The organism is Rhodococcus sp. HNM0569, assembly GCF_012726205.1.
Lineage (GTDB): Bacteria > Actinomycetota > Actinomycetes > Mycobacteriales > Mycobacteriaceae > Rhodococcus_F.
Window position 1 is genome coordinate 173,015 of record NZ_JAASAE010000001.1, and the last position, 230,686, is coordinate 403,700.

Annotated in this window: 204 protein-coding genes and 6 pseudogenes (2 of these 210 cut by a window edge); 89 read left to right on the forward strand and 121 right to left on the reverse strand. The window is 68.7% G+C overall.

The genetic code is table 11. The features are described 5' to 3' along the window. On the reverse strand, positions 1–621 hold the 5' portion of the coding sequence (gene hemE, locus HCA44_RS00835; RefSeq protein ID WP_206037553.1) for a uroporphyrinogen decarboxylase. The gene continues 447 nt to the left of window position 1, outside the view; the window shows 621 of its 1,068 coding nt (coding positions 1–621); the start codon lies at positions 619–621; the stop codon falls past the left edge of the window. A gap of 237 nt (positions 622–858) precedes the next feature. Between hemE and HCA44_RS00840 the strand changes: the two genes are divergently transcribed. The 6 genes from HCA44_RS00840 (at position 859) to HCA44_RS00865 (ending at position 7,613) form a co-directional block, all read left to right on the forward strand. Then, positions 859–1,452 carry a DUF3000 domain-containing protein gene (locus HCA44_RS00840; RefSeq protein ID WP_169646643.1) on the forward strand — a complete coding sequence of 198 codons (594 nt, stop codon included), beginning with the start codon at positions 859–861 and terminating at the stop codon, positions 1,450–1,452. Between the two features lie 77 nt (positions 1,453–1,529). Further along, entirely contained in the window at positions 1,530–2,753 is a 1,224-nt protein-coding gene (locus HCA44_RS00845; RefSeq protein WP_169646644.1) for a ribonuclease D, read from the forward strand. 136 nt (positions 2,754–2,889) lie between these two features. Continuing rightward, positions 2,890–3,720 carry a mycofactocin-coupled SDR family oxidoreductase gene (locus tag HCA44_RS00850; protein WP_169646645.1) on the forward strand — a complete coding sequence of 277 codons (831 nt, stop codon included), beginning with the start codon at positions 2,890–2,892 and terminating at the stop codon, positions 3,718–3,720. A gap of 142 nt (positions 3,721–3,862) precedes the next feature. Next, on the forward strand, positions 3,863–5,077 hold the full coding sequence (locus HCA44_RS00855) for an acetyl-CoA C-acyltransferase (RefSeq protein WP_169646646.1): 1,215 nt from the start codon (positions 3,863–3,865) through the stop codon (positions 5,075–5,077). Beyond that, a complete protein-coding gene (locus HCA44_RS00860) occupies positions 5,078–7,186 on the forward strand; it encodes a 3-hydroxyacyl-CoA dehydrogenase NAD-binding domain-containing protein (RefSeq protein WP_169646647.1) in 2,109 nt (702 codons plus the stop codon). It begins immediately after the preceding gene. 190 nt (positions 7,187–7,376) lie between these two features. Beyond that, positions 7,377–7,613: a hypothetical protein gene (locus HCA44_RS00865; RefSeq protein ID WP_169646648.1), complete on the forward strand. Its 237-nt coding sequence runs from the start codon at positions 7,377–7,379 to the stop codon at positions 7,611–7,613. Between the two features lie 9 nt (positions 7,614–7,622). Here the strand turns inward: HCA44_RS00865 and HCA44_RS00870 are convergent, their stop codons facing one another. From HCA44_RS00870 to HCA44_RS00900, 7 genes and pseudogenes are all read right to left on the reverse strand, one after another. Further along, positions 7,623–8,549, reverse strand: a complete 927-nt coding sequence (locus HCA44_RS00870; RefSeq protein ID WP_169646649.1) for an exodeoxyribonuclease III — start codon at positions 8,547–8,549, stop codon at positions 7,623–7,625. 912 nt (positions 8,550–9,461) lie between these two features. Next, positions 9,462–10,022, reverse strand: a pseudogene (locus HCA44_RS20840) (helicase); the annotation flags it as partial. Between the two features lie 289 nt (positions 10,023–10,311). Beyond that, positions 10,312–12,045, reverse strand: a complete 1,734-nt coding sequence (locus HCA44_RS00880; RefSeq protein WP_169646650.1) for a DUF1998 domain-containing protein — start codon at positions 12,043–12,045, stop codon at positions 10,312–10,314. Further along, positions 12,045–15,188: a helicase-related protein gene (locus HCA44_RS00885; RefSeq protein WP_169646651.1), complete on the reverse strand. Its 3,144-nt coding sequence runs from the start codon at positions 15,186–15,188 to the stop codon at positions 12,045–12,047. Before HCA44_RS00885 ends, HCA44_RS00880 begins: the two co-directional genes overlap by 1 nt. Before the next feature lie 3 nt (positions 15,189–15,191). Further along, on the reverse strand, positions 15,192–16,916 hold the full coding sequence (locus HCA44_RS00890) for an ATP-dependent helicase (RefSeq protein WP_169646652.1): 1,725 nt from the start codon (positions 16,914–16,916) through the stop codon (positions 15,192–15,194). Further along, the gene (locus HCA44_RS00895; protein ID WP_240945216.1) at positions 16,897–21,606 is read right to left on the reverse strand and encodes a DEAD/DEAH box helicase family protein; all 4,710 of its coding nucleotides are present in this window, start codon (positions 21,604–21,606) and stop codon (positions 16,897–16,899) included. Before HCA44_RS00895 ends, HCA44_RS00890 begins: the two co-directional genes overlap by 20 nt. Positions 21,607–21,727: 121 nt before the next feature. Beyond that, positions 21,728–22,915, reverse strand: a complete 1,188-nt coding sequence (locus tag HCA44_RS00900; protein ID WP_346764505.1) for a DNA cytosine methyltransferase — start codon at positions 22,913–22,915, stop codon at positions 21,728–21,730. Positions 22,916–23,938: 1,023 nt separating this feature from the next. Here HCA44_RS00900 and HCA44_RS00905 point away from each other — a divergent pair. The 4 genes and pseudogenes from HCA44_RS00905 to HCA44_RS20850 all read left to right on the forward strand — a co-directional run. Then, positions 23,939–24,126, forward strand: a pseudogene (locus HCA44_RS00905) (DUF3375 family protein); the annotation flags it as partial. A 267-nt stretch (positions 24,127–24,393) separates the two neighbouring features. Then, positions 24,394–24,715 (forward strand): annotated as a pseudogene (locus HCA44_RS20845) (ATP-binding protein); the annotation flags it as partial. 460 nt (positions 24,716–25,175) lie between these two features. Then, the gene (locus HCA44_RS00915; protein ID WP_169646654.1) at positions 25,176–25,754 is read left to right on the forward strand and encodes a hypothetical protein; all 579 of its coding nucleotides are present in this window, start codon (positions 25,176–25,178) and stop codon (positions 25,752–25,754) included. A gap of 154 nt (positions 25,755–25,908) precedes the next feature. Continuing rightward, positions 25,909–26,493, forward strand: a complete 585-nt coding sequence (locus HCA44_RS20850; RefSeq protein ID WP_240945217.1) for a hypothetical protein — start codon at positions 25,909–25,911, stop codon at positions 26,491–26,493. Positions 26,494–26,551: 58 nt separating this feature from the next. Here the strand turns inward: HCA44_RS20850 and HCA44_RS00925 are convergent, their stop codons facing one another. After that, positions 26,552–27,004 (reverse strand): MaoC/PaaZ C-terminal domain-containing protein, encoded by a 453-nt coding sequence (locus HCA44_RS00925; protein ID WP_169646655.1) that lies wholly within the window; start codon positions 27,002–27,004, stop codon positions 26,552–26,554. Between the two features lie 46 nt (positions 27,005–27,050). Beyond that, positions 27,051–28,199 carry an acyl-CoA dehydrogenase family protein gene (locus HCA44_RS00930; RefSeq protein ID WP_206037487.1) on the reverse strand — a complete coding sequence of 383 codons (1,149 nt, stop codon included), beginning with the start codon at positions 28,197–28,199 and terminating at the stop codon, positions 27,051–27,053. 186 nt (positions 28,200–28,385) lie between these two features. On the opposite strand from HCA44_RS00930, the gene HCA44_RS00935 reads away from it, so the two are divergent. Both HCA44_RS00935 and HCA44_RS00940 read left to right on the forward strand, forming a co-directional pair. Further along, positions 28,386–29,003: a dihydrofolate reductase family protein gene (locus tag HCA44_RS00935; protein ID WP_169646657.1), complete on the forward strand. Its 618-nt coding sequence runs from the start codon at positions 28,386–28,388 to the stop codon at positions 29,001–29,003. A 163-nt stretch (positions 29,004–29,166) separates the two neighbouring features. Beyond that, entirely contained in the window at positions 29,167–30,027 is an 861-nt protein-coding gene (locus tag HCA44_RS00940) for a formate/nitrite transporter family protein (protein ID WP_169646658.1), read from the forward strand. A gap of 38 nt (positions 30,028–30,065) precedes the next feature. Here the strand turns inward: HCA44_RS00940 and HCA44_RS00945 are convergent, their stop codons facing one another. Beyond that, positions 30,066–30,545, reverse strand: coding sequence for a hypothetical protein (locus HCA44_RS00945; RefSeq protein ID WP_169646659.1), 480 nt, complete (start codon positions 30,543–30,545; stop codon positions 30,066–30,068). Between the two features lie 135 nt (positions 30,546–30,680). Here HCA44_RS00945 and HCA44_RS00950 point away from each other — a divergent pair, with 135 nt between their 5' ends. Both HCA44_RS00950 and HCA44_RS00955 read left to right on the forward strand, forming a co-directional pair. Continuing rightward, positions 30,681–30,908 (forward strand): hypothetical protein, encoded by a 228-nt coding sequence (locus HCA44_RS00950; protein WP_169646660.1) that lies wholly within the window; start codon positions 30,681–30,683, stop codon positions 30,906–30,908. Positions 30,909–30,928: 20 nt separating this feature from the next. Beyond that, positions 30,929–31,591, forward strand: a complete 663-nt coding sequence (locus HCA44_RS00955; protein WP_169646661.1) for a class I SAM-dependent methyltransferase — start codon at positions 30,929–30,931, stop codon at positions 31,589–31,591. Between the two features lie 62 nt (positions 31,592–31,653). Here HCA44_RS00955 and HCA44_RS00960 read toward each other — a convergent pair whose 3' ends face one another. The 5 genes from HCA44_RS00960 to HCA44_RS00980 all read right to left on the reverse strand — a co-directional run bounded on the left by HCA44_RS00960 (position 31,654) and on the right by HCA44_RS00980 (position 40,710). Next, on the reverse strand, positions 31,654–33,120 hold the full coding sequence (locus tag HCA44_RS00960) for a hypothetical protein (protein WP_169646662.1): 1,467 nt from the start codon (positions 33,118–33,120) through the stop codon (positions 31,654–31,656). Positions 33,121–34,069: 949 nt separating this feature from the next. Then, positions 34,070–34,558 carry a barstar family protein gene (locus HCA44_RS00965; RefSeq protein ID WP_169646663.1) on the reverse strand — a complete coding sequence of 163 codons (489 nt, stop codon included), beginning with the start codon at positions 34,556–34,558 and terminating at the stop codon, positions 34,070–34,072. Continuing rightward, a complete protein-coding gene (locus HCA44_RS00970; RefSeq protein ID WP_169646664.1) occupies positions 34,546–39,657 on the reverse strand; it encodes a putative T7SS-secreted protein in 5,112 nt (1,703 codons plus the stop codon). The genes HCA44_RS00965 and HCA44_RS00970 overlap by 13 nt, the downstream gene beginning before the upstream one ends. Positions 39,658–39,702: 45 nt before the next feature. Beyond that, a complete protein-coding gene (locus HCA44_RS00975) occupies positions 39,703–40,347 on the reverse strand; it encodes a type VII secretion target (RefSeq protein ID WP_169646665.1) in 645 nt (214 codons plus the stop codon). A 3-nt stretch (positions 40,348–40,350) separates the two neighbouring features. After that, the gene (locus HCA44_RS00980; protein WP_346764506.1) at positions 40,351–40,710 is read right to left on the reverse strand and encodes an SseB family protein; all 360 of its coding nucleotides are present in this window, start codon (positions 40,708–40,710) and stop codon (positions 40,351–40,353) included. A gap of 111 nt (positions 40,711–40,821) precedes the next feature. Between HCA44_RS00980 and HCA44_RS00985 the strand changes: the two genes are divergently transcribed. The 6 genes from HCA44_RS00985 to HCA44_RS01010 all read left to right on the forward strand — a co-directional run bounded on the left by HCA44_RS00985 (position 40,822) and on the right by HCA44_RS01010 (position 46,891). Next, positions 40,822–41,214: an NTP pyrophosphohydrolase gene (locus HCA44_RS00985; RefSeq protein ID WP_169646666.1), complete on the forward strand. Its 393-nt coding sequence runs from the start codon at positions 40,822–40,824 to the stop codon at positions 41,212–41,214. 37 nt (positions 41,215–41,251) lie between these two features. Beyond that, a complete protein-coding gene (locus HCA44_RS00990) occupies positions 41,252–42,340 on the forward strand; it encodes an FAD-binding oxidoreductase (protein ID WP_169646667.1) in 1,089 nt (362 codons plus the stop codon). 27 nt (positions 42,341–42,367) lie between these two features. Next, on the forward strand, positions 42,368–43,387 hold the full coding sequence (locus HCA44_RS00995; RefSeq protein WP_169646668.1) for an LLM class flavin-dependent oxidoreductase: 1,020 nt from the start codon (positions 42,368–42,370) through the stop codon (positions 43,385–43,387). 97 nt (positions 43,388–43,484) lie between these two features. After that, the gene (locus HCA44_RS01000) at positions 43,485–44,588 is read left to right on the forward strand and encodes a hypothetical protein (RefSeq protein WP_169646669.1); all 1,104 of its coding nucleotides are present in this window, start codon (positions 43,485–43,487) and stop codon (positions 44,586–44,588) included. Between the two features lie 198 nt (positions 44,589–44,786). Then, on the forward strand, positions 44,787–46,451 hold the full coding sequence (locus HCA44_RS01005; protein ID WP_169646670.1) for a cutinase family protein: 1,665 nt from the start codon (positions 44,787–44,789) through the stop codon (positions 46,449–46,451). An 86-nt stretch (positions 46,452–46,537) separates the two neighbouring features. Beyond that, positions 46,538–46,891 carry a VOC family protein gene (locus HCA44_RS01010; protein ID WP_169646671.1) on the forward strand — a complete coding sequence of 118 codons (354 nt, stop codon included), beginning with the start codon at positions 46,538–46,540 and terminating at the stop codon, positions 46,889–46,891. A gap of 11 nt (positions 46,892–46,902) precedes the next feature. On the opposite strand, the gene HCA44_RS01015 is transcribed toward HCA44_RS01010, so the two are convergent. Further along, positions 46,903–48,465 (reverse strand): alpha/beta fold hydrolase, encoded by a 1,563-nt coding sequence (locus HCA44_RS01015; RefSeq protein WP_346764532.1) that lies wholly within the window; start codon positions 48,463–48,465, stop codon positions 46,903–46,905. Between the two features lie 243 nt (positions 48,466–48,708). Here HCA44_RS01015 and HCA44_RS01020 point away from each other — a divergent pair, with 243 nt between their 5' ends. Beyond that, the gene (locus HCA44_RS01020) at positions 48,709–49,707 is read left to right on the forward strand and encodes an iron-siderophore ABC transporter substrate-binding protein (RefSeq protein WP_346764507.1); all 999 of its coding nucleotides are present in this window, start codon (positions 48,709–48,711) and stop codon (positions 49,705–49,707) included. A gap of 127 nt (positions 49,708–49,834) precedes the next feature. Further along, positions 49,835–51,259, forward strand: coding sequence for a sugar porter family MFS transporter (locus tag HCA44_RS01025; protein ID WP_169646674.1), 1,425 nt, complete (start codon positions 49,835–49,837; stop codon positions 51,257–51,259). A gap of 16 nt (positions 51,260–51,275) precedes the next feature. Here HCA44_RS01025 and dxs read toward each other — a convergent pair whose 3' ends face one another. Further along, a complete protein-coding gene (dxs, locus tag HCA44_RS01030; RefSeq protein ID WP_206037558.1) occupies positions 51,276–53,183 on the reverse strand; it encodes a 1-deoxy-D-xylulose-5-phosphate synthase in 1,908 nt (635 codons plus the stop codon). A 245-nt stretch (positions 53,184–53,428) separates the two neighbouring features. On the opposite strand from dxs, the gene glsA reads away from it, so the two are divergent. From glsA to HCA44_RS01045, 3 genes are all read left to right on the forward strand, one after another. Continuing rightward, positions 53,429–55,252, forward strand: coding sequence for a glutaminase A (glsA, locus tag HCA44_RS01035; protein ID WP_169646676.1), 1,824 nt, complete (start codon positions 53,429–53,431; stop codon positions 55,250–55,252). 144 nt (positions 55,253–55,396) lie between these two features. Beyond that, positions 55,397–56,434, forward strand: a complete 1,038-nt coding sequence (locus tag HCA44_RS01040; RefSeq protein ID WP_169646677.1) for an ATP-binding cassette domain-containing protein — start codon at positions 55,397–55,399, stop codon at positions 56,432–56,434. Beyond that, positions 56,431–57,261 (forward strand): ABC transporter permease, encoded by an 831-nt coding sequence (locus HCA44_RS01045; protein ID WP_169646678.1) that lies wholly within the window; start codon positions 56,431–56,433, stop codon positions 57,259–57,261. The genes HCA44_RS01040 and HCA44_RS01045 overlap by 4 nt, the downstream gene beginning before the upstream one ends. A gap of 6 nt (positions 57,262–57,267) precedes the next feature. Here HCA44_RS01045 and HCA44_RS01050 read toward each other — a convergent pair whose 3' ends face one another. Both HCA44_RS01050 and HCA44_RS01055 read right to left on the reverse strand, forming a co-directional pair. Continuing rightward, on the reverse strand, positions 57,268–58,554 hold the full coding sequence (locus HCA44_RS01050; RefSeq protein WP_169646679.1) for a TRAM domain-containing protein: 1,287 nt from the start codon (positions 58,552–58,554) through the stop codon (positions 57,268–57,270). A gap of 40 nt (positions 58,555–58,594) precedes the next feature. Beyond that, the gene (locus HCA44_RS01055; protein WP_169646680.1) at positions 58,595–60,577 is read right to left on the reverse strand and encodes an APC family permease; all 1,983 of its coding nucleotides are present in this window, start codon (positions 60,575–60,577) and stop codon (positions 58,595–58,597) included. Between the two features lie 210 nt (positions 60,578–60,787). Here HCA44_RS01055 and HCA44_RS01060 point away from each other — a divergent pair, with 210 nt between their 5' ends. Both HCA44_RS01060 and HCA44_RS01065 read left to right on the forward strand, forming a co-directional pair. Then, positions 60,788–61,450, forward strand: a complete 663-nt coding sequence (locus tag HCA44_RS01060; RefSeq protein ID WP_169646887.1) for a TrkA family potassium uptake protein — start codon at positions 60,788–60,790, stop codon at positions 61,448–61,450. A 34-nt stretch (positions 61,451–61,484) separates the two neighbouring features. Continuing rightward, positions 61,485–62,189, forward strand: a complete 705-nt coding sequence (locus HCA44_RS01065) for a TrkA family potassium uptake protein (protein WP_169646681.1) — start codon at positions 61,485–61,487, stop codon at positions 62,187–62,189. A 20-nt stretch (positions 62,190–62,209) separates the two neighbouring features. Here HCA44_RS01065 and HCA44_RS01070 read toward each other — a convergent pair whose 3' ends face one another. Further along, a complete protein-coding gene (locus HCA44_RS01070) occupies positions 62,210–62,926 on the reverse strand; it encodes a DUF3159 domain-containing protein (RefSeq protein WP_346764533.1) in 717 nt (238 codons plus the stop codon). 116 nt (positions 62,927–63,042) lie between these two features. Continuing rightward, positions 63,043–63,420, reverse strand: a complete 378-nt coding sequence (locus HCA44_RS01075; protein ID WP_169646682.1) for an OB-fold nucleic acid binding domain-containing protein — start codon at positions 63,418–63,420, stop codon at positions 63,043–63,045. A 137-nt stretch (positions 63,421–63,557) separates the two neighbouring features. On the opposite strand from HCA44_RS01075, the gene HCA44_RS01080 reads away from it, so the two are divergent. Then, the gene (locus HCA44_RS01080; protein ID WP_169646683.1) at positions 63,558–64,289 is read left to right on the forward strand and encodes an alpha/beta fold hydrolase; all 732 of its coding nucleotides are present in this window, start codon (positions 63,558–63,560) and stop codon (positions 64,287–64,289) included. Positions 64,290–64,336: 47 nt separating this feature from the next. Here the strand turns inward: HCA44_RS01080 and HCA44_RS01085 are convergent, their stop codons facing one another. Together HCA44_RS01085 and dut are read right to left on the reverse strand one after the other, a co-directional pair. Beyond that, positions 64,337–65,242, reverse strand: coding sequence for a DUF3710 domain-containing protein (locus HCA44_RS01085; RefSeq protein WP_169646684.1), 906 nt, complete (start codon positions 65,240–65,242; stop codon positions 64,337–64,339). A 2-nt stretch (positions 65,243–65,244) separates the two neighbouring features. After that, complete coding sequence (gene dut / locus HCA44_RS01090; RefSeq protein ID WP_169646685.1) at positions 65,245–65,748, reverse strand: dUTP diphosphatase; 504 nt, start codon at positions 65,746–65,748, stop codon at positions 65,245–65,247. 136 nt (positions 65,749–65,884) lie between these two features. Here dut and HCA44_RS01095 point away from each other — a divergent pair, with 136 nt between their 5' ends. Next, entirely contained in the window at positions 65,885–66,364 is a 480-nt protein-coding gene (locus HCA44_RS01095) for a DUF3093 domain-containing protein (RefSeq protein ID WP_169646889.1), read from the forward strand. Between the two features lie 54 nt (positions 66,365–66,418). Here the strand turns inward: HCA44_RS01095 and HCA44_RS01100 are convergent, their stop codons facing one another. Then, entirely contained in the window at positions 66,419–66,718 is a 300-nt protein-coding gene (locus HCA44_RS01100; protein WP_169646686.1) for a DUF4193 domain-containing protein, read from the reverse strand. 479 nt (positions 66,719–67,197) lie between these two features. Here HCA44_RS01100 and cei point away from each other — a divergent pair, with 479 nt between their 5' ends. Beyond that, entirely contained in the window at positions 67,198–67,887 is a 690-nt protein-coding gene (gene cei, locus HCA44_RS01105) for an envelope integrity protein Cei (protein WP_169646687.1), read from the forward strand. Positions 67,888–67,896: 9 nt separating this feature from the next. Here the strand turns inward: cei and HCA44_RS01110 are convergent, their stop codons facing one another. After that, positions 67,897–68,805 carry an inositol monophosphatase family protein gene (locus HCA44_RS01110; RefSeq protein ID WP_346764534.1) on the reverse strand — a complete coding sequence of 303 codons (909 nt, stop codon included), beginning with the start codon at positions 68,803–68,805 and terminating at the stop codon, positions 67,897–67,899. Positions 68,806–68,903: 98 nt separating this feature from the next. Here HCA44_RS01110 and ppgK point away from each other — a divergent pair, with 98 nt between their 5' ends. Then, positions 68,904–69,662, forward strand: a complete 759-nt coding sequence (ppgK, locus tag HCA44_RS01115) for a polyphosphate--glucose phosphotransferase (protein ID WP_169646688.1) — start codon at positions 68,904–68,906, stop codon at positions 69,660–69,662. 93 nt (positions 69,663–69,755) lie between these two features. After that, on the forward strand, positions 69,756–71,204 hold the full coding sequence (locus HCA44_RS01120; protein ID WP_206037566.1) for an RNA polymerase sigma factor: 1,449 nt from the start codon (positions 69,756–69,758) through the stop codon (positions 71,202–71,204). Positions 71,205–71,299: 95 nt separating this feature from the next. Here HCA44_RS01120 and HCA44_RS01125 read toward each other — a convergent pair whose 3' ends face one another. Genes HCA44_RS01125 through HCA44_RS01135 form a run of 3 tightly spaced genes read right to left on the reverse strand, consistent with a single transcriptional unit; the run spans position 71,300 to position 73,430 of the window. After that, a complete protein-coding gene (locus tag HCA44_RS01125) occupies positions 71,300–72,025 on the reverse strand; it encodes a class I SAM-dependent methyltransferase (RefSeq protein ID WP_169646689.1) in 726 nt (241 codons plus the stop codon). 16 nt (positions 72,026–72,041) lie between these two features. Then, positions 72,042–73,001, reverse strand: coding sequence for an L-lactate dehydrogenase (locus tag HCA44_RS01130; RefSeq protein ID WP_169646690.1), 960 nt, complete (start codon positions 72,999–73,001; stop codon positions 72,042–72,044). Between the two features lie 60 nt (positions 73,002–73,061). Beyond that, on the reverse strand, positions 73,062–73,430 hold the full coding sequence (locus tag HCA44_RS01135; RefSeq protein ID WP_169646892.1) for a DUF952 domain-containing protein: 369 nt from the start codon (positions 73,428–73,430) through the stop codon (positions 73,062–73,064). A 263-nt stretch (positions 73,431–73,693) separates the two neighbouring features. Here HCA44_RS01135 and HCA44_RS01140 point away from each other — a divergent pair, with 263 nt between their 5' ends. Then, entirely contained in the window at positions 73,694–73,888 is a 195-nt protein-coding gene (locus HCA44_RS01140; RefSeq protein WP_169646691.1) for a hypothetical protein, read from the forward strand. A gap of 100 nt (positions 73,889–73,988) precedes the next feature. On the opposite strand, the gene HCA44_RS01145 is transcribed toward HCA44_RS01140, so the two are convergent. Beyond that, a complete protein-coding gene (locus tag HCA44_RS01145) occupies positions 73,989–75,689 on the reverse strand; it encodes a DEAD/DEAH box helicase (protein ID WP_169646893.1) in 1,701 nt (566 codons plus the stop codon). Positions 75,690–76,025: 336 nt separating this feature from the next. Here HCA44_RS01145 and HCA44_RS01150 point away from each other — a divergent pair, with 336 nt between their 5' ends. Beyond that, on the forward strand, positions 76,026–77,162 hold the full coding sequence (locus tag HCA44_RS01150) for a YhjD/YihY/BrkB family envelope integrity protein (protein WP_169646692.1): 1,137 nt from the start codon (positions 76,026–76,028) through the stop codon (positions 77,160–77,162). Here HCA44_RS01150 and HCA44_RS01155 read toward each other — a convergent pair. Both HCA44_RS01155 and HCA44_RS20730 read right to left on the reverse strand, forming a co-directional pair. Beyond that, complete coding sequence (locus HCA44_RS01155; RefSeq protein ID WP_169646693.1) at positions 77,159–77,392, reverse strand: DUF3039 domain-containing protein; 234 nt, start codon at positions 77,390–77,392, stop codon at positions 77,159–77,161. The two genes, HCA44_RS01150 and HCA44_RS01155, sit on opposite strands and share 4 nt — an antisense overlap. Before the next feature lie 593 nt (positions 77,393–77,985). Continuing rightward, positions 77,986–78,390, reverse strand: a complete 405-nt coding sequence (locus HCA44_RS20730; RefSeq protein WP_240945218.1) for a hypothetical protein — start codon at positions 78,388–78,390, stop codon at positions 77,986–77,988. Positions 78,391–79,619: 1,229 nt separating this feature from the next. Here HCA44_RS20730 and HCA44_RS01170 point away from each other — a divergent pair. Beyond that, complete coding sequence (locus HCA44_RS01170; protein WP_169646497.1) at positions 79,620–79,910, forward strand: hypothetical protein; 291 nt, start codon at positions 79,620–79,622, stop codon at positions 79,908–79,910. A gap of 402 nt (positions 79,911–80,312) precedes the next feature. Here the strand turns inward: HCA44_RS01170 and HCA44_RS21220 are convergent, their stop codons facing one another. Further along, complete coding sequence (locus HCA44_RS21220; RefSeq protein WP_169646694.1) at positions 80,313–80,555, reverse strand: DUF4362 domain-containing protein; 243 nt, start codon at positions 80,553–80,555, stop codon at positions 80,313–80,315. An 801-nt stretch (positions 80,556–81,356) separates the two neighbouring features. Between HCA44_RS21220 and HCA44_RS01180 the strand changes: the two genes are divergently transcribed. The 7 genes from HCA44_RS01180 (at position 81,357) to HCA44_RS01210 (ending at position 89,242) form a co-directional block, all read left to right on the forward strand. Then, a complete protein-coding gene (locus tag HCA44_RS01180) occupies positions 81,357–82,019 on the forward strand; it encodes a DedA family protein (RefSeq protein WP_169646695.1) in 663 nt (220 codons plus the stop codon). A gap of 182 nt (positions 82,020–82,201) precedes the next feature. Beyond that, positions 82,202–83,113: a histidine kinase gene (locus HCA44_RS01185; protein ID WP_346764508.1), complete on the forward strand. Its 912-nt coding sequence runs from the start codon at positions 82,202–82,204 to the stop codon at positions 83,111–83,113. Next, positions 83,101–83,775 (forward strand): response regulator transcription factor, encoded by a 675-nt coding sequence (locus HCA44_RS01190; RefSeq protein ID WP_169646696.1) that lies wholly within the window; start codon positions 83,101–83,103, stop codon positions 83,773–83,775. The genes HCA44_RS01185 and HCA44_RS01190 overlap by 13 nt, the downstream gene beginning before the upstream one ends. 468 nt (positions 83,776–84,243) lie before the next feature. After that, positions 84,244–85,344, forward strand: coding sequence for a serine hydrolase domain-containing protein (locus HCA44_RS01195; RefSeq protein ID WP_346764509.1), 1,101 nt, complete (start codon positions 84,244–84,246; stop codon positions 85,342–85,344). An 818-nt stretch (positions 85,345–86,162) separates the two neighbouring features. Beyond that, complete coding sequence (locus HCA44_RS01200; RefSeq protein WP_169646697.1) at positions 86,163–86,510, forward strand: DUF3099 domain-containing protein; 348 nt, start codon at positions 86,163–86,165, stop codon at positions 86,508–86,510. An 87-nt stretch (positions 86,511–86,597) separates the two neighbouring features. Further along, on the forward strand, positions 86,598–88,109 hold the full coding sequence (locus HCA44_RS01205; RefSeq protein ID WP_169646896.1) for a class I SAM-dependent methyltransferase: 1,512 nt from the start codon (positions 86,598–86,600) through the stop codon (positions 88,107–88,109). A 167-nt stretch (positions 88,110–88,276) separates the two neighbouring features. Next, on the forward strand, positions 88,277–89,242 hold the full coding sequence (locus HCA44_RS01210) for a sigma-70 family RNA polymerase sigma factor (RefSeq protein WP_169646698.1): 966 nt from the start codon (positions 88,277–88,279) through the stop codon (positions 89,240–89,242). Positions 89,243–89,419: 177 nt separating this feature from the next. On the opposite strand, the gene HCA44_RS01215 is transcribed toward HCA44_RS01210, so the two are convergent. Both HCA44_RS01215 and HCA44_RS01220 read right to left on the reverse strand, forming a co-directional pair. Then, on the reverse strand, positions 89,420–92,113 hold the full coding sequence (locus HCA44_RS01215; RefSeq protein WP_169646897.1) for a bifunctional GNAT family N-acetyltransferase/acetate--CoA ligase family protein: 2,694 nt from the start codon (positions 92,111–92,113) through the stop codon (positions 89,420–89,422). 40 nt (positions 92,114–92,153) lie between these two features. Continuing rightward, positions 92,154–93,461: an acetoin utilization protein AcuC gene (locus HCA44_RS01220; protein WP_169646699.1), complete on the reverse strand. Its 1,308-nt coding sequence runs from the start codon at positions 93,459–93,461 to the stop codon at positions 92,154–92,156. 183 nt (positions 93,462–93,644) lie between these two features. On the opposite strand from HCA44_RS01220, the gene HCA44_RS01225 reads away from it, so the two are divergent. Both HCA44_RS01225 and galE read left to right on the forward strand, forming a co-directional pair. Further along, entirely contained in the window at positions 93,645–94,331 is a 687-nt protein-coding gene (locus HCA44_RS01225) for a metal-dependent transcriptional regulator (protein WP_169646700.1), read from the forward strand. 3 nt (positions 94,332–94,334) lie between these two features. Continuing rightward, a complete protein-coding gene (galE, locus tag HCA44_RS01230) occupies positions 94,335–95,321 on the forward strand; it encodes a UDP-glucose 4-epimerase GalE (RefSeq protein ID WP_169646701.1) in 987 nt (328 codons plus the stop codon). 73 nt (positions 95,322–95,394) lie between these two features. On the opposite strand, the gene HCA44_RS01235 is transcribed toward galE, so the two are convergent. Continuing rightward, positions 95,395–96,510, reverse strand: a complete 1,116-nt coding sequence (locus HCA44_RS01235; protein ID WP_169646702.1) for a DUF4192 domain-containing protein — start codon at positions 96,508–96,510, stop codon at positions 95,395–95,397. Positions 96,511–96,612: 102 nt separating this feature from the next. Beyond that, a complete protein-coding gene (locus HCA44_RS01240) occupies positions 96,613–97,317 on the reverse strand; it encodes a sensor domain-containing protein (RefSeq protein WP_169646703.1) in 705 nt (234 codons plus the stop codon). Positions 97,318–97,575: 258 nt separating this feature from the next. Here HCA44_RS01240 and HCA44_RS01245 point away from each other — a divergent pair, with 258 nt between their 5' ends. From HCA44_RS01245 to HCA44_RS01255, 3 genes are all read left to right on the forward strand, one after another. Further along, entirely contained in the window at positions 97,576–98,535 is a 960-nt protein-coding gene (locus tag HCA44_RS01245) for a PAC2 family protein (RefSeq protein ID WP_169646704.1), read from the forward strand. Between the two features lie 105 nt (positions 98,536–98,640). After that, positions 98,641–99,678, forward strand: coding sequence for an alpha/beta hydrolase (locus HCA44_RS01250; protein WP_169646705.1), 1,038 nt, complete (start codon positions 98,641–98,643; stop codon positions 99,676–99,678). Between the two features lie 92 nt (positions 99,679–99,770). Beyond that, positions 99,771–102,245 carry a DUF3516 domain-containing protein gene (locus HCA44_RS01255; protein ID WP_346764535.1) on the forward strand — a complete coding sequence of 825 codons (2,475 nt, stop codon included), beginning with the start codon at positions 99,771–99,773 and terminating at the stop codon, positions 102,243–102,245. A gap of 37 nt (positions 102,246–102,282) precedes the next feature. Here the strand turns inward: HCA44_RS01255 and HCA44_RS01260 are convergent, their stop codons facing one another. Next, positions 102,283–102,657, reverse strand: coding sequence for a DUF5997 family protein (locus tag HCA44_RS01260; protein ID WP_169646707.1), 375 nt, complete (start codon positions 102,655–102,657; stop codon positions 102,283–102,285). A 28-nt stretch (positions 102,658–102,685) separates the two neighbouring features. On the opposite strand from HCA44_RS01260, the gene HCA44_RS01265 reads away from it, so the two are divergent. Continuing rightward, complete coding sequence (locus tag HCA44_RS01265; RefSeq protein ID WP_346764510.1) at positions 102,686–103,492, forward strand: LysR substrate-binding domain-containing protein; 807 nt, start codon at positions 102,686–102,688, stop codon at positions 103,490–103,492. A 6-nt stretch (positions 103,493–103,498) separates the two neighbouring features. Here the strand turns inward: HCA44_RS01265 and HCA44_RS01270 are convergent, their stop codons facing one another. Continuing rightward, positions 103,499–104,416 (reverse strand): LysR substrate-binding domain-containing protein, encoded by a 918-nt coding sequence (locus tag HCA44_RS01270; RefSeq protein WP_169646708.1) that lies wholly within the window; start codon positions 104,414–104,416, stop codon positions 103,499–103,501. Positions 104,417–104,597: 181 nt separating this feature from the next. Between HCA44_RS01270 and HCA44_RS01275 the strand changes: the two genes are divergently transcribed. Further along, the gene (locus HCA44_RS01275) at positions 104,598–105,185 is read left to right on the forward strand and encodes a peroxiredoxin (RefSeq protein WP_169646709.1); all 588 of its coding nucleotides are present in this window, start codon (positions 104,598–104,600) and stop codon (positions 105,183–105,185) included. 1 nt (position 105,186) lies between these two features. Further along, complete coding sequence (locus HCA44_RS01280) at positions 105,187–105,726, forward strand: carboxymuconolactone decarboxylase family protein (RefSeq protein WP_169646710.1); 540 nt, start codon at positions 105,187–105,189, stop codon at positions 105,724–105,726. Between the two features lie 126 nt (positions 105,727–105,852). On the opposite strand, the gene HCA44_RS01285 is transcribed toward HCA44_RS01280, so the two are convergent. Then, positions 105,853–106,473, reverse strand: coding sequence for a transglycosylase family protein (locus HCA44_RS01285; protein WP_169646711.1), 621 nt, complete (start codon positions 106,471–106,473; stop codon positions 105,853–105,855). A 426-nt stretch (positions 106,474–106,899) separates the two neighbouring features. On the opposite strand from HCA44_RS01285, the gene HCA44_RS01290 reads away from it, so the two are divergent. After that, positions 106,900–107,595, forward strand: a complete 696-nt coding sequence (locus tag HCA44_RS01290; protein WP_169646712.1) for a PhzF family phenazine biosynthesis protein — start codon at positions 106,900–106,902, stop codon at positions 107,593–107,595. Positions 107,596–107,630: 35 nt separating this feature from the next. On the opposite strand, the gene HCA44_RS01295 is transcribed toward HCA44_RS01290, so the two are convergent. Continuing rightward, on the reverse strand, positions 107,631–108,857 hold the full coding sequence (locus HCA44_RS01295) for an aminotransferase class III-fold pyridoxal phosphate-dependent enzyme (protein WP_169646713.1): 1,227 nt from the start codon (positions 108,855–108,857) through the stop codon (positions 107,631–107,633). 166 nt (positions 108,858–109,023) lie between these two features. Here HCA44_RS01295 and hrpA point away from each other — a divergent pair, with 166 nt between their 5' ends. Next, the gene (gene hrpA, locus HCA44_RS01300) at positions 109,024–112,974 is read left to right on the forward strand and encodes an ATP-dependent RNA helicase HrpA (protein WP_169646714.1); all 3,951 of its coding nucleotides are present in this window, start codon (positions 109,024–109,026) and stop codon (positions 112,972–112,974) included. A gap of 7 nt (positions 112,975–112,981) precedes the next feature. Here the strand turns inward: hrpA and nrdR are convergent, their stop codons facing one another. Both nrdR and HCA44_RS01310 read right to left on the reverse strand, forming a co-directional pair. Beyond that, positions 112,982–113,458 carry a transcriptional regulator NrdR gene (gene nrdR, locus HCA44_RS01305; protein WP_169646715.1) on the reverse strand — a complete coding sequence of 159 codons (477 nt, stop codon included), beginning with the start codon at positions 113,456–113,458 and terminating at the stop codon, positions 112,982–112,984. 250 nt (positions 113,459–113,708) lie between these two features. Next, the gene (locus HCA44_RS01310; RefSeq protein ID WP_169646716.1) at positions 113,709–114,050 is read right to left on the reverse strand and encodes a hypothetical protein; all 342 of its coding nucleotides are present in this window, start codon (positions 114,048–114,050) and stop codon (positions 113,709–113,711) included. A 273-nt stretch (positions 114,051–114,323) separates the two neighbouring features. On the opposite strand from HCA44_RS01310, the gene lexA reads away from it, so the two are divergent. After that, a complete protein-coding gene (lexA, locus tag HCA44_RS01315) occupies positions 114,324–115,064 on the forward strand; it encodes a transcriptional repressor LexA (RefSeq protein ID WP_240945219.1) in 741 nt (246 codons plus the stop codon). A 97-nt stretch (positions 115,065–115,161) separates the two neighbouring features. On the opposite strand, the gene HCA44_RS01320 is transcribed toward lexA, so the two are convergent. Continuing rightward, entirely contained in the window at positions 115,162–116,304 is a 1,143-nt protein-coding gene (locus tag HCA44_RS01320) for an acyl-CoA dehydrogenase family protein (protein WP_169646717.1), read from the reverse strand. Positions 116,305–116,474: 170 nt separating this feature from the next. Then, on the reverse strand, positions 116,475–117,731 hold the full coding sequence (locus tag HCA44_RS01325) for a solute carrier family 23 protein (RefSeq protein ID WP_169646900.1): 1,257 nt from the start codon (positions 117,729–117,731) through the stop codon (positions 116,475–116,477). 562 nt (positions 117,732–118,293) lie between these two features. On the opposite strand from HCA44_RS01325, the gene betT reads away from it, so the two are divergent. From betT to HCA44_RS01340, 3 genes are read left to right on the forward strand one after another with little or no spacing between them, the layout of a single operon-like run. Beyond that, complete coding sequence (betT, locus tag HCA44_RS01330) at positions 118,294–120,372, forward strand: choline BCCT transporter BetT (protein ID WP_169646718.1); 2,079 nt, start codon at positions 118,294–118,296, stop codon at positions 120,370–120,372. A gap of 7 nt (positions 120,373–120,379) precedes the next feature. After that, complete coding sequence (locus HCA44_RS01335) at positions 120,380–121,885, forward strand: aldehyde dehydrogenase family protein (protein WP_169646719.1); 1,506 nt, start codon at positions 120,380–120,382, stop codon at positions 121,883–121,885. Between the two features lies 1 nt (position 121,886). Further along, entirely contained in the window at positions 121,887–123,479 is a 1,593-nt protein-coding gene (locus HCA44_RS01340) for a GMC family oxidoreductase N-terminal domain-containing protein (RefSeq protein WP_169646720.1), read from the forward strand. 57 nt (positions 123,480–123,536) lie between these two features. Here the strand turns inward: HCA44_RS01340 and HCA44_RS01345 are convergent, their stop codons facing one another. Genes HCA44_RS01345 through HCA44_RS01365 form a run of 5 tightly spaced genes read right to left on the reverse strand, consistent with a single transcriptional unit; the run spans position 123,537 to position 128,712 of the window. Beyond that, positions 123,537–124,610, reverse strand: a complete 1,074-nt coding sequence (locus tag HCA44_RS01345; RefSeq protein WP_169646721.1) for a hypothetical protein — start codon at positions 124,608–124,610, stop codon at positions 123,537–123,539. Between the two features lie 24 nt (positions 124,611–124,634). Next, positions 124,635–126,101 (reverse strand): GTPase HflX, encoded by a 1,467-nt coding sequence (hflX, locus tag HCA44_RS01350; protein WP_169646722.1) that lies wholly within the window; start codon positions 126,099–126,101, stop codon positions 124,635–124,637. Positions 126,102–126,159: 58 nt separating this feature from the next. Further along, a complete protein-coding gene (gene dapF / locus HCA44_RS01355) occupies positions 126,160–127,032 on the reverse strand; it encodes a diaminopimelate epimerase (protein WP_169646723.1) in 873 nt (290 codons plus the stop codon). Between the two features lie 10 nt (positions 127,033–127,042). After that, on the reverse strand, positions 127,043–128,008 hold the full coding sequence (miaA, locus tag HCA44_RS01360) for a tRNA (adenosine(37)-N6)-dimethylallyltransferase MiaA (protein WP_169646724.1): 966 nt from the start codon (positions 128,006–128,008) through the stop codon (positions 127,043–127,045). Next, positions 128,005–128,712 carry a hypothetical protein gene (locus HCA44_RS01365; RefSeq protein WP_169646725.1) on the reverse strand — a complete coding sequence of 236 codons (708 nt, stop codon included), beginning with the start codon at positions 128,710–128,712 and terminating at the stop codon, positions 128,005–128,007. The genes miaA and HCA44_RS01365 overlap by 4 nt, the downstream gene beginning before the upstream one ends. 214 nt (positions 128,713–128,926) lie before the next feature. Between HCA44_RS01365 and HCA44_RS01370 the strand changes: the two genes are divergently transcribed. Next, positions 128,927–130,384 (forward strand): DUF349 domain-containing protein, encoded by a 1,458-nt coding sequence (locus HCA44_RS01370; protein ID WP_169646726.1) that lies wholly within the window; start codon positions 128,927–128,929, stop codon positions 130,382–130,384. Between the two features lie 26 nt (positions 130,385–130,410). Here the strand turns inward: HCA44_RS01370 and HCA44_RS01375 are convergent, their stop codons facing one another. Both HCA44_RS01375 and miaB read right to left on the reverse strand, forming a co-directional pair. Next, the gene (locus HCA44_RS01375) at positions 130,411–131,058 is read right to left on the reverse strand and encodes a hypothetical protein (RefSeq protein WP_169646727.1); all 648 of its coding nucleotides are present in this window, start codon (positions 131,056–131,058) and stop codon (positions 130,411–130,413) included. Continuing rightward, positions 131,055–132,584, reverse strand: coding sequence for a tRNA (N6-isopentenyl adenosine(37)-C2)-methylthiotransferase MiaB (miaB, locus tag HCA44_RS01380; protein WP_169646728.1), 1,530 nt, complete (start codon positions 132,582–132,584; stop codon positions 131,055–131,057). The genes HCA44_RS01375 and miaB overlap by 4 nt, the downstream gene beginning before the upstream one ends. Positions 132,585–132,802: 218 nt before the next feature. On the opposite strand from miaB, the gene HCA44_RS01385 reads away from it, so the two are divergent. From HCA44_RS01385 to HCA44_RS01405, 5 genes are all read left to right on the forward strand, one after another. Next, on the forward strand, positions 132,803–133,531 hold the full coding sequence (locus tag HCA44_RS01385) for an amino acid ABC transporter ATP-binding protein (protein WP_206037575.1): 729 nt from the start codon (positions 132,803–132,805) through the stop codon (positions 133,529–133,531). A 78-nt stretch (positions 133,532–133,609) separates the two neighbouring features. Next, complete coding sequence (locus tag HCA44_RS01390) at positions 133,610–134,443, forward strand: glutamate ABC transporter substrate-binding protein (RefSeq protein WP_169646730.1); 834 nt, start codon at positions 133,610–133,612, stop codon at positions 134,441–134,443. A gap of 92 nt (positions 134,444–134,535) precedes the next feature. After that, complete coding sequence (locus HCA44_RS01395; protein WP_169646731.1) at positions 134,536–135,216, forward strand: amino acid ABC transporter permease; 681 nt, start codon at positions 134,536–134,538, stop codon at positions 135,214–135,216. Beyond that, positions 135,213–136,100 carry an amino acid ABC transporter permease gene (locus HCA44_RS01400; RefSeq protein ID WP_169646732.1) on the forward strand — a complete coding sequence of 296 codons (888 nt, stop codon included), beginning with the start codon at positions 135,213–135,215 and terminating at the stop codon, positions 136,098–136,100. Before HCA44_RS01395 ends, HCA44_RS01400 begins: the two co-directional genes overlap by 4 nt. A gap of 60 nt (positions 136,101–136,160) precedes the next feature. Beyond that, positions 136,161–136,550: a hypothetical protein gene (locus tag HCA44_RS01405; protein WP_346764511.1), complete on the forward strand. Its 390-nt coding sequence runs from the start codon at positions 136,161–136,163 to the stop codon at positions 136,548–136,550. Between the two features lie 6 nt (positions 136,551–136,556). Here HCA44_RS01405 and HCA44_RS01410 read toward each other — a convergent pair whose 3' ends face one another. The 10 genes and pseudogenes from HCA44_RS01410 to HCA44_RS01450 all read right to left on the reverse strand — a co-directional run bounded on the left by HCA44_RS01410 (position 136,557) and on the right by HCA44_RS01450 (position 144,877). Then, positions 136,557–138,053, reverse strand: a complete 1,497-nt coding sequence (locus HCA44_RS01410) for an NAD(P)/FAD-dependent oxidoreductase (RefSeq protein WP_346764512.1) — start codon at positions 138,051–138,053, stop codon at positions 136,557–136,559. Beyond that, complete coding sequence (locus tag HCA44_RS01415; RefSeq protein ID WP_169646733.1) at positions 138,050–139,150, reverse strand: FO synthase; 1,101 nt, start codon at positions 139,148–139,150, stop codon at positions 138,050–138,052. The genes HCA44_RS01410 and HCA44_RS01415 overlap by 4 nt, the downstream gene beginning before the upstream one ends. A gap of 49 nt (positions 139,151–139,199) precedes the next feature. Continuing rightward, entirely contained in the window at positions 139,200–139,790 is a 591-nt protein-coding gene (gene recX / locus HCA44_RS01420; RefSeq protein WP_346764513.1) for a recombination regulator RecX, read from the reverse strand. Positions 139,791–139,792: 2 nt separating this feature from the next. After that, positions 139,793–140,836: a recombinase RecA gene (gene recA, locus HCA44_RS01425; RefSeq protein ID WP_169646904.1), complete on the reverse strand. Its 1,044-nt coding sequence runs from the start codon at positions 140,834–140,836 to the stop codon at positions 139,793–139,795. Positions 140,837–141,059: 223 nt separating this feature from the next. Beyond that, a complete protein-coding gene (locus HCA44_RS01430; RefSeq protein ID WP_169646734.1) occupies positions 141,060–141,254 on the reverse strand; it encodes a DUF3046 domain-containing protein in 195 nt (64 codons plus the stop codon). Between the two features lie 66 nt (positions 141,255–141,320). Beyond that, complete coding sequence (locus HCA44_RS01435; protein ID WP_169646735.1) at positions 141,321–142,484, reverse strand: nucleotide disphospho-sugar-binding domain-containing protein; 1,164 nt, start codon at positions 142,482–142,484, stop codon at positions 141,321–141,323. A gap of 142 nt (positions 142,485–142,626) precedes the next feature. Continuing rightward, positions 142,627–143,262: pseudogene (locus tag HCA44_RS20860) on the reverse strand (RNA-guided endonuclease TnpB family protein); the annotation flags it as partial. 12 nt (positions 143,263–143,274) lie between these two features. After that, positions 143,275–143,775 carry a transposase gene (locus HCA44_RS20865; RefSeq protein WP_346764514.1) on the reverse strand — a complete coding sequence of 167 codons (501 nt, stop codon included), beginning with the start codon at positions 143,773–143,775 and terminating at the stop codon, positions 143,275–143,277. Between the two features lie 120 nt (positions 143,776–143,895). Further along, positions 143,896–144,669, reverse strand: a complete 774-nt coding sequence (locus HCA44_RS01445; RefSeq protein WP_169646905.1) for a PIG-L deacetylase family protein — start codon at positions 144,667–144,669, stop codon at positions 143,896–143,898. 46 nt (positions 144,670–144,715) lie between these two features. Continuing rightward, positions 144,716–144,877, reverse strand: coding sequence for a hypothetical protein (locus HCA44_RS01450; protein ID WP_169646736.1), 162 nt, complete (start codon positions 144,875–144,877; stop codon positions 144,716–144,718). A gap of 222 nt (positions 144,878–145,099) precedes the next feature. On the opposite strand from HCA44_RS01450, the gene HCA44_RS01455 reads away from it, so the two are divergent. Genes HCA44_RS01455 through HCA44_RS01465 form a run of 3 tightly spaced genes read left to right on the forward strand, consistent with a single transcriptional unit; the run spans position 145,100 to position 146,996 of the window. Beyond that, on the forward strand, positions 145,100–145,699 hold the full coding sequence (locus HCA44_RS01455; protein WP_169646737.1) for a biotin transporter BioY: 600 nt from the start codon (positions 145,100–145,102) through the stop codon (positions 145,697–145,699). A 14-nt stretch (positions 145,700–145,713) separates the two neighbouring features. Further along, positions 145,714–146,394 carry an ABC transporter ATP-binding protein gene (locus HCA44_RS01460; protein WP_169646738.1) on the forward strand — a complete coding sequence of 227 codons (681 nt, stop codon included), beginning with the start codon at positions 145,714–145,716 and terminating at the stop codon, positions 146,392–146,394. Between the two features lie 2 nt (positions 146,395–146,396). Continuing rightward, a complete protein-coding gene (locus tag HCA44_RS01465; RefSeq protein ID WP_346764536.1) occupies positions 146,397–146,996 on the forward strand; it encodes an energy-coupling factor transporter transmembrane protein EcfT in 600 nt (199 codons plus the stop codon). A gap of 44 nt (positions 146,997–147,040) precedes the next feature. Here HCA44_RS01465 and HCA44_RS01470 read toward each other — a convergent pair whose 3' ends face one another. The 5 genes from HCA44_RS01470 to pgsA all read right to left on the reverse strand — a co-directional run bounded on the left by HCA44_RS01470 (position 147,041) and on the right by pgsA (position 150,437). Beyond that, entirely contained in the window at positions 147,041–147,856 is an 816-nt protein-coding gene (locus HCA44_RS01470; RefSeq protein WP_169646739.1) for a hypothetical protein, read from the reverse strand. Between the two features lie 6 nt (positions 147,857–147,862). Continuing rightward, positions 147,863–148,693, reverse strand: coding sequence for a PspA/IM30 family protein (locus HCA44_RS01475; protein ID WP_169646740.1), 831 nt, complete (start codon positions 148,691–148,693; stop codon positions 147,863–147,865). Positions 148,694–148,894: 201 nt separating this feature from the next. After that, entirely contained in the window at positions 148,895–149,218 is a 324-nt protein-coding gene (locus HCA44_RS01480) for a helix-turn-helix transcriptional regulator (RefSeq protein WP_169646741.1), read from the reverse strand. 65 nt (positions 149,219–149,283) lie between these two features. After that, a complete protein-coding gene (locus tag HCA44_RS01485) occupies positions 149,284–149,790 on the reverse strand; it encodes a CinA family protein (protein ID WP_169646907.1) in 507 nt (168 codons plus the stop codon). A gap of 2 nt (positions 149,791–149,792) precedes the next feature. After that, positions 149,793–150,437 carry a CDP-diacylglycerol--glycerol-3-phosphate 3-phosphatidyltransferase gene (gene pgsA, locus HCA44_RS01490; RefSeq protein WP_169646742.1) on the reverse strand — a complete coding sequence of 215 codons (645 nt, stop codon included), beginning with the start codon at positions 150,435–150,437 and terminating at the stop codon, positions 149,793–149,795. Positions 150,438–150,538: 101 nt separating this feature from the next. Between pgsA and HCA44_RS01495 the strand changes: the two genes are divergently transcribed. Further along, on the forward strand, positions 150,539–151,084 hold the full coding sequence (locus HCA44_RS01495; RefSeq protein WP_169646743.1) for an amino-acid N-acetyltransferase: 546 nt from the start codon (positions 150,539–150,541) through the stop codon (positions 151,082–151,084). Between the two features lie 48 nt (positions 151,085–151,132). Beyond that, positions 151,133–151,417 (forward strand): YciI family protein, encoded by a 285-nt coding sequence (locus HCA44_RS01500; protein ID WP_169646744.1) that lies wholly within the window; start codon positions 151,133–151,135, stop codon positions 151,415–151,417. A gap of 15 nt (positions 151,418–151,432) precedes the next feature. On the opposite strand, the gene HCA44_RS01505 is transcribed toward HCA44_RS01500, so the two are convergent. The 6 genes from HCA44_RS01505 to thyX all read right to left on the reverse strand — a co-directional run bounded on the left by HCA44_RS01505 (position 151,433) and on the right by thyX (position 159,708). Then, positions 151,433–152,419, reverse strand: coding sequence for a TerC family protein (locus HCA44_RS01505; protein ID WP_169646745.1), 987 nt, complete (start codon positions 152,417–152,419; stop codon positions 151,433–151,435). Between the two features lie 212 nt (positions 152,420–152,631). Beyond that, positions 152,632–155,265 carry a DNA translocase FtsK gene (locus HCA44_RS01510; RefSeq protein WP_169646746.1) on the reverse strand — a complete coding sequence of 878 codons (2,634 nt, stop codon included), beginning with the start codon at positions 155,263–155,265 and terminating at the stop codon, positions 152,632–152,634. Positions 155,266–155,334: 69 nt separating this feature from the next. Continuing rightward, the gene (locus tag HCA44_RS01515) at positions 155,335–155,967 is read right to left on the reverse strand and encodes a TIGR03085 family metal-binding protein (protein ID WP_169646747.1); all 633 of its coding nucleotides are present in this window, start codon (positions 155,965–155,967) and stop codon (positions 155,335–155,337) included. A gap of 16 nt (positions 155,968–155,983) precedes the next feature. Then, positions 155,984–157,942 carry a ribonuclease J gene (locus HCA44_RS01520; RefSeq protein WP_169646748.1) on the reverse strand — a complete coding sequence of 653 codons (1,959 nt, stop codon included), beginning with the start codon at positions 157,940–157,942 and terminating at the stop codon, positions 155,984–155,986. Next, complete coding sequence (gene dapA, locus HCA44_RS01525) at positions 157,942–158,847, reverse strand: 4-hydroxy-tetrahydrodipicolinate synthase (protein WP_169646749.1); 906 nt, start codon at positions 158,845–158,847, stop codon at positions 157,942–157,944. The genes HCA44_RS01520 and dapA overlap by 1 nt, the downstream gene beginning before the upstream one ends. Before the next feature lie 108 nt (positions 158,848–158,955). Continuing rightward, positions 158,956–159,708, reverse strand: coding sequence for an FAD-dependent thymidylate synthase (thyX, locus tag HCA44_RS01530; protein ID WP_169646750.1), 753 nt, complete (start codon positions 159,706–159,708; stop codon positions 158,956–158,958). A 199-nt stretch (positions 159,709–159,907) separates the two neighbouring features. On the opposite strand from thyX, the gene HCA44_RS01535 reads away from it, so the two are divergent. The 3 genes and pseudogenes from HCA44_RS01535 (at position 159,908) to HCA44_RS01545 (ending at position 161,901) form a co-directional block, all read left to right on the forward strand. Continuing rightward, entirely contained in the window at positions 159,908–160,750 is an 843-nt protein-coding gene (locus HCA44_RS01535; RefSeq protein WP_240945220.1) for a tyrosine-protein phosphatase, read from the forward strand. An 84-nt stretch (positions 160,751–160,834) separates the two neighbouring features. Further along, positions 160,835–161,275 (forward strand): annotated as a pseudogene (locus HCA44_RS01540) (toxin-antitoxin system HicB family antitoxin); the annotation flags it as partial. 188 nt (positions 161,276–161,463) lie between these two features. Then, positions 161,464–161,901, forward strand: coding sequence for an SRPBCC family protein (locus HCA44_RS01545; protein WP_169646752.1), 438 nt, complete (start codon positions 161,464–161,466; stop codon positions 161,899–161,901). Here the strand turns inward: HCA44_RS01545 and HCA44_RS01550 are convergent. The 9 genes from HCA44_RS01550 to HCA44_RS01590 form a co-directional block, all read right to left on the reverse strand. Beyond that, the gene (locus tag HCA44_RS01550) at positions 161,876–163,117 is read right to left on the reverse strand and encodes a crosslink repair DNA glycosylase YcaQ family protein (RefSeq protein WP_169646753.1); all 1,242 of its coding nucleotides are present in this window, start codon (positions 163,115–163,117) and stop codon (positions 161,876–161,878) included. The two genes, HCA44_RS01545 and HCA44_RS01550, sit on opposite strands and share 26 nt — an antisense overlap. A 52-nt stretch (positions 163,118–163,169) precedes the next feature. Beyond that, entirely contained in the window at positions 163,170–163,622 is a 453-nt protein-coding gene (locus HCA44_RS01555) for an NAD(P)H-dependent oxidoreductase (RefSeq protein ID WP_169646754.1), read from the reverse strand. 19 nt (positions 163,623–163,641) lie between these two features. After that, positions 163,642–164,118: a hypothetical protein gene (locus HCA44_RS01560; protein WP_346764515.1), complete on the reverse strand. Its 477-nt coding sequence runs from the start codon at positions 164,116–164,118 to the stop codon at positions 163,642–163,644. Next, complete coding sequence (gene dapB, locus HCA44_RS01565) at positions 164,115–164,873, reverse strand: 4-hydroxy-tetrahydrodipicolinate reductase (protein ID WP_169646755.1); 759 nt, start codon at positions 164,871–164,873, stop codon at positions 164,115–164,117. The genes HCA44_RS01560 and dapB overlap by 4 nt, the downstream gene beginning before the upstream one ends. 80 nt (positions 164,874–164,953) lie before the next feature. Continuing rightward, positions 164,954–166,057, reverse strand: a complete 1,104-nt coding sequence (locus HCA44_RS01570) for an alcohol dehydrogenase catalytic domain-containing protein (RefSeq protein ID WP_169646756.1) — start codon at positions 166,055–166,057, stop codon at positions 164,954–164,956. A 7-nt stretch (positions 166,058–166,064) separates the two neighbouring features. Next, positions 166,065–167,411, reverse strand: coding sequence for a pitrilysin family protein (locus tag HCA44_RS01575; protein WP_169646757.1), 1,347 nt, complete (start codon positions 167,409–167,411; stop codon positions 166,065–166,067). A gap of 119 nt (positions 167,412–167,530) precedes the next feature. Next, the gene (locus HCA44_RS01580) at positions 167,531–169,807 is read right to left on the reverse strand and encodes a polyribonucleotide nucleotidyltransferase (protein ID WP_169646758.1); all 2,277 of its coding nucleotides are present in this window, start codon (positions 169,805–169,807) and stop codon (positions 167,531–167,533) included. A gap of 447 nt (positions 169,808–170,254) precedes the next feature. Further along, positions 170,255–170,524, reverse strand: coding sequence for a 30S ribosomal protein S15 (gene rpsO, locus HCA44_RS01585; protein ID WP_169646759.1), 270 nt, complete (start codon positions 170,522–170,524; stop codon positions 170,255–170,257). Positions 170,525–170,678: 154 nt separating this feature from the next. Next, entirely contained in the window at positions 170,679–171,629 is a 951-nt protein-coding gene (locus tag HCA44_RS01590) for a bifunctional riboflavin kinase/FAD synthetase (RefSeq protein WP_169646760.1), read from the reverse strand. Between the two features lie 71 nt (positions 171,630–171,700). On the opposite strand from HCA44_RS01590, the gene HCA44_RS01595 reads away from it, so the two are divergent. After that, positions 171,701–172,402 carry a metal-dependent transcriptional regulator gene (locus HCA44_RS01595; protein WP_169646761.1) on the forward strand — a complete coding sequence of 234 codons (702 nt, stop codon included), beginning with the start codon at positions 171,701–171,703 and terminating at the stop codon, positions 172,400–172,402. Between the two features lie 6 nt (positions 172,403–172,408). Here HCA44_RS01595 and truB read toward each other — a convergent pair whose 3' ends face one another. The 11 genes from truB to rimP all read right to left on the reverse strand — a co-directional run bounded on the left by truB (position 172,409) and on the right by rimP (position 183,389). Continuing rightward, positions 172,409–173,365: a tRNA pseudouridine(55) synthase TruB gene (gene truB, locus HCA44_RS01600; RefSeq protein ID WP_169646762.1), complete on the reverse strand. Its 957-nt coding sequence runs from the start codon at positions 173,363–173,365 to the stop codon at positions 172,409–172,411. A 50-nt stretch (positions 173,366–173,415) separates the two neighbouring features. Then, positions 173,416–174,087, reverse strand: coding sequence for a 4'-phosphopantetheinyl transferase (locus HCA44_RS01605; RefSeq protein ID WP_169646763.1), 672 nt, complete (start codon positions 174,085–174,087; stop codon positions 173,416–173,418). Further along, positions 174,084–175,013 carry a metallophosphoesterase gene (locus HCA44_RS01610; protein WP_169646764.1) on the reverse strand — a complete coding sequence of 310 codons (930 nt, stop codon included), beginning with the start codon at positions 175,011–175,013 and terminating at the stop codon, positions 174,084–174,086. The genes HCA44_RS01605 and HCA44_RS01610 overlap by 4 nt, the downstream gene beginning before the upstream one ends. A 4-nt stretch (positions 175,014–175,017) precedes the next feature. Beyond that, positions 175,018–176,400 (reverse strand): MATE family efflux transporter, encoded by a 1,383-nt coding sequence (locus HCA44_RS01615; protein WP_169646765.1) that lies wholly within the window; start codon positions 176,398–176,400, stop codon positions 175,018–175,020. Continuing rightward, positions 176,393–177,388, reverse strand: a complete 996-nt coding sequence (locus HCA44_RS01620; RefSeq protein ID WP_169646766.1) for a bifunctional oligoribonuclease/PAP phosphatase NrnA — start codon at positions 177,386–177,388, stop codon at positions 176,393–176,395. Before HCA44_RS01620 ends, HCA44_RS01615 begins: the two co-directional genes overlap by 8 nt. A gap of 10 nt (positions 177,389–177,398) precedes the next feature. Then, the gene (gene rbfA / locus HCA44_RS01625) at positions 177,399–177,860 is read right to left on the reverse strand and encodes a 30S ribosome-binding factor RbfA (RefSeq protein WP_169646767.1); all 462 of its coding nucleotides are present in this window, start codon (positions 177,858–177,860) and stop codon (positions 177,399–177,401) included. A gap of 118 nt (positions 177,861–177,978) precedes the next feature. After that, positions 177,979–178,269 carry a DUF503 domain-containing protein gene (locus HCA44_RS01630; RefSeq protein WP_169646768.1) on the reverse strand — a complete coding sequence of 97 codons (291 nt, stop codon included), beginning with the start codon at positions 178,267–178,269 and terminating at the stop codon, positions 177,979–177,981. Positions 178,270–178,402: 133 nt separating this feature from the next. Continuing rightward, a complete protein-coding gene (gene infB / locus HCA44_RS01635) occupies positions 178,403–181,216 on the reverse strand; it encodes a translation initiation factor IF-2 (RefSeq protein WP_169646769.1) in 2,814 nt (937 codons plus the stop codon). 105 nt (positions 181,217–181,321) lie between these two features. Next, positions 181,322–181,708, reverse strand: coding sequence for a YlxR family protein (locus HCA44_RS01640; protein WP_169646770.1), 387 nt, complete (start codon positions 181,706–181,708; stop codon positions 181,322–181,324). 44 nt (positions 181,709–181,752) lie between these two features. Beyond that, the gene (gene nusA / locus HCA44_RS01645; protein ID WP_169646771.1) at positions 181,753–182,784 is read right to left on the reverse strand and encodes a transcription termination factor NusA; all 1,032 of its coding nucleotides are present in this window, start codon (positions 182,782–182,784) and stop codon (positions 181,753–181,755) included. Further along, positions 182,781–183,389: a ribosome maturation factor RimP gene (gene rimP / locus HCA44_RS01650; RefSeq protein WP_169646772.1), complete on the reverse strand. Its 609-nt coding sequence runs from the start codon at positions 183,387–183,389 to the stop codon at positions 182,781–182,783. The genes nusA and rimP overlap by 4 nt, the downstream gene beginning before the upstream one ends. 235 nt (positions 183,390–183,624) lie before the next feature. Between rimP and HCA44_RS01655 the strand changes: the two genes are divergently transcribed. Together HCA44_RS01655 and HCA44_RS01660 are read left to right on the forward strand one after the other, a co-directional pair. Then, positions 183,625–184,134, forward strand: coding sequence for a hypothetical protein (locus HCA44_RS01655; RefSeq protein ID WP_346764516.1), 510 nt, complete (start codon positions 183,625–183,627; stop codon positions 184,132–184,134). After that, positions 184,131–184,616 (forward strand): ferritin-like domain-containing protein, encoded by a 486-nt coding sequence (locus HCA44_RS01660; RefSeq protein ID WP_169646773.1) that lies wholly within the window; start codon positions 184,131–184,133, stop codon positions 184,614–184,616. The genes HCA44_RS01655 and HCA44_RS01660 overlap by 4 nt, the downstream gene beginning before the upstream one ends. 9 nt (positions 184,617–184,625) lie before the next feature. Here HCA44_RS01660 and HCA44_RS01665 read toward each other — a convergent pair whose 3' ends face one another. Further along, entirely contained in the window at positions 184,626–185,474 is an 849-nt protein-coding gene (locus tag HCA44_RS01665; RefSeq protein WP_169646774.1) for a PhzF family phenazine biosynthesis protein, read from the reverse strand. A gap of 112 nt (positions 185,475–185,586) precedes the next feature. Beyond that, entirely contained in the window at positions 185,587–187,329 is a 1,743-nt protein-coding gene (locus HCA44_RS01670) for a proline--tRNA ligase (RefSeq protein WP_169646775.1), read from the reverse strand. A 56-nt stretch (positions 187,330–187,385) separates the two neighbouring features. Between HCA44_RS01670 and yaaA the strand changes: the two genes are divergently transcribed. From yaaA to HCA44_RS01685, 3 genes are all read left to right on the forward strand, one after another. Next, the gene (gene yaaA, locus HCA44_RS01675) at positions 187,386–188,126 is read left to right on the forward strand and encodes a peroxide stress protein YaaA (RefSeq protein WP_169646776.1); all 741 of its coding nucleotides are present in this window, start codon (positions 187,386–187,388) and stop codon (positions 188,124–188,126) included. Between the two features lie 259 nt (positions 188,127–188,385). Next, on the forward strand, positions 188,386–190,386 hold the full coding sequence (locus tag HCA44_RS01680; protein ID WP_169646777.1) for a glycosyltransferase family 2 protein: 2,001 nt from the start codon (positions 188,386–188,388) through the stop codon (positions 190,384–190,386). Between the two features lie 101 nt (positions 190,387–190,487). Continuing rightward, entirely contained in the window at positions 190,488–191,546 is a 1,059-nt protein-coding gene (locus tag HCA44_RS01685) for a zinc-dependent alcohol dehydrogenase family protein (protein ID WP_169646778.1), read from the forward strand. Between the two features lie 27 nt (positions 191,547–191,573). Here HCA44_RS01685 and HCA44_RS01690 read toward each other — a convergent pair whose 3' ends face one another. The 7 genes from HCA44_RS01690 to mqo form a co-directional block, all read right to left on the reverse strand. Beyond that, entirely contained in the window at positions 191,574–192,989 is a 1,416-nt protein-coding gene (locus HCA44_RS01690) for an MFS transporter (RefSeq protein ID WP_346764537.1), read from the reverse strand. A 134-nt stretch (positions 192,990–193,123) separates the two neighbouring features. Further along, entirely contained in the window at positions 193,124–194,308 is a 1,185-nt protein-coding gene (cobA, locus tag HCA44_RS01695) for a uroporphyrinogen-III C-methyltransferase (RefSeq protein WP_206037597.1), read from the reverse strand. A gap of 209 nt (positions 194,309–194,517) precedes the next feature. After that, entirely contained in the window at positions 194,518–194,922 is a 405-nt protein-coding gene (locus HCA44_RS01700; protein ID WP_346764517.1) for a cobalamin biosynthesis protein, read from the reverse strand. Continuing rightward, positions 194,919–196,310, reverse strand: a complete 1,392-nt coding sequence (locus tag HCA44_RS01705; protein ID WP_346764518.1) for a cobyrinate a,c-diamide synthase — start codon at positions 196,308–196,310, stop codon at positions 194,919–194,921. Before HCA44_RS01705 ends, HCA44_RS01700 begins: the two co-directional genes overlap by 4 nt. A gap of 28 nt (positions 196,311–196,338) precedes the next feature. Next, positions 196,339–196,953 carry a cob(I)yrinic acid a,c-diamide adenosyltransferase gene (cobO, locus tag HCA44_RS01710; RefSeq protein ID WP_169646780.1) on the reverse strand — a complete coding sequence of 205 codons (615 nt, stop codon included), beginning with the start codon at positions 196,951–196,953 and terminating at the stop codon, positions 196,339–196,341. A 100-nt stretch (positions 196,954–197,053) separates the two neighbouring features. Further along, positions 197,054–199,033, reverse strand: a complete 1,980-nt coding sequence (locus tag HCA44_RS01715) for a VWA domain-containing protein (RefSeq protein WP_169646914.1) — start codon at positions 199,031–199,033, stop codon at positions 197,054–197,056. A 252-nt stretch (positions 199,034–199,285) separates the two neighbouring features. Beyond that, positions 199,286–200,827 carry a malate dehydrogenase (quinone) gene (mqo, locus tag HCA44_RS01720; protein ID WP_169646781.1) on the reverse strand — a complete coding sequence of 514 codons (1,542 nt, stop codon included), beginning with the start codon at positions 200,825–200,827 and terminating at the stop codon, positions 199,286–199,288. 122 nt (positions 200,828–200,949) lie between these two features. Here mqo and HCA44_RS01725 point away from each other — a divergent pair, with 122 nt between their 5' ends. From HCA44_RS01725 to HCA44_RS01735, 3 genes are read left to right on the forward strand one after another with little or no spacing between them, the layout of a single operon-like run. Further along, complete coding sequence (locus tag HCA44_RS01725) at positions 200,950–201,963, forward strand: alpha/beta hydrolase (RefSeq protein ID WP_169646782.1); 1,014 nt, start codon at positions 200,950–200,952, stop codon at positions 201,961–201,963. Next, the gene (locus tag HCA44_RS01730) at positions 201,960–203,339 is read left to right on the forward strand and encodes a mycothione reductase (RefSeq protein WP_169646783.1); all 1,380 of its coding nucleotides are present in this window, start codon (positions 201,960–201,962) and stop codon (positions 203,337–203,339) included. The genes HCA44_RS01725 and HCA44_RS01730 overlap by 4 nt, the downstream gene beginning before the upstream one ends. Then, the gene (locus tag HCA44_RS01735; RefSeq protein WP_169646784.1) at positions 203,336–203,665 is read left to right on the forward strand and encodes a YnfA family protein; all 330 of its coding nucleotides are present in this window, start codon (positions 203,336–203,338) and stop codon (positions 203,663–203,665) included. Before HCA44_RS01730 ends, HCA44_RS01735 begins: the two co-directional genes overlap by 4 nt. A 1-nt stretch (position 203,666) precedes the next feature. On the opposite strand, the gene HCA44_RS01740 is transcribed toward HCA44_RS01735, so the two are convergent. Next, entirely contained in the window at positions 203,667–204,233 is a 567-nt protein-coding gene (locus HCA44_RS01740) for an alpha/beta hydrolase (protein ID WP_169646785.1), read from the reverse strand. A gap of 142 nt (positions 204,234–204,375) precedes the next feature. Between HCA44_RS01740 and HCA44_RS01745 the strand changes: the two genes are divergently transcribed. The 3 genes from HCA44_RS01745 to HCA44_RS01755 are packed head-to-tail and all read left to right on the forward strand — an operon-like array spanning position 204,376 to position 206,431. Further along, a complete protein-coding gene (locus HCA44_RS01745; RefSeq protein ID WP_169646786.1) occupies positions 204,376–204,786 on the forward strand; it encodes a GntR family transcriptional regulator in 411 nt (136 codons plus the stop codon). Continuing rightward, positions 204,783–205,736: an ABC transporter ATP-binding protein gene (locus HCA44_RS01750; RefSeq protein WP_169646787.1), complete on the forward strand. Its 954-nt coding sequence runs from the start codon at positions 204,783–204,785 to the stop codon at positions 205,734–205,736. The genes HCA44_RS01745 and HCA44_RS01750 overlap by 4 nt, the downstream gene beginning before the upstream one ends. Beyond that, entirely contained in the window at positions 205,733–206,431 is a 699-nt protein-coding gene (locus HCA44_RS01755) for an ABC transporter permease (RefSeq protein ID WP_169646788.1), read from the forward strand. Before HCA44_RS01750 ends, HCA44_RS01755 begins: the two co-directional genes overlap by 4 nt. Here the strand turns inward: HCA44_RS01755 and HCA44_RS01760 are convergent. Continuing rightward, a pseudogene (locus HCA44_RS01760) lies at positions 206,428–207,325 on the reverse strand (IS5 family transposase). The gene HCA44_RS01755 and the pseudogene HCA44_RS01760 overlap by 4 nt on opposite strands. A gap of 96 nt (positions 207,326–207,421) precedes the next feature. Here HCA44_RS01760 and HCA44_RS01765 point away from each other — a divergent pair. Then, complete coding sequence (locus HCA44_RS01765; protein WP_169646789.1) at positions 207,422–207,889, forward strand: GNAT family N-acetyltransferase; 468 nt, start codon at positions 207,422–207,424, stop codon at positions 207,887–207,889. A 193-nt stretch (positions 207,890–208,082) separates the two neighbouring features. Beyond that, positions 208,083–208,808: a methyltransferase domain-containing protein gene (locus HCA44_RS01770; RefSeq protein WP_169646790.1), complete on the forward strand. Its 726-nt coding sequence runs from the start codon at positions 208,083–208,085 to the stop codon at positions 208,806–208,808. A gap of 127 nt (positions 208,809–208,935) precedes the next feature. Here the strand turns inward: HCA44_RS01770 and HCA44_RS01775 are convergent, their stop codons facing one another. The 4 genes from HCA44_RS01775 to HCA44_RS01790 form a co-directional block, all read right to left on the reverse strand. Then, positions 208,936–210,477 carry a cobyric acid synthase gene (locus HCA44_RS01775; RefSeq protein WP_206037495.1) on the reverse strand — a complete coding sequence of 514 codons (1,542 nt, stop codon included), beginning with the start codon at positions 210,475–210,477 and terminating at the stop codon, positions 208,936–208,938. Further along, a complete protein-coding gene (map, locus tag HCA44_RS01780; protein WP_169646792.1) occupies positions 210,474–211,331 on the reverse strand; it encodes a type I methionyl aminopeptidase in 858 nt (285 codons plus the stop codon). The genes HCA44_RS01775 and map overlap by 4 nt, the downstream gene beginning before the upstream one ends. Further along, positions 211,310–211,531 carry a hypothetical protein gene (locus tag HCA44_RS20735; protein ID WP_206037496.1) on the reverse strand — a complete coding sequence of 74 codons (222 nt, stop codon included), beginning with the start codon at positions 211,529–211,531 and terminating at the stop codon, positions 211,310–211,312. The genes map and HCA44_RS20735 overlap by 22 nt, the downstream gene beginning before the upstream one ends. A gap of 162 nt (positions 211,532–211,693) precedes the next feature. Then, complete coding sequence (locus tag HCA44_RS01790) at positions 211,694–213,364, reverse strand: AMP-binding protein (RefSeq protein ID WP_169646793.1); 1,671 nt, start codon at positions 213,362–213,364, stop codon at positions 211,694–211,696. Between the two features lie 159 nt (positions 213,365–213,523). On the opposite strand from HCA44_RS01790, the gene HCA44_RS01795 reads away from it, so the two are divergent. After that, positions 213,524–214,432, forward strand: a complete 909-nt coding sequence (locus HCA44_RS01795) for a LuxR C-terminal-related transcriptional regulator (protein ID WP_346764519.1) — start codon at positions 213,524–213,526, stop codon at positions 214,430–214,432. Between the two features lie 26 nt (positions 214,433–214,458). On the opposite strand, the gene HCA44_RS01800 is transcribed toward HCA44_RS01795, so the two are convergent. The 5 genes from HCA44_RS01800 to dxr all read right to left on the reverse strand — a co-directional run bounded on the left by HCA44_RS01800 (position 214,459) and on the right by dxr (position 220,900). Next, positions 214,459–216,273: a penicillin-binding transpeptidase domain-containing protein gene (locus HCA44_RS01800; RefSeq protein ID WP_206037605.1), complete on the reverse strand. Its 1,815-nt coding sequence runs from the start codon at positions 216,271–216,273 to the stop codon at positions 214,459–214,461. A 79-nt stretch (positions 216,274–216,352) separates the two neighbouring features. Continuing rightward, entirely contained in the window at positions 216,353–217,186 is an 834-nt protein-coding gene (locus HCA44_RS01805) for a GNAT family N-acetyltransferase (RefSeq protein WP_169646796.1), read from the reverse strand. A gap of 128 nt (positions 217,187–217,314) precedes the next feature. Then, positions 217,315–218,469 carry a flavodoxin-dependent (E)-4-hydroxy-3-methylbut-2-enyl-diphosphate synthase gene (ispG, locus tag HCA44_RS01810; protein WP_169646797.1) on the reverse strand — a complete coding sequence of 385 codons (1,155 nt, stop codon included), beginning with the start codon at positions 218,467–218,469 and terminating at the stop codon, positions 217,315–217,317. Positions 218,470–218,513: 44 nt separating this feature from the next. After that, complete coding sequence (locus tag HCA44_RS01815) at positions 218,514–219,719, reverse strand: M50 family metallopeptidase (protein WP_169646798.1); 1,206 nt, start codon at positions 219,717–219,719, stop codon at positions 218,514–218,516. Positions 219,720–219,727: 8 nt separating this feature from the next. Further along, positions 219,728–220,900 carry a 1-deoxy-D-xylulose-5-phosphate reductoisomerase gene (gene dxr, locus HCA44_RS01820; protein ID WP_169646799.1) on the reverse strand — a complete coding sequence of 391 codons (1,173 nt, stop codon included), beginning with the start codon at positions 220,898–220,900 and terminating at the stop codon, positions 219,728–219,730. 134 nt (positions 220,901–221,034) lie between these two features. Between dxr and HCA44_RS01825 the strand changes: the two genes are divergently transcribed. Beyond that, on the forward strand, positions 221,035–221,304 hold the full coding sequence (locus HCA44_RS01825) for a DUF2631 domain-containing protein (RefSeq protein WP_169646916.1): 270 nt from the start codon (positions 221,035–221,037) through the stop codon (positions 221,302–221,304). A gap of 85 nt (positions 221,305–221,389) precedes the next feature. On the opposite strand, the gene rlmN is transcribed toward HCA44_RS01825, so the two are convergent. Then, entirely contained in the window at positions 221,390–222,508 is a 1,119-nt protein-coding gene (rlmN, locus tag HCA44_RS01830) for a 23S rRNA (adenine(2503)-C(2))-methyltransferase RlmN (RefSeq protein WP_169646800.1), read from the reverse strand. 126 nt (positions 222,509–222,634) lie between these two features. On the opposite strand from rlmN, the gene HCA44_RS01835 reads away from it, so the two are divergent. Then, positions 222,635–223,033, forward strand: a complete 399-nt coding sequence (locus HCA44_RS01835; protein WP_169646801.1) for a lipopolysaccharide assembly protein LapA domain-containing protein — start codon at positions 222,635–222,637, stop codon at positions 223,031–223,033. A 26-nt stretch (positions 223,034–223,059) separates the two neighbouring features. On the opposite strand, the gene HCA44_RS01840 is transcribed toward HCA44_RS01835, so the two are convergent. The 6 genes from HCA44_RS01840 to rpsB form a co-directional block, all read right to left on the reverse strand. Then, positions 223,060–223,761 (reverse strand): class I SAM-dependent methyltransferase, encoded by a 702-nt coding sequence (locus tag HCA44_RS01840; protein ID WP_169646802.1) that lies wholly within the window; start codon positions 223,759–223,761, stop codon positions 223,060–223,062. 16 nt (positions 223,762–223,777) lie between these two features. Further along, positions 223,778–224,641, reverse strand: coding sequence for a phosphatidate cytidylyltransferase (locus HCA44_RS01845; RefSeq protein ID WP_346764520.1), 864 nt, complete (start codon positions 224,639–224,641; stop codon positions 223,778–223,780). Positions 224,642–224,676: 35 nt separating this feature from the next. After that, entirely contained in the window at positions 224,677–225,234 is a 558-nt protein-coding gene (gene frr / locus HCA44_RS01850; RefSeq protein ID WP_169646804.1) for a ribosome recycling factor, read from the reverse strand. A gap of 48 nt (positions 225,235–225,282) precedes the next feature. After that, positions 225,283–226,011 (reverse strand): UMP kinase, encoded by a 729-nt coding sequence (pyrH, locus tag HCA44_RS01855; protein ID WP_169646805.1) that lies wholly within the window; start codon positions 226,009–226,011, stop codon positions 225,283–225,285. Positions 226,012–226,166: 155 nt separating this feature from the next. Then, positions 226,167–226,991: a translation elongation factor Ts gene (gene tsf, locus HCA44_RS01860; RefSeq protein WP_169646806.1), complete on the reverse strand. Its 825-nt coding sequence runs from the start codon at positions 226,989–226,991 to the stop codon at positions 226,167–226,169. Positions 226,992–227,035: 44 nt separating this feature from the next. Beyond that, positions 227,036–227,932 carry a 30S ribosomal protein S2 gene (gene rpsB / locus HCA44_RS01865; protein WP_169646807.1) on the reverse strand — a complete coding sequence of 299 codons (897 nt, stop codon included), beginning with the start codon at positions 227,930–227,932 and terminating at the stop codon, positions 227,036–227,038. A 394-nt stretch (positions 227,933–228,326) separates the two neighbouring features. Here rpsB and HCA44_RS01870 point away from each other — a divergent pair, with 394 nt between their 5' ends. Then, positions 228,327–228,797 (forward strand): M23 family metallopeptidase, encoded by a 471-nt coding sequence (locus tag HCA44_RS01870; protein ID WP_240945257.1) that lies wholly within the window; start codon positions 228,327–228,329, stop codon positions 228,795–228,797. Between the two features lie 10 nt (positions 228,798–228,807). On the opposite strand, the gene HCA44_RS01875 is transcribed toward HCA44_RS01870, so the two are convergent. Continuing rightward, positions 228,808–229,731, reverse strand: a complete 924-nt coding sequence (locus HCA44_RS01875; protein ID WP_169646809.1) for a tyrosine recombinase XerC — start codon at positions 229,729–229,731, stop codon at positions 228,808–228,810. 100 nt (positions 229,732–229,831) lie between these two features. Between HCA44_RS01875 and HCA44_RS01880 the strand changes: the two genes are divergently transcribed. Next, on the forward strand, positions 229,832–230,686 hold the 5' portion of the coding sequence (locus HCA44_RS01880) for a multidrug effflux MFS transporter (RefSeq protein ID WP_169646917.1). The gene runs 348 nt beyond the window's last position; 855 of the gene's 1,203 nt are visible here — the first part of the coding sequence; its start codon is at positions 229,832–229,834; its stop codon lies beyond the right edge, outside the window.

A 230,686-nucleotide genomic window follows, 5' to 3' on the forward strand; every position in this document is an offset into this window, starting at 1 on the left:
GACGCCCGCGTGCAGCTGCGCCTGCAGGAAGGTGATGGTGGTGTCGGCGAGCGTGCCCGCGAGCCGGTGCCACGTCTGCGGGTCGGAGTACATGAGCGCCTTGGTGCGCTCGTGGTTGCGGCTCGGGCCGCCTTCGACGAGATACGACGCGAGCGTGAACGGCGCCCCGGCGAAGCCGATGAGCGGCGTCTCGCCGAGTTCGTCGACGAGCATCTCGACGGCGCGCGAGACGGCGCCCACGCTGTCGGCGTTCAGTCTCGGCAGGGCCGCGACGTCCTCGCGGGTGCGGATCGGGTCGGTGACGACGGGGCCGCGTCCGGCGACGATGTCGAGGTCGACACCCGCGGCCTTGAGCGGCACGACGATGTCGGAGAACAGGATCGCGGCGTCGACGCCGTGCCTCCGGACGGGCTGCAGCGTGATCTCGCACACCAGCGCCGGATCGAAGCATGATTCGAGCATGCCGATACCGGACCGGATCTCACGGTATTCGGGCAGTGACCGCCCGGCCTGACGCATGAACCACACGGGGCGTCGCGCCGGCGTGCGCCCGGTGGCCGCGGCCAGGAACGGGGCGTCGTCGAGTGACCGCCGCGACGGGTACTGCTGCCTCTCGGGCATACCCGCGTTCGTGCTCTCCAACCCGCTCATCACGTCCTCTGTACTGTGCGCTGTACTGTTCGCCGGCCGGGTCCGTACGGCCGGGCATCGTCCTCGTTCACTCTGCCATGCCGGGCGCCCTACCCAGTAGCCGCGGCCGTCCGATTTCGCCGACACGGCGGGCCCGATTCGCCGACACGACGGGGCGGCGGCGCGCCTCCTGCCACGTCCCCGTCGACGGGTCTACCCTGCACGGCTGTGACGACTTCAGGATCGTCGACCGATCCGGCCGAGTTCCGGGCCGCCGTCGACGCGATGGCATCGGCGCGCGTGCGCGCCGAGATCGAGCTGGGTCCGATTCGGCCGCCGCAACGCTTGGCACCGTACAGCTATGCGATCGGCGCGGAGGTCACGCGTGCCGAATCGGACGTCGTACCCGAGGATTCGGAGGGCGACGCGTTCGGCCGGCTGATCCTGCTGTACGACCCCGAGGGCGACGAGCAGTGGCACGGCACGATGCGTCTGGTCGCCTACATCCAGGCCGATCTCGAGGCCGCGGTCGCGGACGACCCGCTGCTGCCGGAGGTGGCGTGGAGTTGGCTCGTCGACGCGCTCGAGTCGCAGCCCGAACCGATGACGGCGCTCGGCGGCACGGTCACGGCGACGACGTCGGTGCGCTACGGCGACATCGTCGGCCCGCCCCGTGCACATCAGCTCGAACTGCGGGCGTCGTGGACGGCGAACTCCACGAACCTCGGATCGCATGTCGAGGCGTTCTGCGAGGTCCTCGCCTACGCCGCGGGTCTTCCGCCCGCAGGCATCGCGCGGCTGCATTCGCTCGGCGGCCGGTAACCGGGCGCCCCGGCTCGCACGGCTTCGGGCGGTCGGACGCTGCACGAGTTCGTCCGGTGGACGTATTGTCGAAAGCCATGTCCGACAATCCCGACGCCACGCCCGTCCCGCTACTCGCTCCCGCGGACGGGGTTCCCGAGGTGGTCGCGACCGCGGACGGCGTCGAGAAGGCGGCCGAGGCGCTCGCCCGCGGCACCGGCCCACTCGCGGTCGACGCCGAGCGGGCGTCGGGTTTCCGGTACTCGGCCCGCGCGTATCTCGTGCAGTTCCGACGCGCCGGTGCGGGCACGGTGCTGCTCGATCCGATTCCGACGGCGGACTCGCTCGCGCCGCTCGTCGAGGCGGTCAACCCGCTCGAGTGGGTGCTGCACTCCGCCGACCAGGACCTTCCCGGCCTGGCCGATCTGGGGATGCGTCCCGAGCGGCTGTTCGACACCGAGCTCGCCGGCCGGCTCGCGGGGTTCGACCGCGTCGGGCTCGCCGCGATCGTCGAGCGCATGCTCGGGCTCGAGCTGAAGAAGGGGCACGGCGCCGCCGACTGGTCGACGCGCCCGCTGCCCGACGCGTGGCTGAACTACGCGGCCCTCGACGTCGAGGTGCTCGTCGACCTGCGCGACGCGATGGCGGGCGAGCTCGACCGGCAGCACAAGACCGAGTGGGCGTTCGAGGAGTTCGAGCACGTGCGTCTCGCCGGTCCCCCGCCGCCCAAGCCGGACCGGTGGCGTCGCCTCTCGCACATCACCTCGCTCAAGTCGCCGCGTCAGCTCGCCGCGGCGCGGGCCCTGTGGGAGGCGCGCGACGCGCTGGCCCGCAAGCGCGACGTGTCGCCCAGCCGGGTGCTGCCGGATTCGGCGATCATCGCGGCGGCGAGCGCCGACCCGAAGTCCGTCGGCGCGCTGCGCGCCCTGCCGGTGTTCGGTGGACCGCGCCAACGCCGGCACAGCCGCATCTGGATGGAGGCACTCGAGAAGGCGCGCGCACTGCCGGACGACGAGTTGCCCCTGCGCAGCCCCCGCACCACCGGGCCGCCGCCCGCGAGCCGTTGGTCGCGCGTCGACCCGGAGGCGGCCGAACGGCTCACCGTGGTGCGTGCGGGGTTGGCCGAACTGTCCGAGCAGGTGTCGGTTCCCGTCGAGAATCTCGCCGGGCCCGAGCTCGTCCGCCGCACCGTGTGGGACTGGAAAGGCGGCAGTGCCGCCGATCTCGAGGCGACCCTCGCGGGCGGCGGAGCGCGGCCGTGGCAGCGCGAACTCGTCGTCCCGGTGCTCACCCGCACCCTCGTCGACGGCGCCACCGACTGAACGCACCGTCCCACCCGGTCACCGTCCCACCCGGTGACCGATAGGTCTGTTCCCACACTCGATCGAGACATATCGTCGAGACCACGGCGCCCCGGCGCCGACGCAGTAGGCGAACTCGAGAAGGAGCAGGGACACCGTGGCAGACGTCGAAGGCAACGCGAAGCTCGAAGGCAAGGTCGCATTCATCACCGGTGTGGCGCGCGGTCAGGGCCGGGCGCACGCGGTGCGGCTGGCGCGCGAAGGTGCCGACATCGTCGGCGTCGACCTCGCGGGCCCGTTGCCCGGCGTCCCGTACGAGTCGCCGACGCCCGAGGACCTGCGGGAGACGGCGGCGCTCGTCGAGGCCGAGGGCAAGCGGGCGCTGCTGCGACAGGGCGACGTACGCGATCTCGACGGCCTGAAGGCCCTCGCGTCGGAGGCGGTGTCGCAGTTCGGCGGTCTCGACGTCGTCGTCGCGAACGCCGGCATCTGCATCCCCGCGACGTGGGACGAGTCGACGCCCGAGATCTTCCGTGACCACATCGACATCAACGTCACCGGCGTGTGGAACACGGTCATGGCCACCGCCCCGCATCTCGTCACGCGCGGCGGCGGGTCGATCGTGCTGATCAGCTCGTACGCGGGCAAGAAGATGCAGCCGTTCATGGTGCACTACACCACCAGCAAGCACGCGATCACCGGCATGACGCGTGCGTTCGCCGCCGAACTCGGCGCGCACGACATCCGCGTCAACAGCGTCCATCCCGGCGCCGTCGACTCGCCGATGGGATCGGGCGACATGCGCACCCGCATCGAGCAGACCAACGGGGCGAACCCGCGGCTCGCGCCGATGGGCACGCCCTTCCTCAACGAGTACTCGGCGTCCACCGATCAGATCGCCGACGCCGTCGCCTTCCTCGTCTCCGACCAGGCGAGCTTCATCACCGCCGAGCATCTGTCGGTCGACGGCGGCGCGCAGTACTTCTGAGCCGCGCGGCCTTCCGAACGGGCACATCACGACGCGGTGACCCATCAAGTTACCGGCCGGTAACGAGGGGTAGGCTGAGCCACGAGGCCGGACACGCATGGCGTGAGCCGGATCCGATTACGCTCCACCAGGAGGATTTCGCGTGGCTTCACCCACCCAACGCAATGTGGTCTTCGTCGACGGCATCCGCACCCCGTTCGGCAAGGCCGGCCCGAAGGGCATGTACGCCGAGACCCGTGCCGACGACCTCGTCGTCAAGACCATCCGCGAACTGCTTCGTCGCAACCCGCAGCTCGATCCCGCGGCCATCGACGACGTCGCGATCGCCGCGACCACCCAGACCGGCGATCAGGGACTGACCATCGGTCGCACGTCCGCGATCCTCGCCGGCCTGCCCGAGACCGTCCCCGGCTTCGCGATCGACCGCATGTGTGCCGGCGCGATGACGGCCGTCACCACCACCGCGTCGGGCATCGGCTTCGGCCAGTACGACGTCGTGCTCGCCGGTGGCGTCGAGCACATGGGCCATCACCCGATGGGTGAGGGCGCCGACCCCAACCCGCGCTTCCTCGCCGACCGGCTGGTCGACCCGTCCGCGCTGGTGATGGGCAACACCGCCGAGAACCTGCACGACCGGTTCCCGTCGATCACCAAGGAGCGCACCGACGCCTACGCCGTGCGCTCGCAGGAGAAGTACGACGCCGCGAAGAAGGCCGGCTTCATCGCCGACACCCTCGTACCCGTCGCGACGCGCTCCGAGCAGGGCTGGGGCCTCGCCACCGAGGACGAGCCGCCGCGGCCCGGCACCACGGTCGACGATCTCGCGAAGCTCAAGACGCCGTTCCGTCCGCACGGCCGCATCACCGCGGGCAACGCCGCCGGTCTCAACGACGGCGCGACCGCGTCGATCCTCGCGGGCGAGGACACCGCAGCCGAGCTGGGCCTGCCCGTCGGCATGCGCATGGTCGGCTTCGCGTTCAAGGGCGTCGACCCGTCGGTCATGGGCATCGGCCCGGTTCCGGCCACCGAGAAGCTCCTCGCGCGCACCGGCCTGTCGATCGACGACATCGGCCTGTTCGAGGTCAACGAGGCGTTCGCGGTGCAGGTGCTCGCGTTCACCGAACACTTCGGCATCGCCGACGACGACCCGCGCGTCAACAAGTGGGGCGGCGCCATCGCGTGCGGCCACCCGCTCGCGTCGTCGGGTGTGCGGCTGATGACGCAGCTCTCGCACCAGTTCCGGCAGAACCCGGATGTGCGCTACGGCCTGACCACGATGTGCATCGGTCTCGGCATGGGCGGCTCGGTGCTCTGGGAGAACCCGAACCACAAGGACTACGAAGCGGGAGTCAAGTAAATGACCGACATCGTTCACGCGTTCGCCGACGAGGTCGTCACCCACGCGTACACCAAGCTCGTGTCCGTGCCCGGCCTCGACGGGCAGATCGCGCTCGTCACGCTCGACAACGGGTTCGACCACACGAAGCCGAACTCCTTCGGCCCCAAGGGTCTTGCCGAGTTCGACAAGGCGCTCGACGATGCCTTCGCGGCGAACCCCGTCGCGGTCGCCGTCACCGGCAAGCCGTTCATCTTCGCCGCGGGCGCCGACCTCAAGGGCGTCCCCGCGATCACCGAGCGCGAGCAGGGTGTGCAGCTCGGCCGGCTCGGCCACAAGGTGTTCCGCCGCCTGCGCGAGTCGAGTGTGCCCACGTTCGCGTTCGTCAACGGCGTCGCACTCGGCGGCGGCCTCGAGGTCGCCCTGCACAGCCAGTACCGCACCGTCGCCGACAATGTCGCGGCCGTCGGCCTGCCCGAGGTCTTCCTCGGCCTCGTCCCCGGCTGGGGCGGCACGCAGCTGCTGCCGAATATCGTCGGTCCGTCGAAGGCCGTCACCGTGTTCGTCGAGAACACGCTCAACAACAACCGGATGCTGAACGGCAAGAAGGCGGCCGACCTCGGCGTCTTCGACCAGCTGTTCGGTTCGGCCGACTTCCTCGAGCAGTCCCTCGCGTGGGCCGCGCAGGTCGTCAAGGGCGAGATCACCGTCGAACGTCCCACCTTCGACGCGAAGGAGTGGGACGACGCGATCGGCCGCGCCAAGGCGATCGTCGAGGGCAAGACGCGCGGCTACTCCCCCGCCGCCGTCAAGGCGATCGAGCTGCTCGAGCTCGCGCGTAACACCGACCTGTCGGACGCGAAGTCGCTCGACGTCGGCTTCCAGGCCGAGGACGACGCGCTCGCGGATCTGCTGATGACCGACGAGCTGCGGGCGGGCCTCTACTCGTTCGACCTGGTCAACAAGCGTGCGAAGCGTCCCGCGGGTGCGCCCGACAAGTCGCTCGCCCGCAAGGTCACCGGCGTCGGCATCGTCGGCGCCGGCCTCATGGCGAGCCAGCTCGCGCTGCTGTTCGTGCGTCAGCTCAAAGTGCCGGTCATCATCACCGACATCGACCAGGAGCGAGTCGACAAGGGCGTCAAGTACGTTCACGACGAGATCGACAAGCTGCAGGGCAAGGGCCGGCTGTCGCCGGACGCCGCGAACCGGCTCAAGGCGCTCGTGCGCGGCTCGCTCGACAAGGCCGCGTTCGCCGACACCGACTGGGTGATCGAGGCCGTGTTCGAGAACATGGACGTCAAGAAGCAGGTGTTCGCGGAGGTCGAGGAGCACGTCTCGCCCGAGACGATCCTCGCGACCAACACGTCGTCGCTGTCGATCACCGAGATGGCAGCCGACCTGAAGCACCCCGAGCGGGTCGTGGGCTTCCACTTCTTCAACCCCGTCGCGGTGCTGCCGCTGCTCGAGGTCATCAAGGGCGAGAAGACCGACGATGCCACGCTCGCAACGGCATTCGCCACCGCGAAGGCGCTCAAGAAGTCCGCCGTCGGCTCCGCCGACAAGGCCGGCTTCGTGTTCAACCGCCTCGTCACCCGCACGTTGGGTGAGGTCATGAGCGCGGTCGACGAGGGCACGCCGTTCGACGTCGCCGACAACGCCGTCGCCCCGCTCGGCATGCCGATGACGCCGTTCACGCTGCTCGCGCTCGTCGGCCCGGCCATCGCGCTGCACACCGGCGAGACCCTGCACGCCGCGTACCCGGAGCGGTTCAAGCCCTCCCCCGGCCTCGAGGCGATCGTCGAGGCGCGCAAGCCCGGCGTCTGGACCTACGGCGCCGACGGCAAGCAGACCGTCGACCCCGAGGTCGCGGAGCTGTGGACGCAGGGCGACAACCCCTCCACCGCCGAGCAGGTGCTCGAGCGCACGCAGCGCGCGTTCGCCGAGGAGATCAAGATCATGCTCGACGAGGGCGTCGTCGCGGCCCCCGAGGACATCGACCTGTGCCTGATCCTCGGCGGCGGCTTCGCGTTCTGGAACGGCGGCATCACGCCGTACCTCGACCGTGAAGGCGTCTCCGAAGCAGTCAACGGCAAGCGCTTCCTCGAGCCCGGAGTTGCCAGCGTCAAGTAAGGCTCTTGGTTGAAGCCCACTGGTTGAGCCACAACGGCCGCCGTACCGAAAGGTGCGGCGGCCGTTGCGCTTTGTCTGCGCTCATCACCTCCCACCGAGCGCGGTGGTCTCGAGGACAACGATGATCACCGCAACCGTCAGGAGCCCCAACCCGCCCCACAGCAACTGCATCCGAAGAACTTGCTTGACGATGTCGGAGATCTTCCAATTCCTCCGCCCGTCACTGTGCCTGGCCATCGACGTTCCTCTTCAGTCATCCAACAGGTGCACACTGGCTGGGGCAGACCCGGTCGTGTATGCGCCGTTCAAGTTCGTCGATCCGGCCACCGTCACCCACGCCTACGCCTCGCTCGACGGGAGCAGCGTCTCGGTTCTCGAGCCGCACGAGGACTTCCGTCGCGCGCTGTGTCGCGAATCCGGTCGCTGACGCCGAGGTCTATCCCAGCGAGTCCAGGTCGTAGTCGACGACGACGGGTGCGTGGTCGCTGATGCGTCGGTCGGGTGCCGGGTCGCGGTCGGTGCCCGCCGTGATCGATGCCCGGGCGAGGGCGGGCGTCGCGAGGTGGTAGTCGATGCGCCAGCCGACGTCGTTCGCGAACGACTGCCCCATCCACGACCACCACGAGTACGGGCCGTCGACGTCCGGGTGGTGCCGGCGCACCACGTCGACGAGGGTGCGCGGCGACACGATGGACGAGAACCATTCGCGTTCTTCGGGGAGGAACCCTTCGGCCTGGTTGCTGCGGCGCCAGTTGCGGACGTCGTAGCGGGTGTGGGCGACGTTGAGGTCGCCCATCAGGAGGAACTCTCGGCCCGCGGCGCGGGCGGTGCGCCGCGACCGTGCGAGTTGCCGGGCGAAGGCGTCGAGGAACCGCATCTTGCGTTCGTAGCGCGCGCCCCCGTCGGGTGCTTCGCGCATGCGGCCGGGCTTCTGCAGGTGCGCCGGGAGTCCACCCTTCGGCAGGTACAGCGACGCGACGGTGATCGGCGCGTCCGCGAGGTCGACCTCGACGTAGCGGCCCTCGTCCGCGAACTCCTTCAGTCCCCGCGCGAGCGTCGTGGGTGCGAGGTCGACCGCCTCGACGTGGTCGTCGCCGGGATGGCGCAGCAGCGCCGTCCCGCTCCACGCGCGCACCGCCTCGGGTTCTTTGCGGGTGAGGACGGCGACGCCGTTGCGGCCCGCTAGCGTGCCCTCCTCGTAGGTGAGGTGGTGCTCGCCGAACACGCCGTCGGGGATCGCCGACGCCGGTGCCCGCACCTCCTGCAGTGCGACGACGTCGGGCTCACGCTCGCGCAGCCAGGCTTCGAACCCACGGCGCTGCGCCGCACGGATCCCGTTGATGTTGAAGGTCGCGATACGCACGGGCGTCGAGTCTAGATTCGTGGTCCGACACGGCCACTAGCCGGCGCGTCCTCGCCCGAAACGCTCGGCTCGCCCCGCCTACGATGGCACCATCGGTGTGGAAGGCATCATGGCGAAGCTGAACTACCTGGCGAACGTCTCGCTCGACGGCTACATCGAGGACCCTCAGGGCAGTCTCGAGTGGACCGCGCCGGCGAAGGACGTCTTCGACTTCATCACCGAGCTCGAGCGCGGCAATCGCACCCATCTCTACGGCCGCCGCATGTACGAGGCACTGGCGGTGTGGCAGACGATGGGACTCGAACCCGGCGCAGGCGACGGCCTCCCCTTCGACGTCCACGAGTACGCCGAGGTGTGGCGCGACTCCGACAAGATCGTCTACTCGCACACCCTCGAATCCGTCTCGACGCCCCGCACCCGCCTGGAGCGGGAGTTCGACACGGCCGAGGTGCAGCGCCTGAAGGAGACGTCCGAGCACGATCTCGGGATCGCAGGGGCCGCGATCGCGCAGCACGCCTTCACTGCCGGACTGGTCGACGACATCATCTCCTGGTCTATCCCGTCGTTCTCGGCGGCGGGAAACCCGGCCTGCCCCATGATGTTCGCCTCGATCTCGATCTACGTGACCAGCAACGGTTCGCCAACGGAACTGCCTATCTCCACTACGGAATACGGTGAGAGTCGCGACGGCCAAGAGCTCGCCATAGAGTGTCTGAATGACCCCTCGACGGCACCCATTCGCCGACCTAAGACCGCGCGCGGCGACTGGACTGCCAACCGAGGCCGGCCTTCGGTGACCGAGGATTTGGGCACCGAACCCCTACCTGTCGCGTGGTTGGTCGACATCGACGGCACCGTCGCTCTCCACAGCCGCCGGAGTCCATACGACGCGACGCGCGTCGGCGAGAACCAGCGGATACCCGTTGAGTCGAGACGGACGAACGGCAACGCGAACCGCGTCCACAACTCCATCTGCATCTGTTCCAGCACGTGCTTCGGAGTCACGATCAGGATCCGCTCGCCGCGACCGCGCCGCACTAGCTCCGACAGGATCATGCCGATCTCAAGCGTCTTACCGAGGCCGACCGCATCGGCAAGCAGAATGCGCGGACGAAGCTTGTCCGGGTCGAGGGCCTTGCGCACCGCCTTCATCTGGTACTCGAGATGGTTCGCCAGCCCGCGATGCGCCGTCGTGAGGCCCTGATCTGCGACCGCGACCGGCGTCTTACGCAACATCGACTCGAGCCACAGCCGCGACCGGCGGAACTTGTCGGACGTGTCGACGACCACCGACACCTTCGTCGGATCTGCCTCGACGTCGTCGATCGCCGTGGAGAACACGGCCTCGGTGTCACGGACCAGTTCAGATAGGCCCGTGACGTGCACGAAGAACCCGTCCAGCGTGGCCTCAACCTTGGTGACCAGCCAGTCTTCGTCACGGACGATCACAATCGAGCCGGGGCGGCCGTGAATTCCTTTGCGGGTGAAGCCGTCTGAATGAAGCCAGAATTCGGTTCGTACATCATCGCCGCGCCACACTCTCCATATCGGCAGCCGACAACCCGATTCCAGCCACCCGCCGCCCCTTGATTTTCCCGGCCCGGCCGCGCAACGCCAGATTCTTCACCACACCGCCCTGTACGCATCCGTCTCACTGCATCGAGCAGGCTATCAGCGAGTTGGCAGGTGCAATCCCTGTAAACCGCACGTGTCTGCGCAATGGCGATCGGGAAGCACCCGCCCCACCCCTGGGGGGCTCACCTCACGATCGGTACAGGAGTAAACCGCTACGCGGCGTCCCGTCTCCGACCAAACACACTCGATCGAGGTACCGATTCTGGTGCTCGCATGAGACCTCGGGCGCAAGAAGACACGAATGACACGCAGCCAGGTTCGTGGCACCCGCGCCGGTGGCAACGGCCTCCAGGCACACCGGATCAGCCGAACACCAATGTGCTGCCTCAGTTGCCGCCTCGATGATCTTGGCGATGTTGTCGACCCTGCCGTGCGAGCACAGGCCCCCGAGACTTCCTGCCGCATCCGCGGTTGCCGTGTAGAGCAGGACGCCCGCCTGTCCGGGTTCCGCGTATACTCTCTCTCGGATCGACGACGCCGGGTATCCCGTGTCCAGCGCCAGCTGACGAAGCACGGAGTGCGACAGCGAATGCAAGGCGAGAAAGCGTGGCGAAATCGGTGGCAACGCTTGGCCAGCCGCGGCCTCGGCGGCATCCTGCAACATCTGTGAGCGACCCCGCGCCAGTTCAGACGTCTCCCAAGTCGCCAATACGTCGTCTCGAAATCGAACGAAGATGCCCTCTCCGAGAACCTCGATCGCCGGCAACCACCCCACTTTGGCTCGGGACAAGGACCCCGCGGGTGCACCTGACTTCACCTGGGAGGTACTCACCCTCGCGAACCCGCTGAGTGCACGCACTTCCCGAAGTCGAGGAACCCGCGAGACCAGGTCGATGAGATCACCAGCTCGGTCGGTTGGGGAAACGTCGGACGGGAAGCACACAAAAGTCTTGGTCCCGTCATCCTCTGGATGGAGGCGACCCAACGCCTCGTACTCAGCCGCCCGGAGCTCCCTGCTCGCCTCGGCGTAGTCCCTGGGCCTGGCTGACTTGGCAGTCCGATAGGCCGAGACGAGCTCACTTTCGTCGACTTCGTGTTGCCGTGCCTTGATTCCGAGGTACACGGTCACATCGGATTCACGCATGCCATCGAGTTCCGAGAGAATCTTTTCGAGGACCTCTTCGGCCTTCGTCAGGTCGCGGTCCACGGTTAGTGCAGAACGCACATCCGCGAACCACACGTTGGAAGCACCGCGCTGGAGCCCGACCAGTCGCTCGGTACATTCTTCCGTGTCCTTGTCGAGCCATGGCGAGTGGCCTCCACACCGCATCGACAACGATCCGCTCCCGAGCGCCCCCTGTAGAGATCGCGAAGCCCCGCATTCGCACTTGATCGTGATACCGGCAAGACTGGAATCCGCGGGATTCGTGATGATCCTCATCGAATGGCCGCCCTCGTCACTCATGCTCGTTCCGCGGTGCACCCAATAGCGATACGGAAAGTCCTGGATGTGCCCCGTCGGGCAACAGGCCACGAACCGCGATGGAACGAGCTTGGGGCTGATACAGAACCGACAACGATTTACGTACTCGCCCTTAGGCTTGTCCGCAAGGCGACCAAACCTGTCCAGCCTGTTGCACTTCGGACAGGACACCCACTCAGGAAAGCGAACCATCGGCACCATTCCCGAAACCTCGCCACCGGGAGGCGCGAGCAGGCGGGATACACCTAGGAGTTCGCACAATCGCCGCTCGTCGACCTGCAGCCGATTGTCAGCCCTCCAGTGATCGAGTCCCGCGATCATGAAGCTCTCCGATTCGACGGGCAGAAGTGACCCTACACCGTAGGTGGTGACCATGTGCGTGCGCCGGATCGAGGTCTTGATCGGCGGGGACTTGCGGATCTTTTTCGTGATCGCCATCAACTGCCACTTCCCTTGAGGTTCTTGACATACAGGCGTGTTTCCGCATCAACGTCACGCATACTCGACAATGCGGGCCAGGGCGGCTCGCCCACCGGGAAACTGCCCGGTCGGGAGTTGTCTCCCCCGGTGGGGGCCAGCAGGGGGTGTCCGTCAGAAGCGGCGGCCGCCGCCTGGGGCGGCCGCAACGCCCCGTACCGGTCCACCAACCCGGCATCGGCTGCCTCCTCCCAATCCCGAACTAGCGCCGACAGTTGGGCACGGAATGGCTCGGCTTCCTCAGGCGAGATGCGTTGCGCACGGTCGACAAGAGAGTCGATCAAGCCACCGATCTCCTCCCGGTACCTCTCGATGGAACCTGCCGAAGCGTCGCCGCGGAGGCTGGCGACGAGAACGCGAACCGCGCCAACCAACATCCCGTGCGCCCCGCGGTCCCTGGCGCGGGATGCGAAGGGTGTGGCCGTAGTCGCCTCGACCTCGCGGTACAGGGCTCGATGGAACGGAATGAACGATTCGTAGTGCGAGGCGTCCCGCGACCTGTTCGAGTTGAGGGCGACCACAACCAGTCCTGGATGCCTACGTCCCACACGGCTGGTCGACTGGATGTATTCGGATGTGCTCTGGGGCTGTCCTGCGACGACCATCAGTCCCAGGCGGTCGATATCCAGCCCGACGGAGATCATGTTGGTCGCGAGGACCACATCCGGACTTCCCGGGTCGGGGTACGAGGTCTCCAGGCGAGCCATCGCGGCCGGGATCCTCGTCTGATCGACACGTGATGTGAGCTCGACAGGCTCTGGCGACACGTCTCGGGCGCCGGTCTGCTTGCGCGCGGCGAGCACCTCGACGCGGTCGGGAACGTCGTCAAGCACCTGAAGATATGTCGAACCCAGGACTCGCAGACTGTTGAAATATCCCAGCAACGTCCAGTAGTCGTCGCGGACAGAATCTTCGACGTCCAGCTCATTGACCGCTTGCAGTATGGCGGAATACACCCGGACGAGGAGCGTTGCTTGACTGGTTCCGGGAGCCATGACACCGACGTATCGCCGGGTGCCCTTCTGTTCGGGCGTGGCTTCGACGGCAAAATAGTTGTCCTCGGGGTCCAGCCCCGGCGGCGGGAACTGAACCGATCCCCGGTCGAACACATTCCGCACCTGACGCTCGGCGCGACGGATGGTCGCCGTGGACGCAAGAACCTTCGGTCGACCATCCTTCGCACAAGCCAGGTCGAGCGCGGATTCGTACAGTCCCACCATCGTTCCCAATGGCCCCGAGACCAGGTGCAATTCGTCCTGCACGATCAAGTCGGGCCTAGAGTGCGGTCCGTCGACGGAGAGAAGGTCACCCACTTGGGGACGCCAGGTCATCATCGCGAACTTGTCGACCGTTCCGATCAACAGAGACGGACGCACTCGGTAGACATCGTCATCTGTGACGTAGAGCGGCAATCGGTCGCTGAATTCACACGCAAAGGAGGAGCACCTTATCTCCAGTCGTGACTTGTCGATCACCTCGTAGTTGTTGTGATCCATCGCAGTTCCGCACCGCGGGCACCGAAGCAACTGAACCGGGGTGGACCCTTCCGGTTGATGCCCCGAGGCGATGCTGTTCAGAATCCGCTGCGCGTCCTCGACCTTGTTGGGACTTGCCTTGTCGCCCACCCAGAGTCCAAGGGAGATCTCGACGGAACTCGGAATCTCTCGGCGGCGGATCAATTCGAGGGCACAGATCAGGCCGGCTGCACGTTCGAACTGCTGCCTCGTCAACAGCCGGAGCGTGTAACGCATGATGGCTGACACTCCGCCGTCATTGCGGCGTCGGAGCCTCCTCAGCAGGATCGTGAAGCCGATACAGCCCAGGTATGCCTCGGTCTTGCCACCACCGGTGGGAAACCACAGGAGGTCGACAATGTCGCGGTCGGGGTGTGTGCTTCGTGCCATGGCCGGCAGATTCATCAGGATGAACGCGATCTGAAATGGACGCCATCGCTGCGCATCGGACGTCGCACCGCGCGCGCGGTCCTGTGCTCGTCGCTGATCCAGCATCGCTTCGTTCATCAACTGAAACGCGCGGCCCACCAGTGGGTCTGCGGGTTCGTCAAGGATCTCGACGCCAGCACGGATCCGTTCGGCACATTGCTTGGCGAGGTCGACGTGCGCGAGTGCCTGCCGGCGATGCGGTTGGGCGATGGCCTCCGCGTCACCGTATCGAGCCGCTATCCACCGTTCGTACGATGCCGCAAGTTCGAACAGCTGCGCGCGGTCAGTGCTGGTCGCCAGCTTCTCCATGTCGAGGTCGTACGTCCCGAATTCATCGTCGGCATCACCTCCGGAGGGGCGTGCGAGCCGTACGTCCTGGAACGGAACGAAGGTCGTGGTCAGCTCGTCGACCCGCTCGGCCGAATTGTCCCACATCACGGCACAACCGTGACCGATCGCCAGTGCAGGTTCGTTGCGGTACAGGAAGTCCGTCGAGCGTGTGTCCGGATCTTCACTCAGACTCTCCCGGGGTCGCCTGCGGTCAACGAATTGCCCCGGAGTCGCCCGAACCGTGATGCGCGGCCTGAACCAACACTGCGCGTCGGCTTTGCCCGGCTCGCCCGGCTTCGCGGTGTTCACAAGCGACAGCGTGATCCGAACCATTCCATCGACCGCAGCACGGACAATCCCAACCAACCTGAGGGGTTCATCACCAATCTGTTCACCGATTCGTCGTGGCAAACCGGTGTCGATGTTCAGATCCGCGTCGGTTGCGATGTCCACCGCATGCCAACGCCCATCCTCTTCCCGATACCGCCGCGCAGACACCCCGACGGACACAGCCGCGGTTTCCAGTTCGTTCACGGTGAATGTCAGCCCGAACGATGACGGTCTGATGGCGTGCGACAGAGCAACAGCCGATTCGTTGTCCTCGTCCTCGACTGAGCCGGCACCGCGTCGGTCTGACTGTGAGCCCTCCGACTCCATCTTCGGCACGTACTCGATCCGGCCGTCCGGTCGGGGATGGAGGACTCCCACGACGATCCGGTTCAGTGGGCGCTCATCCAGCGGTGTCGCATCATCGGGCCCCATGAGTTCGCGCTCGAGTTCATCGACGATCTCCTGTCGAGCCTCGTACCACGGGCCCAGATCCTCCGCCATGTGTCATACCTTTCGCTGGATCGAGGCCATTCCGAACGGCCGCGGTTTGAGCCAGAAGCTGGTGCCGTCGCCAGTCGCCCATCGACTCTCCACACCATCGATACAGACCGGGCCGAGCTCGGGCCACGCTCCGTTTCGGATTCCCGGCAGACTGGCCAGTGTCCGTCCGAACTGGGGCGTAGTCACCCCGACAGCGCTGCCGGCGACGGAACAACGGTACGTGGGCCAGTCGGCATGGCCAGAGGCAAGCAACTCGAACTCGGCCAGCGCATCCTCATCGAGTGATGCAAGAACCTTCTGTCCCGCTGAACCGCCGACCATCCGATCGGACACCAGACAGTCCGGAGTGACGCTTATGGCGTCAGCCATCGGCGAGCCGGGCTTCGGCTGGTACCACAAACCGGAAGCCCGCGTGCTCTTCACGTAGTTGCGTCGCCATTCGTCCACGACGACTATCTTGTCGCGTGCACGAGACAGAGCAACGTACAACAGTTCACACTCAGGCTGCCCCGAGCCCACCCGCATGAGCAGGTCGTGGGCACCTACGACGGCGACGTTGTCCCATTCCAGACCTTTCGCCTGATGGATTGTCGACACGAACAGGCCAGCGCTCCGATCGGCAAACCACGGAGCCAACGGATCCACTGCTACTCGGCAAACCTGGGCCACCATTGACCAATCGATCAAGTCCCCCTGCCCAGACTCCGCCAGCATGATCCTGAACCAGGCGACGTCGACCTCCGACCGTGAAGCCGCAAACTTCTCGAAGTCGCTTTGCGACACAGCCCTTCCACCGTTGGCCCACCACAAGTGCGCTACCCAGGGCGCTACGCGTTGATTGGCCCGACCGGGCTGACGCCACACACATCGATGTCCGCGCATCGACAACTCCTGGAAGAGCTGAAGCACTTCGGTGTTGGTGCGAGCCAGCACCGCGGTGGACCCACGCCACTCGGCGGCGCGCTTCGCGAATTCGTCGATGTCCCAGTGCGTGAACCCGGTGAGCAGGTCGTCGAGCACGCTCTCGCGCGTATCGCTATCGGCTGTACGCAGCTCTCTCGAACTGGCAGCAACACTTTTCGGCCCACGCCGCCGCGAACGATGATCCCCCGCGAGTTCATAGAACTTCGATATCGAGCGCCGACCAAGCTCCTCCACCAGGGTGTCCCAATTGGAAATCCCCCGGTCGGACTCGCCGTCGAGGAACTCGTAGATCGACTGCATCGGGTCGCCAAAGATCGTCACGCCAGCATCTGGGCGAATGCGATCGATTATGGCGCACAGCATTTCACGTCTCGGCGCCGACAGATCCTGCGCTTCATCGACGACGAGATGAACGACATCGTCGAGGTCCCCGTCATAGTTCGAACGAAGCTGTTCAGTCGCCCTGCGAACCACACCATCGAAGTCCGGAACTTCCCCAGCGGTGGTATCCGATTCGTCGACCAACTGCCAGGCCAACGAATCCAACGTCATCGCCGCGATATCCACCGGTCGGTCGTGCAGAACATCACCGAAGGCACCGAAGGCGGCAGCCATCGCCGACCGGGAGAACGACACGAACAGGATAGTCCGATCGTATAGATCGCCCGACTTCCGGACGATCTCGTCGATCAGCATGATGCTCGTGGTTGTCTTTCCCGCGCCCGGCCCGGCGACAACGATCCTGCGCTCGGCGAGGGGTGCGTCCAGCACCAGTGCCTGTGAGCTATCCGGCGCCGGCAGCACTTTCCCCGTCCATCTCTGCGTCGATGATGTCCTTCAGGGGCTGGTAGACGATACTGTCGCCGAATTCGACGATGTTGTCGAGCACGTTGACGATCAGGACGTTGTCGGTTCCGCCGTTCAGGGGCCCTCGAAGACCACGCCCGACCATCTGCATGTACCGGACCTCGCTGCTCGTCGGCCGGGTGATGTAGACCGCGTCTGTCTTGGGCGCATCGAAGCCTTGGGACAAGACCGCATAGTTCGTCAAGACCTTCAACTCCCCAGACTTGAACCGGTCAATCGCCGTTCGACGATCCTCTGGGCTGGTGTCCTGGTCGATCGAGGCCGCTGGCCTCCCGGCGAGAGTGAGCAGCGTCGCCAGCGTCTGCGCACTCTCCACCGAGGCGGCAAACACAACGATCTGCCAGTCGGCGGGTTTACTCAAGATGGACGTGACGATGGTCCTTGTACGATCTTCATCGGCGCCGAGTCTCGCCTCAGCACTCCTGGACAGCCAGTACATTGACCTGTACTCCTCAAGCTCTTTGTCAGACAGATCGATCGACGTTCCGTACAAGATCTCGAGGCTTGCGCGGGCAAGCACTTTATCTCGCTGTAGCCTCACTTGGGGGAGCTCGGCCCCAAACACGCCCTGATCAAGAATATTGCGGTCGAATCGACGCAGAAGGCGTTGGGTCTCGTCACTGTCCCGACGCCCCCGATATGGAGTGGCAGTCAACCCGATCAGCGGCTTCGTACGATCACTTGAGCCCTGACCCAGCCACTCGAGAATCTTCGTGTAGGAATCGTGCAGTGCCCCGTGCGCCTCGTCGATAACGACCAGCGGAGCATCCGCCAACCACGCGAAGCTCTCTTCATCGACTGCACGACTGAGAACCTTGTTCCACGTCGCTACGACGACCTGGACCCCTGCTGACTCCTCTTCCATCTCGTAGCTAGACCAGAATCTACTGAGGATCAGCTGTGTGTCCTGCCTACCAACAGCGCGCCACAGGTACGACCAGGCGTCGATGGCCTGCTCGCACAACTCCTCCCCGTCTGCGATCCACAGGATCGGCCCGGAGAAGGCCCCCTCGGATCCCGCTCCGTCCAGGACGCCCTTCTCGATCGCCTCGACGATGGTCTGAACCGCCACTCGAGTTTTACCGGCACCAGTCGGGAGCGAGATGATGCCTCGCCGCGGGCCCTCCCCACCGAGCAAGGCCATCAGACGCTTCGACACTGCCTGCTGGTAGTCGTGCAGGGGGGCGAGTTGAGTCGGGCCGTCGACGTACTCGGTCGGCTTGTTCCGTCGCCTGGTCTTATTGCCAGCCCACTGCTCGCCGAAGCCTAGGTGCGCCACCCACTTGCGTGTGTTGAATGAGCCAGCCCACGTTGACGGCGGAGTGCGAGGCAATCCCTGTGGGTCAACCTTGCAGACCCGTTCGAGCGCACGGACACCATGCATTGTGACACACAGCTCCGCCAGCGCGATTCCGTCTGGCTCCGCGGACCCGTTCCGCGCGAGATAGCTGAGCGCATCGCGCGGAATCAGAGTTCGGAGTCGCTCCTCCCCCGCGAACATCAGCAGGCGTTCGGCATCTGTCGATGCCTTCTTGATGTCCCGAATGCGCTTCGTATTGCGCCGGCTTTCCATATCGCGCAGTAGCGCGTCCACCTGCTCGTCGGAGTCGTCAAACAGTAGGCAGCCGAGAACCTGCTGCAGAATCAAGTGCTCGGTGGTACCCGTGACCAGGATTGTGCCGCCTTCACGGCCGCTCGCGCAGGGCACACGCACTTCGGGCTGGCCAGGGACGGCCGCGACCTTGCTGATCGAGAGACACCTCTGAAGCTGCAGTTCGTCAGGGTCGTCATCGAGGTCAAGGGTGTCGAGAATGTCGTAGACGTCAGCGAGCACCTCGGGTTCGGCACTCGTCTCGTACGAGTAGGTGACCGGTAGTTGCTTTCCTTCGATACATCCCCAGAGCTCGCGCAAGTTGTAGACGTCTTCGCCGCCGTCGACAACCACACTGGGGATGCCGAATACGTCAAGCTCTTGGTAGGCAGCCCAATTCTGGACGACAGCGACCTTCCCCCGCTCCTCCTCGGCCCACTGCCCGTTGCGATGGACCCACAGCCGGTCGGGAGGACTATCCTGATGAGCCAGGCACCACCACGCGTATACGCGCCCTGCTTTCTCCACATCGCCTCGGTCGACGTGGATCTTCACGAGTCCGGCGAATTCCGTCGGACTGAGTTCCTCGATCTCTGTCCGCAGCCTGAGAGTAGTTTCCGTTTCCTGGCTGACTACGATTCCTGTGAGAGTTGGAAGCAGTCCTTCGAGCTCGTCGCGGTTCTGCGATGCGACGAATACTTCGCCGACCGGCATCGGCCCCAAGACAGTCGGGAGCATGCCGTGACGACGCACCCACCAGATCTCCGGCGCTGCAAACCGGCCCGTCTTGGTCACGTTTGGATGCGTTACGCGGACGCGTGGATCGTGCACTTCGTTGACCACAGAGGTGGTCAAGGCCACCTTGTTGGTGACGCTGAGGTCCGGAAGGTGTTCGAGCGGCCCAAGGGTCGAGTCGATCGATTCGATCACAATGTTCTCGCGTGCTTGAATCCCAAGCCCCATGTGTTCGCTGACTTCGTCTTTGACGGCAGCTCGGTACTTGGCGAGCCACCGCTCAGAATGCTGGGTCGCCGATCGGACCGGGCGGGCCCGCACACCCAACAACGCCAATATCTCGTGGTCAGCTGCGTGATATGCGCCGTCGACAAGGTAGGCGCCATCCTCCTTCAACTGCTTTAGGCACTCCCCCGCCATGTAGAGCCCGGACGGCAACTCCCACTCGCCGAGTCCGTTGCGAACACGAACCAGCTGTGCGGCCCTGCCCCGCAGGACCCGTTCGAACGCCTCACCCACTACCGACTCGCCCGAACCACGCATTGCCATCCACAGTTCGTCCCAATCGACCCTGCCGGTCTTACTGAGCTGATCAAGTAGCTCCAGCATGGCGCCGCCGTCTTCGAAGGCGGTGATGCCCAGGTGGGTCAGGGCATCCGCGGTCGATGCTTGAGCCGAGACGCGACCATCGACGAAGTTCGATCCCTGCTGCCCGGACTTGGTTCGGACGAAGCACCGACCGCGAACAGGCTGAGCGAGGAATCCATTTTCAAGCAGGACGATTCGCGAATCGCGCACGTCCATTTCGGTGTTTCCACCGCGCGCGATCAATCCCGCTGCAATCTCGATGACCGCCGCAGAGTTCTCGGGGGTGGGTTCTGAGACAGCCGACTGGAGCCACTGCAATACCCGGCCGATTCGATGCGGGTTGTCCTGCATCAGCCGATCCACCTTCGAACGGCGCTCATCGCTCGTCGTGCAGTCCGGGTGGACCCATTCGCTGCGGTCACCCGCGACCTTGAGCCACTGCGCAGCGAAATCGATAACTTCCTTCGGCACACGACGCATCGAGCTGGGGGCTCGCATCTGCCCATCAAGGTCCGGCAGGCACCGCGACTTCCGCAGGGCCCGATACACCGGCTCGTTCAGGACGTCATCCGCCCAGCTTCGCCCTTCCTTCCCTCGCGCAGGCAACACGTCGATGTATCGCCCGAAGGCGCCATCAGCGACGAGCTCCTTGCGGGCGTCGACCACAAGCTGCGGAAGCACATCCACGAGAATCTCGTGGTTGAACTGGCATTCGATCACGTTGATGCGATCGTCCGACAGCTTCCACGGCGCATTCACCCGCCCGCTCAATGTGAGGTCTGACTTGACCGGAAAGAACGCGGCCAGCTGCCCGATACCCGCGCGACCCGAGACCGGTATCGCCCAGCTGACGACGATCGACTCACGTCGCGCAGCGTGTCCGGCCGACTCGAGCGCTGCCTCCGACGGCGTGTGTTCGCGCGAGACGACCAGCCACTCGCGGTCTCCATCTTCGGTGGTCAGTGTGATCCTGTTGCCCTTCTTCACCCCCTTGAAGTGTCGCTCGCGGCCCACGACATCGTCACGGAGATCCAGCTGGCGCACATGGGGTGCAAACAGGTTGAACGACTCGTCGAACTCGTCGACCTCCTCGGAAAGATGCGGCGCCATCTCAGGCTTCAGTGGCACCTTGACAATGGTGACCGCCCATCTGGAGAGTTCGGCGAGGATCGGATCGGGTCGAAACTCAGCCTGCGGATCAACTTGCCAGGCAAGACGCAACGCTGGCACATCACCGGTTCCGAAATGATGGCCAAGCTGGATTGACAGGTCGTCAGCGGTCTTCTGCCTATTGAACTCAAACGACACTGACTGACTGAAGATCTGCGGACCGTCGGAGATTCCACTTACCGATTTGAAGCCCAGACCGAACCGACCGATCTCTGCACCCGTCTTGTTCGAGAGGTGGGTATAGAGGAGCGCTCGAACCCCCGACGCGTCGAAGGGGCGACCCTCGTTGGCTACATACAGGGCATCAGAGGTGACGACTACCTGGATGCGTCCCTTCGAGCCTTGAAGCGCGTCCGCCGCATTCTGCACAAGCTCCTGTATCTGCTTCCTCCCGTACCCGCCCTCAGCGATTCCGCGTTCTTTGCCTGCATCCTCCTGAACTCGGTTCGCATCCTCCTTGTAGACCTTCACGCATCGGCTGCGGAAGTCATCGACCAACCCTCCCAATGCGGGATCGGGCGCGGTCCAACCGAAGCGTGCCATCCCTGTGCCTCCACTACGTGAGTCGAAGTTTGCGGATGCTGACCCGCGCTTGAGTGAACATCCGATTAGGACTGTGTTCTACCAGCTAGCTCCGACAATCCGTGTACCAGGTCCGGTAGTGCTAAGGATTCGCTGCCATATGTGATGACGCTCCAGAGGCAGGGTCTCTGCTATACGTGTTCCGTGCAGGCTGCCGTCCAACGCCAGGTTCGTTGTCGCCGCTGCAGGCACGAAGTTCGGTCCTCGAGCCTCGCCACGACGACATGACTGCGGAATCCAAACGGTCAGGCTCAAGCTCGAGACTTAGCGCCGAAGCCAAGACATGAGCAGCGAGCCTGGGTGGAATCGCATTCCCAATCTGTTGAGCTACAGCCCTGCCCGACCAGGGGTAGTCCGGCGGAAAGGTCTGCAGGCGCCCAGCCTCAGAAAAGGAGAACCGCTCAAGTTCGGCGTCGCTGTGACTCACCACCCTGTTGCGCGAGATCTTACCGGTGACAGTTGCAGATGGTTCGCTGGATTTCCGTCGACCACGGGCGCGCGGGTCGCCGCCTGAACCGTAATTGGAAATTACCGTGAACGGTTCCGGCCGGTCCAATGCGTCACCCATCGTGTTCCATGGCAATAGACCAGGGTTACCTTCGTCCCTCGACACCCCCTTGCGATATGGCCGGTGGGTCGGAGCAGGCAAACGCGGCTTAACAGTTCGGTTTGCGATCAAGATCGCACGGCGTCGAGTTTGTGGCACCCCGAACTCCTCGGTTTTAAGGATTCCGCACTCGACTTTGTACCCAACTCCCTCGAGCACGCCTCGGTACGCCTGCCAAACAGGCAAGACTGCGGGCACCTGCTCAAGCACAACGGCGTCATACGGAATGCCGAGTTGATGAGCCTCTAGTACCCAGCGCAGGGGCTGCAAGACCAACCCGGTTCGTTCATCGCCCAGACCTGCGACAGAGGAATCAACGTCATCCCCCCCCTCCGCCATCTGCTGGACGAGAGTCAACACCTCGTTCAGGGCCTGTCGACCAACACCCCTGCCCGCCATCGTGTACGTCTGACATGGGGGTCCGCCCGCTAGAATCGTCGCGTCCGGGAAATCGGCAGGACCGACACTGCGCACGTCATCCTGGTCGGTACCGAGTCCCGCCGCTCTACGCGTTGCGCAGGCATCTGCGTCCCACTCCACCCCGTGCACAGAGATTCCCAACCAGTGCGCAGCGACATCCAGTCCTCCTGGCCCAGCGAACAGATCCACCATGCGGTGATGCTTCCGCGACGCGGCCCGAGTGGAAACCATGGCGTGCAGCATATGCGCAGCACTGATGCTGGGGGGACGGACCGTACTTGCGAGCCACACCTGAGAGAACGGTACGTCGAAGAGCCAACACGGATGGTGGCACGAGACGCCATTTCAGTACACCGAGGAGTTTCGACACTGTCACGGCGTCCTGATTCACCGCTGCAGATACACCAATTGCGATGAAGGCGGGTAATCTCCGTCCGTCGATCGTCAAACACCCACACCGTCCACGAAGCGTGGGAGTCGGTCCGCACGTGGCCCCGATGGCATTCGTGTGCTCAAACAGCCACGGCAGAGGCGACGGCGCACGTCCTTGCATACAACGCTCGGGATCTACTGACGAAACCCCACCGACGTTTCGGCACCTGAACCGACATATGCTGGTATCACGCGCACGGACAGTTCGCGTTGACTGCCGCAATGCTGCAGGCAACACGGCGATCAATGCCGTGGTCGTCATCGACGACCGCCACCAGCATCACCGACGCGATTCGCGCGTGTTCGAGAAGCGATGGCAATCCGCTGATTGACGGCTTTCTACCCTGTCGAGCCGTAAAGTCTTGCGAACTCAACCAGCGATGACGGCGGCTGGCGGCAGGACCGTGACCGCGCGAGCATTATCCGTGCAGATCCGGAGCACCGAGATCCATCAGGACGTGTCGACTGTGTAGACGCGGTCGAGGGCTTGCTGTGATCGTTTAGGCGTGCTGCTGTCGCGGCGCGGCCGTGAGGTTCACGCCGCGCCACCTGGTGGCGTTGATCGCGCATACCCGCCGAACGTCCCCGCATTCCGGCCTGGAGTCTTGGCAACTCCAGCTTCTCGAGTTGAAGGCCAGGCCGCGACCGGTCCGCCGAGCTCGCCGACCTGACAGGCAACAGGGGACACCGGCCCGACTTACGCCGGACAACCGCTCCGTCCGATGTGGGACTTCCGTGACGCCATGACCCGGTCGTCCAGTCGAAAGGCGTCGCGATGTCCACAACCGACCATTTCTACTGTCTTTGCGACAGCGTGCCGAGAGCACCGGATGGATGCTGCTGCGGTCGCACAATGCTACCGCCGTCTTGGCCCTGCTCAACAGGCATTTCGACCACGGCACGCGCCGCTTACCCGCACCCGATCTGTTTGACCTGCTCAACGCCGACCTGCAGGAGCTGCGCGACGCGGGCCTCGACTTCCCCCAACCGACCAGGGCTACTGCGCAGACTGGGTGCGCAGCACCGTCGGGAGCCCGGCGATCGTGTCATCGTCAACCGCGACGAGATAGGCGAATAGTTGGAGATGTACCGCGGAGCCGGCGACACCGACCCCGCCGGGTACCCAAACGCATCAATGCGTCCTGGACAAGCTCGGCAAGCATTCGCTGCTGTCGAAATGTCCACCGACGATCGCATGGAGGTTTCACCGGTGCTGCGGCGACTGTTCGACGCCGACCAGGTCGCCGCCGTCGACACCGAGTCCGGCGCATCGTCGAAGAGGGGGCGTGATGGTCAGCGCAGCCGTTCATCCGGGCCAGTGCCTCGCCCGCGTACAGGTTCAACTGCGGCACCATGCGCGGTCACCACGACCTTCCGGTCGCCCGCAAGGATTCCTTGTCACCGGCAACCACGGGTCGGGCACGTCGACGCTCATCGACGCGATCTCCGCCGTGCTCATGCCCGGTGGCCCCGTGCAGTTCAACTGCTGCCGCTTAAGAAGCCGGGAGTTCGGGCCGTAACCTCGTCAGTTACATGCGCGGCGCGTGGCGTCGTGAAGCCGGAGTGGACACCGACGGCCTCGTCACCGCCTACCTGCGTTCCGGAGCCACCAGGCACGCTCATCGTAACGCGGAAACCCGCACCGTCGGGCAGGTTCGGACCCGACCAGCGCGGGCCGAGGAGGCCGTCGGCGTGGGGGGTGGCGACGTTCCGTCACCGCCGAGGACCTCGTCGTCCTGCGCGCCAACCAGCAGGACAACCCCGAACACGCCACTCTCACCGCCGAACTGGAACAGGCCAACGCCACCGACGCGGACGCGACCGCGGCGCACTCGGCCGCAGATTCCGCGTTCGCCGGGCACCGCAGGACGCTCACCGGACTGGACGAGAAGATCGTTGAGACCCGCGAAGTGTCCGCGGCGGAGGTGCCCGACGCGGTAGCGCAGCGGCTCGACGCCCGGTTCGCTCAGCTGGCGCGCCGGGTGACGTCCGCGAATATTGACACCAACCGCGCTATCGTGCCAATCCGCCCAGCTGCCCCGAGCGCGCTGAATCTCGAATCAGAGGAACCATGACCGACCACCTCCCCCTGCAACTCGACGACACCTTCGCCGTCGCCACCGCCAACCGCGACCAGCTACTCAGCCTGGCGGTGCGCGCGCTGACGGAGCTGTTCGGCGAGGCCCCGGAGGTCGACGAGGACGGCGACATCGCGGTTCCGGTGCACGGCTTCGGGCTGTTCGTGACGGTGGCGGCGGACGAGCCACGGTTGCATGTGTGGGCGTCGCTGCTGTCCGGGGTCACGGATCGCGCGCAGGCTGCGGTGAAGTTGATCGAGTTCGCGCACGAGTGGCCATGGCTGCGGTTCGTCGTCGACGGCGAGCACCTGGTGGAGTCGAGGTTCCTCGATGCGGATCCGTTCGCCCCGCAGCATCTGCTGAACGCGGTCGAGGAGTTTCACACCCTGACGCACGAGTTGGACGACGATTTCGCCGAGCGTTTCGGCGGCACGCTCGACTGCGACGCCGACGACGTCAGCTGCGCGGGCGAGTGTGGCGGCGGAGAGGGTGGCTGCGGCTGCGGCGACTGCAACTGCAGTAAGGCGGGCGATCTCGGCGCGACGATCCCCGTCGGCGCACCCCCCGACTGACGAGTCGAAGCCCTCCGCCGGGCACCTCCTGAACAGGCCCACAGCAGGTGGTCATCCGAGCCGAGCAGACGGGCAGACCTGAGGAGCCGAGAGAACCAGCGGCGTACTCGCATTCGAGCCAACCGTCGACGTCAGCCTATTACCCTACGAGTGAATGAGCACCCGCGAAGATCGCTGCGGACCGCCGAGGCCATGGGGCCGCAGCACCGCTCGATCACTGCGCGTCCTGCTACATGCCATCGTGTGCTTGTGCGTCGGCCTCGCAGGCTGTGGTCGCGACGACAGTTCCGACACGCCTCAGCCGACGACCACCGCAAGTGAAGCGGTCGAGGGTGAAACGTCGCTCGCGCCCACTTCCCCACCCTCGAGCGAGGAAACGACCGCTCCAGCGACTGATACGGAAACGACCGAGACTGTTGCCGAGGAGCCCTACATCGTCGATTGCCAGCCTGGAATGGGCCCCATCACCACCTACTGGTCGGATGGCAGCGTCACCGGATACTCGGACCACTGCCAATCGATCCACGACCAGGCACTGCAGGGGGAGGTCGAGGCGAACACACCGGTATGCGACGGCACCATCTGCCGGTATCCGTCCGGTGCGACGATCCCCGATCCCAATGCCGTTCCCGACGACCGCTGCACCAACCAGATCAACTATGCGGGTGACCCGCGGTCGAACGCCGAAATCAACTCGATCGGCGCGCAAACCGGACAATGTCCGGAACCGATCAGCTGACATCACCTCGTGGTGCGAGGGCGGCCCGACGACGCCTCGCCCCCGCGACCAGCAGACCTCACCCTTCCGCCGGACGCCTCCGTACATACAGGTCGGTGACCACGCTCAGAACAACTGGGCCGTCCGCCTTGCGCAGCTCGCTCGTCGTGGTCACCAGTCCCCTGCCGTGGTCGTCGAGGACGACGTCGTCGACGACGATCGAGCCGGTGAGCGTGTCGTCCGGCCGCACGGGGCGGAGGAATCGCACGTCCCGCAGGTCGCGCCCGCAGATGACGCTCACGTCGCGATACCAGCCGTCGACCGAAAGCCGTTGCAGCACAGCCATCGAGTGGATGCCACTGGCGATCAGGCCACCGAACCAGCCCTTCTCGGCCGCCTCCGGCTCGACGTGGAACTCCTGCGGATCCCAGGCGCCGGCGAAGTCGAGGAGTTCGGCTTTCGACACGGTGTGCGATCCGAGTTCGACGACGTCGCCGACGGCCAGGTCCTCCGCATACTTCACAGTGCTCACGACCGTCGATGCTGCCAGAGTGCGCGGACGCCGGCGGGTGCGGGGATCAGAGTGAGCGCGCGATGATGCTCTTCATCACCTCGTTGGCACCCGCGTAGATGCGCTGCACCCGCGCGTCCTCGTACATGCGCGCGATCATGTACTCGCGCATGTATCCGTAACCGCCGTGCAGCTGCACGCACCGGTCGACGACCTCGCACTGCTTGTCGGTGAGCCAGTACTTGACCATCGCCGCCTCGGCGGGGTCGAGTTCGCCGCGCAGGTGATCCTGGATGCAGTGGTCGAGGAACACCTCGCAGGTGCGGGCGATCGTCTGGCACTCGGCGAGTTCGAAGGCGGTGTTCTGGAACTCGAACAGGCTGTGCCCGAACGCTTCCCGATTCTTCGTGTAGGCGACGGTCTCCTCCACCGCACGACGCATCGCACCGGACGCCTGCGCCCCGATGATCAGCCGCTCCTGCACCAGCTGCGCCATCAGCTGCCCGAAGCCCTGGCCCTCGGCGGTGCCGAGCAGGTTCGACGCCGGCACCCGCACGTCGGTGAACGACAGCTCGGACGTGTCGGCGCCGTGCTGGCCCACCTTGTCCAGCACTCGACCGACGGCGAACCCCGGCTGGTCACGCAGGTCGACGATGATCATCGAGACGCCCTTGGCCCCGGCCTTCGGATCCGTCTTGACCGCCATCACGATCACGTCGGCCGACGAGCCGTTGGTGATGAACGTCTTCGACCCGTTGATCACGTACTCGTCGCCGTCCCGCACGGCGGTGGCCTTGATCGCCTTCAGGTCGGATCCGGCGCCGGGCTCGGTCATGCCGATCGCGCCGAGGATCTCGCCGGTCGCCATGCCGGGCAGCCACGCCTGCTTCTGTTCCTCGGTGCCGTACTCGAGGATGTAGTGCGGCACGATCCCGGAGTGCACCGAGATGCCGAGCGACAGGTCACCTGCGTAGCCCTGGGCCTCGAACACCGCCAGGTCGTGGGCGAAGGTGCCCCCACCGCCGCCGTACTCCTCGGGGATCGAGCAGCACAGCAGGCCGAGCTTGCCCGCCTCGAGCCACACCTGACGGTCGATCCGATGCTGCGCGTCCCACTTCTCGTTGTGCGCGACGACCTCGCGCTCGAAGAACCCTGCGGCGAGCGCGGACAGCGCCCGAACCTCGTCGTCGTGCCAGGTGGGGACGTACTTCTTCATCACTGGACCGCCTTCTCACATCGGTGCCCGCGCCGCGCCCGGGATCGACCGAACATGCTAGCCAGGCACCCGCCGACGCCCCGTTCTCGCCCCCATGTGGCCGACCCACCGCTTCGGCGATGAGTCCCCCGACCCACCGATGTCAACCCCTGTACAGGCAGATGCGCTCGAGTGCGGGAGGCAGCGATGGGAATCATCCAGATCGAACTGTTCACGACCCTCGACCTCGTCGGGCAGGCGCCGGGCGGCCGGGACGAGGACCCGGACGGGTTTGCCTTCGGCGGCTGGCAGGCTCCCCTGTTCGACGACGTCACCGGAGCACAGATCGGAGCCGCCTACGAAGGGACGGACGCACTGCTGCTCGGACGGAGGACATACGACCTCTTCGCCGCCTACTGGCCGCACCAGGAGGGCGGCGACGACAACGACATCGCCACCCTGTTCAACCGCATCCCGAAGTACGTGGCCTCGCGCGGCACACCCGCACTCCCGTGGGCCGGCTCCACGCGACTCGGTCCAGACCTGCCCGCCGAGCTCCGGAGTCTCCGCGAACGGCACCAGCACGTGACCGTCGTCGGCAGCCTGAACCTGCTGCAGACTCTCCTGCGGGACAAGCTCTTCGACCGCATGGACTTGTGGGTGTATCCGATCGTGCTCGGCAGCGGGAAAAAGCTTTTCGACGGCGGCGCGGTGCCGACGAACCTCAGGCTCGCCGAACCGCCCGCCGCGGGCCCGAAGGGTGCCGTGCATCTTCGATACGAGCTCGCCGACGGCACACCGGCGACGGGCGACATGGGCGCGTGACGGCGGAGGCGCACAGCCGCGCACCCCGGGGCGTGAGACACCCTTAACCCGATGCTCACTCGCCTTCACAGTGACGACACGTGGCGTCCGTACGGTGCCGAATGTCCGGATCGGGCGTGCCGCGGAGGTGCCGTCCGACGCTCGAACCGAAGGAGCGCCGCCCATGTCGTACGTCAGTCCACCCGAGTTCGCCGCAAAAATGGTCGACGCGGGTGAGTCGAAAGCGATGCTTTCGACTCGCGACACCCTGATCCGTTCCTACATGGCGGGCGCGATCCTCGCTCTCGCCGCCGCATTCGCCGTCACGGTCACGGTGCAGACGGGTAACTCGCTGTTGGGCGCGCTGCTGTTCCCGGTCGGCTTCTGCATCCTGTATCTACTGGGATTCGACCTACTGACCGGCGTGTTCACCCTCGTGCCGCTGGCATGGCTCGCGAAACGACCCGGCGTGACGTTCGGCGCGATGATGCGCAACTGGGGCCTGGTGTTCGTCGGCAACTTCGCCGGCGCCCTCACCACCGCGGTGATGATCGCGATCACCGTCACCTACGGCTTCTCCGTCGAACCGAACGCGGTCGGCGAGCAGCTCGCCCACATCGGCGAAAGTCGCACCGTCGGCTACGCCGAGTACGGCTTCGCCGGCATGCTGACCCTGTTCGTCCGCGCAGTCATGTGCAACTGGATGGTGTCCACTGGTGTCGTCGGCGCGATGATGTCGAAGTCGGTGTCCGGCAAGGTGATCGCGATGTGGATGCCCGTGATGGTGTTCTTCTACATGGGCTTCGAGCACAGCATCGTCAACATGTTCCTGTTCCCGTCCGGCCTGATGATGGGCGGCGACTTCAACCTCGGCGACTACCTGGTGTGGAACGAGATTCCCACGGTGCTCGGAAACGTGGTCGGTGGCCTCACGTTCGTCGGCATCATGATCTACGCGACGCACTACAAGACCGCGCCCAAGCGCACGCCGAAGCCTCCTACGCCGTCGCTCACCCTCGCCGAACCGGAGAAGGTGAACGCCTGACCCCCACTGTGAGAGCGACCGAGCAGCCGTGGTGGCTTTCAGTGCGCCTGAATGCCGATGTAGTGGAAGAACCCGCGTCCCGCGTCGGTCTCGCACTGGAAGCTGCCATGGAAGCCGGTCCAGCAGCGGGTGCCTGCGTGCGACACCTCGGAACCGCTCGTCGCACCGTCACCGACCGGATACCCGACGTCGCTGATGTCCGGGTTTCCGCCCTCGAGCGTGTACGCCCCTGGCGCGAATCCCGGGTGAGCCGGCGCCCAGTCGACGTCGGCAACAATCTGGTTCACCCGGAACGGGACCGCGACGTCAGTGCCGTTGATGTCGACGGTCATGTACTCACCACCGTCCACATCGCATCCGACGGCGCCGTTGTCGTCGATCGCGCGCTGGAAGTTTCCGGACGAGAAGTGAACCGGGCCCGCTGCGTCGTCTGCGTGGGCCGGTGACGCCAGGACGGCTGATGCAGCTGCGGCTCCGAAAACGATCCCGGCCGCCTTCGTCAGCATGGGCTTGGGCATGGCGCGTCCCTTCCGTCGGCGATAGTTACCTGCAGTAATGATTGTCGTCCGTGTGCGAGGCGCTGTTACCTAGTTCATGCGCGGTCCGGAAGCGCGGTTTTCGACAGACCGCCGTCTTTCGTGTGTTCTGGAGTCATGACATTCAGTAGTGGATTCGGAGCAACCGACCGGGCGCAGATCCTGCAACAGGCCGGCGAGCTGAGCGCATTGGGCGAACCCAAGGGCCTCCTGGTGAGCACGAACCAGGTCGCCGACTTCGTACTGTTCAACGTCCGATCGAAGACGGACCCGAACGACAGGGGACGCGCCTTCTCCTACGAGGACGCGAAGGCCTACATCGTGCAGCAGCCCGACACGGAATAGAGCGGCGTACGGTCGGAGGCATGGCCGACGATCAAGTTGCTCCCTGGGACGACATCTACAGTGGTACGGCGGAGGACTTCTCCGGCCCGGTGCCCTGGAACATCGGCGAACCCCAACCCGAGATCGCCGACCTGATCGCTCAGGGCACGTTCCGCAGCGACGTGCTCGACGCGGGCTGCGGGCATGCGGAGACGTCGCTGCACCTCGCGGCGCAGGGGTACACGGTGGTCGGCTTGGATCTGTCGCCCACCGCCATCGCCGCGGCGACACAGGCTGCGCACGACCGCGGCCTGACCACCGCCACCTTCGACGTCGCGGACATCAGCTCCTTCACCGGATTCGACGGACGCTTCTCGACCATCGTCGACAGCACCCTGTTCCACTCGCTCCCCATCGACCGCCGCCAGGACTACCTTGCGTCCATCGCGCGAGCCGCCGCCCCCGGCGCGTCGTACTACGCGCTCGTGTTCGAGAAGTGCGCCTTCCCCGAAGGCGAAGGACCCAACGCCGTCACCGAAGACGAACTACGGCAGGCCGTCTCGCAGCATTGGACCGTCGACGAGATCCGGCCCGCGTTCATCCACGCCCTTCAGGCGCCGCCCGAAGGCTCGGACATCGAACTGGACGACAAGGGACGGGCGCTGCTCCCCGCACTTCTCCTGTCGGCGCATCTCCCCGTGTGAGTGGATTCGCTCCAGGACCGTCGAGTTCGCGCACGCGTTCGCGCCCTCACCTCCCACTCCCATCAAGCAAGTCCGGCACGTGCAGCGATCTCTCGTTGGAGGACGTCCGACAATCCTGTCGACGGCAACAGGCAGGCGACCTGCGCTCGTTGCGCCTCAGTCGGCTCCTTGTACTGAGGAATTGCCGCGCGGACCGCTCGACCCGCACCGTGCAGCATCGCATCGGTGTCACCACAGGCACGCAAATCCGCGACGACCGAGTCCCATCCTCCCCTGGCCCGACACAACATCCACGCGCGGCGCCGAACCTCCGGCTCGGGTGACGCCCATATCGACTCCGCATCCGACACCGACCAGAGATACGGCTGTTCGCCGAGAACTACGCGAGCCCATCGCGACTCGCCGCGGGATCCGGCGGCAACCAGGCCGAGGAGCCAGGGAGGGTCGGATGGCTCGGCGCGACCGCTCAGGAGGCGCAGACCCGTCGACCGCAGCGGCGACGCGCGGTCCAGGGTCAGCGATCGGCAGGTGGCGGCGTCGGGCGGGTGACCGCACTCGGTGAGGCCGAGGTACGCGCGTGCCCGTGCCCTCGCCGGCTGCGCAGACTCGACGACAATCTCCCGGTACGTGGTCACCGGATCCTCGTCGAGTTCCGTCCAACGGCGACGCGCCCACAACCGCACGAGACTCGAGCGGTCGACGAGAACTCGTCGAAGGTCGCTGAAGGCGAACGCGTCTGCAGCGAGGTGGGCAAGGGCCGCTGCGCGGTCAGCGACGGAGTGGCCGCGGATGAGCAGGCGCGCGGCCACACGCGGATCGCCCTGCTGTAGGACGACCTTGCCGAGCGTCTGCTGGACGACGACATCACGCTCGACCGGGTAGTCGGCGACGGCCCGTTCGACATCGAGTACGCCGAGGTCGGCAGCACGGCGGTAGGCGTACCGGCGCAGGTGCACGTCGTCGTTCGTCATCAGGTGCGACCACACCGAGCTGACCCCATGCACTTTCTCGGCCTCGGCAACGTAGTCGTCGAAAACGTCTGACCGCCAACGCGGCTGCCAACGACGCATCGTGAACAGGATTGGTGCGATCACCTGCATCCGGCCGAGGTCGACGCGGGCCAGCACCGCCGCGGATGCCGCGTACGCGATGGGGTGCACGGGATCGTATGCGCGCAACGCCAGCGCCCGGGCTGCCTGCGGACCTTCCTGCCACGCGAGCACGTTCACAGCGCGCTCCCGGACATAGCCGTGCGCAAACGTGCTCGCAGCGATCGCCACGGCGGGATGTGCGGCGAGCACGGAGGCGCTCCAACAGCGTTCCATCTGCAGCCGTTGACCGTATGTGATCCAGCCGCGGCGTACTCGCCGATCGAATCGCACCAAGTCCTTGGCGCTCAGCGCATCCATCCACTCACTTGCGGTGGACAACTGGGCAACGTCGCCGTTGAGGCTCGCAGCCACCAACTGTTTCGCTCGCTCGTCGACGAACGCGGAACTCGAATCGCTGCAACGTCCTTCGCTACCCATTTCCCCCCCCTTCGGTCGCCGAGTCTCACGCCGAATTGGTCACCCCCGATGCTAAGAGTCCCTCACCCAGCGCTGAGGCCACTCGTCGAACTCTGCAACATCGATCCCGTCGACTGTCAAGGTGTACAGAGGCTCCGCTGGGAAATCGCCGAGCCGTATCGACAGTGAATGCCCGTCGACTTCACTGCGATACGGGTGCACAACATCGGCGGTCTTCCACCAAGCAATCGGACGGTTCAAGAGCGTTTCTGAAATTTCAGACCACCTCCCGACAATTGTACGTTTCTCAACAGACATCTCCGCCAACTCCGTTTCCAACCCGCCCGTTCGCAACCGCACCTTGCATCATCGCTCGATGGCCACTGAGGGACAGCGACGCGATTGCTGCTCACCAATTATCTGGAAATGGTGATCGATCCGGGTAAACCGCGATGTCAACTATCCTAACGTCGGTTTTCGCAACGCGCCGGATCCAACCGCCAACTACCTCATTCCGGCGAATTACGCGCCCTCTGCGAGTTGAGATGCGCGCTGATGCGTACCACGGATGCCCAGCGGGCCACGGCCTCAACCAACGGTACCGGGCCTACCGTGAGACGCACCGATCCATCGTCGTCCTTCTCAATCTCGATATCGGCCGTACCCGGCGCTGAACCGTTGCGTGAATCTTGTTCCGGACACACGTTAAAAGGTGGACCCACACCAGCTCGGAAGAGCCGCTTTCGCACCGCCTATGAAAACGACTGCCGTGACATCCTTCTCGTCCGAGGGGGCTTCCGCGTATGCAGGGCGGAAGAATCCGTCGATGACCGCGTGCAGGTATACGTAGCCGTCCCTGACGCCTTTGGTCTTGCGGCGCTCGATCGTGCCGGCGTGGTCGGAGTTCTTGCCGTGGACGCGCCAGCCGCCGCCAAACACTCCGACCACGGTCGGTCTTGCGATAGACGAACTACCGACCGAAGAGCGGGCGCGCCTCCAAGTAGGCCGATCCAGACGGAACTGCGAAGGCTAGCAGGGTATTGAATGAAACCTCTCCGCCGCCAAATTCCCGACCGAGCCCGATCCGAGTGGACCATTTCTTACCGACTTGGTCCACAATTCGATAATAGGTCTCGATCTCATCGCGATCATCGATCAGTAGGTTCTCAGCACCTTCTACGACAGTGAGGTACTTCGGCGATGGGCACTGGGATAGATCCAGAAGACATTCTTGAAACGCTGGCCAGTTTGCCCCAAAGTAGGACGGAAATGAGAAATTCTCCGCATAAGTGGCGAATAAGCCGTCCAGCGTTGTCATATCGTCGGCCCGCAGACGGATGGTGAGTATATCCGGTGCTTCCACACTATCAACATGCTGTTCAGCTTCTGGCTGCAGCGCAGCATGCAACCATGGCCTAACTCGGTTGACTAGCATCTGACGCTTCTCTATTCCATCCATCTAATAAACCTTTTGTAGTGGTCCGGCGTGTAATAGATCGACCCATCAGAGCCTGTCACAATTCGTTCAGACCCCGGCGTTGGATTATTCGGAGATGGTACCGATCCCCATTCGCGATAGGTTATTGGGTTTCCGCCACTGTCCAGCCGTGGCAATACTTCACTACCAGAGCGACCGTCATTTGCAAATGATTCAGGTACATCCGGTCCACGAACGCCGTACTCCCATATCACACCCGCTTCCCTGATCTGCGAGATTATGGTTTGGCTCTCGTCTGGAATCGAGTCGCCGAATTCAATCTTCTCACAGCCCTCCGGCACCAACCCCAACGGATCGGTCCAGGCAGTGGGGTTGTGCGGATAGCTGTTGGGGTTCGGCGACGGTGCGAGGCCCAAGGGGTCCGGAGTGACATAGCGTGCCGTGTCCGGGTTGTAGTAGCGGTGCAGGTTGTAGTGGAGGCCCGTTTCGTCATCGAAGTACTGGCCTGGGAATCGAATCGGGGTATCGGCCTCGCCCGACCACGCGGTCGCACCCCACAGGCTCGCCTTGGCGGAACCCGCGACTTGTGCGGTCACCGGATCGACCAACTCCGTCGGCGACCCCACCAGGTCCGTCACGATCGCGAAGAACTCGGCATCGACGGCGGACTGGTCGTCGACATCGATCGCCGCACGAGTCTGGGTCAGCGGCGTGTGCGTGCCGGGCTGGTACGCCCACCTGGTCACCGCCTCGGGCGTCCGCTGCTCCACCAGCGTCGACGCATCCCACGTGAACCGGGTCTGCTCGACCACCCCACCGTCCGGCCCCAGGCGGCTCTTCGAGAGTCGCCGGCCCAACGCGTCGTAGCCGTAGGCCCACCGAGCGCCGTCCGGGGTGACCACCTCGACGAGCTGATCGAAGGCGTCGTATCGGTAGTGCCAGACATCGGGTTTGCGTGACAGCCGGGTGGTGACCTTGCGGATCAGCCTGCCCGCGTCGTCGTAGTGGTAGCGAGTGCGGCCGTCACGGATCAGCAGCGTGCCCCGGTACTCGCGACGGCTGTCGTCCTCGGCGACCGTCGAGGCCGCACCGCCCTCGAGGACGTTGCTCAACCCGTCGTACGCATAGCGTTCGACCGCGGCACCGTCGTCCACGACCAAGGTGATCCGGCCCGCCGCATCGAGATCGAAACTCCGCCGCAGCACAGAATCCGTTGTGATCGACTGCCCCGTGAGGTACCCGTCGGCTCGATACTCGAAGGTGTCGGAGCGCAGCACCCGTGGCCCGGCGGTCGGCCCGTCGGCCATCCCCAGATTCAACGACGACACCGGGTGCGCCGTCACCTCCTGCCCCACCAGTCGGCCACGCACATCGCGCGAACGAGTGAGTGCGAGCTCGCCGGCACGCCAGCCACTCACGGCACCCAGCGAGTCGTACGACAAACCCACCGAATGCCCGTCCACCGTCAACGCACCCACACGACCGGCAGAATCCCACTGCCAGCCCGTGACCCCACCGGCGCCGGTGCGTCGGGCCGTGCGACGACCGAACGGATCGTGGTCGACCTGCAAGTCCGTCTCGCCGTCGACGATCTGCGTCGACAGTGCACCCGTAGGCGTGTACCCGAACTCGAGCGAATGGACGAGCTCGGCGCCGACGCCGCACACCGCGGACAGGGTTCGGCCCGACAGATCGTGTGTGTAGTGCCGGAACTCGCCGGTGTCGGCTCGCACGTCGACGAGACGTCCGAGGACGTCGTGGCGGTGGTGCCGCGTGATCCCGGTTGCCGGCGTGACCGTCGCGACTCTGCCTGCCTGATCGTGGGTGTACGTCGTGCGTGCCCCGTTGAAATCCGTTTCGGCGGCGAGCCGACCGTCCGCGTCGTACTCGTAGTGCCACGCGTGGCCCAAGGGATTCGTCACCGTGACCAGCCGGCGTTCGGTGTCCCATTCGTAGACCGTGACGGAACCGTCCGGATCGGTGCGCGAGGCGAGCAAGTCGAACGCCCCGTACCGGTACGCGGTGGCGGCGCCGAGAGGGTCGGTGTGGCGCAACAGATTGCCCTCACCGTCGTACTCCCACGCTTCGTGCGAGCCGTCCGGATGGACGCGTTCGAGGAGCTTGCCGTCCGGCGTCCACTGGTAGGTGGTGACTGCGCCCAGTGGGTCGGTGACAGCCACCGGGCGGCCGAAGCCGTCGCGCCTGATCTGCGTCCTCGCGCCAGTGGGGTCGACGACCTCGATCGGCAACCCTGCCCCGTCGTTTTCCACGATGACGCGCGCACCGGTCGGCTCGGTGACCGACGTGACAGCGCCCGTCGTCGTGTATGCGTAGCCGGTGCGCTGACCGCCGGCATCGATTGCCGCGGCGAGATTGCCTGTCTCGTCCCACTCCTGCCGAGTGACAGTGCCGTCGGGCTGGTGGACGGCCGACGGCTTGTGTGGTGCCGCGTAGTCGACCCGGATCTTCTGGCCGTCCGGCCGTGTGACCTGGGCGACGTCTCCGGCAGTTGTGTAGAGGTAGCGGGTGATCGCGCCGTCCGGCGCGGTGACCGTCAACGGGTCGCGACGTTCGTTGTAATCGGTGTGCGTCTGTGCACCCGTCGGAGTTCGGACGTCCCGTAGCCGCAGATCGGCGTCGAAACCGTATGCGGTGCGGGCGCCCACGGAGTTCGTTTCGACGGTCACCGAGCCGGTGCCGTCGCCGGTGGAGATGTACTCGTAGCGGGCGGACATGATTCCGCCGGTACCGTCCTGCCCCACGACACGCCCGTCGCCGTCGTAGGTGTTGATCATGCGGTTGCCGTTGGAATCGCGCCACGACAGCATCCGGCCGTCGCTGTCGTAGGTGTACCGGGTGGTACCACCGATACCATTGGTGACGGCGGTCAGCTGACCGCCGTCGTACTCGAAACGTCGCACTACAACGGGTGATTCACCGTCCGAGTCCACCACGGACACTGCAGCGATGCGGCCGCCACGTGCCTCGAGAAGAACGCGGTAGCCGCCGGAGTGCACGACCTCCGTGGGTGCGCCGTCCGGTCCGTAGTAGAAGCGGATGCGATTCCGATGGCGGTCGGTGAGTGCACTGATCGACAGGTTGCCGAGTGCGGCGTCGAGCCCGGCGAGGTCCGGCTTCGGCGCGAAATGCCATGTCAGCGACCGGTCCGGGTCGTGCACGCGGTAGCCGCCCGCGTCGGTGCGCGTGAGCGTCCAGCGCTGGAGGGAATCTCGGGGCACCGCAGCGACACCCACCGGCGCGTGCGGGTAGACCACCATGACACCGTCCTCGGCGAGGAAGGTGACGCCCGATTCCTCGACGACGACACGCATGTCGAGAATCGAGGACCAACTGGGCCCGAACCACCGGCCGAACCGATAGTTCGAGCGGTGCCGACGGCCGAACACCAACGGCAGCACGCCGGGCAGAGACAGGTCGATCTCGGGCAGCAGGAACTCGCCGGTCGCCGCGTCCACCGGGTCGCGCACGCACTCGACCTGCTTGTCGGTCTGGTCACTCGCCGGGCCCGCGTCGTCGGCGGTGCGGGCAGCGCCGGAATCGGCCTCGGCGTGTTGTTCCGGACTGGGATTGGGCCCCTCGGGTGGATGCGTGTTGTCGACATCCGCCCCGGGGTGCGGCGACGCGGGCTCGGCGCCGTCGTGGCCGGAGTCCGACTCGGACTGGTGCGGCGGGGTGTCGTTCGGTGTTTCCGGTTGCGTGGTCTGGTCGCCGTCGGAGCCGTGGTCGTTCGCCGACGAATCGGGGTCCGGTCGGGTGTCGTCCGGGCCGTCTGGCTTGGTGTCCGGCGCCGGCGACGGCCCGTTGTCGGCGGAACTCGGGTGCGTCGGCGCGGCGGCGTCCGCGGACGACGGCTCGGTGCGGGGAGCGTCGATGTCCGTTCGCGGAGTGTCGATGCGGGCCGGCGGGTCCGGCGTCGGGACGTGCCTGCCGACGTCGGCGATGTCGTCGACATGGCGTAGACCCCCACCGAAATCGCTCGCGATGTCTGCGACGCGCATCGAGGTCCGCGCGCCTGCCACACCGGCGCCGGCACCGCCCGTGGCGGCGGTCAGCAGGGCGTCGCCGGTCAGGCTGCCTGCGAACTCGAACGGATTCGCCTTCGCGTCCTCGACGAACGCGTGAACGACGGCGCCCGGATCGGCAGCTGCCACGACCAGGCCCGTGGTCAGATCGCTCATCCCGGCGAGGTATTCGGCGGGATGGCTCGCGTTGTACGGGTCCGTCGGATTGACCTGTCGCGCGAACTGCACGATCCCGGACAGGCCGGTGAGCAGGCCGGACTCGAAGTTGAGGCGCCCGTGCTCGATGACGTCGTCGAGGTCGGTGAGATTCGCGACCATGCGCTGGGTGAACGGCGGTTCCTCGGGGGCTTCGTTCGCCTGCGTGGTCAGCTGCCCGGCGATCTGGGCTGCCGCGTTGTTGCGTTCGGTACGTGCAGCCTGCAGTATGCCGACCGCATCCTCGTACACGGGAGTCCACGTGTCGACGAGCGTCGTGGCCGCTCGCTGCTCACCGCTGAGCGCGTTGTACGCGTTCTTCTGGTCACGCTCGTGCTGCTCGGCCTGCCTCCACCGCTCGAGGGCGTCGCCGGCCCGCGCCTGCGCAGCCTGCACAACCGAGGCCCACTCGGTGAGCGACTGTGCCGCGGCAGTCATCGCGTCTGCAGCGTCCTGCCACAGGCCCGGCTGCTTGTCGAACACGTCGTTGAAACTGTCAGCGGCCTCGCCGGACCAACCCGCGGCATCGACGGCACGGAGCGCCGAGCCGGTGGATTCGATGTTCGTGCCCATCTCCGTCAACGTGGTCAGTGCCTCGTTGATGGCCCCCACGTCGCCGCGGATCAACTCACGCGGATCCTCGGTCTGCCCGAGCTCGAGTTCGTCGACCGCGCCACCCGTCGCGCTCGCCACCCTGTCGCTGATGTCGGTGAGGACGTCGGCCACACCGTCCGCGCCGAGGTCGCGGGCGAACCCGGACAGCGAATCGAGCCCGGAATCGACAGCTTGGCCGCCCTTTTCGATGCCCGTCTCGACCGCGTCTTCGATGAAGTCGCCGGCCTTGTCCAGGCCGCCGATCACATCGTCCAACCCGAAACCCATTACCGTTCCCCCCAACCCATCAGCGTTTCCCCCTGCGGTGCAATGCTATTCACCGTTCATGACCGCGGCGGCCTGCTCCGCTGCACCGGTGTCGTAGCCAGGCCGGGTGTCGAGCCCGGGGACCCCTGTCGCGCCAGCCGCCATCGCGCCGGGGCCGCCGGCGACAGCCGACACATTTGCCAATGCCTGCGGACCGACCTCTGCGATGACCTCGGCGTTGGTGTCGACCGTCGCGAGTGCTTCGTTGAACGACTCGGCACTGTAATCGGGGTGAAGGGCGCTGTTGACGACGTTGTCGGACAGTGTCTCCCCCCACGAGCGGTCGGTGATCTCCTCACCACTCAGATGCGGATTGCCGACGACGTTGGTCCACAGCGTCTTCAGCGTGTCCTCGTTCTGCTGTTCCATCATGTGATAGCGGCCCGCGGCAAGATCGAGGACTTCGGCGATCTCGTTGGCCGCCTGCACGAGATTGCGGACGCCCCACGACCACCGTTCGGCATACTCTTCGAGGCTCTTCTGGACTTGTTCCGATCCGGCTTCCATCGGCGAAAGCGCCAGCATCGAGAACCCACGCCCGGCCGCGGCGGTTTCGCCGATACCGAGGCCGGAGAGCGACTCGATAATCCCGGTGATGCCCTGCGCCGCCTGTTGCAGGACCGCGGGATCGACGTTCAGCTCGGAAGCCATCGCCTACTCCACGACCGTCGGCGGGAAGGCCATCGGACGCTCCCCCACTGCATCGACCAACACTCCGGTCGGACGTTCGAAGCTCGCTGCGAGCTCGTCGAAGATCCGCCAGCCGTACAGGGTGTGGAAACGGACGTCCGTGCGGTCTCCCCGGGCAGCGGCAAACCTGGCCAACTCGGCCTCGGACGTGAAGGCCGGGATCCACCCGATGTCGCGCACGACGCCCATCCACACCCGATCGTCCGCCGCCAGTGGCACCCAGAGCGCCGCCGACCGAAAGGCCGACATCAATGTGGGTCCGTGACCGAAACCCTGATAGAACGCATCGATCTCGAGATTCAGATCGTCGCAGCTCACCCTCACGCGTCCCCCTCGTACACATCCCCCTCGCCGATCATCGGCCGACCGATGCTAGCAGGGCAGATCGGCATCGTGATGCATTCCGAACGGGCCTAGCACACTACCGTCGGCCCCATGAACCCCTCGCTCGATGTGTCCTCGCCGATCCTCGTCGTGGACGCCGCCAATGTGGTCGGGTCGCGACCGGACGGTTGGTGGCGCGATCGGCGTGGGGCGAACAAGCGGCTGCGGGACGCGCTGGCGGACGTCGGGAGTCGCGGCGTGGAGGACGCCCCGCCGCCGGTGAGCGTCGTACTCGTCGTGGAGGGCGCGGCGCGCGGTATCGCATCGAGCGCGACCGTCGACGTGATCGACGCGCCCGCGTCCGGTGACGACCGGATCGTCGAGTACGTCGCCTCGGCGGACCGTCCCTGCATCGTGGTGACGGCGGACCGCGAACTCCGGCGGCGAGTGACCGCCCTCGGTGCACGGGTGGTGGGGCCGCGCAGCGTGCAGTCACCGCGATAGCGGTCGACAGCCACGCCTGCGCCGCTACCGTGACGACATGACCACCTCCGATGTCGCTGTGATCGGTGCGGGCATCGTCGGGCTGTCGACGGCATATGTACTGCGGCGCCGCGGCCTTTCGGTGGCGCTGTACGAGCAGGGGCAGCCGGGGTTCGGGCAGTCCGCGGGGCAGTCGCGGCTGTTCCGGCACGCGCACGACGACCCGCGCCTGATCGAGCTGGCCGTCGAATCGCGACGGCGTTGGCGGGAGTGGGAGCGCGAGTTCGACACCGATCTCGTGTCCGACGACGGTGCGGTCGCACTCGGCCCCGCCGTCGAACGTCGCCTCGCAGGCCTGCGCCGGTTCCCCACCATCGGCGCCCGCGCGTTGGAGCGCCACGAGCTACGGCAGTGGCTGCCGATCCTCGGCGATGTCGACGTCCCGGCGATGCTCGACCCTGCCGGCGGCTCGATCCGCACGCGCGCCGCGGTGACAGCCCTCGCCGACCGGCTCTCCGATGCCGTCGTCGCCGAACCCGTGCTGGCGCTCGACGCCACCGACGACGGCGCGCGGGTGCGCAGCGCGACACGATCCGCGTCCTTCAGAAATGTCGTGGTCTACGCGGGACGGGGAACCTCGGCCTTGGCGAGGACGGTCGGGCTCGACATCCCCGTCTCGCTGTCGCTGCACACGCGCGTGTCGTTCCGGGTCCGCGACGCAGCTGCGCGGCTGGCGGGTCTGCAGGACGGCGGAGCGTTCGACGACGGGCTCGCGACCTACGCGACGGCCTATCCGGACCGGTCCGTGTACGCGGTGGGCGGCGGATCCGTCTCGTCCGACGACGGGCCGGACGGGAATGCGGTTGCCGCCCTGGTGGATCGAGCGTCCCACTATGTCGAGACCGCCTTGCCCGGACTCGATCCGGCGCCGGTCGACTACGTGCATTGTTGGGTGACACAGCTTCCGTGGGGCGACGACGTTGTCGCGATCTGGCAGTCGGGGCCCGTCTTCGCGCTCGCAGGCAACAACCTGTTCAAACACGCGCCCTCACTCGGCGACGTACTCGCCGACTGCGTCGACACCGGGGCGGTGCCCGCGTTGTTCCGGCCCGGCTCCCGGCTCGGACGGGCCGACGCCGGGGAATGACACGCACCGTCGAACGTTGGAGAGAGCATGAAGAAGATCGGGTTCCTCTCGTTCGGGCACTGGAGCGAGGCACCGGGTTCGGTGACGCGCACCGCGGCCGACTCGTTGGTGCAGGCCATCGACCTGTCGGTCGCGGCGGAAGAGGTGGGCGTCGACGGCGCGTACTTCCGAGTCCATCACTTCGCCCGCCAACAGGGTTCGCCGTTCCCTCTGCTCGCGGCGATCGGCGCCCGCACCAGCCGCATCGAGATCGGGACCGGTGTGATCGACATGCGCTACGAGAACCCGCTGTACTTCGCGGAGGACGCCGGCGCGGCCGACCTCATCTCCGGCGGACGGCTGCAGCTGGGCGTCAGCCGCGGATCGCCCGAGCAGGTGATCGACGGCTACCGGTACTTCGGCTACGTCCCCGCCGAGGGTGAGACCGACGCCGACATGGCGCGCAGGCACACGGCGGTGATGCTCGACGCGGTGTCCGGTCGGGCGTTCGCGCAGCCGAATCCGAACCCGATGTTTCCCAACCCGGGCGGACTGCTGCGCATCGAGCCCCACTCCCCCGGTCTGCGACAGCGCATCTGGTGGGGCGCGGGCACCCGCGCGACCGCCGAGTGGGCGGCGCAGCAGGGGATGAATCTGATGAGTTCGACGCTGCTGACCGAGCACAGCGGTGTGCCCTTCCACGTCGCCCAGGCGGAGCAGATTCATGCCTTCCGCGACGCGTGGGCCGACGCCGGCCACGACTGGGAACCGCGGGTATCGGTGAGCCGCAGCATCTTCCCCATCACGACCGACGTCGACCGCGCGTACTTCGGCCGCGAGACCGACAGTGCCGACCAGGTCGGCCACATCGACGGCGGGGTCGGCGTCTTCGGCCGCAGCTACGCGGGCGAGCCCGACGTTCTGGTCGACGAGCTCGCCCGCGACGAGGCGATCGCCGCCGCCGACACCGTCCTGCTCACCGTCCCGAACCAGCTCGGCGTCGACTACAACACGCATGTCCTGCAGAGCGTCGTCGACGACGTCGCGCCCGGGCTCGGCTGGCGATAGGCCGACCGCGGGAGACTGCGAAGCTCGACACGCACACCGCGCGCACGCCACGTCGGCGTGATTCGGTCCCGTCCGACGCGGTGGTTAGGCTGGTCGCATGGCATCGAAGCGTCCCGGCAATCGTGGGCAGAAGCGCGCGCACAAGGTGGCGAACCGGCAGCGGCGCCGGTCCGCGACATCGGATGCCACCGACCGGCAGATCGCGTCGCTGTTGGGGCGCTTCGACGAATGGCTCCGCGACCAGGGGCCCAGCGTGCCCACGGCACCCACCACTCGCGTGGTGCGGTCGATCCTGGGCGGACTCGACCAGGCGCTCGACGATTTCGACCCGACGGGGTGGACGCCCGACGCCGCGCACGTCGTACTCGACAGTGCCGAAGGGATCCTCGAACGCGACGACAGCGATTCGTCCGCCGCGGCGGCCGACCATCTCGTCGCGAGCGCGTCGGACTACCTGGACTTCCTGATCGACACCGATGCCTGGACGGGCAGCGACGAAGACCTCGAGCACTGCCTGGGCGACTTCGACGACTTCCTGGGCGGCGACGTCGAACTCCTCACGCCCGACGACATCGACCTGCCCACCGTCGCGCCTGCCGCGATCGCGAAGGCGATCGACGACCTGCCGTTGGCCGCCGCCCTCGACCGGCTGATCGCCTGGGCGCAGGGCTCGCCTGCGGTCAACGCGCGCGAGGTCGCGACCGCCCTCGGCGTCGACGTCCCGGCGTCACGCTTCCAGGGCCCCGGCGACGTGCCCGAGCTCGCCGACATGTGGACGGCGGCGCAGGACGCCCGACTCGTGCAGGCGACGCCCGACGGCGCCGTGACGCTTCCCGACGCGAGCGCATTCCGCGACCGGGACCCGGACGTGACGGCGCGGGCACTCGCCTCGTTCGTCGCGGCGCGACTCACGCCCGTCGACGGCGCGGATGCGGTGACCACCGTCGCCCGCCACTTCGCGGCACAGACCGTGCTCGCCGCGATGACTCCGGAACCTCCCGTCCGCAACGACGAGGAGGACTATTCGGACCTCGAGGACGACGACCGTGAGGTGGCCGAGGCGATCCGCGATGTGGTCGGCCGGTTCGTCGACGACGCCATCCTTGTCGGCGGGCAGACCCTCGCGGTGGTCCCCGAACTCCGCGCGGCGGTGCATGCAGGTGTGGTGACGTCGGGCTTGTTCACCGACGAGGAGCCCTGAGTTCACGGGCCGAAACCCGCTCCTTCCGAGGCTCTCGACGGATACCGAGAGCGAAAAGCGAAATACTCTCTCGCCATACTTGTTTCGGCTTCGCACGGTGCATGCCACCCTGTCGGCCGGACCCGCTATGCTTCGCGCACATCATCGATGCCTCACGCCGCGTGTCGGGCCGGCTGTGCGCGAAAACAGGAGGGGCCCATGCCGTTCGGTGTGCTTTCACGGCGAGATTCCGACAGTCCGGCCAGGCGTCCACTCGCGGTGTGGGCGACAGTCGCGGTCGTCACCGCCGTCGGCGCCGTCGCAGTCACCGTCACGTCGACGACACCCACCCGCTCCGTCGACGCGGCACTCACCGCCTCGGTCACCGAATGTCACGACATGGTGGGCATCTCGATCTCGGGTCGCGGCAACGGCCTGTCGAAGGTGACCGACCCGGCCGACTCGCGGTGGCTCCTCGACGCCAACGGCGATCCGCTGCCCGCGAGCACCGAGTTCGACGACGGCTGGCTCGATCGCATCGAGGCCGCGGGCACCGAGGCGATCGGACCAGACCAGTACGTGAGCGTCTCGATCGCCTACCCCGCGAACATGGGCACCTACGAGGACTCGGTCGAGGCGGGCGTCGCGAACGCGGAGCACGTGATGCGCGAGATCAGCGCCGCATGCCCGGGCACCCAGTTCGCGATCGTCGGGTACAGCCAGGGCGCGGACGTCGCCCGGCGCGTCGCGATGGACATCGGAAACCAACCGGCCGACACCGCCTACACCATCGTCGATCCGGCGGACGTGCTCGGCGTCGTCATCATCGCCGACTCCGGACGGTCCGCGGGCGACGGGCCGTTCCCCGGTGCGCAGGATCCGTTCGCGCACCCCGACGGTTACGACGTCGCATACCAGGCCGGCACCACACCGGTGCCGGGTAGGGGCGCCCTCGCGGGCACCGCAGGCGGATTCGGCGCGCTCGACGGCAAGGTCGCGTCGTTCTGCTCGGACGGCGACCTCACATGCGCCGCACCGGAGAACGCCGCGCTGGTCGACCTCGTCGTCAACATCGCGCTGCAGATGCACATCGACTCGATCGAGAACTCCGGGCCGACGGTCGACACCTTCGTCGAGTTCGGCGAGGTGTTCACGCGCGTCCTGTTCGACACCTTCGCCGACATCGGCACGCAACCCGCCTGGCTGGCGTCCGACGAAACCTTCCTGCAGGCGTTGGTACGTGTGTCGGCACCCACCTACACGACGCCAGCCGAACATACCGACGATGCACACGACGTCCTGACACGCGTCACGTCGCTGGTGTACCTGCCGCGCAAGATGTTTCTCGAGGTCGTGGGCTTCGTCCTCGACAATCCCGGCACCCTCGAGTTCCTCATGACCGACGCCTACGAGTCGACCTTCGCGGTGGGCACCGGCCACCACTTCGACTACTGGCGCGACGCCGACCCGGCGACGGGCCGCACCTCGTCGGTCGACTACGCCGCGGCATGGCTCGCGCACCTCGCCGTCCAGGCGAGCGAAGGCAAGTCGCCCGCCCCGACCGCGCCCGACGGGGCGGAACTCGACGCCGCGGTCGCGTCGTACGCCGAATCCCGTGCCGTGCTCGCTTCCCACGACGCGAGCGCCGCCGAGCCTCCCGCGACGGCCTCCCCCGACACCGTCGAGCCTCACCCGCTTCCCGCACCGGCCACCACCGAGGCGCGGCCGATCGACACGGAACCGTCGCTCGGAACGACGCCGACGACCGACCCCGACGACATCGCCGGCCCTACCGTCGCCGGAGCGACGTCGGAGAGTGCCACTGCCACCGTCACCAGCAGCGAGGCCGGCACCGCCTCCGCGGAGGCACCGACCGGCCGCTGAACCAGGCAGGCCTGGCAGGACGGCGCTTTCGCGCGGTCCGCTCATTCGTCCAATACGCGGGCACGACGCCGTGTGATCCTCGGTGCATGACCACCACCCAGCGAGTCGTTCCGATCCTCACCGTCTCCGACCTCGACTCGGCGCGACAGCACTACACACACGTCCTCGGGCTCGTCGAGGTGATGAACCACGGCTGGATCGTGACGCTCGCCGATGCCGACGGCCGCAACCAGGTGAGCCTGATGACGACGGACGCCACGGCGCCGCAGAATCCGACGGTGTCGGTCGAGGTGGACGACGTGGACACCGCCTACGCCGATGTGCGCGAGCGCGGCCTCGACATCGTGCACCCACTCCGCGACGAGGAGTGGGGTGTGCGGCGCTTCTTCTTCCGTGACGACGCGGGCAATGTGGTGAACGTGTTGTCACACAAGCCCTGACGCCACGCCGATCACAGCGGCGCGGTGATCGGCGCTTCCGGTGCGTGCGTGATCCCGGTGGACCCGGTCTCGAGGTACTCGACGATCGCCTCGTCGACGACGGTGTTGCCGCCCTGCATCGCCGCGCCGTGGTCGCCGCCCTCGACGGTGACCAGGTGCGCGCCCATCTGTCCGCCGAGCGCGACACCGCCGTCGTAGGGCGTCTGGGGGTCGCGCAGGCCCTGCAGCAGCAGCGGCGCGGTGGCGAGTGCCTGTCCGTCGAGCGGCGGCAGCGCGGTGACCGGTGGTGCGCCCGCGCACGCCGGCCCCGCGCTGAAGCTGTAGCCGACGGCGTCGAACAGGTCGCCGGTGACGAACGTCGAGAACAACCATCCGGGAATCCGGTCGGGACGCGCCTGCGCCGTGTTCTCGTTGCACACGACGATCGACTGCATGAACTGCGCCTGCACCGCGCGCTGGAATTCGGGCGAATTCGGGTCGGGGGCGCCTGCGCCCTCCGGCGCGGCCTCCGCACCGTCGCGGATCATGCGCGCGAGCATCGGCCATGCATTACGGGCGGGAAGCGCCTGGCGGGTGAGGACGTAGATGCTCGACGCGGCTTGGGTGTGCGTCGGGTCGGCGAGGGTACGGAGGAACGCTTCGAACTGCACGCGCGCGGGCCCGGTGAGATCGACGCCCGCGCGGTAGGCGTCGGCGACCTGTTCGAGACCCGGTGGCACGTCGCCGATCTGTGCAGGCGGCGGGGCGAGCGTCGGATTGCCACCTGCTTCCTCGACGATGCGATCGGACCAACGCTGATACACCTTCAACGGTGTGTCGCCCAGGCCGTAGGTGTCGTCGTGGGCGGCGAGCCAGTCCATCAGGTCGTAGAAGCGGCCCTTGTAGCCGTCGTTCTGTTCCCACAGCACGTGATTCCACAGCCACGCCTGGTCGACCGCCGAGTCGAGGACGATTCTGCCCGCATGCGCCGGGAACAGCGTCGCGTAGGTCGAGGCGAGGACGGTGCCGTAGGACAGACCGTAGATGTCGACGACGTCCTCGCCCATCGCCTTTCGGACCTCGTCCCAGTCGCGCGCGGTGTTCTCGGTGGTGATGTGCGCGGTCGACCCGGGGGCGTCGCCTTCGCATGCGGCACGCGCTGTGCCGCCCAGGAAACCGAGGTTCATGCCCGCGAGCACGTCCGGGCTCGTGTCGCACTCGACAGCGCCCGCGTGCGCGAGACCACGCGGCTGCACCCCGACGATGTCCCACTGGGCACCAACCGAATCCGGAAGCTGGTCGGCGATCATCGAGTTGGACCCGATCGCGTCGCCGCCGGGCCCACCCGGGTTGGTGAACAGGACGCCGCGCCGCGCGCCCGGATCCTCGGCGCGGTGCCGTGTCACGAGGATGTCGATCGTGCCTGCGGCGGGGTTCGCGTAGTCGCGCGGAACGGGAACCGACGCGCAATCGTCGGTCGCGGGATCGAGCTCGTACTCGGCCGGGCACGTCGACCACGTCAGCTCGGCGGTGCTCGGCTGCGCCGAGACCGGGGCGACGAATCCCGCGGACACCGCGAGCGCTCCGAGCGCCACCACCGCCGTTCGTGCACCCGCATGTCCGACCGTTCCCCGTGTGCTCGGCACCGTTCGATCTCCTCGTCGTCGTGGCTTCCGCGCGATTGTGTCAGATGGGACGTCTCGCGCCGCATACGGCGGAAGCCCCCGGGATCGGGTACGGCGGCCGACCACGCCGGTCACGGCGACGAAGCTGCGACGAGCCCACCGGAGACCACCGGCGGTAGGTTAGGCTCCCTTTACTGCATAAAGGAGTCTTCAGTGTTCATTTCACCCCGCAGAATCGCCGTCGCCGCCACCGCGGCCGCCACCGTCGTCGCGCTGGTGTCCTGCTCGTCCGAGGCCGACGAGCAGGACACGGCCGCCCCGGCGGGCGAAGGCTTTCCCGTCACGATCGCGAACGTCTTCGGCGACACGACGATCGAATCGCAGCCCGAACGGATCACGACCCTCGGCTGGAACGCGCAGGACATCGTGTACGCGCTGGGCGAGACGCCCGTCGGCATGCCGCGCTACGTCTACGGCAACGAGCCGAACGGCGTCATGCCGTGGCTGCAGGACCACTACAACCCGGACGAGACGACGCTCTACGATCTGTCCCCCACGCCGATCGAGTCCGTCGCGGCACTCGCCCCCGACGTCGTGCTCGCACCCTACGAAGGTTTCGACCAGGCGACCTACGACAAGCTCTCGGCCCTCGCGCCCACGGTCGCCTACCCGGACCAGGCGTGGCAGACCACCTGGCAGGACCAGACCACGATCGTCGGCAAGGCACTCGGCAAGGAACAGGAAGCCGCCGACCTCGTCTCGGGCCTGAACGACACGCTCGCCGAGACGGCCGCGGAGCACCCGGAATTCGCCGGCAAGACGATCTCGGTGATCGACGTGTCGCAGCCCGACGCGGTCAGCGTCTACATGCCCACCGATCCGCGAGTGCAGGTGCTCACCGAACTCGGCTTCACGGTGTCGCCGGGCGTGCAGCAGCTCGCCGACGCCAACTCCGACGGCACGTTCTACCGCGAGATCTCCAATGAGAACATCAGCGACATCGACGCCGACGTCGTCGTCGCGTTCTCGACTGCGGGCACCGACCCGAACGCGAACCCCGTGCTCGCGGGCCTCGGCGCGACCCAGCGCGGCGGAACACTGGCCATCGAGGACACCAAGATCGTTGCGGGACTGAGCCAGACATCGGTGCTCGCGACGCCGTGGGTGCTCGACAAGATCGTTCCGCTGCTGTCCGGCGTCGCGAATCGCTGACCCGCGGCAGCGCCTCGAGCACACGAGCGCGCGAGCGCGAAGGAAACCGACCCCGATGTGGGCACCGAGGGCGTAGCGTCCCCGTCAGGCGCCGGCATCGGGGTCGGCCCGTGTGCGGGGAGGTGACATGGTCGAAAGTCCCGGTCGCGCGGAGCGGGCCGATGTCGGACATGCCGTGCTGTACGCCGCGGCGGCCGCGCTCGGCGGGTTCATGTTCGGCTACGACACGGCCGTCATCAACGGTGCCGTCGGGGCAATCCGCGACCGCTTCGAGATCGGCGCGGGAGGAACCGGTCTCGCGGTCTCGTTGACGCTGATCGGCGCCGCGGTGGGCGCCTGGACCGCAGGCCGCATCGCCGACCGCATCGGCCGCATCTGGGTCATGCGCATCGCCGCAGTCCTCTTCGCGATCGGCTCACTCGGCTCGGCCTTCCCGTTCGACATCGTCGACCTCACCCTGTGGCGGTTCGTCGGCGGCACCGCCGTCGGCCTCGCGTCCGTCATCTCACCCGCCTACATCGCCGAGATCTCCCCCGCCCGCATCCGCGGCAGGCTCGGTTCGATGTACCAACTCGCCATCGTGCTCGGTATCGCGGTGTCCCAGCTCGTCAACTACGGCATCGCGCAGGCGGCAGGCAGCGCGAGCGACAACCTCGCCGGCATCCAGGCGTGGCAGTGGATGCTCGCCCTCGCCGCGATCCCGTCGGTGCTGTATCTGCTGCTGACGTCGACGATTCCGGAGTCGCCACGATTCCTCGTCGCACAGGGCAAGACCGCGAAGGCGCGGCGCATCGTGGCCGATCTCGAAGGCGGCAGCGCCGAGCGCGTCGACGAGCGCATCGACGAGATCCGCAGCTCACTCGGCACCGAACGCGCGCAGATCAGCGTGCGTCAGCTGTTCGCCAAGGTGACGGCCGTGCGCGCGCTCGTGTTCATCGGTATCGGTCTCGCGATGCTGCAGCAGTTCGTCGGCATCAACGTGATCTTCTACTACTCGTCGACGTTGTGGGAGGCCGTCGGCTTCGGCGAGGACCGGTCGCTGCTCATCAGCGTCGTGTCCGCGGTCGTCAACATCGTCGGCACGTTCGTCGCGATCGCCGTGATCGACCAGATCGGACGTAAACCCCTGCTGCTCGTCGGCTCGGTGGGTATGACGATCTCGCTCGCGGTCGCGGCAGTGTGCTTCCACTCGGCGACCGTCACACGAGATGCGGACGGCGAGACCGTCGCGACCCTGTCGGGCACGAACGGCACGATCGCCCTGATCGCGGCCAACGCGTTCGTGTTCTTCTTCGCGGCGTCGTGGGGCCCGGTGGTGTGGGTGCTGATCAGCGAGATCTTCCCCAACCGGGTGCGCGCCGCCGCGGTGGGCGTCGCGACCGCTGCCAACTGGATCGCGAACTTCGCGGTGTCCGCGACGTTCCCGGCACTGTCCGAATGGAACCTGTCGACCACCTACGGTATCTACGCGGTGATGGCCGCGGTGTCGATCGTGTTCGTGTTGACCGTCGTGCCCGAGCCGAAGGGCAAGACGCTCGAGCAGGCCGGCTGAGCCGGACGACGCCGGGTCAGACGCCGTCCGGATCGGTGCCACGTGTGCAGAGATCCTGCACCCAGCCCGAAATCCGCTGGGCGACATCGTCGGCGGTGAGGCCGAGTTCGCGGTGGATCTGGTCGCGCGACGCGTGATCGAGGAACTGCTGCGGCACACCGAGCTCGCGCGACGGCGTCGACACGCCCGCCGCCCGCACCGCGGCGGACACCGCGGCACCCGCGCCACCGTGCAGACCGCTGTCCTCGAGCGTGACGACGAGCGACGCGTCCGCAGCGCGCTCGACGACCCCGTGCGGAACCGGGAGCACCCATCGCGGATCGACGACGGTGACGGCGAGGTTCTGCGCCGCGAGCTTCTCGGCGGCCGCGACGGCGACACCCGCGAACGGGCCGACCGCGACGACCAGAACCGACGTGCGTGCGTCGGCGTCCGGTGCATACAGGACGTCGACGCCGTCGACGCGTTCGACTGCCTCGACGTCGTCGCCGACGCTGCCCTTCGGGAAACGGAGTGCGGTGGGACCGTCGGACACCGCGAGTGCCTCGTCGAGCTCTTCGCGCAAGGTGGCCGCATCGCGCGGCGCCGCGACGCGCATGCCCGGCACGATGCCGAGCAACGAGAGATCCCACATGCCGTTGTGGCTCGCACCGTCGCTGCCGGTGACCCCGGCGCGGTCCAGCACGAGCGTGACGGGCAGTTTCAGCAGTGCGACGTCCATCAGCAGCTGGTCGAACGCACGGTTGAGGAACGTCGAGTACACCGCGACCACGGGGTGCATGCCGCCGAGGGCAAGGCCCGCGGCGGACGTGACGGCGTGCTGCTCGGCGATACCGACGTCGAACATGCGGTCGGGGAACACCGCGCCGAACTGTGCGAGACCCGTGGGCCCCGCCATCGCGGCGGTGATCGCGACGATGTCCTCGCGGGTGCGCGCCTGCTCGACGAGCTCTGCCGAGAACACCGACGTCCAGTCGGGTGCCGACTGCGACGTCGCCTTGCCGGTGAGCGGGTCGATGACGCCCGTCGAATGCATCTGGTCGGCGACATGGTTCTCGGCGGGCGCATAACCCATGCCCTTGCGGGTGACGGCGTGCACGATGACCGGGCCGCCGAACGCCTTCGCGTGCCGCAGCGCCGACTCGAGCGCACCGAGATCGTGCCCGTCGACCGGACCGAGGTACTTGATGCCGAGGTCGGTGAACAGCACCTGCGGGCTCACCGCGTCCTTGAGCCCGGTCTTCATACCGTGCAGTACCGAGTACGCGGTGCGCCCGATCCACGGCATCCGCGTGACGGCGCGCCTGCCGCGGTCGAGGAGGCGTTCGTAACCGGGCTTGAGCCGCAGCGCCGCGAGATGGTCCGCGAGCCCGCCGATCGTGGGCGCGTACGAGCGGCCGTTGTCGTTGACGACGATGACGACCGGGCGGTCGCTGCCCGCCGCGATGTTGTTGAGCGCCTCCCAGCACATCCCGCCGGTGAGTGCGCCGTCGCCCACGACGGCGACGACATGCCGCTGCTCGTCGCGCAGCTGGAAGGCCTTCGCGAGGCCGTCGGCATAGGACAGCGCGGCCGACGCGTGCGACGACTCGACCCAGTCGTGTTCGGATTCGGAGCGTGACGGATATCCCGACAGGCCGCCCTGCTTGCGGAGCGTGTCGAACTCGTCCTGCCTGCCGGTGAGGATCTTGTGCACGTACGCCTGATGACCCGTGTCGAACACGATCGGGTCGCTGGGCGACTCGAAGACACGGTGCAGCGCCATGGTGAGCTCGACGACACCGAGGTTGGGGCCGAGATGCCCGCCCGTGGCCGAGACCTTCTGGACCAGGAACTCACGAATCTCGCCCGCGAGCTCCAAGCACTCGTCGCGGGTCAACCGACGCAGGTCGTCGGGCGTCTGGACACGGCTGAGGACACCCAACGATATCGCTCCCTCCATCGCGCAAGGCTCACGCGCTTGCTCACTTCTTCGGCACCGGGGCGGACCCGGAGCGGACGCCCGCCACATCGGCGGGTCGGCAATGTGTCCAGTCTACGATCCGTTCCGCTGCGGCCACACAGCACGCGCTCACGCGTTCGACCGACACGTGCTGCCGGTGACGGTGCTCACGCGCCGCGTCGTCGTTCCCGCACCCGCGCGCGTGACCGACCGCCTAGTGTCGCACCATGGCCACCGTCGTCGACGAGCTGATCCGCCGCGTGTACGAACAGGTGCTGCCACTGCGCGCGGGCGCACCGGCCGACTACATCCCCGAGCTCGCGAAGGTCGATCCGGACGGATTCGGCATCTGTCTCGCCACCGCCGACGGGCACGTCTACGAGGTGGGCGACACCCGGGTGCCCTTCACGATCCAGTCGATCTCGAAGCCGTTCACGTACGCGCTCGCACTCACCGACCGCGGCGAGCATGCTGTCGCGGACAAGATCGACGTCGAACCGTCGGGCGAGCCGTTCAACGAGATCAGCCTCGACCCCGGCACCGAGCGGCCGCGCAACCCGATGATCAACGCGGGCGCGATCACCGCGACCTCGCTCGTCGCGGGCGACGGCCGCGACGCACGCTTCGAACGCATCCGCGCCGCCTATTCCGCGTACGCGGGCCGTGAACTACACGTCGACGACGCCGTCTACCGCTCGGAGTCCGAGAGCGGCTACCGCAACCGCGCGATCGGCTACATGCTCCGCTCGTTCGGCATCGTGACCGGCGACCCCGAGGACGCCGTCGACCTCTACTTCCGGCAGTGCTCACTGAGCGTCACGTGTCACGACCTCGCCGTGATGACCGCGACTCTCGCGAACAACGGTGTCAATGCGCTCACCCGCGAACGCGTGCTGCCGACCGAACTCGTCGAACGGGTACTGAGCGTCATGGCGACCTGCGGCATGTACGACGCGGCGGGCGCCTGGGTGGCCGAGGTCGGACTGCCCGCGAAGAGCGGCGTCGGCGGTGGCGTCGTCGCCGTCCTGCCGGGCCAGCTCGGCATCGCGGTGTACTCGCCGCGCCTCGACGCGCACGGCAACAGCGTGCGCGGCGTCGAGGTGTGCCGGGCGCTCTCGCGTGAGCTCGAACTGCACTTCCTGCACGTCACGCGCGCCGCGCGGTCGGCGATCCGTGCACGCTATCCGATCGCGCAGTCGCCTTCGCGGATGCGGCGGACCCGCGCCGAGCGCGACCTGCTCGACCAGCTCTCGGATCACGGCGTCATCTACGAATTACACGGCGACCTGCAGTTCACGGGCGCGGAGGCGACCGTGCGGGAGATCGCCCGCGGCGAGGCCCGCCTCGAAGCCGTGGTGATCGACGTACGCGAGATCGACGAGGTGAGCGACGTCGCCGCGACGATGCTGTCGTCGGTGCGCGGCGAACTCGTGGCGCTCGACTGCGGCGTCGCCCTCGTCGATCCCCGCGGCAGGCTCGGCCACACACAGTCGTCGCTGGAAGGCCCCGGCGGACGTGTCTTCCACGATCTCGACGCCGCGATCGAATGGTGCGAGGACCTGCTGCTCGCGCGGCACTGGTCGGGCACCCGCCCGCCGGGTTCGATCCGGCTCGACCAGCATCCGCTGCTGCAGCGGCTCACCCCCGAGCAGCGCGACGTGGCGCTGACGCTCGTCGAGCACGTCGAGTTCGAGCGCGACGACGTCCTCGTGCACCGCGGTGAGCCGACGGCGGGATTGTTCCTGTTGCTCGAGGGGCGCGTCAGTTCGCTCGTCACCGACAATGCGGACGGACGCGTCCGCCGCGTGAGCACGCTGTCCGCCGGCATGACCTTCGGCGAGATCCCACTACTCCTCGACACCGTCGCACTCAGCAGCTTCGTCGCCACGACCGCCGGACGCGCGGCACGACTGCCCGCATCCGTCTACGCCGACCTGTCGGCGCGCGACCCGTCGCTCGAACTCGGCCTCGTGAAAGGCATCGCCGCGGGTGCGTACGAACAGCTCGACACGATGCTCCGCTCCCTCGCCCACGTTCCCGGCGGGCGGTAGTTCCGGACCCCGATGAGTTACGGGTCGGCCGCGAGTCGAAACGAGTGGGCGCGAGTGGACGAATAATCCGTTGCCCGGAACCGGACCAATACGACACGCTGAATACACGCTCCCGCGACACCGGACACCACCGAAGGGACCCTCATGTACTCCGACGCCCGCGCGTCCACGCGCACCGGCGCCCCCGCGCACACCGACCTCGCGATCGAGGCCGAGGGCCTCGTCAAACGCTTCGGCGACAACACGGCCGTCGACCACCTGGATCTGCGAGTACCGATGGGCGGCGTCTACAGCGTGCTCGGGCCCAACGGCGCGGGCAAGACCACCGCGATCCGGATGCTCGCCACCCTGCTGCCGATCGACGGCGGGCGCGCCACGGTCCTCGGCCACGACGTCGCGGCCGAACCCGATGCGGTGCGCGAATCGGTCGCCCTCACCGGGCAGTTCGCGTCGCTCGACGAAGACCTCACCGGCGCCGAGAACCTGCTCCTGCTCGGCCGCCTGTACGGGTACTCGCGGCGTTCCGCACGGGCGCGCGCCGACCAGCTGTTCGCTGCGTTCGGCCTGGAGGATGCGGCGGGCCGGCAGGTCAAGAACTATTCGGGCGGCATGCGGCGGCGGCTCGACATCGCCGCGAGCATCATCGTCACGCCGCGGCTGATCTTCCTCGACGAGCCCACCACGGGCCTCGACCCTCGCAGCCGCAACCAGGTGTGGGACATCGTGCGTGCTCTCGTCGCGGGCGGCACCACGGTGCTGCTCACGACGCAATATCTCGACGAGGCCGATCAGCTCGCGGGCCGCATCGCCGTCATCGACCACGGCAAGGTGATCGCCGAGGGCACGCCCGGCGAGCTCAAGGCGTCGGTGGGATCGGGCACACTGCACGTGCGGATGCTCGACACCGCGCACCGCCCGCAGGCCGCGCAGCTGTTGCGCGAGCTGCTCGCGGTGCCCGTCGTGGAGGAATCCGATCCCTTCGCACTCACCGCGCGCATCGACGACCCCGCCCGCGTCGGTGCCGCCCTGCCCGCCCTGCACGACGCGGGCCTGCCCATCGCGACGTACGCACTCGGGCAGCCGACGCTCGACGAGGTGTTCCTCGCGCTCACCGGCAAGCCCACCGAACCCGACACCCCCGACGCTCGCCCCACCGACCAGCACGAGGAGACCGCGCGATGACCACCACCTCCGCGCCCCCGTCCACCACCGTCGCCGACGTCCTGCAGATGCCCGAACCGCGGCCGCCGCGGCCGTCCGCGCTGTCGACGTCGATGTCCTTCGGCTGGCGTGCGCTGCTCAAGATCAAGCACGTCCCCGAGCAGCTGTTCGACGTGACGATGTTCCCCATCATGTTCACGCTGATGTTCACGTACCTGTTCGGCGGTGCCCTCGCGGGGTCGACCTCCGCGTACGTGCAGTTCCTGCTGCCGGGCATCCTGGTGCAGACGGTCGTGATGATCACGATGTACACCGGCCTGACGCTCAACAAAGACATCGAGAAGGGCGTCTTCGACCGCTTCCGGTCACTGCCGATCTGGCGGCCGTCGCCGCTCGTCGGCGCGCTCTTCGGCGACATCGTGCGCTACACCATCGCGTCGATCATCGTGCTGATCCTCGGCCTCGTGATCGGCTTCCGGCCCGCGGGCGGAGTCGTCGGCATGGTCGCGTCGGTCGTGCTGCTGCTCGTCTTCGCGTTCAGCCTGTCCTGGATCTGGACGATGTTCGCGATGCTCATGCGCACCGAGCAGGCCGTCATGGGCGCGTCGATGTTCATCCTGTTTCCGCTCACCTTCGCGAGCAACATCTTCGTCGACCCCGCCACGATGCCGTCGTGGCTGCGGGCCTTCGTCGACGTCAACCCGATCAGCGCGCTCGTCACGACGCTCCGCGCGTTCGCCGACGGTCAGTTCGCGGGCGGTCAGCTGATGCTCGTCCTGGCGTGGTGCGCCGGCTTCGTCGTCGTGTTCGGGCCGCTCACCATGATGCTCTACAACCGCAAGAGCTGACCGGCCTCACACGCGGTCGAGCACTGCGATGCACTCGATGTGGTGCGTCGACGGGAAGGCATCGAACGCGCGCAGTCCGGTGATCTCGTAACCGTGGTCCCGATAGAGGCCCAGGTCGCGGGCGAACGACGCGGGGTCGCAGCCGACGTGCACGATGCGCTGCGGCCCCGCGGCGTGCACCGCGGCAACGACGTCGCGTCCCGCGCCTGCGCGCGGCGGGTCGAGCACCACGACGCGCGGTGGCGTCTCGAGCCGGGTCACCATGCGCTCGACCCGGCCGGGGCGAAAACGCACCTGACGCAGATCCTGCAGCGCCGACTCGCCCTCGACCGCCGCACGACGCGAGAACTCCACCGACTCGACGAGCCCCGACTCCCCCACGCCGCCTGCGAGTTCCGCCGCGAACACGCCGACGCCGCCGTACAGATCCCACGCGATGTCCCCTGCGCCCAGCCCGTCCCACTCGGACCCGGCCCACTGCCGCACCACCTCGGAGTACACCGTCGCCGCGCTGTGGTGCGGCTGCCAGAAACCGGTTGCCGACACGTGCCACGCACGCTCGCCGACGCGTTGCACCGCGGCACCCGTGCCGTCGACGACGCGTTCGCCGCGCGGCACGCTCTCGGCCGCGCGGCGCGCGGTGGCACCACGCCTACCGCGGTCGCGGCGCGCGGTGCGCGAAACCGGCGCGGGTGCGATCTCGACGACATGACGGGTGCCGTCGTCGTCGAGGACGACCTGGAGTTCCGCATGCGGAGTCCATCGCTGCTCGGCGAGACCGTCGTACGCGCGCTGTCCGATCTGCGGGCACACGAGGTCGGTGACGATGTCGGTGCCGCGGTAGCGGTGATATCCGGCTCTACCGTCGGCGTCGACCGCGAGCCGCACGCGGGTGCGCCATCGCGTGCCGTCGGCGCTGCCCGGCAACTCCTCGACCATCACGTCGCGCTCGATCTTCGCGATACGACGCAACTGGTCGGCCACCACGTGGGCCTTCATGTCGCGCTGGGTGTCCCGCGACGCGTGCGCGTAGTCGCAGCAGCCGGCGCCGCCCGGTCCCGAGATCGGACACACCGGCTCGACGCGTCCCGGCGCCGCGGTCTCGATGTCGACGGCCTCGGCGCGGCAGAACGATCCGCCTCGGTCCTCGGTGACGCGCGCCCGCACACGCTCGCCGGGCAACCCGTGCCGCACGAACACGACCCGGCCCTCGTGCCTGCCCACCGTGAACCCGCCGTGCGCCGGATTGCCCAGCGTGACGTCGAATTCGCGTCCGGTCCAGTTCTCGCTCATCTTCTCCCTACCGGCCGCTCGTGTTCTCCGTACGGCACCGCTACTCGAAACCGCGCCTGCTCGCGCCCGGCGAGTGGTGCGGATCGAGCACCTTCGAATAGCGCGACGACTCGAGCTGCCACGGCACGCTCGTGACCATGACGTTGGGCTGGAACAGCAGCCGGCTCTTGAGCCGTAGCGCACTCTGATTGTGCAGCAACTGCTCCCACCAGTGACCGACGACGTACTCCGGGATGAACACCGTGACGACATCGCGCGGCGAGTCGCGGCGCACGCGACGCACGTAGTCGAGCACAGGCCGCGTGATCTCGCGGTACGGCGACTCGATCACCTTGAGCGGCACCGTGACGTCGCTGTTCTCCCATTCGCGCACGAGCTGCCGGGTGTCCGCGTCGTCGACGTTGACGGTGATCGCCTCGAGCGTGTCGGGCCTCGTCGCGCGGGCGTAGGCGAGGGCGCGCAGCGTGGGCATGTGCAGCTTCGACACCAGCACGATCGAGTGGGTGCGGCTCGGCAGGACACCGTCCCACTCCTGTTGCTCGAGCTCGCGGGAGACCCGGTCGTAATGCCGGTGGATCAGCTTCATGACCACGAAGATCGCGACCATCGCGACGATCGCGATCCACGCGCCGACGAGGAACTTGGTGACGAGGACGATGACGAGGACCGCCCCGGTCATGGCGAGCCCGAGCGTGTTGATCGCCCGCGACCGGAACATGCGCATCCGCGCGGGCCGCTCGGTCTCGCTGCGCAGCGCCCGCGTCCAGTGCCGGATCATGCCGGTCTGGCTCAGCACGAAAGACACGAACACACCCACGATGTAGAGCTGGATCAGTGCGGTGACCTCGGCGCCGAACACGACGACGAACGCGATCGCCGCGCCCGCGAGGAACAGGATGCCGTTGCTGAACGCGAGACGGTCGCCGCGCGTGTGGAACTGGCGCGGCAGGTAGCGGTCCTGCGCGAGTACCGATGCGAGGACCGGGAATCCGTTGAACGCGGTGTTCGCCGCGAGGACGAGGATGAGCGCGGTGACGACCGCGATGAAGTAGAAGCCGATCGGGAAGCCCGCGAAGACCGTCTCGGCGATCTGCGCGATGAGCGTCTTCTGGTGGTAGCCCTCCGGCGCGCCGACCAGTTGTGCCTCCGGGTCGTGCGCGTACACGATGCCGATCTTCTGTGCGAGCGTGATGATGCCCATCAGCAGGACGATCGCGATCGCGCCGAGCATGAACAACGTGGTGGCCGCATTGCGTGCCTTCGGTTTGCGGAACGCGGGGACACCGTTGCTGATCGCCTCGACACCCGTCAGCGCGGCGCACCCCGAAGAGAATGCGCGCGCGATCAAGAAGGCGAACGCGATGCCGTAGAGGTGCGAGTCCTCTGCGACCAGCTCGAAATGCGACGACTCGGCGCGCAGGTCGTCGCCGAAACCGTACGTGCGCAGCAGCCCCCACCCGAGCATCACGAGCATGCCGGCCACGAATGCGTACGTCGGGATCGCGAACGCGATGCCCGATTCGCGGATGCCACGCAGGTTGACTGCCGTGAGCACGACGATCGCGGCGACCGCGAACAACACCTTGTGCTGCGCCACGAACGGAACCGCGGAGCCGATGTTCGACGCGGCCGACGAGATCGACACCGCGACGGTGAGCACGTAGTCGACCATGAGCGCGCTGCCGACCGTGAGGCCTGCGGTGGGGCCGAGGTTGACGGTCGCGATCTCGTAGTCGCCCCCGCCCGACGGGTACGCCTGCACGTTCTGGCGGTAGCTCGCCACCACGACCGCGAGCACCGCGGCGACCGCGAGACCGACCCACGGGGTGTACGCGTACGCCGAGATACCCGCGACGGACAGCACCAGGAAGATCTCTTCGGGCGCGTACGCAACGGACGACATCGCGTCCGACGCGAACACCGGCAACGCGACCCGCTTCGGAAGGAGCGTGTGCCCGAGGGTGTCGCTCCGGAAAGGGCGACCGAGCAGGAGCCGTTTGGCGGCGGTCGATACGTTGGCCACCTGCCGAGCGTAGGCCGTGCAACGCACCACGGGGCGCCCAGTACCTCCCGTGTCCGTATTGCAACGAGTGTCCGCTCCGCTGCGTACGGTGGTGGTTCAGCCCGCCGCACCGCAGGTTGCTGTCGTAGTCGAAAGCTGTACGGTTCGATCCGGTGTGCACCCACCGGGACCGCCCCTGCGCTCGTGCACACGCGAAACGGAGTCGTCACGGTGTACGTCGTCATCATGGGATGCGGACGCGTCGGTTCATCCCTTGCCGACGCGCTGACCCGTATCGGACACGAGGTCGCGGTCATCGACCGGGACCCCACCGCCTTCCTGCGGCTCGACCCGCAGTTCCCCGGCCGCACGGTCGTCGGAATGGGCTTCGACCGCGGTGTGCTCGCCGAGGCGGAGGTCGAGCGCGCCGAAGCGTTCGCCGCGGTGTCCTCGGGCGACAACTCGAACATCATCGCGGCCCGCGTCGCGCGCGAACAGTTCGGTGTCGAACGGGTCGTCGCCCGCATCTACGACGCGAAACGCGCCGCCGTGTACGAACGTCTCGGCATTCCCACGGTCGCGACCGTCCCCTGGTCGACGGACCGCTTCCTGACGAGCCTCACCCGCGACAACGAGCTCGCGAAGTGGCGCGACCCGTCCGGCACCGTCGCGGTCACGCAGCTGCGGCTGCACGACGGGTGGCGCGGCAAGCGCGTCTTCGAGCTCGAGGAGCAAACCGGTTCCCGTGTCGCATTCCTCGTGCGGTTCGGCACCGGGCTGTTGCCGAACGCGAAGACCGTCATCCAGGCCGAGGACGACGTGTACGTCGCCGCGGTGTCCGGCACGGTCGCCGAGGCGATCGCGCTCGCCGAGCAAGCACCCGACGAAGAATGAGCCACATGCCCTGCTACGTGAACGGATCGAGTCTGTGAGAGTCGCCATTGCCGGAGCCGGCGCTGTCGGCCGTTCGATCGCACGCGAGCTGCTGCGCGCCGATCACGAAGTGATGCTCATCGAGCGCAAGTACGAGCACGTCGAACCCGAGGCGGTGCCGCAGGCGACGTGGGTGCACGGCGACGCCTGCGAGTTGAGTCTGCTCGAGTCGGCTCATCTCGAACGCTACGAGGTCGTGATCGCCGCGACCGGCGACGACAAGGCGAATCTGGTCCTGAGCCTGCTCGGCAAGACGGAGTTCGGGGTGCGCCGCGTCGTGGCGCGGGTCAACGATCCGCGCAACGAGTGGCTCTTCGACGACTCGTGGGGCGTCGACGTCGCGGTGTCGACGCCGCGCATCCTGGCCTCGCTCGTCGAGGAGGCCGTCGCCGTCGGCGATCTCGTGCGCCTCATGACATTGCGTCAGGGGCAGGCGAACCTGATCGAGGTGACGCTGCCCGACAACACCGCACTCGCCGGCAAGCCGGTACGCAAGCTCGAGCTGCCACGCGACGCGTCGCTGGTGACGATCCTGCGCGGCGGACGGGTCATCGTTCCGCAGCCGGACGATCCACTCGAGGGCGGCGACGAGATCCTGTTCGTGTCCACCGCGGACGCGGAGGACGAGTTGCGCGCGGCGGTCGGCCTGGCCGAACCCGCACACTCGGGCGACGACGCGGAGCCGCCGCACATCCCCTGACCCGCCGGGCGGGCAACGCGTCAGCGCGCGTGGCGACCACGCGGACGACGCGATGTGACGGTCTTGTCGAGTTCGTCCACGTCGAGCTCGGGGTCCTCTGGTTCGTCTGCAGCGAGCGGAGGTTCGACGAGCCGGTCCGCACGGCGCACGGCCCAGATCGTGACGACGAGGGCGACGCCGGTGAGCGGCCAGCCCATCGCGATACGCGCGAAGGCGAGCCAACCGGTGTGGTCGGAGTCGTACAGCTGCGACTGCACGAGATAACGCGCCGCGAACACGACGGCCCATGCGGCGGTCGCGATGTCGTACGCGCGCACCGCGCCGCGCGTGCCACGCCACAGGCTTCCGTGCCCGTTGAGGAAGCCCCAGATGACGCCGACGAGCGGCCAGCGCGCCGCGATCGACACGACGAAGACCGCGGCGTACACGAGGCTCGTGTAGATGCCGAACAGGAAGTAGCCCTTGGCGTCGCCGGTGCGGTGCGCGATGAAGGCCGAGATACCGACGCCGAAGAAGCCCGACACCGCGGGCTGGAGCGGTTCGCGGCGGATCAGGCGTACGACCATGATCGCGGCGGCGACACCGAGTGCCGTCCAGATCGCGACGGTGAGATTCCAGAGCGCGTTGACCGGCACGAACACCAGAATCGGCACCGACGAGTAGACGAGACCGCTGAGTCCGCCGAGCTGGTCGAGAATCGACGGCTCGCGGGCGTCGTCGGTGTGCTCGTCCGAGATCGGGCGCTCGGGAGAGGCCGGGCGCTCGCCGGAGATCGGGTTGTTCGAGTCGGTCACTCTATCGAGAGTGCCACAGGGTCACGCGCGAACCACAGTGCCGCCGTGTGCAGCATCGGTCAGGAGTCGTCCCTCAGCTCGTAGTACGGGTTGAACACGACCTTGCGGCCGTCTCGTTCGCCGACGCGACCGCGCACCAGCAACCGCTTGCCGGTCTCGATACCGGGGATGCGGCGACGCCCGATCCACACGAGCCGGATCTCGTCGGTGCCGTCGAAGAAGTCGGCTTCGACCGACGGATTGCCGCCCTTCGGGGGTGTTTCGACGCTGCGCAGCCTGCCCAGCATGGTGACCTCGTCGCCGCGGCGACAGTCGCATGCGTGGCTCGCGCCCGACGCGAGCGACTCGTCGGCCATCTCCTGCGCGTCCCTGTCCTGCACGTCCTCGGTGAGGCGGCGGGTGATGCGACGTAGGTAACCGGCCGTCGCGGATGCCATGGCGAGCTCCTGAGGTGCGCGGCGGCCGGTCGGCCACCGCTGGTGACGATGCTGTACTACCCGCCACTGTAGCCCGGATTGGTCTCGACAACTACACCGGTGTCACCGCCGTCACGCCGGTTCGGCAGTATCGTCGTGTGCTGTCGTCAACACATACGCTCACCTGGCCCGATGCCGCGGTCGTCCTGCCCGGGACGGGCTCCGACGCCACCTTCGCGCACGCCGCGTTCGCGTCGGCGCTGCGTGCCCGCGGGGTACGGACGGTCGTCGCGGTCGAACCCGATCCCGATGCGGTCGTCGCGAGCTACGAACGGGCGCTCGAGGACGCCGCGGAGCGCGGACCGGTCGTCGTCGGAGGAATCTCGCTCGGTGCCGTCGTGGCACTCGACTGGGCCGCCCGGCGCGCCGAAAGGGGATTCGAGACATTCGGCGTCCTGGCGGCGCTCCCGCCGTGGACCGGCGACCCCGTGCGCGCGCCCGCTGCGGTGAGCGCACGCATGACCGCGGAGTCACTCCGCGCGCAGGGCCTCGACGCCGTGCTGACCCACATGCAGGCCACGAGCCCGGACTGGCTCGCCGCGGCACTCACCCGCTCGTGGCACTCGCAGTGGCCGGGCCTGCCGAACGCACTCGACGAAGCCGGCCGTCGACACGCCCCGGACGCGGAGGCTTTGGTCCGCACCGGTGTTGCCGTCGGCATCGCCGCTGCGACCGACGACCCGGTGCACCCGCACGCGGTTGCCGCGGAGTGGAACCGGCATCTGCCTCGTAGCCGGATGTGTGAGCTCACCCTCGACGAGATCGGTGCACGCCCGGCGCTGCTGGGCGAGCGGGCCGCCGACGCACTCGAACGGGCACTGCAAGCCTGACAGCGCGTGCGTGCCGCGAGGCGTCAGCATCCAGGTGGCGCGCGGCGTCAGCGTCCCAGTTGTTGCATCGCCGAACCCGATTCGCCGCGTCGGGGTCCACCGGGCTGTGCGGGCGGCTGCTGCGCGGGAGGTTGCTGCGCGGGCGGCTGCTGTGGCACGGGCGGCTGGCCTGCACCCGCCCCCTCCGGCGTGCCCGCCGGTGGCTGCACTGCCTGGGCTTGCTGGGCGGCGAGTTGTTCGCGCTGTTGCTGTTGCGCCGCCTCGAGCTGCTCGACGAGCGGTGCAGGCAGCACGATCGGCAACGGCGTGCGCACCGGATGCGGCTCGGTGCCACGCTTGACGATCGTCTCGCGCAGGATCATCCGAGCGGTGGTCGCGAGCGGTGAGTCGGCCGCGTTGTTGCCCGCAGGCGATGCGACGACGACGCGCACCATCCAGCGGTAGCCGTCGGCGCCGAGGAAACGCAGATCCGCGTTCGGCGTGACCGCGAACACCTCGCGCCCCCACGGGCCGTTCTCGATGCTGACGTCCGCCTTGTCGTCCCGCAGCGACTGGGCGAGTTCCGAGGCGACGTCGCGCCACTGTCCCGGCGACTTGGGTGCGGCATACGCGGCGACGGTGATCCGGCCGTGCTGCGTCACGATGTGGACGGCCTGGGGCGCGCCGCTCTGCGCCATCTCGACCTGGATCTGGCCGCCTTGCGGCATCGGCACGAGGACCGAACCGAGGTCGAGCCTGCCCGCGGCCGGATCGACGTCGTCGTCGAGGTCGTCGAAGTCGTAGGGTCCACCGTCCGACGGCTCGACCCGATCGAAATCGTCGCCGCCCTCTTCCCGGCCGTCGACCTCGTCGTACTCGTCGTACTCGTCGTACTCGTCGTACTCGTCGTATCGAGCCGCCTCGTCGTAGCGGTCGTCGGCAGCGGCGTCGTTCTTCTTGCGGCGTCCGAACATGATCAGGCTCCTTCGATCGAGACAGCTGACTGCCGCGGGTGCTGCGTCGCGGCGAGACCGGCATGGCCGCCGCTCGACCCGTACCCACCGACCCCGCGGCTGGTGTCGTCGAGCGCATCCACCTCGGTGAACTCGACGAGTTCGACTCGCTGCACGAGCAGTTGCGCTATCCGGTCGCCACGCCGGATCTCGATCGGGGTAGCCGGATCGAGGTTGATCAGGCACACCTTGATCTCGCCGCGATAGCCGGCGTCGACGGTGCCCGGCGTGTTCACGATCGACAGTCCCGCGCGGGCCGCGAGCCCGGAACGCGGATGGATCAGACCGACCGTGCCGACCGGGAGGGCGATCGCGATGCCGGTACCGATCAGGACACGCTCGCCGGGATCGATCACGACGTCGGTGGTGCTGTGCAGGTCGACACCCGCGTCTTCGGGGTGCGCACGGCGCGGCAACGGGAGCTCGGGGTCGAGTCGCTGGAGGGCAATCGGTGGAAGGTCGCTCACGTGGGTCGAGACTACTCGCACACCACCCGGGCGGGACCGCACCGCCGCCGGGCACACTATCCTGGACCCCGTGTCCGATACGCCTTCGCATCCGCGCACCTCGTCCGAGTACGGGCAGCCCCGGCCTGTGCAGTCGGTGCTGTACTCCGAACGCCTCCGGGTGCCGGTGTGGTGGTGGGTCGCAGCCCTCGCCGTCGCAGCGCTCCTCGCCGCGGAGGTGCACATGGGTGCGCCCGGGCTGCGGGCGTGGCTGCCCTACGTGATCCTGCTGCCGCTCGCAGGCGGCGTGATGCTGTGGCTCGGCCGGTTGCGCGTCGAGGTACTCGGCGACGCGGGGAACGGTGGCTCATCGGACGGTCCGTTGTTCCGAGTCGGCGACGCGCGGCTGCCGGTGTCGGTGATCGCCCGGGTCGCCGAGGTCCCCGGCACCGCGAAGAGCGCGGCACTCGGCAGGCAGTTGGATCCGGCCGCGTTCGTGCAACACCGCGTGTGGGTCAAGCCGATGGTGCTCGTCGTACTCGACGACCCGGACGATCCGACGCCCTACTGGCTGGTCAGTACCCGCAAGCCCGCGGAGGTCGTCGCCGCACTGGAGAGCGCCCGCGCATCACGGTGACCGTGTCGCGGCGGCGGTCGGAAGTCCGACCACCGCGGCGACCGTGACCTGCACTCATGCGCAGTCGCGGCACAACAGTTCGGTGGAACCTTCGTTGGCGAGCCGGCTGCGGTGATGGACGAGGAAGCAGCTCGAGCACGTGAACTCGTCCGCCTGCTTCGGCACCACACGCACCGACAGTTCCTCGCCGGACAGGTCGGCACCCGGGAGTTCGAACGACTCCGCGGTCTCCGACTCGTCGACATCCACGACCGCGGCTTGCGCTTCGTTGCGCCGCGCCTTCAACTCCTCGAGCGAATCCGCCGACACCTCGTCGGAGTCGGTCCGCCGCGGGGCGTCGTAATCAGTCGCCATATCTGTTCGTTCCTCATCTTTCTTCCGTGGCCTCCGCACGCACCTTCGTTGGGCGCGCGATCGGCCGTGCACATGCCATGACCCGCTCGTGGGAGGCACCAGCACCGGGACGAGATTGCCGTCCCGGCTTTGCACAACGCCCGTGCCGCTCCATTGGTGCCCGAATCGGCGAAGAGAAATCATGATCTGCCTCACTTCCCCGACCAGCAGCGATCCGGGCCGGCGCGCACTCCGCGCCGACGGCGCAGGCTGCGCTCCGGACGCGATCTCCGTCGGCCCGGGCGGGCAGACACTAGCCCACCGGCACACCCGGCGCGTAACCGGCTCCCCGTGCCCTGCACGGCCGGGCGTGTCGGCGTGCTGTCGGTCACCACGGCCGCGGCACTCTAGAGTGAGGTGCGTTCCCACCGCACGGGGGATCGACCGGGACAGGCACCCGCGCAGGGTCGCGGGTCCGCTAGGGAGAAGTCGAGGACACTGTGGTTTCACTGATCACCGAGGGCAGCTCCACCGACAGGCACGGTCGCCCGTTCCGTCGGCGCCGGGCGACACCGGTGATCGTGCTGCTCACGGTCTTCGCGGTCGTCGCGGTCGCGGTGTGGATCCGGGTGCTCACCACGACGTCGGAAGCGTCCGCCGCATCGGTCACGTGCAACGATCCGACGCTCTCGCAGCCGCTCGCACCCGATGCGCCCACTCCCCCTCCGCTCGGCGAACGCGTCGACTCGGACGTGCTGGCCGACGTCGCGCCCGCGCCGCTGTCGGCCGCGAAGGTCCGCGTGTACAACGGCAACGGCGAACACGGCCAGGCCGCGCAGGTGGCCGCGGAACTGAGCGACTACGGCTTCGCGAGCGCCCCCGACGTGCAGGCCGGCAACGACCCCGTCTACGTCGACCAGAACCTGCAGTGTCAGGGCCAGGTGCGTTTCGGTCCCAACGGCCTCGCGGCCGCGAGCGCGGTGTGGCTGGTCGCCCCGTGCGCCGAGCTCATCCAGGACGAGCGCACCGACGACGTCGTCGATCTCGCGCTCGGCACGTACTTCGGCAAGCTGTCGCCGAACACCGATGCCGACGAGGTGTTGCGCGCACTCGCCGAGGCGTCGCCCGACACCGAGGCCGCACCGCTCGATCCCGACCTGCTCGCCGCGGCCCGCAGCGCACGCTGCTGACCCCGGCGCTCACGCCCGGCTCGCCCCTTCCGGCAGTGCTCGGTCGACACCCAGCTCCGCGAACACACGCGCCATCTCGTCGGCGATACCGGGTGCCGCGGCAACCGTGAGCCGCCCGTCGGCTCCCGTCGACTCCGCGTCGGGCAGCACGAGCACCGCGCCCGCTTCGGCCGCCACCAGCGCGCCCGCTGCCCAGTCCCACGGGCTCAGCCCGTGCTCGTAGTGCGCGTCGACACGACCCGCGGCGACCATGCACAGATCGAGAGCTGCGGAGCCGACACGCCGGATGTCGCGCACGCGCGGCAACAACGCGGCGACGAGCTCGCCCTGCGCACGCCTGCGGGTCGCGCTGTATGCGAAGCCGGTGGCGACGAGCGCCATCGACAGGTCGGTCACCCGGTTGCACCGCAGCGTGCTCACGTCGCCCGACGGGTCGGCGACCGTCGCTCCGCCACCTGCCGCCGCGCTGTACACGTCGCCCGCCGCGACGTCGACGACCGCGCCCGCGACCGAGCGGCCGCCGATCTGCGCCGCGATCGACACCGCATAGGCCGGCAGGCCGTACAGGAAGTTCACGGTGCCGTCGATCGGATCGACGACCCACCGAACGCCGTCGGCGTCCGCTCCCGCCTGCTCCCCGCCTTCCTCGCCGAGGATCGCGTCGCCGGGGCGCAGGCGCGCGAGCAGCGTGCGGATCAGCCGCTCCGACTCGGTGTCCACCACCGTGACCGGATCGGTTGCGGTGGACTTGGCCGCGACCGAGCCTGCCTCGGCGCGGGCGGTACCGGACCGGCCGAACAGTGCGGGCCGCGTCGACCGCACCAGTTCGGCGGCCTCGAGTGCGACGTCGACCGCGACGCGCCGCAGCTCGTCGTAGAAGGATGCGGACGGGGTGGACTGCGAAGACGATCCCGGAATGCTCACCGCTCCATCGCATCACACGGAACCATGCGAACAACTAATCTTCGAGTCGGAACGGCGGACGCTGTTCGGGCGGCACGGCACAGGGAGCGCGGATGACCAACACGAGTTTCGGGGTCGACGTCGGCGGCAGCGGCGTCAAGGGTGGCGTCGTCGACCTCGACACCGGCGAACTCGTCGGCGACCGGATCAAGATCCTCACCCCGCAGCCGGCCACGCCGGACGCGATCGCCGCGACGGTCCTCGAGATCGTGCGGCAGGCACGGTGGGACGGGCCGGTCGGCATCACGCTGCCCAGCGTCGTCACCGAGGGCATCGTCCGCACCGCGGCCAACATCGACCACGCCTGGATCGGCACCGACGCGAAAGCGTTGTTCGGCACCATACTGGGCGGCCGGGACGTCGCGATCCTCAACGACGCCGACGCTGCGGGCAAGGCCGAGGATCGCTACGGCGCGGGCAAGGATTTCGAAGGCGTCGTCATCCTGCTCACCTTCGGCACGGGTATCGGCTCGGCCATCATCCACAACGGCGATCTCGTCCCGAATACGGAATTCGGTCACCTCGAGGTGCGCGGGAAGGAGGCGGAGCACCGCGCGTCGTCGGGTGCGCGACAGGCGAAGGGCTGGGGCTACAAGCGCTGGGCGAAGGAGGTGTCGCTCGTTCTCGAAACCTACGAAGCCCTGTTGTGGCCCGACCTGTTCATCGCGGGCGGCGGCATCAGCCGCAAACACGAGAAGTGGATTCCCCACCTCACGAATCGCACGAAGGTCGTGCCGGCGCAGCTGTTCAACACCGCGGGCATCGTCGGTGGCGCGATGGCGGCAGCCGAGGCCGCGGCCCGCCGGGCGTGAGGTCACGGCGGGAGAAAGGGTTCACTGCGACGCTCCGTTCACGTCGGTCGTTACAGCCTCTACCGATCCGGTCGTTACAATGAAGGGGCCCGGCTGCGCGCCGGCCGAATCAGTAGACCTCTCCGCCGGACGACACTCTGGCGCGACGCCGCACGACACCGTCACGAAAGGGCGTACGTGGCAGCCACCGATACACGTCAGACTGCTGACCCCGATGCACAGTCCGCAGGACCGGATGCGCCGGCCGCCGAAGAGGTGAGCGGCGACACGAAGGTCGACGGCTCGACTCCCGCGGCCAAGAAGACAGCCAAGAAGGCGCCCGCGAAGAAGGCGGCTGCCAAGAAGACAGCCGCCAAGAAAGCTCCCGCCAAGAAGGCCGCGAAGAAGACCGCGGCCAAGAAGGCGACCGCCAAGCAGGGTGAGCCCGGGGACGGCGACGCCGAGGTCGACATGGACGACATCGACGTCGCAGACGGCGACCTCGCGGAAACCGACGAGGTCGAGGTCGCGGACGACGAGGTCGAAGAGCCCAGCGAGAAGGACAAGGCCTCCGGCGACTTCGTGTGGGACGAGGAGGAGTCCGAGGCGCTGCGTCAGGCACGCAAGGACGCCGAGCTGACCGCATCGGCCGACTCGGTCCGCGCGTACCTCAAGCAGATCGGCAAGGTCGCGCTGCTCAACGCCGAAGAAGAGGTCGAGCTCGCCAAGCGCATCGAGGCCGGGCTGTACGCCACCCAGCTCATGCAGGAGTTCGCCGAGAAGGGCGAGAAGCTCCCCGTCGCGCAGCGCCGCGACATGAACTGGATCTGCCGCGACGGCAACCGCGCGAAGAACCATCTGCTCGAGGCCAACCTTCGTCTCGTCGTGTCGCTCGCGAAGCGCTACACGGGCCGCGGCATGGCCTTCCTGGACCTCATCCAGGAGGGCAACCTCGGCCTGATCCGTGCCGTCGAGAAGTTCGACTACACGAAGGGCTACAAGTTCTCGACGTATGCGACGTGGTGGATCCGCCAGGCCATCACGCGCGCGATGGCCGACCAGGCGCGCACCATCCGCATCCCGGTGCACATGGTCGAGGTCATCAACAAGCTGGGCCGCATCCAGCGCGAGCTGCTCCAGGACCTCGGCCGCGAGCCGACGCCGGAGGAGCTGGCCAAGGAAATGGACATCACGCCGGAGAAGGTGCTGGAGATCCAGCAGTACGCGCGCGAGCCCATTTCTCTCGACCAGACGATCGGCGACGAGGGCGACAGCCAGCTCGGCGACTTCATCGAGGATTCGGAAGCGGTCGTCGCGGTCGACGCGGTGTCGTTCACGCTGCTCCAGGATCAGCTGCAGTCGGTGCTCGAAACGCTGTCCGAGCGCGAAGCCGGTGTCGTGCGGCTCCGTTTCGGCCTGACCGACGGCCAGCCGCGCACGCTCGACGAGATCGGCCAGGTCTACGGCGTCACGCGCGAGCGCATCCGTCAGATCGAATCGAAGACGATGTCGAAGCTGCGCCACCCGTCGCGTTCGCAGGTGCTGCGCGACTACCTCGACTGATTTTCTCGGCGACCCCGAGTCCCTCGAGACGCCCTTGTCACGACGGCCCGCCTTACGGCGGGCCGTCGTCGTGTCCGGGTTCGGCGAGGTTCGGGTCAGCCGGGTACCGCGGCGACGTACGCATGTGTCACGTACGGCAGCCGTACCTCGCGGCCGCCGGTGAGATCCGCGACGGCTGCGAGCACGCGGAGACGCTGCGCGTCGTCCGCGGCGAGGTACGGGCTCCGGCTACGCACCATCGCGTCGAGGCCGGCCGGCGACATCGTCCGCGTCCACGAGTGCGTGCGGTGGGTGAATCCTGCGAACGGGGCCCGCACCTCCGGACCACCGGTGTCGATCAGCGTTTCCGCAGGCGACGACCCGATCGCATCGTCGAGCGCCCGCGCGAACGAGTCGCCCGGGTCGCGGATGTTCCAGATCAGGACGAGCACCCCACCCGGCCGCAGCACCCGTGCCGCCTCGCACGATGCGGTGGCCGCGTCGACCCAGTGCCACGCCTGCCCGTAGGTGACGGCGTCGACCGACGAATCCGGAAGCGGGAGCGACTCTCCCGCGCCGACGAGCGTGCGCACCTCGGGTGCGCTGTCGCCGAGTGCGTCGAGCATCCGGCGATCGGGATCGATCGCGGTGACGTCGTGACCGAGTCGCCGCAGCACCGCGGTCAGCTTGCCCGTGCCCGCGCCGACGTCGGCGACCGTGTGGGCGCTCTCCGGCACGACCAGGCGCACGAACTGCTCCGGGTAGTCGGGCCTGCCTGCGCGGTACTCGTCGACGGCCGAACCGAACGACTGCGCACGAGTGGAGGTGTCGTCCTCCTTCACAGGCCGAGTTCTCCGTTCACAGGCCGAGTTCTCTCTGTGTGCGGCGCAGAGTCTCGGCCGAATCGTGCAGTGCGGCGCGTTCGTCGTCCGACATCGGGACGTCGAGAACGCGTTCGGCGCCACGCGCGGACACCACCGTCGGCAGCGACAGGCACACCCCCGACACACCGACCGCTCCGGTCTGCAGCGTCGACACCGGCAGCACGACGCGTTCGTCGCGCAGCACGGCTTCGATGATGCGGACCGTCGACAACCCGATCGCGAGATTGGTCGCACCCTTGCCCTTGATGATCTCGTAGGCGGCGCCGACCACTTCGTCGGCGATCGCGCGACGCTCGGGTTCGCCGAACACCACGCCGGTCGCGGTGCGGTAGTCGTGCAGCGGCGTGCCACCGATGATCGCGCTCGACCACAACGGGATCTCGGAGTCGCCGTGCTCACCGACGATGTACGCGTGCACATTCGCGACCGTCAGGTTGACGCGGCGGCCGATCAGGTAACGCAGCCGGCTGGTGTCGAGCAGCGTGCCCGAACCGAAGATCCGCGACCGGTCCCCGTTGCCCGCCTCGAGCGCCGCCATCGTGACGACGTCGACCGGATTGGTGACGTACAGGATCACGGCGTTGGGCGAGTGTCTCAGCAACTCGGGGGTGAGTTGCTGGGCGACCCGCACATTCGCACCCGCGAGGTCGAGTCTGCTCTGCCCGGGTTTCTGTTTCGCGCCCGCGGTGACCACGACGACCGCCGAGCCCGCGGTGATCGCGACGTCGTCGGAACCGATGACGTGACAGCGGGGCACGAACTGCGAACCGTGGTTCAAATCGAGCACCTCGGCCCGCGTGCGGGCGCCGTCCAGGTCGTACATCGCGAGGGTGCCTGCGGTGCCGCGAATCAACGCCGCGTAGGCGATCGCGACTCCCACGCTGCCCGCACCCACAATCGAGACCTTCGCCACCTCGCTCGTCGCCGACGTCATGTCCACCATGATCGCGCGCCGACGTCGGCCGCGGGGCCGGATCGGCGCACGACTGCCGCGTCAGCGCAGCGGCGGAAAGGTGCCGTCGTCGCCGGGCAGGTACGGATCGACCGCGAACACCGCGTCCACCGGGATCGGTCCGTACAGGTGCGGAAAGCGCATGCCGTCCGGGTCGGCGGGGACGCCGGGCTCGAATCGCACGGGTGCACCGAGTCGGGCCGCGTCGAGCCGAAGCATCACCATGTCGGTGCGGCCCCCGAAGAGACGATTCGCGGGGAGGTGGACCTGTTCGGGTGTCGACAGGTGTACGAAACGGTCGGCGGCGGCGCCGTGTGGGTCGAAGCCGTCCGGCCGCCGCTCACCCTCCGCACGGGAGCGTTCCCACTCGGCACGGGAGCACAGATGCACGAGTTCGAGCCCCTCGGTCATGTCGCCCGCGCGCTGATTCGACACGCTCCCACCGTAGCGGGATGCGCCGTGAGCGAACAGCGCGGACGCGCCGCGACCTGCCCGGGTACTCCGACATGGGCGTATTCCGCAATGCCCGCGTGAGAAGGACGACATACGGTTCCGGGAACACGGCGTGAACGCGAAACGTCTGACAGAGTGGAACTACCGCGCACACCGCCGCGGCGGACCAAGGCCCCAAAGGCGAACGGCCATCCGAGGCCAGGAGCCAGTACGGAGGAGTCATGCCCGAGACACTGACCAATCCCCCATTGACCGCGGCCGATCGTTGCGATCGCTGTGGAGCCGGCGCGCGTGTTCGCGCCCTGCTTCCCGGCGGCGGAGAACTTCTCTTCTGCGGACACCACGCCAACGAGCATGAGGAACGCCTGCGCGAGGTCAAGGCAACCATCGTGGCGGACGAGCGCGCGGCAGTCTGACAGCTCCCGTGCCGCGCGGCGCGACGCCGGCGCCGTCACGGACGAAGGCCCACGAGTACGTACTCGTGGGCCTTCGTCGTGTCCGACGGCTGGTGCCCGATCACCAGCTCCGCAGCTTCGAGATGCGCGCTTCGATCTGTTCGACACTCGCGATCGCGGTGGGCGGTCCACCGCACACACGACGCAGTTCGCCGTGGATGACACCGTGCGGTTTGCCGGTGCGGTGGTGGTGCATCGCGACCAGCGAGTTGAGTTCCTTGCGCAGCTTGCCGAGCTGTTCGGCCGACGCGACGCGCTCGGACACCGCGGGCGGCGGGGTGGGCGGTGCGGCCGCGGCCGCGGGCTTGTCGATCTGCTCCTGCTGACGCTTGCGCAGCAGGGCGCGCATCTGTTCGGCGTCGAGCAGACCGGGCAACCCGAGGTAGTCGGCCTCGTCGTCGCTCCCCGAGAACGTGGCCGTTCCGAACGAGGAGCCGTCGTAGATGACCTGGTCGAGTTCTGCGTCGGCGCCGAGCGACGTGTACGCCTTCTCGTCCTCGCCCGGCTCGTCCTTCTGCTGGTTCGCGTCGCTGACGAGATCGTCGTCCCAGCCCTCCTTCTGCCGGTGCGGCTTACCCAGCACGTGATCGCGCTGCGCCTCGAGCTGGCTCGCGAGATCGAGCAGCACCGGCACCGACGGCAGGAACACGGACGCGGTCTCGCCCTTGCGCCGCGAACGGACGAACCGGCCGATCGCCTGTGCGAAGTACAGCGGCGTCGACGCGCTGGTGGCGTAGACGCCGACCGCGAGGCGAGGCACGTCGACGCCCTCGGACACCATGCGCACCGCGACCATCCACTTGTGGTCGCTCGCCGCGTACTGCGCGATGCGCGACGAGGCGGTGGGATCGTCCGACAGGACGAGCGTGGGTTCCTCTCCCGTCATGGTCGCGAGCATCTGCGCGTACGCGCGCGCGACGGTCTGATCGGACGCGATGACCAGGCCACCTGCGTCGGGCATGCCACCCGCGCGCAACTGTGCGAGCCTGACGTCCGCCGCGTGCAGCACGGACGGGATCCACTCGCCCGCAGGATCGAGGGCGGTGCGCCATGCGCGCGCCGTCTGCTCGGCGCTGAGCGGCTCGCCGAGCCGCGCACTGAACTCCTCCCCCGCGTTGTTGCGCCACCGCGCCTCGCCCGAATACGCGAGGAACACGACGGGCCGCACGACGCCGTCGGCGAGGGCGTCGGAGTAGCCGTACGAGTGGTCGGACTTCGACCGCATGTGGCCTTCGCCGTCCGGCTCGTAGGTGACGAACGGAATGGGGCTGTCGTCGCTGCGGAACGGGGTGCCGGTGAGCGCCAGACGACGCGTGGCGTCGCCGAACGCCTCACGGATGCCCTCGCCCCAACTGCGGGCGTCGCCGCCGTGGTGGATCTCGTCGAGAATGACGAGGGTGCGTCGTGCTTCGGTGCGCACGCGGTGCCGGAAGGGGTGCGATGCGACCTGCGCGTAGGTGACGACGACGCCGTGGTAGTCGCTCGACGTCTGGCCGGTCGAGTTCGTGAAATGCGAGTCGAGCGCGAGGCCCGTGCGAGCCGCGGACTCGGACCACTGGTGTTTCAGGTGCTCGGTGGGTGCGACGACCGTGATCTGGTCGACGGTGCGGTCGCGCAGCAACTCCGACGCGACCCGCAGCGCGAACGTCGTCTTACCCGCGCCGGGCGTCGCGACCGCGAGGAAGTCGCGCGGCTTGGTGGCGAGGTACTTGGTGAGCGCGCGGCGCTGCCACGCGCGCAACTGGCCGCCTGTCGCGCGCAGTTCGCCCGTCCGAGCGTCCTCCCCGACACCGGTCGGGTCGAGCTCGGTGGCAGTGTCGACCGGATCGGCGCTCACGACCGGCCCTCCTCGGCGGTATCGAGCCGAACTGGGGTGCCGAACGGTGCGTGAGCGGCGCCGGTGGTGCGTGCGGGGGATGTGGCTCGTGCAGTGAACATCGCCGTGCAGCCTATCGCTCGGAGCCGACCGGATCCGAAACGCGACACAGTCGTGTTCGCAACACTCACCCCGCATGGGCGCCACCGAGCAGACCCACGGCGACACGTCGGGGGTCGCAGGCGCCATTCGGCCGCGTGTCCTGGGATGCTGGAGGCCGACATGACCGAATCCGCAGCACGCCACGCCGGGCGAGACGAACGGAACGGTGACGCGCCGGCTCGCCGTCACCCGATCCGCCGCACCGTGCGATTCGTCGTGCGCACCGCGGAGAAGTCGTGGGACGACTCGATCTTCGGTCGTTCCGCGACGGCCGCGTTCTGGCAGACGCTGTCGCTGCCGCCGTTGCTGCTGGGCCTACTCGGAATGCTCGGGTGGTTCGGCCCGCAGACGGTCGACCTGATCGAAGAGAAGATCATCAGCTTCAGCCGGACGGTGTTCAGCGAGAACGTCGTCGAAAGCATCATCGGGCCCACCGTCGCGGACATGCTCGCGCGGGGCCGCGCCGAGGTCGTGTCACTGAGTTTTCTGCTGTCGCTGTGGGCCGGTTCGTCGGCGATCTCTACATTCGTCGACTCGATCGTCGCGGCACACGGCCAGGCGGACGAACGGCACCCGGTGTGGCAGCGGGTGTTCGCACTGCTGCTCTACGTCGTGTTCCTGGTGCTCGCGGTGTTCACCTTGCCGCTCGTGGCGCTCGGGCCCACGCTGATCGGGCGGATGCTGCCCGACTCGTGGCACGACCTGGGCAGCCGACTGGTCGACACGCTGTACTACCCCGCGGTGTTCCTGCTGCTGATCGTGGGGCTCACGACGCTCTACAAGGTGGCGCTGCCGCGCTCGCTGCCGTGGCATCGGCTCCTCGGCGGTGCGCTGCTCGCCGGCGCCTTCTTCGTCGCCGCGAGCACGGTGCTGCGCACCTATCTGACCTGGCTCACCGGCACCGGCTACACGTACGGCGCGCTCGCCGCCCCCATCGCGTTCCTCCTGTTCACATTCTTCCTCGGCTTCGCGGTCGTCCTCGGCGCGGAGTTCAACGCGACGGTCCAGGAGTTCTGGCCCGCGCGGGCGACGCGCATCGAGCAGGTGCGGGACTGGCTCGCGGCGCAGACGTCGGCCAATCCGACCGGACCGATGACAGCGATCACGAAACGATTCGCGACGACACCGATGCGAATCGGACCGCTGCGCACCACCTCGACGGAACCCGATGCGGACGGACCGGACCGGATGGACCTCGACGCGCGGCCGCCGGACGCCGCGCCGTCACACGACGACGCGTCGCCGGAAGGACGCTAGTCCTTGCGCATCTGCTCGTAGATCTTCTTGCAGTCGGGGCACACGGGCGAGCCCGGCTTGGCCGACTTGGTGACCGGGAAAACCTCACCGCACAGCGCCACCACGTGCGTGCCCATCACAGCGGACTCGGCGATCTTGTTCTTCTTGACGTAGTGGAAGACCTTCGGCGCGTCGTCGTCGGTGGTCTCGTCGGTCGAGACGTCGGGGCGTTCCTTGATCTGGGTGCTCATAGGTCAATAATGCCGCACCGTCGCCTTCCGGCGCGTGTGCACCGAATCAGAACGATAGGCATCGGAGTTTTGCCCGCGGTTTCCTACTCGCTGGTCGCGTCGCGCGTACGGTGCACCGATGATCCCCGACACAGATGGGCTGGTCCGCCGGCTCGTACTCGCGGGCGATGTGTCGTTCCGGAAGTGCGAGCCACTGCGGATTCGTCCTGGAGTTGCACGCATGATGGCGGACGATCTCGTCCACGGTTGTGTATGCCCGCTCTGGGCGAGGCGGCCCCCGGGCGCTGTCGCGTACTCGATGCCGTTCTACTCCGAGGCTGCCGCACGCGACGCGAACGCATTGGATGGTGTTCCTGCCACCGTGCAGCGGCACTGTGGTGGGCCTTGGAAACGCAACCGTCGCCACAGGCGATCGAGCGGGAGATGAGGGCCAGGGTCGCGCCCACGATCGCACTCGTGCTGGCGTAATTCATACCCGCCTGTTCGCGACACGCGTCCACGACGGCGTCATGCACCTAATCGGCACGGACCAGCAGGATTACTGCTTGCGGGAAGGACTGGGCGCACCGGATCGCCATACCTGCGCGCCTTCCTCACCGCTCCCGTCGACCCGCACGCTCAGACTGCTGCGCCTCGCAGTCCACGCCACACCGCACAACACAAACCCTTTCCAGCTCATCGTTATCGCACGCACCGCGCATTGCCCGCCCACCCCGGAAGCTACCGCGCGCATTCGTTATGTCGAGCAGGCGGGCAGGCCCGGTGCCGTCGATCACCGGAGTCAGGTCCACGATCACCGTCACGAAATCGGGCTCGCCCTGGCCATGGCTGTGCTTCCACTTGTGCTCGTCGACCCCGAGGTAGCGGACACCGTCGAGATGTCCGGGGCGGTCGAACACCAGCTCGCGGGTCAGCGCACCCGCCAACGCGTTGACGGTGTTCCAGCCCAACCCCAACGCTCGAACGACCGCGGCGACCGACATCTTGTCGACCGCCAACCGCTGCAGGATCCAGCGGGCGCACCGACGCGTAGTTGTCGCCTTCGGAGCGGCGACTCTGTCGATCCGCTGCCGGAAGATCATCACCTCGCATCCATCGTCCGAGCACGTGAAGCACGGTGGCGGACCCGCAACCGGGTGGGGTGCCCGATTACCGGCAGATCGGTCAGGACGCGGTCGCGCAGCCGTCCCGGCTGTCCGCACACCGGGCACGTCGGATCGTGCTCGACGGGCCGGCACTCGATGTGGGTGAGGTCGTCGGTGATGGCGGCACCGGTGATGGTGACCCCGAGTTCGACGGATCGGCAGATGGTGTCGGCGACAAGGCACGTAGGCTCAGACATGGTCCGGTGGGTGGTCGACAAGGCGTGTAGGAACCCTCATCGTCACACCCCAGGACCCGCCTACATCTTGTGCCTCACCCCGTCAGCCGCGAACCGGTGTCATGCACTCCCGATCGGGAAGAGCCCGAAATCTCTGCAAGCAGTGCGTCTCGCCTAGCCATGTACTCGGCCTCACCGATGAGGCTCAGTCCCGGAACGAACCCATTCCCCACTTGTCGGTCCGGCCACTCGACGCAGAAACCAGATCCTTGGCTCGCCGGTTCGTGCTCGAGTCCTACCCATTCGACTATCACATGTGCCGGGTTCGGGTAGATGATCCGTCCTGGATGGCCCGCACTGAGTACTTGTGGCCTTGTCTCGGGATCGAAGATGTCGCGCCCCTCGTCGAGCCCCGTGTAGATCACTGCTTGCCCGCGCTCGACCTTCGATTCCGGAAGCGGCGGCAGGTCCCGCAACTCTCGAGTCATACGTACACAATCGCACCATTCGATCGACGCTTGGCTCGGACTGTCCGACAATCGGTCGTATTCGGACGCCACCGAACGAGCGCGGCAGCCGCGGTGTGACCTTCAGAGATAGATGACGGTGATTCATCAGGGGTGAGTGGCGGCCTTGCCGCAGTGGGGTCACGTGGCGCCGATGACGAGGGTGCTGCGGGCGGCTTCAACGACGTCGGCGGTGATCGTGGTCAGTTCGTCGATCGTCATGATGCGGCGGATCTGGGTGAAGTGACGCTGGAGGGGCCGGAAGTCTCCGGAGGTTATGGGGGGCGATGGCGGCGATGGCTTGGGTGTCGGCGAAGTCGTCGTCGCTGAGGTCGAGGCCGAGGGTGCGCCAGTGGCGGGTCAGGACGAAGGTCAGCTCGTCGTTGGTTAGGGGACGGCAATGGTGGGCGAGCCCGACACGGCTGTAGAGCTGGCCATGGCGGGAGAAGCATTATTCGATGCCGGGCATGCCGATGAGGATCAGCCGGTGCTCGCCGCGGTCTTATTCGTCGCGGAGCATCTCGAGGGCACTGGTGGTCAGGCGTTCGGATGCGTCGATGATGCGGAGCTGGATACGGTCGCAGCGGGCCGCGGGGTCGGTCTGCTCGCCGATGCAGACGCTGGCACGGGTGGCGATCCGGGCGAGGTCTTCACGGATGCGTCGGACGGTGGTCCGGTGTATGGGGTGTAGACGATGGTGCGGGTGCGTGCGAGGGCGGCGTTGATTGGGCGTTCAGCGTCCTTGTCTCGTGGTCCCAATCCTCGAGGAGTGGTTCGGCTTTGTCCCAGCGGGCGTAGCGGCGGGCGGAGAGGGTTTTGCTGACTCCGGCTGGGCCGTAGCAGATTCCGATGGTGGCCTCGCGGCGGACGGTGTCGGCGAACTCGGCGAACCGGCGGTGTTCTTTGGTGGTGATGAAGTTGCCCGGGCGTGTGGCCATCTGGTCAGTCCTCCATGTAGGTGCGCAGTCGGCGGCGGGGGTCTTCGGTCGGCGGCTGAATGACCGCGATCGATCTCGAATTGCCCGCCCTCGACGGTGATTGCGGACCAGATTTCAGCGTGCGACATCACGAGGCCCATGTCTCCCGGAGGTGCTCAGTACCTGGACATGCAGTCGCGCAGCAGGTCAGGTGAGAGTTCGGCGATCGTGCAGGTGATGCTGCGCCAGCCGGGCCCGCCTCCGAACTGGTCCTGAGACGAGTCGACCAGCACCTCGACCTCATTCGTGCCGGCCGCGGTACGCAGGTAGTACACGATGGGGTCGCCCTCGGTCGTATACGAAGTGAGCGCGAACTCGCCGCCACCGTGTTCTCTGCCTTCCGGCAGGCAGTCCGTCACCGTCGGGGTGAATGGCTCCTGCGGCTCGGTTCCGGGCGCGGCGCCGCGGCGCCGCAACTCGGCAGTGCGGAGCGCCAGATGATTTCGGCCGACGTCGGCGTGGACGGACGCTCTTGGCTGAAGTAGACAAGCGCGGCGACGGTGGCGAAAAGGATGACGAAGGGGACACACCGCATCGCTACCTGTGTCCTCCCCGCCCTCGTGACGACAGATTAGATGCAGCATTGACTTCGAGGCGTCGGCACCCGCCACTCACGCCTGACGAATCACCCCCATCTATCCCTGATAGGTCACACCGGTGTCCCGGTCGAGACAATGCGAAAATGATTGGGAAACAAGAAGCTTTCCCTCACCCTGTCTACGCGAGCAAGTCCGACCGCCTCGCCGACGACGAAATGCGCGCCTGGCGACGACACCGCGCCGAGCCTCCTCCGGTCATTGAGCCGCCACCCCGACAGTCGCATCGCAGGCCGGTCGCACCGGTCGACGTGCCCGCCGGCGTGGGCTGCGGTTGCGACATCTGGGGCGACGTGGGCCGGGGTGCGCAGGGTATCGCGAAGGTCGGCTTCGAGAAGCCCGGACGGCAACCGTTCCACCAGCCAACAGCGTCACTGCGGAGCGCACGACGCGCACGACGAAAGCCGCTGCTGCAGTGTTGGCGCCTTGCAGGGAGCGGACACATGTCGACCAGACGCACTCTTCGGCAGGTGCGGCAGGATGCGGGAATCCTCACCCGTAATGATGGGAATCAGGCTGATAACCGCAGGGAAGAGGACGTTATCCACTCATAACCTTCGGTCCATGGATCTCATACTTGGCGCTTCGCAAAGCAGTACTGTCGAACTCGACGGCCTTGCTGGCTTGGCGGTCGACCTGATGGAGCTCCTCGGAGCTCCGGGAGCGGGCCTTGCAGTGGCTGCGGAGAATCTGTTTCCGCCGATACCGAGCGAGGTGATTCTGCCGCTTGCCGGGTTCGCCGCCTCCCGCGGCGAGATCTCCCTCGGCGCAGCCCTCTTGTGGACCACTCTCGGCTCCATCATCGGTGCATTGCTGCTGTACTTCATAGGGCGTGCAGTCGGGCGCCGGCGCATGTACGCGCTGGTTGCGAAGATGCCGCTGGTGACTACGACGGACCTCGAACGCAGCGAAGAGTGGTTCTCCCGCCACGGCGCCAAGGCGGTGTTCCTCGGCCGTATGGTCCCGCTCGTTCGCAGCCTGGTGTCAGTTCCTGCCGGGGTCGAGGCTATGCCTCCTGGGCGCTTTCTCCTCCTGACGGCTGCCGGGAGTGCTCTGTGGAACTCGGCATTCGTGCTCGCCGGGTATGGCCTCGGCGAGAACTGGGGCGCCGTGGAACCGTACGCGGACGTGCTACAGAAGCTGGTGATCGTTGTCGGCGCGGTGGCCGTCACGCTGTTCGTAGTCCGTCGTGTCCGCTCCCTTCGAGCCCGTAGGGTCGGATCGTGACAATGTTCCAACATCCTCGACGCACGCTCGCGGAGGCCTGTCGTTGCATAGCCGGGAGCGTGCTCGGCACGGCGAGCGCCGTGTCGGGCGCCGCGACGTTAGCCGTTGGAAAGCTGGAATCAGCCCGCCGAGCAGCGGAGAGAGATCGTCGGCGTCTGGTTCGCTGGTACGACGCTGAGTCTGTGCGCGATCTTCCTGATCGCGATCCTTCGGGGTATCTGCTCGGCCGCCTCGCGTACGGCCCTATGGCCGGATTCGTCATTGTGCTGGTGCTCGTCGCCAGTGCGGGGTACGCGGGCTGGGGCCTGGTCCTGTTGTCGACCGGACGCATTCCACCAGCTGACGGCATCGTGTCGCTCGCGATTTCCGCAATCGCGATCTACCTGGCGGTGCGCTTGGCAGCGATTCTCGGGCAATGGGATGTTCGACTAGCACTACGCACCCTCGGTAACGATGCAGCCCAGAACCGCCTGAGCGAACTCCGGCGAACCCGCGCGGACGTCATCGCGGCGATTGACGACGAACGGCGGCGAATCGAACGCGCCCTCCATGACGATGTACAACAACGGGCTGTGGCGCTCGCACTCTCCATCGGCCGCGCGCGCCGCAAGGCTGAGCGCGCTCACGGTGACTTGGTGGCCGACCTCGACCACGCAGTCGCGCAGTCGCAGGCACTTCTCGCTGAGCTGCGAGACGTGGCTTGGCGAATCTATCCCGCCGTCCTCGACGAACACGGACTCGCGGCAGCCTTGGAAGGGTTGTCAGCACACACGTTTCTGCCTGTGGACTTAGATGTGCGGATCCTGTCGGAGCCTCCCCACGACGTTGCGGCAGCCATGTATTACGTTGCTGCCGAGGCTGTTACGAACGCGACCAAACACTCCGGCGCCAATCGAGTTGCCGTGGCTGTTGCATCGGACGAGAGAACCGTTACGCTCACCACGGTCGACAACGGGTCCGGAGGCGCCGACCCGTCCGGAACGGGGCTAACCGGTCTGCAGCGACGCGTCGCCGCTCTCGATGGCATGTTCTCGGTCCACAGCCCACCAGGGGGGCCGACCGTCCTGGAAGCGAGGATTCCGTGCGCATCGTGATCGCTGAGGACTCAGCGCTACTCCGCGCAGGGTTGTCCCGGCTGCTCACCGAGGAAGGCCACCAGGTCGTGGCCTCTGTGGGAAACGCGGTCGAACTACATCACGCGGTATCGCGGGAGGTTCCGGACCTCGTCGTGCTGGACGTGCGGATGCCGCCAACGTTCTCGACGGAGGGCATCGATGCTGCCCACCGGCTGAAGAAAGAACATCCCGACCTGGCCGTGCTCGTTCTGTCCCAGTACGTTGAGCATCGCAACGCGACTGCCCTGCTCACGAGCGGAATGGGCGGTATCGGATACCTCCTCAAGGATCGCGTTTCGGACGTCGCGGCGTTCCTCACTGACATCGAGCGTGTCGCTGCCGGCGGCACTGCCTTCGATCCCGAGGTCGTCCGGCAGCTCTTCACCAAAGCACGGCGATCCGATCCGCTCACCGAACTCACCGATCGTGAGCGTGAAGTGCTCGAAACGCTCGCTCAAGGGTTGACGAACGCCGGTATCGCCGACCGCCTCCACATGTCTGTCAGCGGTGTGGAGAAACACGTCAACTCGATCTTCGCGAAACTCAACCTCCCCCGCGACTCCGATCGAAGCAGACGAGTGCGCGCGGTCCTGTTGTACCTCGAGAGCACCAACGCCTTCATCAGTTCTGACCCGGACTGACGGAGCAGCAGCGCAATCGACTCGGGGTCTGCGGGCTTAGGTTGTCTCAGGACCGTCAATGATTGATCTGCCATGTGGCGGGGCCTGATCGTGGCAGGCCCCGGCCGAAGGGCGCCGCCGCGCCGGCATGCCAGCTTCGATGCGCGTCGGAATCTTGGAGGCCAAGCTTCCCCCATGGCGTATGAAGACCGGCTCGGGCAGCGTCCATCTCGGCGTGACGGAGCAGGCAGCCTGCCTGGGGCGTGAACTGCGCGCAACGCACACTGTTCGCTCGAACACGGGAACGAGATACTGCGGCGAGCAGCACCGCAGCACCCTCGGTCGGACGACATCAGGCCCTGGCCCACACATGGGGGTCGTACCGGGATCCCCTGAGGGGATCCGCAGTTTCGATGATGCGGAAGCCCGCCGCCGAGACGGTGGCCACCTTCAGCGTTGGCTACGCTCCGACTTCATAGCGTTGTTCGCGTGACCCTACTGATGAAATGCGCCCGACGGCTGGCGGTCGTCGCGTCGCTGGCGATCCTGACAGTCGGCGTCCTCGGCGCAACGGCTTTGGCCTTCGCCAGGGACCAGACGATCTCTGTGCTCGTAGCCGCCCCGTCTGGCACCTCATCGACCATCGTCACCGTGGAGGACAAAGTGTGGACCGCAGGCGTCCGTGATCCTGCGAGCACGGAACCTGTCAGCGGGACCGAGCACTTCCGTATCGGAAGTATCACCAAGACGTTCGTCGCCACTGTATTACTACAACTGGTCGACGAGGGCAAGATCACACTCGACAATCCGGTCGAAAACTACCTGCCGGGGGCAGTTCGAGGCGGCGAAGAGATCACTGTCCGGCAGGTCCTCCAACACACGAGCGGACTTCCGGACTATATGAAAGCCGCGGGCTGGTCCACCAATCGTTGGCGCGGCGAGGGCCGATACCGCGACTACTCACCCGACGACCTACTGCATCAGGCGTTCACTCGTCCCCCGGACTTTCTGCCAGGCGAGTCATTTCGCTACTCCAACACCAACTATATTGTTGCCGGCCTCCTCATCGAGGCAATCACTGGCCAAGCGTATGGGACCGAGATCAAACAACGCATTCTACAACCACTCGACTTGGCCGGCACCTCCATCCCCGGCTCTGACCCGCAACTCCCCGAACCATCGATTCGCGCCGTGCTGGAACTCGACGACGGCAGCCGGGTTGATGTGACCGAGCAGAACGAAACCCTCGATTGGGCCGCGGGTGAGATGATCTCAACCAGCACCGATCTGACAACCTTTCTTGACGCACTTCTAGGTGGCAGACTTCTCACCGCCCCGACGCTCGCTGAGATGCGCACGACCGTCCCAATGGGGATGGGCTTTCATTACGGCCTCGGACTCGAACGATTCGATCTCCCGTGCGGCGGACAGTTGTGGGGACATGGCGGTCAGCTACTCGGTTACGTCACCTACGCCTATCACCGCGATGACGGCCACACCCTCACGCTGCTCCGGGCCTCCGGAAACGATGACAGCTTTCTGGGATTCGCTGCGATCGCCACCGCCGCATACTGCTTCGCAAGCCCGTGATCGCGCCGATCATAAAACCCCAACGCGGCGCTGCCTCTGTGCAACGAACAGCCACCGGAGTTCAGCCTGTGGCTACTACGGCGCCAACCACCGCCAGTCCCATGGGAAAGCACATGGATTCGCTGGCCGGACTTCTGGCTACCCTCAGATCGTCAGCACTTCCGACTCGCACGGAGAACTGCTGGCAAGACCTTCGAACGGGCGCGTCGAAGTTGCCTGCGGGGGGTGGACTCGGCCGGACGGGAACAGCCTTGACTTGCCTGACCGTTCTCGATGGTCTCGACGCCGAGAAGCCAGTCGGCTATGTGCGCGAACATTACTCTCCGCGGGCCATCGAAACCCCATGGCAACGGTACCTCGTCACCCACTTTGCCTGAGTCCCGCACCGGCGCCGGGAGCACCGAAGTCGGCGGCCGACGGCGCCCGGGCGCGCAACGGTGTGTCTCCAGGGCTCCGGAGCGGAGCGGCCAGAGCTGGAGGAACGAGCCTGCACCGGCGTCCAACCGCGTGCCCCGAATGATCTCATCCAGCCCTCGTCATCGGCGCCACCTGGTAGTCCATCTCGCCGGCCGCCACTTACGACTGAAGAATCACCGCCAGGTATCCCTGAAGGTCACAGCCGCAGCGAGCATCCTGGTCGTCGTGTCCGAAACTCGTCTCACAACTCCACGTTGCGAAACTGGCCGTGTCGGTGAGTTCTGCGACACTGCGGCGTTGTGAGCTCCCGACTACCTGCGTGTCGACGGCAGACCGAGAAGCCAGGAACTGTTCACACACCCGCCCGTGCATCTGCGGTCCGAGAGTGCAAGAGTGGATGCATGGCACGTAGCGGCGGATTCCACGAGGCCGGATCGCCCGAGAACCCCTATCTGATCACCGAGGCTGCCCAGTCGTTCGACGAGCAGCACCGGGCGCGCGTGCGCAAGTACGCGATCATGATGTCGGTGCGTTTCCCCGCGCTCATCCTCGCGGCTGTCGCGTACGGCATCTGGGCGAACCCGTGGATCTCGATGGCGATCATCGCGGTGTCGATTCCGCTGCCGTGGATGGCGGTCCTCGTCGCGAACGATCGGCCGCCGCGGTCGAAGGACGAGCCCGGCCGGTACGACCATCACCACGACCATCGCGCCATCGAGGGCCCGTCAGGGCACACGCTCGACGGCTGAGCACGGCGGTGTGCGCCTCGGCACACCTGCGAGAATGGCGGCGTGACCCGCAACGACGCCGCCGGCCCGCACTCCCTCACCGATCCGCTGACGCTTCTCGCCGCCCTGGGCGACGACCTGCGCACGGCCTTCGAACGCGTCGGCTACGACACCGACTCACTGCTCGAGGCGCTCGGCGACGAGGTGCACGCGGCATTGGGTCGCAGCGAGCCGATCCCGGTGCGCCTCGCGGCACGCGAACTCGGTGATCTCGGGACCTTGATCCGTTTGTTCCTGCTGACCGACGACTGCGACGAGGGCGCCGTTGCGGATGCGCTCGCACCCCTCGACGTCGACGCCGCAGCGGCGGCCGGACTCGTCGAACGCGTCCCAGGCACGTCGTCGGTGCGTGCGGCTCTCGACGTACGGCCGGTCGACCTCGGCGCGGGCAACCGATGGATCTTCTCCGATCTCGACGGGGCGCTGCGGCCCGGCTCGGACTCCGCGCACGCGACCGACCGCGACCACGTGCTCGGCGTGGGCCACGCGTCGCTGTCGCTGCTGCAGGCGACACCCACGACACCGGTCGGCACGCTGCTCGACCTCGGCACAGGGTCGGGCGTGCAGTTGCTGCACGGCGCGACGTTCGCCGAGCACGTCACCGGAACGGACGTCAACGCACGCGCGCTGGGGCTCGCGCGCGCCACCGCGGCCCTGAACCGGACGGGTGACGAGGCGGAACTCGAACTGCTCGAAGGCTCGTGGTTCGAGCCGGTCGCGGGTCGCACGTTCGACCGGATCGTCGCGAACCCGCCGTTCGTCGTGGGCGACCCGCGGGTGCGTCAGACCTACCGCGACTCGGGCCTCGATCTCGACGGCGCGAGCGCACTCGTCGTCGCGGGTGCCGCCGAGCATCTCGCGCCGGGCGGCACCGCGGCGATGCTCGCGTCGTGGGTGCACCGGGACGGTGAGGACTGGCGCGCGCGGGTCGCGTCGTGGCTTCCGTCACATGGCATCGACGCGTGGGTCGTGCAACGTGACGTCGCCGACCCGTCGCTGTACGTCGGGACGTGGCTGCGCGACGGCGGCCTCGACCCCCGCAGCGCCGCGGCGGCCGAGCGCGGCGAGAGTTGGCTCACACATCTGCGGTCGTCGGGAGTCACCGGTGTCGGCTTCGGATTCGTGTATCTGCGCCGCACCGACGAGCCGACCGACGTGCTCGCGGAGGACATGACGCAGGGCTTCTCCGATCCGCTCGGCGGCGAGGCGATCGCATATTTCGACCGCCTGACCTGGCTTCGCGAGCACGACGTCCTCGGCGCGCGCTATACGCTCGAGCCGTCGACGGCGCTCGAACGTGTGTCGGTTCCCGGCCCGGACGGCTGGAACGAGCAGGTGGTGCGGGTGCACCGCGGCAACGGCCCGCACTGGCAGCACGAGATCGACGACCTCGGGGCCGCTTTTCTCGCGGGAATGCGCCCGGACGGTCTGGTGTTGGAGGAACTGATCGCGCTGCTCGCGGTCGGATACGGCGCGGACGACGAAAGCGCGGATCTGACGCAGTCGGCGGTCGAACTGGTTCAGGCACTCGTCCGGCACGGCATCGTGTTGCCGGCGTAGACAGCCCGGTTCCCGGCTCGGGTCCACCCGGACCCTTCTCAGCAACTTCTCAGGACGATGCGTGGATACCTGCTGGTCAACAGCTTTTCACGCGCGATCCGCCGGGAACTTTCGCGGGCCGTCGGTGCGTTGATCCGTATGAGACACCACCGATCAGGAGGCAAGTCATGACAAGCCCCAGCACCACTCTTCGCCCCAGCGCTGCCGACCTCGACGCGCAGAGCCCCGCCGCCGACCTCGTCCGTGTGTACCTGAACGGGATCGGCCGCACCGCCCTGCTGTCCGCCGAGGACGAGGTGGAGCTGTCGAAGCGCATCGAGGCTGGGCTGTACGCGAAGCACGTACTCGCGACGGGCAAGAGGCTGTCGGCGACCAAGAAGCGCGATCTCGCCACGATCGTCCGCGACGGCGAGGTCGCCCGTCAGCACCTGCTCGAAGCGAACCTCCGCCTCGTGGTGTCGCTCGCGAAGCGCTACACGGGCCGCGGCATGCCGCTGCTCGACCTGATCCAGGAGGGCAACCTGGGCTTGATCCGCGCGATGGAGAAGTTCGACTACGCGAAGGGCTTCAAGTTCTCGACGTACGCGACGTGGTGGATCCGTCAGGCGATCACGCGCGGTATGGCCGACCAGAGCCGCACGATCCGGCTCCCCGTCCACCTCGTCGAGCAGGTCAACAAGCTCGCCCGCATCAAGCGGGAGCTGCACCAGCAGCTCGGGCGTGAAGCGACCGACGACGAGTTGGCCGCCGAGTCGGGCATTCCGGCAACGAAGATCGCCGATCTGCTCGACCACAGCCGCGACCCGGTGAGCCTCGACATGCCCGTCGGCAGCGACGAGGAGGCACCTCTCGGCGACTTCATCGAGGACTCCGAGGCGACGTCGGCCGAGAGCGCCGTCATCGCCGGGCTCCTGCACACCGACGTCCGCAGCGTCCTCGCGACGCTCGACGAGCGCGAACAGCAGGTCATCCGGCTGCGCTACGGCCTCGACGACGGCCAGCCACGCACGCTCGACCAGATCGGCAAGCTCTTCGGCCTCTCGCGCGAGCGTGTCCGCCAGATCGAGCGCGAAGTGATGAGCAAGCTGCGCCAGGGCGATCGCGCCGAGCGTCTGCGTTCGTACGCGAGCTGACACAACCGAAGAACCTGCATCCCGTACTGCGTTCGTCACACGCGCGGGGGATGCGCAAGAGTCGGCCGCCCACCGCTGCCCATTCCCCCTCAGGGCACGGTCGGGCGGTCGACGCCGTCAGCAGGGTGCTGCGCCGGTCAGCGCAGTGCCTCACCGGTCAGCAGGGTGCCGCGCCGGTCAGCGCAGGCGGCGCGGTCCGAGGTCGATCATGCTCGGCTCGGGACCGACGCGGACACGGGTGTCGGTGATCGCGGCACCGTCGGCGGACGCCAGCACCGGCTCACAGGCGAGCTCGCGCACCTCGGGGAGGTCGTCGGCGAGCGTCGAGATGCGCTGCACGAGGTCGACGAGTGCCCGCTTGTCGACCGGAATGCCGTTGCGGTAGCCGGACAGCAGCGGCGCCGCTTTCGGTGCGTCGACGAGTTCCGCGGCACCGGCCTCGGTGACCGGCAGCACGCCGTATGCGCGGTCGCCGAGCAGATCCGAGATGACACCCGCGAGACCGAACGACACGAGTGAACCGAACGACGGGTCGTCCTGCACACCGATCACACAGCCGATGCCCTTGGTCGCCATCTTCTGGATCTGCAGCAGCGGATCTCCCGTGGCCTGTGCCAGATCGCGATAGGCGACGCGCACGGCGTCCTCGCTGTACAGGTCGAGGCGGACTCCCGCGAGGTCCGGGCGATGGCGCCACAGCTCCCCTGTCGCCTTGACCGCGACCGGATAGCCGAGGGCGGCTGCCTCCTCGACCGCTTCGTCTTCGGTGGTGGCCGTGCGGAACTCGACGACGTGCACCCCGTAGCACGCGAGCAGTTCGGCGGATTCGACGTCGGTGAGCCATCGACCGGGCGACGCCCCGCACCATCGCTCGACCAGTTGCCGGGCGGCGTCGGCGTCGATGCCGTCGGGCCGGACGACCGGTGACGCCGGCTTGCTGCGCCACTTCGCGTACCGCCACGCACGACCCAGCGCGAGGGCGGCGCGCTCGGGGTTGGGATACGACGGCACCGAGCCGCGCGCCGGATTCCCGTCCGGACCCACCACCGTGAGTGCTTCGGGCACCCCCTCGGCCGCGAGGAAGGTGGACAGCACGGGCTTGGTGGCACCCTCGACGGCCTCCTTGAGTGCCCGCGCGAACGGCTCGACCGGCACCGCGACGGGCGGCACGTACACCGCGATCACCGAGTCGACGTCGTCGGATGCCAGCGCACCACGCACGCTCGCCGCGAACTCGTCGGGTGTGGCCTGCGCGCCGAGGTCGGTGTTGGCGCGCACGGTGAGCCCCTCGCTTCGGGCCGCGTCGGCCGCAAGGACGCTGAGCGCAGTCGAGTTGCCCACCACCGCGAGACGCGGCCCCTTCGGCAACGGCTGGTAGCCGAAAAGCAGTGCCGCGTCGAACAACTGGGAGATCGACCCGACCTGCACGACACCCGACTGCTCGAACAGTGCGCGCACGATCGAGTCGTCGATCTCGACCCCGGTGGCGGCGAGGGCAGGCGGCACCGCATGCCTGCCGCTCTTGACCGCGACGATCGGCTTGGTGCGTGCGACGCGGCGCGCGATCCGCGAGAACTTGCGCGGATTGCCGAAGCTCTCGAGGTACAGCAGGACGACCTCGGTCGCAGGGTCGGTGTCCCAGTACTGCAGCAGGTCGTTGCCGGACACGTCGGCGCGATTGCCCGCCGACACGAAGGTCGAGAGCCCGATGCGGGTACGTGCCGCCTCGTCGAGGATCGCGATGCCCAATGCGCCGGACTGGCAGAAGAATCCGACATTGCCCGCACTCGGCAGCACCGGAGCGAGAGTCGCGTTGAGCGAGACCGCCGGATCGTTGTTCGCGACGCCGAGCGCATTGGGCCCGACCAGCCGCATGCCGTGCTCACGCGCGGCGTGCACGAGCGCCCGTTCGTTGCGCCTGCCCTCCGGGCTCTTCTCGCCGAAGCCCGACGACACCACGACGAGCGCCTTGACACCCTTGGCGAGACAGTCGTCGAGGACCGCGTCGAGCGCGACGGCCGGAACCGCCATGATCGCGAGGTCGACGTCGTCGGGGATGTCGCGCACCGTGGGATACGCGCGGACGCCGAGCACCGACTTGTGTTCGTCGTTGACCGGATACACGACACCCGTGAACCCGCCGCGCAGCAGGTTGACCAGAACGGCATTGCCCACCTTGGCCGGATCCGAGGACGCGCCCACGACCGCCACCGAGCGCGGCTCGAGTACGTTCTGGACGCTGCGCGCCTCGGCGGCGCGCTCACGCGAGTTGCGCACGGACACGAGTGCTTCGGTGGGGTCGATCGCGAACTCGAGCCGCAGCACACCACCCTCGTAGCTACGGCTGACCTGGTAGCCGGCTTCCCGGAACACGCTGACCATGTTGCGGTTCTCGGCGAGCACTTCGGCGACGAACTTGGTGAGACCGTTCTCGGCTGCCGCCGCGGCGAGATGTTCGAGCAGGATCGGTCCCAGACCGCGGCCCTGATGGCCGTCCGCGACGACGAATGCGACCTCTGCCGACTTGCCGTCGCCCTCGTTGCGCAGCCGCTCGTACCGGCCCACCGCGATGATCTCGCCGCCCAGCAGCATGACGAACGCCACGCGGTCGTGGTGGTCGACGGTGGTGAACCGCACGACGTCCTTGTGCGACATCGTGGGATAGGGACCGAAATATCGGAGATAGCGCGTGCGCTCGGACAGCGTGCCGTGGAAGCGGATCAGCCGGTCCGCATCCTCCGGAACGATCGGTCGTAGTGCGACGGCGCCGCCGTCGGTCGCGAGGACGTCCGCCACCCAGTGCTTCGGAAAGGTGTGCGCTTGCTCGAGTCGGCGTCGTTCGTCGGGCGACGCCGACGAATCTGCGTGCACCGCCGCAGTGTTCGAGTCGTCGGTGTTCTTCTCTGCCGAGTCAGTCACGCGGATCCTCCGGGTCGAGGCCGAGGAGTGGGAAGCACGCACGGCGGGTGGCAATGATCGCGGCGTCGATGCGGATCAACGCCCGGTCCTGTGACGATATCCCCGTCACCGGCGTGCCTCCGGGACCGTCCCATGAGAGATACTCCACGTTTCCGCCGTCGCCGAAGGTGGCGGGCAACTCGACGCCCGGCGCGCGCTCGGCGGTGGTGGCGAGCCATTCGGCGGGCAGCGGTGTCGCCGGGTCGAGATCGCGGTCGAGCGCCGTGGCGATCAGGTGCGTCCACGCGCGCGGCACGACGCGCACCAAGCCGTAACCACCACCGCCCACCGCAAGCCACCGGCCCTCGGCGTACCGGTCGGCGAGGTCACGCATCGCCCGGAACGCGGCGCGCTGCCCGTCGACGGTGAGCGACAGGTCGGCGAGCGGATCTTCGCGGTGGTTGTCGACACCGCACTGGCTGACGACGATCTGCGGTGCGAACGCTTCGACCGCCGCAGGCACGATCGCGTGGAAACCGCGCAACCAGATGTCGTCGACCGTTCCGGGCAGCACGGGGAGATTGACCGACGTGCCTTCGGCCGCGCCCTCGCCGACTTCGCTCGCCCACCCGGTGTTCGGCCACAGCGTCGCGGGGTGCTGGTGTACCGACACGGTCAGCACACGCGGATCGTCCCGGAACACGTGCTGCACGCCGTCGCCGTGATGCGCGTCGACGTCGACATACGCGATGCGGTCGAAACCGTGGTCGAGCAGCCACGATATGGCGACGGCGGCGTCGTTGTACACGCAGAAGCCGGACGCCCAGTCGGGCATCGCGTGGTGCATGCCGCCGCCGATCGAGACGGCGCGTCGCGTGCGCCCCTCGGCGATCTCGCGCGCCGCGGCGATCGAACCGCCCGCGAGCATCGCGCTCGCCTCGTGCATCTGCGGGAAGACCGGATTGTCCATGTTGCCGAGCCCGTGCGGTGCGTCGCCCTCGACCGTCCCGGTCGCACCGGAGTGACCCGCGCTCTTGACTGCGTCGATGTAGCCGGCGGTGTGGACGCGCAACAATTCGCCGTCCGGCGCCGCGGCCGGTTCGACCACCTCGACGCCGTCGAGCACGCCCGACTGCCGTGCGAGATCCATGGTGAGCGCCAGGCGCATCGGGTTCATGGGGTGCTCGTCCGTCCACCGGTACCCGAGGTAGTCCGGGCTCCACACGACGGTGCGGTCGAGTGTGGCGGGCGCGGTGTCCGCGTCGGGGCGGCCCCCGGTATCGGCGCGTCGATTCCGTGCCGGTCGAGGAGAGACGGTCATGATGTGCACGCTACTGTGCGGCCGCTCACGATGCGACCACACGACGGGCCTGCTCACGCGGTCGCCGGCCGCGGGACGAGCGGGCCCGGCCGTACCGGATCCAGGACCACGGCAGGCCCACGACGAGCCGGGCCCGATCACGGCCGCGAAATGTAGAATCGTTCCAGACGAAGGGGTGTGAGAGTGAAGGATCTGGTCGATACCACGGAGATGTACCTCCGGACCATCTACGACTTGGAGGAGGAGGGCGTCGTCCCGCTCCGTGCACGCATCGCGGAACGGCTCGAGCAGAGCGGTCCGACCGTGAGCCAGACCGTCGCACGCATGGAACGTGACGGTCTGCTGCAGGTGGCGGGCGACCGCCACCTCGAACTGACCGAGAAGGGTCGCGAACTCGCGATCTCGGTCATGCGCAAGCACCGGCTCGCCGAGCGGCTGCTGGTCGACGTCATCGGGCTCAAGTGGGAGGACGTGCACGCCGAGGCGTGCCGCTGGGAACACGTCATGAGCGAGGAAGTCGAGCGCAGGCTGGTCGAGGTCCTCGACAACCCGACCACGTCGCCCTACGGCAACCCGATCCCCGGTCTCGATCAGCTGGGTATCGAACGCAGCACAGCGAACGGCGAGACCCTGTTGCGCCTCACCGAGCTGCCGCAGGGCAAGGAGTCCGCGGTCGTGGTGCGTCGCCTCGCCGAGTACGTGCAGTCCGATCCCGACGTGATCGGCCGGCTGCGGGAAGCGGGCGTGGTGCCGGACGCGCGCATCACGGTCGAGCCGCGCGACGGGTCGGTGCTCATCTCGGCATCCGGGCACGACGGCGTGGAACTGGCGGACGAGATGGCGCACGCGGTCCAGGTCAAGCAGGTCTGACGGATGAAACTGCTTGTCACCGGCGGCGCCGGCTATGTCGGCAGCGTGTGCGCCACCGTCCTGCTCGAGCGCGGCCACGAGGTGGTGGTGATCGACGACCTGTCCACCGGCAATGCCGACGCGGTCCCGGCCGGCGCGGAGTTCGTCGAGGGCGACGTGCGCGTGCGCGCGCCCGAGGCGCTCGCCGACGGCGGCTTCGACGGCGTGCTGCACTTCGCCGCGCGTTCGCTCGTGGGCGAATCCGTGCTCGAACCCGAGAAGTACTGGCACGGAAATGTCGTCACGTCGCTGGCGCTGCTCGACGCGATGCGCGCCACCGGAACGCCGCGGCTCGTGTTCTCGTCCACCGCCGCCACCTACGGCGAACCCGAGCACTCCCCCATCACCGAGTCGGATCCGACGCGTCCGACCAATCCGTACGGGGCGACCAAGCTCGCCATCGACCACGCGATCACGTCGTACGCGAACGCCTACGATCTCGCGGCCACGAGCCTGCGGTACTTCAACGTGGCAGGCGCGTACCGGTCCGCGGGCGAGAACCGTGTCGTGGAGACACATCTCATCCCGCTCGTGCTGCAGGTGGCGGCGGGCCACCGCGACCGGATCTCGGTGTTCGGTACCGATTGGCCCACCCCGGACGGCACCGCGGTGCGCGACTACATCCACGTGCTCGATCTCGCGGAAGCGCACCTGCTGGCCCTCGACGCCGCCGCGCCCGGCCGTCACGACATCTACAACCTGGGCAGCGGTGCGGGCTTCTCGGTGCGCGAAGTCATCGAATCGTGCAGGCGCGTCACGGGCTTGCCGATCGCCGTCGAGGACGCGCCGCGCCGTGCGGGCGATCCCGCCGTGCTGGTCGCGTCGAGCGAGCGCGCGATCGCCGAACTCGGCTGGAAGCCCACGCACACCGATCTCGACGAGATCGTTGCCGACGCGTGGACTTTCCTCCAGTCTCTCGGCGACCGCGCGCACTCTGCACCGAAGGTGTGACCACGCGAGGGCTCGCGAGCCCTCGCGTGTCGCTGCCCGCTCGGAAGTGTCATGTCGCTGCCCGCTCCGGGTGTCATGTCGCTGCCCGCGCCCTCGGTGGCGGTAGCGCGACACCGAGGCGCCGTGCGACGTCGAATCCCACGTCGGCGAGCCCGGCCACGGCATCGGGCCGCAACGCGTGCCGCAACGATGCGTCGAGCAAACCTGCCAGTCGGTGACCCGGGTCCGCGTCGAGCGCCGCCGAGAACGCGACTCCCGCGAGCGGGCCGTCGCCCCGCACGTACGCCGAGAACCCCGCCAGCGCCGCCACATCCGCCCGCTCCGCTGCGGGCGCGAGCCGCGTGGCCTCGAGCCAGTAGCGCTCGGCATGCGACGCGAGAGTCCCCACCGCGAGCGCGACCACGGCATCACGCACCCGTCGATCACGAAGCGCGACAACGGTAGTCGCGCAATCCTCGGCGGACGGAGAGCCCGACTCGGCCGCGATACGTTCGACCAGCGCGCGCAGTGCCGCGGCGGGATCGACAGCGGTGTGGGTGCGCGCCGCGATGTGCAGCCGGACCTGTTCGACGACGGACACGTCCGCCGGTGCGACGAGCGCTTCGAGTTCGTCGCGCGATCCGTGGATCGCGTACCCGCCGACCACGCGGGCGACCGCCACGCGCGAGCCTGCCGGGTCGGGTTGGCTGCCGCGGCGGGCCGGGTCGAAGACGCTGTGCCACGGGCTGCCCGCATGCACGCCGGGCGTGACGAATGCGTCGCACACGTCGATCGCCTCCGGATCGAGCATCGTCTCGAAGGCCGCGACCATCGCTTCCGCCGTCAGCTGCAGCGGCCCCGGGTCGGAGACCGGGGTGTCGCCCGGGAATCGAGCGCATCCGGCCCGGTCGTCGACCACGACCACGACGACACCGCGCGCATCGTGGTCCGCCGCGACCTCCGCGAAGCGGGCCAGGGTGTGCACGGTGGCGCGGGAGAGCCGGCCCGGAGCGGCCGGGTCGACGTCCAGGTCGTATCGCATGACGATGCCGAGTCCGGAACCGGGGCCGAGCGTCAGGACGACGAATGAGCGCTCGGGCCGGAAGCCGAGCAGCGCCGGGAGCGAGGAGATCAGCTCGCCCGGGTCGGACAACCGGATCGCGGGCAGTGCGGGATCGCCGGACGGAGCCGGCTCGAGTGGGAATGTCATGCAGCCCACCCTCGGCATGCGCACCGACCGCACAGGGTCGCGACCGCGGACCCGGAACCCGGCTGTGGATGACGCGCAGCCTGTGGACGAGGGCGCCGCGGCTCAGCCCGATCGGGCCGCGTCGACGGCGTGCGCGAATACCTCGTCGAGGGCACCGGTGTCGGGCGCACCCGCACCGAACGACATCAAGGTGACGGACACGCGCACGTCGTCGCACTGCGCGACCCGCGTGACCATCGACTGATCGAGCCTGCGTTCGCTGCCACCGGACACCACGCTGCGGGTGTAGCCCAGCGCGTCGTCCGCGTCGCTCTCCGGGTCGGGGTCGTCGGGATCGAGCGTGGTGGTGACCTCCGCGGTCGCGCCGAGCGCGTCGACCGACATCTTCGCGCACCGGCTCAGGTACCGGCGGTGCTGCGCGAGCGGGGTGTCGACACGGGCCACTTCGACCGACAACGTCGCGCGGGTCGCACCGTTGGTGCCGACTGCCATGACGGTGCCCGACGGGTCGTATGCCTGCGGCGCGGGTGTGCAGTCCGGCGGGTCGACGACCCCGCCTTTCGTGACGCCCGCCAGGTCCGACGCCGCCATCGCGACGGCGTGCTCGGGCAGCACGACCGCGGGGTAGCCGGGGGGAAACGCCTCGGCCGCCAGCAGCCTCGGCGACAGATCGCCGCCGCCGGTGGACACGACCGTCTGCTGCGCCGCGGTAGGTGTGCCGTCGACCTGCCCACCGCACGCCACGGCAGTGCTCCCGGCGAGCACCGCCGCCGCTCCCAGCAGCACCGCCCGCACACGTGTGCCCACTCGAGCTCCTCTCCACGACTGCGCAGCGCCCACCCTGCCACACGCGATGGGCACCGGTCGCCGAACCGAACGGGAGTTTCCGGGCACGATCGACCGCGGCCACCACCGGTGCGACAACGGGGAATCCACAGGCGCCGCCGCGCGTTGCACGCGAAAGGTGCGCAGTGCGCCCGTCCGGTGACGGGGACCACGCGTGGGGGTGCATCACGCGATGGTGGACACTGGTACGTGCAGGTGTGTCGGCGAAAGGGTCGTTCGATGGAAGAGCAGTCGAGGATGTACGAGCTGGAGTTCCCCGCTCCCCAACTGGCGTCGGACGACGGCCGCGGCCCGGTCCTCGTACACGGGCTCGAAGGCTTCAGCGACGCGGGACATGCCGTTCGGCTCGCGACGGAACACCTGCGCGACGCGCTCGAGACGGAGCTCGTGGCGTCGTTCGCGGTCGACGAACTGATCGACTACCGCTCGCGGCGGCCGACGATGACCTTCCGCACCGATCACTTCTCCGACTACGAGGCGCCGGAGCTCAACCTGTACGCAGTGCGCGACGCCGAGGGCACGCCCTTCCTGCTGCTCGCGGGCATGGAGCCCGACCTGCGCTGGGAACGGTTCACCACCGCGCTGCGACTGCTCGCCGATCAGCTCGGTGTGCGTCAGGTGGTGGGTATCAACGCGATTCCGATGGCGAGCCCGCACACTCGGCCGATCAGCGTGACGGCGCACTCGAACAACAAGGAGTTGATCGAGGGCTACCACAAGTGGTCGGGAGAACTGCAGGTGCCGGGCAGCGCGTCGTCGCTGCTCGAGCTGCGCATGTCGCAGCACGGCTACGAGTCGGTCGGCTTCTCGGTGCACGTGCCGCACTACCTCGCGCAAACCGATTACCCGAGTGCCGCCGAAACTCTCCTCGAGAACGTCGGCGACGTCACCGGCCTGGCCTTCCCGCTCGCCGCGCTCGGCGAGGCGGCGGCGCGTGTGCGCGAACAGATCGACGAGCACATCGCGGGCAGTGACGAGGTGCAGTCGGTCGTCCACGCACTCGAGCGTCAGTACGACGCATTCGTCACGGCGCAGGAACGCCGATCGAATCTGCTCGCGAACGAAGAAGAACTGCCGAGCGGCGACGAATTGGGCGCCGAGTTCGAGCGCTTCCTCGCCGAGCAGGGTGGTTTCGGCGACGAGAGCGGCCGCGACGACGGAAAGGGCCCGTTCGGCTAGGTCGACCCCGGCCCTCCGGTTGTCCGTCCGCACCAGGTGCCATAACCTCGCGCGTACGCAGGACACATCGGCACCCTCCGGTTACCGGGTGGTGCAGGAGGCATCATGAGCAACACCCGCGCCCGATCACTGCGGCCGGTCCCGGATCATCGGCCGCACCTCGAGTACCGCACGATCCACGGTTACCGGCGTGCGTACCGCATCGCCGGCGAGGGGCCCGCGATCCTGCTGCTGCACGGCATCGGCGACAACTCGTCGACGTGGGCGGAGATCATCCCGCATCTCGCACGCACGCACACCGTCCTCGCCCCCGACCTGCTCGGCCACGGGCAATCGGACAAGCCGCGCGCCGACTACTCGGTGGCCGCGTACGCGAACGGGATGCGGGATCTGCTCACGACGCTCGACATCGCGAAGGTGACGGTCGTCGGGCATTCGCTCGGCGGCGGCGTCGCGATGCAGTTCGCCTACCAGTTTCCGCACATGGTCGATCGGCTCGTCCTCGTGTCGTCGGGCGGCGTCACGCGCGACGTGCATCCGCTGCTGCGGCTCGCGTCGATCCCCGTGCTCAGCGAGGCGGCACGCGCCCTCCGGCTGCCCGGTGCGATGACCGTCGTACACGCTCTCGGCACGGTCGCCTCCGCGCTGCACCGTTCGCCGTTGCGGCCGGGCCGTCATCTGCACGACGCCGACGATCTCGTCCGGGTGTTGCGAGCGCTACCCGATCCCACCGCGTACGAGGCGTACCTGCGCACACTGCGCGCGGTGGTCGACTGGCGCGGCCAGGTCGTCACGATGCTCGACCGGTGTTATCTCACCGAGGATCTGCCCGTACAACTCGTGTGGGGCCACGACGATTCGGTCATCCCCGTGTCGCACGCCGAGCTCGCGCATTCGGCGATGCCGCACTCGCGGCTCGACGTGTTCGACGGAGCCGGGCACTTCCCCTTCCACGACGACCCGCTGCGGTTCCTGAACGTGCTCGAGGATTTCGTCGCGACCACGAGTCCGCTCGAATTCGACGACGGACGATGGCGCGACAAACTCTGCTCGGGTGTCAGCGAGCACGACATCACGGGGAACGCCGAGACACGCACGGCGGTACTCGACGCGATCGGGTCGGACGAGCGCAGCGCCACGTGAGCGGCGACAGTCAACCCGACTAGCCTGGACGCGTGCTCCTCGCCGATCTCGTACCCCCACGCTCCCCCGCCCGCTCGAACTCAGGCGACGGGGTGGACGCCGATGCCGTGTTCGACGCGTTCACCACGTGGACCGGCGATCGCGGCCTCGAGCTGTACCCGGCGCAGGAGGAGGCGACGATGGAGCTCGCCGCCGGCTCGAACGTGATCCTCGCGACGCCCACCGGTTCGGGAAAGTCGATGGTCGCCGTCGCCGCGCACTTCCGCGCGCTCGCCGCGGGTACCCGGTCGTTCTACACGGCACCGATCAAGGCGCTCGTGAGCGAGAAGTTCTTCGCCCTGTGCGAGGTCTTCGGTGCCGAGAACGTCGGCATGATGACCGGCGACGCGTCGGTCAACTCCGGTGCGCCGATCGTGTGCGCGACCGCCGAGATCGTCGCCAATCTTGCGCTGCGCGAAGGCCCGGACTCCGACATCGGACAGGTCGTGATGGACGAGTTCCACTACTACGCCGAGCCGGATCGCGGGTGGGCGTGGCAGGTCCCCCTCGTCGAACTGCCGCACACCCAGTTCCTGTTGATGTCCGCGACGCTCGGCGACGTCAGCTTCTTCGCACGCGATCTCACCCGACGTACCGGCCGCGAGACCGCCGTCGTCGAGGGCACCGAGCGTCCGGTGCCGCTCACCTACTCGTACGCCACCACGCCGGTCGGCGAGACGATCGAAGAACTCGTCACCACCCATCAGGCGCCGGTGTATGTCGTGCACTTCACACAGGCCGCGGCCCTCGAACGAGCGCAAGCACTCACGAGCGTCAATGTCGCCTCACGCGCCGAGAAGGACGCGATCGCCGACGCGATCGGCGGTTTCCGATTCACCACCGGATTCGGCAAGACCCTCTCGCGGCTCGTGCGGCACGGCATCGGCGTGCACCACGCAGGCATGCTCCCGAAGTACCGGCGTCTGGTCGAACGACTCGCGCAGGACGGACTGCTCAAGGTCATCTGCGGCACCGACACGCTCGGAGTCGGCATCAACGTGCCGATCCGCACCGTGCTGCTCACCGGACTCACCAAGTACGACGGCATCCGCACGCGGCACCTGCGTGCTCGGGAGTTCCACCAGATCGCGGGTCGCGCGGGCCGCGCGGGTTTCGACACGATGGGCACCGTCGTGGTGCAGGCCCCTGAGCACGAGATCGAGAACATCAAGGCACTCGCGAAAGCGGGCGACGATCCCAAGAAGCGCCGAAAGGTCCAGCGCAAGAAGGCACCCGAGGGCTTCGTGTCGTGGGGCGAGGCGACCTTCGAACGGCTCGTCGCCGCGCCACCCGAGCCACTCACGTCGCGTTTCTCGGTGAGCAATTCGATGCTGCTCAACGTGATCGCCCGGCGCGGAAACTGTTTCGACGCGATGCGCCACCTGCTCGAGGACAACCACGAGACCCGCCCCGCGCAGCGCAGGCACATCCTCAAAGCGGTGTCGCTGTACCGCGGCCTGCTCGACGCCGGCGTCGTCGAGCGACTCGACGTGCCCGACGCCGACGGCCGGTGGGCACGACTCACGATGGACCTGCAGCGTGACTTCGCCCTCAATCAGCCGCTGTCCCCGTTCGCCCTCGCCGCCTTCGAATTGCTCGATCCCGAATCGCACACGTACGCACTCGATGTCGTCTCGATCATCGAGTCGACCCTCGACGACCCTCGCCAGATCCTCATGGCCCAGCAGCACGCCGCGCGTGGCGAAGCCGTCGCCGAGATGAAGGCCGACGGCATCGAGTACGACGAGCGCATGGAACTGCTCGAGGAGATCACCTGGCCCAAGCCGCTCGCCGAGCTGCTGTTGCCCGCATTCGAGACGTACCGTGGTGCGCACCCGTGGATCTCTGAGTTCGCGCTGTCACCCAAGTCGGTCGTGCGGGACATGGTCGAGCGCGCGATGACCTTCGCCGAGCTCGTCAGCCACTACGGGCTCGCGCGGTCGGAAGGCCTCGTACTGCGCTATCTCGCGGACGCCTACCGCGCACTTCGGCAGACCGTGCCCACCGAGGCACGCACCGAAGAGGTCGACGACCTCACCGAATGGCTCGGCGAACTCGTGCGGCAGGTCGATTCGAGCCTGCTCGACGAGTGGGAGCAGCTCACCGACCCCGCCGCCGAGCCCGACGACCAGCAGGCTGCGTTCGGCGGCGACGTGCCGCGTCCGATCTCCGCGAACACCCGTGCGTTCAAGGTGATGGTGCGCAACGCGATGTTCCGCCGGGTCGAGCTCGCGTCACGCAAACGCTGGGACGAGCTCGCGACGCTCGGTGACGGCCTCGACGCCGACGACTGGGCGCACCTGCTCGAGCTGTACTTCGACGAGTACGACGAGATCCGCACGGGGCCGGACGCGCGCGGACCACTGCTCTTCCAAGTCACCGTGGAACCGGGCGTCTGGCGCGTGCGACAGGTGCTCGACGACCCGGCAGGTGACCACGGGTGGGCGCTGCTCGGCGAGGTCGATCTCGCCGAGTCCGACGCCGCCGGCGAAGTCGTGTTCGAAGAATTCGAGGTCGCCGAAGGCTAGGGAGTTCGAGGTCGCCGAAGCCCGGCGACATCCAAGCTCACTCGCCCTTGGCGCGCTCGCGCAGCCGCGCCTTCTCGCGGCGCACCTCGGCCTGGGTTGCGCGTTCGCGCTGGAGCCACTCCGGCCGATCGGCCATCAGCTGATCGATCTCGCCGGTGGTGAGCGCCTCGGTGACTCCACCGCGCGCGAGCCCGGCGATCGAGACCCCCAGCTTGGCGGCCACGACGGGTCGGGGATGCGGGCCGTCGCGCCGCAGGTCGACGAGCCACTGCGGCGGCGCGGACTGCAACTGCGCGAGTTCGTCGCGCGTGACGGTGCCCTCCTGGAACTCGGTGGGCGTGGCCGGCAGATAGACGCCGAGCTTCTTGGCGGCAGTGCTCGGCTTCATCGTCTGGGGCTTACGCGCGCTCATACCGCCAGCGTAGCGGTAGCCTGGTGCCGTGAACGACGAGCCGCCCGCGGCGCCCTTCCGGCTCGGTTTCGTACCGGGCGTCATGCCTGCGAAATGGATCCGCATCTGGGGCGAACGCTTTCCCCACCTCCCGCTCGACGCGGAGCCGATCGCAGTCGGCGCCGGCGAGGCGGCCGTGCGCGAGGGCGCCGTCGACATCGGCCTGCTGCGGCAGCCGGTCGAGCGCGACGGGCTCGCCGTCGTCCCGTTGTACGAGGAGACCACGGTGGTGGTCGTGCCGAAGGATCATGCCGTGTCGGCGGTCGACGCCGTCACGGTCGCCGACCTCGAGGACGAGGTGGTCCTCACCCCGGCGGACGACACGCTCACGTGGCCGACTCCGCCGGGCACGCCCGCGCAGCACACGCCGTCGACGACTTCCGACGCGATCGAACTCGTCGCGGCCGGAGTCGGCGTCGTGGTGGTCCCGAAGTCGTTGGCGCGCCTGCACCATCGGCGGGACGTCGTCCATCGTCCGGTCGAGGACGCACCCACCTCGCGCGTCGTGCTGGTGTGGCGCGAGGACCGGGCAGACGACCGCACCGAGGACTTCGTCGGGATCGTGCGCGGGCGCACCGCGAACTCGTCGCGGGGCCGCACCCAGCCCTCGAACACCTCCGGTAGGTCGGCATCCGGCAAGGCATCCGGCGGCAACTCGGCTGCAGGCAAGTCCACCCCGGGCACGTCCACCGGGGGAACGACCGCGAAGCGCGCATCGGGCACCCGGCGCGCGGCCGGCGGCACCCGCTCGTCGGCCGGCCGGGGCAAGCGCGGCGGGCCGCGGCGGCGCCGCTGACGCGACTCAGCCGCGCGTGGGGGCGGCGTCGGCGAGCAGCGAGGCGAGCGCCTCGTACCGTTCGACATGTGCGCTCGTCGAGCGGAATACGAGACCGATCGTCCGGCCCGGTGCGGGATCGGCGAAACGCGACGTCTCGAGGTTCGCGCGTGCGGTCTCGACCGGCAGCGCCGTCTCGGGCACGAGGGTGACGCCGAGACCACCTGCGACACACTGCACCACGGTCGACAGCGAGGTGGCGCGGGTGTCGCCCGGCAGCGGACGCGCGTCCACCGACCGGCACAGGTCGAGCGTCTGGTCCCGCAGACAGTGCCCGTCGTCGAGCAACAGCAGCGGCATCCCGTCGAGCGCCGCGACGTCGACGTCGACGCGCCCGGCGATCTCGTGCCCCGGCGGCGCGGCGATCACGAACTCCTCCGTGTAAAGCGGTATCTCACGCGTTCCGGCGGCGTCCGACGGCAATGCGAGCACCGCGACGTCGAGCGAGCCGGTCCGGAGAGAGTCGAGCAGACGCGCCGTCTGATCCTCGACGACGTGCAGCACGAGCGCGGGCAGGTGAGTGTGCAGAGCGGGCAGGAAGGACGGAAGCACGTACGGTGCGACGGTCGGGATGATGCCGAGACGCAGCGGGCCCGCGAGCGTGTCCCCCACGCCCGCGGCGCTCGCGAGGAATCCGTCGGCCGCATCGAGGATCGACTTGGCCTGTCCGAGCAGCTGCTCGCCGGCGGGTGTGACGAGCACGCGTCGCGTCGACCGTTCGATGAGGCGCACTCCGAGGCCGGATTCGAGCGAGGCGAGCGCCTGCGACAGTGTGGGTTGCCTCACATTCAAACACGCTGCGGCGCTACCGAAATGCCGGCATTCGGCGACGGCGACGAAAGCACGCAGCTGTGAGAGCGTCGGCTGATAAGTCTGGTCGGACACACCTATGAGTGTAGTGAGATTCATCGGCTTTACTTTCCAATGGGTTCATGCAGAATGGACTCACACCAGAAAAGCGCGGTCTTCGAATCCCGGAAACCGCGCATTTTTCCGGTCCGACCGCCCCGTGCGCTGATCCCGGCACCCGGGTCGGAACTGCTCAATTCAGGAGGAGACACACCACATGGCTCTGCTCACCATCGGCGATCAGTTCCCCACGTACAACCTGACCGCCGTGATCGGCGGCGACCTGTCGAAGGTCGACGCCCAGCAGCCCGACGACTACTTCACGCAGGTCACGAGCGACGACTACGCCGGCAAGTGGCGCATCATCTTCTTCTGGCCCAAGGACTTCACCTTCGTGTGCCCGACCGAGATCGCCGCCTTCGGCAAGCTGAACGACGAGTTCGCCGACCGCGACGCCCAGGTGCTCGGCGCCTCGGTCGACAACGAGTTCGTGCACTTCCAGTGGCGCGCACAGCACGAGGACCTCAAGACCCTCCCCTTCCCGATGCTGTCCGACCTCAAGCGTGAGCTCGTCAGCGCCGCCGGCGTCCTCAACGCAGACGGCGTCGCCGATCGCGCGACGTTCATCGTCGACCCCAACAACGAGATCCAGTTCGTCTCGGTCACCGCGGGCTCCGTGGGCCGCAATGTCGACGAGGTCCTTCGTGTCCTCGACGCGTTGCAGTCGGACGAGCTGTGCGCATGCAACTGGAAGAAGGGTGACCCGACGCTCAACGCGGGCGACCTCCTCAAGGAAAGCGTCTGACATGTCGATCGAGAACCTCAAGAACTCGCTTCCCGAGTACGCCAAGGACCTCAAGCTCAACCTGAGCTCGCTCGCGCGCTCGACCGAGCTCAACGAGCAGCAGCTGTGGGGCACATTCCTCGCGGCGGCGGCCGCCACCAAGTCGGCGACCGTGCTGCGCGAGGTGTCGGAGGAAGCAGCCGACACTCTGTCCGCGGAGGCCTACGACGCGGCTCTCGGTGCGGCGTCGATCATGGGTATGAACAACGTCGCGTACCGCGCGAAGAGCTTCCTCGGTGACGACTTCACGCAGGTCCGAATGGGCCTGCGCATGAACATCATCGGCAACCCCGGCGTCGAGAAGGCCGACTTCGAGTTGTGGAGCCTCGCAGTGTCCACGATCAACGGCTGCCACGACTGCACCGCAGCGCACGACGCGGTCGTCCGCAAGGAAGGCCTCACCAAGGAGCAGGTATGGGAGGCCGTCAAGGTCGCCGCCACACTGCAGGGTGTCGCGCAGGCCGTCGTCGCGACCGAGGCGCTCGCCGGCGCCCAGGTCTGATCGAGGCACGTCAGGTCTGATCGAGGCACGTCAGGTCTGATCGAGGCCCGGTCCGACACGTGCGGATCGATCGCCGAACGAGAAAGGCCCCCGACCGGATTCCGGTCGGGGGCCTTTCTCGTGGGATCACACGTGCAGCGTGTCGCCCGCGAAGATGAGGTCGGGGTTCGAGACCTGGGTGGCGAGATCGGTGAGATCGACGCCGTGCGCCTCGGCGATACCCGAGAGGGTGTCGCCCAACTGGATCACGTAGTTGCCTGCCGCGCCCGTGAAGTTCTGCGCCGCGGCGGTGACATCCTGTGCCACGTCGGCCACCGGGGCCGGGGCCTCGGACGAGCCGCTGTCGTAGGAGCCGTCGTCGTAGGACTGGGCCTGCGCCGAAGCCTGCTCGGTGTAGCCCGTGCTCGGCGTGCTGCCGCCGGTGAGGTACTGGCCACACACCGGCCACGCGCCCGGCCCCTGCGTCTGCAGGACGTTCTCGGCGACGCGGATCTGCTCTTCCTGGCTCGCATTCGCCGCCGAGCCCGATCCGCCGTTGGCCTCCCACGTGCTCTGCGAGAACTGCAAGCCGCCGTAGTAGCCGTTGCCGGTGCTCGTGCTCCAGTTTCCGCCGCTCTCGCACTGGGCGACGCCGGACCAGTCGTGCCCCTGAGCGGACGCGGTGCCGGTACCGAGGGCGAAGGGGACGGCCACGACGGCGCCCGCCGCTGCGGCCGTGCCGAGTGCGCGCTTGATGGAAATGCTCATTCCGGTGAATCCTCTCGTTCCCGCCCGTGCCGCCGGGCGTCCGCGTGGGTCGCACGCGGGCCGCCAGCGGCCGGCACTCCCGCTCCTCGGCGATCTGGAATCCACCGGGCCGCGGAGCGGGACGTGACGGTCGGGACCGGTGGTCGCCCGGCTGTTTCGGGCTGGATCCGACCGTAGCCTTTGATCACGAACAGGTCACGTACCAATTTTCCGGTACGGCCGTACAGCCGCGTGGCCTGGGCTTAGCCGTCTTCGCAGATGGCGATGGGTGTAACGGTTGAATAACGGCCGCGTTACACCCCTGCCCTATGAGAACACCCACACGCACCGAGTGGCGCGGCGCACCGACCGAACCGCTCCGGCCTGGAACCGACGACGTTCACCATGTCGGCAAGCGCGGTGCGGCGGTGTTCTAGAGTCGCTGGCATGGCCGCCGTGCAAGTGGACATGGTGCGTGTGTTCGCCGACGAGGACGGGCGCCACGGCACGCCGCTGGCGATCGTGCAGCGCGACGTCGTCGCGCCCCCGGGCGCCGATGCGGACGCCGAAGCGCCGTTGCGCGCGCTCGCGCGGCGCACCGGCACCGATTTCACCGCTTTCGTCGGCGGCGGGCGTGTAGTCGTGCACGCGGCGGCGGACGAGCGAGCGGGCGAGTTCGCCGTCCACCCGGTGATCGGTGCAGCATGGTGGCTCGACGCGCACGGCGCCGTCGAGCCCGGGCCCGTCACGATCGACACGGCAGCGGGATCCGTGTCGGTCCGGCTCGAGCCCGGGCTGCTGTGGGCGCGGATCCGGGCCGACTGGACGCCCGAGTACGGCTTCTACGAACTGACAGGCACAAAGGCCGTCGACGCCGCGCGCCCGGACGACTACACCGCGGGCCACAACTGTGTGTGGGCGTGGATCGACGAAACCGAGTCGCGCGTCCGGGCTCGCACGTTCGACGGCGCAGGCCGCGAGCCGTCTCCGACGGGCGCCGCGGCCGCAAGGCTCACCCGGCACCTGCGGCACGCACTGCTGGTACGGCAGGGACGGGGATCGGTGGTACACACCGTGTTCGACACAGCAGGATGGACGGAAGTGGGCGGGCGCGTCGTCGCCGACGCGTCCCGCACCCTCTGACCGACGCGGTCGCGCACCGGCTGCCCGCGGTGCGGTCAGCCCAGTGCGGCCGCGATGCGCTCGGCCAGCTCCTGCACCTGCTCGTCGGTCATGACGAAGGACGGTGAGATCTGCATCGCGCCCTGGCCCGCCGCGCGGCCCGAGACGCCGTGCGCCCGCAGTTCGCCGACGAACGGCAGCGCCTCGGTCGGGTCGGCGAGTTGCACTGCGGCGACGGCACCGAGCCCGCTGCGGACCTCCGCCACGCGGGGGTGGTCCGCGAGCGGCGAGAGCCACCGGTCGAGCGATGCCTCGAGCCGCTTCGACTCGGCGAGCAGGTTCTCGCGTTCGAGGATGTCGAGGTTGGCCATCGCGGCCGCCGCGGCGCCCGCGTGCCCGCCGTAGGTGTACCCGTGACGGAACCACGTGCCGCCTGCGAAGAAGGGTTCGGCGACGCGGGGTGCCACGAACACTGCGCCCATCGGGACGTAGCCCGACGTGAGGCCCTTGGCAGTCGTCATGAGGTCGGGCGCGAGGTCGAAGCGCGAGGACGCGAACCACTCGCCGCCGATGCGGCCGAAGCCCGTGACGACCTCGTCGACGACGAACAGGATGTCGTTGTCGCGGCAGATCTCGCGGACCTCGGCGAGGTATCCGTCCGGCGGAAGGTAGATGCCGCCCGCGCCGATGATCGGCTCGCAGAAGAACGCGGCGATGTTCTCGGCGCCGATGCTCTCGATCAGACGCGTGAGGTCCTTCGCGTCGTCCCACGCGACGGTGGCCGCGTCGGACATGAGCTCGCCGTAGCCCTCGCGGTTGACCGGGATGCCCGCGAGTGCGGTGCCCGCGACGTGCATGCCGTGGTACGCCTTCTCGCGGCCGACCACGATCTTCTTCGACGGGGCACCGACGGCGTGCCAGTAACGGCGCGCGAGCTTCGCGGCCGTGTCGACCGAGTCGGAGCCACCCGACGTGAAGAACACCTTGCTGCCGGCCACGGGCGCGATGTCCGCGAGACGTTCGGCGAGACGCACCGTGACCTCGGGCGCGAAGTCGCCGAAGTTCGAGTAGTGCGCGAGCGTGCCGAGCTGCTTCGCGACGGCGTCGGCGATCTCGGTGCGACCGTGGCCGACGTTCGCGAACCACAGGCCGCCGGTCGCGTCGAGATACCGGTTGCCCGCGGAGTCCCAGATGTGCGCACCCTCTCCGCGCGCCACTTCGAACGGGCCGTTCGCCTCGACCGAACCCATGTCTGCGAACCCGTGCCACAACGCCGACGCCATCGTCTTCCCTTCCTGAAACCGAACACTGGGAATCCCGCACGATCGAGAACCGCCGGGAAAGCAAAACCCCCAGGTAGAGGGTAGTCCATCGTCGCGTGTGCTCGCCGCGTGCATCGGGCGGGCCCGGCTCGGCCGACGCACCGGCACCGCTACGCTGGGTGGCAGCATGTCCACCACATCTTCCGGAGCCTCCGGGTCCCCTGCCCCGCCCGAGCCGCTGCCGTCGCGACGAGACCTGAAGCAGTTGCTCGACGGCGTGAGCCTGCGCGACGAACAGCGGCTGCGCCGTAAGCTGGACCGCGCGCGCGGCCCCCAGGCACTCTCCCGTGTCGCGGCCGACATCGACTCCGCGCGTCGCACGCTCGCCGCGCGACGGGCGAAGGTGCCCACCGTCACCTACCCCGCGATGTTGCCGGTCAGCGCCCGCGCCGACGACATCGCGGCCGCGATCGAGGCGAACCAGGTCGTCGTGATCGCGGGCGAGACCGGTTCGGGCAAGACGACGCAGATACCCAAGATCTGCCTCGAACTCGGTCGCGGCGTACGCGGACTGATCGGGCACACGCAGCCGCGGCGCCTCGCAGCCCGCACGGTCGCCGACCGGATCGCCGAGGAACTGGGCACGGAACTCGGCGACGTCGTCGGCTACACGGTGCGCTTCACCGACCAGGTGTCGGACGACACGCTCGTCCGGTTGATGACCGACGGCATCCTGCTCGCCGAGATCCAGCGCGACCGGCTGCTGCGGCGCTACGACACGCTGATCATCGACGAGGCGCACGAGCGCAGCCTCAACATCGATTTCATCCTCGGCTACCTCAAGGAGCTGCTCCCCCGTCGGCCCGACCTCAAGGTGATCATCACGTCGGCGACGATCGACCCCGAACGGTTCGCGCAGCACTTCGCGGCGGGCGAGACTCCCGCGCCGGTCGTCGAGGTGTCGGGCCGCACCTTCCCTGTCGAGGTGCGCTACCGGCCCCTCACCGAACACGTCGAACGCGAGGACGGCGCCGTCACGATCGACCGCGACCCGGTGGACGCAGTGTGCGACGCGTGCGAGGAACTGCTCGCCGAGGGCGACGGCGACGTGCTGGTCTTCCTGTCCGGCGAACGCGAGATCCGGGACACCGCGGACGCCCTGCGCGACCGCAGACTCCGGAACACCGAGGTGCTCCCCCTGTACGCACGGCTGTCCGCCGCCGAACAGCACCGCGTGTTCACGCCGCACTCCGGCCGGCGAATCGTGTTGTCCACCAACGTTGCCGAGACATCCCTCACAGTTCCGGGAATCCGCTATGTCGTCGACCCCGGCACGGCGCGTATCTCGCGCTACTCGGTGCGAACCAAGGTGCAGCGGCTGCCGATCGAACCGATCTCGCAGGCTTCGGCACGCCAGCGCACCGGCCGGTGCGGGCGCGTCGCGGACGGCATCTGCATCCGGCTGTACTCGGAAGAGGACTTTCTCTCGCGGCCGGTGTTCACCGAGCCGGAGATCCTGCGCACGAATCTCGCATCCGTCATCCTGCAGATGGCGGCGCTCGATCTCGGCGACATGGCGGCCTTCCCATTCGTCGAAAGGCCCGACGAACGGGCGGTGCGCGACGGTATCGCGCTGCTCGAGGAACTGGGCGCGATCGAGACCGGTTCACGCGCAGGGCATCCCCGACTCACCGGGACCGGGCGCGAGCTCGCGCGCATCCCTGCCGATCCGCGCATGGCGCGCATGCTCGTCGAAGCGCACCGCGCGGGAGCACTCGCCGAGGTCCTCGTCATCGTCGCCGCACTGTCGATCCAGGACGTCCGCGAACGGCCCGCCGAACACCAGCAGGCCGCCGACGAGCAGCACGCGCGCTTCGCCACCGAGAACTCCGATTTCCTCAGCTATCTCGCGCTGTGGAACTACCTGCGCGAGCAGCGCACCGCACTGTCGTCGAGCCAGTTCCGCAAGATGTGCCGCACGGAATTCCTCCACTACCTGCGCATCCGCGAGTGGCAGGATCTGCACGGACAGCTCCGCCAGATCACGCGCGGTCTAGGCTGGTCGACGTCGGACACACCCGCCGCCGAGTCGTCCGTCCACCAGGCGATCCTGTCGGGGCTGTTGTCGCACATCGGTGTACGCGAAGGCGAGAGCCGCGAGTTCCTCGGCGCGCGCGGCAGCAAGTTCGCGGTCTTCCCGGGGTCGGGGCTCGCGAAGAAGCCGCCACGCTGGGTCATGGCGTCCGAACTGGTCGAGACCTCGCGGCTGTGGGCACGCGACTGCGGCCGCATCGAGCCCGAGTGGGCCGAGAAGCTCGCCGGCCACCTCGTCAAACGCACCTACTCCGAGCCGCACTGGTCGTCGAAGCGTGGCGCGGCGATGGCATACGAGAGGGTCACCCTGTACGGCGTCCCGCTCGTCGCCAAGCGGCCCGTCACCTACGGCGCCATCGATCCCGAGGTCTCGCGCGAGCTGTTCGTCCGGCACGCACTGGTCCAGGGCGAATGGCGCACCCATCACCGCTTCTTCCACGACAATCGCGCCCTACTCGACGACGTCGAAGAGCTCGAGCACCGCGCGCGCCGACGCGACATCGTGGTCGACGACGACACCCTGTTCGAGTTCTACGACGCCCGGATTCCCGCGGACGTCGTGTCGGCGCGGCATTTCGACAGCTGGTGGAAGAAGGCGCGCCGCAGCGATCCGGAACTGCTCACCTTCACGACCGCGAACGTCGTCAACGCGGACGCGGCCGCGGTGTCGGCTGCCGATTTCCCCGACGCATGGCGTCAGCGGGATCTGCAGTTCCCGCTGACATACCAGTTCGAACCCGGTACCGAGGACGACGGCGTGACGGCGCGTATCCCCGTCGCGTTGTTGTCGAGCGTCGCCGACGTCGGCTTCGACTGGCTCGTGCCGGGTATGCGGCACGAACTCGTCGTCGCTCTGGTCAAGACCCTGCCGAAGAACCTCCGCCGCGCGGTGGTGCCCGCGCCGGACTTCGCGACCGCCGCCCTCGCCGCGGTCACGCCGCGATCCGAGCCGCTCGCGACCGCGATGGCGCGGGAGCTGTCCCGGTTGGGCGGTGTGCGCATCGTGCCCAAGGACTTCGATGCCGCGGCGCTCCCTGCCCATCTGCGGATGACCTTCGTGGTGGTCGACGACGGCGCCGAACTCGGCCGCGGCAAGGATCTCGCGGCCCTGCGTCGCGCGCTCGCGCCCCGCGCGCAGGCAGAAGTCACCCGGCTCGCGGGCGATGTCGAACGGCCCGCCGCCCTGGCCTGGACGGCGGACACGCTCGGCACGCTGCCCGACACCGTGACCCGCGAGTTGGGCGGCCAGGCCGTCACCGGCTACCCGGCCCTGGTCCCCGAGGCCGGGGGCGTCGCGGTGCGTGTGCTCGCCACCGAGCCGGCGCAGCGCGCGGCAACGCGGGCAGGCCTGCGCGAGCTGCTCCTCGCCGCGGTGCCCGTTCCGGCGAAGACGGTGACCTCGGGCCTGTCGAACGCACAGCGGCTCACACTCGCGGGCAATCCGGACGGGAGCGTCGACGCGCTCGTGGACGACTGCAGGCGCGCTGCCGCCGACGAGCTCGTCGCCGCCCACCGCGGCTCGCTGCGGTCGCCCGGCGAGTTCGACGCCTTCGTGACGTCCGTGCGCGGCGAGTTCGCGCGCCGAGTCGCCGCGCTCGTGCGCAGCGTGCTGCCGGTGCTCGAGGCCGACCTGCGAGTACAGACTGCGCTCGAACGGGCCGCGAGGCTGGACTCGGCGAGCGTGGAGGCAGCGGACGACGTGCGCGAACAACGCGGGACGCTCGTGTTTCCCGGATTCGTCGCCGACATCGGCGGCGCGCGTCTGCGGCACGTCCCGCGGTATCTGACCGCCGCGGCGATGCGCCTGGACGCGCTGCCCGGGTCCGCGGGCCGCGACCGCGCCGGGATGCAGGCACTCGACCGGATCTACGCGGCCTACGAGAACGCACTCGAATCGCTGCCCGAGCAACGCCGGGTCTCGCGCGCCGCGGACGCAGTGCTGTGGATGATCGAAGAGCTCCGCGTGAGCCTGTTCGCCCAGTCGCTCGGCACGGCGGGCTCCGTGTCGGAGAAACGGATCCAGTCGGCGATCGCCGCGCTGTGACGGCGGGCTACGAATCCTCGGTGGTGTCGGCACGCTCGTCGCGGTGCGCGCGCAATTCCTTGATGTCGCGCTCGAAGTCCTCTGCCGACTCGTACGACTTGTAGACCGACGCGAAGCGCAGGTATGCGACCTCGTCGAGGTCGCGCAGCGGACCGAGGATCGCGAGACCGACCTCGTTGCTCGGGATCTCCGCCGATCCGGACGCGCGCACGGTTTCCTCGACCTGTTGCGCAAGCAAATCGAGTGCGTCGCTGTCGACCTGCCGCCCCTGGCACGCTCGTCGAACGCCGCGCACGACCTTCTCGCGGCTGAAGGGCTCGGTGACCCCGCTGCGCTTGAGCACGGACAGCACGGCGGTCTCGACGGTGCTGAAGCGGCGACCGCAGTCCTGGCACGACCGACGACGCCGGATGGCCTGCCCGTCGTCGATCTCCCGCGAATCGACTACACGCGAGTCGGGGTGACGGCAGTACGGGCAGTGCATGCGCAATCCTTCGTCGATGCCCCGGCGGCCACGACTGTCCGATGCGTTCGGAGGCGAACCGGCGCGCACTGCTTCGCGCTCGCCCTGATTCACGCCACGGGTACACGGTCAGGACGCGACCACGCAAGGTGGTGAGACTGACAATGTGTGAGAGTACCTGCCGCGGCCGTACGCGTCCCGCGTGGTGAGTTGCGCGACTCCAGGACATGCAGCCGTCTCGGCGGGCGGTGGCGCTCCGTTCGGCCGCGCATCACGGCTCGTACACCGCGTAGTGCCCGGTCTCGGACACCGCGGGCGCGGCGGGGTCGGCCGCGAGTGCACCGAGTTGCACCAGCCCGACGAGCGCCGCGGCCGTACCTGCCACGGTGAGCGCGAACCCACGCCACCCGATGTCGGCGTGCGGACGCGCGTGCGGCGCGGCAGAGACGGGCACCCCCGAGCGGTAACGCACGCGGCCCGCGCCGGACGGTCGCGTACCCGCACCTGCCCGCCTGCGGGTGCCGATCCGCCCCACCTGCTCGTGCCGAAATGCACTGTGCCGCACCGCGACGTCGTGCCGGACTGTGTCGCCCTCGAGAAGCTTGCCGCCCATCGGAATCCTCCGGTCGAGTGGGAAATGATGCGAGTCGAACGCGTGTTCGTCGTACGTCTGTTCGATTTCTATCAGACGTCGGCGACGAAGTCACCACTTCTCGGAAAAATTCTCGAACAGGTGTTTGATTCACGGCGGAAAGCCCGATAGATTCGTGGTCAACAGCACACAGGAGTCACAACTCCCCCACGAGCACCGCCACATGCCCGTTCGCATCCGCACGGTTCGGCAGGAACCGCACGGCACGGCAGGCGGCCAGGAGAAGGGCGCACCATGAAGAAGGCAGGTCGCACCATGAAGAAGACCGGCACGATCGACGGCGACGCAGGCGGCGCCGTCACGTCCCCCCCTCCGGCCGCCGCACCCACGCTCACCGCGCGTCAGCGCAAGGTGCTCGACGTCATCCGTGCGTCGGTGGCCGATCGCGGCTACGCACCGAGCATCCGTGAGATCGGCGACGCCGTCGGGCTCACGTCCACATCTTCGGTCGCCCACCAACTGCGGACACTCGAGCGCAAGGGTTTCCTGCGGCGCGACCCGAATCGGCCACGCGCGGTCGACATCCGGCTTCTCGACGACCCCTCGACGCAGTCCGCCCCGGCGGCGGTCCCCGCACTGCACGATGCGACGCCCGCAGGCGAGGCCGCCATGGTCCCCGTGGTCGGCCGCATCGCGGCGGGCGGCCCCATCCTCGCGGAGGAAGCGATCGAGGACGTCTTCCCGCTGCCCCGCGAGCTCGTCGGCCAGGGCTCGCTGTTCCTGCTCAAGGTGGTCGGCGAGTCGATGATCGACGCCGCGATCTGCGACGGCGACTGGGTGGTCGTGCGACAGCAGAATGTCGCCGACAACGGCGACATCGTCGCCGCCATGATCGACGGCGAGGCCACGGTCAAGACGTTCAAGCGCACCGGCAAGGACGTCTGGCTCATGCCGCACAACCCGCTGTTCGAACCCATCGCCGGCAACGACGCGCAGGTCCTGGGCAAAGTCGTCACTGTCATGCGCAAGGTCTGACCGGGGCGTGGGGCCGGCGCGGCCCCGGACCCACTCGGTGCACACGGATCGGCCCCGCGACGCACAGTCGCGGGGCCGATCCGTGTGCAGCTGGGGTTCAGAGGTTCAGGCCGCGCCCGATGATCTCCTTCATGATCTCGGTGGTGCCGCCGTAGATCGTCTGCACGCGCGAATCCAGGTACGCCTTCGCAATCGGGTATTCCTTCATGTAGCCGTAGCCGCCGTGCAGCTGCAGGCAGCGATCGATCAACTCGACCTGCTTCTCGGTGCTCCACCACTTGGCCATCGCGGCTTCCTGCACCGTGAGCGTCTTGGCGTTGAGCATCTCGATGAACCGGTCGATCAGCACCCGCACCGCCGTGGTCTCGGTCGCGAGTTCGGCGAGCACGAACCGCGTGTTCTGGAACTTGCCGATCGGCTTGCCGAACGCCTTGCGGTCGCGGCAGTACTGGATCGTCATGTCCAGCGCCGACTCCATCGCGGCGGCAGCGACGACCGCGATCGACAGGCGTTCCTGCGGCAGGTTCTGCATCAGGTAGATGAAGCCCATGCCCTCTTCGCCGAGGAGATTCTCGGCCGGGACGCGGACGTCGGTGAAGCTCAGCTCGGCGGTGTCCTGCGCCTTCATGCCGATCTTGTCGAGATTGCGCCCCCGCTCGAAGCCTTCCATGCCGCGCTCGACCACCAGCAGGCTGAAACCCTGAGCGCCCTTGTCGGGGTCGGTCTGCGCGACGACGACCACGAGGTCGGCGTTGATGCCGTTGGTGATGAACGTCTTGGAGCCGTTGAGGACCCAGTGGTCGCCGTCGCGGACTGCGCGCGTCTTGATGCCCTGCAGGTCGCTGCCGGTGCCGGGCTCGGTCATCGCGATGGCGGTGATGAGCTCGCCCGAACAGAAACCGGGCAGCCACCGCTTCTTCTGCTCGTCGTTCGCGAGGCCGACGAGGTACGGCGCAACGACGTCGTTGTGCAGGGTGAAGCCGATGCCGCTGAACCCGCCGCGGGTGGTCTCCTCGGCGATGACGGCGTTGTACCGGAAGTCCTCGACCCCGCCGCCGCCGAACTCCTCGGGCACTGCCGTACCGAGGAAGCCCTGCTTGCCTGCCTCGACCCACACACTGCGGTCGACGATGTTCTGTTCTTCCCACTGAGCGTGATACGGCGCGACATGCTGGTCGAGAAACTTGCGGTAGGACTCCCGGAACAGTTCGTGCTCGGGTTCGAACAGGGTGCGCTCCACGCTCCACTCCTCAGCTAGGCGACAGAATCCCGCGCCGGGCAGCGCGGGAGGACCGGCGCTCGGGCGCACACTCGGGTACACCTGCCGAACCGGCCCGTTCCGTCACCGAGCGTATGGCGGGGTTCGAACGTGGTGAATGACCCAGGCGATCACGTTTCGTGACCGGTGCCTCATGCGCTGCGCAGGCGCGTGAGATACCGGAGCAGCGGGTACGCGACGAGGATGCCCACCGAGCCCCACGCGATGCCACCGAGTTCGACCGAGCCGACCGTGAGCGTGAGGTCCCCGATGCCCGCGACGAGCGCGGCGGCAGCGACCGTGAGGTTGACAGGATCGGTGAAGTCGACCTTCGCGTCGGTCCAGATACGCACGCCCAGAATGCCGATCAAGCCGTACAGGACGAGAGTCGCGCCGCCGAGGACGCCGTCCGGCACGGTGAACACGAGCGCACCGAATTTCGGCGAGAACGCGAGCACGACGGCCGTCGCCGCGGCCACCCAGTAGGCGGCGGTCGAGTACACGCGCGTCGCGGCCATGACGCCGATGTTCTCGGCGTAGGTGGTGGTACCGGAACCGCCACCGAGACCCGCCAGCGTTGTGGCGAGACCGTCGCCGATGAGCGCATTGCCCGCGACGTCGTCGAGATCGCGGCCCGTCATCGCCGAGACCGCCTTCACATGACCGACGTTCTCGGCGATCAGCACCACGACGACCGGCAGCGTGAGCGCCACGACCGACCACTCGAATGTGGGCCCGTGGAAGTCGGGTAGCCCGATCCAGGCGGCGGACTTCAACGCGTCGACGCGCTCGTCCGCGAGTTGCCCGGTGAGAGCGGCGAAGATCCAGCCCACCACGACACCGACCAGGATGCCGAGCCGGCCGAGCAGACCGGGACCGAGCACGGTGGCCACGAGGATCACGACGAGCGTGACCGTCGCGACGAGCGGCTGCATCTCGTACGACGACGCCGCGGTGGGTGCGAGGTTGAGGCCGATCAGCGCGACGACTGCGCCTGTGACGACGGGCGGCATGACGGCGTCGACGACGCGTCCGCCCGCCGCCTTGACGATCAGACCGACGGCGAGCAGGACCACGCCTGCCGCCACGACGCCGCCGAGCTGTGCTCCCGGACCGGATCCCGCCGAGGCGGTGAGCGGCGCGATGAAGGCGAACGACGAGCCCAGGTAGCTGGGCACCCGCCCGCGCGTGAGCAGCAGGAACAACACCGTACCGATGCCGGAGAACAACAGCGTGGTGGTGACCGGGAAGCCGGTGATGGTCGGAACCAGGAGGGTGGCACCGAACATCGCGATGACGTGCTGCATGCCGATACCGATGGTGCGGGGCCAGCTGAGCCGTTCGTCGGGTGCGACGACAGCGCCGGGCGCGATGCGCTTGCCGTCGCCGTGCAGGGTCCAACCGAACATCCGCGTTGCCGGAGGCCGGTGCGTCGCCGGGGAGTCGTCGGGGCTGCCGCGGCCGGCCGACGGTGTCGGCTGCTGCTCGTCACGTGTCACAGTTCGGACATAGTAGCCCCGTGTGGCGGAGCGAGCGCACCGACGAGCGCGCACGTGGCGCAGCGCCGTCACCTCGAGCCGCCCCCCTTCCTCGGCCAGTTCCGGTGTGCCGCAGAATCACACGAGCCGCCGTCGAGACGTACGTGTACTGCCGCCGAGACGAGTGTGTGCAGAACCACGTCGGCAGTACGGCCGGAATCCGGGATCGGAACGAAACCGATTACCAGTCAGCAATTCTCGCAGAACGCCCCCGATCGAATCGGGCGCGCGCGTATCATGCCGGCCTCGCCGATCCGTAATGGCCGTCTCGGCCCCGGACCACCGCGACGAGCGGTATGTTCGGCACGCACCGCGAACGTGTTCGGTACGCACCACGCACTACGGTCCGGGAGCCCCTCCGCATGCCCTACGCACTCGGTCGCCCCCGGTCGCACCGGACGAACCCACCTCCGGGTGCACGGAAGGGAATTCGATGAATACAGGCGACGAGCTACCGACCGGCAATCCGCCGTCACACGACGATCCGGACCGGACCGGCGATTCGGCACCCCGACCGACCGTCAACAAGACGGTGTTCGCCGCGTCCGCGATCGTGATCGTCGCGATCACGGCGTGGGCGATGATCTCGCCCGACGACGCCGACAGCGTCATCGGCGCCGTCGTCGAGTGGATTTCCGGCGCGTTCGGCTGGTGGTACTTCGTGATCGCGACGTTGATCGTCGTGTTCGTGGTGTTCCTCGCGGTGTCGCGGTACGGCAAGGTCCGCCTCGGCCCCGACCAGTCACGGCCGCGCTACAACGTCTTCACGTGGGGCTCGATGCTGTTCGCCGCGGGCATCGGCATCGACCTCATGTTCTTCTCGGTGTCCGAACCCGTGACGCAGTATCTCGCGCCGCCCGTGGGCGACGGTTCCAACACCGAAGCCGCCCGGCAGGCCGTCGTGTGGACGCTGTTCCACTACGGCATCACCGGGTGGGCGATGTACGCGCTGATGGGCGCCTCGCTCGCATACTTCGCGTACCGGCGCGGGCTGCCGCTGTCGATCCGGTCGGCGCTGTACCCGGTGCTCGGCAAGCGCGTCAAGGGCGCGGTCGGCGACACGGTCGAGATCGCGGCTGTCATCGGCACGATCTTCGGTATCGCGACCTCGCTCGGTATCGGTGTCGTGCAGCTCAACTACGGCCTGCACTTCATGTTCGATCTTCCGCAGAACACCGCGATGCAGATCGCGCTGATCGCGGTCGCCGTGCTGATGGCGACGGTGTCGGTCGTGTCGGGCGTCGACCGCGGTATCCGCAGGCTGTCCGAACTCAACACCGTGCTGGCGCTCGCGCTCATGCTGTTCGTGCTGTTCGCGGGCAAGACCCGGTTCCTGCTCGACGCGATCGTGATGAACGTCGGCGACTACGTCAGCCGGTTCCCCGGAATGACCCTCGACACGTTCGCCTTCGACGCTCCGCAGGAGTGGCTCAACTCGTGGACGCTGTTCTTCTGGGCGTGGTGGATCGCGTGGGCGCCGTTCGTCGGCCTGTTCCTCGCGCGGATCTCGCGAGGCCGCACGCTGCGTCAATTCATCGTCGCGGTCCTGACGATCCCGTTCGCGTTCATCGCGCTGTGGATCGCGATCTTCGGCAACGCCGCGCTCTCGGTCGTCCGCGGCGGGGACGCCGCCTTCGGCGACGACGCGATGAATGCTCCCGAGAGCGCGTTCTACTCGCTGCTCGACCACTACCCGGGCGTGCTGTTCAGTGCCGGCATCGCGACGTTCACCGGTCTGCTGTTCTACGTCACGTCCGCCGACTCGGGCGCACTGGTCATGACGAACCTCACGTCACGCCTGCGCGATCCCGAAGAGGACGGGCCCCGCTGGGGACGCATCTTCTGGGCCGCCGCGACGGGCCTGCTGACGCTCGCGATGCTGATCGTCGGTGGCGTCACGACGCTGCAGAACGCGACGATCATCATGGGCCTGCCGTTCTCGTTCGTGATGCTGCTCATCATGGCGGGCCTGCATCGAGCCCTGCGCACCGAGGGATTGCGCGAGGACAGCCTGCGCGCGGTGCTGCATTCGTCGCTGTCGGAGCGGGTTCCCGCCGAGCGTGGCGTGCAACGCACGTGGCGTCAGCGACTCGCACGCACGCTGTCCTATCCCGACCGCGGCGCCATTCGCCGTTACGTCGACGAGACCGCACGGCCGGCCCTGCAGGCCGTCGTCGACGAACTCGCCGAGCGCGACATCGCGGCGACGCTCGCCGAGAACCGGGAACAGAGCACCGGCGTCCCGCACCTCGATCTGACGATCGAGATGGGTGAAGGCGCGCCGCCGTTCCGTTACCAACTGTGGCCCTCGCACGACGACATCCCGTCGTTCGCGATGAACTCGCAGAGCCGCGCCGCCGACTACTTCCGCCTCGAGGTCTACCTCACCGAGGGCAGCCAGCAGTACGACGTCATGGGCTACAGCCGCGAACAGCTGATCAGCGACGTCCTCGACCAGTACGAGCGCCACATCGAATTCGTCCGCCTCCGAGACATCCCGACGATGGAGTGATGCAGCCATGACCGATCCAGCCACCCTCTACGTCGACGGGCAGTGGCTTCCCGCCGAGTCCGGCGAGACCCGCGAGATCCGCTGCCCCGCCGACGGCAGTCACGTCACGACCGTGTCCGAGGCAGGCCGCGGCGACGTCGAGAAGGCGATCACGGCCGCGCGGCGCGCCTTCGACTCCGGAACATGGCCGCGCACCGTCGCCCGGGATCGGGCGCGCGTGCTGCGCGCGGTCGCCGACGGGCTGCGCGAACGTAAGGAGGAGTTCGCGCGTGCGGAATCCTTCGACACCGGAAAACGTCTTGTCGAAAGCCGTATCGACATGGACGACATCGCCGCGTGTTTCGAGTACTTCGGCACCACCGCGGCACACGACGCGGGCAGGCTCGTCGACGCCGACGACCCGAACGTGCTCAGCCGTATCCAGTACGAACCCGTGGGCGTGTGCGGGCTGATCTCACCGTGGAACTACCCGCTGCTGCAGGCGGCGTGGAAGGTCGCCCCGTGTCTTGCCGCGGGAAACACGTTCGTGCTCAAGCCGAGCGAGCTCACCCCGTCGACCGCGATTCTGCTGATGGATCTGCTCACCGAGTGCGGTGTGCCGGCGGGCGCCGCGAACCTGGTGCTGGGTGCGGGCGCGGTCGCGGGAGCGCCGCTGTCCGAGCATCCGGACGTCGACATGGTGTCCTTCACCGGCGGTCTCGTGACCGGCCGCACGATCGCCGCGTCCGCGGCCGCCACGGTCAAGAAGGTCGCACTCGAACTCGGCGGCAAGAACGCCAATGTCGTCTTCGCCGACGCACTGTTCGACGCGGCGGTCGACAACGCGCTCAACGCCGCATTCGTCCACTCCGGGCAGGTCTGTTCCGCGGGTGCGCGGTTGATCGTCGAGGAATCGATCCACGACGAGTTCGTCGACGCCCTCGTCGCCCGTGCGCGCGACATCCGCCTCGGCGGTCCGTTCGACGACGACGCCGAGACGGGCCCGCTGATCTCCGCGGCACACCGCGACAAGGTCACCGAGTACGTCCGCAAGGGCGTCGAGGAGGGTGCGACTCTCCGGTGTGGCGGCGAGTGGGCGGGGGGCGAACTCGAGCAGGGCTTCTACTATCTGCCGACTGTGCTCGACGACGTGCGCCAGGGCATGTCGGTCGTCGTCGACGAGGGTTTCGGCCCGGTCGTGACGGTCGAGACGTTCACCGACGAGGACGACGCGGTCCGCATCGCGAACGACACGCGCTACGGCCTCGCCGGGGCGGTGTGGACGCAGGACGCGGGCAAGGCCCAGCGCGTCGCGAACCGGATGCGCGCGGGCACGGTGTGGATCAACGACTTCCATCCCTACCTGCCGCAGGCCGAGTGGGGCGGGTTCGGCGAATCCGGCTTCGGCCGCGAGCTCGGTCCGACGGGTCTCGACGAGTACCGCGAGGCCAAGCACGTCTATCAGAACATCGATCCGGGCGTGAGCGGGTGGTTCACCGATCGCACCGCGAGCACACGAGATGGGGAGAACTGACATGCCGTTCCTGCAGACCGAAGACGTCGACCCGGCGAGCGCCGCGTCGGTGCACGAGTACGACTACGTGGTGGTGGGCGGCGGTTCGGCGGGGGCCGCAGTCGCCGCGCGGCTGAGCGAGGACGAGTCGGTCTCCGTCGCGCTCCTCGAGGCGGGGCCGAGCGATGTCGGAGTCGACGAGGTGCTGATCCTCGAGGACTGGATGGCCCTGCTCGAATCCGGCTTCGACTGGGACTATCTGATCGAGCCGCAAGAGCACGGCAACTCGTTCATGCGCCATGCCCGCGCTCGCGTGCTCGGCGGGTGTTCGTCGCACAACTCCTGCATCGCCTTCTGGCCGCCCAAGGAAGATCTCGACGAGTGGGCCACCGAGTTCGGTTGCACCGGCTGGGAGTCTGCGGCGATCTTCCCGCTGATCAAGCGGCTCGAGAACAACTCGCGGCCCGGTGAGCAGCACGGCCACGACGGCCCCGTGCGGCTACGCGACGTGCCACCCGACGACCCGTGCGGAGTGGCGATCCTCGACGCGTGCGAGCAGGCAGGCATTCCGCGCGCGCAGTTCAACGAGGGCGAGACGATCGTCAACGGCGCGAACTTCTTCCAGATCAACGGGCGTGAGGACGGCGTGCGCTCGTCGTCGTCGGTGTCGTACCTGCACCCGATCCTCGATCGCGGGAATCTCACGATTCTCACCGACCACTGGGCGCGCAGGCTGCTCGTCGAGGGCGGGCGGTGCGTCGGCGTCGAGGTCGTACTGCGCGACGGCATCCACACCCGCGCCGTCACTGCGAGGCGTGAAGTCGTGGTGTCGGCAGGCGCGATCGACTCGCCCAAGCTGCTGATGCTGTCGGGCATCGGGCCTGCCGAACACCTGCGCGAACTCGGGATCGACGTGCTCGTCGACTCCCCCGGTGTCGGCTCGAACCTGCAGGACCACCCCGAGGGCGTGATCCAGTGGGAGGCGAAGAAGCCGATGGTCACCCGCTCGACACAGTGGTGGGAGATCGGCATCTTCTCCCCCACCCGCGAAGGCCTCGACCGGCCCGACCTGATGTTCCACTACGGCAGTGTCCCGTTCGACATGCACACCGTGCGGCAGGGCTATCCGACGTCGGACAATGCCTTCTGCCTCACACCCAATGTCACGCACGCACGCTCGAAGGGCACGGTGCGGCTGCGCAGCATCGACTACCGCGACAAGCCGAAGGTCGATCCGCGGTACTTCACCGATCCGTACGACATGGACGTCATGGTGAAGGGCATCCGCCGCGCCCGCGAGATCGTGGCCCAGCCGGCGATGGCCGAGTGGGCGGGCCGGGAACTGTTCCCCGGCAGCGAGATCCAGACGGACGACGAGATCGCCGACTACATCACGCGTACCCACAACACCGTGTATCACCCGGTCGGCACGGTGCGGATGGGGGCACCCGACGATCCGGGCTCACCGCTCGACCCGGAACTGCGCGTCAAGGGCGTCGAGGGCCTCCGTGTCGCGGACGCGTCGGTGATGCCGCGCATCGTCGCGATCAACCCGAACATCACCACGATGCTCATCGGCGAACGCTGCGCCGACATGATCAAGGCCGCTCGCTAGCCGACAATCTCCGTCGTGGGTGGACCGCGCCGTGTCGGGAACCGCTGCTCGGGCCACTCAGCGGCGGGACCGGCTGCGCCACAGGAGAAACGACGCCGCGGCTGCAACCAGGCCGCCGCCGAGCACGACCCACGGCGCCCCACCCGCGTCCGTGGGTTGCTCCCCGTCGGCAACCGATTCGTCGGCATCGGCTGGACGCGAGCCCGCTTCTTGCTGACCACCGCTGCTCCCGCCGAGCAGGTCCGCGGCATCGGGCAACCGCAGGATCGGCGGCAGCGGGGCGGCCGCCCCGCGCATCTCCGACGCGACCAGCAGGTCGCCGGCCGGAGTGAACGCGATCGCTTCGCCTTGCGGCTGGCGCGGCAACTCGACGGTCACCCGTGGATCCACCGACAGCGAGGCAGCCGGATCCGGCGGCGACCCGAACTCACGCGCATCGAAAACATGTGCATGCGAGTAGCTTCGGACCACGACGCGGGATCCGTCCGGCGATACCGCTCCCCCGGTGAAGACGGTCTCCGTGAGCGCGGTGCGCGTGCCGCCCCGCGCGAGATCGAGATCGCGGACCTTCTCGAGCGGCGTGGCCTCGGCACCGCCGAGTCGATCGACGGACACTCCACCCGCCGGACGGTACACGGCGCTCGGTCCGAAGAGATTCTTCGTCACGACGTACGGCACACCGTCCGGCATGAGCAGCAGCGTCTCGCTGTCGTGCGCACCGTCGGGATAGGTCAGCCTGTGCATACGTGCGGACCCGTTCTCCGGGTCTACCCCGATCAGGGCGATCGACCCGCGCGCGTGCTCGTTGTCGCCGGTGTCGGCGAGCCACACGGTGCCGTCGCCGCCGACCGCGAGGTCCTCGACGTCGACGGTGTCGACGGGGACCGGAATCCACCGTGTCACACGGCAATCGGTGTCCAGTTCGGCGATCGCGTCGTCGGAGCCACTGTCGCCGATCGCGTAGAGCCGACCGCCCGCCGACGCGAGACCGGACAGTTCGGTGAGCCCAGGATCGGTGGGTGTACACAGCGGCTGAAAGTCGGTGGGCGACACCGGTTCCGCAGCGGCCGGCGCAGAGCCCAGGCCCAGCAGCACGCCGGTGGCCAGTGCAGTCGCGGCGACGCGCCGCATCGCTTTCCCCGGAGGCACGGCCGGTTATGCGCGCGAACGGTATCCGGCGAGCGCGGCCGCGAGTGGTTCGGGCACCCGGGCCCGCACACGAGTGCCGTCGGCTTCGTGTTCCTGATCGACGATCTGCCCTTCCGCGTGTACGCGCGAGAGCAGGTCGCCCCGCGTGTACGGGACGAGCACGTCGACCTCGACGTCGGGATGTTCGAGGACATCGCCGAGAGTCGCTCGCAGCGTGTCCATCCCTTCGCCGGTGCGCGCCGACACGAACACAGCGTCCGGCAGCAGGGCACGCAACTGCGTGAGCATCACCGGGTCGGCCGCATCGATCTTGTTGACGACGAGCAGTTCGGGCGGCGGCGGAGAGTCGGTGTCGCGCAACACGTCGCCCACAACCTCGCGTACCGCCTTGATCTGGTCCGCAGGCAACGGGTCCGAGCCGTCGACCACGTGCAGCAGCAGATCGGCGTCGACGACCTCTTCGAGGGTCGACCGGAACGCCTCGACGAGCTGCGTCGGCAGGTGCCGCACGAAGCCGACCGTGTCGGTCAGCACGTACTCGCGGCCGTCGTCGAGACCGGCGCGGCGGCTGGTCGGATCGAGCGTCGCGAACAATGCGTTCTGCACGAGGGCACCCGACCCGGTGAGCGCATTGAGCAGGCTCGACTTGCCTGCGTTGGTGTACCCGACGATCGCGACATTGGGGATGCCGCTGTGGAGCCTGCGGCTGCGCTTGGTGTCGCGTGCGGCCTTCATCCCCTTGATCTCGCGGCGCAGCTTCGCCATGCGTTCGCGGATGCGACGGCGGTCGGTCTCGATCTTCGTCTCACCCGGACCACGCAAGCCCACGCCGCCGTTGCTGCCGGCACGGCCGCCGGCCTGCCGAGACATCGACTCGCCCCAGCCGCGCAGCCGCGGCAACATGTACTCCATCTGGGCGAGCGACACCTGCGCTTTGCCCTCTCGGGACGTCGCGTGCTGCGCGAAGATGTCCAGGATGAGCGCCGTGCGGTCGATGACCTTGACCTTGACGACGCGTTCGAGCGCGGTGAGCTGCGCAGGCGTGAGTTCGCCGTCGCAGATCACGGTGTCGGCGCCGGTCGCGAGCACGATCGCCCGGAGCTCCTCGGCTTTGCCCGAACCGATGTAGGTGGCGGCGTCGGGTTTGTCGCGCCGCTGCACGACGCCCTCGAGAACCTCGGAACCGGCCGTCTCCGCGAGCGCGGCGAGTTCGGCCATGCTCGCTTCGGCCTGCGCCGACGAGCCGGACGTCCACACCCCGACGAGCACGACACGTTCGAGACGCAGCTGGCGGTATTCGACCTCGGTGACATCGGTGAGTTCGGTGGACAGGCCCGCGACGCGGCGCAGCGCGCTGCGGTCGTCGAGCTGCAGTTCGCCGACGGACGGTTCGGATGTGCGCCGGGTTGCGGAGAGGGGACGATCCGTGTGGCGTTCGGGATCGACGGGGAGGACGGGATGTGAGTTCGTCATACAGAATCCATGATCCCACGGAACACGGCCGACGCGCACCCGAGTTCTCGTGCGCCGTTCACTCGGGGGTCTGCCACCACGTGTCGGCGATCTCGCCACGCGCGAGCAGCACCGACGGCCCGCGCAGTGTCGCTCGGCCGTCGTCGTCGATAGCGACGCGCACCTCGCCGCCCGGCACTCGTACCGTGACGTCGCCCGCCTCGGCGCCGTCGAACCGCAACGCGGCCGCCGCGGCCGCGACCGTGCCGGTGCCGCACGACCGGGTCTCGCCGACACCACGCTCGTGCACGCGCATGTCGACGGCACCGCCGTCGAGCGGAGTGAGGATCTCGACGTTCACTCCGTGGGGGAAGAGTCCGGGGTCGAAACCGGGTGCCACGGTGAGGTCGAGCGCGGCGAGGCCGTCCGCCGGCAGTTGCGGCACCACGCACGCGAGGTGTGGGTTGCCGACGTCGACCCCGACACCGGCGAACACGCGACCGTCGATCGTGGCCGAGCTGTCGCCGAGCAGTCGCACCTCACCCATGTCGACCGTGACGTCGCCGTGCTCGGCGTCGGCCGCGTGCACGACGACCGGCTTGCCGCCCGCGCGGCTGCCGACCACGAACTCGGCCCGCTGCTCGCGACCCGATGCCCACAGATAGTGCGCGAACACCCGCACGCCGTTGCCGCACATCTCGGCGATCGATCCGTCGCCGTTGCGGTAGTCCATGAACCAGTCGTCGGTCCCTACCCCCTCCGGCAGGGCTTGGAGCACGCGGGCGTCGACGAGCGCACCGGCGCGCGCGACCCGCAGGACACCGTCGGCACCCAGCCCGCGCCTGCGGTCGCACAGCGCGGTGACCCGATCTGCGCGCAGATCGATGCGTACGTCCTCGTCCGGCAACACGACGAAGTCGTTCTGCGTGCCGTGCCCCTTCACGAACTCCATGCCCGTCACTCTATGCGGGATCGCCGTCTGCGGGCTCGGCCGCACTCTCGGCCCACTGTGCGAGCACCTCCTCGAGCAACTGCGGCGCGGCGGCGTCGTGCCAGCGGATGCGGTCGTCGCGGCGGAACCACGACCGTTGCCTGCGCACGTACCGGCGGGTGCCGATGAATGTCCGCTCGCGCGCGTACGCGAGGTCGGATTCGCCGTCGAGATACTCGAGCACCTGTGCGTACCCGATCGCGCGGCGCGCCGTGCGGCCCTCGCGCAGCCCGCGCTCGACGAGACCGGCCACCTCTCCCACGAGGCCGTCGTCGAACATGCGCGCCGTGCGGGTCGCGATGCGCCGGTCGAGTTCCTCGGTGTCGCGGTCGACGCCGACGAGCACCGTGTCCCAACGCGGCCTGCCGCGCTGCGGCTGCGACGCCGCGAACGGCTTGCCGGTGAGTTCGACGACTTCGAGTGCACGCACGAGCCTGCGTCCGTCGGTCGGCAGGATCGTGGCCGCCGCGGCCGGGTCCCGCTCGGCGAGCGCCGCATGCACCGCGCCGACACCCTCGCGGGCGAGCACGCCCTCCCACCCGGCGCGCACGTCGGGATCGGTCGCGGGGAACTGCCACTCGTCGAACAGCGACTGCACGTACATCATCGATCCGCCGACGACGATCGGGACGAGGCCGCGCGCGCGGATGTCGTCGACCGCGGCGACCGCACCCTCGTTGTAGTCGGCGACCGTCGCCGTCTCGGTGACGTCGAGGACGTCGAGCTGGTGGTGTGCGATGCCGCGACGCTCGGCGACGGTCAGCTTGGCAGTGCCGATGTCCATGCCTCGGTAGAGCTGCATCGCGTCGATGTTCACGATCTCGCCGCCGAGACGTTCGGCGAGGTCCAACGCGAGGTCGGACTTACCGGTCGCGGTGGGGCCGACCACTGCGATCGGCGTCGTGCCACGACCCGTCGGCCCCTCACGGCGTCTCACGGCCACCACGATCCGACGTGATAGCCGACGCCGAAGGGCGCCGCGCAGTACTCCGTCTTCGCGACGGGCGCGGACCTCGTCGCGAATGCGCCCGCCAGCACCTGCCACGGCACACGGCCGTCCATCCCGATCTCGGCGCACGTGCCTGCGGGCAGCGCCGCGAGGGCCTCCCGGTCACCGGACGTCAGTGCCGCGTCCACCGTCTCCTGCAGTGCGGGCGCGCGGTCGTCGAAGGCGCCCGGCGCACGCGGGGTGAGGGTTCGCGCGCCGTCGGCGACGACGAGAATCCCGTCGTCTCCGGTGAGCGTGTCGCGCAGCGAGCGCCCGAACTCGGCCGCGCGGGCGCCGGTCCAGTCCGCCGGAACGACGTGCACGTCGAGGTCGACGTGCGGCGCGTACGTGCCGCGGATCCAGCCGGCGATCAACGCGGGCAACGGTACGTGCGGGTCGACCTCGCCGTCGGAGTGCGTACCCAGCTCGACGCGGACGTCGGCGCCGTACCCGGCGAAGGTGCCGCCGTGCGGGGGCCGCAAGACCTGGCGCCGGTCGCCCACCGCGACGACGGTCCAGGTGCGCGTGCGCTCGCCCAGGGTGCGCGCGACGCCACCGACCGCACGGCGCAGCGCGGCGATGTCGCCGTCGACGCCTGCCAGTTCGGGCACGAGCAGAGGCGGCGACGGGACGAACGCGGCGGCAACGAACACCCCGCAACGCTATCTCCCTCGTGCGTGCTTTCGGAGTGCAGGGACTCGCGAGGTGCTCACGGTGTGCGGTGCTCACGATTCGGCCGATCGCCTGATTCAATGGTCTCGTGCGCACGAAAGAAGGTTCAATGGTGCACACCAGGACCGTCCGGGCACGCCGGGACGGCGCACGCGATCAGGCAGCCGTGACGCGCGGCAGAAGAGAGGCGGACCGATGACCGAACCCCACAGCCCCGACACCACCGGTGCAGACCGGTCCACCGCCTCCCCGTCGGGCGCACCGAAGCCGGCGCCCCAGCCCGGCGCGCACCAGCCCGGCACACCCAAGCCCGGCACACCCAAACCTGGTGTTCCCAAGCCCGGCGCCCCGAAGCCGTCCGCAGCCGCGACGGGCAAGCCGTCGGCTCCGCGCCCCGGCCCGGCCGCGAACCATGCGGTCGCGACCCCCGCACCGCCCGCGAGCGATCCCTCGAAGTTCGGACGCGTCGACGACGACGGCACCGCGTGGGTGATCACCGCAGAAGGTGAGCGCAAGATCGGGTCGTGGCAGGCGGGCGACGCCGCCGAGGGGCTCGCGCACTTCGGGCGCCGTTTCGACGACCTCGCGACCGAGGTCGCGCTTCTCGAGGCGCGGGTCATCGCAGGCAGCGGCGACGCCAAGAAGACGAAGGCCGCCGCCGAGGCACTCGTCGAGTCGCTGCCCACCGCCGCGGTCATCGGCGATATCGACGCGCTGGCCGAGCGCCTCGCCGTCGTGGTGAAGGAATCCGACAACGCCGCCGAATCGGCGCGTCGCCAGCGCGAGCGCACGAGGCACGAGAGTGTGGCCCGCAAAGAGGCGCTCGCGGCGGAGGCCGAGCAGATCGGCGCCGAGTCGACCCAGTGGAAGGCCGCGGGCGACCGGCTACGCGAGATCCTCGACGAGTGGAAGACCATCCGCGGCGTCGACCGCAAGCTCGACGACGCGCTGTGGCGGCGCTACTCGAAGGCCCGCGAAGCCTTCAATCGGCGCCGAGGTGCGCACTTCGCCGAACTCGATCGTGAGCGCGCCGCAGCGAAGGCCCGCAAGGAGGAGCTCGTGGTCCGTGCCGAAGGACTGTCCGGGTCGACGGATTGGGGCGGGACGGCCGCGGCATACCGCGAGCTGATGAGCGAATGGAAGGCCGCGGGCCGCGCACCGCGCGAAGCGGACGACGCGCTGTGGCGCCGGTTCAAGGGCGCGCAGGACGTCTTCTTCTCGGCCCGCAATGCCGCCTCGTCGGAACGCGACGCCGAGTTCGAAGAGCACGCGCGCGCCAAGGAAAGTCTGCTCGCGCACGCCGACGCGATCGACCCGCACAAGGATCTCGACGGTGCGCGCGCCGCACTGCGTGAGCTGCAAGAGAAATGGGACGAGATCGGCAAGGTGCCGCGCGAGCGGATGCACGATCTCGAAGGCCGGCTGCGCGCAGTCGAGCGGAGGGTGCGGGACGCTGCCGACGCCGAGTGGCGCCGCACCGATCCGGAAGCGCTCGCTCGTGCCGCCCAGTTCCGCGAACGCGTCGCGCAGTTCGAGGAACAGGCCGAGAAGGCGCGGGCGGCAGGCAACACGAAGGACGCCGAGCGCGCGCTCGCGCAGGCTGCGCAGTGGCGCGAATGGGCCGACGCGGCGGAGGGCGCCGTCGGCGGCTGAGCCCGCACCGAGCCGCCGTCGGCGGCTCACCCGTCGCGGCGGCGTTCCTCCGCGTCCCGCTGTTCCTGCTCCGCCGCCGCCCGCCTGCGTGCTTCCTCCGCCTCGAGTTGCGCCGCGGTCTTGCTCCACACGACCTTCACCCAGTGGAAGGTCAGGACGATCACGGTGAGCCAGCCGAGCACCAGGCCGATCCCGGGGCCCGACGCGCCCAGGTCGGGGGCCGTCGTCTGCCTGGACCAGATCGCGAGCATGCCGAGCGCGACGGACACCGCGGTGCCGGCCAGCGCGACCCACGCAAGGGCCCACCGACGCGTCACGAGCGCGAGCATCGACGCGACCACACCGAACGCGAGCGCGAAGCCCACGAACAGCCGCGACGGCAGGGCGATCGACTCGTCCTGAGCGTCGGGCGCGAACGTCAGCACGTCCCACCCGTTCGCGGCGCCGGAGTGCGGCAAGGCTATCGATCCGAGGAGCACCAGGACCGCGACCGCCACGACGACGGCACGCGCGCCCGGATCGATCTCGCCGGTGACCTTCTTCTCAGCAGCACCGAGGTCGGCCTTCGCCGGGGCATCGAGGTCGGCCTTCGCCGGGGCATCGAGGTCGGCCTTCGCCGGGGCATCCAGATCGGCCCGGTCGCGCGGAGTCGAGTCCGCCTCGTGGCTGCTCATGCCCCACACCCCGTCTGCACGGGCAGCGGTGCGGGCGCGCCGACCGCAGGCAACCCGAGGCCCACCCCGATCGGTGGTGTCTTGGGCGTACGACCGGCCTCGAACGAATCACCTGCCCGAGTACGGCGGTGGGTGAGCACCGACGCGTCCGCGACGAGATGGTGCGGCGCCGCGGACGTGATCTCGACCGTCACGACGTCGCCGGGACGGATCTCGCCGTCGAGCGCGCCCGCCGGACGGAAGTGCACGAGCCTACCGTCGCGCGCGCGGCCGCTGATCCGCGCCGTCTCGGCGTTCTTGCGGCCGTCGTCCGCGGTGACGAGCAGTTCGACGACGGACCCGACGAGTGCACGGTTCTCGTTCAGCGTGATCTCTTCCTGCAGCGCGATCAGCCGGTTGTAGCGGTCCTGCACGACGGCCTTGGGCACCTGGTCGGCCATGTCGGCGGCGGGCGTGCCGGGACGCTTCGAGTACTGGAAGGTGAAGGCGCTGGTGAACCGCGCCCTGCGGACGACGTCGAGGGTCTCCTGGAAGTCCTCCTCGGTCTCGCCGGGAAATCCCACGATGATGTCGGTGGTGATCGCAGCGTGCGGCATCGCGGCCCGCACCTTGTCGATGATGCCGAGGAAGCGCGACTTGCGGTACGAGCGGCGCATCGCCTTGAGTACTCGGTCCGAGCCCGACTGCAGCGGCATGTGCAACTGCGGGCACACGTTCGCGGTCTCGGCCATCGCCTCGATCACGTCGTCGGTGAACTCCGCGGGGTGCGGCGACGTGAAGCGCACGCGTTCGAGCCCCTCGATGTCGCCACATGCGCGCAACAGCGCCGCGAACGCGCCCCGGTCGCGCGGCTGGTCGGGATCGGCGAACGACACGCCGTAGGCGTTGACGTTCTGGCCGAGCAGAGTCACCTCGGCAACGCCCTGGTCGACGAGAGCCTGGACCTCGGCGAGTATGTCGCCGGGCCTGCGGTCGACCTCCTTGCCCCGCAGCGACGGCACGATGCAGAAAGTGCACGTGTTGTTGCAGCCGACCGAGATCGACACCCAGCCCGCGTACGCCGACTCGCGGCGCGCGGGCAATGTCGACGGGAAGGCCTCGAGCGCGTCGAGGATCTCCACCTGGGCCTCGTCGTTGTGGCGCGCGCGGTCGAGCAGCGCGGGCAGCGACCCGAGGTTGTGTGTCCCGAACACGACGTCGACGTACGGGGCCTTCTTCACCACGGAGTCGCGGTCCTTCTGCGCGAGACAACCGCCGACGGCGATCTGCATACCCGGACGCGACGCCTTGACCGGCGCGAGATGACTGAGGTTGCCGTAGAGCTTGTTGTCCGCGTTCTCGCGCACCGCGCACGTGTTGAACACGACCAGGTCGGGCTCGTCCTGCGGACCGGCCTTGCGGTAGCCCGCGTCCTCGAGCAGACCACCGAGGCGCTCGGAGTCGTGCACATTCATCTGGCACCCGAACGTGCGCACCTCGTAGGTGCGCAAGCCGGCGCCGCCCGCTGCTGCGTCTTGCGTGTCCACGCGTTCCAGGGTACGGCCCGTCGCGGACCCTGCTCGCCTGCGGTGGCGAGGCACACCGCGCGGGGCGCTCGCCCCAAGAGACAGTAAAGTGCGTCCCCGTTCCCTCGCGGCGACGGCGTATGTGCGCACCTCCGCGCGAAACCCACCATCTGGACTTAAGGTTCTCGACTATGACGAACGCCGACGACAACACGCCCGACGACGGCGCCACTCCGTCCATGATCTCGATGCAGCACGTCGACAAGACGTTCGGTTCGCTGCACGTGCTCAAGGACATCGAGCTCGAGGTGCCCGCAGGTCAGGTCGTGATCGTGCTCGGTCCGTCGGGCTCGGGCAAGTCGACACTGTGCCGCACGATCAACCGGCTCGAGCCGATCGACTCGGGCACGATCGCGATCGACGGCAAGCCGCTTCCCGCCGAAGGGCGCGCCCTCGCGAAACTGCGCGCCGACGTCGGGATGGTGTTCCAGTCGTTCAACCTGTTCGCCCACAAGACGATCCTCGAGAACGTCACGCTCGGGCCCGTCAAGGTCCGCAAGGTGGGCAAGGACGACGCCCGCACGCGCGCCCTCGAACTCCTCGACCGCGTCGGCATCGCGAACCAGGCCGACAAGTACCCCGCACAACTGTCGGGTGGTCAGCAGCAGCGCGTCGCGATCGCCCGCGCGCTGGCGATGGGCCCCAAGGTGATGCTGTTCGACGAACCGACGTCGGCGCTCGACCCCGAGATGGTCAACGAAGTCCTCGACGTCATGACCGCGCTCGCGAAGGAAGGCATGACGATGCTCGTCGTCACGCACGAGATGGGCTTCGCCCGACGAGCGGGCGACCGCGTGCTGTTCATGTCGGACGGCGAGATCGTCGAGGACACCGACCCCGAGACGTTCTTCACCGACCCTCGCTCGGACCGGGCGAAGGACTTCCTCGGCAAGATCCTGAGTCACTGATCTGCAGGATCCGGGCGAGTCACCGACCGGCACCGGCTTCGAAGTACGACACGGTTTCACACCAGAGAAGGGAACTCGATGAGGATCAATCGTTCGATCCGAGTGGGAATCGCAGCGCTCGCCGTCGCGTTCGTGGCCACCGCGTGCGGCGGCGACGAGCAGAAGAGCGCGTCGCAGAGTGCCGCGGAAGGCAATCTGACGGTCGGTATCAAGTTCGACCAGCCCGGGCTCGGCCTGCGCAATCCGGACGGCACGTTCAGCGGATTCGACGTCGAGGTGGCGCAGTACGTGGCCGACAAGCTCGGCGTCGCGCCCGAGAACATCACGTGGAAGGAAGCGCCTTCCGCGCAGCGCGAGACGCTCATCGAGAACGGCGAAGTCGACTACGTCGTCGCGACCTATTCGATCACCGACGCCCGCAAGGAGAAGGTCGACTTCGCCGGCCCGTACTTCGTCGCCGGCCAGTCGCTGCTCGTGCGGTCCGACAACACCGACATCACCGGCCCCGAGTCGCTGTCCGGCGGCAAGCGCCTGTGCTCGGTCACCGGCTCGACGCCCGCGCAGAACATCACCGACAACTACGCGGGCGACGTCCAGCTGCAGCCGTACGACACGTACTCCGCATGCGTCGAGGCGCTGCGCAACGGCTCGGTCGACGCCGTCACCACCGACGACATCATCCTCGCCGGCTACGCCGCGCAGTATCCCGGTGAGCTCGAGGTCGTCGGCGAGCCGTTCACCGAGGAGCGCTACGGCATCGGCCTCGCGAAGGGCGACGACGAGTCGCGCGGCAAGATCAACGACGCGATCCAGTCGATGATCGACGACGGTTCGTGGGCAACCGCATTCGACGAGACCGTCGGCGCGTCCGGCTACCCGCTGCCGTCGCCGCCCACGGTCGACCGCTACTGAACCACCCCCGTGCGCATCCCGGTCCGGTCCGGCCGAACGTCGACCGGACCGGGGGCACACGAGCCTGACCACCCAGATCCGGGAGAGGGTTAGTGAATCTACTGAGCAAGTACGGCGATCAGCTGATCGACGCGTTCTGGATGACGGTGAAACTCACCGCGCTCTCGGCCGTCGGTGCACTGATCATCGGCACCGTCCTGGCCGCGATGCGCGTGTCCCCCGTGCCGGTCGCCCGCTGGATCGGCGCGGCGTACGTCACGATCTTCCGGAACACCCCGCTGACCCTGATCATCATCTTCTGCTCGTTCGGGCTCTTCCAGACGATGGGTGTCGCGCTCGCTGCCGAGGAGTCGCCGACCTTCCTCGCCGACAACAACTTCCGGCTCGCCGTGCTCGGCCTGAGTGTCTACACCGCGGCGTTCGTGTGCGAGTCGCTGCGCTCGGGTATCAACACGGTCAACGTCGGTCAGTCCGAAGCCGGTCGCTCGCTCGGTCTCACGTTCGCACAGAACCTGCGGCTCGTCGTCCTGCCGCAGGCATTCCGCGCGGTTCTCGCGCCCCTCGGCAGCGTGCTGATCGCGCTGACGAAGAACACGACCATCGCGTCGGTCATCGGCGTCGCGGAAGCGTCGCTGCTGATGAAGACGATGATCGAGAACGAAGCCGCGATCTTCGTCGTCGGCGGCATCTTCGCTCTCGGCTTCGTCGTCCTGACCCTGCCGATGGGTCTGCTGTTCGGATACCTGAGCAAGCGATTCGAGGTCGCCCGATGAGCCAAGCCACAGTCCTCTACGACGCCCCGGGCCCGAAGGCGAAGACCCTTTACCGCGGCGCGTCCGCGATCGTCGCCCTGCTCGTCGTCGGCGTCGGATATCTCGTCTACGCCGCACTCGACGACAAGGGTCAGCTCACCTCCGACAAGTGGAAGCCGTTCACCGATTCCACGTCGTGGACCACGTACCTGCTGCCCGGCATCCGCGGCACGCTGATCGCCGCGGCCGTGTCGATCGTGCTCGCGCTGATCCTCGGCGCCGTCCTCGGAATCGCGCGACTGTCCGACCACCGCATCATCCGCACCGTCGCGGGTTTCGTCGTCGAACTGTTCCGTGCGATCCCGGTCCTGATCCTGATGCTCTTCGCGTACCAGGTGTTCGCCGAGTACCAGGTCTTCAAATCCAAATATCTCGCACTCGCGGCGGTCATCGTCGGTCTCACGCTCTACAACGGCTCCGTCATCGCCGAGATCGTGCGCGCAGGCATCAAGTCGCTCCCGAAGGGACAGTCCGAAGCCGCATACGCGCTCGGCATGCGCAAGAGCCAGGTCATGGCGACGATCCTGCTGCCGCAGGCGGTCACCGCGATGCTGCCTGCGATCATCTCGCAGATGGTCGTGGCGCTGAAGGACTCCGCGCTCGGCTACCTCATCGGGTACGTCGAGGTCGTCCGCTCCGGCCAGCAACTCGGCGCCTTCTACGGCAACTACCTGCCGTCGCTCGTCGTCGTCGCCGTGATCATGATCGCGCTGAACACCGCGCTCACCTACCTCGCGACGTGGGTCGAGAAGCGCCTGCGGGCCGGCAAGCGCGGCACGCAGGCCGTCGCGCCCGACGCTGCGGCCAATGTGCCAGGCATGGACCTCACCGACACGAAACGCTGAGACACAGGGAATTCGGGCCCTCTCGCCCGCCCGGGCCGGTCCGTGTCGCATGATGTGGGCGTGACGTCGACGCTGCGCATGCTGATCCTGGTCGCACTCGGTGCGTCCGGTCTGTTCACCGGCATCGCGCTCGTCTCCGATTCGTCGGGGCGCACGATGGGATGGGACACGAGCATGCTCCCGGACTGGCACACGTGGGACTACCGCTGGGCCGGACTGTTCACCCTGGTCGCATTCGGGGTGCTGCCGCTGTTGTGCGCCGCCGGCATCGTGTACCAGGCGCCGCACATGCCGCTCGCGGCGGCCGGCATCGGACTGCTGCTCGTCGTGTGGGTCGTGTGGCAGATCGTGGTACTCGAGATCCGCGCACCGTACGCACACCTCGTCCTCGCGGCGGCAGGACTCGTCCTGGCCGCCACAGGCGTACGACGCCGCGGTGGCGCCGACTGACCGCCGTCACACCTGCCGGTACGGCGCGGCCGAAAACCTGCCGTTGCGTTCGCGGAACGACGCGCCCGTGCCCGGCCACAACAACGTCAAACGGTGACTGCGCGGATCGACGTACCAGCTCTCGCACCCGCCACGCAGCCACACCGTCGACTCTGCCCGCGTGTCGATCTCACGGGTGTACTCGGCCTCCGCGTCCTCGGTGACTTCGAGGCACAATCCAGGATCCGCGGCCAACGTGTCGAGCGCGCCGAGCACGTAGTCGATCTGTGTCTCGATCATGTACAGCGCCGAGTTGTGGCCGAGCGCGGCATTCGGTCCGTCGAGCACGAACATGTCGGGAAAACCGTGTACCGCGGTCGACGCGTACGACGTCATACCGCGGCTCCACCGCTGTGCGAGGGTCGTGCCGCCCCGTCCGACGACACGCTGCGCGAAGGGCATGTCGGTAGCGAAGAAGCCGGTCGCCGCGACGACGGTGTCGACGGTGTACCGGGCTCCACTCGCGGCCACGACGGCATCGCCGTCGATGCGGGCCAGGGCGGACGGTTCGAACGTCACGTGCGGCTCGCCGAGCGCGGGATAGAAGTCGTCGCTCAGCAGGATCCTCTTGCATCCGATCTCGTAGGACGGCGTCAGCAGACCCCGCAATCGCGCATCCGGAACCTGGCGCCGGAGATGTCCGAGGGCCTTCTCGCGGATCTGTTCGAGTTCGTCGCCCGGGCCGAGCCGCTCGCGCACGTTGACGTCGGCATCCGCGAACAAGTCGTCGCGCTCGGCGCGCGCCGTGCTCTCGTCGCGGCGCATACGCCGTTCTTCGTCGCTGTAGCGCCGGTTGCCGCGCGGCACGATCCACGGCGGCGTGCGGGACAGCACGACGACCGAACGCGCCGAGCGCGCGAGCTGCGGCACGATCTGCACCGCCGACGCTCCCGTACCCACGACCGCCACCGCCGCGCCCTCGATGGGCGCCGACGAATCCCACGCCGCGGAGTGGAACAACGAGCCGGGGAATTCGTCGACGCCGTCGACGTCCGGCAGACGCGGTTCGGACAGCCTGCCCACCGCGGTGACGAGCACCCGCGCGAGCACGGTGCCTGTGGTGGTCGCCACCAGCCAGCGGCGTTGCTCGTCGTCGAAGCGGGCCTCGACGACCTCGGTGTGCAGCCGGATGTGCGGGGCCAGCCCCTCGTCCCGCACCGTGTCACGCAGGTACCGCGCGATCTCGTGACCGTCGGCGAACAACGAGGACCAGTCCCCCGGCGGCCGGAACGAGTACTCGTAGATGCGCGCAGGCACGTCGCACGCGACCCCCGGATACCGGTTGTCGCGCCACGTGCCGCCGACGTCGGCTGCCCGTTCGAGCACGACGAAGGTGTCGCGACCACGGCGCGCGAGGCGCGTCGCCATCCCGATACCGGCCAGGCCCGCGCCGACGATCGCCACGTCGACGACCTCGAGCCGAGTGTCCTCCGCGGCCCGGGTTGCAGTACGCGCGTCGTTCACGCACCACTCCCCACGCCCGGGAGGTCTCCGTACGAGGTGGTGCGCTGCCGAAACTCGCGGCCGAGGTCGTCGGCCAGGGCGCGGACGTCGTCGAGTGAGTACTGGCGCCCCGATTCGGCGCCCGCCTCCGGCTCGATGCGGCCGTCCATCAGCAGCCCCCCGAAGTCGTCCGCGCCGCCGCGCAGGATCGCGCGCACCGCCGCAGGGTCCAGCTTGGTCCACGCGACCTGCACATGGTCGATCGCGCCGCGGCACATCAACCGCGCCACTGCATGGATTGCGCGGCTCTCGCGCACGCTGGGTCCGGTGCCCGCGAGCGCGGCGCGATGAGGCGGCGCATTCTGCGCGACCATCGGCATCGGGATCAACTCGGTGAAACCGCCGGTGCTCGCCTGGATGTCGAGCAGACTCCGGATGTGCGCCACCTGGTGTTCGGCCGATTCGAGATGTCCGTACACGATCGTGGCCGTGGAGCGCAGACCGGCACGGTGGGCTGCGGTGATCACCTCGACCCAGTGTGCAGGCGCGAATCCGGTGGCGGTGCCGCCGAGCGCCGCCCGCACGTCGTCGTCGAGTACGAGTGCCGCGGTGCCCGGCATCGAGTCGAGCCCCGCCTCGACCACACGGCGCAGGAATGTGGGGACGTCGACGCCGAGACGGCGTGCGCCGTCGACCATTTCAGGGGCGCGGAAGGCATGCAGGTGCATGCCCGGCGCTGCAGCCTTGATCCGGCGGACGGCCTCGAGATACCCGTCGGCGATGCCGACGGGCGCCGGCCCCTGCATGCAGATCTCGGTGGCACCGAGCTGCCAGGCCTCGTGCACGAGTGTCTCGAGCAGATCGTCCGTGCGATCCAACACGAAGCCCGTGTCGAGGTTGCGGTTCGCGACGACGGTGAGGACGTCGCCCACCGCGTCGCGCCGGGCCTCGTCGGCGAGCCCGCACAACGCGTCGAGGTGCGCACCGCGCGCACACACGAGCGTCGCCCATTCGTTGTCGTCGAGCGAGGCCGCATCGACCCCTGCCTTGCGCAGCGCCGCAGCCACGGCGCCGTCGGGTGCCTCGAGCTCTCCTGCCCACCGCGACCGCACAGTCATGGCCCGATGGTATGCCCGACGGCTGTGACGACTACCGCGCGGTGACCGGTCATTCGTCGACCGCGACGTCGAGCCCGTCGCTCGGCTCGTCGCCACCGATCCCCGGCCCCGACTCACTCTGCTCCTCGATCTGCGACTTCGCGGCGATCTGGGACTTCACGATCTCGAATGCCATCGATGCGGCGAAACCTCGCCGCGCGAGCATGCCGACGAGACGTCGGGTGGCCTTGTCGGTGTCGGTGACCGACATCGTGCGGAGCTTGCGAGCGACGAGCTCGGTGGCGCGCGCCCGCTCGTCGTCCGCGTCGATGAGATCGAGGGCGCGTGCCGCGTCCTCGGGCCCCACTCCTTTGCGACGCAACTCGACCGCGAGTGCACGTTTGCCGCGCCCCGAGTACGTGTGCCGTGAACGCACCCACTGCTCGGCGAAGTCGGCGTCGTCGATCAGACGAACCTCGGCGAGTCGATCGAGGACGCGCTCGGCCACCTCGGGATCGAACCCCTTCGCGGCAAGCTTGTCGGCGAGCTCGGCGCGGCTGCGGGCACGATCGGCGAGCAGGCGCAGGCAGACGTCCTTCGCCTGCGCCTCCGTCCCACGGAACGATGCGCCGGAACCGCCGGTCGGCCGGTCGGACCGCACGATCAGAACTCGACCGGCGCGTCCTCGTCGGCCGCGGCCGTGACGTCGGCGCCGACGCCGAGCTTCTCCTTGATCTTCTTCTCGATCTCGTCCCTGATGTCGGTGTTCTCGAGCAAGAACTTGCGCGCGTTCTCCTTGCCCTGGCCGAGCTGGTCGCCTTCGTACGTGTACCACGAGCCCGACTTGCGGATGAAGCCGTGCTCGACGCCCATGTCGATGAGCGAGCCCTCCTTCGAGATGCCCTGGCCGTACAGGATGTCGAACTCGGCCTGCTTGAACGGCGGTGCGACCTTGTTCTTGACCACCTTGACGCGGGTACGGTTGCCGACCGCATCGGAACCGTCCTTGAGGGTCTCGATACGACGGACGTCGAGACGCACCGAGGAGTAGAACTTGAGCGCCTTGCCACCCGTCGTGGTTTCGGGCGAACCGAACATGACGCCGATCTTCTCGCGCAGCTGGTTGATGAAGACCGCGGTGGTGCCCGAACTCGACAACGCGCCCGTCATCTTGCGCAGCGCCTGGCTCATGAGACGCGCCTGCAGACCGACATGACTGTCGCCCATCTCGCCCTCGATCTCGGCGCGCGGCACGAGGGCCGCCACCGAGTCGACCACCAGGATGTCGAGCGCACCCGAGCGGATCAGCATGTCGGCGATCTCGAGCGCCTGCTCGCCGGTGTCCGGCTGCGACACGAGCAGCGCATCGGTGTCGACACCGAGCTTCTGCGCGTAGTCGGGATCGAGCGCGTGCTCGGCGTCGATGAAGGCAGCGATACCGCCGTTCGCCTGTGCGTTGGCGACTGCGTGCAGTGCGACAGTCGTCTTACCCGACGACTCCGGACCGTAGATCTCGATGACACGGCCTCGCGGCAGACCGCCGATGCCGAGTGCGACGTCGAGCGAGATGGAGCCGGTGGGAATGACGGCGATGGGCTGACGTACGCCCTCGCCCAGACGCATCACCGAGCCCTTGCCGAAGTTCTTGTCGATCTGCGCGAGAGCGAGATCGAGAGCCTTGTCCCTGTCGTGCGCCTGTGGTGCCATGGTCGTCCCCATTCTCGAAGTCTGTACGCGATCCGTGCCTCGAAGGCCTGTCGTTGCGGTCGCGGGCCGGTGGTTGCGGTCGTGCGAACCGATCTGCCGCGAGCCTAGAGACACCCACCGACATGTTCACGGTGCCGTGCACACACAGCGTAAACGAACGTGTGTTCGAGATCGAACACCGGACGCGCGACACGCGGGCACGAGTGTTGCCGTGGGAGGGGGCTCAGCGCCTGCTGGGCGGCACGTCGAACTCGACACACAGTGCGCGCCACACGTCGCGCGGGTCGTGCCCGGCCTCGATCGCCTGAGCGGCCGTGAGTCCCCCGAGACCCGCCAGCACGTGGTCCGCCAGCAGGGCCTCACCGCGGAGAGTGCCGAACTCGTGGCGGACCATTTCGTGGAATTCGGTCAGTCGCACTCCCCCACCGTAGCCGCCGGCCGGACACGCCACGACACGGTGAACATCGGGCTCACGAGAACGGGATCACCGCGCGCGAGCGACGACCGTGCGGCACACCGCGACCGGATCGTGGACGCTCGCGGCGCTCGCCGCCGCGCGCTGCGCCGCGTCACGGAAACGCGGATCACCCAGCACGGTCTCGACCGCGTCACGTAACGCGTCCGGCGTCGCGGGCCGTACGACGACTGCGCTGCCCTGCCGCGCCGCACGGTTCGCGAGCTCCCACTGGTCGCCGCCCCCGGGGACCGCCACGACCGGAACCCCGTGCAACAGCGCCTTGGCGAGCATGCCGTGCCCCGCGCCGCACACCACGACGTCCGCGTCCGCGAGCATCGCGTCCTGCCGTCCGAGGCCCGCGCTGACCCACGAAGCTTCCCCCGCCGATCCGGCCGACCCGTCCAGGACCGACACGATCACCCGCACCCCCGTGCCCTCGAGCCCCGTGAGTGCCGCGTCGACCATGCCCTCGGCACCGGTGAACGCCGTCGACGGCGCGACCATGACGAGCGGACCATCCCCGGGCGCCGGCGCGAGCACGACCTCCGTCGGCTCCCACAGCAACGGGCCCACGAGGGAGGTGGCCTCGGGCCAGTCGGGGCGCGGCACCTCGAGTGCCGGGAGGGTCGCGATCATCCGCGCGGTGGGCCCGGGATCGCGTGCCGGGAGCCCGATTCCCGTGCGGGCGCGGGCCCGCTGCTTCAGGCCCTGGGCGATCGACCGCGCGGTCGCCGCCCGCATCACGGCGTCACGTAACCGCCCGCGCAGACCTTCGCCGCGCGCGAGGCCGCTCCCGATCGGCGGAAGCCCCCGCGACGGCGCATACAAGGGATGGGGGGACAGTTCGATCCAGGCAATCCCGAGCATCTCGGCCGCGAGACCACCGCCCGCGGTGAGAATGTCGGACACGATCAGGTCGGGCCCGAGGTCACGAAGCAACGGCATCAACTCGGTCGCGATGTATGCCGCGCGCGCGTGGATGCGCGCGCCCGCGTCGAGGTCGTCGTCCTCGGGTCGCGGTGCAAGACCCGGCAGGAGCCGCACGTCGACGCCCGCGGCGCCGGCCTGCGCGCGCCACCGCTCGCCGGTGTAGAGGACGACCTCGTCACCTGCATCGCGCAAGAGCAGCGACAGAGCGACGGCAGGAACGGCGTGACCCGCATCGGGGCCCGCGACGACGGCGACTCGCACGCGCACACTGTGACACACCGCACGACCGTGACTCGCAGCGCAGTGCTACTTGACGTCCTCCCGGCCGTGAACGACCAGGATTCCTACAGCGGCACGTCGTGCCGCTTCGGTGGGTTCCTGTTTCACCGGGACCTGCCTCCCGCTACGCGGCAGGACTTACGGTCCCTCCACAGGCGTTTCGTCTCTCCGCCCGTCCAGCGGCGAGAATGTTCTTCGCAGCGTTCAGGTCGCGGTCGGGGACCGCACCACACGCTGCACACGTCCACTCTCGAATCGAGAGCGGCTTCGGCCCGTCGACCACTCGACACGCCGAGCACGTCTGGGACGACGGGAACCAGCGGTCGATCTTCACGAACGTCCGCCCATATCGTGCGGCTTTCTCCTCGAGCATGCGAGTGAACATGCTCCATCCGGCGTCGTGTACCGACTTCGCCAACCGAGTGCGCGCCAACCCCGACACCGCCAGGTCCTCGACGAACACCGCTTGGCTGTCGCGGATGATCGCCGTGGACTGCTGGTGCGCGAAGTTGCGACGCGAATCGGCCACCCGGGCGTGTGCCTTGGCGACACGCAGGCGCGCCTTGGCCCGATTCCTGCTGCCCTTCTCCTTGCGGGAAAGGGTCTGCTGAGCCTTGCGGAGCGTGCGCTCCGCACGCCGCAGAAACCTCGGCGACTCGACGACCTTCCCGTCCGAGAGCACCGCAAACGTGGTCAGACCCAAGTCGATACCCACCTCGGCATCGACTTCGGGCAGCGGTTGCTGCTCGACCTCGACGACGAACGAGGCGAACTACCGGCCCGCCGAATCCTTGATGATCGTCACCGACGACGGTACCGACGGCAGATCCCTCGTCCACTCCACCTTCAGCTCGCCGACCTTCGCGACATACACTTTCCGGTTCGGGCGGAGCGTGAAGCCGTTGCGAGTGAGCCGGATCGCCTGCCGGTTGTCCTTGCGGGACCGGAACCGCGGCGCACCGACCTTGCGGCCCCTGCGTTTGCCGGACATCGAGTCGAACCAGTTCCGATAGGCGCGCCGCGCATCTTGGCAGGCCTGCACCAGCACTACCGACGCCACCTCGGCCAGCCACGCCCGCTGTGGAGTCTTCTTCGCTGCGGTGACTACCTGTTTCTGTACGTCGGTGTCCGAGAGCGTCACCCCGGCCTCGTATGCGTCCTGCCGGGCGCGCAGTGCATCGTTGAATACCACCCGCGCACACCCGAACGACCGGGCCAGCATGTTCTGCTGGCCCGGCGTCGGGTAGACGCGGAACTGGTATCGCAACTGCACAGGCAAACCCTATTCCTGACCACCGACACACTTGATGCGCTAACCCGGCCCTGAAGGACCGGGCTTGCGCGCTACGTTCTCCGGTCACGCGCGGTACAGCGGTCACGCGCGGTACAGCGGTCACGCGCGGTAGAGCGCGAAGGTGACGGCGTGCTCGGCATCGAACCCCCTCCGGCGACGGGTGACGGCCTCCACCTGATCGCGTGCCCGCACCGCGACCGGCTCGGGCCCGAGCGCCTCGAGATACCGCGCGTGCTGTTCGAGCGACGCGACGCCCGCTTCGACGTAGTCGGACACGTCGACGGCATAGCGTCCCGGCCCGCTCACCGCGATCCAATGCACCCCCGGCCAGGGTGCGAGCCCCTGCTCGGCGAGTTCGGGGAATATCCACTCGTTCGCGGCATCGGCCACGGCATCGAGCACCGTGACGCCCAGCGCGCGGTGGTCGGCACTGTTGACGAAGCCTCCGTCCGGCAGAGCCTGCCGACTCACACCGCCGTCGGGCGGGGCGTCGGCCGCGTCGTCGTCGGGGCGCCACGCGTGCCCGAAGAACATCGTCACCACGACATCGGGCCGGTGACGACGGATCGCCGCGGCGAGGTCGCGGCGCAGCGCCAGGCCCGCCTCGAGCTGCCCGTCGCGGTGCCCGAGGAACTCGACGTGCGTGACGCCCACGACGGCCGCGGATCTGCGCTCTTCGTCCTCACGGAGCGGCCCGCACTGCGCGGGCGGCAGGCCCGCGATGCCTGCCTCACCGCTCGTCGCCAGGACGTAGCGCACGTCCTTGCCCTGATCCGTCCATCGCGCGACCGCACTCGCGCAGCCGTACTCGATGTCGTCGGGATGCGCGACCACGACGATCGCGCGCGTCCAGTCCTCGGGCAGCGACCGCACCACCTCGAACTCGCTCATGGCTCCAGCATGGCAGGGCCGATGCGCGTCAACTACGCGTTTTGGTATCGGACATCGCCTTGACCAACAGGTAGATACCCGCGACGATCGCCCCGAGCACCACGAGCCAGAACAGGCCCTTGATCACGGCACCGACGAGCGCCAGCGCGATCCACACGACGAGCAGCGCGCCGAGAATCTTCCAGAACATCGTGTCCTCCCGGAGGCCTGTACAGGATGCGCCGCCGGGTCCAGGCCTCACGAATCACATCTCCCGGTACGCGCCCTCCAGCCTGGCACGTGCCACACGGGCCGTCACCGCCCGCAACCGGTAATGGGGGAAAGATCAGGGACTCCCCTGAGTGGGCCTCCTCACGCGGCCCCGGCGTAGACTCGCCGAGTTCACGCCCGCATCGACAGGAGCATCGACACCGTGTCGTCCACACGCCTCACCGCTCGCGATCTCGCTCAGGTCGCCGTGTTCGCGGCCCTCGTCATCGCGCTCGGACTGCCCGGCACCATCACGGTCGGGTCGTCGGGTGTGCCGATCACGCTGCAATCGCTCGGCGTGATGCTCGCGGGCGCACTGCTCGGGGCACGCAAGGGCACGCTGTCGATCCTCACCGTCATCGCGGTCGGACTGGCGCTGCCCGTTCTCGCGGGCGGGCGCACGACGTTCACGTCGCTCGCGAGCCCCACGATGGGCTTCCTGATCGGCTGGATTCCCGCCGTCGCCGTCGTCGGCTGGCTCACCACTCGCCTCGCACCACGACATCGCACCCTCTCCGCCGTCGCGGCCGCATTCCTCGGCGGCGTCGTGGTGCTCTACGCGTTCGGCCTCGCGGGCATGATGATCCGCACCGATCTCACGTTCTGGCAGGCACTCACCGCCAACGCGACCTTCCTGCCGGGCGACGCGGTCAAGGCCGTCGTCACCGGCGTCGTCGCCGCCCAGGTGCATCGCGCGTACCCGTCACTCGCGCGGGGCACGGCACGGGTGTCGCGCGCCCCGCGCCCCTCCGAAGCCAACTGACCGCTCGGCCCCGCATGCCCGAGATCGCATTCCGCGGCGTCCACCACGCCTACGACGACCGGACGGTGCTGTCGGACGTCGACCTCACCCTCACCGAGCACCGCATCGGCATCGTCGGTGCGAACGGGGGCGGCAAGTCGACACTCGCGCGCATGATCAACGGCCTCGTCGTCCCGACCTCCGGGACCGTCACGGTCGACGGCGTCGACACCAAGCGGCACGGGCGTCAGGTGCGCCGGACGGTCGGATTCGTGTTCACCGACCCGGACCACCAGATCATCATGCCGACGGTGGCCGAGGACGTCGCCTTCTCCCTTCGCCGCTCGCGACTGTCGAAGACCGAACGCGAGGCGCGGGTGCGCGACGTCCTCGATCGATTCGGGCTCGCGGGCCACGCCGATCACCCGCCACACCTGCTGTCGGGTGGGCAGAAGCAGATGCTCGCGCTCGCGGCGGTCATGGTGGCCGAGCCGCGGATCCTCGTCGCCGACGAGCCCACGACGCTGCTCGATCTGCGCAACACTCGCACGATCGCCCGCACGTTCGCGCAGCTGCCGCAGCAACTCGTCGTCGTGACGCACCACCTCGACCTGCTCGACGATTTCGACCGCGTGCTCGTCGTCGACGGCGGCCGCGTCGTGGCGGACGGCGCACCCCGCCCGACCATCGAGTTCTACCGGGAATCGGTGTCGTGAGCGTGCTCGGGCAGTACCGGCCGGGCGACACGGTCGTGCATCGCATGCCCGCGGGCGTCAAGGTCGCGGCGCTGATCGCCGCGATCGTGACGATCAGCGTGTTCGTCCGCGCGCCGTGGCAGCTCGTGCCTGCCGCAGCCGTGGTCGCCGCCGCATTCGCCTGCGCAAAGGTGCCCGCGGGCGTCGCGGCCCGCCAGCTGCGTCCGGTGCTGTGGATGATCCTGGTGGTCTTCGTCTTCCAGCTCGTGTTCACGGGCTGGGCACGCGCAGTGGTGGTGTGCGGTGTCCTGCTGCTGGCCGTGGCCGGCGCGGCGCTCGTGACCCTCACGACCCGCGTGTCCGACATGCTCGACGCGGTCGTCGGAGTCCTCGCGCCGCTGCGGCGCGTCGGCGTCGATCCCGAACGCGTGGGTCTCGTCCTCGCGATGACGATCCGCGCGGTGCCTCTGCTGACGACCGTGGTGACGCGGGTGCGCGATGCCCGTCGCGCGCGTGGGCTGGGGTTCTCGCTGCGCGCATTCGTCGTACCGGTCGTCGTGGGCACTCTCGTGACCGCCGATCACATGGGCGACGCCCTCGCCGCGCGCGGCGTCGACGACTGAGGCCTGACCGCCTCCCTGAGCGCCCGAGACGCGGTAGGAGACGGTCAGTACCGGCGTTCGAGTTCGACGAGCGCTGCGGACAGCCCGGCGAGCCGGTCGGTCGCCCGGCCGAGTTCGGCCACCTGGTATCCGACACCGGTGAGATCTCCACCGCGGTCGGCGCCGGTCAGTTCGGCCGCAGCAGTCACCAATTGCGCGTACCCGTCGGCCCCCGCCCGCAGCTGCTGAGCCACCGCCTCGGCGGACGCGTCGAGGGTCGCGCGGGCCGACGGCTGGTCGCGAGCGGCCTGCTCGAGCGCGACGACGTCCTGTGCGAGCGCGGACATCGCGTCGGCTGTCGCGGCCGCGACCTCGTAGGTGTCGGCGAGTTCGCCGGGGTCGACGACCGCGGCACGGTCGAGGACACCGAGGATGCGGGAGAGCGCCTGCTCGCCGCGGACGAGGGCGTCCATGGGTTCGTGTGCGCGCGACGGCCGCGGTGGCACTGCCCTGCGCGGTGCGCGGCCCATCGGAAGCGGCGCTCCGCGCACGCGGCGATACGCGGTCCATCCCGCAACCGCCGGCACTGCGAGCAATGCCGCGACACCACCCGACGCGACGACCGCCGCATCCGGACCGCCCGCGACCGCGAACGACGCCGCGGAGACGGCCCCGGCACCTGCGCCCGCACCGAAGAACGACGCGCGCCTGCGAATGCGCCGGCGCCTGCGTCGTTCGCGTGCGCGCGGGTCGCGCCACGAGCGTGCGGATGCAAGGGCCTGCCTGCCGACGGAGCCGACCGTGTCGGCGACACTCTCGATGCCGGAGACGGCCGAGACCGGCCGGGTGACACCCGACCGGTCTCGACGTGACGTGCTCATGGCGTGTTACTGGCGGCCGGCCTCGCCGGGCTTCTCGGCCTCGGTGGCGGGCTGCGCAGGCTGCGCGGGAGTGCTCGACGACGCCGACTGGTCGCTGCCGGACGTGAGTGCGTCGCCCTTCATCGAGGCGCGGATCTGCTCGAGGCGGCTGTGGCCTGCCATCTGGACGCTCGCCTGCTGGACCTCCATCATGCGGCCCTGCACCGAGTTCTGGGCCAGCTCGGCCGACCCGAGGGCGGTGGCGTAGCGCTGCTCGATCTTGTCGCGCACCGCATCGAGACTGGGGGTGTTGCCGGGCGCCGACAGCGTGCTGTCCATCGTGCGCAACGACTCGCTCACCCGCTCCTGCATCTTGGCCTGCTCGAGCTGGCTCAGCAGCTTCGTGCGCTCGGCGACCTTCGCCTGCAGCGTCATCGCGTTCTGCTCGACGGCCTTCTTCGCCTGCGTCGCCGCCTGCAGCGACTGATCGTGCAGCGCCTTGAGATCCTCGACGCCCTGCTCGGCGGTGACGAGCTGCGCCGCGAACGCCTCGGCCGCGTTGGTGTACTGCACGGCCTTGTCGGTGTCGCCCGCCGCCTGCGCCTGATCGGCCAGGTTGACCGCCTGGCGCGCGTTCGCGTTGAGCTTCTCGACCTCGTCGAGCTGGCGGCTGAGCTTCATCTCCAGCTGACGCTGATTGCCGATCACCGATGCGGCCTGCTGGGACAGGGCCTGATGCTGGCGCTGCGCATCCTCGATGGCCTGCTGAATCTGAACCTTGGGGTCGGCCTTCTCATCGATCTTGGAATTGAAGAGCGCCATGAGGTACTTCCATCCCTTGACGAAAGGATTTGCCATGGTTGTGATCCTGCCTCCGTTTGTTCCGCCGCGCCCCAACGCGACCACGGTGCGCGACCGTCACGCACCGTATGCACCGCCGACGCCGTCCGCGTCCCGGTCCTGTTCTCGACTTGCCTCATGTCCATTGTGACCGATCTGCGCGTGAGCAGGATCACCAACGTGCTTTCGGACGCGCGATCGTCCGCGCGCGCCGACCGGTCAGGCCGCGGCGAGCGCGTGCGGCGCCGGGATGACGACGCGTGTCTCGCGATCGATACCGACGGCAGCCTCGGCCGGCTCGACCCTGCGCGTGTCGGCGAGCGACACGCTGACGTCGACGAGGACGTCGGCGAGCGGCACCTCGAGTGCGTCGCAGATGGCCGCGAGCAGTTCGCTCGACGCCTCCTTGCGGCCGCGCTCGATCTCGGACAGATAGCCGAGACTCACCCGTGCACTGTTGGACACCTCACGCAGGGTTCGGCTCTGGGAAACGCGCGTACGGCGGAGACTCTCGCCGATCGCCTCCCGCAAAAGCAGCGCCATCTCGCTCCTCCTTCATCCGACACCTGTGAGCACAACGTCCGCATGCGACCGATTGGTTCCCGACCCTATCCTGTCGTGTCCGATTGCACGCGTACCAGGAGCCTCGACACAGCGGCCGATACCGTCGCCGTGCGGATCTCCCAGCGGTTTCCGGCAAGCGCGTGCCGATCGACGGTGACCCCGCCGGGACCGGCGACCGCGACGAACACCGTGCCGACGGGGTGTCCGTCCTGCGGGTCCGGGCCTGCGACACCGGTGAGCCCGACGCCCCAGTCCGCACCGCAGCGGGTGGCGGCGCCCACCGCGAGTGCATGCGCCGTGCTCGACGCGACGGGCCCGTCACGCTGCAGGATCTCGTCGTCGACACCGGCGAGCACGTGCTTGAGATCCGTCGCGTACGCGACGAGCCCGCCCCGCAGGACCGCGCTCGCGCCCGGGACGCCCGCGACGGTCGCCGTGAACAGACCCGCGGTGAGCGACTCCGCCGCTGCGACCGTTCCGGACGTGCGGCGCAGCGCGGCCACCAGCTCGTCGACGCGCGAGCCCGGGGTCAGTGGATCGGTGCCCGCCATGCTCACGCGCCGGTCGCCGGGGCGTGGCGGACGCCCGAACGCAGCCGCACCGCCTGCACGACGTAGTCGAGACCGGTCGCGACGGTGAGCGCGACGGCGGCCGACATCAGCACCCACGCCACGATCAGCACGGGCCCCGATGCAGGCAGTGGCAGCAGGAACACTCCGATCGCGAACGTCTGCAGGAGTGTCTTGAGCTTGCCACCCCGTCCCGCGGGAATGACTCCGTACCGCAGAACCGCGAAGCGCAGCAGAGTGATCCCCAGTTCGCGGGCCGCGATGACGATCGTGACCCACCACGGCAGGTCGCCGAGCATCGAGAGGCCGACCAGCGCCGCCCCGATCAGCGCCTTGTCCGCGATCGGGTCGGCGAGTTTGCCGAAGTCGGTGACCAGACCGAGGCGCCGGGCGAGTTGGCCGTCGATGCGGTCGGTGACCGCCGCGACCGCGAACACGCCGAACGCCGCGATCCGCCACCGCGTGTCGTGGCCGTCGCCGACGAACAGGACGACGAGGAACACCGGCACCAACACGATCCGAAGCATCGTCAGGATGTTCGCGATGTTCAGGACGGGGACGTGGGCGCTGTCGTGCGCCGAGTCTCCCGCGGCTGCGGACGAGGCCGTGACGTCGCGCTGCGTGCTCACGCGACCACCACGTCGGGCCTCGGAGGGCTGACGGCGGGGCAGTTCGGGCGAGCAGACACGTGGCAAGAATATCGTTTCGCGTGAGCGCTACTGTTCACCCCATGACTCCCGTCACGAGTGATGCCACTCCCCCGCCGTCGGACGCACCGTCGGGCGAGTGGATCGTGCGCCGCGCGCGGACGTCGGACGTGCCGGACATCAAGCGCATCGTGGACATCTACTCGGGTCGCATCCTGCTCGAGAAGAACCTCGTCACCCTGTACGAATCGGTCCAGGAGTTCTGGGTCGCCGAGCGCGACGGCCAGGTACTCGGATGCGCCGCCCTGCACGTCCTGTGGGCCGATCTCGGTGAACTGCGCACGGTGGCGGTCGATCCGATCACCAAGGGCCAGGGCATCGGGCACCTGCTGGCGGACAAGCTGATCGAGGTCGCGCGCGAACTCGAACTCGAGCGACTGTTCGTGCTGACCTTCGAGGTCGACTTCTTCGCGCGGCACGGCTTCGTCGAGATCGACGGCACCCCGGTCACCGCCGAGGTGTACGCCGAGATGTGCCGCTCGTACGACGCGGGCGTCGCCGAGTTCCTCGACCTGAGCTACGTCAAGCCGAACACACTCGGCAACACCCGCATGCTGCTCGCCCTCTGACCGGACTCCCCGACCTCCGGGCGGCTCTCCCGAAAGGAACATCCCTCGATGAAGCACGTCGTCGTCCGCTACACCTACGCCCCGGAGCACGCCGCCGAGCGCGACGTGCGGCGTCCCGAGCACCGTGCCTGGCTCGCGGGCCTCGTCGACCGCGGCGCCGTGGTCACCACCGGCCCGTTCGCCGACGGCAGCGGCGCGTTCATCGTGGCACGCGGAGCAGACGCCGCCGCCGTCGAGAAACTCTTCGACGACGACCCGTTCGCGCGAGCGGGACTCGTGGCGGCCCGCGAGTTCGTCGAATGGACACCGGTGATGGGCGCGTTCAGCGAGTGAACGCGCCCGCCGGCGTCACGACGACGTGTCTGCGGTGCCGCGGGTCTTGACCAGGCTCGCAACGGTGGTCACGACGAGCACACCGACGATCACGGTGAGCGACAGCGTCGTGGACACCTCGGGGACGTGCACCGACTCGCCGCCGTTGACGAACGGCAGCGAGTTCTCGTGCAGCGCGTGCAGGATCAGCTTGACGCCGATGAACGCGAGGATGACCGACAACCCGTAGGACAGGTAGACGAGCCGCTCGAGCAGACCGCCGATCAGGAAGAACAGCTGCCGCAGACCCATCAGCGCGAACGCATTGGCGGTGAAGACGAGGTACGGCTCCTGGGTGAGGCCGTAGATCGCGGGAATCGAGTCGAGCGCGAACAGCACATCGGTGAATCCGATCGCGACGAGCGCGAGCAGCAGCGGCGTCACGAGACGCTTGCCGTCGACCTTGGTGATCAACTTGTCGCCGTCGTATTCGTCGGTGGTGGGCAGCACCTTCTTGGCGAGCCGAACGATCCTGCTGTCCTTCGAGTCCTCCGTGTCCTCCCCCTTGGCGTGGTCACGGATGAGTTTGGCCGCGGTGTAGATCAGGAAGATGCCGAACAGGTAGAACACCCACGCGTACGTGTTGATCGCGGCCGCGCCGACCGCGATGAACGCACCGCGCATCACGAGTGCCATCACGATGCCGATCAGCAGCACCTTCTGCTGGTACTCGCGGGGCACCGCGAAGGACGACATGATGATGACGAACACGAACAGGTTGTCGACCGACAGTGCCTTCTCGGTGACGAACCCGGCGAAGTACTCGCCACCGAAGGTGGGCCCCCAGATCCACAGGACGATCAGGCCGAACACGATGGCGAGCGTGATGTAGACGGCCGACCAGAAGCCCGATTCGCGCAGCGACGGGGCGTGCGGCGTGCGCACGTGCGCGAAGAAGTCGAACACGAACAGCCCCAGGATGACCACGATGGTGATCACCCAGGTGAGCAGCGAGACATGCACTTACGTATACCTCCGGTTGACTGGAACGTCACCGGAGGTCTCTCCCGCCGATCGCCTGACGATCGACCGACAGCCCCGGAGCGGCAATCGTGCCGCTCGTGTTGACGAGGCTGTCGCGGAAACGGGGATACTCCCCTCCACGTGCACGCCATTGAATCACACCCGCGCGCGCTACTTCACCGCGCGCATCCCACACACACGGTCATCGCAGGTCAGTCGGCCGCAGCGCCAGGCGCCTCCGCCGGATCGCCGCCTCTGATCGACCACAGCAGGCCGTCGAGTTCGTCGGGTTTGACGAGTACCTCGCGGGCCTTCGACCCCTCGCTCGGACCGACGATCTCGCGCGTCTCCATGAGGTCCATGAGCCGACCGGCCTTCGCGAATCCGACCCGCAGTTTGCGCTGCAGCATCGATGTCGAACCGAACTGACTCGACACGACGAGCTCGACCGCCTGCAGGAACACGTCCATGTCGTCGCCGATGTCGGGGTCGACGTCCTTCTTCTCCCCTGCCTTGGCGCTCGTGACGCCTTCCGTGTACTCCGGCTCGGCCTGGTTCTTGGTGAAGTCGACGACGGCGGCGATCTCGTCGTCGGTGATGAACGCACCCTGCAGTCGCGTCGGCTTGCCTGCGCCCATCGGGAGGAACAGCCCGTCGCCCATGCCGATGAGCTTCTCGGCGCCCGGCTGGTCGAGGATGACGCGCGAGTCGGTGAGCGACGACGTCGCGAATGCGAGCCGCGACGGCACGTTCGTCTTGATCAGACCCGTCACGACGTCGACCGAGGGCCGCTGCGTCGCGAGGACCAGGTGGATGCCTGCAGCGCGCGCCTTCTGGGTGATCCGCACGATCGCGTCCTCGACGTCGCGCGGCGCGGTCATCATGAGGTCGGCGAGCTCGTCGACGATCGCGAGGATGTACGGATACGGGCGGTACACGCGCTCGCTGCCCAGCGGTGTCGTGATCTCGCCCGACTTGACCTTCGCGTTGAAGTCGTCGATGTGGCGGACCTTGCTCGCCTGCATGTCCTGATAGCGCTGCTCCATCTCCTCGACGAGCCAGGCGAGCGCCGCTGCGGCCTTCTTCGGCTGCGTGATGATCGGCGTGATCAGGTGCGGGATGCCCTCGTACGGAGTGAGCTCGACCATCTTGGGGTCGATCAGGATCATCCGCACCTCGTCGGGTGTCGCCCGCGTGAGCAGCGACACGAGCATCGAGTTGACGAAGCTCGACTTGCCGGAGCCGGTGGAACCCGCGACCAGCAGGTGCGGCATCTTCGCGAGGTTCGCGCTCACGAAGTCGCCTTCGATGTCCTTGCCGAGACCGATCACGAGCGGGTGATGGTCGCGGCGCGTCGACGGGGCCCCCAGCACGTCGGCGAGGCGCACCATCTCGCGGTCCGAGTTGGGCACCTCGATGCCGACCGCCGACTTGCCGGGGATCGGGGCGAGCAGGCGCACGTTGTCGGTGGCGACCGCATACGCGATGTTGCGCGCGAGCGCCGTGATCTTCTCGACCTTCACGCCCGGACCGAGTTCGACCTCGTAGCGCGTGACGGTCGGGCCACGCGTGAATCCGGTGACGGCCGCATCGATCTTGAACTGGTCGAGCACCTCGGTGATCGACTCGATCATCGCGTCGTTCGCGGAACTGCGCTTCTTGGGCGGATCGCCCTCGACGAGCAGCGACGCGGGCGGCAGCGTGTAGTCGCCCTCGACGACCCGGTCGGGCACGAACGCGTCGACGTCGGGCAGCGGCGGCTGGGTGGTCTCGGGTTCGGTGCGCGCGGACGCCTTCTTCTTGCGCGTCTTCTTCGGCGGCTGCGCCTCGGCCTCCGCCTTGTCGGCGGGGGCGTCGCCGTCGAACAGGCCGAGCACCTCGGTCTTCGAGTCGGCAGCGGGGACTCGCCCGAACTCGCCGGAGCCGCCGCGCGTGAACTCGTCCGTCGGATAGTTGTGGTGTGGGGAATCCACCGGGTAGCCGTCGACGTCGAACAACGCCGGATCGTCGTCGCGGTAGCCGTACTCGTCGTAGTGGGCACGGCTGAACCCGAAGTGCGCGGCCAGCTTCCCGGGCACCTCCCGCACGGTCGTGCCGGTGAGGAGCAGGATCCCGAACAGCGCGATCAGCACGAGCACCGGCACCGACAGCCATTCGGTGAGGCCGTCGGTGAGCGGTCCCGCGACCGCATAGCCGACGAAGCCCGCGGCGTGCGCACGGTCCTCGGGATCGCTGGGCGCTCCGGAGATCAAGTGCCACAGTCCCGCGACGGGCAGGCTGAGCAGAATTCCGCCGAGCACGAGTCGCGGCCGGATCTCCGGCCGTGGGGCGGTGCGCATCAGGGTGACGGCAATTCCGATCGCGACGACGGGGACGAGCGCTGCCACCGAACCCAACACGGCGCGCACGCCGGTCTCGATCGCTCCCCCGACGGGACCGCCCGCCGAGAACCACACACAGCCCGCCACGACGAGCCCGAGGGCGACCAGGGCGAGCGCGAGGCCGTCCCGTCGGTGGCCCTCCTCGATGTCGCGGGCACGGCCGACCGCACGCGTGGTGGCGCCCACACCCTTCGCGACGACCGACCAGCCGGCGCCGACACCGCGGCCGAGCGCGGGCAGCGGCCCGCTGCTCTTGCGTACCGGCTTGCGACGCGCGTTCGAGCGGCCACCCGAGCGTGCCGTCGCCGTGGCGCGGGGCGCGGTGGTGCGACGGGGCGTGGTGACGGTGCGCGTGGTGCGGGAGCCGGACTTGGCCGAGCGCGAGCCGGTCCGCGAACCGGCCTTGGTGCCCGTCCGCGATCTCGACGTGGCACTCGATCCCCGCGTACTCGCCTTTCCAGCCATATCGGTCAGGTTAGTCGCTACGGCCCCATCGGGACCATCTACAACACACGCACCACGAGTGCGCGCGGCTCACATACCGCGGTCGAGCACGCGAACTGCCTCGATGTCGGCCGGATCGCCGACGAAGTCCAGCCGCACCTCGTCGCGCCCGAATGCGTGCAGCAACAGCTCGGAGGGAGGCCCGACGAGCGTGACGACCGAGCTGCCCGAACTGTGCACGTCGGCGTCGGGCGCCCCGGACCGGTCGGTGCGGCGTACCCGCACCGTGACGGGCGCCTTGCGGTACGAGAGCCTGCCGATCTTGGTCACCAGCGACCACAGTGCGTCCTCGAGGCCCTCGGGCAGCGTGCGCGGCTCCCACCCGGGCCCGCCCCGCCGGACGTCCTCGTGATGCACGAACATCTCCGCGAGGTTGGCCTGCGCGTCGATCAGGCGGAACGGCGACCACCACGGTGGCCCGGTGCGCACCTCGTCGAGGAGGCGGCTCCAGGGCTGTCGCGCGTAGCCGGCCTGCACCGACTCGGTGTGCCGCGCGAACGGAGCGAGCATGATGCCCGGCGCGGCGTCCGGCCTGCGTTCGCGGGTGGCGAGATGGGCGGCCAGGTCGCGCGCCGACCACCCCGTGCACAGCGTGGGGGCGTCCGGGCCGACCTCGACGAGGGTCTCGACGAGAGCGTGGCGTTCGTCGCGTGCGTAACTCACGCCACAGACGCTACCGCTAGCGCGCGTCCGGTGCCGAGACAGCCATGACCGTCGGCACGATCATCGGTCTGCGGCGGTACGTGTCGCCCACCCAACGACCGACGACGCGGCGGATCGCCTGCGCGATCCGGTGCGTGTCGTTGATGCCCTCCCCCGCGAGGCGCACGAGTTCGGACTCGACGAGCTTCTCCGCCTCGGCGAGGGCCGTCGGGTCGTCGGAGAACCCGCGGCCCGACACCTCGGGTGTGCTGACCGCACGTCCGGTGTCCTCGTCGACCGCGACGGTGATCGCGATGAAACCACCTTCGCCGAGCACGAGCCGGTCGGACAGCGTCGAGTCGCCCACGTCGCCGACCGACAGCCCGTCCACGTACACGTGGCCGACCGGCACCCGGCCCGTGATCTCGGCGAGCCCGTCGACCATGTCGACCACGACGCCGTCTTCGGCGAGCACGACGCGTTCCTTCGGGACACCCGTCGCCTCGGCGAGTGCGGCATTGGCACGCAGATGCCGCCACTCTCCGTGCACCGGCATCGCATTGCTCGGCCGCACCGCGTTGTACAGGTAGAGGAGCTCGCCCGCCGACGCGTGGCCCGACACGTGGACCTTGGCGTTCTGCTGGGTCACGACGGTCGCACCCCGCCTGGCGAGTCCGTTGACGACCGCGAACACCGAGTTCTCGTTGCCCGGAATGAGGGACGACGCGAGCACGACGAGGTCGTTCGCGCGGACGTTGATCTGACGGTGCTCGCCCCGCGCCATGCGCGAGAGCGCCGACAGCGGCTCGCCCTGCGAACCGGTCGAGACCAGCACCAGCCGGTCGTCCGGCAGGTTCGCGGCGGTGTCGATGTCGACGATCAGGCCGTCGGGCACCGAGAGATAGCCGAGATCCTGCGCGATCTGCATGTTGCGGACCATCGAGCGGCCCACGAACGCGACGCGCCGGTTGTACCGGTGGGCGACGTCGACGACCTGTTGAATGCGGTGCACGTGGCTTGCGAAGGACGCGACGATGACACGCTGCTTGGCCTTGCCGATGACGGTGTCGAGGACCCCACCGATCTCGCGTTCGGGGGTGACGAAGCCGGGCACCTCTGCATTGGTCGAGTCGACCAGGAACAGGTCGACGCCTTCGTCGCCGAGCCGCGAAAAGCCCGCGAGGTCGGTCAGCCGGCCGTCGAGCGGCAACTGGTCGAGTTTGATGTCACCGGTGTGCAGCACGACGCCCGCATCGGTGCGGATCGCGACGGCGATCGCGTCCGGGATCGAGTGGTTGACCGCGAAGTACTCGAGTTCGAACGGACCGTGCTGGGTGCGCTGACCCTCGGTGACCTCGACGAGCCTGGGCCGCTGACGGTGTTCGCGGGCCTTCGCCGCGACCAGCGCGAGCGTGAACTTCGAACCGACGACCGGGATGTCGGGACGAAGCCGCAACAGGAACGGCACGGCGCCGATGTGGTCTTCGTGGCCGTGCGTGAGCACCAGTGCCTCGACGTCGTCGATGCGGTCTTCGATCCACCGGAAGTCCGGCAGGATGAGGTCGACACCGGGCTGCTGGTCCTCCGGGAACAGCACGCCGCAGTCGACGATCAGAAGCTTGCCCTGGTGCTCGAAGACCGTCATGTTGCGGCCGATCTCGCCGATACCGCCGAGCGCGACGACGCGCAGACCGTTCTTCGGCGCCTTGGGCGGCGGGCCGAGCCGGTCGGTGGGATCGACGGACACGATCTTCGGGCCGGCGCTCTTCGCGCCCGACTTGTTGCGGCCTCGCCGCGAGCGCGACGCACCGTTCTGCGCGGCACCGGTCTTGGTGGAGCCCTGCTTGACGGGCTTGTCCGAGGCAGGTTCGAGCGACGTCGAGGGCTCGGGAGCCGCGTGCCGCTCGCCCGTGCCGACGACGGCGGGGGCGTCGGCAGACGTCGACGGCGGGCCTGCCTGGCGGCTCGCGCTGCGGCGGCGCACGGGACGCGTCATCACAGCACCCCCGCCGCGTGCAGATCCGCTGCCAGCAGGTCGATCTGGTCGTTGGTGGGCGCGACCTGTGGCAGACGTGGCTCGCCCACGTCGAGGCCGACGAGCCGCAAGCCGGCCTTGGACGCGCTGACGCCGCCGAGACGCGCGACCGATCGGATGACGGGCACGAGCGAGAGGTTGATCGCGCGCGCCCGTACGAGATCACCCGCGGCGAACGCCGAGTGCAACTCGCGCAGCCGACCGGGGACGAGGTGTCCGATGACGCTGACGAAGCCGACGGCGCCGACCGCGAGCCACGGCAGGTTCAGCGGGTCGTCGCCCGACAGGTACTGCAGTTCGGTGGTGCCGATCAACTCGGCACCGGCGTTGAGATCGCCCTTCGCGTCCTTGACGGCCATGATTCGAGGATGCTCGGCGAGACGGCGGATCGTCTCGGTTTCGATGGGGACGACCGATCTCGGGGGAATGTCGTAGAGCATGACCGGCAGGTCGGTGGCGTCGGCGACCGCGGTGAAATGCGCGTAGAGACCCGCCTGCGGCGGCCGCGAGTAGTACGGGGTGACCACCAGGAGCCCGTGCGCGCCCGCGCGCGCGGCGTCGCGCGCGAGTTCCACGGAGTGGGCCGTGTCGTTGCTGCCCGCACCGGCGATGATCTTCGCGCGATCGCCCACCGCGGCGATCACGGCACGCAGCAGTTCGAGCTTCTCGTGCTCGGTGGTGGTGGGCGACTCGCCGGTGGTTCCGGCCAGAACCAGCGCGTCACAGCCGTTGTCGACCAGGTGCGCCGCGAGGCGCACGCCTGCATCCACGTCCAGTTTCCCCTCGGAGGTGAACGGCGTCACCATCGCGGTGGACACTGTGCCGAACGGCCGTTCGACGGGAAGGGCGTAGTCACCGTAGGTCATGGTCAGAAGGCTACCCGGTCCGTGCTCTCTACTCGCACAGCCTCCACATGTCGAGTTCGCCTCGATCCGCGGGGGTGTCGGTCGCCCGCGTGAGCTGGGGTGACGGCCTCAGAGATCGGTCGCGAACTCGCTGCGCGCGACCTCGGTTCCGTCCGCGCGGCGAGTGATCTCGAAGTCGCCGAAGACGTTGGGCGCGATGTCCTGAAGGATGCGCAGGCACGCGATCGCGACCCGCCGGATCTCGAGGTCGGCATGTTCGGTCGCGCGCATCGACACGAAGTGCCGCCACGCACGGTAGTTGCCCGTCACGACGAGCTTGGTCTCGGTGGCGTTCGGGAGCACCGCGCGCGCTGCCTGCCGCGCCGCGCGATTGCGCAGCGGAGTACTCGGGATGTCGTCGAGCGACCGTTCGAGGGCGTCGAGGAGTTCCCGGTAGGCCTCCCTGCTCGCGTCGGTCGCCTTCGCGAACAGCGCCTCGAGCACCGGATCGCCCTCGACTGCAGGAGGAACGACGACCCGCGCCTCGTCTTCGCGCACGAAACGTTGCGACATCTGCGAGAGCGACAGGTGACGATGCCGGATCAACTCGTGGGTGCACGAGCGGGAGATGCCGGTGACGTAGAAACTCGCACTCGCGTGTTCGAGCACCGAGTCGTGCCCGACGGTGAGCATGTGCCGCAGATAGCCGGCATTCGTCGCGGTGCGGGGATTCGGCTTGGACCACGTCTGGTAGCACGCGCGGCCCGCGAACTCGGACAGCGCTTCGCCGCCGTCGGCATCCGTGCGCCAGTCGACGTCCTCGGGCGCGAAGAACTCGGTCTTCGCGACGAGCCGCACCGCGAGTTCGGCAGCGTCGGCCATCTCGTCCTCCTAGCTACGCCGGAGGTCGCACTCTACCCGTGCGCCCGCGCCGACGTCCTCGCACACGTTCCGTGCGCATTTCGTCCGCCGCCTGTTCACCGCACCGGGTTACCTTCTTCACGTCACACGAATCTCTCCGCCACACACCGCCGCATCTCGCACTCAATGCAGCACGTCGCCTTCCCGAAGGAGATCCGCCTTGACCGAACACGGTCGCCTCTCCCGTTCCCGATCCGCCCGCCGCACCGGCCTGCGCGCAACACTGGTCGCCGGACTCGCGGCAGGCACACTGCTCGCCGGCACAGCGCCCGCGTACGCCGCGGCGCCGACCCGGGCGATACCCACCCCCACCGCCGAGGCAGCGCCGTGGGACGCCGGCTCGCTGCACCTCGAAGGCGTCGAGAACGCGCGCGACCTCGGCGGCTACGCGACGGTCGACGGCAGGCACGTCCGCACCGGCAAGGTACTGCGCACCGCGGCGCTCGACGACGCAACGCCCACCGACCTGGCGCGATTGACCGAACTCGGCGTGACCGACGTCGACGACCTCCGCACGGTCTACGAGCGCACCGTCGCACCCGACCTCGTACCCGAGGGCGCCACAGCGAACTGGTACGACGCGCTGGGCGGCTCGCCCGTCACGACCCTCGTCGACATGCCGTCAGCGTACCGCGCGTTCGTGACCGGCCCGGGCGCGAATCAGGCGTTCGGCGCCGTACTGCGCGACCTCGTCGAGTCGGACGGCGCGGTGCTCTACCACTGCAGCGCGGGCAAGGACCGCACCGGCTGGACGACCGCGGTGCTCCTCACGATCCTGGGCGTCCCGCGCGACACGATCGAGGAGGACTACCTGCTGAGCAACCGCTACCGCGGGGCCGACCCGCAGAATCCGGGCATCGACGGGGTGTCCGCCGAGTGGCTGGACATTTCGTTCGAGACGGTCACCGCCGTGTACGGCGACTTCGACACGTACGTACGGGACGGGCTCGGACTGTCCGCCGAGGACCTCGACACCCTGCGCGCGAAGCTGCTCGAGGCCTGAGATCCGCTGGCGGCGCCATGATGACACCAACCTGATGTCATGAATACCCTGGCATGATGTCACAGATGACGTCATACTGACATCATGGACCTCGAACCCCACGTACAGCGTCTCCGCGAACACCTCACCGCCGCGGCCGCACTCGGCGACGAGCAGACGCGGGCCACCGCTTCCGCGCTCGCGGACGCGGCCGGCCCGTCGGCGCAACTCGTGCTGTTGAGCGCGCTCGGCGAGTTCGCCGACGAGATCGCCGCACAGCTTCCCGACCGATCGATCGACCTGCGCATGGACGGCGATCGCGTGCGTGCGGACGTGCGGGCGTCCGACCGCTCCGGACCGTCCGGCACCGCTGCCGACGACCTCGGCGCCGCGTTCACGGAGGTCGGCGGCGACATCAGCCGGGTCACGCTGCGACTCGTCGAACAGCTCAAAGCCAAAGCGGAAGAGGCCGCGTCGGAGAACGGCGTATCACTCAATGCCTGGATGTCGCAGGCCGTGCAGGGCGCACTACGCGATCAGATGCGCGGCGGCTGGCCCACCGGCGCGCCCCGGCGGCCGAACCGGCCCACCGACTCCACCGATCCCGGTCCCACAGCCGGGGGCTCGACGGAGGACGGTGGACCGACAGGCACGTGACGACGAACACGCGCGGTGATGGTCTAATGACCACCGTCGTGGCGGGCGATGCCGCCACCGGGGAAAAGGAGCGCCACGTGGCCGTGTCGGGAAGCAAGGAATTCGAGATCGACGCCGCACCGGCCGATGTGATGTCGGCGCTCGTCGCGGTCGAGCGGCTGCCCGAGTGGTCGTCGGCGCACAAGTCCGTCACCGTCGAGTCGTCCTACGACGACGGCCGCCCACGTCTGGTGCGCATGACGATGTCGGTACTCGGGATCAACGACGTGCAGCTCGTCGAGTATTCGTACGACGGCGATGCGGTGATCGCGTGGACCCTGATCGAGAGCGACCAGCAGAAGGCGCAGGACGGCCGCTACCAGCTCGCGCCCACCGAGCGCGGCACGACCAGCGTCGAATTCGAGCTCACGGTCGACCCGAAGATCCCGTTGCCCGGCTTCCTGGTGAAGAAGGGTCAGAAGACTGCACTCGACACCGCGAGCAAGGGCCTCACGAAATTCCTCGAGCAGCGCTGACGCTCGCGGTCGTCTCCGTGCGGAGGGGGCCGGCGAGGTCGCCTCGGTCGGCGACCTCGACGCGTCCCAGCTCGAGCCACTCGGCGAGCTCGCCGAGCGCCGTCGCGAGTTCTCCTGCGACGCGCGTCGTGTCGACGCCCGGTTCGTGCCACGCCGCACGCACGTCGAGCACACCGCGTGCGCGGTCGGCCTTGAGGTCGACACGGGCCACCAGCTCGTCGCCCAGTAGGAACGGGAAGACGTAGTAGCCGTGCACCCGGCGCGCGGCGGGCGTGTAGATCTCTATGCGGTAGCGGAAGCCGAACATGCGCTCGGTGCGCGGCCGGAAGAAGATCAGCGGATCGAACGGGCACAACAGCGCCCGCGCGTCGATGCGGCGCGGCTTGCGGGCGTCGACATCGAGGAAGGCGGGTGCATCCGTGCCCTGCACCCCGACGCGCGCGACGCTGCCTGCGTCGACGAGATCACGGAGCGCGGGCTTGGTCTGCGCGGCGGACAGCCGGTAGTAGTCGCGGATGTCGGCCTCGGTACCGACACCGAGAGCGCGCACCGATCGCGCGACGAGTTCGCGGATCGCGTCGGCTTCGTCGACTCGCCGGTTCAGCAGGCGGGGCGGGACGACCCGTTCCGCGAGATCGTAGTGGCGAACGAATCCGCCGCGGCTGTCGACTGCGAGTGCACCCGACGAGAACAGCTGCTCGCAGATGATCTTGGTGTCGCTGCGGTCCCACCACGGCCCCTTCTTGCCCGGGCGGGCGAGGTCGAGGTACGTCTCGATTTCGCCGGCACTCACCGCGCCACGCTCCGCGACGACGTCCAGGATGTCCTGCGCGAGAGACGGATTGCGCTTCTCGACCTTCGCGGCGTGTCCCCAGCGCCCGCCGCTGAAGTGCTGCATGCGCCACCGCATGTGCGGCCACAACTCGATCGGCATGAACGCGGCCTCGTGTGCCCAGTACTCGACGAGCGTTCGGGGGCGGCGAGCGCTGTGCGACCACGCGGCGTCGTCGAGCATCGCGCGGTCGTACGCACCGAGGCGGCTGAACAGCGGCATGTAGTGTGCGCGCACCACGACCGACACCGAGTCGATCTGGTAGAGCCCGAGCCGTTGCGTGACCGACGCGACGGCGCGCCGGGTGGGTTTGACCGGCCGCGACCCGAAACCCTGCGCGGCGAGACCGATCCGGCGTGCGGCGGCCGCGGTGAGCTCCTCCATGAACGCATCGTGCCACGCACGACCGACACAGCCGTGCCACGCGCGACCGACCTCACTCCATGAGGCTTGCGGCGACCGTCGCACCCAGCTCCCAGCACGCGTCGAGGTCGGCTTTGGCCGGCTTGCCCGACGCGATGACGTACTCGGCTGCCTTCGTCCAGCCCAGGCCGCCGGTGATCGCGTCGACGGCGCGCTCGGCTCCTTCGGTGCCCTGGTTGCCGTGCAGGTACAGCCCGAACGGGCGCCCCCGGGTCGAGTCGAGGATCGGGTAGTAGCACACGTCGAACGCATGTTTGAGCGCTCCGCTGACGTATCCGAGGTTGGCGGGGCTGCCGAGGACGTAGCCGTCGGCCTCGAGCATGTCGCTGGGCGACACCGTGAGGGCGGGGCGACGCACGATCTCGACCCCTTCGATCTCGGGATCGGACGCACCGGAAAGCACCGCTTCGAACATCTCCTGCATGAACGGCGACGGTGTGTGGTGGACGACGAGGAGGGTCTTCATCCTGCCGAGAGTACGAGGCTCAGGTGCCGCGCGCCCGGCGCTCGGCGCGTTCGAGTTCGACGGCACGGCGCATCGTGTCCCGCGCCCGCGAGCGGTCGCCTGCGTAGTCGTATGCGCGGGCGAGCCGGTACGAGCTGCGCCAGTTGTCGGGGTCGGTTTCCCATTCGGATTTGACCTGAGCGAACAGCGCGTCCGCCGCATCGCGTTCGACGCGGCCCGACGGCATCTTCGGCAGGTCGGTCACGTCGAGTTCGAGGTCCTCGTCGTGGGCCCGGTGTGCGAGATGTTGGTGCGCGAACCCGGCGCGCAACGTCGCGTACACGATCCAGATGCCGAGTATCGGCAGCACGAGCACAGCGATCCCGAACACGACGGAGACCGGCCGGCCGTCGCGCACGAGCGCGATGCCTCGGTCGCCGAGGAGAACGAAGTAGAACGCGAGGGCCAGCACCATCGCGGCGATGAGGCCCGTGACGCGGACGACGGGATTTCTCACAGGTCGAGCAGGGGGTCGAGTCCGACGGTGAGCCCGGGCCGGTCGCCGATCTCGCGTACGCCCAGCAGCACCCCGGGCGCGAACGACGTGCGGTCGAGCGAGTCGTGCCGGATGGTGAGAGTTTCGCCTTCGGTGCCGAGCAGCACTTCCTGGTGGGCGACGAGCCCGGCGAGGCGCACCGAGTGCACGCGCACGCCGTCGACGTCGGCGCCGCGGGCCCCGGCGAGCTCGGTGGTCGTGGCGTCGGGGCTCGGGCCGACCCCGGCATCGGCCCGGGCCTGCGCGATGAGCGCTGCGGTGCGGTAGGCAGTGCCCGACGGGGCGTCGGCCTTGTGCGGGTGGTGCAGTTCGACGACCTCGACGGAGTCGTAGAAGCGTGCGGCCGCCGCAGCGAAACGCATCGACAGCACGGCGCCGATCGCGAAGTTCGGGGCGATCAGGACGCCGACCGACGGCTGGTCGGCGAGCCAGGACCGGACGGTCTCCAGCCGTGCCTCGTCGAAACCGGTGGTGCCGACGACTGCGTGGATGCCGTTGCGGATCAGGAATTCCAGGTTGTCCATCACGACGTCGGGATGGGTGAAGTCGATGACCACCTGGGTACCGGTGTCGACGAACCGATCGAGGCTGTCGTCGCGGTCGACCCCCGCGGAGAGTTCGAGATCTGCTGCCGCGTCGACCGCCGCGCACATCGCCTGCCCGACCTTGCCGTGCGATCCGAGCACTCCGACCTTGACGGTGGCAGGTGCATTCACGTCTTTCACTCCGTTTCCGCTCGTCCGACGTCCGCGTTCAGCGTACGCATCGCGCCGCTCGCGGCCCCCGCGAGGTCGCGTCAGTCGAACAGCACGACCTGCCGCAGTGCGGTGCCGTCGGCGAGCGCGTCCATCCCGGCGTTGACCTCGTCGAGCCGGATACGTGCCGAGATCAGCTTCTCGACGGGCAGTCGGCCGTCGCGCCACAACTGCTCGTAGACCGGGATGTCGCGTGACGGCACCGCCGAACCGAGATAGCTCCCGATCACGGTGCGGGCCTCGGCGACGAGTACGAGCGGCGACACCGACGCGACGGCGTCCGGCGCGGGCAGTCCGACGGTGACTGTGGTGCCACCGGCGGCGGTGAGCGCGAGCGCGGTCTCGAATGCACGGGCGTTGCCCGCAGCTTCGACGACGAGGGGCGCGCGCACCGCGTCGGCCGTCGCGTGCTGCGGTGTGTACGTGGCCGCGGCACCGAGTTCGCGGGCGGTGCGCAGCTTCGACTCGACCGCGTCGACGCCGACGACGCGGCAGCCGAGCGAGACCGCTGCGAGCACCGCAGCCATGCCGACGCCACCGAGTCCGACGACGACGACCGTGTCGCCCGGTGCGGGCTTGCCCGCGTTGAGGACCGCACCGCCGCCGGTGAGCACGGCGCAGCCGAGCACGGCCGCGACGTCGGGTGGGACGTCGTCGCCGACCGGGACGACCGAGCGGCGGTCGACGACGGCGTGCGTCGCGAACCCCGACACCCCGAGATGGTGCTGGACCTCCCGGCCGTCGCGGTGCAGCCTGCGGCCGCCGCGCAGCAGCACGCCCTCGTTGTTGGCACGCGAGCCTTCGGTGCACGGCATCGCGCCGTCGGTGGCGCACGCGGCGCACTCGCCGCAGCGGGGCAGGAAGGTCATCACGACGCGTTGCCCGAGTTCGAGGTCGTCGACGCCGGGGCCGAGCGCTTCGACGCGGCCCGCGGCCTCGTGTCCGAGCAACATCGGGACCGGCCGCACCCGGTTGCCGTCGACGACCGACAGGTCGGAGTGGCACAGCCCGGCGGCTTCGATGCGTACGAGGATCTCGCCGTCGCTCGGCGGGTCGAGTTCGAGTTCGGACATCGTGATCGGCGTCGACCGGGCGTACGGGCGCGACCGCCCGATCTCCTCGAGCACCGCTCCCCTGATTCTCATGCCGCGATCATGACACGAGCCCGCGTACGGACGCGGGCAGGTCGCGAGTGCGCCGATAGGGGCCGACGACTGCCGCGCCGAACGGCCTGCGCAGGAGACGCCGGGCGACGCGGCGGACGTCGGCTGGCGTGACGGCGTCGATGTGCGCGAGCGTGTCGTCGACGCTCTGGTGGCTCGCGTAGTTCAGTTCACTGCGCCCGATCCGCGTCATCCTCGACGCCGAATCCTCCAGGCCGAGAACGAGATTGCCGCGCAGCGAGCCTTTCGCCCTGGCGCACTCGACATCCGTGATGCCGCGGGAGGCGACCGCCGCGAGCACTTCGCGCACGACCGTCGCGACCTCACCGAGGTTCTCCGGCTGGCAGCCCGCGTACACCGAGAAGGCACCGGTGTCGGCGAACGAGTCGATTCCCGAGTACACCGAGTACGCCAGACCGCGGATCTCGCGTACCTCCTGGAACAACCGTGAACTCAGCCCGCCGCCGACCGCGGCGTTGAGGACCTGCACCGCCCATTTCTCGGGCTCGTGGCGGCCGTACGAGCGCACGCCGAGCGCGAGATGCGCCTGCTCGCTGTCACGTTCGTGCACGACGAGCGACGGCGCGGTGCGCACGCGTGCCCGGCCCGCGCGCCGCGGTGCGGGATCGGCCTCGGCGACGCGGCCGGCGAAGGCGCGGCGCACCAACTCGACGGTGTCCGCGTGGTCGACATTGCCCGCGACCGCGACGACGGTGTGCCGCGGCGTGTAGCGACGGGTGTGGAACGAGTGCAATTGCGCGCGGGTCATGTCCTCGACGGACGACGTCGAGCCGATCACGGGTCTACCGACAGGATGGTCGCCGAACAGCGCCGTCAGGAATGCGTCGCCCACGAGATCTTCGGGATCGTCGTCGCGCATCGCGATCTCCTCGAGCACCACCTGGCGTTCGACGTCGACGTCCTCGGCCCGGCACAGGCCGTGCAGGACGACGTCGGAGACGAGGTCGAGCGCCATCGGCAGGTCGTCGTCGAGGACGTGCGCGTAGAAGCAGGTGTGTTCCTTGGTGGTGAACGCATTGAGCTCGCCGCCGACACCGTCCATGACCTGAGCCATGTCGAGCGCAGACCTGGTCGGCGTCGCCTTGAACAACAGGTGTTCGAGGAAGTGCGCGGCGCCGGCGACCGACGGGTGCTCGTCGCGTGAGCCGACGCCCACCCAGACGCCGACCGACGCCGAACGCACGCCGGGAACGTACTCGGTGACGACGCGAACGCCGTTGGGGAGGACGGTGCGGGCGACGCCGATGGCGTCGGCGGATCCGGGGCGCGGGACGGCCTGCGCGCGGCCGGGGCGGGAGCGGTATCGGCTGGTCATCGACGAACGGTGCAAGCGCCGAGCAGAGTGCGGTCGTGGTCCACAGACGCGACCCTACACGCGCCGAGAGGGCGAACGGCCCCCGCGTCGTGACGCGGGGGCCGTTCGCCGAGAGCCGGTTACTCTGCCGAGTCGCCTGCAGGCGCGGCGGCGTCGCCCTCGGCGGGGGCGTCGTCGTCGACCGGGACGAGCGAGATCTTGCCGCGGTTGTCGATGTCCGCGATCTCGACTCGGATCTTCGATCCGACGTTCACGACGTCCTCGACCTTCGCGACCCGCTTTCCGCCACCGAGCTTGCTGATGTGCAGCAGGCCGTCGCGACCCGGAAGCAGCGACACGAACGCACCGAACGCCGTCGTCTTGACGACGGTGCCGAGGAATCGCTCGCCGACCTTCGGCAGCTGCGGGTTCGCGATCGCGTTGATCTTGTCGATCGCGGCCTGTGCCGACGGGCCGTCGGACGCGCCGACGAACACCGTGCCGTCGTCCTCGATCGAGATGTTGGCGCCGGTCTCCTCGGTGATCGAGTTGATCATCTTGCCCTTGGGCCCGATGACCTCGCCGATCTTGTCGACCGGCACCTTGATCGCCGTGATGCGCGGTGCGTACGGGCTCATCTCGTCGGGGGCGTCGATGGCCTCGGCCATGACCTCGAGGATCGTGAGCCGCGCGTCCTTGGCCTGCGTGAGCGCACCCGCGAGGACCTGCGACGGGATACCGTCGAGCTTGGTGTCGAGCTGCAGCGCCGTGACGAAGTCCTTCGTGCCCGCGACCTTGAAGTCCATGTCGCCGAAGGCGTCCTCGGCACCGAGGATGTCGGTGAGCGCGACGTAACGGGTCTCGCCGTCGACCTGGTCGGACACGAGGCCCATCGCGATGCCCGCGACCGGCGCCTTGAGCGGGACGCCCGCGTTGTACAGCGACATCGTGGACGCGCACACCGAACCCATCGACGTCGAGCCGTTCGAGCCCAGCGCCTCGGACACCTGACGGATCGCGTAGGGGAACTCGTCGACGCTCGGCAGCACCGGCACGAGTGCACGCTCGGCGAGCGCGCCGTGGCCGATCTCGCGCCGCTTGGGCGACCCGACGCGGCCCGTCTCACCCGTCGAGTACGGCGGGAAGTTGTAGTGGTGCATGTACCGCTTGCTCGTCTCGGGGCCGAGCGAGTCGATCTGCTGCGCCATCTTGACCATGTCGAGAGTGGTGACGCCCAGGATCTGGGTCTCGCCGCGCTCGAACAGCGCGCTGCCGTGTGCACGCGGCACGACGGCGACCTCGGCGGACAGCGAACGGATGTCGGTGATGCCGCGGCCGTCGATGCGGAACTGGTCACGCAGGATGCGCTGGCGCACGAGTTTCTTGGTCAGCGACCGGAACGCCGCGCCGAGCTCCTTCTCGCGACCCTCGAAGTTCTGCTCGAGTGCGCCGAGGACCTCGCCCTTGATCTCGTCGGTGCGGTCGTCGCGCTCCTGCTTGCCGGCGATGGTGAGCGCCTCGGCGAGCTTGTCGGCGGCAACCTTCTCGACGGCCTCGTAGGCGTCGGCCTCGTAGGGCGGGAACAGCGGGAACTCGCCGGTGGCCTTGGCGGCCTTGCTCGCGAGCGCCTGCTGCGCAGTGCACAGGCGCGCGATGAACGGCTTCGCCGCTTCGAGGCCCTCGGCCACGATGGCCTCGGTAGGCGCCTGGGCGCCGCCGTCGACCAGAGAGATGACGTTCTCGGTGGCCTCGGCCTCGACCATCATGATCGCGACGTCCGCGTCGTCGCCCGAGCCGCCGACGATACGGCCCGCGACGACCATGTCGAACACGGCGTTCTCGAGCTGCTCGACGGTCGGGAACGCAACCCACTGGCCGGCCTTGTTCTCCTCCGACGTGATGAGCGCGACGCGCACGCCGCCGACGGGACCGGAGAACGGGAGGCCCGCGATCTGCGTGGACGCGGACGCGGCGTTGATCGCCACGACGTCGTACAGATCCTTCGGGTCGAGGCTCATGACAGTGACGACGACCTGGATCTCGTTGCGCAGACCGTCGACGAAGGACGGGCGCAGCGGCCGGTCGATCAGGCGGCACGTGAGGATCGCGTCGGTGGAAGGACGGCCTTCGCGGCGGAAGAACGAGCCGGGAATGCGGCCCGCGGCGTACATACGCTCCTCGACGTCGACCGTGAGGGGGAAGAAGTCGAAGTGGTCCTTCGGGTGCTTGCCGGCACTGGTGGCCGACAGCAGCATCGTCTCGTCGTCGAGGTAGGCGACGACCGAACCTGCGGCCTGCTGCGCGAGCCTGCCGGTCTCGAATCGGATGGTGCGCGTACCGAACGCGCCGTTGTCGATGACTGCGGTGGATTCGAACACGCCTTCGTCGATCTCGGCGACTGCGGTGGTTTCTGTCATTCTCGTCTTTTCTCTTCGTCTCTTCGTCGTGCGCGACACCGATGGCATCGGTCGCGGCACGGAACTGCACACGCCGCCGCGTGGCGGGGCTCATCCGAGGCAGTGGTCCTGCACCGGCAGTGTGTCTGCAACGGCAGTGGACCTGCACGCCCGGCGGCCATCGATCGAAGCTGCCGTATACCCCGCGGCGGGGCATTCCGGCAACCACTACCGAGGACCGTCCGATCGGATGCAACCCGCGACGCGAAGGCTCGGCGCTCGGTGGCGACCGGGCGGTGCGTCGGACCGGGAGGCCCTGGAGTGCGCTCACGCGCACCCTTCCGAAACCCTACCAGTCGGTCATCGGTCCCCGAGGTGGTCGCGAGGCGACACCGGCGAGCAAGGCACCACGAACGCACGATGCCCGTCCGCCGGAGGGCGGACGGGCATCGTGACGGTCGAGGAAAATCAGCGACGCAGGCCGAGGCGCTCGATGAGCGAGCGGTAGCGCGCGATGTCGACCTTCTGCACGTACTTGAGCAGACGGCGACGACGGCCGACGAGCAGCAGCAGGCCACGACGCGAGTGATGGTCGTGCTTGTGCGTCTTGAGGTGCTCGGTGAGGCCGACGATGCGATTGGTGAGCAGAGCCACCTGTGCCTCCGGCGAACCGGTGTCGGTCTCGTGCAGCCCGTACTCGGTGAGGATCTGCTTCTTCTGTTCGGTGGACAGAGCCACGTTCACTCCTGATGACGACGTCCGCGTGCAAGGAACGCCTCCGATTCGCCGAACGACAAGTTCCGAACGACAAGTTCCGAACGACAAGTTCCGAACGATCCGGAGGCGCGGTGCGGCCACCGCGAACCGCAGCACACACCGATCGACCAGTCTATCAGGACCGATCGGCGAACAACTCGCGGGTGCGATCGGCGTCGCGGTGCATCTGCGCGATCAGCGACTCGACCGAATCGAACTTCTCCATACCGCGCAGCCGCTCGACGAAGTCGACCGCGACATGCTGGCCGTACAGGTCGACGTCCGCGTCGAGTACGTATGCCTCGACCGTGCGGTCGCGGCCCTCGAAGGTGGGATTCGTGCCGACCGAAACCGCGGCCATGGCGGAAGGACCGAGCTCGGGTCCCTCGCCGAGCACGCTGAACCGCGCGGCGTACACCCCGTCGGCGGGGATCGCCGAGTGCACCGGTGGCGCGATGTTGGCGGTGGGAAAGCCGAGGCCCCGACCGCGGCCGTCGCCGTGGACGACGACTCCCTCGACGCGATGCGGGCGGCCGAGCGCCTCTTCGGCGGCCGCCATGTCGCCCGCCTCGACGCACGAGCGGATGTAGGTGGCCGAGAAGGTGACGTCGTCCTGCGACGCGAGCGCGACGCCGTCGACGGCGAAGCCGAAGCGCGCGCCGAGATCGCGCAGCATCGGCACCGTACCCGCCGCCTTCTTGCCGAAGGTGAAGTTGTCGCCGACGACGACCTCGGCGACGTGCAGGCGTTCGACGAGCAGGTCGTGGGCGTACCGCTCGGGCGTGAGCTTCATGAATTCGTGCGTGAACGGCATGACGCAGAAGACGTCGACACCGAGCTGCTCGACGAGTTCGGCGCGGCGTGTGAGCGTCGTCAGTTGCGCGGGATGGCTGCCGGGCCGCACGACCTCCATGGGGTGCGGATCGAACGTCATCAACACGCTCGGCAGGTCGCGGCGGCGCGCCGCGGCGACCGCGCGGTCGATGAGCTGCGCGTGTCCACGGTGCACGCCGTCGAACACACCGATCGTCAGTACACACCGCCCCCAGTCGGGAGGTATTTCGTCGAGACCACGCCACCTCAGCACGAGTCGAAGCCTACGGGGCGGCCCGCGGCGGGTCACGTCGGGACCGGGTGTGGTGCCCTAAGCTCGTGGACGTGGCAGCTCACAGCACCGACTCCCCGGATCCGAGTGCGACCGACGTGCTCTCGTCGGTCGCGCAGGACTATCTGAAGGTCATCTGGACGATTCAGGAGTGGTCGCACGAGCGTGTGTCCACCAAGCTGTTGTCGGAGAAGATCGGCGTGTCGGCGTCGACCGTGTCGGAAGCGATTCGCAAACTCGCCGACCAGGGTCTGGTCGATCACGCGCGCTACGGCGCGATCGCCCTCACCGACGCCGGCCGGGTCGCCGCCGTCGGCATGGTCCGCAGGCACCGACTGCTCGAGACCTTCCTCGTCGAGGAACTCGGCTACGGGTGGGACGAGGTGCACGACGAGGCCGAAGTCCTCGAGCACGCCGTGTCGGATCTGCTGATCTCCCGCATCGATGCGAAACTCGGTTGCCCCGAACGTGATCCGCACGGAGACCCGATTCCGCGGGCCGACGGCTCGGTGCCCACTCCCCCGGCCCGCCAGCTGAGCGATTTCGGCAACGGGGAGCACGGCCGCATCGCGCGGATCTCCGATGCCGATCCCGAGATGCTCCGCTACTTCGACTCGATGGGCGTTGCGCTCGACGTCGAGGTCACCGTGCTCGAACGACGCGACTTCGCCGGCACCGTGTCCATCCGCCTCGGCGACCGCGACGAGTCGGTCGAGCTGGGAAATCCTGCTGCACAGGCGATCTGGATCGTCTGACTCGCGTCAGCGCAGCGTCGCGGGCCGCACCACCATCACCGACGCGGCGCGCCTGCCGCTCTCCCGGACCAATGCGATGGTGTCGCCGTTGGGGGCGATCGCCGCGTACACGTCCTTGCGCCCGACCGGCGTGAGCCAGCGGCCCTGGCTCAGCGATTCCGCCTCGGCCTCGTCGATCGCGCGGTGCGGGAACGCGACCCGCGCAGCCTCGTCGATGCTCAAGCTCACGCGCGGGTCGTCCGCGAGTGCGTCGAGCGTCTTGGCGTGCTCGAGCGTGAACGGACCGACCCGGGTGCGGCGCAATGCCGTCAGGTGTCCACCCACGCCGAGCGCGGCGCCGAGGTCACGGGCCAGCGCCCGCACGTAGGTGCCCGAGGAACACTCGACCGCCACGTCGAGATCGACGTAGCCTCCGCTTTCCTGCCCGCCGCCTGCCTCGTCCTCGGCGCCCCACTCGCCGTCGCGTCGCGCGAGCACGTCGAACCGGGTGACGCTCACCCGTCGCGGCGCGAGTTCGACGCTCGTGCCCTCGCGCATCAGCGCGTGCGCGCGCCTGCCGTCCACCTTGATGGCGCTGACGCTCGCGGGCACCTGGTCGATGTCGCCGGTGAGGGTCGCCACGACGCGGGCGATCGCGTCGTCGGTGACCTGGGACGCGTCGGTGCGGGCGAGGACGTCGCCGTCGGCGTCGTCGCTCGTGGTGGCGGCGCCGAGCCGGATCGTCGCGATGTACGCCTTGGTGGTGAGCGAGAGCAGCCCGAGCATCTTGGTGGCGCGTTCGACGCCGAGGACGAGGACCCCCGTGGCCATCGGGTCGAGCGTGCCGGCATGCCCGACCTTGCGGGTGTTCAACAGCTTGCGCACGCGCGCGACGACGTCGTGGCTGGTCATTCCCGCGTCCTTGTCGACGACGAGCAGTCCTGCTCCCTCGAGACCGGACGCGGGTTTGTCGGTTGCTGCCACGTGCTCCGATTCTGCCAGGACCGGTGCGTGCACCGAAATCGCGCGACCGTTCAGCTCACGACGATCGCGGTGACGATCAGGCCGTCGGACACGAGCCAGCGTCCGTCGAATCCGGTGAGCGGCGCCCCGGACGGGTTGTCGCCCGGCACGAGCAGTGTGGACCGGAACGTGCCGGACATCCCGCTTCCGCCTGCGTCGTCGCGCACGAACGTGATGCGCGCGTCCTCGAACCCGAGCCAGCGGCCGGTGAGCGGGAACCAGGCCTTGTAGGTCGCTTCCTTCGCGCAGAACAGGACGCGGTCCGAGCGCACGCCGTCGCCGAGGCCGCCGCCCGCGAGCCAGTCGCGCTCGTCCGGGATGCTCACGTGGTCGAGCACGCCGTCGGGTAGCCCGTCGTGCGGTTCGGCGTCGATGCCGACCGAGCGCACCCCCATCGCGTACGCGACGACCGCGGCGCGATAGCCGTCGCAGTGCGTGAGGCTGCCGACGACTCCCCTCGGCCACACCGGCGCGCCCTTGTCGCCGCGCAGCACCGGGCCGGGTTCGACGCCGAGCCTCGCCATCGCTTCGCGCGCGCAGTGTCGGGCACCGACGAATTCGCGTTTGCGCTTGTCGACCGCGCGCGCGACGAGTGGCGCCTCGAGCGGGTGTGGTTCGAGACCGGGCGGGTCCTCGAACAGTTCGGCCGCGGCGACTCCGGACGGGAGAATGCGTTCGATCATCGCCGTCCCCTCGCCCGCATCTCGTCGATCTGCGCTTCCTGCTCGGGTGTCACCGTGAAATGACCGCCCCATTTGTTGAGCGCACCCGGTGGGTACTTCGGGTCGGGCAGGATCTGCCGCAGGACGTTGTCGGGCAGGCCACGGCGCTGCCATTCACGGGGGTAGCCGACGGAGACCTCTTCGAAGCGCACCCCGTCGTAGTAGGTGGTGCGCGGGATGTGCAGGTGGCCGTACACCGAGCACACGGCGTGATAGCGCGTGTGCCAGTCCGCGGTGGCCTCGGTACCGCACCACAGGGCGAACTCGGGGTACCACAGCACCTGCGTGGGTTCGCGCACGAGCGGAAAATGGTTGATCAGGACGGTGCGGGTGCCCGGTTCGAGTGCGTCGAGCCGTGCGCGCGTGTAGTCGACGCGGGCGCGACACCATGCGTCGCGCGTCGCGTACGGCTCGCTACCGAGCAGGAACTCGTCGGTGGCGACCACATTCTTCTCGCGGGCGATGGCGAGTCCCTCGGTCTTGTCCCGTGCCCCGGCGGGCAGGAACGAGTAGTCGTACAGCAGGAACATCGGCACGAGCGTCACCGGACCGTCGTCGCCGTGCCACACCGGGTAGGAGTCCTCCGGGGTGAGCACACCGAGTTCGCGGCACATCGCGACGAGATAGTCGTAGCGTGCGACGCCGTGCATCTGCACGGGATCCTTCGCGGTCGTCCACAGCTCGTGGTTGCCCGGCACCCACAGCACCTTCGCGAACCGCTCGGTGAGCAACTCGAGCGCCCACCGGATGTCGTCGGTCTTCTCCGACACGTCCCCCGCCACGATGAGCCAGTCGTCGGGCGATTCGGGTTCGATGCCCTCGGTGACGGGGCGGTTGCCCCGGTGACCGACATGGATGTCACTGACCGCCAACAGTTTCGGACTCACTCACTCATCCTTCCTCATTCCTCCCGGCCTCGTGTCCGCGCCCGTCCGTGCGAGCGCGCAACTGCAGATCCGCGCCCGCAACCGCCCACCGACCCGACAGCGTGCGACCGACGACCGCGCACATCCGCAGAGCGACGAACACCACCAGCCCGGTCCACACTCCCGCAAGCCCCCAGCCGTACGCGAGCGAAAGCCAGATCAGCGGCAGGAAACCGATCAGCGCACACGCGAGCGTCGCATTGCGCAGGAACTTCACGTCGCCCGCCCCGAGAAGCACGCCGTCGAGGGCGAACACGATGCCCGCGACCGGAATGATCGCGACGAAGAACCACCACGCGACATCCATCTCACCGAGTACTGCGGCATCGGTCGTGAACAGCCTGGGCACGACGGTGTGCCCCGCGGCGAATGCCGCCGCGAGCAGCACCGCGAATGCCGCGGACCACCACGTGATCCGCCACGCGAGCCGCCGTGCGCCCGCAACCGCACCACCGCCGAGCGCCGCGCCGACGAGGGTCTGCGCGGCGATCGCGAGCGAGTCGAGGGTGAGCGTCACGAAGTTCCACAGTTGCAGCACCACCTGGTGGGCAGCGACGGCCGCCGCCCCGAACCGGGACGCGACGGCGGCGGCGGACAGGAAGCACGCCTGGAACGCGAGGCTGCGCAGGATCAGGTCGCGGCCGAGCAGCGCCTGCGCACGCATGACGGCCGGACGCGGCGCGAGCGGCACCCGTTCGGCGACGAGGGCGCGGACGAACAAGACCGCGGACACCGACTGGCCCGCGACGTTCGCGATCGCCGAACCTTCGAGGCCGAGGCGGGGTGCACCCCACAGCCCGTGCACGAGGAGTGGGCAGACGAGCGCGGACACCACGAGACCGGTGACGACGAGTCGCAGCGGGCGGATCGTGTTCTGCACACCGCGCATCCAGCCGTTGCCCGCCATCCCGATGAGGATCATCGGCGCACCGAGGACCGCGATGCGCAGCCAACTCTCGGCCGCGGCGGCGATGTCGTGCCCGCCCGCGACGAGGGACACCACGGGCCGCGCGACGACTTGCACGACCGCGACGATCACGACGCCGACGAGCGCCGCGAGCCATGTCGCCTGCACGCCCTCGCCGACCGCGCCTCGCTCGTCGCCTGCGCCGTGCATGCGCGACGCGCGCGCCGTCGTGCCGTACGACAGGAAGGTGAGCTGCGTACTGACCTGCGCAAGGATCAGTCCGCCGACCGCGAGACCCGCGAGCGGCAAAGCACCGAGCCTGCCGACCACCGCGGTGTCGAACAACAGATACAGCGGCTCGGCCGCGAGCACGCCCAGCGCCGGGAACGCCAGCCCGAAGACGCGCCGCGCCGACGCGGTATCGGGTGACGCGTCAGCCAAGGGTCTCGAGCAGCCGGGCGATCACCTGATCACTCGCGCCGGTGGCGGTGTAGCCGGCCGCGAAACGGTGGCCCCCGCCGCCGAGCCGCGTCGCGACGTCGGCGACGTCGACGGAGTTCTTCGACCGCAGGGACACCGACCACGAGCCGTCGCGGGCTTCTTTCACGACCGCGGCGACCTCGGCTTCCGCCGTCGTCCGCACGATGTCGATCACGCTCTCGACCTCTTCGGGCCGCAGTCCCAGCGTGTTCTCGCGACGCACGAAGGCGTACACGAGCCCACCGCCGCCCGCGGCGCCCGGGACGAGCTGCGCGGTGCCGAGCACCGCCGAGAGCATCGGCAGCCACCCGAACGGGTGCGTGTCGAGGAGCCTGCGAGCGATCGCAGCACCGTCGATGCCGGTCGCGAGCAGCCGATCGGCGAGCACGTGTGCACTCGCGCCACCCCACCGGAACGACCCGGTGTCCGTGACCAGCCCGGCGTACAGGCAGTGCGCGAGGTCGCGGTCCATCTCGACGCCCCACCGGTCGAACACCTCGCTGAGGACCGCGGTGGTCGACACCGCGTCGGCGTCGACGAGATGCGAGTCGCCGAACCGGGTGTTCGACGGGTGGTGGTCGACGACGAGGGTGTGCGCGGCGCCCGCCAACCGGCCCGCCAGCGAGCCGAGCCGAGCCGCGCTGCCGCAGTCGACCGTCACGAGGAGGTCGACGGTGTCCGCGACATCGGCCGGATCGACGAGCAGGTGCCGTCCGGGCAGGTCCTCCATCGACTCGGGCAAGGCGCCCGGCTCGGCGAACGACACCTGCACCGGGGTGCCGCGTCGCTCGAAGATCGTGCCGAGCGCGAGGCCCGAGCCGATCGTGTCGGCATCGGGATGGACATGACACAGGACCGTCACCGACGCCGCCGCGTCGAGACGCGCCACCGCGGCATCGCGCTCGTCCGCGAGCCGATCGTGGACGCGGTCCACCGAAATCTCCGTCATCGTGTGGCCGTCAGTCCCGGCGTTCGTCCTCGTCCTGCGCATCGCGCGGGCTCTTGTACGGGTCGGCTTCCCCTGCCGGCGAGGCGCCCGCCGCGGCGGCCGCGACCGCGTCGTCCGCGGCGCGTGCCTGCGCGAGCAGCTCCTCCATGTGGCGGGCCGTGTCGGGAACCGTGTCGGCGACGAACGTGAGCGTCGGTGTGAACCGCACACCGGTGCCGGCACCCACCTTCGACCGCAGCACACCCTTCGCCTTCTCCAGCCCCGCAGCCGCCGACTCGAGGTCGGGTGGGGTGTCGAGGTCGGCGCCACGCACCGTGTAGTACACGGTCGCGTCGTGCAGGTCGTTCGTGACCTTCGTGTCGGTGACGGTCACGTACGCGAGCCGCGGATCCTTGATCTCGTGGTCGATCGCCGTCGCGACGATCGTTCCGATGCGCTTCGCGAGTCTGCGCGCGCGGGCCGGATCAGCCATGCCTACCGACTCCTCTCCTGCTTCCTGTTCGGGCCCGGGGCCCGATTCGTCATGGCGCCCCTGGGGGGCACGAAAGAACATGCTGCCCGACGGTGCGGTGTCGTGTGGCGGCCCCGGGTCAGTCCTCGGGACCGAACACACGGCGACGCACCGCGAGCAACTGCAGTTCGGGTCGTTCGGCGACGTGCCGCTCGCACGTGTCGAGCACCTCGTGCACATGGTCCACGCCGGAACTCGCGAGCACGACACCGAGCATCGACCGCCGATAGCGGTCCTGTTCGCCGGTCTCGGCCGCGGACACGCCGAAGCGACGGAGCTCGGCGAGCACCGGCCGTACCAGAGCGCGCTTCTCCTTGAGGGACCGCACGTCACCGAGCAGGATGTCGAGCTCGAGCGCGCCGATGTACACCGCTACCTCCCTGGGGCCGAGATCTGCCGAAGACTACCGGCCACCCGTACCCGGGTACCGGCCGGACCGGCGCGGCGCCCCGAGAACCCTCGGAAAGCACCCCGCCGGTCCGCCGACTGTCGTTCCCGCTCGGTCAGTCGCGCGGCTTCTCGCGCAGCTCGTACGCCTCGATGACGTCCCCGACCTTGATGTCGGAGTACGACAGCGTCAAACCACACTCGTACCCGTCGCGCACCTCGGTGACGTCGTCCTTCTCGCGTCGCAGCGACTGGATCGACGTGGTCTCCGCGATGACGGCGTTGTCGCGCAGCAGGCGGGCCTTCGCATTGCGACGGAGGATGCCCGACGTGACGAGACAGCCCGCGATGTTGCCGACCTTCGACGACTTGAAGATCGCCCGGATCTCGGCGCGCCCCAGCTCGACCTCTTCGTAGACCGGCTTGAGCATGCCCTTGAGGGCCTTCTCCACCTCGTCGATGGCCTGGTAGATCACCGAGTAGTAGCGGATGTCGACGCCCTCGCGGTTCGCCAGCTCGGTCGCCTTGCCTTCGGCACGGACGTTGAAGCCGATGATGACCGCATTCGACGCCGTCGCGAGGTTCACGTTGGTCTCCGTGACACCACCGACACCGCGGTCGATGACCCGCAGCTGCACCTCGTCGTCGATCTCGATACCCAGCAGCGCCTCTTCGAGCGCCTCGACGGTGCCCGAGTTGTCGCCCTTGAGGATCAGGTTCAGCTGGCTGTGCTCCTTGAGAGCCGAATCCAGGTCCTCGAGACTGATGCGCTTGCGGCTCTTCGCCGCCAGCGCGTTGCGCTTGCGGGCGTTGCGCCGATCGGCAATCTGCCGCGCGATGCGATCCTCGTCGACCACGAGCAGGTTGTCGCCTGCACCCGGAACCGACGTGAAGCCCACGACCTGCACGGGTCGCGACGGCAGCGCCTCGGAGACGTCCTCGCCGTACTCGTCGGTCATGCGCCGCACACGGCCGTAGGCGTCGCCCGCGACGATCGAGTCGCCGACGCGCAACGTGCCGCGCTGGATGAGCACGGTCGCGACGGGGCCGCGGCCACGGTCGAGGTGTGCCTCGATCGCGACGCCCTGCGCGTCCATGTCGGGGTTGGCACGCAGATCGAGCGACGCATCCGCCGTGAGCAGCACCGCTTCGAGCAGCTGTTCGATGTTCAGGCCCTGCTTCGCGGAGATGTCGACGAACATCGTCTCGCCGCCGTACTCCTCGGGCACGAGCCCGTACTCGGTGAGCTGACCGCGGATCTTGTCCGGCGTGGCGCCTTCCTTGTCGATCTTGTTGACCGCGACCACGATCGGCACCTCGGCCGCCTGGGCGTGGTTGATCGCCTCGACCGTCTGCGGCATGACGCCGTCGTCCGCCGCGACCACGAGGATCGCGATGTCCGTCGACTTCGCACCACGTGCACGCATCGCGGTGAACGCTTCGTGACCCGGGGTGTCGATGAACGTGATCAGACGGTCTTCGCCGTTGAGATGCGTGGGCACCTGGTACGCACCGATGTGCTGCGTGATGCCGCCTGCCTCGCCCTCGCGGACGTTGGCCTTGCGGATCGTGTCGAGCAGCCGGGTCTTGCCGTGGTCGACGTGACCCATGACGGTGACCACCGGCGGGCGGGCCGCCAGGTCCTCGTCGGTGCCCTCGTCCTCGCCGTAGGTGAGATCGAAGCTCTGGAGCAGCTCGCGGTCCTCGTCCTCGGGGCTGACGACCTGCACGACGTAGTTCATCTCGCTGCCGAGCAGCTCGAGCGTCTCGTCGTTGACCGACTGCGTGGCCGTGACCATTTCACCGAGGTTGAACAACGCCTGCACGAGCGACGCGGGGTTCGCGTCGATCTTCTCGGCGAAGTCCGACAGCGACGCACCACGGGCGAGCCGGATGGTCTCGCCGTTGCCGCGCGGCAGCCGCACGCCGCCGACGGCGGGCGCCTGCATCGAGTCGTATTCCTGACGCTTCTGACGCTTCGACTTGCGACCGCGCCGCGGGGCACCGCCCGGACGACCGAACGCACCCGCGGCACCGCCGCGCTGGCCGGGTCGGCCACCGCCGCCCGGACGGCCACGGAAGCCGCCGGGAGCACCACCGGGAGCGCCGCCGCCGGGGCCGCCGCGGTATCCGCCGCCGCCACCGGGACGACCGCCCGGAGCCGGACGTCCACCGGGGCGACCGCCCGGAGCAGGTCGGCTCGACCGCGGGGGCATCGCGCCGGGGCTGGGCCGAGGCGGCATCGAGTTCGGGTTGGGACGAGGTCCGCCCTGGCCCGGTGCGGGGCGAGGTCCGCCCTGGCCCGGTGCCGGACGCGCACCGCCCGGACCCGGTGCGGGACGCGGGCCCGGACGCGGAGCGCCGGGCCTCGGCGCCGCACCGGGACGCGGCGCCGGACGCTCGGCGGGAGCGCTCGTCGAGTAGGGGTTGTTGCCGACGCGCGGCGGCTTGGGGCCGGGGCGCGGCCCACCGGGCTTGGGACCGGTGGTGGGCGTCTGGCCGCCTGCGCGTGCCGCGGGAGCGGACGGCGCCGCGGGCTTACGGGTTTCCGGGGCGGGCGCCTCGGGTGCGGGCTGCTGCGCGGCCGGCTGTGCCGGAGCCGCGGGCTTCGGGCCGGGACGCGGTGCGCCCGGCTTCGGAGCGGGACGCGACGTCTCGGTCGCGGGCGCGTCGGATGCGGACTTCGCGCCCGGACGAGGCGCACCGGGCTTGGCCGTGGTGCGCGGCGCGTCGCCCTCGGTCTTGCCCTTGGCGTCGCCGCCCTTGTTCGCCGACGGGAACGATTCCCGCAGACGGCGTGCAACCGGGGCCTCGACGGTCGAGGACGCCGATTTCACGAACTCGCCCTGCTCCTTGAGCGTTGCGAGTAGTTCTTTACTGGTGACACCGAGTTCTTTTGCCAACTCGTGTACGCGGGCCTTGCCTGCCACTGCTCTCCTCACTGGTGAGGTCGAGCAGGAGGCGTCCCTGGTCACAGGGTCCCGCACGACCTCGGGTTATCGATGGGCGTTCATCGCTGGTGCTTCACGGTGTGCTCATGAGTTCGTTTGCCTGTTCTCTTCGAAAGGTCCTGCGTCGGAGTGGTGGCCTGTGTGCTCGGCACGGGCGGCGACGTGACGCTCGATCGCACTCGTGTCGACAGGCCCGGACACACGCAGGGCGCGGCCGAATGCCCGGCGACGCTCCGCAAGACTCAGGCACTCCGGTACGGGATGCAACCACGCGCCCCGGCCGGGTGACCGTCGCCTCGGATCCGGGATGAGGTCGACGCCGTTCGGCCCGCTCTCACCCGCCACGACCCTCAACAGATCGCTGGCCAGCCCGCGCTCTCGGCAACCGACACACGTGCGAACCGGACCACCGGTACGCACGGCACCGCCCGAGCGGGCGGGTGCGGAAGCGTCGAGTTCACGCTGAACCATCGTCCACTCTACCGCTGCCTGGCTCCGATCTCCGCATGCACCCCTCATCCGCTGGTCGCGGCGTTTTCGCCCTCCGCACTCACTGTCGGCGCCGCGTCGGAGCGGATGTCGATCCGCCACTGCGTCAGGCGCGCCGCGAGCCGCGCGTTCTGGCCTTCCTTGCCGATCGCGAGCGAGAGCTGGTAGTCGGGCACGACGACGCGTGCGGCGCGCTGGTCGGGATCGACGACCGTGACGGACACGACCTTCGACGGCGACAGCGCGTTCGCGACGAACCTCGCCGGGTCCGGATCGAAGTCGATGATGTCGATCTTCTCGCCCGACAGCTCGCTCATCACATTGCGCACGCGCTGGCCCATCGGGCCGATGCACGCGCCCTTCGCGTTGAGCCCGGACACCGTCGACTCGACCGCGATCTTCGACCGGTGGCCCGCCTCGCGCGCGACCGCGACGATCTCGACCGACCCGTCGGCGATCTCGGGAACCTCGAGCGCGAACAGCTTGCGCACCAGATTCGGGTGTGTGCGCGACAGCGTGATCTGCGGGCCCCGCGCACCACGGCTGACACCGACGACATAACACTTGATGCGGTCGCCGTGTTCGTAGCTCTCCCCCGGCACCTGCTCGGACGGTGGGAGCAGGCCGTCGACGCCGTTGGCATCGCTGCCGATGCGCACGACGACCGTGCCGCGCGCGTTGAGCCGCGCGTCGCGCTGCACCACGCCGCCGACGATCTCGCCCTCGTGCGTCGAGAACTCGCCGTAGGTCCGTTCGTGCTCCGCATCGCGCAGGCGCTGCAGGATGACCTGACGCGCCGTGGTCGCGGCGATGCGTCCGAACCCCTCCGGGGTGTCGTCCCATTCCTCGCCGACGATGTTGCCGTCGACGTCCTCCTCGTGCGCCATCACGCGCACGATGCCCGTCTTCGTGTCGACGTCGATGCGGGCGTGCGCCTGATGGCCCTCGGTGTGCCGGTAGGCCGTGAGCAGTGCGGTCTGGATCGTCGCGATCACGGTGTCGGCGGAGATGCCCTTGTCCGCCTCGATCGCGCGCAGCGCGGCAATGTCGATATTCACTTGTCGAACCTTTCGTCACCGTCTTGTGAGATGTCGTCTGAGTTGTCGTCGGGCGCGGTGCCCGGATCCTCGCCCGCACCGACCCGGCCGTCCTGCACGTCGCCGGACAACGCGAGCTCGCGGGGGTCCGGCTTCGCGAACTCGACGTCGACCTCGGCACGGCGGATGTCGGCGAGCGCGACGGGGCGCACGCTCGGTTCGCGCTTGGCGCGGACCACGATGTCGACGACCGGCCCGTCGGGCCCGTCCACGAGACGCCCGATGCGTCCGACGAGGGTCTCGTCGGCGAGCGTGATCTTCGCCTTGCGCCCGCGCGCGCGCCGCCAGTGCCGCTCGTGGGTGAGGGGGCGGCCGATACCGGGCGAGGTGACCTCGAGGGTGTACGGCGACTCGCCGAAGTCGGAGACCGTGTCGAACAGCTCGGAGATCTCGCGGCTCAGTTCGGCGGCCGCGTCGAGTTCGAGGCCCGCGTCGCTGTCGACCATGATGCGTACGGCACTGTGCCGACCGGCGAGCGTGACCACCACGTCCTCGAGATCGTAGCCACGGCGCTCGACGACGTCGGAGACGAGCTCACTGACCCTTTCCTTGGACGGGACCGGCATCGGCAACGCTCTCCTCGTTCAGTTGTGTCGGTGGATTCTGTTCTCACGGTGTCCGGCGGCGCGCGCCTGTGCGCAGCAGCAACCGACGCGCCGCGGTGCCGCAGCGCGTCGACCATCGTAACGCCTCCGGAGTGGCGCTCGTGCCACCTCCGCGAACGCGGCACCGGACCGGTCCGCGAGTGGCACATGCGTGCCGCTCCGCGGCGGCCCGGCGGCGGCCTGGCACGATGTATCGGTGCTCACTCCCACGGTATCGGTGCTCACCTCGTCCCCGCGCATGTCCCGGCGCACCGCCTTGCGCGCCGCCGCGACCGTCGCGGGCGCCGCAGGCCTCGTTCCTCTCACCGCCGCATGCGGCGACGACGAACCGGCACCGCTGGATCCGCTGATCGAGCAGGAGTCGCGAGCACGCGACGACGCTGCGGCAGCGTCGGCGGCGATCGCGCTCGCTCCCGACCGCACGGCGGCGCTCTCCGCCGTGTCGGCGCAGCGCACCGCGCATGCCGAGGCGTTGCGTCGCGAGATCGACCGAGCCGCGGGCGTCACGCCCGACCCGAACGCGCCCGCGACGACGACACCCGTCGCCCCTGCGGCTCCGCTCGGTGTCGACGAGCTCCGTACGCGGCTGTCGGAGTCGTTGCGGAGCGCGTCGGCGCTCGCGACGTCCGAGAGCGGGTACCGGGCCGGACTGCTCGCGTCGGTCTCCGCGTCGTGCCGCTCGCACGTCGAGGTGCTGCTGCCGTGACCTCCCCGACCCCGTCCGGCTCCTCGCTCCCCGACGCCCCCCTCGACGACACCCAGGCCGCGGGCCTGCTGGCAGCGCTCGAGGCCGAACACGCAGCAGTGTTCGCGTACGGCGTCCTCGGAGCGTTCACGAACCCGTCGCGCGCCGACCAGGTGGCGGTCGACAGCGCAGCGCACCGTGCGCGACGCGACGCGACGATCGATCTGCTCACCTCGCTCGGCGAGACCGTCCCGCCACCCGCGGCCGGCTACCGACTGCCCGCCGAGGTCACCGACCAGGTCCCGGCGGCGCAGATGGCCGAGCTCGTCGAGACGGACACCGCCGTGGCGTGGCGCGCCGCCGTCGAACGCGCCGACGACGCGCAGGTCCGCACGTTCGCGATCGATGCTCTCGGCGAGACCGCGGTGCGGCTCGCGCGGTGGCGCGCCGCCCTCGGTGCAGAACCGGCGACACTGCCGCTGCCCGGCACCCCCGACGAGTGAGCCCGCCCGTCACACTGTGACGCTGCCCTCGATCACGGTCTCGGTCGCACCGCCGATCCAGATCGTGTCGCCGTCCAGCTCGACGGTGACACGGCCACCGCGACCGAGCACGGTGCCCTGCCGAGCGGTGTAGCCGGAATCGACGACACCGGTGCGGGTGAGCCACTGTGCGATGCCCGCGTTGGCGCTGCCGGTCACCGGATCCTCGGTGAGTCCCTCACCCGGCGCGAACGCACGCACCTCGAAGTCCGCGGGACCGCCGTCGCCGAATGCACCGACGACGGTGACCGCGAGCGACCCCATCGCGAAGTAGTCCGGGCGCAGCGCGAGCACATCCTCGGCCGACGCGAGTCGCACGCCGAGCCAGCCCGGGCCGTTGTCGATCCACTGCACACCGAGTACGCGCTCGTTCGCGATCCCCAGCGCGCGGACGGCCTGTGCGCGTTCGTCTTCGCCGACGGGTCCGTACCGCACGAGTTCGGGCGCCGCGAACGCCAGCCCGGCCGGGGCGCGCCGCACCCGTACGAGACCGACCCCGCATTCCTGCACGAGGAAGTCGCCGTCGCGCGGGACACCGCCGGCGGCGAGCCACGCGTGCGCCGAACCCAATGTCGGATGACCCGCGAACGGCAGCTCCCCCGCGGGAGTGAAGATGCGAAGCCGGTAATCGGCGCCCGCCTCGCGCGGCGCACACACGAACGTGGTCTCGGACAGGTTGGTCCAGTTCGCGAACCGCTGCATCCCGTCGTCGGTCAGGCCGTCCGCATCGTGGACGACCGCAACCGGGTTGCCTCGCAGTCCACCGGACGCGAACACGTCCACCTGGCTGAAGGGCCGTGCGTCCTCGTTTCTGCTCACGCGTCGACGCTAACGGCGCACGCGGCGAAACCGCCACGGGTGCGTACGAAGTGGGGCCGGTGATCCCGGACTGGACCGGCAGCGCGTGAGCCGAAGAGCGCCGTCGCGTGCCTCAGCGCGCGGTGGCGCCGAGGATCTCGGCAACCGCATCGGCCGCAGGGATCTCCCGGTTCTCGCCGCTGAAGCGGTCGCGGAGTTCGACATTGCCGTCGGCCCAGCCGCGGCCCACGACGACGACGGCAGGCACACCGAGAAGCTCGGAGTCCTTGAACTTGACCCCCGGCGAGGCCTTGCGGTCGTCGAACAGGACTTCGAGGCCGCTCGCGTCGAGTTCGGCGGCGATCGTCTCGGCGCCCCCGCGTGCGGCGTCGTCCTTGTTCGCGACGACGACGTGCACGTCGAAGGGCGTGACCTCGGACGGCCAGCGCAACCCCTTGTCGTCGTGATGCTGCTCGGCGATGACCGCGACGAGCCGCGACACACCCACCCCGTACGAACCCATCGTCGGCCGCACGGGCTTGCCGTTCTCGCCGAGGACGTCGACCTCGAAGGCGTCGGTGTACTTGCGGCCGAGCTGGAACACGTGCCCGATCTCGATGCCGCGCGCCGCGACGAGCGTGCCCTTGCCGTCGGGCGACGGATCGCCTTCGCGGACCTCGGCCGCCTCGATCGTGCCGTCGGGAGTGAAGTCGCGACCGGCGACGAGACCCACGACGTGCCTGCCGGGTTCGTCGGCTCCGGTGATCCAACTCGTGCCGTCGACGACACGAGGGTCGACGAGATAACGGACGCCGCGCGCGAGCAACGCTTTCGGCCCGATATATCCCTTGACGAGGAACGGATTGGCCGCGAAATCCGCATCGTCGAGCAACGCGTACTCGGCGGGTTCGAGAGCCGCTTCGAGTCGCTTGGTGTCGACGTCGCGATCGCCGGGCACACCGATCGCGAGCAGCTGCCACTCACCGCCCGGCTCGCGCACCTTGCCCATGACGTTCTTGAGCGTGTCGGCCGCGGTCACGGTACGGCCGAGCGCGCTGTTCGCCCAGTCGACGAGCGAGGCGATGGTCGGCGTCTCCGGGGTGTCGTGGACCTTCGCGTCGGGCAGACCGTCGAACGAGATCGGCGCGGGCGCGACCGTCGTGACGGCCTCGACGTTCGCCGCGTAGCCGGATTCGGTGCTGCGCACGTAGGTGTCCTCGCCGACCTCGCTCACCGCGAGGAACTCCTCGGACGCGCTGCCGCCCATCGCGCCCGACGTCGCGGACACGATGACGTACTCGACACCGAGACGCGCGAAGATGCGCTCGTACGCATCCCGGTGCGCGCGATAGGACTGTGCGAGGCCCTCGTCGGTGAGGTCGAACGAGTACGAGTCCTTCATGACGAACTCGCGCCCGCGCAGGATGCCCGCACGGGGGCGCTCCTCGTCGCGGTACTTGGTCTGGATCTGGTAGAGCGTGACCGGGAAGTCCTTGTACGAGTTGTATTCGCCCTTCACGGTGAGCGCGAACATCTCTTCGTGCGTGGGCCCGAGCAGGTAGTCGCCACCCTTGCGGTCGTGCAGGCGGAACAGGCTGTCTCCGTATTCGGTCCAGCGGTTGGTCGTCTCGTACGGCTCGCGCGGCAGCAGCGCCGGCAGCGCGATCTCCTGCGCGCCGATCGCGTTCATCTCCTCGCGCACTACCTGCTCGACGCGGCGCAGCACGCGCAGTCCCAGCGGCAGCCACGAGTACACGCCGGGTGCGACGCGACGGACGTAGCCGGCACGCACGAGCAGTTTGTGGCTCGGCACCTCGGCGTCCGCGGGATCGTCACGCAGCGTGCGCAGGAACAGGTGGGACATGCGGGTAATCACAGTCGTCCAGGATAGTCGGGGCGGGGCCGCCGGGCGCCGCCGGTAGGGTCGGGGCCGTGCTGGTGCTGCTTCCCCCTTCCGAGACCAAATCCGACGGCGGCACCGACGCCCCGCTCGATCTCACCGAGCTGTCGATGCCGCAGCTCACCGAGACCCGCGAGATGCTCGTGGACGCCGTGGTCTCGCTCGCGAGCGAACCCGACACCGCGCGTGAGATTCTGGGCCTCGGACCGAAGCAGGACGACGAGATCGCACGCAATGCGAAGCTGTGGGTCTCCCCCACCCGGCCCGCGCTCGAGCGCTACACGGGTGTGTTGTTCGATGCGCTCGACGCCCGCTCGTTCACGAAGGCGCAGCGCGCGAAGGCGTACGCCCGGCTCGCGATGGGTTCGGCGCTGTTCGGCGCCGTCCGGGCGGGCGACCTGATCCCGGCGTACCGGTTGTCCGGCGGCACGAAGCTCCCGGAGCTCGGCACGCTGCGCTCGGTGTGGGCGGGCGAGCTGACCGCCGCGCTCGTCGCCGAAGCGGACGGGCTGGTCGTCGACCTCCGATCCGGCGTCTACCAGGCGCTCGGCCCGGTGCCCGGCGCGGTGACGGCGACCGTCCTCACCGAGAAGCCGGACGGCACCCGCTCGGTCGTCTCGCACTTCAACAAGCACCACAAGGGACTGCTCGCGCGGGCCCTGACCCTCACGCGTGCCGAGCCGCGCGACGTCCGGGGCGTCGCGCGGGTGGCGTCGAAGGCCGGGCTGCGCGTCGAGGTCGCGGGCGACCACGAGCTCGTCGTGCTCACCTGACAGTGGCAGAGCCCGGGCCCGCGGCCCGTCGCGATCGGCCACTGTCTGCCGTGGAACTCGATTCCGCGATCCACGGCCCGTCGCTGCGTGCTGACGTCGAAACGCACCACCACATGCCGCCGTTGTGCTGTCATCGAAACAGGCGGTGCCGAGCATCCGCCGGTCTGCAGTGGAAGCGTCTGCAGTTCGTGCCGATGCGACAGCAGGTCCGTTCGTCTCGGCGTATCCGCCCTCCTCTCCACAAAGGACGGTGCCGGCAATGGAAAAGCCGTTTGTCGTCAAATCGAGGAACGTCACACTCGTCGTCCTGACCATCGGCTTCATCACGGTGTACATGGTGTGGCGGGTGTTCTTCACGATTCCGACCAGCTTCGGGATCGTGTCGCTCGTGGTGGCTGTGTTGCTGATCCTCGCCGAGCTGTCTGCCCGCTCAGGCGATCTGTTCGACTTCGTGAACATCATGCTGAACAAGGTCGCGCGTCCCCGCCGCATCCTCGACATCCCGACCGGACTGCTCCCCGAAGTGGACATCCTCGTACCGGTCCACAACGAGAGCACGCTGCTGGTATTCAAGACTCTGTGCGCGGCGAAGAAAATCCGCTATCCGGACCAGCGCAAGATCCATATCCACGTGTGCGACGACGTCGTACGACCCGAGATGGAACGACTGGCCGCGTCGCTCGGAGTCGGCTACATCCCGTGCCATTCGAATCGCGGTGCAAAGGCCGGCAACCTCAACAATGCACTGGAGTTCACCTCGGCTCCGCTCGTTTCGACGATCGACGCGGACATGATCCCGAAGAAGAACGCCCTCGAGGACATGGTGCCGTATTTCTACGCGTCGGAACACAAGCAGGATCCACGCCGCTTCGCTCACGACCTCGCCGACAACGGGTTCCAGTTCGACATGGGCTTCGTACAAGGTGTCCAGGCGTTCTACACACCTGACTTGTACCAGTTCACGTTGTACGCAATGGATCACGCGCCGAACGAACAGCAGATCTACTTCGAGATCGTCAACCCTTCGCGTGGTCACCTCAACGCGTCGACCTATTGTGGCAGCAACACCTTGATCTCACGGTTCGCACTCGAGGCCGTCGGGGGGTTCGCCCTCGACAGTGTCACCGAGGATCTGTCGACCGGTCTCGCGATCGAGAAAAAGGGATTCGGTGGCATTGCCGTGCCGGCACGAATCGCGTTCGGCCTCACACCCTTCACACATCGCGATTTTCTCGCGCAGCGAGTCCGGTGGGCACGCGGCTGCTTCCAGAGCTTCAAGGGACAGCGACCGTTCACCACAGGACACGGTTTCTGGTGGAAATCCTGCTACACACAGATCTACAACTACTGGATCTTCACTCTGCGTCGCGTCATCTACATGTTCGTACCGATCTCGGTCGTGCTGTTCGGAATCACCGTGCTCGACGGAATGTGGTACACGTACTTCATCCTGTGGCTCCCTGGGTATTTTCTGTATGCAGTCTCGCTGCGAGTACTCACCTCGAATCGAGCAAATGCCCACCAGGCAAACGTGATCGAGACGACGCTGGCTCTACCGCTCTTCTGGCCGGTCCTGACGGAAATGTTCGGTATACAGCGGCGAAAGTTCGTCGTCACCAAGAAAAATCTCGCGGGCCAGATAGACGGCAGACCCTACTGGAGACTTGCGATCACCTTCGCGGTGCTGTTGGTACTCAACGCGATCTGCTTCGTCATCCTGCTGATGCGCTGCATCTCCGATCAATCACTCGCCTCGCTGGTGGTGATGTTGTGGTTGTTCGTCGAGGGAAAGAACGCTCTGTTCGCGCTGTACTTCTTCCTCGGACGGCCGGGTTTCGCCGACAGCGTGAGATGGCCGGTGCAGGTGCCGGTGGCGATCAGCAGCGGCCACGGCGTCACTCGCGCCAGGAGCGCCTTCGTGACCGAAGACGCAGTCCAACTCGACGGCGACCTGACCTCGTCGTTCCCACCGGGAGCCATGGTGACCGCCACGATCGAATTCCCTGACGGCCCGGTGCGAATCGACGCGTCGACCACCGCAGGTACCGACGGGAACTCCCGTCTCGTGCTGGCCGTCGACACCGACGCGGCCTACGGCGACTACATCACTGCGGTACATGATCACGACGACCTGCCACCCTACCGTCGGCACACGATTCCGATGATCCTCGAGGAGGCCCGCGACGGTCTCGTCCGGCGCCTCGCCCGGGCACGCGCTCATCGCCGGTCGACCAGGGCACACCAGGTCCCGGTCGGTTGACGCGCGCACGAAAGCCGCTCGAGCGCGGCGCGCCTGTGCTGTGATCGAGGGTGGCCCGCGCAGTGGCCAGACGACCTACCGGTCCAGCTGTAGGAGGCGGCATGAAGGCTCTCGTGTTCCACGGTCCCGGCTCGAAATCCTGGGAGGACGTGCCGGATCCGGTCGTCCTGAAGCCGACCGATGCGATCGTCCGCATCGAGACGACCACGATCTGCGGCACCGATCTGCACATCCTCGAGGGCGACGTGCCCGCCGTCACCGACGGGCGCATCCTCGGCCACGAGGGAGTGGGCGTCATCACCGAGATCGGCGACGCCGTCACGGACCTCGCGGTGGGCGACCGGGTGATCATCTCGTGCGTGTCGTCGTGCGGGAAGTGCTCGTACTGCAAGAAGGGCGTGTACTCGCACTGCCTCGCCGACGAGGGCGCGCCGGGCATCGGCTGGATCTTCGGGCACCTCATCGACGGCACCCAGGCCGAGTACGTGCGTGTGCCCTTTGCCGAGACCTCGCTCTACCGCGTGCCGGACGGTGTCACCTCCGAGGAGGCGACGCTGATCAGCGACATCCTGCCGACCGGGCACGAGATCGGCGTCCAGTACGGCGCGGTCCGCCCGGGCGACGTCGTCGCGGTCATCGGCGCTGGTCCGGTGGGTCTCGCGGCGATCGCGACGGCCGGGCTCTACGGGCCGAGCCGGATCGTCGCGATCGATCTCGACGCGAACCGGGTCGAGCAGGCGACGAGGTTCGGCGCAACCGACGGCATCGTGTCGTCGGACCCGGACTGGAAGGAGCGCGTGCTCGCGCTCACCGACGGCCTCGGCGTCGATGTCGCGATCGAGGCGGTGGGCGTACCCACGACCTGGAACATGGCCCTCGAACTGGTGCGACCCGCGGGGCACGTCGCGAACGTCGGCGTGCACGGCAAGCCGGTCGAGTTCCCGCTCGACCGCATGTGGATCGACAACATCACCGTCACGACCGGGCTGGTCAACACCGACACGACACCGATGCTCATCAAGCTGCTCGCGCAGCACAAGCTCGTCTCGAAGGAGTTCATCAGCCATCGGTACCCGCTGACCGACATCCTCGACGCCTACGACACCTTCTCGCGCGCCGCGGAGACGAAGGCGCTCAAGGTGATCCTGAACGCGGAGTGATCCTGAACGCGGAGTGATCCGGCCTGTTCAGCTCTCCTGCGCGGCCTTCTCGGCGGCCTGCGCCTGGGCGACCTGTTCAGGGGTGAAGCGGATGAACAGCGCGGCGACGCCGGTGACCAGCGCGCACACGGCGCATCCGACGAGGGCGAAGGTGTACCCGTGCCCCAGCGCGGAGACCTGGTCGGGCGTCATGTCGGCGACCTTGCCGGACACCCCGCCGAGGGACAGCGTCCGCGACGTCGCCATCGCGCCGATCACCGCGAGACTGAGCGGGCCACCGAGTGTCTGGACGACCTGCGCGACCGCGGCGAGGGGCCCGATCTCGGTCTCCCGAATGCCCGCGATCGCGCACAGCGGAAGCGGCACGACCGCGAGCCCCACGCCGAAGCCGATCGCGATGATCGGGACGAACAGGTTGGCGGCGTACGTCGCGCTGCCGTCGAGTGTCGACCCGTAGAGCAGGCCGACGACCATGATCGCGGCGCCCGCCGCGATGAGCCAGCGCGGCGCGACCCGCACGACGAGCTTCGACGCGACGCCTGCGGCGCCGCCGAGACCGATCGCGAAGGGGATGAAGCCGACACCCGCGCGCAGCGGCGAGTACCCGAGGACGTCCTGCACGAACAGCGCGACATAGGCCGCGACCGAGAACATGACGGCGCCCGCGAAGAAGATCGACACGAACGTGGCGACGCGGCTGCGGTCGTCGAACAGCGAGAACGGAAGCAGCGGGTTCTCGGCGCGGCGTTCGACGACGAGGAATGCCGCGAGCAACACGAGCCCGAGGACGAGGGCGCCGATCACCCACACGCTGCCCCACCCGAGTTCGGGGCCCTCGCTGAGCGCGAAGACGATCGCGACGGCGCCGCCCGTCGCGAGCACGGCCCCTGGCACGTCCAGGGCGAGCCTGCGGGCGGCGGTCTCACGCAGGGCGCTCCGGGCGAGGCCGACGATCACGAGACCGATCGGAACGTTGATGAGGAAGATCAGCCGCCACGAGACCTCGGTGAGGGCACCACCGATCACCAGGCCTGCGATGGAGCCGATGCCCGTCATGGCCGCGAAGATCGCGATCGCCTTGTTGCGCGCCGGGCCGGCCGCGAACGTGGTGGCGACGAGCGCGAGCGCCGTGGGCGAGGCGACCGCCGCCCCGACGCCCTGCAGGAACCGCGCCGCGACGAGGCTGATCTCGTCGAACGCCAGGCCGCATGCGAGGGACGCGACGGTGAACAGCGATACGCCCGCGACGAACATCCTCTTGCGCCCGAAGGCGTCGCCGAGCCGCCCGCCGAGCAGCATGAGTCCACCGAAGGCGAGGGCGTAGGACGTGAGGACCCAGTTGCGGCCGCTGTCACTGAGCCCGAGGTCGGACTGCAACGGCGCGAGTGCGAGGTTGGCGACCGTGCCGTCGAGCACGACCATCATCTGCAGACCCGACAGCACGAGGATCGCGGCGCCGAGGACTCGCGTGGCACCCGCCGCCGCGTCCCCGACGGGGCCGGTGCGTGTGGGGCCGGGTGCGGGCTCGGGCGTTCGGTGTTCGGACACGAGAGCCCACGTTACCGAGCAGGTAGGCGTTACCGGCCGTCCGGGGTGAAGGCCGCGACGGCGCCGATCACGACGATCGCCGGGGGCTTGATCTGTTCGTCCCGCACGCGCTGCGCGACCGTCGCGAGATCGGCCCGCACGACGCGCTGTGTGCGGAGCGTGCCTTCCTGCACGACCGCGACGGGAGTGCCCGCATCGCGGCCTCCGTCCATCAGCGCGCCTGCGAACGCTTCGATGCGTTCGACGGCCATGAGCAGCACGATCGTGCCGCCCAGCCGGGCGAGTGCGGGCCAGTCGACCAGCGAATCGGGGTGATCGGGCGCGACATGCCCGCTGACCACCACGAACTCGTGCGTGACGCCGCGGTGGGTGACCGGGATGCCTGCCGCGGACGGCACCGAGATCGCGCTGGTGATGCCCGGAACGACGGTGACCGGGACGCCCGCGGCGACACACGCCTCGAGCTCTTCGTAGCCGCGGCCGAAGACGTACGGGTCGCCGCCCTTGAGCCGGACGACGAACTTGCCCGACTTGGCGCCGTCGATCAGCGCGTCGTTGATGGCCTGCTGCGCCATCGCGCGCCCGTAGGGGATTTTCGCGGCGTCGATCACCTCGACGTGCGGGCCGAGTTCGGCGAGCAGCTCGGCCGGCGCCAGACGGTCGGCGACGACGACATCGGCCTGCGCCAGCAGCCGGCGGCCCCGCACGGTGATCAGATCTGGGTCGCCCGGTCCGCCGCCGACGAGTGCCACTCCCGGCGCGGCCGGCTCGGCCGACATCGGGAGCGCTCCGGATTGCAGCGCATCGAGGACGGCATTGCGCACCGAGGCCGAGCGGCGGTGCTCGCCGCGTGCCAGGATGCCGATCTCGAGGCCGTCGTAGCGTGCGCTCGCAGGCGTCGACGCGGTGCCGCGCACCGCATTGTCGGCGCGGACACAGAACACGCGCTCCTCTTCGGCTTCCGCCACGACCGCCGCGTTGGTGTCGGGCTCGTCGGTGCAGGCGATCGCGTACCACGCGTCGGCGAGGTCGCCGCGCCGGTACTCGCGCTGCGCGAGCGTGATCTGCCCCGATGTCGCGAACGCCTCGACGGCAGGCGTGACCTCGCGCGCCACGACGTGCACGTGGGCACCGGACGCGACGAGCAGACCGAGTCGGCGCTGTGCGACGCTGCCGCCGCCCACGACCACGACGCGGCGACCCGCGAGGTGCAGGCCGACGAGATAGCTCGACTCGGCGGCATCACCCGTGTCGTCGGTGTCCGGCCGACTGTCCCTGCCAGGCCGACTGTCACCGTTCGTGCTCACCGCTGTCCACTCCCCTGCTGTGTTACGACACCATTCTGTGCACCGCCGTGCGGTGGATCCGCCGGGTGCCCCGCCGGCGGGTCTGCCTGCCGGTCACGCATGCAGGCCACGGGTGTTCACTCTACGGCGGCGGCCACGACGACCCCGTCGCGGATGTGCGCGGCCCGCACCACCCGGCCGCCGCCGGACGCGAGGATCGCGGCGGCCTCGGCGACGGACGGGGTACCGACGGCCGCGTCGGCCCGTGCCGAGCGTGACTCGGTTTCGACGGCCGCGAGTTCCGCCGCCTCGAAAGCGCGTACCGGAACGCCGAGTTCGCGTGCGACCGCATCCAACGCGGGCGCCTTGTGCGCGAGGGTCGACAGGCCGGCGAGCGTCGTCCCGAGTTCGTCGGCGACGGCACGGACCGCCGCGGCCAGGACCCCAGGGTGCGTGCGGGAGGCGAAGCCGACCCCGACCCATACAGGGGCGAAGCCGACCCCGATCCACACGGCACCGCTCTCGACCCCTTCCCTCGTCACGCGGACCCCGTGAACGCGCGGGCCGCGCCGACGAACCGGGTGATCGACTCCGGCCGACCGGCTGGGTGCGTGTGCAGGTACGACGCGTGCAGACCGTCTGCCGTGAAACCCTCGCGCGTGACGGAGCCGTCGACTCCGCGCCACGCCCACGCAGCCGGATGTGTGTCCGAGTGCCGCGGCTCGACGACCGTGCGATGGAACTCGTGCCCGGTGACGCGGGCGCCTGCCGGATACAACGGCGAGTCGGCGAGTGCGACGGCGTCGCGGTAGCCGAGGGTGAGCCGGGGTCCGAACGCGCCAACGACGTCGAGCGCGCCCGCCATCGTGATGCCGTCGAGTTCCCGTGCGAGATACAGCATTCCGGCGCACTCGGCGTGCACCGGCCCGCCGTCGCGGACGAATTCGGTCACGTCCGCGAGCAATCGACGATTGCGTGCGAGGACGGAAGTATGTTCTTCGGGAAAGCCACCGGGCAGGATCAGGGCCGCGGTGTCGCGGGGCAGGCGGTCGGTGGCGGGATCGAATTCGGTGACCAGCGCGCCCGCCGCGGTGAGCAGTTCACGATGCTCGGCGTAGCCGAAGGTGAACGCGGCGCCGGCCGCGAGCGCGACGCGCACCGCGGGGCTGCCGGTGCTCCCCGGGCCGCCTGTCTCGGCGCGCGCATCCCATGCGGGGCCCGCCGCGGCGGCGTCGGCCAGCGTCCGGACGGCGGCGACGTCGACGTGGGCCCGGACGATGTCGGTCATCGCGTCGACCGCCGCGCGTGCCGGGCCGCCGTGTTCCGTGGCGGTCACGAGGCCCAGGTGACGCGACGGCACCGCAAGATCTGCGCTGCGGGGCACGGCGCCGAGCACAGGCAGGCCCGCACGGACGCACGCGGCCCGCAGCACGTCCTCGTGGCGCGCGCTGCCGACATTGTTGAGGATCACGCCTGCGACGCGCACGGACGCGTCGTAGGTCGCGAACCCGTGCAGCAGCGCGGCGAGGCTCTGGCTCTGCCCGCGGACGTCGACCACGAGCACGACGGGTGCACCGAGCAGCGAGGCGACGTGCGCGGTGGACCCGAGCGCGACCGGATCCACCGACTCGGGCACGATCCTGCCGTCGAACAGCCCCATGACGCCTTCGACGACGGCGACCTCGGCGCCTGCGGTGCCGTGCCGGTACAGCGGCCCGATCCGCTCGGCGCCCACGAGGACCGGGTCGAGATTGCGGCCGGGCCTGCCGGTCGCGAGCGCGTGATAGCCGGGGTCGATGTAGTCGGGGCCGACCTTGAACGGCGCGACGACGTGCCCTTCCGCACGCAGCGCGCCCATGAGGCCGGTCGCGACGGTCGTCTTGCCGCTGCCCGAGGACGGGGCGGCGATCACCACCGCAGGCGTCACCACGCGATCCTCGTCATGACAGCGCCGTCCGTCACCACTCGATGCCCTTCTGTCCCTTGCGTCCCGAATCCATGGGGTGCCGGATCTTCGTCATCTCGGTCACGAGGTCGGCGGCGTCGACCAGTTCGGTGGGCGCGCGGCGGCCGGTGATCACGACATGCTGGTTGCCCGGCCGCGAGCGCAGCACGTCGACGACCTCGTGCACGTCGACCCATCCCCACCCGAGCGGGTAGGTGAACTCGTCGAGCACGTAGAAGGTGTGCGTCTGCGCCTGCAGGCGCCGTGCGATCTCGCGCCAGCCTTCGAGCGCCGCCGCGGCGTGATCTTCCTCGGTGCCCTGCTTGCGGGACCACGACCAGCCTTCGCCCATCTTGTGCCACTCGACCGCTCCGCCCGCGCCGGTCGACTCGTGCAACTCGCCGAGCGCGCGGAACGACGCCTCTTCGCCCACTTTCCATTTCGCGCTCTTCACGAACTGGAACACGCCGATGTCGAAGCCTTGGTTCCATGCGCGCAGCGCCATGCCGAACGCCGCAGTCGACTTGCCTTTCCCGTCGCCGGTGTGCACGGCGAGCACCGGGGTGTGACGACGCTGACGTGTGGTGAGGCCGTCGGCGGGAACCTCGTTCGGCACGCCTCGGGGCATTCGCTCTCTCCTTCGCGATTACGTTGCCGTCCGGATTCGGACGGAGTAGTGCTCGTGCGGCGGCAGGTTCGGGCCACCGCGTTGTCGGGCCACCGTCTCGTCAGGCGGCGGCGGCGCGGACGACACCTGCGACGTGGTCGGCCGACAGCTCGGCGAGTTGCAGGCAGTCGCCACCCAGGTCGCGCGCGAGCTGGGCCGCGAGACCGAGGCGCACCATGCCGGATTCGCAGTCGACGACGACCGACGCGAGCCCACCCCGCGCGAGGGCCCGTGCGGCGCGGCGGGCGGACGGCAGCGCGTCGCGACCGCCGGTGGCGCGGCCGTCGGTGAGCGCGACGAGCAGTGCGCGCCGGTGCGGATCGCGCAACCGCTCGCGCCGCAGCACGTCGGAGACGGTGGCGAATCCCTGTGCAAGCGGGGACTTTCCGCCGGTGCGCAGGTCTCCCAGGCGGCGAACCGCGACGTCGACCGAGCCGGTCGGCGGGAGCGCGACCGTCGCGTCGCGTCCACGCGCGACGACGACGGCGACCTTGTCACGCCGCAGGTAGGCGTCCCGCAACAGCGACACGACCGCGCCGGTCACCGCGCTCAGCCGGTCACGCGCGGCCATCGACCCGGAGGCGTCGACGAGGAAGACGACGAGATTGCCTTCGCGGCCGCGACGTTGCGCGCCGCGTGCATCGTCGGCCGCGAACACCATTGTGCCGCCGCGTGTTCCGCGCAGATGATCACCGCGCGTTCCACGCAGAGGATCACCGCGCGTTCCGCGCAGAGGATCACCGCGCGTTGCGCGCTCGTGTTGGTGCGGAAGGGCGGCGAGGACGGTGCCCGGTACATGCAACCCGCCGTGCGGGCGGGCGGTCGCGCGGACCACCGCCCCGCGCTCGCTGCGTGAACGCGACCGGCGGCCGGACGCGCCCGTGCCCATGCCCGGCACCTCGAGTCGGCGCGCCCGGAACTGGCTGCCGTTGTCGGCACGGGCGCCGGACGGCGTCGGTGCCCCACCGCCGCCGGGATCGTCGGGACCGTCCGGCCCGTCCGGGTCGCCGCCGCCGGTCTCGGGGTCGCTCGGGCCGTCACCGCCGGGCTCGCCGCCACCCGCATCCCCCTGACCCGACTCGTCGGTCTCGGTCCGCCCGTCGTCCGCCGCCGCTTCGTCGAAGGCCTGGTCGAGTTCGCGGTCGTCGAGCCCGGGTTCGTCGAACGGGTCTCGGCGCCGTCGGTGCGGGAGGGCGAGTTCGACGGCGACCCGTACGTCGTCGGCGTCGACTGTGTCGTGTCCGCGCCATGCGGCATGCGAGCGGGCGGCGCGCGCCACCACGAGATCGGCGCGCATGCCTTCGACGTCGAGCGACGCGCACACCGACGCGATACGGCGCAGTTCGGCATCCGGCAGCTCGACGCCCGCCAGGGCTGCGCGTGCCCGCGCGAGCGATTCGGCGAGTGCCTCGTCCTCGGCCCGCCACCGGCGGGCGAAGGCGTCCGGGTCGGCGTCGTAGGCGAGCCGCCTCCGAGTGACCTCGACGCGGACGTCGACGTCTCGTGACGCGGCGACGTCGACGGCGAACCCGAAGCGGTCGAGTAGTTGCGGACGCAACTCTCCCTCTTCGGGATTCATCGTGCCGACGAGGACGAACCTCGACGGGTACGACTCGGAGATGCTGTCGCGCTCGACGTGCACACGGCCCATCGCGGCGGCGTCGAGCAGGACGTCGACGAGATGGTCGGCGAGCAGGTTGACCTCGTCGACGTAGAGCACGCCCCCGTCGGCGTCGGCGAGCAGGCCGGGCGCGAAGCGATGTACCCCGTCGGCGAGCGCGCCGCGGACGTCGATCGAGCCGACGACGCGGTCCTCGGTCGCACCAATCGGCAGTTCGACGAGACGCGCGGTGGGCGACGACAGCAGGCGCGCGAACGCGCGGACCGTGGTGGATTTCGCGGTGCCCTTCTCGCCGCGGACGAGGACGCCGCCGATCGCGGGGTCGACCGCACACAGGATCAGCGCGAGCCGTAGCCGCTCCTGGCCGACGATCGCGCTGAACGGGTACGGCGCGGGAGACCGCTGGCTCGCGCGGGGCACCGACTCGGTGTGATGCGTGAGATGGAACTCGGTGTGCACGGCGGCTTCCCTTCACTCCCGGTGTCCTCGCCGGAAGAAGTGGACGGATCGGGATGCCGCGGCGATCTGGCTGGGTCTCGGCGTGCCGAGGCCGTCACAGTGGCGGGACCGCGCCTGGTTCGAACAGGACTTCTCCGCGTGGCATCCGCCGGAAACAGTATCGCGCCCCCGCTCCGGCGTGCGGAGCGGGGGCGCGAGAGGAAAAGCTGTGGCTCAGACCGCGGCGTGTACGCCTGCGCGCGTCTCGTCGAGCTCGAGGACCTTCGACGACCAGTTCCACACCTGTTCGAACAGCTCCGGGTTGTCGGACAGCTTGACGCCGAGCGATGGAACCATCTCCTGCAGGCGCGGACGCCACGATTCGAACTCGCGCGGGAAGCAGCGCTGCAGGACGTCGAGCATCGCCGGGACCGCGGTGGACGCGCCGGGCGAGGCACCCAGCAGGCCGGCGATGGTGCCGTCGCCCGCGTTGACGACCGCCGTGCCGAACTCGAGGACACCGCCCTTGCCCTTCGCGCGACGGATGACCTGCACGCGCTGACCCGCGGTGATGAGCTCCCAGTCCTGGCCGAGCGCGCGCGGAACGAATTCCTTGAGCGTCTGGATACGACCCGATTCGCTCATCGCGAGCTCGCCGACCAGGTATTTGACGAGACCGAGTTCGCTGACGCCGACGCCGAGCATCGACAGCAGGTTGTTCGGCTTGACCGACTTGGGGAGGTCCGTGACGCGGCCCTGCTTGAGGAATTTCGGCGACCAACCGGCGTACGGACCGAACAGCAGGCCCGGCTGGTGCCCGATGACGCGCGTGTCGAGGTGCGGGACCGACATCGGGGGCGCACCCACGGCGGCCTTGCCGTACACCTTGGCGTGGTGCTGCTCGATGAGCGCGGGGTTGGTGCAGCGCAGGAACGCGCCGCTGACCGGGAAGCCGCCGAAACCCTTGGCTTCTTCGATGCCCGAGCGCTGCAGCAGGTGCAGTGCACCGCCGCCCGCGCCGACGAACACGAACTTGGCCCGGACGATCTTCTTCTGGCCGGTGCGCCGGTTGACGACCTTGACCACCCAGCTGCCGTCGGACTGCTTGGTGAGGTCGGTGATCTCGTGACCGAAGTGCACATTGCCGCCCGACGCTCCGAGGAAGCCGACGAGCTGACGCGTGAGCGCTCCGAAGTCGACGTCGGTGCCGTGCTGGCTCCAGTTGAGCGCGACGGGATCGGAGAAATCGCGTCCGCGTGCCATGAGCGGGAGGCGGCGAGCGAACTCGTCCGGGTCGTCGATGTACTCCATGCCGGCGAAGAGCGGATGGTCGGCGAGCGCCTCGTAGCGGGCTCGCAGGTACTTCACGTTCTTCTCGCCGTGCACGAAGCTCACGTGCGGAATCGGGTTGACGAACTCGCTCGGCTCGGTGAGGATGCCGTGCTCGACGGCGTAGGACCAGAACTGGCGCGAGACCTGGAACTGCTCGTTGACGTTGACGGCCTTGGTGGTGTCGACGGTGCCGTCGGCCTTCTCGGGCGTGTAGTTCAACTCGCACAGCGCCGAGTGCCCGGTGCCCGCATTGTTCCACGGGTCACTGCTCTCGGCAGCGACGGCGTCGAGGCGTTCGAACAACGAGACGGACCAGTCCGGTTGGACCTGTCGCAGAATCGCACCGAGCGTCGCGCTCATGATGCCTGCACCGACGAGCACTACATCGGTCTTCGTCTCTACCACTTTCTGATCTGACACTGGAGAATCGACTTCCTTAGTCACTGAGCCATGCGGGTCCGCTGGTGCGTATCGGGAGTACAGGTTACTCGCGCGTTCCGGTGCGCCTTACCACCCCCGATTGTCCTCCTCCCCGCAGCCGCGGGGCGAGCCGTAGATTTGTGATTGTGACTACTTGGGTGCCAGACGTCCTCGGCGACGGATATCAGCAGCTCACGCTTCCGCTCGGTGACGACCCCGACGGTGAGGGCCAGGTCGTGGCGACGCTCGTGCGCTACCGGCCGTCGGACGACCCGCCTCGCCCCCGCGGCGCCGTACTGTACGTGCACGGTTTCACCGACTACTTCTTCCAGCAGCATGTCGCGGAGTTCTTCCACCAGCGCGGTTACGCATTCCACGCGCTCGATCTGCGCAAGTCGGGCCGGTCGCTGCGCCCGGGGCAGACCGCGCACTTCGTCACCGACCTGCGGTTCTACGACGCCGAGTTGGACGAGTCGATGCGGGTGATCCGCGACGAGGTGGGTGACGAGGCTCCCGTCGTGCTCGTCGCGCATTCGACCGGCGGCCTGATCCTGCCGCTGTGGCTCGATGCCCGCGCCTCGGCGGGTACGCCGGTCCGGTCGGTGGCGGGGCTGGTCCTCAACAGCCCGTGGTTCGACCTGCAGGGCCCGGCCTTCCTGCGCTCGTGGGGCACCGCGCTCGTCGACGGGGTCGGCCGGGTGTCGGCGAAGACCGTCATTCCGCTCGCGAAGGTGGACAGCTACGGCAGCAGCCTGCACATCGACCACCACGGCGAGTGGAGCTACGACCTCACCTGGAAGCCGCTGTCCGGTTTTCCCGTCACCTTCGGGTGGATGCGTGCGATCCGTCACGGCCATGCTCGGCTGCACCGGGGGCTCGACGTGGGGGTGCCGTCGCTCGTGCTGCGGTCCAAGCGGTCGCGGCATCTGTCCCGCTACGGCGACGGTGCCGACGCGGCCGACCTCGTGCTCGACGTGCGGCAGATCGCACGGTGGGCGGGTTGTCTCGGCGACCGCACGACGATCGCACCCGTCGAGGGCGCACGGCACGACGTCTTCCTGTCCACCGAGGTGCCGCGGACACGGGCGTTCGAGGAGGTCGACCGTTGGCTCGGTGAGTTGGCGGAGGTCACCGAGCCCACCGCACGGAGCATCTCGTGAGGCATTTCGACGTCGCCGTCATCGGCTCGGGTAGCGGCAACCTCCTGGTGGACAGCCGATTCCGCGACAGACGGGTCGCCCTCCTCGAGGAAGGCACTTTCGGCGGCACGTGCCTGAACGTCGGCTGCATCCCCACGAAGATGTTCGTGCACACCGCCGATCTCGCACGGGCCGTCGAGCGCGCGTCGGTGTTCGGGATCGACGCGGCCGACCCCGCAGTGCGGTGGAACGACGTGGTGGCGCGCGTATTCGGCCGCGTCGACCCACTGTCCGAGTCGGGCGAGCGCGCCCGGGCCGAGCGCAGTCCGCACGTCACGCTCTTCCGAGGACACGCCGAGTTCGTCGGCGAGCGCATGCTCGACACCGGCACCGGCGAACGGATCTCGGCCGACCAGGTGGTCGTCGCGGCGGGGTCCCGGCCGGTGATCCCCGAGGTGGTGACGGACGCGGGCGTGCCCTTCGAGACGAGCGCGACGATCATGCGGCTCACGCAGTTGCCGGAGCGTCTCGTGATCCTCGGCGGCGGCACCATCGCGGCCGAATTCGCGCACGTGTTCTCGTCGTTCGGGGTGCACGTCACGGTGCTCGCTCGTGGGCCGATGCTGCTGCGCCGCGCCGACGACGAGATCGCCCAACGGTTCACCACCCATGCCCGCACGCTGTGGGACGTGCGGACCGACGCGCACGTCGAGAGCGTGCGCGGGGAGGCGGGGGCCGTCGAACTCGTTCTCGCCGACGGGGCGGTCGTGCGGGGCGACTGTCTGCTCGTCGCAACCGGACGGCAGGCGAACGGCGATCGCATCGGCGCCGCCGCAGGCGGGGTCGAGATCCGCGACGACGGCCGCGTCGTGGTCGACGAGTGGCAGCGTACGAGTGCGCCGGGGGTGTGGGCGCTCGGCGACGTGTCCTCGCCGCACCAGCTCAAACACGTGTCCAACCACGAGGCTCGCGTCGTCGCACGCAACATCCTGGGCGGGTCGTGGACGGACACGTCGACGCTCGACCGCAGCGACCACCGTTTCGTCCCCGCCGCGGTGTTCACCGATCCGCAGATCGCGACGGTCGGGCTCACCGAGCGCGACGCGCGCGGCGCCGGCTACGACGTCGCGGTCGGCAGGCGTGACTACTCCGGTGTGGCCTTCGGCTGGGCGTTGGAGGACACGACCGGCTTCTGCAAGGTGGTCGTCGACCGCGCGAGCGGCGCACTGCTCGGCGGACACATCCTGGGTGCCGAGGCATCGACGCTGGTCCAGCCGCTCGTGCAGGCACTCACCTTCGGGCAGAGCGCGGCCGAGGTCGCGCGCGGCCAGTACTGGATCCACCCCGCACTCACCGAGGTCGTCGAGAACGCCCTGCTCGAGGCGGCCGACTCGTGACCGTCGCGAAGTCCGTCGCACTGTTCGCCGTGGCGGCACTGTTCGAGATCGGCGGCGCATGGCTCGTGTGGCAGGGCGTGCGCGAGAATCGCGGCCTGCTGTGGATCGGGTTCGGCATCGTCGCGCTCGGCGCCTACGGGTTCGTGGCGACGGCGCAGCCCGACGCGAACTTCGGCCGCATCCTCGCCGCGTACGGCGGCGTGTTCGTGGCGGGCTCGCTCGCGTGGGGCATGGTGATGGACGGCTTCCGCCCCGACCGCTACGACCTCGCGGGCGCGCTGATCTGCCTGATCGGTGTGGCCGTCATCATGTACGCGCCCCGCTGACTCACCAGGGGCTCGACCGGAGCACGATCTCGGTCGCGAACTCGGCGGGTGCGTGCATCGGCACGCTCGTCACCCCGCCCAGTTCGACGACCCGGAAATCCGCGTAGACGTAGCGCCCGCTGCCCTCGGCCTCGGGCGCACGACGCTCGTCGGCCACGAGCACGGTGGTGGGGAGTTCGACTGCGGGGCAGTCGGTTCCGGGAGCGATGCCGTTCAGGCTCGGCACCGCTGGGTGCCCGCGGTCGGCGACGACGAGGCTCGTGAACCGCCCGAACTGGCGCGCCGCGAGCTGCCACGCGAGTTCGGCACCCTCGTCGACTCCCACGAGGTGCACCCACCCGACGCCGAGCGCGTCGAGCACTCCCATCACGGTGTCGGCATCCAACCCGTCGCGCACGTCGGGGACGACGGTGCGCAGATCCGATGTGTGCAACCGCGAGCACACGTCGTCGAACACCTCGGGCGCGTCGGTGGCACCGGGCAGCAGGAGCACCGAGTGCGGATTGGTCACGCCACCCTGCGCGACCGACACCGTGTGCCCACCGACCGTCAACTGCGTCGTCTCCATGCGCACGAAACTACGCGATCGCGCCGCGGGCGCGGGGCGGGTTGTCCGTGCACCGGTTGCGCGCCGTCTCTTGCCCATCGGCGCCCGAGGCCCTATGGTTCATTACATGAGTAATGAACCAGTCCACCGGTGGTGGTGACTCGTGCTCGACGACGGGAAGCCCCTCTTCCGGCAGGTCGCGGAAATGATCGAGAACGCGATCGTGGACGGCTCGCTGCCCGAGGAAGCACAAGCGCCGTCGAGCAACGAACTCGCGGCCTTCCACCGCATCAATCCCGCGACGGCGGCGAAAGGCCTCAACCAACTGGTCGCCGACGGAATTCTCTACAAGAAACGAGGCATCGGGATGTTCGTCACGACGGGTGCCCGCAATGCGCTCCGCTTCCGCAGGCGCGAGGCCTTCACCGAGCAGTACATCGCGCCGCTCGTCACCGAAGCCCGCAAGCTCGGCCTCGGCCCGGACGAACTCGAAGGCATGGTCCGCGCCTACCTCGCCCCCGCACTCGCCACTCCCCCGAACCCCAGGCTCGACGAACGAGAGGAAGCACGATGAGCGCCGCGACACTGACGACGCACACCGCCCCGGACACCGAGCCGGCCGTCGCCCGGATCCGCGGGGTGACCAAGGAATTCGGCACGATGAGGGCACTCGACGACGTGTCCTTCGAGCTGCGACCCGACACCATCTACGGGCTCCTCGGCCGTAACGGCGCGGGCAAGACCACGCTCATGCAGATCATGACCGGGCAGGCCTTCCAGACGTCGGGCGAGGTGTCGGCCTTCGGGGCGGTGCCACACGAGAACCGCGACGTGCTCGAGCAGATGTCGTTCGTCAAGGAGAGTCAGCGCTACCCGGACGACTACCGGGTGAGCCATGTCGTGCACGCCGCGAGCAGGCTCATGCCGCGCTGGAGCGGCGAACTCGCCGACCGGCTGTTGCACGACTTCGATCTCCCGATGCGCCGCAAGGTCAAGAAGCTCTCGCGCGGTATGACCTCCGCACTGGGCGTCACGATCGGACTCGCGTCGCGTGCACCCCTCACGTTCTTCGACGAGCCCTATCTCGGCCTCGACGCCGTGGCGCGGCACCTCTTCTACGATCGCCTGCTCGAGGACTACGCCGAGCACCCGCGCACCGTCGTCCTGTCGACCCACTTGATCGACGAGGTGGGCGATCTGCTCGAACACGTCCTGCTCCTCGATCACGGTCGCCTGATCGTCGACGCGAGCGCAGACTCCCTGCGCGGCACCGCGCTCTCCGCGACCGGACCCACCGACCGCGTCGACCGTCTCGCGCAGCACATGACCGAGATGCGTCGCGAAACCCTCGGCGGTCAGAGCCGGGTCGCGTTGCGCGGCACCGTGTCCGACGCCGTCCTCGACGACGCCGCGCGCGACGGGGTGCACATCGAACCGCTGCCGCTGCAACAACTCGTCGTCGATCTCACGTCGACCGACGGCGCTGTCTCCCAGACCACCGCTGCACGAAAGGATCCGCGATGATCACCCGCCTCTGGAATGTCGCCCGCGTCCACACCGTCGCGTGGCCGCTGCTGCTGGGGTGGCCCGCCGGCGTGCTGCTCGTCAGCTTCCTCATCCCGTTCGCGATCTTCGCGATCATCGGAGACACCGGCAACGACTTCAACTTCACCGGCAGCGTCAGCTCGGTTTTCGGCGTGAGTCTGGCGTTCTACCTGGCGGCGATGACGCAGACCTTCCCGTTCGCGCTCGGCCTGAGTGTCACCCGCCGTGACTATTTCGTCGCGACCCTGGGGGTCGCCGCGACGCAGACCGTCACCTTCGCGGTCGCGCTGCAGGGACTCGCGGTGCTCGAACGCAACACCGACGGCTTCGGCGTCCACATGCGGATGTTCGACATCCCCGGGATCTTCACGTCGAACTTCCTCGTCCAGTTCGCCACCTACGTCGCCTTCCTCGCGCTCGTCGCCGCGCTCGGTCTCGCAATCGGCGCCGTCCACCTGCGGTGGCGCGTCACCGGCCTGTACACCGTCGCGGTCGCGGCACTCCTCGCGCTCGGTGCCGCGGCACTGGTGATCACGTGGCAACGCTGGTGGCCCGCCATCGGCTCGTGGTTCGTGGACGTCCCGCGCGTGGTGCCGATGGTGGCACTGCCCGCAGGCCTCACCGTCGTCGCTGTCGCGGCCGCCTGGGCGACGCTGCGCCGCGCGACCGCCTAGGGCATGTCTGACAATCTTCGGATCCAGGCGATGACCGCGTTGAGGACGGCTGCTGCGCGGTAGACGATCGCGAGCCCGTCGTACCGAGTGGCCAGTCCGCGCCACTGCTTCAGGTGACAGAACCGCCGCTCGACGACGTTGCGGCCGCGGTAGTCGACCTCGTCAAACACTGTCGGGCGGCCACCGCGCGATCCACGTCGGCGCCGATGCCCGGCCTGATCGGACGGTTCGGCGATGACCGCACCGATCCCACGTCGGCTCAGCAGTTCCCGGTTCGCGCGGGAGGAGTAGGCCTTGTCGCCGCGGACCCGATCGGGTCGGGTCCGCGGCCGGCCACCTCCGAGCCTCGGAACGCGCAGATGGCCGAGGAGGTGCGGAAACGCTGGACTGTCGCCGGACTGGCCGGGCGAGACGAGCACGACGAGGGGCAGTCCATGGCCGTCGACGAGGTGATTGATCTTCGTCGACAGGCCGCCACGAGATCGACCGATCGCGTGGTCAGGCGGCTCGATCGAAGGATTCGTGTAATTCGACGCATCCCCCTGTGTGGCGGGTGGTGTTCGTGGCGTGCTGGTGAGCACGGACGATGGTCGAGTCCACCGACACTGCCCAGTCGATGATCCCGGCTGCGTCGGCGTGAGTGAGTAGCCGTTGCAGGATCCGGTCCCAGGTGCCGTCGCCGGCGCGACGGCGGTGCCAGGTCCAGATGGTCTGCCACGGCCCGAACACCTGGGGCACGTCCCGCCACGCGATCCCGCAGCGGTAGCGGTAGACGATGCCTTCGATCATCGACCGAGCGTCGGAGAACGGGCGGCCACGCCGACCCGTCCTCACCGGAAGCAGGTCCGCGACGAGCTCCCACTGATCATCCGACAACACTCGTAGCCGTGTCATCCCAACAGCTTCACACCAACCGGTCGGCTGGCGCTGCATGCGCCCGGAAATGAAGCCACCGTCATATAGCTTCGGTGTGGACGAAAGGGGACAGCCATGGGTGCCGATCACGTGATCGAACGGGCGGACTTCGGCGACGCCGGTCTCGCCGCCTTTCTCCAGGCCCACCTCGGTGACATCGCCCCGACAGCACCGGCAACCAGCCGCCACGCACTGGATATGGCGGGGCTCATGCATCCGTCGGTTCGACTCTGGGTTGTCAGGCACCGCGGTGACGTCGTCGCGACCGGGGCCCTCGTCATGCTCGAACCAGGCCACGAAGAGCTCAAGAGCATGCGAACAGCTCCCGAGTCGCGCGGACGCGGGATCGCACGGCTCCTCCTGGAGCATCTGTTGCACGATGCCAGAATGCGAGGAGTGTCGAGGATTTCGCTCGAAACCGGTTCGATGGACTTCTTCGAGCCTGCCCGCCGCCTCTACTCCTCCTCCGGATTCGTTCCGTGCGGCCCTTTCGGGCGCTACGAGATGGATCCGAACAGCATCTTCATGACACTGGCGTGGTGAGTCGTCACGGTTGTGCTTCTCGGTCATGTTTAATGGGGGCGTGATTACCCGCGCACAGCTCTGGTGGCCGCGCTCCATAGCGGCCTGATCGACTGTGTCTTCGGCCGTCTCTCCGGTGGCCGATTACTCTCGCTTCCTGCGGTGATACCGGCTGGTGCGATGGGGTGGCCTCGATTTCGAGAGGAACCCCCAGATGACCCGTGACAGAGACAAGCCTCCTGTGGTTGGGATCGGCGAGATGCTGATCAGTTCCCGCTCACTTGCCGAGTACAAGGCCATGTTCAATCTCACCGAGAGCGACTTGTCTCGGAGGATTCTGGACTGCCCAGGTGGTGCGGCAGGTTTCACCAGTGCCGTGAACGGTCTCGGCGGTGACGTGACCGCGTGTGACATGGCGTATTTCGACGGCGACGCTGAGCAGTTCGCCGGCATAGTGGCGGCCGAAACCGATCGCGGGAACCGGTACATCCGTGCCCACGCTGAGCACTACGACTGGACCTTCTTCGCGGACCCCGACGAGCATCTTCGCCTACGACAGCACGCGGCCGCGGATTTCGCCGCGGACCTCAGCCGGAACCCCCACCGCTACGTCCCGGGACGGCTGCCTACCCTGCCGTTCCCTGATGCCAGCTTCGACCTGGTACTCAGCTCCCACCTGCTGTTCAGCTATTCCGATCGTCTCGACCCGATCTTCCACCTCGATGCGATCACCGAACTGATGCGCGTCTGCCACGGTGAGTTGCGGATCTTCCCCCTGGTGGACTCCGCATCCGCGGCCCTCTATCCGCATCTGGACACAGTGCTCACCGAACTTCGGAACCGGGGGGTCGCGGGTGAAGTTGTCGAGGTCGGGTATCGCTTTCAACGCGGTGCCTACGACATGCTGGTCTGTCGTCACATCGCCCGTGAGGCATCGTGAACCGCCATCGGGGGATCCGCCTGATCAGCGGATCAACGCTCTGCCAGCAATTCTCGGACATGTCCTAGGCCCAGCGGCGCCGAAAGGTGTGTGGGCGGCGCCTGCGTGGGGCGCCGGGTGGGACGCCTCAGCCGAGAGTCGTACCCACCGTCGGCAGGCCGGACGGGGCGCCGTGGTCCAGCAGTTCGCGCACGAAGTCCATGTCGAGATGCGTCTCGACGAGATCGGCGAGCAGGTCGAGTTGGCGCATGCGTTCGGCGACGACCGAGGTGCCGGGGGCCACGACGAAGCCGTCGACGCCCGCGAGCGACGCGCACATGGTCACGAACCGGCGCCGGAACTCGTCCGACTCGAGCAGACCGTGCCAGTGTGTGCCGAACACGGCGCCGCGCACGCTGCCCTCTCCCGCGCCGTCGACGGTCGTCAACCACGCCGGGTCGCCCGAGCGCACCACCCGACCGTGATGGATCTCGTAGCCGCGCACCGGGATTCCCTCGGAAGTACCGCTCACCTGGGCGAGCACTTTCGTCTCGGCGAACTCGACGTCGACGTCGAGCAGCCCCAGCCCCGTGACGCGTCGGGGTTCCCGGCTCTCGACGGCGTCGACGACGGAGGCGCCGAGCATCTGGTAGCCACCGCACACGCCCAGCACGGGCTTGCCTGTCCGCGCGTGCACCATGATCGCGTCCGCGAGTCCCGTGCTGCGGAGCCAGGCGAGGTCCGACACGGTGGCCTTCGATCCCGGGAGCATCACGACATCGGCGCCGTGCAGTCGTGATGGGTCGGTGACCCACCGCACCGCGACGCCCGGCTCGCACGCGAGGGCCTCGACGTCGGTCGAATTCGAGATCCGCGGGAAGCGCACGGCGGCAACCGTGAGCCAGCGGTCGCCGTGCGGCGGCGCCGGCCGGCCCACCGGCGAGTCGGCGGTGACCGACAGCGAGTCCTCCGCATCGAGCCACAGGTCCTCGGCGAACGGCAGGACACCGACGGTGCGCCTCCCGGTCGCCTGTTCGAGGCTGTGCAGGCCTGGTTCGAGCAGCGCCGGATCGCCACGAAACTTGTTGACCACGAAACCCGCCACGAGCGCCTGGTCCTCCGGCGACAGCACCGCAAGCGTGCCGAACAGGTGTGCGAGCACGCCCCCGCGATCGATGTCGCCGACGACGAGCACAGGGAGCCGCGCGGCACGCGCGAGACCCATGTTCGCGATATCGGTGCGGCGCAGGTTGATCTCGGCGGGCGACCCCGCGCCCTCGCACACGACCACGTCGAACTCCGCGCGCAGCGCCTCCAGGTCGGCAGCGACCGTCTGCCGCAGCCGGTCCCGGTGTGTCATGTAGTCGCGCGCCCCCACCGTCGTGACAGGTCGGCCGTGCACGACGAGTTGCGACGTGCGGTCGCTGCCCGGCTTGAGCAGCACCGGGTTGAAGCGGATGCTGGGCTGCAGCCCACATGCACGCGCCTGCAGTGCCTGCGCGCGGCCGATCTCGCCGCCGTCGAGCGTGACGACCGAGTTGTTGGACATGTTCTGTGCCTTGAACGGCGCCACGCGCACCCCGCTGCGGGCGAGCGCGCGGCACAGCCCGGCCACCACCACGCTCTTGCCGGCGTCCGACGTGGTGCCTGCGACCAAGAGTGCGCCGGCCCGCGGCGCCCCGGCGGTCAAGGCAGCGTGAGAATCTCGGCCCCCGACTCGGTGACCACGAGGGTGTGTTCGAACTGCGCCGTCCACTTGCGATCCTTGGTGACGACCGTCCAGCCGTCTTCCCAGATCTCGTAGTCGACCGTGCCGAGGTTGATCATCGGCTCGATCGTGAACACCATGCCCGGCTCGATGATCGTGTCGACGTCCGGCTGGTCGTAGTGCAGGATCACCAGTCCGTTGTGGAACGTCTCGCCGATGCCGTGGCCCGTGAAATCACGGACCACGCCGTAGCCGAACCGGTTGGCGTACGACTCGATGACGCGGCCGATCACGTTGAGGGCGCGACCGGGCTTGACCGCCTTGATCGCGCGCATCGTGGCCTCGTGCGTACGCTCGACGAGCAGCCGCACGTCCTCCGACACGTCGCCCGCGAGGAAGGTGGCGTTCGTGTCGCCGTGCACTCCCCCGATGTACGCGGTGACGTCGATGTTGACGATGTCGCCGTCCTGCACGACGGTCGAGTCCGGGATGCCGTGGCAGATCACCTCGTTGAGCGACGTGCAGCACGACTTGGGGAAACCGCGGTAGCCGAGCGTCGACGGGTAGGCCCCGTGGTCGATCATGTAGTCGTGCGCGATGCGGTCGAGTTCGTCGGTCGTGACGCCGGGCCGCACCGCCTTGCCCGCCTCCTGCAGGGCGCCCGCCGCGATGCGGCTCGCGACGCGCATCGCCTCGATCGTCTCCGGGGTCTGCACCCACGGCTCGTGGCCCTCGTTCGCCGTGGGCTTCCACGCATACTCGGGGCGTTCGATACCGGACGGCACCGTCAGCACGGGTGACACGGTTCCGGGGGTCAGGACGGCGCGATCGGACATGCCACCAGGGTATGCCCCGCCGCCACGGCCGCGCACATGTGCCCGAGGTGCGTCGCGGGTTCGGTCGAGGAGCTGCGGCTGCGGAGCTCGCGCTCCGCCCGGCGCAGAAACGTCGGCGAGGTGATCATCTCGCCGTCCGACAGGACCGCGACCGTGGTGCGACCCGAGTCGATGCCGACTTCCGCGTCGATGTCCGGCAACGACGCCTGCTCGAAACCGAACCCGTTGCGGGTGAGCCGGATCGACTACCGGTCGTCCTCGCGGGACCGACACCACGGCGCACCGACCTTGCGGCCCTTCCGCTTTCCTGAGTCCGAGCGCTTCACCCCGGTCGCCGGGCAGGCATCCGCGATTCGCGCAGGTCACTCCTGGCGGAGCACGAAACGCTGCACCTTCCCGCTCGGCGTCTTGGGCAACGACTCGACGAAGTGCACGGTGCGCGGGTACGCATGCGCCGCGAACTTGCGTTTGACGAGATTCTGCAACTCCCCCGCGAGGGCCTCGGACGCGTCGACGCCCGGCCGCAGCACGACGTACGCCTCGATCACCTCGCCACGCAGCTCGTCCGGCTTTCCCACGACCGCGGCTTCGATCACCGCGTCGTGCATCACGAGAACACTCTCGACGTCGAACGGTCCGATCCGGTAGCCCGCCATGATGATCACGTCGTCGTCGCGCGCCGAGAAATAGAAACGTCCGTCCTTGTCGGTCTGTCCGGCATCGCCGGTGAGATACCAGCGTCCGTCCGCGGTGTAGCGGGACGCGGTCTTGTCGGGTGCGTCGAGATAGCCCGCGAACCACAGCAGGGGGCTCGCGGTCGTGTCGATCGCGACGCGGCCCGCGACGCCCGGCGCCGCGACGGTGTCCGCGTCGTCCTCGAGCACCGCGCACGACCAGCCCGGCAACGGACGTCCCATCGAGCCCTCACGGACGTCCTCGCGCACGCCGTCGGCCCAGGCGTTCGCGATGAACATGCCGTGCTCGGTCTGGCCGTAGTGATCGCGCACGACGACACCGAGCTGCTCGCGCGACCACGCGACGACATCCGGCGTGAGCGGCTCGCCCGCGGACGATGCGCGCCGCAGCCGCAGCTCCGCGGGTGGGGTCGCGGCGTCGGCCCGCAAGCTGCGATACACCGTGGGCGCCGCGGCGAAGTTGGTGACGCCGAACGTCTCGATCACGCGCCAGGTGAGATCGGCCGAGAATCCCGCGTGGAGCAGGATGCTGCGGCGACCGGTCGCGAGCGGCGCCAGCACCGCGTAGTACAGCCCGTACGCCCAGCCGGGATCGGCGGCATTCCAGAACACGTCGTCGTCGCGCACGTCGAGTCCGAACTCCTGGTACGCGTGGAACGACGCGAGCGCGCGCACCGGCACCGGCACACCTTTCGGGGTGCCGGTCGTGCCGCTCGTGAACAGCTGCACGAGGACTCCGTCCCCGCCGACCGCGACGCGGGCGCCCGACGGGTCATCCGCGTCGTGTTCACCGAGCAGGCGAGAGAAGTCGTCGTACTCGTCCGTCGACGCCGTGTCCTCGTCGCCGCGGGCGACGACGACGCGCCAGCCCGGATCGGCGGGCATGTCGTCACCGGGCGCGAGCTTCGCGAGCTGCCCCGCGTCGACGACGACGGCCTTCGCGTCGCTCGCGGTCAGGCGCAGCGCGATCGCGGCGGGCGCGAACGCCGTGAACAGCGGCACGTGCACCGCGCCGCGGCGCCAGATCCCGAGCAGCGCGATCACGAGCTCTGCCGACTTGCCCATGAGCGTGCCGACACGATCGCCCGGCTCGACGCCCAGGCCCGCGAGCGCTGCCGCGAACTTCGCGGACTCCGCCCGCAGGTATCCGTACGTGAGGTCGGCGGCCGTCAGGTCGGATTCGACGACGGTGAACGCGACCGCGTCGTCGGGATGCCGGTCGCACAGCAACTCGGCCGCACACGCGCTCTCGGTGTCGTACTCCCCGAGCAGCGCGGCCACACGGTCCGCGAAACCGGAGGCGTCCGCGCGCGCCGGGCCCGAATTGTCCACCGTCATGTCTCTCCTCGTCTCGCTCTCGTCCCGGATGCCGTCCCCACGCCTGCTCGCCGTACGGGACGTCGCACCGGTGTACCGCCAGTCGTTATGATTCACATCACATGCGCTGTGCACCACCCCCGGAAAGGGGTGCTCAGCCGTCGGAAAGAGGTGACCCGGGTGTCGAACACTGCCGCTTCGTCGAACACTGCCGACCTGCTACGGCCGCGCGACACGGACGCCTTGCGCGCCGCCACCCGCTCACTCGCGTCCGGCCGGGTGGCACCCGTGCTGTTCGCCGGCGAGGTGGTCGACGACACGCTGCGGCTCACCGAGTTCTCGGGCACCCGCACCAACAGCCTCCGCGGGCTGTCCGTCGCGAGCAGTTCCGGTCTGGGCGGCCGCGCGGTGGCGCAGCGCGGCCCGGTCGCGGTCCGCGACTACGGACGCGCCGTGTCCATCACCCACCACTACGACGCGCCGGTGCTCACAGAGGGCCTCCGGTCGATCGTTGCCGTACCCGTCGTCGTGCGCGGCCACCCGCGTGCCGTGCTGTATGCCGCGACGCGCCAGTGCATCTCGATCGGCACGCGCATCACCGATCCGGTGTTCGGTGCGGCGCGGGCACTCGCGACCGAGATCGAGACCCGCGACGAGGTCGACCGCCGGGTACGTCTGCTGGCGGCCGCCGCGGCCGAGCGGACGAGCGGCGTGCGGCGCGAGGAGCTGCGCGACCTGCACTCCGAGCTGCGGGCCGTCGCGCGCGACGCGGACGATCCGTCGCTGGCGGCCCGTGTCCAGTCGATCGCGTCGCGCCTCGCACGGCTCACGCACCCCGGCGAGGGCGAGTGGCGCGAGGGCAGCCGGGAGCAGGGCAACGCGCCCACGGTCGACGTCACGCTCAGCGCACGCGAGTTGGACGTGCTGGCGCACGTCGCGCTCGGCTGCACCAACCGCGACGTCGCCGAGCGCCTGTCGGTCGGTGCCGAGACGGTCAAGAGCTATCTGCGTTCCGTGATGGCGAAGCTCGACGTGCACACTCGACAGCAAGCCGTCGTCGCGGCACGGAGGCGGGGGCTGCTGCCGTAGCAGGACGTTGCGGCGGAGCGGCGCATTCAGTAGTCGTCGGGCAGCGCTGCCAGCATGTCGCGCGTGATCGCGACCGCATTGTCCGAGCTGCCGCCACGCACCACGAGCGTCGCGAATGCGAGATCGCCGCGGTAGCCCACGAACCACGCATGCGACCCGCCGTCCACCTCGGCCTCTCCGGTCTTGCCGTACACCGCACCCTGGTCGGCCACCCGCTCGGCGGTGCCGCTCGTGACGACCAGCCGCATCATCGTGCGCAGGCCGTCGATCGTGGCAGGCGAGAGCCCGTGCCCGTCGCCGTCCGCGGCGTCGACGGTGGTGTCGCTGCCGAGCAGCAGGTGCGGCACGGGTGTCTCGCCGCTCGCGACCGTCGCCGCGGCGAGCGCCATGCCGAACGGGCTCACCAGCACGCGGCCCTGCCCGAAGCCGTCCTCGGTGCGCTGGACGATGTCGTCCGCGGGCGGAACCGAGCCCGTCTCGGTCGGCATACCGACGACGGAATACGTGGCGCCGATGCCGAACCGCGCCGCCGCATCGGTCAGCGCGTCGGGCGTCATCTCGCTGGCGAGCTTCGCGAAGGTCGTGTTGCACGAACGCGCGAACGCGGTCGCCATCGGAACGTTGCCGAGCGAGAAGCCGTTGTAGTTGGGCACGCTGCGCTCGCCGATCACGATCGAGCCCGGGCACGGCACGGTCGTGTCGGGTGTCGCGGCACCCGAGTCGATCGCGGCCGCGGCCGTCACCATCTTGAACGTCGAGCCCGGCGGGTACAGGCCGGTGAGCGCGACCGGCCCGTCCCGGTCGGCCGCCGCGTTCTGCGCAACCGCCAGGACGTCGCCGCGGGACGCGTCGAGCACGACGGTCATCGCCTGATCTCGTGCGACGTCGACAGCAGCCTGGGCGGCGACCTGCACCCGGCGGTCCAGGCTCATCGAAAAGGACGGAACCGGCTGTGCCGCAGTCTCGGTCAGCACCCCGACATCTGCGCCGTTGCGGTTGACGGTCACCACACTCCAGCCGGCCTTGCCTTCGACCTGGTCGATCACGGTCTTCTTGACCTGGCTCACGAGGTCCGGTGCGAACGCGCGATCGGTGGGCACCAGGTCCGCTTCCTCGGTGACACTCACCCCGGGGATCGCCTCGAGCACGGTCGCAACGGTGTCGTAGGCGTCCTGGCGCAAGCGCGTGACGAGATAGGGGCCGTCGCCGCCGATCGCCGACTCCGCGACCCCCTGCGCCGTGAGCGTCGCGTCGTAGGGTCGCAGCGCATCGGTGACCGCCCGTGCCGACGCACGCACGTCCGCCGTCTTCGCGGCCGACAGCGCGACGCGATACACCGTTCCCGGCACCAGCACGTCCGAGCCGGCGCGTTCGTTGACCCGCGCCCACGGCGGCGCCGCCGCGCGCAACACCATCGTCTGCCGTTCGCCCAACTCGGGATGCACATCCGTCGACGTCCAGCGCACCTGCCATTCGCCGCCGCTGCGGCCCATCTGCAGTTCGCCGTCGTAGGTCCAGACACGGTCCTTGGGCAGGTGCCAGCGATAGGTGTACGCGACCGTCGCGGTGTCGCCGTGCACGGACGCGGCGCCCGCCGTCGCCTCGAGCGCGTCGGCCTGCAGCGACTGCCACGTCTGCCCGAGGATCTCCCGTGCGGCGTCCGGCCGGTCGACCGCCCCTGCGGCCGCGTCGATGTCGCGCGCCGCGAATGCGTCGAGAAAGGCCTGCGCGGCGGGCACCGGCCCGGCCTGTTTCGGCGTGCACGCCGGCACCAGTCCCACCACCAGCAGGGCCGCGGCCGCAGCCGGGAAACGGAACGTTCGAGATCTCATCGCGCACATAGTATGTGCGCACACGGCAATTCTCGTGTGTACGCGCAGGGGATTCGGGGACACGGACCCTCGGCGGCCGCGCCGACCGTCAGTCGAGCAGCACCGTGGCGAACGTCGCGACCTGTTCGAAACCGATGCGCGCGTACGCGGCCCGCGCGGGAGTGTTGAAACTGTTGACGTACAGGCTCGGGATGCGGCCGTCGTCGATGATCGACTGCGCCACTGCCCCGGTGCCCGCGGAGCCTAGTCCGTGCCCACGGCGGTGCGGCGCGACCCACACCCCCTGGATCTGGCCGACGCGACTCGACTGCGACCCGACCTCGGCCTTGAACACGACGTCGCCGTCCTCGAAGCGGGCGAACGCCCGGCCTGCGGCGATCAGGTTCGCGACGCGGCGACGGTAGGCACGGCCGCCGTCGTGCATCCTCGGGTCCACCCCCACCTCCTCGACGAACATCGCGACCGCTGCGGGCAAGTACACGTCGATCTCGTCGGCCCGCACGCGGCGCACCTCGGGGTCGACATCGGTGGGTCGCTCGGCGAGCGCGAGCAGCGGCTGGTCGGAGCGCACCTCACGAGCCGGGCCCCAATCGAGTTCGAGCATCTCCCACAGCGGCAGCGTGAGCTCCGCGCGACCCACGAGCGACGAACACAGCCGGGCACCACGTGCCGCGCGCTCGGCGAACGCCCGCATGTCCGACCGGGAGCCGCGCAGCGGCACGAGATTCGCACCCGAGAAGCACAGCGATTCGAGGGGGCCACCGCGACTCCACAGTTCCCCGAAGATCGTCCGCGGATCGACACCCGACTCCTCGACACGCGCCGCGACCATGCAACTCGCCACGGGATCGGCAGCGAGCACCGCGAGCACGTCGCGGATGTCGCGACCGCCCAACTGCCGGGCGCCGAGAAGCTTCAGCATGGATGTCCGACCTGTTCGCTCAGCGCTGCTCTGGCCGTGTGGCTCGTGCTCGCGGCATCGCAGCGGTGTTCCTCGTCACAGCCTGCCATGTACGGAGGCGTCGCGACAGACGGACGTCGAGAAACCGCTCAGCCGACGCTCACGACAGGTCCGCCCGCGCCCTCTTCGCCCATCTCCTCGGCGATGCGCATGGCCTCCTCGATGAGCGTCTCGACGATCTGGGCCTCGGGCACGGTCTTGACGACCTGACCCTTGACGAAGATCTGACCCTTGCCGTTGCCCGACGCGACACCCAGGTCGGCGTCGCGGGCCTCGCCCGGGCCGTTGACGACGCAGCCCATGACGGCGACGCGCAGCGGCACCTCCATGCCCTCGAGACCCGCGGTGACCTCGTCGGCGAGTGTGTAGACGTCGACCTGAGCACGCCCGCACGAGGGGCACGAGACGATCTCGAGTTTGCGCGGCCGCAGGTTGAGCGACTGCAGGATCTGGGTGCCGACCTTGATCTCCTCGGCGGGCGGCGCGGACAGCGAGACCCGGATCGTGTCGCCGATACCGTCCGACAACAGCGAACCGAACGCGACCGCCGACTTGACGGTGCCCTGGAATGCGGGCCCGGCCTCGGTGACACCGAGATGCAGTGGGTAGTCGCACTGTGCCGCGAGCTGGCGGTACGCCTCGACCATGACGACGGGATCATTGTGCTTGACGGAGATCTTGATGTCGCCGAAGCCGTGCTCCTCGAACAGGCCCGCCTCCCACAGCGCCGACTCGACGAGCGCCTCGGGGGTCGCCTTGCCGTACTTCTTCAGCAGACGAGGATCGAGCGAGCCGGCGTTGACGCCGATGCGGATCGGAATGCCCGCATCGCCCGCGGCCTTCGCGACCTCCTTGACGCGACCGTCGAACTCCTTGATGTTGCCGGGGTTGACACGCACGGCGGCGCAGCCCGCCTCGATCGCCGCGAAGATGTACCGGGGCTGGAAGTGGATGTCGGCGATGACCGGGATCTGACTCTTGCGCGCGATCGTCGCGAGCGCGTCGGCGTCCTCCTGCCGCGGACACGCGACGCGCACGATGTCGCAGCCGGCGGCCGTGAGCTCGGCGATCTGCTGCAGCGTCGAGTTGACGTCGTGTGTCTTGGTGGTGCACATCGATTGCACGGACACCGGATAGTCGCTGCCGACTCCGACGGAGCCGACGTGCAGCTGCCGCGTCGTGCGGCGAGGGGCGAGGACGGCGGCCGGAGATTCGGGCATACCCAGTCCAACGGCGTTGGTCACGTGAAGGCCTTCTTTCGTAGCGTCGACAACGAGTTTACCGTCGGTCAGAACAGCTTGATCGGATTGACGATGTCCGCCGTGAGTGTCAAGAGCATGAACGCACCACCGATGACGACGAACACATAGGTGATGGGCAGCAGTCGGAGGTAGTTCACGGGGGCACCGTCGGGCTCACCGCGCAGGTTGCGGATCCAGTTGCGGATCTTCTCGTAGATCGCGACCGCCATGTGGCCGCCGTCGAGCGGGAGCAGCGGCAGGATGTTGAACGCGCCGAGGAAGAAGTTCAGGCTCGCGAGCAGGCTCACGAACATCGGGATGTTGCCGGCCTCGGCGGCTTGGCCCCCGATCACGGACGCACCGACGACGCTGACGGGTGTGTCGAGGCCGCGTTCTCCGCCCGCGATCGCGTGCCACAGGTCCACGGCCTTGCTCGGCAGGCTCACGAGCGCCTTGCCCGTCTCGACGAAGATGTCGCCCGTGTACGCAAAGGTTGCCGGCACCGCGGACAGTGCGCCGTACTCGACCCGGCTCGGCGGGCCGGACACACCGATCGCCCCGACGTCCTGCGAGCGGACCTCGCTGGTGCCGTCGACGTAGACCATGCGCTGCACCTGCTGCACCGGAACGGTCACATCGAACTCGGTGCCGTCCCGGTCGATCGTGAACTCGGTGGGTCCCGACAGCTTCTGGGTGGCGAGCACGACGTCCGAGAAGGTTTCGGTGCGAGTGCCGTCGACGCCGACGATTCGGTCGCCGATCTCGATGCCGGCTTGTTCGGCAGGCCCTTGGCCCCAGCACTCCGACAACGTTCCGTCCTCGGCTTGCGTCGCCGCGGCACACCCGAGGTTCGTGACGGTCGGGCTCGTGTCACGGTTCGGCAGGAACCATCCGACGGCCAGCACGTACACCAGCACGATGCCCAGCACGAAGTTCATGACGATGCCGCCGCACATCACGACGAGCCGCTTCCACGTCTTCTGCTTGTACATCGCGCGCGGCGCTTCGTCGGGGGTGAGCTCGTCCATCGCCGTCATGCCTGCGATGTCGCAGAAACCGCCGGCCGGGATGGCCTTGAGCCCGTATTCGGTCTCGCCGCGGCGGAACGAGAAGATCTTCGGACCGAAGCCGATGTAGTAGCGGCGGACCTTCATGCCGAGGGCCTTCGCGGTCCACATGTGGCCCGCCTCGTGCAACGCGATCGAGGCCGCGATGCCGACCGCGAACAGGACGACGCCCAGAACGAACACCATGGGGGTGACTAGCCTTCCTGCTTCACGAGTTCGGATGCCCGCGCGCGGGCCCACGTGTCCGCCGCGAGGACGTCGTCGACGGATGTGGGCGGTGCGGACCACTCGTCCGCCTCGCCGAGCACCACATCCACGGTACGGACGATTCGCGGAAAGGCGAGCGCACCGTCGAGGAAGGCCTGCGCGGCGACCTCGTTGGCGGCGTTGTAGACGGCCGTGGTGCAGCCGCCGGCGACGCCCGCGGCGCGCGCGAGGTCGACGGCAGGGAACACGGCCGAGTCGAGCGGTTCGAACTCCCATGTCGACGCAGTGGTGAAATCGCACGCCGCGGCGGCGCCGTCGACGCGCGCGGGCCAGCCGAGGGCGAGCGCGATCGGCAGCTTCATGTCGGGCGGGCTGGCCTGCGCGAGCGTCGAGCCGTCCCGGAAGGTGACCATCGAGTGCACGATCGACTGCGGGTGCACCGTGACGTCGATCCGGTCGTAGGGCAGCCCGAACAGCAGGTGGGTTTCGATCAGCTCGAGGCCCTTGTTGACGAGGGTGGCCGAGTTGAGCGTGTTCATCGGACCCATCGACCAGGTGGGATGCGCCCCGGCCTGTTCCGGGGTGACGGACTCGAGCGCGTCGGCGCTCCAGCCGCGAAACGGCCCACCGGAGGCGGTGAGCACGAGCCGTGCGACCTCGTCGGCGCTGCCGCCACGCAGGCACTGGGCCAGTGCCGAGTGCTCCGAGTCGACGGGCACGATCTGACCGGGTGCGGCGGCCGCGGTGACGAGCGGGCCGCCCGCCACGAGCGATTCCTTGTTCGCGAGCGCCAACCTGGCACCGGACTCGAGGCCCGCGAGCGTGGGACGCAGACCCAACGACCCGACGAGTGCGTTGAGAACGACGTCGGCCTGTGTGTCGCGGACCAGCTCGGTGACGGCGTCCGGCCCGGTGCGCACGGGCAGGTCGAGACGCTCGGCGGCGGCCGGGTCGGCGACCGCGACGTCGCGCACACCGGTGTCCGCGATCTGCCGTTCGAGAAGGTCGACCTTGCCGCCGCCCGCCGCGAGCCCCACGACCTCGAAGCGATCGGGATTGGCGGCGATCACGTCGAGGGCCTGGGTGCCGATCGAACCGGTGCTGCCGAGCAGCAGGACACGGAGGGGGCTGTTGTCGTCCACGCGACCATTGTTCCTCATCGCCCACACCCGTCCCGCCCGCCCGAGCGGTTCACGCGGGTACCGGGCCCCGCGTAGCCCGGGTCCCTGCGTACGACGCGCGGTCGTATGACACCATGATGGGCAACGAAGTTCGGATGAGCAGGAGGATCGTCGTGACCGGTAGCCAGTTGGAGCCCTCGTCCACCGACCCCGTCGTGGTCGGCAAGGTCGATACGGCCGACGTGCCGTCCGCAGCATGGGGCTGGAGCGGCGAGGCTCCCCGCTTCTTCCGTTTCCTCGGCTGGTTCTTCGCCGCGGTCCTGCTCCTCATGATGATCGGCAACCACCACGGCAAGGTCGAGGATCTGTTCCTCATCGGCTTCGCAGGCGTCATGGTCATCATGCTGGTGCGCGACATCATCCTGCGCCGTAAGCCGCGCTAGGCGTCAGCACTCGACACGAGATCGGGCCACCGAGCACAGTGCTCGGTGGCCCGATCTCGTCGTTCGGCCCGACCGGGGTACCGACTCAGTTCTCGGCGGCCAACTGACCGCACGCCGCAGCGATCTCCTGACCGCGGGTGTCGCGCACGGTGCAGGACACACCCTGTGCCTGCACGCGGCGCACGAACTCGCGCTCGACGTCCTTCGGGCTCGCGTCCCACTTGCTGCCCGGCGTGGGATTGAGCGGGATGAGGTTGACGTGCACGAGAGAGCCGAGCGCCTTGTGCAGCTTCTTGCCGAGCAGATCCGCACGCCACGGCTGGTCGTTGATGTCCCGGATGAGCGCGTACTCGATCGACACACGCCTGCCGGTGCGGTCGGCGTAGTAACGCGCCGCGTCGAGCACCTCCGACACCGACCATCGGTTGTTGACCGGCACGAGCGTGTCGCGCAACTCGTCGTCGGGCGTGTGCAGCGACACCGCGAGCGTGACGTTCAGACCTTCGTCCGCCAGCTTGCGGATGGCGGGTGCGAGCCCGACGGTCGACACCGTGACCGAACGCTGCGACAGACCGAAACCGTCAGGGGCGGGATCGGTGATGCGACGTACCGCCGCGACCACGCGCTTGTAGTTGGCGAGCGGCTCGCCCATACCCATGAACACGATGTTCGACAGTCGCCCGGGGCCGCCGTGCACCTCCCCGTCGCGCAGCGCCGCCGCCGCAGCACGCACCTGGTCGACGATCTCGGCGGTCGACAGGTTGCGCTGCAATCCGCCCTGCCCGGTGGCACAGAACGGGCACGCCATGCCGCAGCCTGCCTGACTCGAGATGCACAGCGTCGCCCGGTCGGGATAGCGCATCAGGACACTCTCGAGCAGCGTGCCGTCGTGTGCCTTCCACAAGGTCTTGCGGGTGTCGCCGTCGTCGCACGCGATGTGCTTGACCACAGACAGCAGCGGCGGGAACAGCGACCGGCCGACCTGCTCGCGCGCGCCCGCAGGCAGGTCGGTCATGCGGTCGGGGTCGGCTTCGAGGCGCGCGTAGTACTGGCGGGCGAGCTGGTCCGCACGGAACGCAGGCAGCCCGAGATCCTTGACAGCCTGCTTCCTCGCGGGGCCGTCGAGGTCGGCGAGATGGCGTGGCGGGAGGCCACGCTTGGGGGCGTCGAACACGAGCGGCAGGGGGGCAGCGGGAGAAGCCATAGTTGTTCCATTCTCTCACGACCCGGCGTGGTCCCGATCGTGGCGACCGCCACCCACGCTCACCCGATCCGGCACGCACGTGCCCGATTCGGCACGAACTTCCCGGCGATGCGGGAGGATCACAGCATGTCCACCGATCGACCGGGACGCGACCCGGGGCCGAACGAACCGGGGCCGTACGAAACACGGGCAGGCGAGCCGACCTCCGTGCCCGACGAGCCCGGCACATTGCCGCCGGGCTCGCCGACCGTGCCGGAACAGTCCGGCGATCAGTGGCAGAAGGTCAAGCACACCCGCGCGGCCGCCACCTGGACCGGCCTCGTCATCGGCATTCTCGTGCTGATCGTGCTGCTGATCTTCATCCTGCAGAATCTGGAGAGCACCGACATCCAGATCTTCGGCTGGCACGGCACGCTGCCACTCGGGGTGCTGTTGCTGCTCGCCGCAATCGCGGGAGCCGTCATCATGGCGCTCGCCGGGGGGATTCGCATCCTGCAGGTCAGACGCGCCGCCCGGCGACGCTGACCTTCACCACTCGAGACCCACTGCCTTCACCACTCGAGACCCACTGGGCGCCTGCGCACATGCACGCGGTAGCGCACGTCGAGCGCGAGACCGGGCGTCTGCGCCGCGGCCCGCGCCGCGGTACGCGCGGTGAACTCGATGCCGAGCACTCCGACCAGTTCCTCGCGGTCGGCGAACTCCCAGCGTGTGTCCACCCGAGCCAGATCGAAGCCCTGCGCGACGAAGAACCGTTCGACCGCGACGGGATCGTACTGGCGCAGGTCGGCTCTCATCCAACGTCCGTAGGGGTGCGCGGTGGCGTCGAGATCGACGACGACCAGCGCGCCGCCGGGCCGGAGCACACGCATCGCCTCGCGGATACCTGCTCCGCAGCCCGGCCCGAAGAAGTACGCGGTGCGCGCGTGCACGATGTCCGCCGACGCATCGGGCAGCGGCAGCGACTCCGCGGCACCGTCACGGACCTCGACGTTCGCCAGCCCGGCCGTGCGGGCGCGCGCCGCGGCGACGAGCGGCGAGTGCGGTTCGACGCCCACGACGTGGGCGGCATCGCGGGCGAACTCCGGCAGGTGATAACCGGCACCGCACCCGACGTCGACCACCGTCCGACTCCGCCACCCGATCGCGGAGCGAAGGTGCGCGAACACCGCGCCGTCACGGTCCTGGGCGCGGTTCTCGACCTCGTACAGGTCGGGCCAGTGCCAGATGTTCGGGCTGGGAATCGTCGCCACGACCGACCTGCCCGGATCAGACGAGGATCGTGAGCACGAGCCACGTGACGAACGCCGACGGCAACAGCGAGTCGAGCCGGTCCATGATGCCGCCGTGGCCGGGCAGCAGTGTGCCCATGTCCTTGATCTGCAAGTCGCGCTTGACCTGCGACTCGATCAGGTCGCCCAGCGTGCCGGTGACGACGAGAACCACGCCGAGCAGGACGCCGATCATCGAGTTCGCGCCGAGGATGAGAGTCACACTCGCGAGGCTGCCGAGCACACAGAACACGAGCGAGCCTGCGAAGCCCTCCCACGACTTCTTCGGGCTGATCCGCGGCACCATCGGGTGCTTGCCGAACAGCACGCCCGCGACGTAGCCGCCGACATCGGAGCACACGATGCCGATCATCAGCACGAACACGCGGCCCGGGCCGTCGTCCTGCAGCACCATGAGGCCCGCGAACGCCGCGAGCAGCGGCAGCCACGCGGCGGTGAACACGGTGACCGCGACGTCACGCAGATAGTTGCGTGGAGTGGCGCCGAGGCCATGGTCGAACAGTCGCCATGTCATGCACACGAGGGCCGTCGCCGCGAACGCGGCGAGTGTGCCGTCGACACCGAACGGCCAACCGAGCCACATGATCGCCTGGCCACCGAGCAGCAGCGGAATCCGCGGCACGCGGATCCCCGCCTCGCCGAGCCGCTTCGTGACCTCCCACGTCGCGATGGCGATGGCGGCCGCGACGACCCCGAGCCATGCGGTGGGCGCATAGACGAGAACCAGGATCACCAACAGACCCAGGCCACCGCCCACGCCGATCGCGGCGGGCAGATTGCGGCCTGCCTTCGAGGCCGGTGCCGGAGCTGCCGGGTGCTCCGGCTTCCGTTCTGCGGGCACGGTCAACTGTCCTTTTCCCATTCGTCGCGCCGTGCCTAGACTTCGAGCAGCTCGGCTTCCTTGTGCTTGACCAGGTCGTCGATCTGACCGACGTACCGGGCGGTGGTCTTGTCGAGTTCGGCTTCGGCGCGCGTCACCTCGTCCTCGCCGGCTTCGCCGTCCTTCTGGATGCGCTTGAGCTCGTCCATGGACTTGCGCCGCACATTACGCACCGCGACCTTCGCGTCCTCGCCCTTGCTCTTGGCCTGCTTGACGAGTTCGCGCCTGCGCTCCTCGGTGAGCTGCGGCACCGACACGCGGATGAGGTGCCCGTCGTTGGTGGGGTTCACGCCGAGGTCGGAGTTGCGGATCGCGGTCTCGATGGCGCCGAGTTGGGACGCCTCGTACGGCTTGACCACGACGAGTCGCGCCTCGGGCACCGTGATGCTCGCGATCTGTGTGATCGGCGTGAACGCGCCGTAGTAGTCGATTCCGATGCGCGAGAACATGCCCGGATTGGCACGGCCGGTGCGGATGCCGCCGAGTTCGTCCTTGGCCACCGTGACGGCCTTCTCCATCTTCTCCTCGGCCTCGAAGAGAGCTTCATCGATCACGGCTTTTCCTCCATGTTCCTGTCGGTTCGATCGGGCTCGAGCTCACGCTCACGACTTGACGAGCGTTCCGATCTTCTCACCCGAGACGGCACGAGCGATATTTCCCTCGACCAACAGGTTGAAGACCATCATCGGCATGTCGTTGTCCATGCACAGACTGAACGCCGTGGCGTCCGCGACCTTGAGGCCCCGCTCGATGACGGCCCGGTGCGTGATCTCGGCGAACATCGTCGCCGTCGGATCGATGCGCGGGTCGGCGTCGAACACGCCGTCGACACCCTTCGCCATGAGTACGACGTCGGCTCCGATCTCGAGTGCGCGCTGCGCGGCGGTGGTGTCGGTGGAGAAGTACGGCATCCCCATGCCGGCACCGAAGATGACGACGCGCCCCTTCTCGAGATGCCTGCGTGCACGCAGCGGGATGTACGGTTCGGCGACCTGCCCCATGGTGATGGCGGTCTGCACACGCGTGTCGACGCCCTGCTTCTCCAGGAAATCCTGCAGCGCGAGCGAGTTCATGACCGTGCCGAGCATGCCCATGTAGTCCGAGCGGGCCCGGTCGAGACCCCGCTGCTGCAACTCGGCGCCGCGGAAGAAGTTGCCGCCGCCGATCACGACAGCCACCTGCACGCCCGAGCGCACGACGTCGGCGATCTGCTCGGCGACCTTGGTCACCACATCGGGATCGAGTCCGACGCGACCGCCGCCGAACATCTCGCCGCCGAGCTTGAGCAGAACCCGGCGGAACACGGGGCGTTCGGGGGCTGTTTCGGACATCGTTCTCCTCATGTCGTACTGGTGCAGCGAGGCCAGTATTGCAATGTCATGGACGGGGCCGGACGCGAACCGCGCGGTGCGGCAGCGCTGTCGCCGACCCGTGGCAGACGTGAGCCCCGCCGATCATGCGAACGGCGGGGCTCACGTGCGGTGCCTCAGTTGGCGCCGACCTCGAAACGGACGAATTTCGTCACGTTCGCGCCGGCCTCGTCGAGAAACGCCTTGACGTTCTTCTTCGAATCCTGGACCGACGGCTGATCGAGCAGCACGACGTCCTTGAAGAAGCCGTTGACACGACCCTCGACGATCTTCGGCAGGGCCTGCTCGGGCTTGCCCTCTGCCTTGGCGGTCTCCTCGGCGATGTGCCGCTCGTTGGCGACGACGTCCTCCGGGACCTCGTCCCGCGTGACGTACTTCGCCTTGAGCGCGGCGACCTGCATCGCGGCGCCGCGAGCGGCCTCCGCGGCGGCGTCGCCCTCGCCCGTGTACGCGACCAGGACGCCCACGGCGGGCGGCAGGTCGGCGGCACGCTTGTGCAGGTACACGGCGACCGGGCCGTCGAGAGCGGCGTACTTGCTCAGCACGAGCTTCTCGCCGATCTTCGCCGACTGCTCCTGCACGAGCTGATCGACCGTCTTGCCGTCGAGGTCGAGCTGCGCGAGCGCCTCCAGATCGGCCGGACGGGCCTGCGCCGCGGCGTCGACGATCTTGTCGGCGAGCGCGATGAAGTCGTCGTTCTTCGCGACGAAGTCGGTCTCGCAGTCGATCTCGAGCAGGACGCCGTCCTTGGCGACGACCAGGCCCTCGGCGGTGGTGCGCTCGGCACGCTTGCCGACGTCCTTGGCGCCCTTGATGCGCAGCTGCTCGACGGCCTTGTCGAAGTCGCCGTCGCTGTCGGCGAGTGCGTTCTTGCACGCCATCATTCCGGAGCCGGTGAGCTCGCGGAGCCGCTTGACGTCAGCGGCGGTGTAGTTCGCCATTGTGGCGATTCCTCCTCGGTGAGAGTGGGCGGAAGGGGAGGCGCTCAGGCCTGCTTCTCGGCGTCGGCGACGTCGGCCGGAGCCTCGGCGAGCTTCGAGTCGGCCTCGGCGACAGCCTCGCGCGGCGACTCGGGGCCACCCTCGGTGATGCCGTCGGCAGTGGCCGACTGGGCGAGCAGCTCCTGCTCCCACTCGGCGAGCGGCTCGGCAGCGGCGTCGGCACCCGGCTTCGCGTCCTTGTCGGCGCTCTGGCCCGCGCGGGCCTGCAGGCCCTCCGCGACGGCCGACGCGACGACGCGCGTCAGGAGCGCGGCGCTGCGGATCGCGTCGTCGTTGCCCGGGATCGGGTAGTCGACGAGGTCGGGATCGCAGTTGGTGTCGAGGATCGCGACGACCGGGATGTTGAGCTTGCGTGCCTCGGCGACCGCCAGGTGCTCCTTGTTGGTGTCGACGATCCACACGGCCGAGGGAACCTTGGACATGTCGCGGATGCCGCCGAGGGTGCGGTCGAGCTTGGTCATCTCACGCGTGAGCATGAGGATTTCCTTCTTGGTGCGCCCCTCGAAGCCACCGGTCTGCTCCATCGCCTCGAGTTCCTTGAGGCGCAGCAGGCGCTTGTGGACGGTCGTGAAGTTGGTGAGCATGCCGCCGAGCCAGCGCTGGTTGACGTACGGCATCCCGACACGCGTGGCCTCGGCCGCGATGGACTCCTGCGCCTGCTTCTTGGTGCCGACGAACAGGATCGTGCCGCCGTGTGCGACGGTCTCCTTGACGAACTCGTACGCCTTGTCGATGTACGTGAGCGTCTGCTGCAGGTCGATGATGTAGATGCCGTTGCGGTCGGTGAGGATGAACCGCTTCATCTTCGGGTTCCAACGGCGGGTCTGATGCCCGAAGTGGGTGCCACTGTCGAGCATCTGCTTCATGGTCACAACAGCCATGGTTGTGCACTCTCTTTCGTTTCGGTTGATGCGGGACGTCGTCGACGCCCCGCCCTGGCGACCGCAGGCCCCCGGACCCGACCCGAAAAGGGTGGGACCAGCCGGAGACCGGATGTGCGCGGACGCGCGAAGTCGGACTGTGCGGGCACAGACCGCGTGACCAGTGTACGGCGTCGAGCCGCCTTCCTGAAACCGGCCCGGCACGGCCACTGCACAACCCGCGCAGGCGCGCAACCGCTCGGGCAGATCTGGGGACACCGCGATGCGTTGTCCCCACACTGCGTCGGGCGGCGCCACGACACGTGGCAGGGACCAAGCTGACGCCGTGCACACGCGAAGAGCCCGGCACTCGCACGCCGCCGCACCGCGGGCCGCGGCGCTCGTGGCGGTTGCGCTGTGCGCGGTCGTGGCGTTCGGGGCCGCACCACTGGCCGCGACGCCGTCGGCACCGTTCGCGTGGCCGCTCACGCCGCGCCCGGTCGTCACCCGTGCGTTCGACAATCCCGAGCAGAACTGGCTACCGGGGCACCGCGGTGTCGACCTGGAAGGCTATTCCGGGCAGGCGGTCCTGTCGGCAGGCGAAGGCACCGTGGCCTTCGCGGGCACGGTCGCGGGCAAACCCGTCGTGTCGGTCGACCACCCCGGCGGGCTGCGCACCACCTACGAACCGGTGCGGGCACGCGTCACGGCAGGCAGTCGCGTCGGGCGCGGCACCGTGCTCGGGTACCTCGAGTCGGAGCACCCCGGCTGCACCGCACTGTCCACGGCCTGCCTGCACTGGGGTGTGCGGCGCGGCAGGGAGTACCTCGATCCGACGCGCCTGGTCTACGTCGCGCCGATCCGGTTGTTGCCGGTCGACGGGTGAGTCCGCCGGTTCACGCGCGGGGGTGCGCCTGCTCGTGCACAGCCCGCAGGCGGGCCACCGACACGTGCGTGTAGATCTGAGTCGTCGCGAGGCTCGCGTGGCCGAGCAGTTCCTGCACGACCCGCAGGTCCGCACCGCCCTCGAGCAGATGTGTCGCGGCACTGTGCCGCAACCCGTGCGGGCCGAGATCGGGCGCGCCCGGAATCGCGGACAGCACGTCGTGCACGATCCGCCGGGCCTGACGTTGATCGAGACGCCCCCCGCGCGCCCCCAGCAGCAACGCACTGCCCGACCGCTCGCCCGCGAGTGCGGGCCTGCCGTATTCGAGCCAGGCGGCGAGCGCCGCGTCCGCCGGACCACCGAACGGCGCCGACCGCTCCTTGCCACCTTTACCGAGGACGCGCAGCAGCCGTCGCTCGCGATCGACGTCGTCGACGTCGGCGCCGCACAACTCCCCCACGCGCACGCCGGTCGAATACAGCAGTTCGACGACGACCCGGTCGCGCAGTGCGATCGGGTCGAGCTCCGCGGCGCCCGACTCGGCCGACGTCATCGCCTCCAGCGCATGCTGCCGGCCGAGCACCCCGGGCAGTGCGCGATGCGGCTTCGGCGAGGCCAGGCGGGCGCCTGGATCGACCGACATACGCCGCGTGCGCACAGCCCACTTGGTGAAACTGCGCGCCGACGACGTCTTCCGGGCGAGCGTCGAGCGGGCCGCGCCGCCGTCGGCGAGTTCCGCGAGCCACGAACGCAGCACATGGATGTCGAGCGCACCGATCGTCGCCCCGGGCGATCGCCGCTCGAGATGGATGAGCAGCGACTGCGCGTCCGCCACGTACGCGGCGACGGTGTTGCGCGATCGGCCCCGGCCGAGCCGCAGATCCTCGGCATACGCGGCCAGCGTCTCGGCAAGTCCGTCCGGAAGACTCGACATGGATGCCACGATGGTCGGGCTCGAGGAACAACGCAAGACGCCACGGCGTTGGACAACTTTCGTGAGCCGAACTACTTCCGCCCCTGCGATCGCCCTGCCGATGCTGTTCGTGCTCGCCCTCGTGTCGGCGATCGCACCGCTGTCGATGGACATGTATCTGCCGGGACTGCCGACGATGGCCGACAGTCTCGGCACCAGCGCGTCGAGCATCCAGCTCACGCTCACCACTTTCACCGCGGGCCTCGGCATCGGCCAGTTGCTCGTCGGCCCGGTATCCGACGGGACAGGACGACGCAGGATCCTGCTCGGCGCCGCCGCGATCACGACGCTCGCCGCAGTCGGCTGTGCACTCGCGCCGTCGATCGAGTTCCTGATCGGTGCGCGCCTGATCCACGGCCTCAGCGGCGGTGCGGCTATCGTCGTCGCCCGTGCGTGCGTCGCCGACCGCGCACGCGGCGACCAGGCCGCGCGGCTGTTCAGCCTGCTGATGATGATCGGCGGTGTCGCCCCCGTCGTGGCTCCCCTGCTCGGCGGCGCGATGCTCGGCCCGATCGGATGGCGCGGCATCTTCTGGGTCCTGGCCGCCCTCGGCGTCGTGATGGTGGTGGGCGGCGCGCTGCTCGTACCGGAGACCCTGCCCCGCGAGCGCCGGACGTCGGGCGGCCTACGCGCGCTGACGTCGAACATCGGCTCGGTCGTAACCAACCGTCGCTATCTGGGCTACGCGCTCGGCTTCATGCTCGCGTTCGGCGCGATGTTCTCGTACATCTCGGCGTCGTCCTTCGTGATCCAGAACGTACTGGGCCTCTCCCCCGGGCAGTACTCACTCGCATTCGCCATCAACGCGACGGGCATGGTCGCGACCACCTTCGTCAACAGTCGCCTCCTCGGCCGATTTCATGCCCGGCAGTTGCTGCTCACCGGAATGACCGGCCTGCTGGCCGGTGGCCTCGCG

Coding starts and splice junctions, on each gene's coding strand:
- HCA44_RS01375 (WP_169646727.1), bottom strand. CDS start 131,058: ATGAGCAGCCACGAGGCGGACTCGACTCCGCGCGACCGGGCCGATCTG.
- HCA44_RS00915 (WP_169646654.1), top strand. CDS start 25,176: ATGACCGACCACCTCCCCCTGCAACTCGACGACACCTTCGCCGTCGCC.
- HCA44_RS01580 (WP_169646758.1), bottom strand. CDS start 169,807: ATGACAGAAACCACCGCAGTCGCCGAGATCGACGAAGGCGTGTTCGAA.
- HCA44_RS01370 (WP_169646726.1), top strand. CDS start 128,927: ATGACCGAACCCCACAGCCCCGACACCACCGGTGCAGACCGGTCCACC.
- pyrH (WP_169646805.1), bottom strand. CDS start 226,011: ATGTCCGAAACAGCCCCCGAACGCCCCGTGTTCCGCCGGGTTCTGCTC.
- HCA44_RS01245 (WP_169646704.1), top strand. CDS start 97,576: ATGGAAGAGCAGTCGAGGATGTACGAGCTGGAGTTCCCCGCTCCCCAA.
- HCA44_RS01470 (WP_169646739.1), bottom strand. CDS start 147,856: ATGAGCACGTCACGTCGAGACCGGTCGGGTGTCACCCGGCCGGTCTCG.
- HCA44_RS01605 (WP_169646763.1), bottom strand. CDS start 174,087: ATGATCGAACGCATTCTCCCGTCCGGAGTCGCCGCGGCCGAACTGTTC.
- HCA44_RS00995 (WP_169646668.1), top strand. CDS start 42,368: ATGAAGAAGATCGGGTTCCTCTCGTTCGGGCACTGGAGCGAGGCACCG.
- HCA44_RS01235 (WP_169646702.1), bottom strand. CDS start 96,510: ATGACATTCCCACTCGAGCCGGCTCCGTCCGGCGATCCCGCACTGCCC.
- HCA44_RS20850 (WP_240945217.1), top strand. CDS start 25,909: ATGAGCACCCGCGAAGATCGCTGCGGACCGCCGAGGCCATGGGGCCGC.
- hrpA (WP_169646714.1), top strand. CDS start 109,024: ATGTCCACCACATCTTCCGGAGCCTCCGGGTCCCCTGCCCCGCCCGAG.
- HCA44_RS00970 (WP_169646664.1), bottom strand. CDS start 39,657: ATGGGTTTCGGGTTGGACGATGTGATCGGCGGCCTGGACAAGGCCGGC.
- HCA44_RS00985 (WP_169646666.1), top strand. CDS start 40,822: ATGAACCCCTCGCTCGATGTGTCCTCGCCGATCCTCGTCGTGGACGCC.
- rbfA (WP_169646767.1), bottom strand. CDS start 177,860: ATGGCTGATCCGGCCCGCGCGCGCAGACTCGCGAAGCGCATCGGAACG.
- HCA44_RS00930 (WP_206037487.1), bottom strand. CDS start 28,199: ATGAAGAAGTACGTCCCCACCTGGCACGACGACGAGGTTCGGGCGCTG.
- HCA44_RS01480 (WP_169646741.1), bottom strand. CDS start 149,218: ATGGCGCTGCTTTTGCGGGAGGCGATCGGCGAGAGTCTCCGCCGTACG.
- HCA44_RS01310 (WP_169646716.1), bottom strand. CDS start 114,050: ATGGGCGGCAAGCTTCTCGAGGGCGACACAGTCCGGCACGACGTCGCG.
- HCA44_RS00880 (WP_169646650.1), bottom strand. CDS start 12,045: ATGGCGATCACGAAAAAGATCCGCAAGTCCCCGCCGATCAAGACCTCG.
- HCA44_RS01005 (WP_169646670.1), top strand. CDS start 44,787: ATGCCGTTCGGTGTGCTTTCACGGCGAGATTCCGACAGTCCGGCCAGG.
- HCA44_RS01450 (WP_169646736.1), bottom strand. CDS start 144,877: ATGTTCTGGAAGATTCTCGGCGCGCTGCTCGTCGTGTGGATCGCGCTG.
- ppgK (WP_169646688.1), top strand. CDS start 68,904: ATGACCAACACGAGTTTCGGGGTCGACGTCGGCGGCAGCGGCGTCAAG.
- HCA44_RS00990 (WP_169646667.1), top strand. CDS start 41,252: ATGACCACCTCCGATGTCGCTGTGATCGGTGCGGGCATCGTCGGGCTG.
- HCA44_RS01740 (WP_169646785.1), bottom strand. CDS start 204,233: ATGGAGACGACGCAGTTGACGGTCGGTGGGCACACGGTGTCGGTCGCG.
- HCA44_RS01500 (WP_169646744.1), top strand. CDS start 151,133: ATGAAGCACGTCGTCGTCCGCTACACCTACGCCCCGGAGCACGCCGCC.
- lexA (WP_240945219.1), top strand. CDS start 114,324: ATGAAGAAGGCAGGTCGCACCATGAAGAAGACCGGCACGATCGACGGC.
- HCA44_RS01045 (WP_169646678.1), top strand. CDS start 56,431: ATGACCACCACCTCCGCGCCCCCGTCCACCACCGTCGCCGACGTCCTG.
- HCA44_RS01260 (WP_169646707.1), bottom strand. CDS start 102,657: ATGAGCGCGCGTAAGCCCCAGACGATGAAGCCGAGCACTGCCGCCAAG.
- HCA44_RS00975 (WP_169646665.1), bottom strand. CDS start 40,347: ATGGCTTCCGAGCTGAACGTCGATCCCGCGGTCCTGCAACAGGCGGCG.
- glsA (WP_169646676.1), top strand. CDS start 53,429: ATGGCCACCGTCGTCGACGAGCTGATCCGCCGCGTGTACGAACAGGTG.
- HCA44_RS01210 (WP_169646698.1), top strand. CDS start 88,277: ATGACAAGCCCCAGCACCACTCTTCGCCCCAGCGCTGCCGACCTCGAC.
- HCA44_RS00895 (WP_240945216.1), bottom strand. CDS start 21,606: ATGGCACGCTTCGGTTGGACCGCGCCCGATCCCGCATTGGGAGGGTTG.
- HCA44_RS01475 (WP_169646740.1), bottom strand. CDS start 148,693: ATGGCAAATCCTTTCGTCAAGGGATGGAAGTACCTCATGGCGCTCTTC.
- HCA44_RS01335 (WP_169646719.1), top strand. CDS start 120,380: ATGACCGATCCAGCCACCCTCTACGTCGACGGGCAGTGGCTTCCCGCC.
- recA (WP_169646904.1), bottom strand. CDS start 140,836: ATGGCACCACAGGCGCACGACAGGGACAAGGCTCTCGATCTCGCTCTC.
- rpsB (WP_169646807.1), bottom strand. CDS start 227,932: ATGGCTGTTGTGACCATGAAGCAGATGCTCGACAGTGGCACCCACTTC.
- cobO (WP_169646780.1), bottom strand. CDS start 196,953: ATGCCCCGAGGCGTGCCGAACGAGGTTCCCGCCGACGGCCTCACCACA.
- rimP (WP_169646772.1), bottom strand. CDS start 183,389: ATGCCGGTCCCGTCCAAGGAAAGGGTCAGTGAGCTCGTCTCCGACGTC.
- HCA44_RS01815 (WP_169646798.1), bottom strand. CDS start 219,719: ATGGTGTTCGTTCTGGGCGTCGTCCTGTTCGCGGTCGGCATCGCGGCC.
- HCA44_RS01290 (WP_169646712.1), top strand. CDS start 106,900: ATGGCCGCCGTGCAAGTGGACATGGTGCGTGTGTTCGCCGACGAGGAC.
- HCA44_RS01220 (WP_169646699.1), bottom strand. CDS start 93,461: ATGACCGTCTCTCCTCGACCGGCACGGAATCGACGCGCCGATACCGGG.
- HCA44_RS01325 (WP_169646900.1), bottom strand. CDS start 117,731: ATGTTCGGTTGGACCCTGCACGGCGACGGCAAGCGCATCGCGCCCGGC.
- HCA44_RS01510 (WP_169646746.1), bottom strand. CDS start 155,265: ATGGCTGGAAAGGCGAGTACGCGGGGATCGAGTGCCACGTCGAGATCG.
- HCA44_RS01400 (WP_169646732.1), top strand. CDS start 135,213: ATGAGCCAAGCCACAGTCCTCTACGACGCCCCGGGCCCGAAGGCGAAG.
- HCA44_RS00945 (WP_169646659.1), bottom strand. CDS start 30,545: ATGCCCAAGCCCATGCTGACGAAGGCGGCCGGGATCGTTTTCGGAGCC.
- HCA44_RS01385 (WP_206037575.1), top strand. CDS start 132,803: ATGATCTCGATGCAGCACGTCGACAAGACGTTCGGTTCGCTGCACGTG.
- HCA44_RS01680 (WP_169646777.1), top strand. CDS start 188,386: ATGGAAAAGCCGTTTGTCGTCAAATCGAGGAACGTCACACTCGTCGTC.
- HCA44_RS00865 (WP_169646648.1), top strand. CDS start 7,377: ATGTCGGAGATCTTCCAATTCCTCCGCCCGTCACTGTGCCTGGCCATC.
- HCA44_RS01025 (WP_169646674.1), top strand. CDS start 49,835: ATGGTCGAAAGTCCCGGTCGCGCGGAGCGGGCCGATGTCGGACATGCC.
- HCA44_RS01575 (WP_169646757.1), bottom strand. CDS start 167,411: ATGACCAGCCGATACCGCTCCCGCCCCGGCCGCGCGCAGGCCGTCCCG.
- tsf (WP_169646806.1), bottom strand. CDS start 226,991: ATGGCGAACTACACCGCCGCTGACGTCAAGCGGCTCCGCGAGCTCACC.
- HCA44_RS01805 (WP_169646796.1), bottom strand. CDS start 217,186: ATGCTGAAGCTTCTCGGCGCCCGGCAGTTGGGCGGTCGCGACATCCGC.
- HCA44_RS01415 (WP_169646733.1), bottom strand. CDS start 139,150: ATGACTGTGCGGTCGCGGTGGGCAGGAGAGCTCGAGGCACCCGACGGC.
- HCA44_RS01140 (WP_169646691.1), top strand. CDS start 73,694: ATGCCCGAGACACTGACCAATCCCCCATTGACCGCGGCCGATCGTTGC.
- rlmN (WP_169646800.1), bottom strand. CDS start 222,508: ATGGCTTCTCCCGCTGCCCCCCTGCCGCTCGTGTTCGACGCCCCCAAG.
- HCA44_RS01755 (WP_169646788.1), top strand. CDS start 205,733: ATGATCACCCGCCTCTGGAATGTCGCCCGCGTCCACACCGTCGCGTGG.
- HCA44_RS01130 (WP_169646690.1), bottom strand. CDS start 73,001: ATGACGTCGGCGACGAGCGAGGTGGCGAAGGTCTCGATTGTGGGTGCG.
- HCA44_RS01180 (WP_169646695.1), top strand. CDS start 81,357: ATGGATCTCATACTTGGCGCTTCGCAAAGCAGTACTGTCGAACTCGAC.
- HCA44_RS01550 (WP_169646753.1), bottom strand. CDS start 163,117: ATGGAGGAGCTCACCGCGGCCGCCGCACGCCGGATCGGTCTCGCCGCG.
- nrdR (WP_169646715.1), bottom strand. CDS start 113,458: ATGCACTGCCCGTACTGCCGTCACCCCGACTCGCGTGTAGTCGATTCG.
- HCA44_RS00940 (WP_169646658.1), top strand. CDS start 29,167: ATGTCGTACGTCAGTCCACCCGAGTTCGCCGCAAAAATGGTCGACGCG.
- HCA44_RS01250 (WP_169646705.1), top strand. CDS start 98,641: ATGAGCAACACCCGCGCCCGATCACTGCGGCCGGTCCCGGATCATCGG.
- HCA44_RS01285 (WP_169646711.1), bottom strand. CDS start 106,473: ATGAGCATTTCCATCAAGCGCGCACTCGGCACGGCCGCAGCGGCGGGC.
- HCA44_RS01000 (WP_169646669.1), top strand. CDS start 43,485: ATGGCATCGAAGCGTCCCGGCAATCGTGGGCAGAAGCGCGCGCACAAG.
- dapF (WP_169646723.1), bottom strand. CDS start 127,032: ATGGAGTTCGTGAAGGGGCACGGCACGCAGAACGACTTCGTCGTGTTG.
- HCA44_RS00900 (WP_346764505.1), bottom strand. CDS start 22,915: ATGCTGCACGCCATGGTTTCCACTCGGGCCGCGTCGCGGAAGCATCAC.
- HCA44_RS00960 (WP_169646662.1), bottom strand. CDS start 33,120: ATGGGTAGCGAAGGACGTTGCAGCGATTCGAGTTCCGCGTTCGTCGAC.
- HCA44_RS01835 (WP_169646801.1), top strand. CDS start 222,635: ATGTCCACCGATCGACCGGGACGCGACCCGGGGCCGAACGAACCGGGG.
- HCA44_RS01155 (WP_169646693.1), bottom strand. CDS start 77,392: ATGAGCACCCAGATCAAGGAACGCCCCGACGTCTCGACCGACGAGACC.
- HCA44_RS00860 (WP_169646647.1), top strand. CDS start 5,078: ATGACCGACATCGTTCACGCGTTCGCCGACGAGGTCGTCACCCACGCG.
- HCA44_RS01770 (WP_169646790.1), top strand. CDS start 208,083: ATGACCCGTGACAGAGACAAGCCTCCTGTGGTTGGGATCGGCGAGATG.
- HCA44_RS01280 (WP_169646710.1), top strand. CDS start 105,187: ATGTCGATCGAGAACCTCAAGAACTCGCTTCCCGAGTACGCCAAGGAC.
- HCA44_RS01460 (WP_169646738.1), top strand. CDS start 145,714: ATGCCCGAGATCGCATTCCGCGGCGTCCACCACGCCTACGACGACCGG.
- HCA44_RS00965 (WP_169646663.1), bottom strand. CDS start 34,558: ATGGATGGAATAGAGAAGCGTCAGATGCTAGTCAACCGAGTTAGGCCA.
- HCA44_RS01765 (WP_169646789.1), top strand. CDS start 207,422: ATGGGTGCCGATCACGTGATCGAACGGGCGGACTTCGGCGACGCCGGT.
- HCA44_RS01150 (WP_169646692.1), top strand. CDS start 76,026: ATGACCGAATCCGCAGCACGCCACGCCGGGCGAGACGAACGGAACGGT.
- HCA44_RS01685 (WP_169646778.1), top strand. CDS start 190,488: ATGAAGGCTCTCGTGTTCCACGGTCCCGGCTCGAAATCCTGGGAGGAC.
- HCA44_RS01640 (WP_169646770.1), bottom strand. CDS start 181,708: ATGGTTCAGCGTGAACTCGACGCTTCCGCACCCGCCCGCTCGGGCGGT.
- HCA44_RS01520 (WP_169646748.1), bottom strand. CDS start 157,942: ATGACGCGTCCCGTGCGCCGCCGCAGCGCGAGCCGCCAGGCAGGCCCG.
- HCA44_RS01100 (WP_169646686.1), bottom strand. CDS start 66,718: ATGGCGACTGATTACGACGCCCCGCGGCGGACCGACTCCGACGAGGTG.
- HCA44_RS01790 (WP_169646793.1), bottom strand. CDS start 213,364: ATGACGGTGGACAATTCGGGCCCGGCGCGCGCGGACGCCTCCGGTTTC.
- HCA44_RS01200 (WP_169646697.1), top strand. CDS start 86,163: ATGGCACGTAGCGGCGGATTCCACGAGGCCGGATCGCCCGAGAACCCC.
- HCA44_RS01390 (WP_169646730.1), top strand. CDS start 133,610: ATGAGGATCAATCGTTCGATCCGAGTGGGAATCGCAGCGCTCGCCGTC.
- dapA (WP_169646749.1), bottom strand. CDS start 158,847: ATGACCTACGGTGACTACGCCCTTCCCGTCGAACGGCCGTTCGGCACA.
- betT (WP_169646718.1), top strand. CDS start 118,294: ATGAATACAGGCGACGAGCTACCGACCGGCAATCCGCCGTCACACGAC.
- HCA44_RS01010 (WP_169646671.1), top strand. CDS start 46,538: ATGACCACCACCCAGCGAGTCGTTCCGATCCTCACCGTCTCCGACCTC.
- HCA44_RS01620 (WP_169646766.1), bottom strand. CDS start 177,388: ATGACGGAGATTTCGGTGGACCGCGTCCACGATCGGCTCGCGGACGAG.
- HCA44_RS01295 (WP_169646713.1), bottom strand. CDS start 108,857: ATGGCGTCGGCGTTGTGGCACGGGTTCGCAGACATGGGTTCGGTCGAG.
- thyX (WP_169646750.1), bottom strand. CDS start 159,708: ATGGCCGACGCTGCCGAACTCGCGGTGCGGCTCGTCGCGAAGACCGAG.
- galE (WP_169646701.1), top strand. CDS start 94,335: ATGAAACTGCTTGTCACCGGCGGCGCCGGCTATGTCGGCAGCGTGTGC.
- HCA44_RS01170 (WP_169646497.1), top strand. CDS start 79,620: ATGGTGGGCGAGCCCGACACGGCTGTAGAGCTGGCCATGGCGGGAGAA.
- dxr (WP_169646799.1), bottom strand. CDS start 220,900: ATGAGGAACAATGGTCGCGTGGACGACAACAGCCCCCTCCGTGTCCTG.
- HCA44_RS01555 (WP_169646754.1), bottom strand. CDS start 163,622: ATGAAGACCCTCCTCGTCGTCCACCACACACCGTCGCCGTTCATGCAG.
- HCA44_RS01800 (WP_206037605.1), bottom strand. CDS start 216,273: ATGTGCGCGATGAGATCTCGAACGTTCCGTTTCCCGGCTGCGGCCGCG.
- HCA44_RS01085 (WP_169646684.1), bottom strand. CDS start 65,242: ATGTTCGGACGCCGCAAGAAGAACGACGCCGCTGCCGACGACCGCTAC.
- HCA44_RS01135 (WP_169646892.1), bottom strand. CDS start 73,430: ATGACCGAGGGGCTCGAACTCGTGCATCTGTGCTCCCGTGCCGAGTGG.
- HCA44_RS01750 (WP_169646787.1), top strand. CDS start 204,783: ATGAGCGCCGCGACACTGACGACGCACACCGCCCCGGACACCGAGCCG.
- HCA44_RS01495 (WP_169646743.1), top strand. CDS start 150,539: ATGACTCCCGTCACGAGTGATGCCACTCCCCCGCCGTCGGACGCACCG.
- hflX (WP_169646722.1), bottom strand. CDS start 126,101: ATGACGAACTCACATCCCGTCCTCCCCGTCGATCCCGAACGCCACACG.
- HCA44_RS01275 (WP_169646709.1), top strand. CDS start 104,598: ATGGCTCTGCTCACCATCGGCGATCAGTTCCCCACGTACAACCTGACC.
- HCA44_RS01485 (WP_169646907.1), bottom strand. CDS start 149,790: ATGGCGGGCACCGATCCACTGACCCCGGGCTCGCGCGTCGACGAGCTG.
- HCA44_RS01875 (WP_169646809.1), bottom strand. CDS start 229,731: ATGTCGAGTCTTCCGGACGGACTTGCCGAGACGCTGGCCGCGTATGCC.
- HCA44_RS00885 (WP_169646651.1), bottom strand. CDS start 15,188: ATGGCGGAGGATCTGGGCCCGTGGTACGAGGCTCGACAGGAGATCGTC.
- HCA44_RS00950 (WP_169646660.1), top strand. CDS start 30,681: ATGACATTCAGTAGTGGATTCGGAGCAACCGACCGGGCGCAGATCCTG.
- HCA44_RS00845 (WP_169646644.1), top strand. CDS start 1,530: ATGTCCGACAATCCCGACGCCACGCCCGTCCCGCTACTCGCTCCCGCG.
- HCA44_RS01075 (WP_169646682.1), bottom strand. CDS start 63,420: ATGGCATCCGCGACGGCCGGTTACCTACGTCGCATCACCCGCCGCCTC.
- HCA44_RS01050 (WP_169646679.1), bottom strand. CDS start 58,554: ATGAGCGAGAACTGGACCGGACGCGAATTCGACGTCACGCTGGGCAAT.
- map (WP_169646792.1), bottom strand. CDS start 211,331: ATGTCCGATCGCGCCGTCCTGACCCCCGGAACCGTGTCACCCGTGCTG.
- HCA44_RS01340 (WP_169646720.1), top strand. CDS start 121,887: ATGCCGTTCCTGCAGACCGAAGACGTCGACCCGGCGAGCGCCGCGTCG.
- HCA44_RS00935 (WP_169646657.1), top strand. CDS start 28,386: ATGGGAATCATCCAGATCGAACTGTTCACGACCCTCGACCTCGTCGGG.
- HCA44_RS01570 (WP_169646756.1), bottom strand. CDS start 166,057: ATGAGAATCAGGGGAGCGGTGCTCGAGGAGATCGGGCGGTCGCGCCCG.
- HCA44_RS01040 (WP_169646677.1), top strand. CDS start 55,397: ATGTACTCCGACGCCCGCGCGTCCACGCGCACCGGCGCCCCCGCGCAC.
- HCA44_RS00955 (WP_169646661.1), top strand. CDS start 30,929: ATGGCCGACGATCAAGTTGCTCCCTGGGACGACATCTACAGTGGTACG.
- HCA44_RS01345 (WP_169646721.1), bottom strand. CDS start 124,610: ATGCGGCGCGTCGCCGCGACTGCACTGGCCACCGGCGTGCTGCTGGGC.